This is a genomic window from Chryseobacterium sp. YR221, from assembly GCF_900176315.1.
Taxonomy (GTDB): Bacteria; Bacteroidota; Bacteroidia; order Flavobacteriales; family Weeksellaceae; genus Chryseobacterium; species Chryseobacterium rhizosphaerae.
Genome location: NZ_FWXM01000008.1, coordinates 1 through 203913 on the forward strand (window position 1 = coordinate 1; position 203913 = coordinate 203913).

The 203913-nt window shown below is 36.0% G+C and carries 191 protein-coding genes, 2 tRNA genes and 1 pseudogene; 71 read left to right on the plus strand and 123 right to left on the minus strand.

Features of this window, described 5'->3' with window-relative positions; genetic code table 11:
* Nucleotides 1–6: 6 nt before the first annotated feature.
* Nucleotides 7–79: transfer RNA gene (locus tag B8967_RS20080), tRNA-Met, on the minus strand.
* 101 nt (nucleotides 80–180) lie between these two features.
* On the opposite strand from B8967_RS20080, the gene B8967_RS20085 reads away from it, so the two are divergent.
* From B8967_RS20085 to B8967_RS20115, 7 genes are all read left to right on the plus strand, one after another.
* Nucleotides 181–792 (plus strand): L-threonylcarbamoyladenylate synthase, encoded by a 612-nt coding sequence (locus B8967_RS20085; protein WP_084087523.1) that lies wholly within the window; start codon nucleotides 181–183, stop codon nucleotides 790–792.
* A gap of 256 nt (nucleotides 793–1048) precedes the next feature.
* Nucleotides 1049–1807, plus strand: coding sequence for a peroxide stress protein YaaA (yaaA, locus tag B8967_RS20090; RefSeq protein WP_084087525.1), 759 nt, complete (start codon nucleotides 1049–1051; stop codon nucleotides 1805–1807).
* The gene (prmC, locus tag B8967_RS20095) at nucleotides 1808–2743 is read left to right on the plus strand and encodes a peptide chain release factor N(5)-glutamine methyltransferase (RefSeq protein WP_084087526.1); all 936 of its coding nucleotides are present in this window, start codon (nucleotides 1808–1810) and stop codon (nucleotides 2741–2743) included.
* Nucleotides 2744–2770: 27 nt separating this feature from the next.
* Nucleotides 2771–3805: a serine hydrolase domain-containing protein gene (locus tag B8967_RS20100; protein WP_084087528.1), complete on the plus strand. Its 1035-nt coding sequence runs from the start codon at nucleotides 2771–2773 to the stop codon at nucleotides 3803–3805.
* 60 nt (nucleotides 3806–3865) lie between these two features.
* The gene (locus B8967_RS20105) at nucleotides 3866–4225 is read left to right on the plus strand and encodes a DUF4180 domain-containing protein (protein ID WP_047485764.1); all 360 of its coding nucleotides are present in this window, start codon (nucleotides 3866–3868) and stop codon (nucleotides 4223–4225) included.
* A 780-nt stretch (nucleotides 4226–5005) separates the two neighbouring features.
* A complete protein-coding gene (locus B8967_RS20110) occupies nucleotides 5006–5581 on the plus strand; it encodes a hypothetical protein (protein WP_047485766.1) in 576 nt (191 codons plus the stop codon).
* Between the two features lie 85 nt (nucleotides 5582–5666).
* Nucleotides 5667–7130, plus strand: coding sequence for an L-type lectin family protein (locus B8967_RS20115; protein ID WP_179140092.1), 1464 nt, complete (start codon nucleotides 5667–5669; stop codon nucleotides 7128–7130).
* A gap of 54 nt (nucleotides 7131–7184) precedes the next feature.
* Here the strand turns inward: B8967_RS20115 and B8967_RS20120 are convergent, their stop codons facing one another.
* The 7 genes from B8967_RS20120 to B8967_RS20150 form a co-directional block, all read right to left on the minus strand.
* Nucleotides 7185–8156: an NAD-dependent epimerase/dehydratase family protein gene (locus B8967_RS20120; protein WP_084087532.1), complete on the minus strand. Its 972-nt coding sequence runs from the start codon at nucleotides 8154–8156 to the stop codon at nucleotides 7185–7187.
* 89 nt (nucleotides 8157–8245) lie between these two features.
* Nucleotides 8246–9031, minus strand: coding sequence for an SDR family NAD(P)-dependent oxidoreductase (locus B8967_RS20125; protein ID WP_084087534.1), 786 nt, complete (start codon nucleotides 9029–9031; stop codon nucleotides 8246–8248).
* Nucleotides 9032–9174: 143 nt separating this feature from the next.
* Complete coding sequence (locus B8967_RS20130; protein ID WP_084087535.1) at nucleotides 9175–10278, minus strand: helix-turn-helix domain-containing protein; 1104 nt, start codon at nucleotides 10276–10278, stop codon at nucleotides 9175–9177.
* A 31-nt stretch (nucleotides 10279–10309) separates the two neighbouring features.
* Nucleotides 10310–10951 (minus strand): rhomboid family intramembrane serine protease, encoded by a 642-nt coding sequence (locus tag B8967_RS20135; protein ID WP_047485775.1) that lies wholly within the window; start codon nucleotides 10949–10951, stop codon nucleotides 10310–10312.
* Between the two features lie 43 nt (nucleotides 10952–10994).
* Complete coding sequence (locus B8967_RS20140; protein WP_084087537.1) at nucleotides 10995–13583, minus strand: DNA gyrase/topoisomerase IV subunit A; 2589 nt, start codon at nucleotides 13581–13583, stop codon at nucleotides 10995–10997.
* Between the two features lie 8 nt (nucleotides 13584–13591).
* Nucleotides 13592–14068 (minus strand): hypothetical protein, encoded by a 477-nt coding sequence (locus tag B8967_RS20145; protein WP_084087539.1) that lies wholly within the window; start codon nucleotides 14066–14068, stop codon nucleotides 13592–13594.
* Between the two features lie 25 nt (nucleotides 14069–14093).
* Nucleotides 14094–15980, minus strand: coding sequence for a DNA topoisomerase IV subunit B (locus B8967_RS20150; RefSeq protein ID WP_047485781.1), 1887 nt, complete (start codon nucleotides 15978–15980; stop codon nucleotides 14094–14096).
* Nucleotides 15981–16197: 217 nt separating this feature from the next.
* On the opposite strand from B8967_RS20150, the gene B8967_RS20155 reads away from it, so the two are divergent.
* The 8 genes from B8967_RS20155 (at nucleotide 16198) to gwsS (ending at nucleotide 23514) form a co-directional block, all read left to right on the plus strand.
* Nucleotides 16198–19056: a sensor histidine kinase gene (locus tag B8967_RS20155; protein WP_143330563.1), complete on the plus strand. Its 2859-nt coding sequence runs from the start codon at nucleotides 16198–16200 to the stop codon at nucleotides 19054–19056.
* Nucleotides 19046–19777 (plus strand): LytR/AlgR family response regulator transcription factor, encoded by a 732-nt coding sequence (locus tag B8967_RS20160; protein WP_084087543.1) that lies wholly within the window; start codon nucleotides 19046–19048, stop codon nucleotides 19775–19777. Before B8967_RS20155 ends, B8967_RS20160 begins: the two co-directional genes overlap by 11 nt.
* 448 nt (nucleotides 19778–20225) lie before the next feature.
* Nucleotides 20226–20462 (plus strand): hypothetical protein, encoded by a 237-nt coding sequence (locus B8967_RS20165; protein ID WP_047485788.1) that lies wholly within the window; start codon nucleotides 20226–20228, stop codon nucleotides 20460–20462.
* 119 nt (nucleotides 20463–20581) lie between these two features.
* Nucleotides 20582–20806 (plus strand): hypothetical protein, encoded by a 225-nt coding sequence (locus tag B8967_RS20170; RefSeq protein WP_047485790.1) that lies wholly within the window; start codon nucleotides 20582–20584, stop codon nucleotides 20804–20806.
* Nucleotides 20807–20913: 107 nt separating this feature from the next.
* The gene (locus tag B8967_RS22600; protein WP_179140093.1) at nucleotides 20914–21075 is read left to right on the plus strand and encodes a hypothetical protein; all 162 of its coding nucleotides are present in this window, start codon (nucleotides 20914–20916) and stop codon (nucleotides 21073–21075) included.
* A gap of 101 nt (nucleotides 21076–21176) precedes the next feature.
* A complete protein-coding gene (gene gwsG, locus B8967_RS20180) occupies nucleotides 21177–22205 on the plus strand; it encodes a grasp-with-spasm system ATP-grasp peptide maturase (protein ID WP_084087547.1) in 1029 nt (342 codons plus the stop codon).
* Entirely contained in the window at nucleotides 22202–22420 is a 219-nt protein-coding gene (locus B8967_RS20185) for a hypothetical protein (protein ID WP_084087549.1), read from the plus strand. Before gwsG ends, B8967_RS20185 begins: the two co-directional genes overlap by 4 nt.
* 2 nt (nucleotides 22421–22422) lie before the next feature.
* Nucleotides 22423–23514: a grasp-with-spasm system SPASM domain peptide maturase gene (gene gwsS / locus B8967_RS20190; protein ID WP_084087551.1), complete on the plus strand. Its 1092-nt coding sequence runs from the start codon at nucleotides 22423–22425 to the stop codon at nucleotides 23512–23514.
* Between the two features lie 14 nt (nucleotides 23515–23528).
* Here gwsS and B8967_RS20195 read toward each other — a convergent pair whose 3' ends face one another.
* Entirely contained in the window at nucleotides 23529–24065 is a 537-nt protein-coding gene (locus tag B8967_RS20195; RefSeq protein ID WP_084087754.1) for a DUF2867 domain-containing protein, read from the minus strand.
* Nucleotides 24066–24344: 279 nt separating this feature from the next.
* Between B8967_RS20195 and B8967_RS20200 the strand changes: the two genes are divergently transcribed.
* Both B8967_RS20200 and B8967_RS20205 read left to right on the plus strand, forming a co-directional pair.
* Nucleotides 24345–25493 carry a methionine aminotransferase gene (locus B8967_RS20200; protein ID WP_084087553.1) on the plus strand — a complete coding sequence of 383 codons (1149 nt, stop codon included), beginning with the start codon at nucleotides 24345–24347 and terminating at the stop codon, nucleotides 25491–25493.
* Between the two features lie 195 nt (nucleotides 25494–25688).
* Nucleotides 25689–25886 (plus strand): bacteriocin, encoded by a 198-nt coding sequence (locus B8967_RS20205; RefSeq protein ID WP_047485801.1) that lies wholly within the window; start codon nucleotides 25689–25691, stop codon nucleotides 25884–25886.
* A gap of 299 nt (nucleotides 25887–26185) precedes the next feature.
* On the opposite strand, the gene B8967_RS20215 is transcribed toward B8967_RS20205, so the two are convergent.
* The 6 genes from B8967_RS20215 to B8967_RS20240 form a co-directional block, all read right to left on the minus strand.
* Nucleotides 26186–26950, minus strand: a complete 765-nt coding sequence (locus tag B8967_RS20215) for an SDR family NAD(P)-dependent oxidoreductase (protein ID WP_047485804.1) — start codon at nucleotides 26948–26950, stop codon at nucleotides 26186–26188.
* An 89-nt stretch (nucleotides 26951–27039) separates the two neighbouring features.
* The gene (locus B8967_RS20220) at nucleotides 27040–27978 is read right to left on the minus strand and encodes a helix-turn-helix domain-containing protein (protein ID WP_047485806.1); all 939 of its coding nucleotides are present in this window, start codon (nucleotides 27976–27978) and stop codon (nucleotides 27040–27042) included.
* Between the two features lie 86 nt (nucleotides 27979–28064).
* A complete protein-coding gene (locus B8967_RS20225) occupies nucleotides 28065–28847 on the minus strand; it encodes a helix-turn-helix domain-containing protein (RefSeq protein ID WP_084087557.1) in 783 nt (260 codons plus the stop codon).
* Between the two features lie 6 nt (nucleotides 28848–28853).
* Nucleotides 28854–29975, minus strand: a complete 1122-nt coding sequence (locus B8967_RS20230; protein ID WP_228406269.1) for an MBL fold metallo-hydrolase — start codon at nucleotides 29973–29975, stop codon at nucleotides 28854–28856.
* Nucleotides 29976–29980: 5 nt separating this feature from the next.
* Nucleotides 29981–30634, minus strand: a complete 654-nt coding sequence (locus tag B8967_RS20235; protein ID WP_047485810.1) for an NAD-dependent epimerase/dehydratase family protein — start codon at nucleotides 30632–30634, stop codon at nucleotides 29981–29983.
* Nucleotide 30635: 1 nt separating this feature from the next.
* Nucleotides 30636–31661 (minus strand): SDR family oxidoreductase, encoded by a 1026-nt coding sequence (locus tag B8967_RS20240; RefSeq protein WP_084087560.1) that lies wholly within the window; start codon nucleotides 31659–31661, stop codon nucleotides 30636–30638.
* A 229-nt stretch (nucleotides 31662–31890) separates the two neighbouring features.
* On the opposite strand from B8967_RS20240, the gene B8967_RS20245 reads away from it, so the two are divergent.
* The 3 genes from B8967_RS20245 to B8967_RS22605 all read left to right on the plus strand — a co-directional run bounded on the left by B8967_RS20245 (nucleotide 31891) and on the right by B8967_RS22605 (nucleotide 32657).
* Nucleotides 31891–32094, plus strand: coding sequence for a hypothetical protein (locus B8967_RS20245; RefSeq protein WP_084087562.1), 204 nt, complete (start codon nucleotides 31891–31893; stop codon nucleotides 32092–32094).
* Between the two features lie 173 nt (nucleotides 32095–32267).
* Nucleotides 32268–32438, plus strand: coding sequence for a bacteriocin (locus tag B8967_RS22355; protein ID WP_143330564.1), 171 nt, complete (start codon nucleotides 32268–32270; stop codon nucleotides 32436–32438).
* A gap of 54 nt (nucleotides 32439–32492) precedes the next feature.
* Nucleotides 32493–32657 carry a hypothetical protein gene (locus tag B8967_RS22605; protein ID WP_167449386.1) on the plus strand — a complete coding sequence of 55 codons (165 nt, stop codon included), beginning with the start codon at nucleotides 32493–32495 and terminating at the stop codon, nucleotides 32655–32657.
* Nucleotides 32658–32814: 157 nt separating this feature from the next.
* On the opposite strand, the gene ychF is transcribed toward B8967_RS22605, so the two are convergent.
* The 5 genes from ychF to typA all read right to left on the minus strand — a co-directional run bounded on the left by ychF (nucleotide 32815) and on the right by typA (nucleotide 40195).
* Nucleotides 32815–33906, minus strand: coding sequence for a redox-regulated ATPase YchF (gene ychF / locus B8967_RS20250; protein ID WP_047485815.1), 1092 nt, complete (start codon nucleotides 33904–33906; stop codon nucleotides 32815–32817).
* A 181-nt stretch (nucleotides 33907–34087) separates the two neighbouring features.
* Nucleotides 34088–34639 (minus strand): ferritin, encoded by a 552-nt coding sequence (locus B8967_RS20255; protein WP_084087564.1) that lies wholly within the window; start codon nucleotides 34637–34639, stop codon nucleotides 34088–34090.
* 324 nt (nucleotides 34640–34963) lie between these two features.
* On the minus strand, nucleotides 34964–36577 hold the full coding sequence (locus B8967_RS20260) for a glycoside hydrolase family 10-like protein (RefSeq protein WP_084087566.1): 1614 nt from the start codon (nucleotides 36575–36577) through the stop codon (nucleotides 34964–34966).
* Between the two features lie 166 nt (nucleotides 36578–36743).
* A complete protein-coding gene (locus B8967_RS20265; protein ID WP_084087568.1) occupies nucleotides 36744–38108 on the minus strand; it encodes an MFS transporter in 1365 nt (454 codons plus the stop codon).
* Between the two features lie 281 nt (nucleotides 38109–38389).
* Nucleotides 38390–40195: a translational GTPase TypA gene (gene typA, locus B8967_RS20270; protein WP_047485823.1), complete on the minus strand. Its 1806-nt coding sequence runs from the start codon at nucleotides 40193–40195 to the stop codon at nucleotides 38390–38392.
* 211 nt (nucleotides 40196–40406) lie between these two features.
* On the opposite strand from typA, the gene B8967_RS20275 reads away from it, so the two are divergent.
* Nucleotides 40407–41738: a right-handed parallel beta-helix repeat-containing protein gene (locus B8967_RS20275; protein ID WP_084087570.1), complete on the plus strand. Its 1332-nt coding sequence runs from the start codon at nucleotides 40407–40409 to the stop codon at nucleotides 41736–41738.
* 11 nt (nucleotides 41739–41749) lie between these two features.
* Here B8967_RS20275 and B8967_RS20280 read toward each other — a convergent pair whose 3' ends face one another.
* Together B8967_RS20280 and B8967_RS20285 are read right to left on the minus strand one after the other, a co-directional pair.
* Nucleotides 41750–42004 carry a DUF1294 domain-containing protein gene (locus B8967_RS20280; protein ID WP_047485828.1) on the minus strand — a complete coding sequence of 85 codons (255 nt, stop codon included), beginning with the start codon at nucleotides 42002–42004 and terminating at the stop codon, nucleotides 41750–41752.
* Nucleotides 42005–42111: 107 nt separating this feature from the next.
* Entirely contained in the window at nucleotides 42112–42789 is a 678-nt protein-coding gene (locus B8967_RS20285) for a YceI family protein (protein ID WP_047485830.1), read from the minus strand.
* A gap of 549 nt (nucleotides 42790–43338) precedes the next feature.
* On the opposite strand from B8967_RS20285, the gene B8967_RS20290 reads away from it, so the two are divergent.
* From B8967_RS20290 to B8967_RS20305, 4 genes are all read left to right on the plus strand, one after another.
* Nucleotides 43339–45333, plus strand: a complete 1995-nt coding sequence (locus B8967_RS20290; protein WP_084087571.1) for a T9SS type B sorting domain-containing protein — start codon at nucleotides 43339–43341, stop codon at nucleotides 45331–45333.
* A 254-nt stretch (nucleotides 45334–45587) separates the two neighbouring features.
* The gene (locus tag B8967_RS20295; RefSeq protein WP_047486293.1) at nucleotides 45588–46253 is read left to right on the plus strand and encodes an O-methyltransferase; all 666 of its coding nucleotides are present in this window, start codon (nucleotides 45588–45590) and stop codon (nucleotides 46251–46253) included.
* Between the two features lie 99 nt (nucleotides 46254–46352).
* A complete protein-coding gene (locus B8967_RS20300; protein WP_084087573.1) occupies nucleotides 46353–48476 on the plus strand; it encodes a Tex family protein in 2124 nt (707 codons plus the stop codon).
* A gap of 31 nt (nucleotides 48477–48507) precedes the next feature.
* Nucleotides 48508–49143 (plus strand): HAD family hydrolase, encoded by a 636-nt coding sequence (locus B8967_RS20305; protein ID WP_179140094.1) that lies wholly within the window; start codon nucleotides 48508–48510, stop codon nucleotides 49141–49143.
* An 81-nt stretch (nucleotides 49144–49224) separates the two neighbouring features.
* Here the strand turns inward: B8967_RS20305 and B8967_RS20310 are convergent, their stop codons facing one another.
* From B8967_RS20310 to B8967_RS20320, 3 genes are all read right to left on the minus strand, one after another.
* Nucleotides 49225–50796 carry a M20/M25/M40 family metallo-hydrolase gene (locus B8967_RS20310; RefSeq protein ID WP_084087576.1) on the minus strand — a complete coding sequence of 524 codons (1572 nt, stop codon included), beginning with the start codon at nucleotides 50794–50796 and terminating at the stop codon, nucleotides 49225–49227.
* 234 nt (nucleotides 50797–51030) lie between these two features.
* Entirely contained in the window at nucleotides 51031–51207 is a 177-nt protein-coding gene (locus B8967_RS20315) for a histone H1 (RefSeq protein ID WP_047377485.1), read from the minus strand.
* A gap of 310 nt (nucleotides 51208–51517) precedes the next feature.
* Nucleotides 51518–52927, minus strand: coding sequence for an aminotransferase-like domain-containing protein (locus B8967_RS20320; protein WP_084087578.1), 1410 nt, complete (start codon nucleotides 52925–52927; stop codon nucleotides 51518–51520).
* 117 nt (nucleotides 52928–53044) lie between these two features.
* On the opposite strand from B8967_RS20320, the gene B8967_RS20325 reads away from it, so the two are divergent.
* The 13 genes from B8967_RS20325 (at nucleotide 53045) to B8967_RS20385 (ending at nucleotide 71199) form a co-directional block, all read left to right on the plus strand.
* Nucleotides 53045–53560: a hypothetical protein gene (locus B8967_RS20325; RefSeq protein WP_084087579.1), complete on the plus strand. Its 516-nt coding sequence runs from the start codon at nucleotides 53045–53047 to the stop codon at nucleotides 53558–53560.
* Nucleotides 53561–53635: 75 nt separating this feature from the next.
* On the plus strand, nucleotides 53636–54550 hold the full coding sequence (locus B8967_RS20330; RefSeq protein WP_084087581.1) for a helix-turn-helix domain-containing protein: 915 nt from the start codon (nucleotides 53636–53638) through the stop codon (nucleotides 54548–54550).
* A gap of 88 nt (nucleotides 54551–54638) precedes the next feature.
* On the plus strand, nucleotides 54639–55844 hold the full coding sequence (locus B8967_RS20335) for an MFS transporter (RefSeq protein ID WP_084087583.1): 1206 nt from the start codon (nucleotides 54639–54641) through the stop codon (nucleotides 55842–55844).
* Between the two features lie 468 nt (nucleotides 55845–56312).
* Complete coding sequence (locus tag B8967_RS20340; RefSeq protein ID WP_084087584.1) at nucleotides 56313–57659, plus strand: TolC family protein; 1347 nt, start codon at nucleotides 56313–56315, stop codon at nucleotides 57657–57659.
* Nucleotides 57660–57691: 32 nt separating this feature from the next.
* Entirely contained in the window at nucleotides 57692–58693 is a 1002-nt protein-coding gene (locus B8967_RS20345) for an HlyD family secretion protein (RefSeq protein WP_084087586.1), read from the plus strand.
* A gap of 18 nt (nucleotides 58694–58711) precedes the next feature.
* Nucleotides 58712–59878 carry an ABC transporter permease gene (locus tag B8967_RS20350; RefSeq protein ID WP_179140095.1) on the plus strand — a complete coding sequence of 389 codons (1167 nt, stop codon included), beginning with the start codon at nucleotides 58712–58714 and terminating at the stop codon, nucleotides 59876–59878.
* Complete coding sequence (locus B8967_RS20355; protein WP_084087590.1) at nucleotides 59868–61052, plus strand: ABC transporter permease; 1185 nt, start codon at nucleotides 59868–59870, stop codon at nucleotides 61050–61052. The genes B8967_RS20350 and B8967_RS20355 overlap by 11 nt, the downstream gene beginning before the upstream one ends.
* Before the next feature lie 2356 nt (nucleotides 61053–63408).
* Nucleotides 63409–64398 carry a helix-turn-helix domain-containing protein gene (locus B8967_RS20360; protein ID WP_084087592.1) on the plus strand — a complete coding sequence of 330 codons (990 nt, stop codon included), beginning with the start codon at nucleotides 63409–63411 and terminating at the stop codon, nucleotides 64396–64398.
* A 1050-nt stretch (nucleotides 64399–65448) separates the two neighbouring features.
* Nucleotides 65449–67440, plus strand: a complete 1992-nt coding sequence (gene ppk1 / locus B8967_RS20365) for a polyphosphate kinase 1 (RefSeq protein ID WP_084087594.1) — start codon at nucleotides 65449–65451, stop codon at nucleotides 67438–67440.
* 114 nt (nucleotides 67441–67554) lie between these two features.
* Entirely contained in the window at nucleotides 67555–68217 is a 663-nt protein-coding gene (locus B8967_RS20370) for a hypothetical protein (protein ID WP_084087596.1), read from the plus strand.
* 157 nt (nucleotides 68218–68374) lie between these two features.
* Nucleotides 68375–69262: a class A beta-lactamase, subclass A2 gene (gene bla / locus B8967_RS20375; RefSeq protein WP_084087598.1), complete on the plus strand. Its 888-nt coding sequence runs from the start codon at nucleotides 68375–68377 to the stop codon at nucleotides 69260–69262.
* A gap of 124 nt (nucleotides 69263–69386) precedes the next feature.
* Nucleotides 69387–70145: an alpha/beta hydrolase family protein gene (locus B8967_RS20380; RefSeq protein ID WP_084087600.1), complete on the plus strand. Its 759-nt coding sequence runs from the start codon at nucleotides 69387–69389 to the stop codon at nucleotides 70143–70145.
* Nucleotides 70146–70161: 16 nt separating this feature from the next.
* Complete coding sequence (locus B8967_RS20385; protein WP_084087602.1) at nucleotides 70162–71199, plus strand: serine hydrolase domain-containing protein; 1038 nt, start codon at nucleotides 70162–70164, stop codon at nucleotides 71197–71199.
* A gap of 68 nt (nucleotides 71200–71267) precedes the next feature.
* Here the strand turns inward: B8967_RS20385 and B8967_RS20390 are convergent, their stop codons facing one another.
* Nucleotides 71268–72491 carry a winged helix-turn-helix domain-containing protein gene (locus B8967_RS20390; RefSeq protein WP_084087604.1) on the minus strand — a complete coding sequence of 408 codons (1224 nt, stop codon included), beginning with the start codon at nucleotides 72489–72491 and terminating at the stop codon, nucleotides 71268–71270.
* 224 nt (nucleotides 72492–72715) lie between these two features.
* Here B8967_RS20390 and B8967_RS20395 point away from each other — a divergent pair, with 224 nt between their 5' ends.
* On the plus strand, nucleotides 72716–73165 hold the full coding sequence (locus B8967_RS20395; RefSeq protein WP_047486314.1) for a MarR family winged helix-turn-helix transcriptional regulator: 450 nt from the start codon (nucleotides 72716–72718) through the stop codon (nucleotides 73163–73165).
* Nucleotides 73166–73187: 22 nt separating this feature from the next.
* On the plus strand, nucleotides 73188–74036 hold the full coding sequence (locus B8967_RS20400) for a universal stress protein (protein WP_084087605.1): 849 nt from the start codon (nucleotides 73188–73190) through the stop codon (nucleotides 74034–74036).
* A 76-nt stretch (nucleotides 74037–74112) separates the two neighbouring features.
* On the opposite strand, the gene B8967_RS20405 is transcribed toward B8967_RS20400, so the two are convergent.
* Both B8967_RS20405 and B8967_RS20410 read right to left on the minus strand, forming a co-directional pair.
* Nucleotides 74113–74709: a Crp/Fnr family transcriptional regulator gene (locus tag B8967_RS20405; RefSeq protein ID WP_047485871.1), complete on the minus strand. Its 597-nt coding sequence runs from the start codon at nucleotides 74707–74709 to the stop codon at nucleotides 74113–74115.
* Between the two features lie 45 nt (nucleotides 74710–74754).
* Complete coding sequence (locus tag B8967_RS20410; protein ID WP_047485873.1) at nucleotides 74755–75111, minus strand: winged helix-turn-helix transcriptional regulator; 357 nt, start codon at nucleotides 75109–75111, stop codon at nucleotides 74755–74757.
* Nucleotides 75112–75231: 120 nt separating this feature from the next.
* Here B8967_RS20410 and B8967_RS20415 point away from each other — a divergent pair, with 120 nt between their 5' ends.
* Nucleotides 75232–75834, plus strand: a complete 603-nt coding sequence (locus B8967_RS20415; protein WP_084087756.1) for an FMN-dependent NADH-azoreductase — start codon at nucleotides 75232–75234, stop codon at nucleotides 75832–75834.
* Nucleotides 75835–75912: 78 nt separating this feature from the next.
* Here B8967_RS20415 and B8967_RS20420 read toward each other — a convergent pair whose 3' ends face one another.
* Nucleotides 75913–76542, minus strand: coding sequence for a TetR/AcrR family transcriptional regulator (locus B8967_RS20420; protein ID WP_047486316.1), 630 nt, complete (start codon nucleotides 76540–76542; stop codon nucleotides 75913–75915).
* Between the two features lie 543 nt (nucleotides 76543–77085).
* Between B8967_RS20420 and B8967_RS20425 the strand changes: the two genes are divergently transcribed.
* Nucleotides 77086–77532 carry a KTSC domain-containing protein gene (locus B8967_RS20425; RefSeq protein ID WP_047485877.1) on the plus strand — a complete coding sequence of 149 codons (447 nt, stop codon included), beginning with the start codon at nucleotides 77086–77088 and terminating at the stop codon, nucleotides 77530–77532.
* 80 nt (nucleotides 77533–77612) lie between these two features.
* Here B8967_RS20425 and B8967_RS20430 read toward each other — a convergent pair whose 3' ends face one another.
* The 4 genes from B8967_RS20430 to gndA all read right to left on the minus strand — a co-directional run bounded on the left by B8967_RS20430 (nucleotide 77613) and on the right by gndA (nucleotide 82016).
* Nucleotides 77613–78119 (minus strand): RidA family protein, encoded by a 507-nt coding sequence (locus B8967_RS20430; protein ID WP_228406270.1) that lies wholly within the window; start codon nucleotides 78117–78119, stop codon nucleotides 77613–77615.
* A 249-nt stretch (nucleotides 78120–78368) separates the two neighbouring features.
* Entirely contained in the window at nucleotides 78369–79079 is a 711-nt protein-coding gene (gene pgl, locus B8967_RS20435) for a 6-phosphogluconolactonase (protein WP_047485879.1), read from the minus strand.
* A 24-nt stretch (nucleotides 79080–79103) separates the two neighbouring features.
* The gene (zwf, locus tag B8967_RS20440; RefSeq protein ID WP_047485881.1) at nucleotides 79104–80585 is read right to left on the minus strand and encodes a glucose-6-phosphate dehydrogenase; all 1482 of its coding nucleotides are present in this window, start codon (nucleotides 80583–80585) and stop codon (nucleotides 79104–79106) included.
* A gap of 12 nt (nucleotides 80586–80597) precedes the next feature.
* Entirely contained in the window at nucleotides 80598–82016 is a 1419-nt protein-coding gene (gene gndA, locus B8967_RS20445; RefSeq protein ID WP_084087607.1) for an NADP-dependent phosphogluconate dehydrogenase, read from the minus strand.
* A 362-nt stretch (nucleotides 82017–82378) separates the two neighbouring features.
* Between gndA and B8967_RS20450 the strand changes: the two genes are divergently transcribed.
* Both B8967_RS20450 and B8967_RS20455 read left to right on the plus strand, forming a co-directional pair.
* Complete coding sequence (locus B8967_RS20450; protein WP_047485886.1) at nucleotides 82379–82738, plus strand: hypothetical protein; 360 nt, start codon at nucleotides 82379–82381, stop codon at nucleotides 82736–82738.
* Between the two features lie 305 nt (nucleotides 82739–83043).
* A complete protein-coding gene (locus tag B8967_RS20455; protein ID WP_228406271.1) occupies nucleotides 83044–83661 on the plus strand; it encodes a Crp/Fnr family transcriptional regulator in 618 nt (205 codons plus the stop codon).
* A 122-nt stretch (nucleotides 83662–83783) separates the two neighbouring features.
* On the opposite strand, the gene B8967_RS20460 is transcribed toward B8967_RS20455, so the two are convergent.
* The 16 genes and pseudogenes from B8967_RS20460 to B8967_RS20530 form a co-directional block, all read right to left on the minus strand.
* Entirely contained in the window at nucleotides 83784–84944 is a 1161-nt protein-coding gene (locus B8967_RS20460) for an aminotransferase class I/II-fold pyridoxal phosphate-dependent enzyme (RefSeq protein WP_115920175.1), read from the minus strand.
* Between the two features lie 54 nt (nucleotides 84945–84998).
* Nucleotides 84999–85559, minus strand: a pseudogene (locus B8967_RS22360) (acetyltransferase); the annotation flags it as partial.
* Between the two features lie 18 nt (nucleotides 85560–85577).
* Complete coding sequence (locus tag B8967_RS20465) at nucleotides 85578–86183, minus strand: sugar transferase (protein WP_047486321.1); 606 nt, start codon at nucleotides 86181–86183, stop codon at nucleotides 85578–85580.
* A 4-nt stretch (nucleotides 86184–86187) separates the two neighbouring features.
* Nucleotides 86188–87279 carry a glycosyltransferase family 4 protein gene (locus B8967_RS20470; RefSeq protein ID WP_084087612.1) on the minus strand — a complete coding sequence of 364 codons (1092 nt, stop codon included), beginning with the start codon at nucleotides 87277–87279 and terminating at the stop codon, nucleotides 86188–86190.
* 64 nt (nucleotides 87280–87343) lie between these two features.
* Complete coding sequence (locus B8967_RS20475; RefSeq protein ID WP_084087614.1) at nucleotides 87344–88399, minus strand: glycosyltransferase family 4 protein; 1056 nt, start codon at nucleotides 88397–88399, stop codon at nucleotides 87344–87346.
* Complete coding sequence (locus B8967_RS20480; RefSeq protein WP_084087616.1) at nucleotides 88396–89586, minus strand: hypothetical protein; 1191 nt, start codon at nucleotides 89584–89586, stop codon at nucleotides 88396–88398. Before B8967_RS20480 ends, B8967_RS20475 begins: the two co-directional genes overlap by 4 nt.
* A 3-nt stretch (nucleotides 89587–89589) precedes the next feature.
* Nucleotides 89590–90651: a right-handed parallel beta-helix repeat-containing protein gene (locus B8967_RS20485; RefSeq protein WP_084087617.1), complete on the minus strand. Its 1062-nt coding sequence runs from the start codon at nucleotides 90649–90651 to the stop codon at nucleotides 89590–89592.
* Nucleotides 90648–91502, minus strand: coding sequence for a glycosyltransferase family 2 protein (locus B8967_RS20490; protein ID WP_084087619.1), 855 nt, complete (start codon nucleotides 91500–91502; stop codon nucleotides 90648–90650). Before B8967_RS20490 ends, B8967_RS20485 begins: the two co-directional genes overlap by 4 nt.
* Before the next feature lies 1 nt (nucleotide 91503).
* Nucleotides 91504–92607: a polysaccharide pyruvyl transferase family protein gene (locus tag B8967_RS20495; RefSeq protein ID WP_047485897.1), complete on the minus strand. Its 1104-nt coding sequence runs from the start codon at nucleotides 92605–92607 to the stop codon at nucleotides 91504–91506.
* Entirely contained in the window at nucleotides 92591–93157 is a 567-nt protein-coding gene (locus B8967_RS20500) for an acyltransferase (protein WP_047485900.1), read from the minus strand. Before B8967_RS20500 ends, B8967_RS20495 begins: the two co-directional genes overlap by 17 nt.
* Entirely contained in the window at nucleotides 93139–94614 is a 1476-nt protein-coding gene (locus B8967_RS20505) for an oligosaccharide flippase family protein (RefSeq protein WP_084087621.1), read from the minus strand. Before B8967_RS20505 ends, B8967_RS20500 begins: the two co-directional genes overlap by 19 nt.
* A 173-nt stretch (nucleotides 94615–94787) precedes the next feature.
* Nucleotides 94788–96080: a nucleotide sugar dehydrogenase gene (locus tag B8967_RS20510; RefSeq protein ID WP_084087623.1), complete on the minus strand. Its 1293-nt coding sequence runs from the start codon at nucleotides 96078–96080 to the stop codon at nucleotides 94788–94790.
* Between the two features lie 21 nt (nucleotides 96081–96101).
* On the minus strand, nucleotides 96102–97070 hold the full coding sequence (locus tag B8967_RS20515) for an SDR family oxidoreductase (RefSeq protein WP_047485939.1): 969 nt from the start codon (nucleotides 97068–97070) through the stop codon (nucleotides 96102–96104).
* 2 nt (nucleotides 97071–97072) lie between these two features.
* Entirely contained in the window at nucleotides 97073–99409 is a 2337-nt protein-coding gene (locus B8967_RS20520) for a GumC family protein (protein WP_084087625.1), read from the minus strand.
* 2 nt (nucleotides 99410–99411) lie between these two features.
* Entirely contained in the window at nucleotides 99412–100200 is a 789-nt protein-coding gene (locus B8967_RS20525) for a polysaccharide biosynthesis/export family protein (protein ID WP_047485952.1), read from the minus strand.
* Between the two features lie 240 nt (nucleotides 100201–100440).
* Nucleotides 100441–102354 (minus strand): polysaccharide biosynthesis protein, encoded by a 1914-nt coding sequence (locus tag B8967_RS20530; protein WP_084087627.1) that lies wholly within the window; start codon nucleotides 102352–102354, stop codon nucleotides 100441–100443.
* Nucleotides 102355–103283: 929 nt separating this feature from the next.
* Between B8967_RS20530 and B8967_RS20535 the strand changes: the two genes are divergently transcribed.
* A complete protein-coding gene (locus B8967_RS20535) occupies nucleotides 103284–104108 on the plus strand; it encodes a M12 family metallopeptidase (RefSeq protein WP_084087629.1) in 825 nt (274 codons plus the stop codon).
* A 356-nt stretch (nucleotides 104109–104464) separates the two neighbouring features.
* Here B8967_RS20535 and B8967_RS20540 read toward each other — a convergent pair whose 3' ends face one another.
* From B8967_RS20540 to B8967_RS20620, 18 genes are all read right to left on the minus strand, one after another.
* The gene (locus tag B8967_RS20540) at nucleotides 104465–105346 is read right to left on the minus strand and encodes a glycerophosphodiester phosphodiesterase family protein (protein WP_084087631.1); all 882 of its coding nucleotides are present in this window, start codon (nucleotides 105344–105346) and stop codon (nucleotides 104465–104467) included.
* Nucleotides 105336–106271, minus strand: coding sequence for a glycerophosphodiester phosphodiesterase family protein (locus B8967_RS20545; protein ID WP_084087632.1), 936 nt, complete (start codon nucleotides 106269–106271; stop codon nucleotides 105336–105338). Before B8967_RS20545 ends, B8967_RS20540 begins: the two co-directional genes overlap by 11 nt.
* Before the next feature lie 18 nt (nucleotides 106272–106289).
* Entirely contained in the window at nucleotides 106290–107690 is a 1401-nt protein-coding gene (locus tag B8967_RS20550; RefSeq protein WP_228406272.1) for a RagB/SusD family nutrient uptake outer membrane protein, read from the minus strand.
* Between the two features lie 29 nt (nucleotides 107691–107719).
* Nucleotides 107720–110935 carry a SusC/RagA family TonB-linked outer membrane protein gene (locus tag B8967_RS20555; protein ID WP_084087636.1) on the minus strand — a complete coding sequence of 1072 codons (3216 nt, stop codon included), beginning with the start codon at nucleotides 110933–110935 and terminating at the stop codon, nucleotides 107720–107722.
* A gap of 82 nt (nucleotides 110936–111017) precedes the next feature.
* A complete protein-coding gene (locus B8967_RS20560; RefSeq protein ID WP_084087638.1) occupies nucleotides 111018–111842 on the minus strand; it encodes a FecR family protein in 825 nt (274 codons plus the stop codon).
* 115 nt (nucleotides 111843–111957) lie between these two features.
* Nucleotides 111958–112437, minus strand: coding sequence for an RNA polymerase sigma factor (locus tag B8967_RS20565; RefSeq protein WP_084087639.1), 480 nt, complete (start codon nucleotides 112435–112437; stop codon nucleotides 111958–111960).
* 303 nt (nucleotides 112438–112740) lie between these two features.
* Nucleotides 112741–113421, minus strand: a complete 681-nt coding sequence (locus tag B8967_RS20570; RefSeq protein ID WP_084087641.1) for a MarR family winged helix-turn-helix transcriptional regulator — start codon at nucleotides 113419–113421, stop codon at nucleotides 112741–112743.
* A gap of 63 nt (nucleotides 113422–113484) precedes the next feature.
* Nucleotides 113485–114513, minus strand: a complete 1029-nt coding sequence (gene hemH / locus B8967_RS20575) for a ferrochelatase (RefSeq protein WP_084087643.1) — start codon at nucleotides 114511–114513, stop codon at nucleotides 113485–113487.
* Nucleotides 114514–114549: 36 nt separating this feature from the next.
* Nucleotides 114550–115833: a cryptochrome/photolyase family protein gene (locus B8967_RS20580; RefSeq protein WP_084087645.1), complete on the minus strand. Its 1284-nt coding sequence runs from the start codon at nucleotides 115831–115833 to the stop codon at nucleotides 114550–114552.
* Nucleotides 115834–116115: 282 nt separating this feature from the next.
* Nucleotides 116116–116415 (minus strand): hypothetical protein, encoded by a 300-nt coding sequence (locus tag B8967_RS20585; RefSeq protein ID WP_084087647.1) that lies wholly within the window; start codon nucleotides 116413–116415, stop codon nucleotides 116116–116118.
* 172 nt (nucleotides 116416–116587) lie between these two features.
* The gene (locus B8967_RS20590) at nucleotides 116588–117703 is read right to left on the minus strand and encodes a nuclear transport factor 2 family protein (protein WP_084087649.1); all 1116 of its coding nucleotides are present in this window, start codon (nucleotides 117701–117703) and stop codon (nucleotides 116588–116590) included.
* A 113-nt stretch (nucleotides 117704–117816) separates the two neighbouring features.
* Nucleotides 117817–118845, minus strand: a complete 1029-nt coding sequence (locus B8967_RS20595) for a helix-turn-helix domain-containing protein (protein WP_084087651.1) — start codon at nucleotides 118843–118845, stop codon at nucleotides 117817–117819.
* A 429-nt stretch (nucleotides 118846–119274) separates the two neighbouring features.
* Nucleotides 119275–120306, minus strand: a complete 1032-nt coding sequence (locus tag B8967_RS20600; RefSeq protein ID WP_084087653.1) for an alpha/beta fold hydrolase — start codon at nucleotides 120304–120306, stop codon at nucleotides 119275–119277.
* Between the two features lie 234 nt (nucleotides 120307–120540).
* Nucleotides 120541–120696 carry a hypothetical protein gene (locus B8967_RS22610; RefSeq protein ID WP_157969902.1) on the minus strand — a complete coding sequence of 52 codons (156 nt, stop codon included), beginning with the start codon at nucleotides 120694–120696 and terminating at the stop codon, nucleotides 120541–120543.
* A gap of 94 nt (nucleotides 120697–120790) precedes the next feature.
* Nucleotides 120791–120864: transfer RNA gene (locus B8967_RS20605), tRNA-Arg, on the minus strand.
* 75 nt (nucleotides 120865–120939) lie between these two features.
* Nucleotides 120940–122709, minus strand: a complete 1770-nt coding sequence (locus B8967_RS20610) for a TonB-dependent receptor (protein ID WP_047485994.1) — start codon at nucleotides 122707–122709, stop codon at nucleotides 120940–120942.
* Nucleotides 122710–122739: 30 nt separating this feature from the next.
* Nucleotides 122740–123225: a hypothetical protein gene (locus B8967_RS20615; protein WP_047485996.1), complete on the minus strand. Its 486-nt coding sequence runs from the start codon at nucleotides 123223–123225 to the stop codon at nucleotides 122740–122742.
* Between the two features lie 9 nt (nucleotides 123226–123234).
* Entirely contained in the window at nucleotides 123235–126198 is a 2964-nt protein-coding gene (locus B8967_RS20620) for a tetratricopeptide repeat protein (protein WP_084087655.1), read from the minus strand.
* A 245-nt stretch (nucleotides 126199–126443) separates the two neighbouring features.
* Here B8967_RS20620 and B8967_RS20625 point away from each other — a divergent pair, with 245 nt between their 5' ends.
* From B8967_RS20625 to B8967_RS20635, 3 genes are all read left to right on the plus strand, one after another.
* Complete coding sequence (locus B8967_RS20625; protein ID WP_084087657.1) at nucleotides 126444–128684, plus strand: CocE/NonD family hydrolase; 2241 nt, start codon at nucleotides 126444–126446, stop codon at nucleotides 128682–128684.
* A 104-nt stretch (nucleotides 128685–128788) separates the two neighbouring features.
* Nucleotides 128789–130471 (plus strand): APC family permease, encoded by a 1683-nt coding sequence (locus B8967_RS20630; protein WP_084087659.1) that lies wholly within the window; start codon nucleotides 128789–128791, stop codon nucleotides 130469–130471.
* A 158-nt stretch (nucleotides 130472–130629) separates the two neighbouring features.
* Nucleotides 130630–130983, plus strand: coding sequence for an Mpo1-like protein (locus B8967_RS20635; RefSeq protein WP_047486004.1), 354 nt, complete (start codon nucleotides 130630–130632; stop codon nucleotides 130981–130983).
* Between the two features lie 150 nt (nucleotides 130984–131133).
* Here the strand turns inward: B8967_RS20635 and B8967_RS20640 are convergent, their stop codons facing one another.
* Both B8967_RS20640 and B8967_RS20645 read right to left on the minus strand, forming a co-directional pair.
* A complete protein-coding gene (locus tag B8967_RS20640) occupies nucleotides 131134–131595 on the minus strand; it encodes a lipocalin-like domain-containing protein (protein WP_084087661.1) in 462 nt (153 codons plus the stop codon).
* A gap of 107 nt (nucleotides 131596–131702) precedes the next feature.
* Nucleotides 131703–133724, minus strand: coding sequence for a DUF3857 domain-containing protein (locus tag B8967_RS20645; RefSeq protein ID WP_084087663.1), 2022 nt, complete (start codon nucleotides 133722–133724; stop codon nucleotides 131703–131705).
* 149 nt (nucleotides 133725–133873) lie between these two features.
* Here B8967_RS20645 and B8967_RS22690 point away from each other — a divergent pair, with 149 nt between their 5' ends.
* The gene (locus tag B8967_RS22690; protein ID WP_228406273.1) at nucleotides 133874–134488 is read left to right on the plus strand and encodes a DUF4377 domain-containing protein; all 615 of its coding nucleotides are present in this window, start codon (nucleotides 133874–133876) and stop codon (nucleotides 134486–134488) included.
* A 132-nt stretch (nucleotides 134489–134620) separates the two neighbouring features.
* Here B8967_RS22690 and B8967_RS20660 read toward each other — a convergent pair whose 3' ends face one another.
* A complete protein-coding gene (locus tag B8967_RS20660) occupies nucleotides 134621–135559 on the minus strand; it encodes an SPFH domain-containing protein (RefSeq protein ID WP_084087665.1) in 939 nt (312 codons plus the stop codon).
* A 177-nt stretch (nucleotides 135560–135736) separates the two neighbouring features.
* A complete protein-coding gene (locus B8967_RS20665) occupies nucleotides 135737–137092 on the minus strand; it encodes a deoxyguanosinetriphosphate triphosphohydrolase (protein ID WP_084087667.1) in 1356 nt (451 codons plus the stop codon).
* 110 nt (nucleotides 137093–137202) lie between these two features.
* On the opposite strand from B8967_RS20665, the gene B8967_RS20670 reads away from it, so the two are divergent.
* The 3 genes from B8967_RS20670 (at nucleotide 137203) to B8967_RS20685 (ending at nucleotide 139446) form a co-directional block, all read left to right on the plus strand.
* Nucleotides 137203–137805 carry a DapH/DapD/GlmU-related protein gene (locus tag B8967_RS20670; protein ID WP_084087669.1) on the plus strand — a complete coding sequence of 201 codons (603 nt, stop codon included), beginning with the start codon at nucleotides 137203–137205 and terminating at the stop codon, nucleotides 137803–137805.
* A gap of 161 nt (nucleotides 137806–137966) precedes the next feature.
* Nucleotides 137967–138593, plus strand: coding sequence for a class I SAM-dependent methyltransferase (locus B8967_RS20680; RefSeq protein ID WP_084087672.1), 627 nt, complete (start codon nucleotides 137967–137969; stop codon nucleotides 138591–138593).
* A 115-nt stretch (nucleotides 138594–138708) separates the two neighbouring features.
* Complete coding sequence (locus tag B8967_RS20685; RefSeq protein WP_084087674.1) at nucleotides 138709–139446, plus strand: DNA-formamidopyrimidine glycosylase family protein; 738 nt, start codon at nucleotides 138709–138711, stop codon at nucleotides 139444–139446.
* Nucleotides 139447–139449: 3 nt separating this feature from the next.
* On the opposite strand, the gene B8967_RS20690 is transcribed toward B8967_RS20685, so the two are convergent.
* Both B8967_RS20690 and B8967_RS20695 read right to left on the minus strand, forming a co-directional pair.
* Nucleotides 139450–140172: a LytR/AlgR family response regulator transcription factor gene (locus tag B8967_RS20690; RefSeq protein WP_047486017.1), complete on the minus strand. Its 723-nt coding sequence runs from the start codon at nucleotides 140170–140172 to the stop codon at nucleotides 139450–139452.
* A complete protein-coding gene (locus B8967_RS20695; RefSeq protein WP_084087759.1) occupies nucleotides 140169–141248 on the minus strand; it encodes a sensor histidine kinase in 1080 nt (359 codons plus the stop codon). Before B8967_RS20695 ends, B8967_RS20690 begins: the two co-directional genes overlap by 4 nt.
* A 192-nt stretch (nucleotides 141249–141440) precedes the next feature.
* On the opposite strand from B8967_RS20695, the gene B8967_RS20700 reads away from it, so the two are divergent.
* Nucleotides 141441–141869, plus strand: coding sequence for a hypothetical protein (locus B8967_RS20700; RefSeq protein ID WP_047486019.1), 429 nt, complete (start codon nucleotides 141441–141443; stop codon nucleotides 141867–141869).
* Nucleotides 141870–141873: 4 nt separating this feature from the next.
* On the plus strand, nucleotides 141874–142845 hold the full coding sequence (locus B8967_RS20705) for a DUF6268 family outer membrane beta-barrel protein (protein ID WP_084087676.1): 972 nt from the start codon (nucleotides 141874–141876) through the stop codon (nucleotides 142843–142845).
* A 44-nt stretch (nucleotides 142846–142889) separates the two neighbouring features.
* Here the strand turns inward: B8967_RS20705 and B8967_RS20710 are convergent, their stop codons facing one another.
* The gene (locus B8967_RS20710; RefSeq protein WP_047486022.1) at nucleotides 142890–143225 is read right to left on the minus strand and encodes a DMT family transporter; all 336 of its coding nucleotides are present in this window, start codon (nucleotides 143223–143225) and stop codon (nucleotides 142890–142892) included.
* A 1164-nt stretch (nucleotides 143226–144389) separates the two neighbouring features.
* Here B8967_RS20710 and B8967_RS20715 point away from each other — a divergent pair.
* The 4 genes from B8967_RS20715 (at nucleotide 144390) to B8967_RS22615 (ending at nucleotide 147044) form a co-directional block, all read left to right on the plus strand.
* Nucleotides 144390–145109 carry an AAA family ATPase gene (locus tag B8967_RS20715; RefSeq protein ID WP_084087678.1) on the plus strand — a complete coding sequence of 240 codons (720 nt, stop codon included), beginning with the start codon at nucleotides 144390–144392 and terminating at the stop codon, nucleotides 145107–145109.
* Complete coding sequence (locus tag B8967_RS20720) at nucleotides 145106–145846, plus strand: YggS family pyridoxal phosphate-dependent enzyme (RefSeq protein WP_084087680.1); 741 nt, start codon at nucleotides 145106–145108, stop codon at nucleotides 145844–145846. Before B8967_RS20715 ends, B8967_RS20720 begins: the two co-directional genes overlap by 4 nt.
* Nucleotides 145843–146304: a hypothetical protein gene (locus tag B8967_RS20725; protein WP_084087681.1), complete on the plus strand. Its 462-nt coding sequence runs from the start codon at nucleotides 145843–145845 to the stop codon at nucleotides 146302–146304. Before B8967_RS20720 ends, B8967_RS20725 begins: the two co-directional genes overlap by 4 nt.
* A 563-nt stretch (nucleotides 146305–146867) precedes the next feature.
* A complete protein-coding gene (locus B8967_RS22615; protein WP_179140096.1) occupies nucleotides 146868–147044 on the plus strand; it encodes a hypothetical protein in 177 nt (58 codons plus the stop codon).
* A gap of 76 nt (nucleotides 147045–147120) precedes the next feature.
* Here B8967_RS22615 and B8967_RS20730 read toward each other — a convergent pair whose 3' ends face one another.
* From B8967_RS20730 to B8967_RS20845, 24 genes are all read right to left on the minus strand, one after another.
* Entirely contained in the window at nucleotides 147121–150675 is a 3555-nt protein-coding gene (locus tag B8967_RS20730) for a T9SS type A sorting domain-containing protein (RefSeq protein ID WP_084087683.1), read from the minus strand.
* A gap of 307 nt (nucleotides 150676–150982) precedes the next feature.
* Nucleotides 150983–153841 (minus strand): aminomethyl-transferring glycine dehydrogenase, encoded by a 2859-nt coding sequence (gene gcvP, locus B8967_RS20735; RefSeq protein WP_047486031.1) that lies wholly within the window; start codon nucleotides 153839–153841, stop codon nucleotides 150983–150985.
* A 618-nt stretch (nucleotides 153842–154459) separates the two neighbouring features.
* Nucleotides 154460–155107, minus strand: a complete 648-nt coding sequence (locus B8967_RS20740) for a J domain-containing protein (protein WP_047486033.1) — start codon at nucleotides 155105–155107, stop codon at nucleotides 154460–154462.
* 246 nt (nucleotides 155108–155353) lie between these two features.
* A complete protein-coding gene (locus B8967_RS20745) occupies nucleotides 155354–155899 on the minus strand; it encodes an alpha/beta hydrolase (RefSeq protein ID WP_143330566.1) in 546 nt (181 codons plus the stop codon).
* Nucleotides 155900–156153: 254 nt separating this feature from the next.
* Nucleotides 156154–156411: a hypothetical protein gene (locus B8967_RS20750; RefSeq protein WP_047486035.1), complete on the minus strand. Its 258-nt coding sequence runs from the start codon at nucleotides 156409–156411 to the stop codon at nucleotides 156154–156156.
* Nucleotides 156412–156501: 90 nt separating this feature from the next.
* Nucleotides 156502–156834, minus strand: a complete 333-nt coding sequence (locus tag B8967_RS20755; RefSeq protein ID WP_047486038.1) for a hypothetical protein — start codon at nucleotides 156832–156834, stop codon at nucleotides 156502–156504.
* 11 nt (nucleotides 156835–156845) lie between these two features.
* Complete coding sequence (locus B8967_RS20760; RefSeq protein WP_228406274.1) at nucleotides 156846–157400, minus strand: RNA polymerase sigma factor; 555 nt, start codon at nucleotides 157398–157400, stop codon at nucleotides 156846–156848.
* 160 nt (nucleotides 157401–157560) lie between these two features.
* Nucleotides 157561–157692, minus strand: coding sequence for a hypothetical protein (locus tag B8967_RS22720; protein ID WP_262484702.1), 132 nt, complete (start codon nucleotides 157690–157692; stop codon nucleotides 157561–157563).
* Nucleotides 157693–158689: 997 nt separating this feature from the next.
* Complete coding sequence (locus B8967_RS20770; RefSeq protein ID WP_084087689.1) at nucleotides 158690–160699, minus strand: S9 family peptidase; 2010 nt, start codon at nucleotides 160697–160699, stop codon at nucleotides 158690–158692.
* 177 nt (nucleotides 160700–160876) lie between these two features.
* Nucleotides 160877–161335 carry a DoxX family protein gene (locus tag B8967_RS20775; protein ID WP_047486046.1) on the minus strand — a complete coding sequence of 153 codons (459 nt, stop codon included), beginning with the start codon at nucleotides 161333–161335 and terminating at the stop codon, nucleotides 160877–160879.
* 121 nt (nucleotides 161336–161456) lie between these two features.
* Nucleotides 161457–161915 (minus strand): SRPBCC family protein, encoded by a 459-nt coding sequence (locus tag B8967_RS20780; RefSeq protein WP_047486048.1) that lies wholly within the window; start codon nucleotides 161913–161915, stop codon nucleotides 161457–161459.
* A 65-nt stretch (nucleotides 161916–161980) separates the two neighbouring features.
* Nucleotides 161981–162409 carry an SRPBCC family protein gene (locus tag B8967_RS20785; RefSeq protein ID WP_084087691.1) on the minus strand — a complete coding sequence of 143 codons (429 nt, stop codon included), beginning with the start codon at nucleotides 162407–162409 and terminating at the stop codon, nucleotides 161981–161983.
* A gap of 81 nt (nucleotides 162410–162490) precedes the next feature.
* On the minus strand, nucleotides 162491–163324 hold the full coding sequence (locus B8967_RS20790) for an SDR family oxidoreductase (RefSeq protein ID WP_084087692.1): 834 nt from the start codon (nucleotides 163322–163324) through the stop codon (nucleotides 162491–162493).
* A gap of 46 nt (nucleotides 163325–163370) precedes the next feature.
* Nucleotides 163371–164237, minus strand: a complete 867-nt coding sequence (locus B8967_RS20795; RefSeq protein ID WP_084087694.1) for a VOC family protein — start codon at nucleotides 164235–164237, stop codon at nucleotides 163371–163373.
* Between the two features lie 212 nt (nucleotides 164238–164449).
* Entirely contained in the window at nucleotides 164450–164689 is a 240-nt protein-coding gene (locus B8967_RS20800) for a helix-hairpin-helix domain-containing protein (RefSeq protein ID WP_228406275.1), read from the minus strand.
* Between the two features lie 35 nt (nucleotides 164690–164724).
* Nucleotides 164725–165138 carry an SRPBCC family protein gene (locus tag B8967_RS20805; protein WP_084087696.1) on the minus strand — a complete coding sequence of 138 codons (414 nt, stop codon included), beginning with the start codon at nucleotides 165136–165138 and terminating at the stop codon, nucleotides 164725–164727.
* Nucleotides 165139–165217: 79 nt separating this feature from the next.
* Nucleotides 165218–165649 (minus strand): VOC family protein, encoded by a 432-nt coding sequence (locus B8967_RS20810; protein WP_047486347.1) that lies wholly within the window; start codon nucleotides 165647–165649, stop codon nucleotides 165218–165220.
* Between the two features lie 125 nt (nucleotides 165650–165774).
* Complete coding sequence (locus B8967_RS20815) at nucleotides 165775–166551, minus strand: alpha/beta fold hydrolase (RefSeq protein ID WP_084087698.1); 777 nt, start codon at nucleotides 166549–166551, stop codon at nucleotides 165775–165777.
* 3 nt (nucleotides 166552–166554) lie between these two features.
* Complete coding sequence (locus B8967_RS20820) at nucleotides 166555–167079, minus strand: hypothetical protein (RefSeq protein ID WP_084087700.1); 525 nt, start codon at nucleotides 167077–167079, stop codon at nucleotides 166555–166557.
* A 33-nt stretch (nucleotides 167080–167112) separates the two neighbouring features.
* Nucleotides 167113–167574, minus strand: a complete 462-nt coding sequence (locus tag B8967_RS20825; protein WP_084087702.1) for a DinB family protein — start codon at nucleotides 167572–167574, stop codon at nucleotides 167113–167115.
* A gap of 12 nt (nucleotides 167575–167586) precedes the next feature.
* Entirely contained in the window at nucleotides 167587–168003 is a 417-nt protein-coding gene (locus B8967_RS20830) for a VOC family protein (protein ID WP_084087703.1), read from the minus strand.
* A gap of 155 nt (nucleotides 168004–168158) precedes the next feature.
* Nucleotides 168159–168569 (minus strand): VOC family protein, encoded by a 411-nt coding sequence (locus B8967_RS20835; protein WP_047486064.1) that lies wholly within the window; start codon nucleotides 168567–168569, stop codon nucleotides 168159–168161.
* Nucleotides 168570–168646: 77 nt separating this feature from the next.
* A complete protein-coding gene (locus tag B8967_RS20840; RefSeq protein ID WP_047486066.1) occupies nucleotides 168647–169237 on the minus strand; it encodes a Crp/Fnr family transcriptional regulator in 591 nt (196 codons plus the stop codon).
* Between the two features lie 307 nt (nucleotides 169238–169544).
* Nucleotides 169545–170750 carry a DUF763 domain-containing protein gene (locus tag B8967_RS20845; protein ID WP_084087705.1) on the minus strand — a complete coding sequence of 402 codons (1206 nt, stop codon included), beginning with the start codon at nucleotides 170748–170750 and terminating at the stop codon, nucleotides 169545–169547.
* A gap of 135 nt (nucleotides 170751–170885) precedes the next feature.
* Here B8967_RS20845 and B8967_RS20850 point away from each other — a divergent pair, with 135 nt between their 5' ends.
* A complete protein-coding gene (locus B8967_RS20850; RefSeq protein ID WP_179140098.1) occupies nucleotides 170886–171467 on the plus strand; it encodes a peroxiredoxin family protein in 582 nt (193 codons plus the stop codon).
* Nucleotides 171468–171473: 6 nt separating this feature from the next.
* Here the strand turns inward: B8967_RS20850 and B8967_RS20855 are convergent, their stop codons facing one another.
* The 5 genes from B8967_RS20855 to tpx (B8967_RS20875) all read right to left on the minus strand — a co-directional run bounded on the left by B8967_RS20855 (nucleotide 171474) and on the right by tpx (B8967_RS20875) (nucleotide 174351).
* Nucleotides 171474–171878 carry a glyoxalase superfamily protein gene (locus B8967_RS20855; RefSeq protein WP_084087708.1) on the minus strand — a complete coding sequence of 135 codons (405 nt, stop codon included), beginning with the start codon at nucleotides 171876–171878 and terminating at the stop codon, nucleotides 171474–171476.
* A gap of 128 nt (nucleotides 171879–172006) precedes the next feature.
* A complete protein-coding gene (locus B8967_RS20860; protein WP_084087710.1) occupies nucleotides 172007–172354 on the minus strand; it encodes a VOC family protein in 348 nt (115 codons plus the stop codon).
* Nucleotides 172355–172432: 78 nt separating this feature from the next.
* Nucleotides 172433–173122, minus strand: coding sequence for an alpha/beta hydrolase (locus B8967_RS20865; protein ID WP_084087712.1), 690 nt, complete (start codon nucleotides 173120–173122; stop codon nucleotides 172433–172435).
* A gap of 66 nt (nucleotides 173123–173188) precedes the next feature.
* Complete coding sequence (locus tag B8967_RS20870) at nucleotides 173189–173761, minus strand: Crp/Fnr family transcriptional regulator (RefSeq protein ID WP_052188521.1); 573 nt, start codon at nucleotides 173759–173761, stop codon at nucleotides 173189–173191.
* 89 nt (nucleotides 173762–173850) lie between these two features.
* Nucleotides 173851–174351 carry a thiol peroxidase gene (tpx, locus tag B8967_RS20875; RefSeq protein ID WP_047486077.1) on the minus strand — a complete coding sequence of 167 codons (501 nt, stop codon included), beginning with the start codon at nucleotides 174349–174351 and terminating at the stop codon, nucleotides 173851–173853.
* Nucleotides 174352–174518: 167 nt separating this feature from the next.
* Here tpx (B8967_RS20875) and B8967_RS20880 point away from each other — a divergent pair, with 167 nt between their 5' ends.
* On the plus strand, nucleotides 174519–176738 hold the full coding sequence (locus B8967_RS20880; protein ID WP_084087714.1) for an NADP-dependent isocitrate dehydrogenase: 2220 nt from the start codon (nucleotides 174519–174521) through the stop codon (nucleotides 176736–176738).
* A gap of 168 nt (nucleotides 176739–176906) precedes the next feature.
* Here B8967_RS20880 and B8967_RS20885 read toward each other — a convergent pair whose 3' ends face one another.
* Complete coding sequence (locus tag B8967_RS20885) at nucleotides 176907–177242, minus strand: winged helix-turn-helix transcriptional regulator (RefSeq protein WP_047486354.1); 336 nt, start codon at nucleotides 177240–177242, stop codon at nucleotides 176907–176909.
* A 102-nt stretch (nucleotides 177243–177344) separates the two neighbouring features.
* Between B8967_RS20885 and B8967_RS20890 the strand changes: the two genes are divergently transcribed.
* From B8967_RS20890 to B8967_RS20920, 7 genes are all read left to right on the plus strand, one after another.
* On the plus strand, nucleotides 177345–178091 hold the full coding sequence (locus B8967_RS20890; protein ID WP_179140099.1) for an SDR family oxidoreductase: 747 nt from the start codon (nucleotides 177345–177347) through the stop codon (nucleotides 178089–178091).
* A gap of 174 nt (nucleotides 178092–178265) precedes the next feature.
* Nucleotides 178266–179246, plus strand: a complete 981-nt coding sequence (locus tag B8967_RS20895) for a heme-binding domain-containing protein (protein WP_084087716.1) — start codon at nucleotides 178266–178268, stop codon at nucleotides 179244–179246.
* Nucleotides 179243–179680, plus strand: a complete 438-nt coding sequence (locus B8967_RS20900) for a cytochrome P460 family protein (protein WP_084087718.1) — start codon at nucleotides 179243–179245, stop codon at nucleotides 179678–179680. The genes B8967_RS20895 and B8967_RS20900 overlap by 4 nt, the downstream gene beginning before the upstream one ends.
* A 162-nt stretch (nucleotides 179681–179842) precedes the next feature.
* Nucleotides 179843–180859, plus strand: coding sequence for a sensor histidine kinase (locus B8967_RS20905; RefSeq protein WP_084087720.1), 1017 nt, complete (start codon nucleotides 179843–179845; stop codon nucleotides 180857–180859).
* Nucleotides 180840–181601 (plus strand): LytR/AlgR family response regulator transcription factor, encoded by a 762-nt coding sequence (locus B8967_RS20910; RefSeq protein ID WP_084087721.1) that lies wholly within the window; start codon nucleotides 180840–180842, stop codon nucleotides 181599–181601. The genes B8967_RS20905 and B8967_RS20910 overlap by 20 nt, the downstream gene beginning before the upstream one ends.
* Before the next feature lie 256 nt (nucleotides 181602–181857).
* Nucleotides 181858–182634: a DUF1223 domain-containing protein gene (locus B8967_RS20915; protein WP_084087723.1), complete on the plus strand. Its 777-nt coding sequence runs from the start codon at nucleotides 181858–181860 to the stop codon at nucleotides 182632–182634.
* Between the two features lie 106 nt (nucleotides 182635–182740).
* Nucleotides 182741–183133 carry a DoxX family protein gene (locus B8967_RS20920; protein ID WP_084087725.1) on the plus strand — a complete coding sequence of 131 codons (393 nt, stop codon included), beginning with the start codon at nucleotides 182741–182743 and terminating at the stop codon, nucleotides 183131–183133.
* A gap of 200 nt (nucleotides 183134–183333) precedes the next feature.
* On the opposite strand, the gene B8967_RS20925 is transcribed toward B8967_RS20920, so the two are convergent.
* The 4 genes from B8967_RS20925 to B8967_RS20940 all read right to left on the minus strand — a co-directional run bounded on the left by B8967_RS20925 (nucleotide 183334) and on the right by B8967_RS20940 (nucleotide 186999).
* Nucleotides 183334–184326 (minus strand): MBL fold metallo-hydrolase, encoded by a 993-nt coding sequence (locus tag B8967_RS20925; RefSeq protein WP_084087727.1) that lies wholly within the window; start codon nucleotides 184324–184326, stop codon nucleotides 183334–183336.
* A 96-nt stretch (nucleotides 184327–184422) separates the two neighbouring features.
* Nucleotides 184423–185424 (minus strand): aldo/keto reductase, encoded by a 1002-nt coding sequence (locus B8967_RS20930; RefSeq protein WP_084087729.1) that lies wholly within the window; start codon nucleotides 185422–185424, stop codon nucleotides 184423–184425.
* Between the two features lie 86 nt (nucleotides 185425–185510).
* Nucleotides 185511–186416 carry a helix-turn-helix domain-containing protein gene (locus tag B8967_RS20935; RefSeq protein ID WP_047486102.1) on the minus strand — a complete coding sequence of 302 codons (906 nt, stop codon included), beginning with the start codon at nucleotides 186414–186416 and terminating at the stop codon, nucleotides 185511–185513.
* A 118-nt stretch (nucleotides 186417–186534) separates the two neighbouring features.
* Nucleotides 186535–186999: a hypothetical protein gene (locus B8967_RS20940; protein WP_084087762.1), complete on the minus strand. Its 465-nt coding sequence runs from the start codon at nucleotides 186997–186999 to the stop codon at nucleotides 186535–186537.
* Between the two features lie 471 nt (nucleotides 187000–187470).
* Here B8967_RS20940 and B8967_RS20950 point away from each other — a divergent pair, with 471 nt between their 5' ends.
* Nucleotides 187471–187758 carry a GNAT family N-acetyltransferase gene (locus tag B8967_RS20950; protein WP_047486103.1) on the plus strand — a complete coding sequence of 96 codons (288 nt, stop codon included), beginning with the start codon at nucleotides 187471–187473 and terminating at the stop codon, nucleotides 187756–187758.
* Here B8967_RS20950 and B8967_RS20955 read toward each other — a convergent pair whose 3' ends face one another.
* Nucleotides 187759–188856, minus strand: coding sequence for an MBL fold metallo-hydrolase (locus tag B8967_RS20955; RefSeq protein ID WP_084087731.1), 1098 nt, complete (start codon nucleotides 188854–188856; stop codon nucleotides 187759–187761).
* A 171-nt stretch (nucleotides 188857–189027) separates the two neighbouring features.
* On the opposite strand from B8967_RS20955, the gene B8967_RS20960 reads away from it, so the two are divergent.
* A complete protein-coding gene (locus B8967_RS20960) occupies nucleotides 189028–190566 on the plus strand; it encodes a S41 family peptidase (RefSeq protein WP_084087733.1) in 1539 nt (512 codons plus the stop codon).
* Nucleotides 190567–190604: 38 nt separating this feature from the next.
* Here the strand turns inward: B8967_RS20960 and B8967_RS20965 are convergent, their stop codons facing one another.
* The 5 genes from B8967_RS20965 to B8967_RS20985 all read right to left on the minus strand — a co-directional run bounded on the left by B8967_RS20965 (nucleotide 190605) and on the right by B8967_RS20985 (nucleotide 195132).
* Nucleotides 190605–191195 (minus strand): hypothetical protein, encoded by a 591-nt coding sequence (locus B8967_RS20965; protein WP_047486108.1) that lies wholly within the window; start codon nucleotides 191193–191195, stop codon nucleotides 190605–190607.
* Between the two features lie 29 nt (nucleotides 191196–191224).
* On the minus strand, nucleotides 191225–191719 hold the full coding sequence (locus B8967_RS20970; RefSeq protein WP_047486109.1) for an RNA polymerase sigma factor: 495 nt from the start codon (nucleotides 191717–191719) through the stop codon (nucleotides 191225–191227).
* Nucleotides 191720–192005: 286 nt separating this feature from the next.
* The gene (locus B8967_RS20975; protein ID WP_084087735.1) at nucleotides 192006–192824 is read right to left on the minus strand and encodes a hypothetical protein; all 819 of its coding nucleotides are present in this window, start codon (nucleotides 192822–192824) and stop codon (nucleotides 192006–192008) included.
* A gap of 11 nt (nucleotides 192825–192835) precedes the next feature.
* Nucleotides 192836–193345, minus strand: a complete 510-nt coding sequence (locus B8967_RS20980; RefSeq protein WP_084087737.1) for an RNA polymerase sigma factor — start codon at nucleotides 193343–193345, stop codon at nucleotides 192836–192838.
* A gap of 158 nt (nucleotides 193346–193503) precedes the next feature.
* Nucleotides 193504–195132, minus strand: a complete 1629-nt coding sequence (locus B8967_RS20985; RefSeq protein ID WP_084087738.1) for an NADP-dependent glyceraldehyde-3-phosphate dehydrogenase — start codon at nucleotides 195130–195132, stop codon at nucleotides 193504–193506.
* Between the two features lie 243 nt (nucleotides 195133–195375).
* Here B8967_RS20985 and tpx (B8967_RS20990) point away from each other — a divergent pair, with 243 nt between their 5' ends.
* Complete coding sequence (tpx, locus tag B8967_RS20990) at nucleotides 195376–195876, plus strand: thiol peroxidase (RefSeq protein WP_373866358.1); 501 nt, start codon at nucleotides 195376–195378, stop codon at nucleotides 195874–195876.
* 113 nt (nucleotides 195877–195989) lie between these two features.
* On the opposite strand, the gene B8967_RS20995 is transcribed toward tpx (B8967_RS20990), so the two are convergent.
* The 4 genes from B8967_RS20995 to B8967_RS21010 form a co-directional block, all read right to left on the minus strand.
* Nucleotides 195990–196391: a cupin domain-containing protein gene (locus B8967_RS20995; protein WP_179140100.1), complete on the minus strand. Its 402-nt coding sequence runs from the start codon at nucleotides 196389–196391 to the stop codon at nucleotides 195990–195992.
* Between the two features lies 1 nt (nucleotide 196392).
* Nucleotides 196393–196782 (minus strand): tautomerase family protein, encoded by a 390-nt coding sequence (locus B8967_RS21000; protein WP_084087744.1) that lies wholly within the window; start codon nucleotides 196780–196782, stop codon nucleotides 196393–196395.
* A gap of 43 nt (nucleotides 196783–196825) precedes the next feature.
* Entirely contained in the window at nucleotides 196826–197371 is a 546-nt protein-coding gene (locus B8967_RS21005) for a Crp/Fnr family transcriptional regulator (RefSeq protein WP_084087746.1), read from the minus strand.
* An 89-nt stretch (nucleotides 197372–197460) separates the two neighbouring features.
* Entirely contained in the window at nucleotides 197461–198057 is a 597-nt protein-coding gene (locus B8967_RS21010) for a hypothetical protein (RefSeq protein ID WP_047486124.1), read from the minus strand.
* Between the two features lie 286 nt (nucleotides 198058–198343).
* On the opposite strand from B8967_RS21010, the gene B8967_RS21015 reads away from it, so the two are divergent.
* The gene (locus B8967_RS21015; RefSeq protein WP_084087748.1) at nucleotides 198344–198643 is read left to right on the plus strand and encodes a hypothetical protein; all 300 of its coding nucleotides are present in this window, start codon (nucleotides 198344–198346) and stop codon (nucleotides 198641–198643) included.
* A gap of 79 nt (nucleotides 198644–198722) precedes the next feature.
* Here B8967_RS21015 and B8967_RS21020 read toward each other — a convergent pair whose 3' ends face one another.
* The 5 genes from B8967_RS21020 to B8967_RS21040 all read right to left on the minus strand — a co-directional run bounded on the left by B8967_RS21020 (nucleotide 198723) and on the right by B8967_RS21040 (nucleotide 203680).
* Complete coding sequence (locus B8967_RS21020) at nucleotides 198723–199496, minus strand: NAD-binding protein (RefSeq protein WP_084087750.1); 774 nt, start codon at nucleotides 199494–199496, stop codon at nucleotides 198723–198725.
* A 41-nt stretch (nucleotides 199497–199537) separates the two neighbouring features.
* The gene (locus tag B8967_RS21025; RefSeq protein WP_084087752.1) at nucleotides 199538–200299 is read right to left on the minus strand and encodes an MBL fold metallo-hydrolase; all 762 of its coding nucleotides are present in this window, start codon (nucleotides 200297–200299) and stop codon (nucleotides 199538–199540) included.
* A gap of 54 nt (nucleotides 200300–200353) precedes the next feature.
* Entirely contained in the window at nucleotides 200354–200896 is a 543-nt protein-coding gene (locus B8967_RS21030) for a Crp/Fnr family transcriptional regulator (protein WP_047486130.1), read from the minus strand.
* Between the two features lie 15 nt (nucleotides 200897–200911).
* On the minus strand, nucleotides 200912–202897 hold the full coding sequence (locus tag B8967_RS21035) for a urocanate hydratase (RefSeq protein WP_047486132.1): 1986 nt from the start codon (nucleotides 202895–202897) through the stop codon (nucleotides 200912–200914).
* A 345-nt stretch (nucleotides 202898–203242) separates the two neighbouring features.
* Nucleotides 203243–203680, minus strand: coding sequence for an endonuclease domain-containing protein (locus B8967_RS21040; RefSeq protein WP_084087764.1), 438 nt, complete (start codon nucleotides 203678–203680; stop codon nucleotides 203243–203245).
* Between the last annotated feature and the right edge of the window lie 233 nt (nucleotides 203681–203913).

Below are 203913 nucleotides of genomic sequence, written 5' to 3' on the forward strand. Positions count from 1 at the left end.
ACTTAGTAGCGGGAACCGGACTCGAACCGATGACCTTCGGGTTATGAGCCCGACGAGCTACCTACTGCTCCATCCCGCGATATTGGATTGCAAATGTACGACTTTTTTTTAAAAATCCTAATTTTTCTTTTAAATAAAGGACTTTTATGAAAACTATTTTATTATTTGTATCTTTGTTTTATGGCAAAAATACTAAAAATCTACCCAGATAATCCTCAGGAAAATCTTGTAAACGAGGTTATTAAAACACTCAATAACGGAGGGCTTATTATCTATCCTTCGGATACAATTTATGCGTTAGGCTGTAATATTTTTGATATAAAAGCCATGGAAAAACTGGCCCAATTGAAAAAAATGAAGCTGGAAAAGGCGAAATTTTCAATAATATGTAATGATCTCAGCCATCTTTCTGACTTTACGAGACCTATTGACACCTCCATATTCAGGTTTCTGAAAAGTCACCTGCCAGGACCTTTTACATTTATCCTTGAAGCTAATAAAAGTTTACCTTTAGCTTATAAAGGACACAAAACAATTGGTATCCGTGTTCCGGATCACCCGATTCCGCAGCTTATTGTTGAAAAATTAGGCCATCCAATTGCTTCAACCTCTATAAGGGATGATGACGAAATTATTGAATACTCTACAGATCCTGAACTGATTGCTGAAAAATACGACCATCTTGTAGATATTGTCATTGACTCGGGATATGGTGATAATGTAGCTTCTACCATTGTAGATCTTACTTCAGGAGAACCGGAAATCATCCGTCAGGGGAAAGGAATAGTATAGCCCGTTTCAATACCTGAGATATCACGTCTTAACAGAATATTCCATAAGAATACGGCCATATTTGCATTTTTGCCTTCGTAGCGCTGTGATTACCTGTTCTGTTCTGCCGCTTACCTATTGAAAAATTTTTGCCCTATTGTATTAAGAAAAACATTCAAACTTTAAGATTCTGTTCAATGCCATTGTACCATTAACTTTATTTCTGTGATGGCCCTGGATTTTATGGATTTAAAAAACTTATCTGTATTTTAACATTATGAAAATTGTAACATCGCCTGCCAAATTAATGAACGTAGAAAATTCAACGGACCTGTTGAAATCCTCTACTCCAAGATTCATTGAAGATGCAGCACTTATACAGTCTTATTTAAAAGAAAAATCACCAAAATATCTTTCCGAATTAATGGAAATATCAACCAAGCTGGCTGATGAAAACTGGGAAAGAAATCAAAAATGGAAATCCAAACCTACTGCCAAAGAGTCTGCACCTGCCCTATTTGCTTTCACAGGGGAAGTGTATAAAGGTCTAGATGCCAAAACCCTTGATAAAGCTTCTATAGATTATCTGCAAAAAAATTACAGAATGCTTTCCGGATTATATGGTCTCTTGAAACCCTCTGATAAAGTAATGCTTTACAGGCTTGAAATGGGACGTCCTTTTGAGTTTGAGCAGTATAAAAACCTATATGCATTCTGGAGAGAAAAAATTACTGAACAGCTGAATTCTGAAATGAAAAAAGGAGAAATTCTTCTTCATCTTGCCAGCAATGAATATGGAAAGGTCATTGACCGAAAAAAATTAAATCACACCGTAGTTGATTTTGATTTTTATGAATTAAAAGACGGTAAACTAAAAACAATAGTGGTATACACCAAACATGCGAGAGGTCTTGTGGTGAGGTTCTGTGCAGAAACGAATGCCCAAACGCTCAACGATGTAAAATCCTTCAATTATGAAGGTTACAGAATTGACGAAGATAAATCTACAGATACAAAACTGGTTTTTACAAGATAGATGACAATTTCAGCTTTTAAAAAATATTTCAAAGAAACACTTTCCGACCTTTATACTGAGTCGGAAAGTGCTTTTTTATCCTCGCTATTTATTCATAAAATTGTAGGCTTTGATCATTTTCAGCAAAGAAGATTTTCTGAACAGGAGCTTTTAATTGAAGATGAAAACCAACTTTCCAGCTTAGTATCTGAACTGAAGACCGGAAGACCTTATCAGCAGATTTTAGGTGAAACAGAGTTTTATGGAATGAAATTCTTTGTAGATGAAAATGTCCTGATTCCCCGTCCTGAAACGGAAGAACTGCTGGAAATAGCTGTTTCTGAGATCAAAAAATACCTTTCCAATGGTATGGGTAGCGATATAAAATCTGAAAGTTTAGATGTAAAGTGGACTGAAAAAGCTCCGCATGCTTCCAATGATGAGAAAAAGGAGACTAGAATATTAAAAATTCTGGATATCGGAACAGGAAGTGGTGTCATTCCTTTGGTGTTAAAAAAGCACTTTCCTGACGCTGAAGTCTCATCGATAGATTTTTCTGAAAAAGCATTATCTACGGCTCAAAAAAATGCAGCGCTCCACCAGCTGAACATCAACTTCATTCACGCTGATTATCTTGGTTTTGAACCCACCGAAAGGTATGATATTATCATCTCAAATCCTCCTTATATAGGAATAGAGGAAGAGGTTGAGATTGCAGATTCAGTAAAAGAATTTGAGCCCAAAATGGCTCTTTTCTCTCCTACTTCTGATGCCCTGATCTTTTACAGAAAAATTGCAGAAGACTGTAAAAAGTATTTGAATGATCACGGTCTATTATTTTTAGAAATCAATCAGAAGCTGGGTCCGGAAACCTTGGCATTGTATAGTGATTTTTCCCAGGCAGAGCTATTGAAGGATTTATCTGACAATGACAGGTTTATCTATGGAAGGAAATAAGTACATTTACTTCCATAAAGTATACCCATGAAAATTTCCTTATTCAATATTGTAATCTGTGCTTCAGTAGGTTTACAACTTATCTCCTGTAAACAGCAGACACCTCAGGCTGTTATTGATCAGTATCATCGTAACGGAGAACTGGATGGTTCTGTTTTAGTGGTAAAGAACAATAAGACTGTATATGATTCTGCATTGGGATTCAGTAATATTGAAAAAGGGTTAAAAGCGGATAAAAACACTTCTTTTTATATAGCTTCATTAAGCAAATCTTTTACTGCAGCTGCTATTATACAACTTCAGGAAAAGGGATTACTGACCTATGATGATAAAGCTTCTCACTACGTGGAACTTCCTGAATATGCAAAGGACGTCAGTATAAGACAGCTTTTAAATCATACTTCAGGAATTAAAGATTATGAATCTCTACTCTCTGGTAAAAAAGCACTGACTAACCAGGATGTTATCGGTTGGCTGAAGAGCCTGAAAAAACTGGAATTTGCTTCGGGAAGCCAGTTTGAATACAGCAACAGCGGATATATTATTTTGTCTCAGATCATTCAAAATATTTCACAAAAGTCTTATAAAGAATATATTACTGAGCATATTATTGCCCCTTTACAAATGAATCATACTTATGTTTATGATTCATCTACTGTTATCGAAAACAAAGCCTTAGGTTATAATCAACACAAAAAACCTGATGATTATTCAATTTTAACCACAGGAGACGGAGGGATCTACTCTACTCCTGGAGATCTTTATCAGTATGATCAGGCATTGCGAAATTTCACACTGATCAATAAAGTCAATACAGCTCTCATGTACACTCCAGCTGTTCTAACCAATGGAGAGACCTCCAATTATGGATTCGGGTGGTATATAGAAAACACCGGGAGCGGAAAGGTGGTAAACCATACGGGTGGCCTCAACGGTTTCAGGGCTTTATTCTGGAGAGATCTACAACATAACAGCTGCATCATTGCTCTGACCAATCAGGGGGATGCATTTCCGTTGCATGATTTCTTAAAAGATATGAAAAAAGCGATTCAGGAAAATTAAAAACAGGTCTTTTACAGCTTTAAGGTTTGCATTATCTTTGATATTTATAAACAAATAACGATGTTAATCAAATCACATACTATCAACAATATAAAAATAGCGGAAGTAATTTCTGACGACATGCTCATTCAGTCTGCACAGGATGGTCTGGACCTCATGGGTAATATTTATTATCAGGGATTTGATAAAATCGTCCTTTATGAAAAAAATATTACTCCAGAATTTTTTGATCTGAAGACAAAAATAGCCGGTGAAATACTGCAAAAATTCTCAAATTACCGTATCGGACTGGCTATAGTAGGAGATTTCAGCCAATATCAGAGTCAAAGCATGAAAGATTTTATTTTTGAAAGCAATAAGACGAAACATATTAATTTTGTTGTCATGCTGGAAGAAGCTTTGGAAAATCTAAGCAGATAATATTTTCAATTCTCTCCTGAGAATTCAAATATTCAACAAAAAAGGCATTAGCCAAAAACATAACAACATCCTATCACTCAAAGCTCTCCAGCGTTAAAGTATCTGATGTCATCATCCATCATCTACTTTATTATTTGATCCCTGACTTTCATATTGAAAGTCTAAAGGTTTCTTTATTCTCCATTTTCCAGGTCATCTTATAAAGAATTCAATGTGTTTAAGTTTATATTCTGGAGTGAAATTCCACCCAATAATTAAAAAAATCAATTTAGTGGATTAGTTTCTTATGCCAGTAAAAATAAAATAAAACTAAACAAATTGTATAATAGGTAAAAAATTAAGTCTAAAATAACATTTTAACTAAAAAAATAATTTAATAAAATTTTAATCACAATAATACGCTGAAATAAAATGAATTATTCGTACTTTTGTAGAAACACAAGCATTATGAATATCATTATTTCACATACCATTAAAAGTCCGACATAGTAGACTTATTGCTAACACATTTATAATTCTCTTAGCAAAAATCAACAATAGCAAAAAAACACCTTAACAATAAAAACTTTACGTTTTTAATGTGGTTAAGATTCGTGTTTATACGCTCAACATTCGACACTGTAACATATTCTAAGGAATTGTTATAAAAATTATCTGCGGAACAATACGCTATCCGAAACTAAAAACGAAAACCATTTTTTTAATTTAAAAGTACAGGGATACTTTTAACAATTCATGTTGTTAACTAAATTATCATTAACATAAATAAATTCATTAACGATGAAAAGTTTTTTCTTACAAATTTCATTTTTTTTACTAAGTTCTTTTACATTCGCACAGGTAGGGATAAATACTCCCAACCCTGATCAAAGCGCAGTTTTAGATGTATATAGCCAAGATAAAGGAATGTTGATTCCCAGGCTGAGCACTGCAAAAAGGGATGCCATTTCCAATCCCGCCAATTCTCTTTTAATATATGATACTGACAAAAAATGTTTGAGCCAAAATATAGGAACACCTTCCAACCCTGATTGGTTATGTATCAGCAGTAATGCGGTAAAAATGTTTTACATGCCTAGTGTTTCTTTTGATACTTCTGCCACAGCAACTGGCAGAACTAAAGACCTATATACATTATATAAAACACAGTTCGGATCTCCAAAGGCAAAGAGCACCAGCGCTCCGGCATCTATTCCTTTTTTCCCATCCAGCAAAGATCTTTACTATTATGTAACGGATGCTGATCCTAATGTATTCAGTAATATTACGATTTCTGATGACGGTGTCATGAAATACGATGTGAAAGCAGCGGCTACAGACTGTTCTTTTATTAATATTGTTTTTGTTGTCAAATAATTGAGCTATGATAAAAAGTACCTCAATTGTAAGATACAAGAGATTTTTGCTCACTTTTTCATTGTTCATTTTCTCCCAAAATATCATGGCGCAGAATGAACAGGGAACCGGATATCCGTATTTTGTTAACTTTACGCAAGGGGTACAGCCTCAGGAAGCCTATAAAGTAGCAACAAGCGGTGTCCAGAATGATGCTACGTTTACTACAGACGGATTACGACTGACCCGAAGCGTAAATAATATTTCAGGAGGGGTAATCCTGGCTGATAAAATATTCAAAAGTGATCAGGGAATCAAATTCGAATTTGAATTTGCCATTTATGGAGGAAATACCAATGGAGGCGATGGAATCTCTATATTCTTAGTAGACGGATCTATCCCTAAAACCCAACTTAATCTCGGATACTTTGGTGGTGGATTAGGATATAGTTTTGTACGTGGAGGCGAGTCTACAGAAGGACTTATAGGGGCCTATTTAGGAATAGGTCTGGATGAATACGGGAATTTTAAAACAAGCTTTAATCAGAGAGAAAGAGTTAGAAATGGAATTTTCGGAGTGGGATTAGCTGATGGGCGAAGCAATATTTCTTTAAGAGGTAAACGCGGAAATCAATATCTGTCGTCGGCAGAGCCTTCGGGATATAATGGCTATCCATTACTTTACAGTACAGCTACCAATGCTTCCCCTTCCAGTACCAACAGATCTGCTTATCTGGATACTACAACAGGAAAGTTTGTCGGTATTAAAAACACGACTCTTCAGCAATTCAGCATTGAAAGTGGTGGAACGACCTTTCCTCTCAATGAAAATGACGCAAGATTCCGTAAAGCATATGTCACATTAGTGCCCAATCCTTCCGGTGGTTACAATATAACCCTGGAAATACAGCATGGAACTGTGAAAGAAAAAGTGATCGATAATTATTATTATCCAACTTCTCTGAAATATACTGAGACTACCATATCCAACAATACGGTAAGAACGCTGGATACCTCACCTCCTTCTACTTTTAGAATTGGTTTTGCGGCTTCTACAGGAGCGGCTAAAAACATACACTTATTGAGAAACTTAGGGGTGACCAGACCTTATGCTGCTGAAGTAACAGATGATCTGTTTGCGGGATGCCCTGGGATAAAATCAACCTATTATCCTTTACTTAATGATGCGGCTTATTCTTCAGCAAACGGTCAAAATCCGCCAACACTTTCATATAACAACCTTGATTTTAATTCATTCCGATTTTTGGATAATAATGGCGCTGTAATTCCTAATATAACAGGCGGCGTTTATACAAACAGTCAAGGGACATGGACCTATTTACCCACTACTGGAGCGCTTTCTTTCAAGCCTGCGGTTGGGTTTACAGGAGTTGCCCAAATACAATATGATATTAAAGGTGGTGGAAGCAATGGTACTGAAGCTCCTTACAATAATGAAGAATACAGATCGTTGCCGGCACTGGTACAGGTTAATATTTCAAGTGCAAATAACTGCAGCAAAGCCTGCGTTATTTCCAACAAAAATGTAACTCAGAAAATCACAAGATAATCTGATAAAAACCAGCTTTTAAGAGCTGGTTTTTTATTTTTTACAGAATGAAGGTCAATACGTATTGTTTTTAGTAAAATACTGAACCGCATCTTTGATTGCTTTATCAATGGATTGATACTTGATCCCCAACTCATTTACCGATTTCTGGTTAGAATAATAATTACAAATCTGCAGGGCTTTCATATTGGGTGAGCAAAGATTCGTTTTGATGTTTAATTTTCTTAAGCCATCTCCTATCCATCCTAAGATCTTGATGATCGTATTGGGAATCGGAATCATCACCGGATTCTGATCAGTGATTTTATTTACTTTCATAAAAAACTCCTTATAACTAAGGTTTTCTTGAGCCAGTAAATATTTCTCCCCATTTTTCCCTTTCTTAATAGCCTCTACTACTCCATTGGCGGCATCTTCTGCGTGAACAAAATTTTTTCCACCTTTTGGATAAAAAACGAGTTTCTTTTTCCAGGCCCAAAAGATTATTTTGCCGGAACTGGGTTTGCTATCGTAAGCTCCTATCATAAAAGTAGGATTAAGAATAACAATATCCATGATGCTACGATGTTGTAAAAGATAATTTTCTGCTTCCACTTTGCTTTGTGCATAGTGAGATTTTGTAAATGGGTAATGTTGAATTTTTTGCTCATTCCCCTGATTTTCTACACTACCATGGCCTAATGTATTGGCAGAACTTATAAACAGGAATCTTTTGATCCCACAAACTTTTGCCTGGGTAAAGACCTTCACAACCATATCATAATTTATGTTCTTATACTCCTCATAACTGAGAAGATCCTGACGGGTTTCCGCAGCAATATGGATGAAGCAGTCTACTTCTTTGAGAAATAATGAGAGATCGGCAGCCAGATCACCTTCAATCAGCTTCAGATTTTTGTCTTCTTCACCCAAATACTTGCTTTTCTGGCGCACCAGAGCAATAACAAAATAACCATCTTTTAATAATTTAATAATGACGTTGGTCCCCAGAAGCCCGGTAGCTCCGGTTACAAAAACTTTTTTCATATGTTACTTATCTTTTTTAAGCCCATTCGGCATCCCCTCATTTTTCTCCGTATAAGCATAGTATACATGAAGTTTCAATGATGTCAGTCTTATGCTTCGATTTCTCTTTTTATTGCCTGGGTCATCAGCGGAAGTTTTATCCATATCGGTAAAATTTTCATGATCAGCCAGCTGATTGGGTTCACCATAATTACGGAATCTTTTTTAAATAACTGGTGAATACAGTAGGAAGCTACTTTATCAGGATTTAAAAGGGTCAGCCTGCCCAAAAAACCTTGTTTTTCAATTCGTTTACATACATCCGTATTGGTTTTCATGGCTCCGGGATTCACGACGCTTACAAAAACATTGGTATCTTTCAGTTCTTCATGTAATCCTCTGGAAAATGAATGGATAAAGGTTTTAGAGGCCGGATATACTGTTTTAAAACCTATAGGAGAAAAAGCGGCCATGCTTGAAACGTTTAAAATATAAGCTTTCGACTGCCTTAAAAGATTAGGAAGAAGCTGATGGGTAATAAGTGAAGTAGCAGTTACATTCACCTGAAGAATAGTATTGATATAGTCGGAGCTGGCTTCTGTAAACTTTTTGGTACCTCCAAGACCTGCATTATTGATCAGGATATGAATCTCAAAGGATTGATTAAGCCATGCCGTAAGTTTCATCACATTATCATGTACGGAAAGGTCTACTTCATAATAATGGGCTTTTATAGAATAGTTTTTTTCAAGTTCTTCGGTGAGTTCTTTTAAATTCTGATGGGGAAGACTTACCAGGATAACGTTGATGTTTTTCTTAGCCAGATTTTCAGCGAATGCTTTTCCCAGCCCCTGGCTGGCCCCTGTGATAACTGCGTATGATTCTTTGGTTTCCATAAAACAAAATTTATGGTACAAAGCTATTATAGAAGTAAAATTTTAATGTTCCGACTTATCTTAATGAACCCATTTTCGAACAATCCTTAAAAAGTATTAAAATGCTGAATTACAAATAATTACAATTTACAAAAAGTTAAAATTTATAAATCGGAACTTATTTTTTTAAATTCAGAAGGAGTTTGCCCAGTCAGTTTTTTGAATGTAGTATTAAAAGAAGTCTTGGAATTGAATCCCGACTCATAGGCAATTCCTAAAATTGAAAATTTACTGTCAGCATCTTTTAGAAGTACTTTTGCATATTCCACTCTGTATCCGTTCACATACTGAAAAAAGTTCTTTCCAAAACCCGTATTGATGACATAAGACAGATGATGACTGGAAACCTCAAGTGTTTCTGCCAATTTTATCAGGTTCAGATCACTATCCAGATAAGGTTTGCCGGTCTCCATAATGTTTTCCAGCTGAATCTTAATCTTACCTAATTCTTCGTCTGAGATCAACTTTCTTTTCACTTCTTCCTCATCAGCATCTTCATCAATAGAGATCAGCTCCTGGCGCTGTTTTTCTTCCAGAGGATAAATCTCTTTCTGCTTCAGAGAATAATAAGCTACCCAGTAAATAACCAGCAAAAAAACCGTATTAATGAAGAAGTTTAAAGATTTGGGATCATAAAACAGGTTGTAGATCACATAAATGATATTGACGATAAACAGCACAACAATAATATATTCTAACCAGTTGAGGTTAATTCCTTCGGTATTGGAAGAAAACTGCTGAATTTTCCTTTGGTGCTTTCTGATGATGATATAGGAAAGTCCGGTATAAAAGAGAGCCTGAATAAGAATCAAAATAACACTCAGATATTCAAATGGATTAGTAAGACCAGACTGTATCAGGAAAAGGCATATCAGGAAAGCCGCCGGAAGCAATAGAAATTTAAGATCCGTAATTTTAAATGTAAAAGTAGGATTGGTATAGAACAGTACGCTGAAATAAAAAACAATTGGCGTTAAAAACTGGATAAACCGCACTACATACAGGGAATGGAACTCAATGGCTGATCCGGTAATTAAAAACAGAACCTCATCCATCCAAAAGGTAGACCACAGGAACAGAAAAATTCCGAACCAGAAATTGGCCTTTCTGTTAACCTGTAAAGGGTTGGTCAGCTTCAGCAGGGAAAGCAAAACCAATGAACCATAGATAAGTATCACGATGAAACTGTTTAATTCTGATGTGTTCATTGGTTTTGATATTTTTAGTAAAAATAGTGTTTTATCCTATTCTTTTCCTGACAAAGATCTGATATCCCAGATAAATTAATGGCAGTGACATCACTCCTAAGAAAAGCATATTGCTCATAGCCAGCTGTGGGTGCATTACAATAGAATAAACAAGTCCGAAAAAGGCTCCTCCTAAATGAGCAGCATGCCCCAGGTTATCCCATTGCTTAGGATTCAGCATCATGTATACTGAATATCCAAAGTATAGTGTTCCAAACAGCCATCCCGGAAGGAAATTAACACTGATTTCATTCGGTGCCATTGCAATAGATGCAAAAATAATTCCTGACACAGCACCAGAGGCACCAATAGCAGAATACCAGGGTTGCTTTTTATAGATCTGCAGACTGAATAGATTCCCAAGGATCATTGATCCGAAATACACGATCAAAAATCCTATTTCTCCAAAGAAGTGAATAACCACCCCCTGAAAAAAGTATAGGGAAAGCATATTAAAAAATAAATGCATAAAATCTGCATGCAAAAACGCAGAACTGATAAGCCTGATATATTCTTTACGATTGGCAATAGCCCCAACATTAAATTTATATTTTTCAAATAAACTGGTATTGTTGAGTCCCATGTAACTAAAAATACATGTAACAGCCATTATAATTAAAACAACTATATTCATCTGATGTCTTTTTATCTATTTTTTTTGACCTGAAATTCTTTATTTATTCAGATTCATTATTCTCTCCATCCTGAAACAGATCACCGATGACCCCACCATCTTCATCCATATCTCCTGTCTGTTCCGGCTCTTCATACACTTCCGGCTCTTCTTCTACAGGTTCTGGAACCGTGATGTTGATTGCTTTCACTTTAAATTTCGTGAACTGATTTCCAATTGCTTTTATTCCTTTTACAGCAATAAATTCATCAATAGCAATGGTCTCAGGTTCGCGATCTTTTCCTTTATCTTTAGCAAAAATAATCTCTGCTGTTGCTTCGTTTGCCACAATTACATTCTCAATGAACGATTTAGGATGTTCTGAAGGCATGAAAGTCTGTACATTAACCGTATTTTCCAATAAGAATCTCTTGATAAAGTACATATCTTTCTCTCCGTCATAATAAATACAGGTAATGGCCTGTCCGGGTCTCCATTTTTCAAGCACTAAGTATTCGTCATCAAAACGGTTACCCAGGTCGAAAGAAACCAGTTTTACTTCTCCATTGGTATTAATGGTCAGAATCTTGTCATCTCCTTTGAAACTGCCTAATAAAGTTCCTCTTGCATCTGCATTCAGCCTTCTTACCGTATCATCGAACCATATCTTTCTCGGGGCGAGGGTAGAAACTCCCTCTTCCTTCATATCAACTTTTTTCACGGCATATTTCGTCACAAGGTTTCCTTTGGAATCTCTTCCCTTAATGGCAAGTTCGGAGAAGTTGATTTCCATTTTATTTTTTCTGATCCTTGGATTCGGTTTTAAAAGTACTGTTACAGTCTCCGCTTCCCCATTGGGATTAGCTGAAAAATACAGCATCTCTGAACCTTTTTTATCTGAAGCTAAAGGATAATCTGTATTTCTTGTTACTCCGGTTACAGAAAAACGTTTCATATAATAAGGACCATCTCTACCTTCACGGTAAATCATATTATATACAGTCCTTTTATCATTCTTCTTCCAGATTGCCACATGCAGAATGTCTTTGCCAATAAATGTTTTAGCTTCTACTTTTACCACTTTCATACTTCCATCCTTTCTGAAAGTAATGATATCATCAATATCAGAACAATCAAACATATACTGATCTTTTCTCAGGGATGTTCCGATGAATCCTTCTTCAAAATTGGCATAGAATTTTTCGTTAGCTACGGCTACTTTTGTCGCGTCAATTGTATCGAAGATTCTAAGTTCTGTTTTTCTCTGCTTATCCTTCCCATACTTCTTCTGAATATTTAAATAATACTCAATAGCATAAGGAATCAGATGGGCCAGGTTATGTTTCACCTGTTCTATTTTCCCTTCAAGAGCAGCAATATTTTCTTTAAATTTATCTAAATCGAACCTCGAAATTCTCTTGATCCGGATCTCCGTTAATCTTAAAATATCTTCTTCCGTTACTGCCCTTAAAAGATGTTTGGTATGAGGTTTTAACCCTTTATCTATTGTTTTTAGTACATCATCCCAGGTTTTTACCTCTTCAATGTCGTGGTAGATCCTGTTTTCAATGAAAATTCTTTCTAATGAAGAGAAATGCCAGTTTTCCTGAAGTTCATGAAGCTCAATTTCGAGTTCTTTTTTAAGTAAAGAAACCGTATGATCCGTATTCATTTTCAGAATTTCCGAAACATTCATAAACATGGGCTTATCTCCTACAATTACACATGCATTGGGAGAAATAGTTACCTGACAGTCTGTAAATGCATACAGTGCATCAATAGTCTTATCCGGTGAAACATCATGATGAATGTGGATCAGGATTTCCACTTTATCCGAAGTGTTGTCCTCAATTTTCTTGATTTTGATCTTCCCTTTCTCGTTGGCTTTTAAGATAGAATCTATCAGATCGCTCGTAGTCTTGGAATAAGGAAGCTCAGAAATAACCAGAAGGTGTTTATCTGTCTGGGTAATTTTTGCTCTCGCTCTTACTTTACCTCCTCTGTGGCCATCATTATATTCGGAAACATCCAGATAACCGGCAGTTAGAAAGTCCGGAAATATTTCAAATCTCTTTCCTTTTAAATACGCCACCGAAGCATTGATCAGCTCATTAAAATTGTGAGGAAGTATTTTGGTGGAAAGTCCTACCCCAATTCCTTCCACTCCCTGAGCCAAAAGCAGCGGGAATTTTACCGGAAGATCAATAGGTTCATTATTTCTGCCATCATAGGATTTTGCCCATTCAGTTGTTTTGGGATTAAATACCACTTCCAGTGCAAAAGGGGTCAGCCTGGCTTCAATATACCTTGCGGCTGCGGCAGAATCTCCCGTATAGATATTTCCCCAGTTTCCCTGGGTATCTATCAGGATTTCCTTTTGCCCGATCTGCACCATGGCATCCGTAATGGAAGCATCACCGTGAGGGTGATATTTCATGGTATTTCCTACAATATTAGCTACTTTATTATACCGGCCATCTTCCAGTTCTCTCATAGAGTGCATAATCCTACGCTGAACAGGTTTCAGCCCGTCATACACCGAAGGGATAGCTCTATCAAGAATTACATAGGAAGCATAATCCAGAAACCAGTCTTTATAAAGTCCGGAAACTTTCTTTAAGCTTTCACCCTCATGCGAATATTCTTCTGTCATTTTTATTTTTAATCTTTTTTCTCTTTATTAGCTTTCACTACTTTGTTCAGAGAGAGTTTTAAATCATTTACTTCTTTTCCGGTCAAATAAGAGATCTGGTATTTCAGTACGGTAGAACCGTTATTCTTACTTGAAATGGTAATATATAGTCTTTTGATAAAGAGAATAGTGATTACATCATATTTTATCAGTTTATATTTTGGAAACTCATCATACAGAGGAGTATTCAAAAAAGGAATAATATTTCTATTTTTAAAATTCAGGGCTTCTCCATCACTGTCATATTCAAAAATCTGTCGTCCGTTAAGATGGAAGATGAACAACATCAGAACTGGAACCAGAATCAGTAAATAGCTTTCATTTTTCAATACATTAAACCTATATTCATTTGCTAAAAAACTAACTATTCCCAGTACAACCATCATAAGGAGCAACGTATTGATAAAATTATACAACGATGCTTTGTTACGGTTACTTAGTCTCATTTAATTTTCATGTTTATTGTAAGTTTTAAGAATTGCTTACTTCATCCAAAGCTTCTTTCTTATCAATATCTGTTTCTTCCACCACCAGATTTTCCAGGATAAATGTCTGCCTGTCCGGTGTATTTTTTCCCATATAAAATTCCAGAAGCTGGTCTATGGTCTGATCTTTCCCAATGACTACAGGCTCTAAGCGGATATCTTTTCCGATGAAATGTTTAAATTCATCCGGAGAGATTTCTCCCAGTCCTTTAAATCGGGTAATTTCAGGATTTTTCCCAAGTTCATTTAAAGCTTTTATTCTTTCTGCTTCAGTATAGCAGTATCTTGTTTCCTTTTTATTTCTCACTCTGAATAACGGGGTCTGCAGAATATACAGGTGGTTATTTTTGATCAGATCAGGAAAAAACTGCAGGAAGAATGTGATCATCAATAAACGGATGTGCATCCCATCGACATCGGCATCGGTTGCTATAATTACCTGATTATACCTAAGGTCTTCAAGGCTTTCCTCAATATTTAAAGCAGCCTGAAGCAGGTTGAATTCTTCATTTTCATACACTACTTTTTTGGTTAATCCGTAGCAGTTCAAAGGTTTTCCTTTTAGTGAAAATACAGCCTGCGTTTCTACATCTCTGGATTTTGTGATGGATCCTGATGCAGAGTCACCCTCGGTAATGAATATTTGGCTATCGCCTTTTCTTTCTGCTTTCTGATCGTTATAATGCTGTCTGCAGTCGCGAAGCTTTTTATTGTGAAGAGACACTTTTTTAGCTCTTTCTCTTGCCAGTTTCTGAATTCCTGAAAGTTCTTTTCTTTCTCTTTCGGAAATCAATATCTTTCTCTGGATCGCTTCCGCAATTTCCGGGTTTTTGTGCAGGAAATTATCCAGCTTGCTTTTCAGGAAATCAATAATAAAGGTTCTTACGGTAGGGCCATTGGGTCCCATATCATTAGATCCTAATTTTGTTTTGGTCTGGGATTCAAACACCGGCTCTTCTACATTGATGGAGATAGCAGCAATAATAGATTTCCGGATGTCGGAAGCATCAAAATTTTTATTGAAAAATTCACGGATAGTCTTCACATATGCTTCACGAAATGCATTGAGATGCGTTCCTCCCTGAGTTGTATTCTGTCCGTTTACGAATGAAAAATAGGTTTCCGTCTGAGATTTATCGGAGTGGGTTATTGCTACTTCAATATCCTCGTCCTTCAAATGAACGATAGGATAAAGGGTATCACTTTCAAGTTCTTCTTCCAATAAGTCCTTCAGACCATTTTCAGAAAAATAGGTTTCACCGTTAAAAAGAATTTTCAGTCCTGGATTCAGATAAGCATAGTTACGGAGCATTCTTTCGATGTACTCTTTTCTGTATTTAAAATGCAGGAATATCTCACCATCAGGAATGAATGAGATTTCGGTACCGTTTCTGTCCGAAGTTTCTTTTTCTTCAAAATTTTCCGTGATCATTCCACGGGAAAATTCAGCAACCTTCATTTTTCCGTCACGGAAAGACCGTACTCTGAAATAGTCTGAAAGGGCATTTACGGCTTTGGTACCTACTCCATTCAGTCCGACCGACTTTTTAAACGCCTTACTGTCGTATTTACCACCGGTATTCATTTTGGAAACGGCATCTACCACTTTTCCCAATGGAATTCCACGGCCAAAGTCACGGATCGTAACTTTACCGTCATCCACTTTTATTTCAATTCTTTTACCGGATCTCATCCTGAACTCATCAATGGAGTTGTCCAGAATTTCTTTAAGTAAAATATAAATACCATCATCAGCAGAGGACCCATCTCCAAGCTTCCCGATGTACATGCCGGGGCGCAGACGGATATGTTCCTGCCAATCGAGGGTTCTGATATTATCTTCTGAGTAGGTTGGATTTATTTCTTGTGACATATATGATTTCAGCAAACATACAAAAGTACGAAATTGTAGAAAATTATCCGAATTTTTTCAATCTGTTTTTTAGTATTTGTAATCATATTTTGCATTATTATCATCCAAGTCATACCTTTACGTTATTATTCATGATCACGTGAAAAATATATTTATTTTCCTCGTAACTGCTATTTTTTTTTCTTTATCATCAATATTTTTTGCACAAATCCCCGGATTGGTAAATTATGGCGAAGAGGAAGGACTGAATAGCTCATATACCTACACATTAAGCCAGGACCTCAACGGTTTCATCTGGATAGGAAGCGATAATGGGCTATTTCGCTTTGATGGAAAAGAGTTTAAACAGTACAATAAAAAAAACGGATTAAAAAACATTGAAGTATTATCCTGTCATCAGCTATCGAATGGGGAAATTTTCATTTTATCTTTTCTGAATGATTTTGCGTATCTGAAAAACGGCAGAATTATCAATTCAGATTCGAATAAAGAGCTCAACAAAATGCATTTTGACCATAATCCCAGTATCTATGTCCAGAAAGATGCACTATATGCCCACGCTATCACCGATCCTAAGAATATTTATATTTACAGGAACGGAAAGGTGAGCACCATCCCTCTCTTCATCAACGGTTCCGGAACACCCAGCTCTTATAATGCCCTTTCTTTTGATCTATCCGGTCATTTGCTTTACTTGTCAGATAAAACAGGAAAAAAAAATATTGAAGCGTATAATATCCTCACAAAAAAGAAAACAAGCTGTAATATTTCAGTAGACAAGAATACTGCATTATACTGGAAAGATGATTTTTGTATTTTTAAAAGCAAAGGAAAAATAGAGATTTACAAACTCTACAATAAGGTTAATTTTAAAAAGATTCAGACCTATTTCACCCATGAGAATATCCAGCATATCCTCATCGATAAAAATTATGGAATTTGGTTGTGTCTGGAAAATGGCGGCGTATTGCATTTTAAAGAAAAGCTAGTGGATCACAGGAAGCTTTCTGACCCTGTCAAGTTTCTGGATAAATATGTTATCAACAGTATTCTCGTGGATAATGATAACAACATCTGGTTTTCCACTAAAAATAATGGAATTTATTTTATTACAGAAAAGTTCCTTACAAGCTATATGCATCTGCCCATAAAAAACAATTCGGCTTATATCACAGCCCTGGCACAAAACGGCGGTGACATTATTTTAGGGTATAATGAAGCCAAAAGTGGCATATACCGTTCCCATAAAATAAAGGATATTGTTTTTGAAGAAAACAGGAAAATAGAGCATAAGGCTATAGTTTCAGAGGGAAATACCATTATTTTCGGGTTGAGCAGAAGCCTCATCCAATATAATACGGCGACTCAAAAAAAGCAGACTTTAAATACAAAGGATTACAATCCAAAGAATGTGTTACCCTACACGAAAGGCTCTGTTTTAATATGCTCAAGCGACGGACTGACAGCCTACAACTACAATACTCTTACTTATTCTCGGATACTGCAGCACGAAAGGATTTATACGGCTCTGCTCTATGATATGGACAGCCTGTTTGTAGGAAGTTTTAAAGACCTCTATAAAATGAATACCCGGACAAAGAAGAAAAGACTTTTTCTGGAAGGCTATTATTTTACAGATATAAAAAAACTAAGCCACAACAGATATATAGGAGCCACCAATTTAAATGGCATTATCCTCTTCAGCAACAGTAAAATTCTAAAAAAGATAACCCAAAGCAGTGGGCTTTTGACCAGCCAGATCAAAAAAATAGAAGTGGAAAATGAAAATGTTTTCTGGGCAAGTACCAATTCCGGACTCAGCAGGATAGAGATCCTGGGTTCCCGTTTAAGGATCAATAATTTCACACAGATCGACGGCTTGCCTTCCAATGTGGTGGCGGGATGTATTATAAAGGGGGATACCCTCTTTGCCGGAACCTCAAAAGGGTTAGGAATACTTTCGGTCAGGAATTTATTATCGCAACAAAAATTCATCCATAAAAAGGTGATCATCAATTCTATTACCATTGGGAACCAGGATTTTTTTGATGTGACACAGAAACTTACAGGGGAACACCCCAACAATAACATCATATTTAATTTGAGTTTCCCGGATTATGCCTCCCAAGGAAAAATAAGCTATAAATATAAAATTGAAGGACTGAATAATAACTGGGAGACCAGCAATTCTCCCAGGATTATATTAAACTCTCTCCCACCCGGAACCTATACTTTTAGAGTTTTTGGATTGGGTTATAACGGAAAACAGTCCTTTGCTTCTTCGGATGTTAATTTTGAAATCAAACCCAAGTTCTGGCAGACCTTGTGGTTTAAGTTTCTGATGATTGTTTTGGGAGCTACTGCATTGTTTATACTTATCACATTATATTTTCAGAAAAAAAGAAATAAAAAACTGGAAAATCTCTATTACGAAAAGAAGATTGCAGAACTCGAACTGCAGGCGATAAAGGCACAGATCAATCCCCATTTCATCTACAACTGCCTCAACTCTATACAGTTTTTGCTGTATAAAAAAGATTACGCAGAAACAGAGAATTATTTGGATGTTTTCTCACAAATGATCAGAAAAACACTTCATTATTCTGAAAAGACATTCATGCCTATACACGAAGAAGCAGAATACCTGTCTCTGTATCTGAACATGGAGAAACTTCGTTTAAAAGAACAATTTGATTATTCAATACATATATCCGAAACCGTAGATGAAAACTGGACTATTCCTTCCCTGCTGATACAGCCTTTTGTGGAAAATGCTATAAAACATGGCATTTCAAAACTAACAGACCGAAAGGGAAAAATAGATATCCGGTTTGGGTATAACGGCACATCACTTTGTATAACCATTGAGGATAACGGAAATGGAATAAGCAGCAAAGATCAGACAATCATAAAATCAGGCTCCTTTGGAGTAAAATTATCGCAAAAGAGAATTGAAACATTTAAGCAACTTTTTGAGACTAATATCATTTTAGTCATTAAAAATCTTTCCGAACAAGGACAGGAGCAAGAACAAGGAACACAAATTAAACTTTATATTACACCCCATGAAAAATAAAATACAAGCCTGCATCATTGATGACGAACAAGACGGAAGAGATTATATTGCCCTCCTGCTGGAAAACGAATTTCCGGAAATCGAGACCGTATTTCAGGCGTCAAGTATAGAGGAAGCTTATATTTACCTTTCCAAAAATTCACCGGACATTCTTTTTTTGGATATCCAGCTGAAAGATGGTACAGCCTTCGACCTGCTGTCAAAATTCAAATCAATAGATTCCCAGATTATCTTCATTACGGCATTTGAAAATTTTGCGATACAGGCCATTAAAAACGGTGCTGCCGATTATCTTTTGAAGCCCATCAAGAAAATAGACTTTATCATAGCCGTTAACAAGACATTAGAGAATATCAGAAAAAATAAAATAATCCCTACAGCTTCTTCGAAGAAAAATAAAATCAGCCTTCCCACGCTGCAAGGTTTTAAATTAACGGATATCAATGACATCATACGTTGCGAAGCAGATTCAAGCTATACCACATTTTACCTCACAGACAAAACAAAAATTATTGTATCCAAAACCCTTCACGAATTTGAAGAATTCCTGGGAGAGTATAATTTTTTCAGGATCCATCATAAACACCTCATTAATCTTTCCCATCTTAAAGAATATATCAAAGGAAAAGGAGGTCAGGTAATCATGACTGACAGCTCTGTATTGGATGTTTCTGTCCGTAAAAAAATTGACTTTTTATCGAAAATAGAGCATATGGAGTAAAAACAGATCTGCTTTATTACATTATTTCCCAGAATGCCATTCAAAGGATTCTTCAACACTTCTCAGGAAAACACATCACTTATCAAGTGGCATTACGGTGTCCTTTTAGGCACGTGATACCCAATCTGATATCAATTCAGTATTTTACAACATCCTTATTTAATCCAACAGACACTCAAAACAGAGTATCTGTATTATTCTATTAAGGGCATCCCACTCTATTTTTCATTTAATCCATCTTTATATACACTTATTGAAAAACCAATTACACTTACGAAGTGAAGATTGATTTTCATTAAAAATAGATCTAATCTTGTTGCATACAATAACACCTCATCATCAATGAGGTACGACGGGTAAAAACAAAAATGAAACTCAAAGAAATTAAAAATACGCTGAAAATTACTCCATGGCGGGAAGATAGGGGTAAAAACCAAATTTCAATATCATGAAACTAGAAAGTTTACAATCAGAAAAATTTAAAAAATTAGGCAGTCAGGCAATGAATGAAATTAAAGGAGGTCTTGTCGAAAGAACCGGATCCGGCTCTCTTATTGGAACACCGGGAGGAGGCATACGAACTGCCAGCTCTGATACGTTAACCTGGGATGACAACGGTGGAGGCTTACAACATGTAAGTTTTGTAGATGCAAAAACAGGCTTGGAAGTCTCCTATTTTATGTAATGATCATTCTCATTTTAAAAGGATATCAATATAGGATAACAGCTCAACCTAAAAATATACTATACGCTGAACAATAATCTCAAGGCGAAAAGACAAAGATCATTAAAATTTAAAATAAAATGAAACTAGAAAAATTAAAATCAGAAAAATTCAGAGCATTAGATAATGACCTGATGGGTAAAATCAGAGGAGGTCAAAATGTAGGTACCAACGCCGGTGCGTTTATGAACGGCGGCGTTCCTGATATTTCTACGCACGATATCAATGTTTACAACGACAGAGGGGTACTCCTCACTCAAATATTCTATGCTACCGATGGTAGTAAACATGTTATATCTGTATAAAAAATACGCTGAACAACTACTTCATGGCGGAAAGACAGAAGTATCATCAAAATCAAAAAAATATCATGAAAAAATTAGAAAGTTTAAAGTCTTTGAAATTCAAAGAAATGAGTGCAAGCCAAATGAACACATTCAAAGGAGGTGTTGTCCAAGCTACGAACAATAAAGCATATAGCCAAGATGGTGGTAAGACCTGGATACACTGCGCCGACCGGTACGACACCGTTCTTAAATGTACAGAATACCTTATTAATGGTGTATGGTATTAGCAATGAACAGATAGAATAGTGTTAATATTCAAGTTATTGCGGGATGCGATACGTATCCCGCATTTTAATTATAGATGATTGTCATAGAAGTAAATAAATAGATGATGTACCTGATCCAAAGCAATAAAAATGACCGATCCACAAATGATGTACTGGACTGGATTTTTTTTATGGAAAATAAAAAAAAGATCTGTCGCATCAATAATGAGACAGACATTCAAGGTATTAGTTTTAAAATATCTAATACAGAAGGCTTTTCAGTGGGGCTATCTACCGACCAGGGGAATATCAACAGCAAGGATATTAAAAAATTCTGGTATAGACGAGGAAACTTTAAAAGCAATAAGGGATTTACATTATCCATGCAGGACACTAAGCTGAAAGAAATGATCTTCCGGATTCAGGATAATTTTCAAAGAGAAAATGAAAGAATGATTGACAATATCTATTCAGCTTTCGAAAAAGGAGGAAGAATAAATAGATTTCAGGAGAATATCACCAATAAGGTACATAACCTCAGTATGGCCCACAAGGCAGGATTAAAAATACCGGAAACATTAGTGACCAACAATATCAATGAGTTATTAAGCTTCTCTGCCAGATATGATTCAATTATTACAAAAGATATTGAATTTAATTCATTTCAGTTCACATATGAAGAAGGTTCGGAGGTGTATATTCATCAACCTGTTCTCAAACTTTCCAGAAGTGACATTAAAAGTCAAAGCATAAAAAACAATGGAAAAGAGTTTAGCCATTTTTCCATGTACCAGGAGTATACTGAAAAGAAGTATGAACTCCGCATCTTTTATCTGAAGCCTAAGTTTTATACTATGGCAATTTTCTCACAAGCCAACGAAAAAACAAAAACTGATTTCAGAAACTATGACAACGAAAGGCCTAACCGATGTGTTCCCTATCAATTACCCAAAGAAATAGAGGTAAAATTAACCTCATTCATGCAAAGTATTGATATGAATTCCGGTTCTATTGATATGATTTTTACTCCTGAAAAAGAATATGTCTTTCTGGAAGTAAATCCTATAGGGCAGTTTCAATGGTTATCTAAATGCTGTAATTATGATATTGAACGACAGATTGCTTTTGATCTATTAAAAGAAGAAATATGAAAGAAGAACAAGAAAAAATAAAAGAAAAAATACAAAATTGGATGGCAGAAAACAAAAGCCAACTGTCTTTAAATTCAGACACCTGGAATATAGATGTATTTGAAAATAAAAAAAACACTGAATTCCAGAAATCTCTAAAGCTGGGTAAGTACAATGCAGAACTGACAGAATCTGATCCTTTTTACAAACCTTATTCTAAAATGCATATACTATAATTATGGACCAACTGCTGCTTTTATACAGTCACTGTATCATCGTAAAAGGAGCTTCCCGCTCGGTAATCTGCGATCTTCAGAGAAGGAAAATTTACCCTGTGCCTCATTCCCTGATATCATTATTTACAGAGGAGAGGTATATTAATGTCCCTGAAATCCTGATACAGCTCGATGATGATGAAAAAGAAATATTTCATGAGTACCTGGAGTTCATAGAAGAACACGAATTTGCATTCTACTGTTCTTCTGAAGAAATAGAATTATTCCCCAGGATGTCTGAAGAGTGGCTGTTTCCGGCTCATATCTCTCACTGTATTCTGGACGCAGAGCAGGAACTTTCTTATTTCAATACAACATTCCTTGAACAACTGGAAGCACTCTGCTGTAACTTCATCCAGTTCAGATTTTTTAAGGAAGCATCCTGGAATGAATTAGAAAGAATAATGAGTATTATAGCCCCTTCACAAGTAAAATCCGTGGAGATCATGCTTCCCTATAAAAATGAGCATCTTTTTTATCAAAGCATTGAATCATTTGTCAAGAAGCATAAAAAAATAAGCAGCCTCACTATAACCGGAACCGATGTAACAAAAGTATATAAGGAAGGTAATTATGGAATTGGTTATATACTGCAGACCGACAAGATTATTGACAGTGAAATTCATTGTGGCATTATCGATAGCAGTTTATTCTCCATCAATATTGCAACCTTTACCGAATCTTTAGCTTTCAACACTTGTCTAAACCGGAAAATTAGTATCGATACAAAGGGGTATATTAAAAACTGTCCCAGCATGAAAAAAAGTTTTGGTCATATAAAGGATACTGCTTTAGCAGATGCTGTAGCCCAACCGGATTTTAAAAAATACTGGACTCTCGGTAAAGACAGCATCTTAAAGTGTAAAGACTGCGAATTCCGTCATGTATGTACCGATTGCCGGGCCTATCTGGATGAACCTGCCAATATATACTCAGCGCCTCTGAAATGTGGGTATGATCCTTATACCAATACCTGGGAAGAATGGAGCAGTAACCCTTTAAAAGAAAAGGCAGTACATTATTATCAGATGCAAGAAATGACACCCAATATATGATACAAAATAAATTCCTATCTGGTTTCCAGCTTACCGATTACATTTTTCAGCATGACAGGAACAATCAGCCTGTGAAAAGGACGGACCGGTAAAAAATACAAGACGCCCAGCCAGTTATGAAATTTTACAGTAGTAGAAATGGTCAGTGATTTCTCAGTATTATCATCCCGGGTTTTATCAAACAGCAGGGAAACCCTAAAGTCAAGATGTTTATCATCCTCGCCCAGTATAATTTCATTCTCTGTTTTTTCAAATACGGTAAAGATTCCCATACGCTCTCCTACTTCACATTGAAAGTGATCGTCAGTCTGAGCTTTTTCAGATTCTACTCCGGTTTTTAGTCCAAATAAACCTACTACTTTATTCCTGAAGGCAAACATTTTCTTTCCCCACTTCGGGCCACTGATAAAAAAAGCTTTTCCAACTTCTGAGATGTCAATATTTGAGTGGCTGCTCATCAGCTCCCCGGCAAAGCTGTCAACATAATCAAAATCCTTTTTGTCTTTAGCTAACACTGATTTTTGTGGAAACTCAATCTTCTTAATCTTCATTTTCATGGATTTAAATAGGGTATTGGTCTAACAAATGTAGGCATCTTCCATCAAAACAAAAAGAGAAAAAACATCTTTTTAAACAAATGCTTATTTAATTTTTCTCCACCAATCTTCCTCGACAGTACATTGAATTTTTATGGAATCAGGTTTTCTTCCTTCAACTCAAATCAATTATGAGTTTTTCTTTAGATTTGGAGAGAATTCTTGATTTAATTTCCGATAACCTCGAACTGTTTTAAATATTTCATTAAATTCGATACAGCAAAAATCGCTTTTATGATACAACTTCCTCTATCAAAACTTTCCAATGTGGGAACTACCATTTTCAGCCAGATGACTCAGCTGGCCAATGAAAATGAAGCCATCAATCTCTCTCAGGGATTTCCTGATTTCATGCCTGATATGGAACTCTTAAACCATGTAGACCATTTCATAAAAAAGGGGTTCAACCAGTATGCTCCATTGGGAGGAATGATTGGATTAAAGGAGGAAATTGCCAGAAAAATTGAAAACAGCCATCAGGCAACTTATCATCCCGATACAGAAATAACCATTACTGCAGGAGGTACTCAGGCTATTTTCACAGCTATTGCCGCTTTTATTAAAAAAGAAGATGAGGTCATTATTTTTGAACCTGCATATGATTGTTATGAACCTACAGTGGAGCTGTTCGGAGGTATCGTAAAACGCTTTGAGATGAAAGCTCCAGACTATGAGATCAACTGGAATGCTGTACAGAATCTGATCAGCGAAAAAACCAAAATGATCATTCTTAACAATCCTAATAATCCTTCCGGGAAAATCCTGAAAGAAAATGATATTCAAGAACTTATTAAAATCGTAAAGGGTACTTCAATTCTTATTTTAAGCGATGAAGTGTATGAAAATATTGTTTTTGACGGAAAACAGCATTTAAGCATCTGCCAGTATCCTGAACTTAAGGAAAGAAGCCTTCTGGTAGCCTCATTTGGAAAACTTTTCCATGTTACAGGCTGGAAAGTAGGCTATTGTGCAGCTCCCAAAAACCTAACCGATGAGTTCCGAAAAGTTCATCAGTTTAATGTTTTCTGTGTCAACACTCCTATTCAGCTTGCCCTGGCAGAATACATGAAAAATGATGAACATTATACTCATCTTAATCAGTTCTTTCAGGAAAAGAGAGATTTTCTGAGAAAAGGCCTTTCCGGGACTTCTTTTGAATTACTGGATTGTGAAGGAACTTACTTTCAGGCTGTCAAATACAATAAGATCTCTGATAAAAATGATTTTGACTTCGCAACTCAGCTAACCGTTGAACATAAAGTTGCAAGCGTTCCTTTTTCTTCCTTTTACAAAAACAAGGTCAATGAAAATGTTATCAGATTATGTTTTGCCAAGAAGCAGGAAACACTGGAAAAGGCTATTGAAAATCTTTCAAAAGTGTAAGTATTCTTTCCTGATACATTATATTTACCATACTTCGAACCGGCTGGCTACAGTCGGTTCTTTTATTTTTTCAATCTCTTTCATAACGCTAAAAACAATGATTAGAAGTGAATAATCATCTACTTTTATCCACACAATGTGATATATTTCAATTATTTTATATATCTTAGTGAAAATCAAACAAATAAACACCCTATGAAAGCGAAAATCTTAACAAAAGGAAAAAAACTGAACAAAAAAGAATTGAAAACGATTGCCGGAGGTATGCTGGACTGTATGCCAGCTCAGGTTATCTGCAGTCCGAATCTTGAACCGTGTGAATCTCATGTTGATGAGAATGGCTGTTCGATGATTTCCCCTTTTTGCGGACAAAAAATATGCAGACCACAATAATATCCGACTCACTCATTTAAAATCAAAACCATGAAAAATCAAAAATTAGACAAAGGAAAAAAGTTAAATAAAAAAGAATTGAAAATGATCACTGGAGGGCTTGTAAGATGTATCATTTCCGGTACACGTTGCCAATACTACGGACCGGGTTGCAAAGAACCCCAGTGTCAGCCCCCTACTCCCGTTGATCCCATCGAAATCATTGGTCCTATCTTACCCATAAACTAGATTCAACAGATACATAAAAAAAGAACCAGCCCTATCAGGTTGGTTCTTTTTTCTATATCGTTTCAGACTGCTTATAAAAACATTCCTCCTGAGGCTTCAATTCTTTGCCCATTAATCCATCCTGCATCTTCGGTACATAAAAAGGCCACTACTCCACCAATATCGTCAGGAAGCCCCACTCTTCCTAAGGCTGTAGCACCTGCAACTACGGCGTTTATATCTTTATTATCCCTTACTCTTCCTCCTCCAAAATCAGTTTCTATAGCTCCCGGCGCTACTACATTAGCCTTTATTTTTCTGGTTCCCAATTCCTTAGCCATATACTTTGTAAGCATTTCCACGCCTGCTTTTATAGAACCGTAAACAGATGATCCCGGTGTAGCAAATCTGGCCAACCCTGAAGAAATATTTACAATTCCCCCGCCATCATTGATAAACGGTAACAGTTTTTGGGTTAAGAAAAACACACCCTTGAAATGAATATCCACGATATCATCCAACTGCTCTTCGGTAACTTCGGTAATAGGTGAATATAAAGCTGTCCCTGCATTATTGATCAGGTAATCGATATTCGAACTTCCGGTATTTTGCTGTAAATGATCCGTAACCGCCTTCACAAATCCGTCAAAGCTCTTTATATCTTTTGTATCCAGCTGAAAAGCCGCCGCCTTTCTTCCCAAAGCTTTAATTTCCTCTACTACAGCTTCCGCTTCTTCTTTATTGCTTCTATAGGTAATAATAACGTCCAATCCTTTTTGAGCAATTTTAAGTGCAGAATTCTTACCCAAGCCTCGGCTTCCTCCGGTTACCAATGCAATATTTGTTTTTGTGTCCATTTTATTTTGATTATTTTGATGTTACAAAGTTGAGGTATTTTCGTCTTGAACTATTTGCTTGAATCAATCTGAAATTTGCAAAATTCAAATCATGAACGAAATTCCAGTGGGGCAAAAGTTGTTTTCCTTTTAAAAAAGTTTGAAAAGTGAGCAATTTCTTCAAAACCCAAAGCATAAGAAATCTCAGAAACATTCCATTGAGTCTGTTTTAAAAGGATTTTAGCTTCCTGGATAATGCGGTCCGCAATACATTCGGTAGTCGTTTTCCCCGTGCTTTCTTTCAGCTTTTTATTTAAATAATTGACATGAACAGCCAGTCTGTCTGCATAGTCTTTTGCCGTCTTTAACTGCAATCTCTGTTCTGTAGATTCAATGGGGAACTGTCTTTCCAGTAATTCTATAAATAAAGAAACCACCCTCATGGAAGCATCGTTTGATGTTGAAATATTGGATGCGGGCTGTAGCTTTTGTCCATAATGAATCAGTTCCAGTACATAATTTCTAATCAGGTCATATTTGTAGATATAATCTGAAGCAATCTCTTTTTTTATTTTTTTAAAAAGAATTTCAATTTCTTCAGCCATCTCATCATCAATCTCAAAGACAGGTACTCCTCCGGGCTGAAAGATCGGAAGGTCTTCCAGACTGTTATAGGATTTATCTTTTATGAAAAAGTCTTCGGTAAACACACAAAAACTTCCTGACTGTTCGGGAGATTCCGGAACCCAGTGATAAGGAACTTTAGGGGTTGCAAACAATAAAGCATTCTGCTGTATGGAAATAACTTTATCGGCATATTCAGCTCTGTTTCTGCCTCTGATAAAGCTTATTTTATAATACTTCCTTCTATTGTAAGGCATTTCTGACGTGGTCTTTATCCTTTCAATAGTTTGGGCAATATCAAAAACATTAAAATGTCCGATGTCTTTATGAAGTCCTTTTGGGAAAATACTTTCAAGGTCTTTCCCCAGCTTGGCCGCCATTTCTCTATAAAAATCTTCCAGTGAAGTATGAGCTATCTTTTCCATAGCAGATGATTTGTAAAATTCAAATATACAAAGTTATGGAAACCTTTGAGTTAAAAACACTAAGAAGACCGGAAATAATTTCAGTACTATGACAAACTACTCGCTGAGATTCCAAACTCTTTCTTGAATGCAAAAGAAAAATGGGAAAGATCTTCAAAGCCTAAATCAATATAAATATCTGTTGGTCTCTGCTTTTTCTCTTTAATCAGAAATAATGCTTCCTGCAGCCTTCTTTTAATTAACCATCGGTTAGGGGTCTCGTTGAAGATTTTTTTAAAGTCTCTCTTAAAAGCTGATAAACTGCGTCCTGTAAGAAATGCAAAACGTTCCAAATTGACATTGAACTTATAATTTTTTTGCATAAACTCCTCAAGATCCAGCCGCCCCGGAGTTCCAAAATCAAATAGTATATCTGATAATTCGGGTTGCAGCTGCAATAAAATGAGCAGCAGCTCTTGTCTTTTCACATCTGAAAATGCTTTGCTGACAGCCCCGGAATCTGTGTAATAAGGCTCCAAAGACAGCAGAAAGCTGTTAATCAGTTTATCTTTTTTTATGGGAATAAATGCATCTTTTGATTGATAATTCTGAAAAGATAAATGATAGGTTCTGTAAAAATCTTTTAAAAATAATTCATCAAAAATGAAAATTACTTTTTCAAATTCATTATTGTCCCGCTGTTTATTGTATCGTGCCAGGCGGTTTTTCCGAACAATACAGCTATCTCCAGGTTTAAGCGTATAATGTTTGCTGCCATCATAGCCATTCATACTTCCTTTTGCCAGAAATAAAAAGAAATGTTCAGCGATAAACTGTTCCGGTGAGATGACGGGCCCTACAAAACAGGATTTTATTTCAGTGATCTTCATGATGTATTATTTTACGGATTTCCACCATTGCTTAAAAGTTTGTGCAGGGTCATCCAATCTTATCATTTCACCAATCATGGGTGTAGCCAGACGGTAGTTTTTGGATTGGGATAACGCTGAAATACGCTCCAGGGGTTCATCCCAGGAATGTTTTGCCAGAGTAAATTTTGAATGGTGTACCGGCAGCATATTTTTAGCTTTTAATTCAGTTGTTGCCTGAGCTACTTCTTCAGGTAATTCATGCACTGACTGCCATGCTTTATTATATTGGCCACATTCCATTATAGCCCAATCAATGGAAGGATATTTTTCGGATATCTTTTTAAAGCGTGTGCTATAACCGCCATCGCCACTGTAATATATATTCATCGAAGGCGACTGAATAAAAAAAGACAGCCAAAGCGCTTGTGAACTTGTAAAACCTCTCCCTCCATCATGATGAGTACTCTCAGTATAGATCGTAAAACCAGGTTTTACCTCCTGTTTATCCCCCCAGTCTTTTTCAATGATCTGCCGTCCCGTATACCCCCATTTTTGATAATGGGATCCGGCACCTAAGCCACAGATTACATATTTTACTTTAGGCTGTAATGCCTTTACCGTTTCATAATCCAGGTGATCATAATGATCATGTGAAAGCAACATATAATCAATCTCAGGCATATCTTCTGCAGTATAAATATCACTGCCTTTATATGCCTTCACTCCCCAGGGTAAAGGTGATGCTTTGCCACTGAAAACAGGATCCACCAGAATTTTCACCCCATCCAGCTGCAAAAAGAAAGAGGAATGGCCAAACCAAACAATTACATTTCTATCAGCAGGAATTGTTTTCAGATTGGTTTTCACCGAAGGAAGACTATCTTTGGGAGCTGTCCTGGGATAATCTTTTGTCAGAGACTCCCACAATTCTCCTACAAGACTGTATCCTTCTGCTATGGTAGGTTTTTCTTCTAAGTTCCTAAACTTCCCATCTCTATAATGCGGTGATTTTTTGATCCTCTCTAATCTCACCCCTTCGGGCAATGCTCCAAACTGGGGTTGCTTCATATAAAAATAAACAACAGCGACAGCAATCAGAATCAGGCACAATAATACAGTTATTACTCTTTTCAATATGTCCATCATTTTTTTCATAAGGCAGATGCTTTAATATCTTTTACTTCCAAAACAGTCTTATTATATCCTCTGGAAGTACAATGAATCATTGCCAACCCCACTTCCTCCATTCTACAGATCCAATTGGGAATACATAAATACCAAACAGGAGACAATGCATCAAAAATACGGTAAATAAACCGTACATTTTTTTGCCCTTTCATCGGTTTCATGAATCCTGGACGAAAATTATATACCGCTTTAAAAGGGAGCTTTAATAGAGCATTTTCAGTTCGTCCTTTTACCCTTGCCCACATCACTTTTCCCTGCTCTGTGCTGTCGGTACGGTTTCCAGAGACATAGATAAACGTCATCGCCGGGTTAGTTTGAGATAATATTTCGGCAAATGAAATTACAAAATCATAGGTCTTTTTTGTAAAGCTTTCTTCGGTTTCCCCTACAGAGCTTACACCGGCACAAAAAAAGCAGGCATCATATCTGCTAAGTTGAGGTCCCTTATTTTTGATCTCTGAAAAATCATTTACAATCAGTTCTTTAAGTTTATTGTGCTGTCGGCCTGATGGCTTTCTGCTGATGGTTAAGACCTCTGTAATCTCCGGATTTTCCAGACAAACCATTAAAACACCTTCCCCTACTAATCCAGTAGCCCCTGTAATAATAATTTTCATTTTAAATCTGGTTAAATCTGATTAAACTTTCTGCTGTTGCTAATATAGCTTCTTCAGCACTTCTTGGTTTCCATCCTAATAAGGTTTTTGCCTTTTCACTGCTTGCCCTCTTTACCAGCCCCAAATGAGGAACAATCATTTTAATTTTCGGATTAAAAACAGCAAGCAACCTGATCACCCAGTTAGGTAATTCTTTTGTTGGAGTTTTATCTGCAACCTTTCCTAAATTTTTTCTTAGAACCTGGGCCACTTCCAGCATTGAAAGAGCTTCTCCTCCTACCGCAATAAAACGTTGCCCATTAGCCTCAGCCATTGTCAATGCTTTATAATGCAAATCAGCTACATCCCGGACATCTACATATCCTGTAATTAGCTTAGGGCAGCCCCGCATTTCACCATTTAACATTTGTCTGATAATTTGAATAGAATGGGCATAATCCTCAGATAGTACGGGACCCATAACCGTCGTTGGATTTACCACGGATAACTCCATACCATTACCCTCATTTTTTATAAAGTCCCAGGCCGCCTTTTCTGAAATGGTTTTGGAACGCTGATAAGGAAATACCGTATCATTAATTATTGTCCAGTCTTCTTCTGTATAGGGTGTATTTTTTATTGTCCCATAGCTTACAGCACCAAAAGCAGAGGTTAATACCACTCTTTTCACGCCTGCTTTCTTTGCAGCACGCATGACAAAGAGCAATCCGTTTTTGGCAGGAGTTACAAAATCATCTTCTGTTTCTGCATCGGTATGAGGGGTGGGTGACGCAGTATGAATAACATATTGGCAACCTTCAGCAGCCCTTTCCCAGCTTTTCTCATCCAGTAAATCTGCTTCTGCAAAAGACAGGTCTTCAAAGCTATGGATACCTCCTTCCTGCAACATCTTTTTTACCAGTTCAGACTTTTTAAGTGAGCGAAGTGTAGCCTTTACTTTATACCCATTATTGAGCAAGGTAATCATACAATAGCAGGCTATAAAACCCGAACCTCCTGTTACCAAAACTGTTTCTTTATTTTTCATCTTTGAAATATTAATAAAGCAAATTTCTACAATAAAAGGGGAAATCAATTTGCTGAAAAGTCCATTTTCCTTTGTTGAAAAGTTCAGCAAGCTGGTATATTCAACAAGGGCCTAATTATTAATATTTCAGTATATCGTGAAAATAATTATTTATTTTTCTACAAAAAGTGATTTACGCTCATTTATTTTTATTACATTCGTGAAAACTAAGTCATTAAAAATCAGACCCATGAAAAAACAAATTTTACAAACCGGAAAAAAACTAAACAAAAAAGAGTTGAAAATGATTACAGGTGGTATGCTTGACTGTATGCAGCCTGTCTTATGTACTGAGTGGCCATGTGAAACCTATCCACCTGGTGATCCCCGAAACTGTACCACGATTTCTGTAGGCTGCGCTCAAAAAGTATGCAGACCACAACTCATAGAATAAAAAGCTGCCAAAATTTTTTACTATAGAAAACTTAAGCCTGCTTACGCTATACAAAGTGGGCAACTTAAAATAACTAAAAAAGTTTTAAAAGACTTTGATATAACCGTTTTGTTTTGTGAAGTTTATACAACTTCTAAGAATAAATTCACTCAATCCAATTAAAATTAAATGCTATGAAAAACAAGAACCTAGACAATGGCAAAAAATTAAATAAAAAAGAGCTAAGAGCTATTACCGGCGGATTAAGACAGTGTATTGATCCGATGACAGGTATGTGCAGAACAGTAGGAGTTGGCTGTGCAGAGCCACAATGCAGATATGTACCGGATCCTCTTTTACCATAATATAAATACTATTTAAAAAAATATACATAACAACTAACCTATAAAATCAAGACAATGAAAAATCAAACATTAAACAACGGAAAAAAATTAAATAAAAAAGAACTAAGAATTATTACCGGAGGAAAAGAAATGTGCTTACTTGCAAACCTACAGTGTAAGAGATACTCTCTAAGCTGTGCAGAGCCACAGTGCCAGCCGGGACCTATAGAACTTGAATAATATAATGATAATGAAACGTTTCCCATATGGAAGCGTTTTTTTATCAGTGAGAAAGAAATTCAAACCATATCCATGTTTATATTTCCGGTATCGCAAAAAACGCTCCCAAATTCATGGAAGCGTTTTTTTATTACAAACTAACTTTAATATTTTTCTCTTATACGTTGAATCTAAAGTGCATGATGTCACCATCCTGAACGATATATTCTTTACCTTCTACAGAAAGTTTTCCGGCTTCTTTGATCTTTACTTCAGAACCATAAGTCAAATAATCTTCATACTTGATTACTTCAGCACGGATAAATCCTTTTTCAAAGTCTGTATGGATTACTCCTGCTGCCTGAGGAGCTGTCCATCCTTGTCCGATAGTCCATGCTCTTACTTCTTTTACCCCAGCTGTGAAATACGTTTGAAGTTTTAATAAGTCATAAGCCTTTCTGATCAAACGATTTACTCCCGGTTCTGTAAGGCCTAATTCTTCAAGGAAGATCTCTCTTTCTTCGAAAGTTTCCAATTCGTTGATATCAGCTTCAATCTGAGCGGCTAAAACCACAACTTCAGCACCTTCATTTTTAGCCATTTCTTCAATCTTACCAATCCAGTCGTTTCCATTTTTAATTGAATTTTCATCAACATTACAAACGTACAATACGGGTTTGTTGGTTAGAAGCTGCACTTCTGAGATCACTGATTTTGCGAAATCATCCATTGCAAATTCTCTTGCATTTTTACCGTCTTCAAGGAATTTCTGAAGATTTTGAAGCGTTTCATACGTCAATAAATCTTCTTTCTTTCCGGATTTGATGAATTTTTTAGCTTTCTCCACTGCTTTCCCTACTGTTTCAAGGTCTTTCAGCTGCAATTCGATATCAATAATTTCTTTATCTCTTAACGGATCTACAGAACCTTCAACATGAATAATGTTTCCGTTATCAAAACATCTTAGAACGTGGATGATGGCTTCACACTCACGGATATTGGCCAGGAACTGGTTTCCCAATCCTTCTCCTTTGCTGGCTCCTTTTACAAGACCTGCAATATCAACGATTTCAACTACAGCTGGTAAAACTCTCTCAGGCTTTACGATTTTCTCCAGTTCAAACAATCTTTGATCCGGTACAGAAACCGTTCCAAGGTTCGGCTCAATAGTACAGAAAGGATAGTTTGCTGATTGAGCTTTTGCATTGCTCAGACAGTTAAAAAGAGTTGATTTACCTACATTCGGCAGGCCTACGATTCCACATTTCATATTGTAAAATTCAAAGTTTAAGGTTCAATTGTAATTCAAGATTCCTCCAACTTTTACTATTGAATGATGGACCTTGAATTATGAGTGTGCAAAGATAGTGATTTTAAAGGGAGATTCATAATAAAAAAATCTGCCGGTATTCTGGCAGATTTTCAACTCATTTTATTTTAATAATCAGGCTTTAGGGATTGTCTCCCGTGGCATTCTGTGCCAGTGGCACATCATTCGGAGCTTCCTGTAATGTTTTATCTAAAGTAAATAAAGATTCGTCGGTTGCTCTGTCCCCACCTGCAATTTTCAATTTATCAATTAAGTTATGAGCCAATGTTTCTTCTTCAATCTGTTCCTGTACAAACCACTGCATAAAGTTCCATGTTGCCCAGTCCTTTTCATCCATTGAAAGGTCTACAATTTTGTAGATGGCCGTTGTATTATCCACTTCATGTTTAAAGACTCCATCAAAACATGCGGTAAGTGTTTTCGGGTCTGCCGGAGGAGCAGGAATGGCATTTACTTTCGGCTTGCCCCCTCTGTTGAGAATATATTCCATGAATTTGATTGAATGATTTCGTTCTTCCTGAGCATGTCTGTAAAGAAAATTGGCAATCCCCTGATATCCTTTGTCATCAGCCCAAATTCCATAAGATAAAAAAACGTGTGATGCATGAATTTCCTTATTCATTTGTTCACTAAGTGCTTTTTCCATGTTTGCGGAAAGTCTGTTCGTATTCATAATGTTATATTTTGGTGATTATGAGATTCATAATGCAAAAATGATTCCGACAATACTTTAAATTTTAACACACAAATTTAAAATCAATTTATATTTAACTGATTTTCATTGATTTAAATTAATAATTTATAGTAATTCTAAAATAAAACCCGGTTCTACAATGAACCGGGTTTCTTATTGTTAGCTAGCACAAAGGCACTAAGACTTGTATACATTTTATGATCAGGGTACCATAAAATCAAAGATTTTTGCAGATATCCCTATATCAATTGATGTCATCATCACTCGATTTCTCAGCTTCTTTTCGCTTTTTATTTCAAAAATTTATTTGATTTTTTTTGCAATATAATCACTTTCATTTCCAAGTCTGTCAATAGCTTTGATGGCGACAGCATTTAATTTTTTTCCATCCTTAAACTTAGGAATATCTTTTGAAAGGGTATCCAGTGTTATGATTTCAGTTTCCCACAGTCCGTTATACTGCGTAAAAAGTACCCATTGAAAAACTTCACCTATATTTTTGGTACTCCAGTTTACCCGTGCAGAACTTCCGATGTCTGTAATAAACAGTGTAGGAGCCTGTAACGGGACAGCTTTTATCCATGGTGTTTTAGGGACCAATGCTTTTTCACTGTAAGGCCCGTTTTTAAGGACCGGAAGCATATTTGAATTCTTTGTAAGCCCGGCAATACTCCAGTGGATTTCTCCGGCATCTTTTTTCAGAATATTTCTGGAAATTTCAATTTGATTTTTAATCTCCGTAGGACGGTCAGAAACCTTGATCTCCACTGTATTTAACCCCGGCCATAAGTGACGGTTCAAGGTATTTTCTCCCTGCCACCAGTTTAACAGCGCTTCAAAGCTCTGTCCTTTTGAATCTATAGGCCAGTATAGCTGTGGTGAGAAATAGTCTACCCATCCTTTGTTTAACCATAATTTGGCGTCTGCATACAGTTCATCATACTGTGAAGATCCAACAATTCCTGTTGGATATCCCGGTTTCCAGATTCCGAACGGGCTGATTCCAAATCTTACATAACTTTTTTCAGCGTGGATTTCTTTATAGATACGTTCTACAAATTTATTAACATTATCTCTTCGCCAGTCTGCTCTTGATAATGTTCCACCATTGCTTACATAAGTATTCCAACTGGCATTGTCAGGAAAGTCTGCCCCTCTGTTGTAGGTGGCATAAGGATAGAAATAGTCATCAAAGTGAACTGCATCTATATCATATCTTTTCACAATATCTTTTACAACATTGGAAACATGACCCTGTGTTTTAGGATTAGCAGGATCAAACCAATACATTCCGTTCTTTAATCTTACTACAATATCGGAAAGTTTATTGGCCATTGATAAACTGTTTACTGAACCTCCGTTCGTATGGTGAGCCCGGTAAGGGTTCAGCCAGACATGAAGCTCTAACCCTCTTTTATGTGCTTCCTCAATCCAAAACTGAAGCGGATCATAATTGGGATAAGGAGCGGTTCCGGTTTCTCCGGTTAAAAAGTAAGACCAGGGTTCAATATTACTGGTATAAAGAGCATCTGCCGAAGGTCTGATCTGGAAGATGGCTGCATTGAAATTATTATCTTTCAGCATATCGAGCATGCTGATCGCTTCTGCTTTCTGCTGCTCTACGGTCAGATTATTTCTTGAAGGCCAGTTGATATTTGCAACACTGGCAATCCATGCTCCCCGGAATTCTCTTTTAATTTCCGGAAGAGTGGTTCTGAAAGTTTCTTCTGTTGGAATTCCTGTTTGAGGCTTGGTAACCGCCACAGGTTCTTTTGGCTTCGTTGTATTATTGTTAGGTTTTGTTGTACTGTTTTTAGTTGGAGGAGTCTTTACAACATTGTTCTGAACAGAACACGAGGTAGTGTAAGACGCAAAAATTCCTAATAAAACGATAAGCTTTAATTTATGTATTCTCATATATTGGTCGGAAGAAGGATTCTAAGATATTAAAAATGCAAAACTAATGATATAAAGACGATTATCCGAATTTGAAATATTCTTTTTTAATGATATAAATAATTTCTGCCCTGTTCAGCAATTTACAATTCAGCTTTGAATGACCGTCAGCACTACATATATCTCTTTATTCATCCTCTTTCGTAAGGTCAGTTTTATAGGTTTCCGGAATCAGTGTTATATTAACGATGATAGCCAGCACCACGAGAACTAATGGGTAAATCAAACCTATAAAGGGAGAAAGAAACGCGCTCACAACAAAACTGGTCTTAAGAAACTCTGTTACAAAAGCTGTGGCACCCCCAATAAAACCGTTTCCCATATTCTGGGCAAATCCCATACTGGTATATCGTATTTTGGTAGGAAAAATTTCCAGCATAAAGGCACCCAAAGGGCCGTAAGTAGCCGCTGCAGCCACTGAAAGCAAAAAACTCAGCCCCACAATCTTCAATATGGCATCTGTAGTGATTGAATGTACTTCATCAATACCCTGAGGATTTCCGATTTTCATAAAAAGATAAAAAGACAGCGGAATCAGAATAAGACTGGAAACCAAGCCTCCAATGAGTACCTTTTTACGTCCAATTTTATCACTCAATGCGCCGAAGTACTGGTAAAAATATACACTTAAAAACATGGCTATTCCGGTAATCAGTAAAACAGTAGTATTTTCAAGCTTCACGGTATTCTGCAAAAAGAAAAATACAACAAACTGATTGGTCTGCATCACCGAACTCTGTGCGGCATTACCTCCAAAAATAGCTTTCAACATTGTTTTTACGTTACCTTTTGTTGTAAATGCCTCTTTAATCGGTGACTTGCTCGTTTTTCCGGATTTTTTAAGCTCTGCAAAAACAGGGCTTTCATGAAGTCTTTTTCGTATGAAATAGCTTAAAATGACCAGTACAGAACTTAAAAGAAAGGGAATTCTCCACCCATAGCTGTTAAAATCTGCTTCAGACATTGTACTTTCTGTTATAAAAACGACACCTAAGCAAACCAACAGCCCTACGGGAACTGTTGCCTGAATAAATCCTGTATAAAACCCTCTTTTTTCCATCGGAGCATGTTCTGCCACATAAATGACGGCACCGGCATATTCGCCACTGATCGCTAACCCCTGCAGCAATCTGCACAGCAGTAACAAAACCGGAGCTGCCCAACCAATACTGGAAAAATTAGGAATACAGCCAATCAGAAACGTAGAAGCTCCCATTAAAACCAATGAAATAAGGAAGGAATATTTTCGGCCTACTTTATCGCCTATATTTCCAAAAATAAGGGATCCTATCGGACGAAACATAAATGACGATCCTACTATGGCAAGGGTCTCCAGAAAGTGAGAACCTTCCGACGGGAATAAGTTTACGGAGAGAACTTTTGCAAGAATTACAGCAAGCAGCATATCGTACCACTCAATCAATGTTCCTACAGATGATGCAACAATAACAGTTTTAATATCATTTTTATAGGTATCATTTGCTATGTCCATTTTATTGTATCATTTTATATTATAACAGGTTTTTTTATGATATCGCAACGTTTCGTTGCTTTATGAACAAACATACAATTAATTCTATACTAAAATCAATAACTTATTTATTTCATTTAAAACATACAAAATGAATGAAAAAATCATTTGAAACCTGTAAAATAATTGAAAAAGAAATACAACAGCTTAAAATAAATAAAACATATCATCATACCTCCTACCCTTGTAAAAACAAAAAAGCCCCGACAAATCGGGGCTTTAATTTATATATAAGAATTTGATTAAGCTTTCGCTGATCTTTCCATTCTTTTTCTTTCTTCTTCAGAAAGGATTTTCTTTCTCATACGGATGAAGTTTGGAGTTACCTCGATTGCTTCATCACCCTGGATATATTCCATACATTCTTCAAGAGAGAATAAGATTTTTGGAGCAACTCCAGTATCTTTATCTTTTCCTGAAGCTCTCATGTTGTTCAGCTGTTTTGCTTCAACAATGTTTACAACAAGATCTCCAGGTTTGTTTTGTTCTCCAATGATCATACCTGCGTAGATTTCCTCACCCGGATCCACAAAGAACTTACCTCTGTCTTGTAATTTAGCAATAGAATATTCTGTAGCAGGACCTTGAGTTTTGCTGATCAATACTCCATTGTTTCTTCCAGGAATAGCACCTTTGAAAGGCTTATATTCTGTGAAACGGTGTGCCATAATAGCTTCACCAGCAGTAGCTGTCAACATCTGAGAACGCAATCCGATCAAACCTCTTGAAGGAATTTCGAATTCCATGTGCTGCATTTCTCCTTTAGTTTCCATGATGTGAAGATCTCCTTTTCTCTGAGTTGCCAAGTCGATAACTCTTGAAGCATATTCTTCAGGAACGTCAACAACTAAAGATTCATAAGGCTCACATTTCTCACCGTCAATTTCTCTAAGGATAACCTGTGGCTGACCAATGGTCATTTCGTAACCTTCTCTTCTCATTGTTTCGATCAAAACTGATAGGTGAAGAATACCTCTACCGAATACAAGGAATGTATTGGCATCATCAGTCTGCTGAACTCTTAATGCTAAGTTTTTCTCTAATTCTTTTGTTAATCTTTCTTTCAGGTGATTAGAAGTAACATATTTACCATCTTTTCCGAAGAAAGGTGAATTGTTGATAGAGAACGTCATGTTCAAGGTAGGCTCATCAATAGCCGTTCTTTCCAATGGCTCAGGATTTTCAAGATCTACGAATGAATCACCGATCTGGAAAGCATCAAAACCTACTACAGCACAGATATCTCCTGCCTGTACTTCAGTTACTTTTTTCTTTCCTAAACCTTCGAAAACGTAAAGTTCTTTTACTTTTCCTTTTACAATTTTACCGTCTGCCTGAGCAAGCCCAATCCACTGAGATTCTTTAAGCTCACCTCTTGTTACTTTCCCGATAGCAATTCTTCCTAAGAAAGAAGAGAAATCAAGAGAAGTAATCTGCATCTGAAGAGTTCCTTCAGTTACTTTCGGCTCAGGAACATATTGTAAAATCCCATCTAATAATGGTAAAATATCTTCAGTCTGCTCTAATGAAGTGTTGAACCAACCTTGCTTAGAAGAACCGTAGAATGTTGGGAAATCCAATTGTTCTTCAGTTGCTTCAAGGTTGAAGAATAAGTCAAATACCTGATCGTGAACTTCGTCCGGACGACAGTTTGGCTTATCTACTTTATTGATAACAACTAATGGTCTTAAACCTAGCTCCAATGCTTTTTGAAGTACGAATCTTGTTTGTGGCATCGGTCCTTCGAACGCATCCACCAACAAAATAACTCCATCAGCCATTTTTAATACTCTCTCTACTTCTCCACCGAAATCCGCGTGACCAGGAGTATCAATTACGTTAATTTTTGTGTCTTTATAAGTAACAGAAATATTCTTGGATAAGATCGTGATCCCTCTTTCTCTTTCAAGATCATTGTTATCCATAATTAATTCTCCACTCTCCTGATTTTCTCTGAAAATATTGGTAGCGTGAATGATTTTGTCAACCAAAGTCGTCTTCCCGTGGTCAACGTGTGCGATAATCGCAATATTTCTAATGTTTTGCATATAGGATTTTTACGGGTGCAAAAATAGTGATTTAAAATGAATTAATTAAAAAGTTTATGCAATATTTAACAATTTCATAATGAGAAATTTAGATAATTCCCATTTATAATCACTGAAAAAATATGTTGCGTCAAGTTCTGACGCTGGTCAATTTTACCTTTGTTTCCATAAAACTGCATTCAAAAACTCATCTCTCAAAAAAAAACAAAAAATGACAAATAATTTACATGTCCTGACCATTAATGAATTCATTGATTCTCAGGACCCTAATTTAGACAGAGAAATTGTAACACTGATTGATCAATACAGCGGAGAACTTGTTAATTTCAGAAAACAGGCTAAACCGGTGCCGGCCAATGGCCGTTATCTTTACCGTACCAAAATCAACAATGATGAGTCTATCGTGTATTATAAAAGAATTGTCACCCAGGATATTTCTATAAAAATTGCGGAAGTGTACGGAGACGGCAATACAGATGATTCTCCTGAGATCCAGCAGTTAATCGACGAAATGGAAACAGGACAGGTCTTACGTCTGGACAATAAAAGATATATGCTCCGCAGTCCGCTACAGATCAATAAGGCTATTAAAATAAAAGGTTCTTCTGTGAAAAGCAATATCAGTTTTCCTCCGTTTCTGATCACCAACAACAATGATGGTATTATTCTCAATACATCAGGAGTAGTTCTTGAAGGATTTGGAATTTATAACATCATATGGCATACTACATCTCCCAATACCTTCACCGGAATTAAAGTGAATGGCATCGTGGAAAATCATATCAATGACATTATTTTAAGGGACCTTACGATCAGAGGATATCACACCGCATTAGAAGTCAACCATATGTGTTCCTCTCAAATTCAAACCCTAAAAACCGAAAACTGTAAAGTGGGAATTCATGTTAAAGGGCTCTCTGCCCACAATGAAATCTCCGGCAATACATCAATTATGATTAACCATCATTATGATATCCCAGGCAGCAGAGGCATCTGGTTTGAAGGAAGTTTCCCAAAAGAAGGATGGAGAATTACCCATACAAACATCTGCAATGTCTACGAAGGAATCTATGCCGAAAAGGCATCCCAGATTAATGTTAACAACAGTATAATTGATTTTTGCAGACATGCGGGGATAACGATAGCGGGGGGCTGCAATAACTGGAATATCAACAGCAATTACATCGCTCTTTCCCAGCCGGGATACGGAATATTTTTGGCCAATAATACCCAGCTTTCTGCACTGACCCGTGGAAACAAAATTGTAGATAACGATCTTTTTATCTATGAGCATACTGAAAACGATACCACCTCTATTGGTATCAACATTATTGGAGAAGGATCTTTTTATGATGAAGTAAGAGGAAATTCTCTCAAGAACTTTAAAGCATATGATATCAAAACAGATACAGGATTAAAAACAACCATCATCCACAATAAATGTTTATCTGAAATCACTCCGAATATCATGGGTAACTTTGTAACCAATGACAACCTGGGAACGGTCTGTTATCAGAAGGCTGCAAATCAACCATTATCATAACAACAAACTTATCAATGTCTTATAAATCTGTAAAGCAATACAAGATCAATGAGGACTACCAGAATAAATTTCATGAGGAATGATTTTTTAGAGGTTTTATGATTAAATATGATCATTCCCGAGGCTGATCCTATGATACCGCCTAAAAGCGAAATTCCTAACAGTGTATTTTCCGGTATTCTTCTTTTCTGTTGAATAGCACGTTTTTTATCGAGTCCAAAAATAAAAAAGCTCAATATATTGATGACAGACAGTATATAAATCATTGGGGCAAATGTATTAATTTATTCAATGTCCTCTCCTATCCGTATTACACAAAAAAGAGCTGCTTTGGGTAAAGCAGCTCTTCTATAATTCATTGTTTGTTCAACAATTATTTTTTAGCTTTTACATCAATAGCAATTTCGATGTCTTTGCTGATCATCCATTCTGCCGGATCTGCTTCTGAAGTACCGAATTTGATTCCCCAATCAGCTCTGTTTACTGTAAATTTAGCCTGGATAGAAGCTGAATTATCTACTACATCTACTTTAGCAGGGAAAGTCACATTCATTGTTTTTCCTGACAAAGTAAGGTTTCCGCTTACTGTTTTGTTTGCTCCAGCCACAGCATCTTTTGGTGCCTCTTTTAAATCTGCAACACTTGTAATTTTGAATTCTGAAGTTGGGTTTTTCGCCGCATCAAAGAAATCAGGGTTTTTTAAGTGCGCTTCAAGATCTGCCGGTTTTTTATCCTTCTCTGTTACTGAAGCAGGATCTACTTTGATAGAGTTCATATCGATTACAAAGTTTCCTGCAGAAACCTGACCTCCATCAACACTGATATCTCCTGATTTTACGCTAAGTGTTCCCCAACGAGGTGCCATACCTCCTTTGTGATATGCTTTCCAGTTTACTACAGAAGTTGCAGCATCTACCGCCAATACTTCTCCTTTACTTTCTGCAACAGTCTGCTCCTGAGCTGTAGCTGCTGTATCTGCTGATTTTCCTTTATTACATGATGCTACAAGCAATCCTACTCCTACTAATGCAATTACGCTAATTTTTTTCATATTGAATTGTTTAAAAAAGTTTGTATTTTAAGATTCCAAAAGTAAAGAAACTTTATTTCTGTGACCTTAACATACATCAAGAAATGAAAAATTTTGGTTTTTATTGTGCAATAGACTATTTAATTTATTCTATTACTAATTACAATAATCAAACTTCGGGCATTCATCACGTAATCCATTTCAAAATATATCATCAGTATTCTACTATTGTGTATCACAAAATTCTTTAATTGTAAAAGTGCTTTTGCCAGCATACCAATCTATCCTTTCCTACACTATTATAGTATTATCCATTTCATCCGAGATCAGAAACCTTATATCAACAGGCGTATAATTAAAATTGTCAATAATTTTAAAACACCATAAATAAAATAACAAATAGTAAAATAAAATGATAATTTTACAAGAATAACATATTTAAAATACATAATAATTATTAAAAATATAAAAATTAAATGATTTTACTTAAATCAGTTTTAAAATTAAATCAAGATCATTCATTACATCAAAAATTTACTCCATGAGATCATAAAACGTAAAAAACATAATATGAAAAAAACACTACTTTCAGACAGGAAAATCTACTGCATGCTGGTTTTTTTATTCTCCAGCTTCTGTTATTCATTATTGAATGCTCAAACCGCTCCTAGCTGTGCCGGAACCTGGGGGCCTCCTATTGTCAATCAAACTTTTGGACAGGGAAATGCTACCGCTAACTGGTATGGTCCTTTAGCTACTTACGCACCAGGAGCCACTACTTCAACTACTTTTGTAGGAGCAGCCGGCCCACCCAATGGAGGAGCATTATCAGACGGCTTTTCTGGATTAGTTAAAACTCCCAGCATTGGAGGAAATGGTTTTCTAAACTCTTCCGATCATACAGGAAATCCCAATGGGCTCATGATGTTGATTAATGCTCCTTCTACAGCTTCAACTATTTTTTTTGAGTATGTCATGAATGACTTATGCCCTAATACTACTTTACGCCTATCACTCTGGATTCTTAACGTCAATCCCCCCGGTACTTGTGGATCAGGCTATCAGTATCCAAACGTAACCCTCCGAGCAATTGATACCTCAACAGGAAATGTTTTAGGAACCTCAGCAACAGGAAATATTCCGACAAACCAAACCTGGACACCCTATTCTATTATTTTCAACAATGCCTCTACCTCTTCAGTAAAACTTCAGATCATTAACAATTCTGTTGGCAACGGATGTGGGAATGATATAGCCATTGATGATATTACTGTATCTCCATGTATTCCTGCTACTATCCAGGCTTTACCTAATGCCGGTACGTCATTGTGTACTAATCAGAATTCAACAATAGACTTTACTGCTACCCTTACCGGAAGTTCGTACACTCCTGCAGAATATCAGTGGCAACTTAGCAGCAATGGGGGTAACACATGGGTAGATGAAGGCTCTCCAACAACTAACCCGGTTTATACTTTTAACTCAGCCGGCAAAGGCGCTGGTAATTATTCAATCAGATTCAAGGTAGGCCCTCAGGGCTCTTCCCTAAATACACAATGTAATGCTGTAAGCCAGATTGCAGTGGTTACCATAAATAACCCTCCTACAGTTAATGATACCTCAATCAGAGAATGTTTTATAGCATCCAATCCTTCCACAGCCTCATTTAATCTTACGACAGCCAATGTAACTTCCGAAGCAGGAGTAACAAGGCGTTATTTCCCTTCCTTAGCTGATGCCACTAATGGAACGAATGAAATTATGGCTAATCTTACTTCATACATTTCACCGACCGGTGTAGTTTATATAAGAATAACCGGCAGCAATGGCTGCTTTTCTGTAGCGAAAGTAAATTTAGAAATTATACCTCCTAAAACATCTCCTGTATTAGTAGATAAAACCATTTGTATTGAAGAAACAACAACGCTTGACGCCGGCCCGGGATTTAATGCTTATGAATGGAGCACCGGAGCTACCACTCAGCAGATTGATAATGTAAATACAGGAATCTACTGGGTTAATCTGAAATCCGGAAACTGCATTACAAAGCAAACAGTAAAAGTATATCCTTCTCCACAACCTGTAATCCAATCTATAGAAATTAATAACAATACAGCCATCATCCATACAACAGGCGGAACTCCACCTTATCAATTCTCGATTGACAATACTCCTGTATGGCAAAATTCCAATACGTTTACTAATCTTACGAGAGGCCAACATACCTTCCATGTAAAAGATGCCTACAACTGTGCTCCAATCTCTGTAGAAGTCACAGTTATCAACTTAGTCAATGCTATTACCCCCAATGGAGATGGTAAAAACGATATTATTGATTATTCTGCTTTAGCCTATAAGAACAATCTGATATTTGAAATTTATGACCGGTATGGGAACAAAGTTTACAAAGCTGATAAAATAAGAAATTTCAAGTGGGATGGTACATTTTCCGGCAAAAAGGTTCCTACAGCCACCTACTGGTATACAATTTCCTGGAATGAAAATGACAAAAAAGCGACACCCATCCAATACACAGGTTGGATTACTGTCAAAAACAGAGAGTAATCCAATTTCGTAATGAAGTTGATTAAAGCACATTGATGTACTTTTACGAATCAGATTCCGATCGTAGTGAACAGCTGCAGTACGTAGCATTTCTCTGTAAAATAGATAAGGCAGTTCTCCGCACTTTTTTTGTTTCTGGAAAATTGCTTATCTTAGAGTTTATTCATTTACTGACTTTATGGTTACAACTACCTCAAAATTTGTAGCTTAGACAAACAATGAAACTTCAATTACCAATTTTCAAAATTCAAAACATGAATCAGCAATTATTCGAAAAAGTAGATCAGTACATTAGCCACCTGGTAGCACCCGAAGACCGTTTTCTTCAAGAAACCATTCAGTCTTTAGATGATGCTTCCATGCCTCAAATCAGTATAACACCAACGCAAGGCAAGTTTTTACAGGTCATGATGCTCATGTGTAAAGCCAAGCGCGTATTAGAATTAGGTACTTTAGGAGCCTACAGCACTATTTGGATGGCAAGAGCTATTCCTGCAGATGGCAAAGTTATTACCATAGAATATGATCCTCATCATGCTGATATTGCCAGCCGGAATATTGCAAAAGCCGGACTTACTGATCAGATTGACCTGAGGGTTGGCAAAGCAATGGATCTCTTAAAAGAGCTTATTGCCAAGAATGAAGATCCTTTTGACTTTATTTTTATCGATGCCGATAAACCACCCTACACCGAATATTTTGAATTAGCACTTGAGCTTTCACATCCGGGAACAGTAATCGTTTGTGATAATATAATTAGGGAAGGCAAAGTATTAGATGAAAATACCACTGATGAAAAGGTGAAAGGTGTACAGCGTTTTAATACAATGCTGGCCAGCAATCCAAAAGTTACCGCGACAATTATGCAAACAGTGGGCGCAAAAGAATATGACGGAATGGCAATTGCCATTGTTAATTGATTTGGCCTGTAATTTTGACAGGTAAAAATATTTTTAAGGCGGGGCAACTCGTCTTTTTTCTTTTTAAAAACCCTATTTTAGCGATCCGAAAACAGAACAATGACGACCGTAGAATTTATACAGAAGCAGCTTAATATCTCTGAAAAGAGCATCAACAATACCCTACAATTATTAGCAGAAGACTGCACTATTCCTTTTATTTCCCGTTACCGAAAGGATAAAACCGGGAATTTGGATGAAGTTCAGATTGAACAGATCTCAAAGATCAGCAAGCAGTTTGAAGAGATTGTCAAAAGAAAGGAATCTATTGTAAAATCTATAGATGAACAGGGCGCTTTAACACCTGAACTCCAACAAAGAATTGAAGAAAGCTTTGATATTCAGGAGCTGGAAGATTTATACCTTCCTTTCAAAAAACGTAAAAAGACAAAGGCTGATGCAGCCAAAGAAAAGGGATTGGAACCTTTAGCCAGAATCATTATGAGCCAGAAGAATAACGACATTCAGTTTCTGGCCTCAAAATACCTTAATCATGAAGTTCCATCAGAAGAAGAAGCACTGCAGGGAGCAAGAGATATCATGGCAGAATGGATCAATGAAAACATGTATGTCCGTAAAAATCTCCGTCGTCTGTTTCAGCGTAAAGCTGTAATCACCTCTAAGGCAGTAAAAGCTAAAAAAGAGGAAGAAGCTGCCCAGAAGTTCTCCCAATATTTTGAATGGGAAGAAAACCTCAGCAGAACACCTTCCCATAGGCTTCTTGCAATGCTAAGAGCAGAAGCAGAAGGCTTTGTAAAAACCAATGTAGGCATTGATAAGGAGGAAGCCATCGACTTTATAGAGAAAGCCATTATCAAGTCTGATAATGAAAGCTCTGATCAAATTGCACTGGCCATAAAGGACGGTTATAAAAGACTTCTGGAACCTGCCATTTCCAATGAAAGCCTGCAGGAAGCCAAAGAAAAAGCAGATAAGAAGGCTATAGAAATATTTTCTGAGAATTTAAGCCAGTTACTTTTAGCACCGCCTTTGGGTGAAAAAAGGATTTTAGCCATTGACCCCGGCTACCGAAGCGGATGCAAAATTGTGTGTCTGGATGAAAAGGGAGACTTACTCCACAATGAAACCATCTATCCTCATGCACCACAGAACGAAACAGGAATGGCCATGAAGAAAATCCGCTCTATGGTTAACGCCTATAATATCGAAGCTATTTCTATAGGAAATGGAACGGCAAGCCGTGAAACAGAATTTTTCATTAAAAAAATTGCTTTTGATAAGCCTTTACAGGTTTTTGTGGTTTCTGAAGCAGGAGCCTCTGTATATTCTGCCAGCAAAATCGCGAGGGATGAATTTCCTACCTATGACGTAACTGTACGAGGTGCTGTTTCTATTGGAAGAAGGCTTTCTGATCCACTGGCAGAACTGGTGAAAATTGATGCAAAATCTATTGGTGTTGGCCAGTATCAGCATGATGTAGACCAAACTCAGTTGAAAAATGAACTGGATTCTACCGTCATGAAATGTGTAAATTCTGTAGGAATTAACTTAAATACAGCCAGTAAATCGTTATTGAGCTACGTTTCCGGAATTGGGGAGAAAATGGCGGAAAACATCGTCAGCTACCGTGCAGAAAACGGAGCTTTTGAAAACAGGAAGCAATTGAAAAAAGTACCGAGGCTGGGCGAAAAAGCTTTCCAACAAGCCGCTGCATTTGTCAGAATTGCCAATGCCGAAAACCCATTAGACAATTCTGCTGTACACCCCGAAGCTTACAGTATTGTAGAAAAAATAGCCAAAGATCTTGGGATTAAAACCCATGAACTGATTGCTAATAAGGAAAAAATAACGCTGGTAAAACCTGAAGATTATATTACAGGAGAAATTGGAATTTTAGGAATCAAAGATATTCTGAAGGAGCTTGAAAAACCGGGATTAGACCCTAGAAAAGCTGCTAAAGTATTTGAGTTTGATCCTCATGTAAAAAGTATTAAAGACTTAAAAACAGGAATGATCCTTCCGGGAATCGTCAACAATATTACGGCTTTCGGATGTTTTGTAGATCTGGGAATTAAAGAAAGCGGTTTGGTTCACATTTCCCAGCTGAAAGACGGATTTGTTTCTGATGTCAATGAAGTGGTAAAACTTCATCAGCATGTTCGCGTGAAAGTAACGGAGGTAGATGAAGCCAGAAAGAGGATTCAGCTGAGTATGATTCTGTAAACATATATTTTAATCAATAAAAAAAAACACCTTGAATTATAAGAATTTAATTTTCGATTTGGATGGAACTTTATGGGATTCCAGAGCTTCTGTCATTACGATATGGAATCATGTTCTGAACAGGCATCAATTGATAAAAAAAGACCTGAAACCTGAAGATATGGATCAGTATATGGGATTACTGGCTCTTGATATTGTTAAAGATATTGTTCCGGGAATTTCTGACCTGCAAGCTCAGGAAATACTTTCTGAAATTGTTTCTCAGGAAAATGAAACACTGCGTATCCAGGGCGGGATTTTATATGATGGTGTTGAGAATACCCTGAAAAGCCTTACCAACACGCACCGCCTTTTTATCGTAAGCAATTGTCAGGATGGATATATTGAAGCATTTTTAGAATACTTTCAGTTCAATGATCTGTTTACGGATTTTGAATCTCACGGACGGACCCAACAACCCAAGGCCGAAAATATAAAGCTGATCATGGAAAGGAATCAATTAAACCCCGAAAACACTATTTATATTGGCGACACCCAAACAGATTACAACTCATCAAAATCAAATGAGCTGGAGTTTATTTTTTGTAAATATGGTTTTGGAAAATTAGAAGATCCTTCATATGAACCTTCTATTTCAAAGTTTTCAGATTTAGAATTGTATATCTAATTGTAAAAACTATACGAATATACCTACATAAAAAGGCTGCCTAAATAGGCAGCCTTTGTTATTTTGAATACTAATATCGTATTATTTATATTCTTTAGAATCTCTTCTCGGTTCCTTAAGTTCCGGCCATTTTACTGTTCCGCCCTTTTCATCCTGAGGCATTACTCTTTTTTCTCTATTGGTAAATTCAGGATCTTCAGAAGCCATATACGCCAATGCAGCAGTTAAAACCACATTATTTTTCACTTCATCAAAAACAATCTTATCATACGTATCTTTTGTAGTATGCCATGTATATCCAAAATACCCCCAGTTCAGAGAACCTAAAGAGAATCCCGGCACTCCTGCCGCTACAAAGGAAGCATGATCAGAACCTCCACCTCCTGGCATTCCCGGGAAGTCGGTTTTAATGTGTCCTTTTACGGTTTTTGGAACTCCATCAAGCCATCTTCCGATATAATCATATGCTTTCACAAATCCCTGACCGCTGATGTTTACCACTCTTCCTGTTCCGTTATCCTGATTGAAGGCAGCCTGTACTCCTTTAATGATCTGAGGATTGTCTGCTACAAAGCCTCTTGAACCATTTAATCCCTGTTCTTCACTTCCCCAAAGTCCGATAACGATTGTTCTCTTATTGTTTGGGTAATATTTCTTCAGGATTCTCATGGTTTCAAGCATCGTAAGAGTACCTGTTCCATTATCCGTAGCTCCCTGAGCTCCATCCCAGGAATCAAGGTGAGCAGAGAGAATAACATATTCTTCAGGTTTTTCCTTTCCTTTGATCATTCCGATGGTATTGAAACTTTTGGCATCAGGAAGAATTTTTGACTGGGCATCAATTTTAATTTTTGGCTTACTTCCTTTTTCGGCCATTCTGTATAGCATTCCATAATCTTCCACATCAATGTCGATCATTGGAATTTTAGATGTTTTTGCTCCAAAGATTCTGTTGGCGCCCATAATCCCCGTCCAGTTGGAAATAGCAATTCCTGCTGCCCCTGCTTTTTCCAAAGCTTCCGGAAGCGTACTATTGTCATAGCCTATATTTTTCACATACGCAGTAAAATCCTTGGTAGCCTGCTCTTTTTCCGCTTTAAGCTTTTCATAAAGCTCAGGAGTTGCAAATTCTTTGATCTGCTCATCAGAGCGTCCTATTTTTTGATATTGAGCCATCAGCACAATTTTTCCTTTTGCAGAAGGCAGCCATTGATCAAATTCTGCTTTAGAAGATACTTTAGGAAGAATAATTACTTCTGCTTCCACAGCTTTTTTAGTTGCCGGGCTCCAGGCCAATTGCGTTGCAGACAGTGATTTTACACGCGGATATACCATATCAACATGGGTAATCCCTCTTTGCCAGCCTTTCCATGTTCCAAATTGCTGAAGGTTAGCCTCCACTCCCCATGAGCGAAGTTTCCCGGCACTCCATTCATTGGCGGCAAGCATTTCCGGAGTTCCCACAAGACGTGGGCCTATACCGTCTAATAATTCGCCAGCCATATTTTCAAGCTGAGAATTGTTATTTACCTCATCTACAAAACTTTTTACGATCGGATCAAGTTTTTCTTTCGGATCTACTTTTACCTGAGCCCATGAAAATTGGGCAGCCAACACCACTGCCGGTACTGCAAAAAATCTATTTATCTTCATAACATATATTGATTGGTTTAAAGATAAAGGAAATTGCGGAAATGATAAAGGATTAGAGGCAAAAAAGTCTTTACAGACGAATGTTTTCAACCTTTTTGCATGAAAAGTTGATATTCATCATAAAAGGTTAACAAAAACAGGCTGCTGTATGGGCTATCATGAGTAAGCGAAAGAAATTTTGTACAGAAATTGGAGGCATAAAAAAACCGGCTTTAAAAGCCGGTTAGAGGTGAATTATTTTTTAGCTTCTTCTACAGAAACTTTTCTGAAGTCTTTGAACAGTTTGCTTAGTTCTAAAGCTGCTTTACGAGCTCTTGTACCAGCTGCTTTGTTTCCTTTTTCTGCTTGTTGGTTTGCCTCAGTTGTGAACGCTTCAAATTCTGCGTTGATTTTTTCAATTAGTTCTTTCATTTATTTAAAAATTTAGGCTGCAAATATAGGTTTTATGGTGATTCCAGCCAATACAGCACCCAGAAAATTTATAAAAATCCTGAATTTCAGTAAAATTCTTTTCTCTTATACCGAGGAAATAATCAAATACATGTACTTTTTACATGCTATAACCGGCTACAAAATGGCCTAAAAGCATCATTAACAATCAACATTTCCGTCAGAAAACCCTTCATCCTTTAGAATTAATCAATTTTAGAGATCAGACTTCTATGTTTAAACATTTTCTTTACCCTCTCAGACATCATTTATCCAATTTTATCTGACTAAATCAGCTGCAACTTCTGAGCTTTTCTCCTACACTTTTCAGTAAGGCGAGGCTCTCTGGGGTAATTCTCTCTGTAAATACTATCCTAAAATGGTGACTGTAGTGCTCTGTAAGAGAAAATGTAGTACCGGGAGTAAATACAATTTTGTTATTTTCACAGTAAAGGTAGAATGCATCCATATCAACAGTCTCTGGTAACTGTCCCCAAATGCTGTAACCACCCTGTGGTCTGTGAAAATATGAGTCTTGTGGAAAATGCCTTCTTAATGCATCCAGTACCATAGTTGCTTGTTCGTTCAGTTTTTTTCGAAATGAGCGCAAATGCCTTTCATAGCTGTTTCCCTGAAGAAGTTTGAGTACCAGCTCCTGATAAATGGGCGACACCGATTTCCCCAATACAAACCTATTTCTCTCTGCCTTTGAATAAAAACGACCTGTAGACAACCAGCCTAAGCGAATGCCCGGTGCCAATGTCTTTGAAAATGAAGAATACGTCATCACCAATCCCGTTTCATCAAAATTTTTAATGCAACGGGGTCTTTTTTCCGTAAAATAAAGATCGCTATACATATCATTTTCAATGACCGGGACCTGATGTGCTACAGCTATTCTCAGCAGCTCTTTCTTTGTATCATCACTCATCAAAATACCAGTAGGATTGTGAAAATTGGGAGTTACCACCAGGGAACGGATATTATTTTCTGCACATATTTTTCTGAAATACTCCGTGTCAAAACCATTCCGATAATGAACAGGAACCTCTATAACCTTAAGCCCCAGATTAGCAATCACTTCTAATATTGAAAATACACAGGGACTATCAACCGCTACCACATCTCCGGTATTTGTTACAGACCTCAATGCAATAACCAATGCCTGCAAAGCTCCATCTGTAATAATCAATTCATCAGGATTACATGTGCCTCCATATTTTCCCATTTGGACTGCAATATGTTTTCTCAAGGGTTCTAACCCGTTTGAAGGATAATACCGGAGAAGTGAAGCCCCTTTTTCACGGATCACTTCCTGCATCGTCCTGAGTATTAATTTTTGTGGAATCAGAAGATCTCCCGGCATAGCGGCATTAAAAGAGCTGAACTCCGACGTTCTTTTGGATGTCAGCATCATGTTTTTCATAAATGCCTCATCCCTGACTACCGGAGCAAGCTTTGCTCTTCTTCTGGGAATATTTTCTTCTACGATGTCCGAAACAAAATATCCTGAACGCGGATTGCTTTCAACCAGGCCTTTCATCATAAGGTATTCGAAACCACTCTGAACAGAACTTGTACTCAGCTGATATGTTTTCTTAATTTCCCGGATAGATGGCAGGCGATCTTTACCCTGCAAAAGTCCGTTACGGATTTGCTCCTCAATAACAACTGTAAAAATTTCGTATTTGTATGGTTTCATAAACTCGGCTAAACTGTACTGAACAAATTTACAAAATAAACATCTGTACTGATCATATTTTCGCAAACTGTATCCCTTCTGCTCGGATAAATCTTATAATTTTGAATAAAAAAAAGCATGGATATCATTTCAAAATTTACGGTAGGTTCTGAAGAGGGAATTTCTGATCTTATAACCATTATCGATTCTTCTGTTTATAGCCTGCACAAGGACTTTGTTTCTGAAGAAGACATCAAAAAATACATCAGCAACGATATAGATCCGAGAAAGATGATTAATGAACTGAACGATCTTTCCAACCAGCTTATCATGACGTATGCAGATCAGCAACCAGTGGGATACAGTATCATTAAAAGCGGCTCTGTATACCCGGGAATACCTGAAGGAAAAAGGTCTGCGGAAATCAGCTTTGTTATACTTCCTGAATTCGATTCTCCTGAAACAAGGCAGTCTCTTTGGAAAAAATGCAGATCTGCACTAGGTTTTACAGATATAATATGGATCAATATGCTCAGCCATGATCCGCTTCTGGAATTTTTGAAGGAATCTGGCTTTACACCGGTTTCCCAGACGCAAGCCGGACCTTTTCAGCTTCCGTCGTCTATTTTAAAAATGGAAATTCACAAAAATTAAAAATCCGGATCAAAAACTGAAAAACCTTATATCTCTTTACAATTTCGTATCTTTGATTTTTATAATTTTAAGACAATGAGTGATCAGCTGGAAACCATAGAAGATTATTACAGACGCATTCGGAAAGATGAGATTAAACTGTTTGATTCGGAAGATTTTGAAATGGGGAAATCTCATTTCAATATTTCCATGCGAAAGTATTGCAGTTTCAAAAGTCCTTACAACCGGCGTGATTATTATAAGATTAGCTTTATCATAGGAAAAGGGACTATTCATTATGGAACTCATCAGTTGTATATTGACCGTCCTGCTTTATTTTTCCCTTCCCCCAGCATTCCTTATACCTGGGAATGTGACGGTGATTTTCAGGAGGGTTATTTTTGCCTCTTCAACCAGGAGTTTTTTAATGGAAATTCAGAGTTTAATTTATTCAAAAAAACGTCACTCTTCAAAGAGTGGAGCAAACCTGTCGTTTTTTTAACCGAAGAGCAAACCCAGCTGGCAACCCTATATTTTGAGCAGATATACAAGATCAATAATTCGGTCTATCCATTTCGATGCTCCAGTATCAAAAGCAATCTTGCCTCCGTACTGCATCTGGCTCTGGAAAATCGTGTAGAGGATATCAGCCCCAACGAACTTCCCGCTAATGTTCGCCTTTATAAACTGTTTGATGAATTGCTTACCAAACAGTTCCCATTAGATTCACCAGCTTATCCGCTGGCCTTAAGAACACCTTCAGATTTTGCTGATCATCTTAATGTACATGTGAATCATTTAAACTCTTCTGTAAAATCAGTCACCCATCTTACAACCACACAGATCATTAAGGACAAAATGTTTGAAGAATCTAAAAACCTGCTGAAATACACCAACTGGGATATTGCACAAATTGGCTATACTTTGGGTTTTGAGCAACCTTCCCATTTTAATAATTTTTTTAAGAAGCATGCACAGACTTCCCCTTTAAAATTTAAAAATGCATTTTAATTATTTGAATTTCGTAATTTTTACTTTGTCTTTTAAAACTGGATTTTACTTTTCTTGAATTATTTTTGCATTGTAAAAATGAATGAATATGTTGAGAGAAGCATCTGAAAAACGCATAAAGCTAATCACCATTATGGCCTTTGTGTCTATCCCTCTTTCAGGGTTTGTCACAGATATCTACCTACCGTCATTTCCATCAATGGCCAGAGAATTATCGGTTTCTGAAAAAGATATCCAGATTACGCTTACCTCCTACCTGCTGAGCTATGGAATTTCCCAGCTGTTTGTAGGCGGAATCCTTGATAGTATTGGGCGTTACCGTCCAAAACTGCTTGCTTTATTCCTTCTGGTCATCAGCAGCCTCCTGATTACAATGACTGATAGTATTCTATTAATATGTCTGCTGCGTATTCTTCAGGGTGTTGCCGTTTCCGTGCTTGTTGTGGCTACCCGTGCTATTTTTGTAGATATTTATGATTCAGAAAGGGTAAAACATTACCTGAGTTATTTTACCATTGTCTGGTCCTGCGGACCTATTCTGGCTCCTTTTCTGGGAGGTTATCTTGAAAAACTTTTTAACTGGCATGCCAACTTTCATTTTCTGGCCCTGTATGCAGGACTTATCTTTCTGTTCGAGTGGTTTTTCAGTGGGGAAAGCCTTCCCCAGAAAAAGAAGCTTGATCTTGCAGAAAATATAAGCCTTTATAAAATGATGCTTAAAAACAGGATCTTTATGTTGGGAATTTTCATCTTGGGATTAAGCTATTCTATTGTTATGCTTTTTAATATTACAGGACCATTTATTATTGAAAATACTTTTCATTTTACCCCTGTAGTCATTGGATATTGTACTTTAATTTTAGGTTTCTCATGGATGATCGGAGGTTTTATAGGAAAACGCAGACTTACACTGGATTTTAAGCCCCGTATCCTGCAGCCTATTCTATTGCAGCTCGCCTTGATTGTTGCATTGATCATCACCAGCAATTATGCAGAAAGCCTTTTCATCATGGTTCCTTTTGCCTTTTTTATTCATATCTGTTCAGGGGTGTTGTTTACTTCGTTTTTCACAACAAGTATGCTATATTTTCCTAAAAATGCAGGAACAGCGGGTGGATTGATGGGTGGGCTGGTCTATGTGATCACCTCTATTTCGAGTTTTATTATTTCTGTAAGCGGAACTGTAACAGAACAACAAGGACTGGCATGGCGCTATCTGATTATAGCCTTTTTCCTCCTCGGAATCATTCTTATTATGAACCAGGCGATCAAAAAAGAAAAAGCAGAGAATTAATCTCTGCTTTTTTTATTTTAAAATCTGAAGATATTTCCTCGCTCTTATTATCTATTTCTCATCAACTCTTCTCTGAGTTTGAAACAAACTTTCCAAATAATGATACTTTCGGACTACATTTAACTACTTTCAAATAAGCCAATATACCGAGATCAATGATAATTTAGCAGCTATGATTGATTGTTAAATAAATAACGGTAAAAACAACAGGTTTTATAAGGAGTTTATTTCCGGAAAATAAGGAATAAATAAGCAAAATCTATACATGGTAATTACACACCATTCTTATTACACACTAGGATTTTCAGCCTGAAAAAGATAAAAATGTACGTTTTTATTATCCCAATATTGGGAAATACAATTCATGGAAGCTGTCATTGTATTCTTAAAAAAATCAAAACGCAGTTTCTCTATTTTATACAATGATTCATAATCACTTTTAAATTGATAAACTATAAAATAACGGCAATGAAATTATTGGTTAAGCTTATCATCATATTGTCAGGCGGAAATTGCTTATACGCTCAATCTGCACTCAGTTTTTCTGAAGCCAGTAGTATGATGATGAATAAAAATATAGAAGTAAAAATAAATAATAAAAAGATAGATGCAACCCATTATAAGATAAAAGCTGCCCAAAGCATGTTCTATCCTCAGATTAAAGCATTTGGAGCTGCAACTTATATAGACAAAGAATACAGACTTAATCTTAACGACAAAAGAGATCAACTTGCTACGTTATTTCAGCTCCACTCCCCGGATATATTAGGAAGCTGGGATTTTACCCTTCAAAAAAAAGATATGGCATTTGGAGGAATATCAATGGCCTGGCCTATATATACGGGCGGAAAAATAAGATCAGCAGTCAATATTGCTAAAATAAATGCTGAAGTAGCCAAAGTGGACAAAAATAATTCTGAGCAAAGCCTTATTTCAGAGTTGGCCAACAGTTATTTTAAGACAAAACTCGCCGAAGAAGCTGTTACGGTAAAAGAGAATGTCCTGGAGGTAATGAACGTTCACTTATCAAATTCAGTAAAAATGGAACGTAGCGGTATCATTGCGGGTGTAGAGGTTCTGCAAGCTAAGGTAGCCGTGGCTGAAGCTGAAAGACAGTTGCTGGCTTCTAAAAAAGATTTACAGCTGGCAAAAACAGCCCTTTCCGCAACTCTGGAGACAGAAGAGGAGTTTACCCTTACTACACCCTTCTTTTTAAAAGAAAATATGAATTCTTTAGAAGAATACAAAGAGAAGGCAGCAGCCAATTATCCTCAAATACAAAAATTAAAACTTGTAGAAGAGATTGCCCAGCAAGGGATTAATATAGAAAAAGCAGGCCATCTGCCTACTGTTTTATTAACTGGCCAGCAGATTCTTGCTTCTCATAACTTTCCTTTGGTAAAAAACCCTTTAATTTTAGGTATCATGGTTACCTATGATCTTTTTGACGGATTTGGGCAGAAGAATAAAATTCTTGCAGCCAAAAGTGAAAAAGAGACCATTGAAATGACCAGAGAGAAGCTTCAGCTTGATATTAAAACATATGTTGAAAAGTTATACAATGAGCTTAAAAAATCGGATGAACAAATTGTTTCTTTAAATGAATCTATAAAATTGGCAGAAGAACTTGTAAGGATACGAAAGGCCTCTTTTGCGGAAGGAATTTCAACGTCTACAGATGTTATTGATGCTGAATTGAACCTATCGGGGAAAAAAATTGAACAGTTGAAAGCATATACGGACTATGATACCAACCTTGCAAAGCTTTTTGAGGTATGCGGAATGAGCAGTGATTATGTCCAAAATGCCCAATAAAATCTCAAATTATATAACTTAAAATTATTACAATGGCGACAAATCAGAAAAAATCAGTTACATTCATTAATATCCTCATCATTATATTAATATTTGGAGCGATAGCTGCTGTATCAGTTTATTTTCTCACAAGTCCAACAAAAGATTATTTACAGGGGCAAGCAGAAGCTACTGAAATTCATGTTGCACCTAAAGTAACCGGAAGGCTGGAGAAGAAACTGGCTGATGAAGGGCAGTCTGTAAAAAAAGGACAGCTACTGGCTATTTTATCCAGTCCGGAACTTGACGCTAAACTGATTCAGGCCCAATCTGCAAAAGATGCTGCAACCGCACAATACGATAAAGCAATCAACGGAACCCGTTATGAGCAGGTTCAGGGAGCTTATAATTCCTGGCAGCAGGCCAAAGCTTCCGCTGATCTTGCAGAAACTACTTATAAAAGAATGGAAAACCTGTACCAGGAAAAAGTAATTCCTGCACAAAAAAGAGATGAAGCAAAAGGACAGAAAAATGCTTCCAGAGAACAGGAAAAAGCAGCATACAATAATTATCTGATGGCAAAAAACGGAGCCAGAACTGAAGATAAAAATGCGTCTGCAGCCTCTATGAGACAGGCTGATGGTGCCGTAAAAGAGGTGAATGTATATAGAAGTGAGATCAATGTTATTGCTCCTGCGGATGGAGAGGTAAATCAATATTTTCCGAATCTTGGGGAACTTGTCAATGCAGGATATCCCATTGTAAATCTTGTGGATCTGAATGATATCTGGGTAGTGATCAACATCAAAGAAGACCAGATGGGAAAATTCAAAATGAACAGCAAATTTGAAGGAGTAGTTCCTGCATTAGATAACAAAAAAATTGAACTTCAGGTAAGATTTATTGCTCCACTTGGAGATTTTGCTACCTGGACAGCCACCAAAACGAAAGGAGGCTTTGATATGAGAACATTCAAAGTTAAAGCCTATCCTACAAAGAAAATTGAAGGATTCCGTCCGGGGATGAGTGTACTGATACCATCTGTAACATTATAACTAACCAAAATGGATACAATGAAAAACGGCTTTTGGAAAGTGTTTTTCTATGAATGGAAAACAATCATAAAGAAACCTAGTATAATACTTTGGACATTAGGAGTTCCTTTAGCCATATTTATCCTATATGCTGCCATTTTTGGTGACGGCGTACTTCGGGAGCTTCCCATAGCCGTTTTGGATGAGGATAAAACATCTCTGTCACGAGAGCTTATCAGACAGATAAATGCTAATTCTACACTGGATTTTACAAAAGAAGTAAATACCGAAGGCGAAGGACTTAAACAGATACAAACCAGTGATGTATTTGGTTTGGTTATTATTCCCGATAACTTTAAAAAAGATATCAGCCGCGGGAAGAATGTCAATGTGGTATTATATGTCAATAATGATTACATGACACCTGCAGGACTTATCAATAAAGGATTTAACACAGTCGTAGGAAATTTCTCTGCTTCTGCAAAAGTTAATGTAATTATGAAAAGGGGCTCCTCTTCGTTACAGGCGAAAAACGCTGTTCAGGCTGTTATTATGAGAAGCCATACATTATTTAACCCTTTTCTTAACTATGCCTATTACCTTTGTCTTTCTCTTTTTCCCATGACATTACAGCTTACGGTAATGATCACAACATTATACCTGCTGGGAAGTATTCTGAAATATAACAAAGGGACGGACTTATATCAATTGAGTGGTAATAATGTTTTCTTTGCATTTTTCGGAAAAATATTACCTTATACTATTATTTTTTCTTTACTGACCATTTTGATGGTAGCCTATCTATTTGGCTATCTGGGCATTCCGATTAATACCTCTGTTGTAAATGTATATATATTAACTCTTATTTTAATCATTGTATATCAGCTCATGGCGGTTTTCTTTGTAACGATCAGTAAGGATTTCAGATCCTTATGCGCTATGGGAGGAGGTTATTCTTCTTTAGCATATTCATTCAGTGGATATACATTTCCTCAGGAAGGAATGCCTACCGCAATTATGATTATGGATTCTATCTTTCCATTTTCTTCATATTCCAGAGCACTTACCAATATCGCCGTTAAAGGAATGCCCATTACTGAATCCCTTCCCTATTTGATAGGCTTCGGAGTTTTTGCTTTGATAGGCTTACTCTCATTAAAAAAATTCAGTTATCAACTACAAAAAGGAGGATATCATGACAAATAATTTATTTTTCAGAATCATAAAGACGATATTCAAAGCCTTTCAGGCAGAATTAATTCATTTTTTTGGTGATCCCGCTTTACGGACTACATTTCTTATCATTACGCTTGTTGTTGCTTTTTTAAATAGTTCAATATACAGTAATGAAATTATTGAAAAAACGCCCATAGCAGTTGTAGATCTGGATAAGGGCAGTATGAGCAGAAATTATATAAGGATGCTTGACGCTACTCAGCAGGTAAGTGTACCTGTGGTTTCTAATGATATGAATGAGGCAAAAAAAGAATTTATTGAGGGTAAAGTCTTTGGAATACTGGTTATCCCTGAAGACTTTGAACAAAAAATATCTCTCGGACGCCAATCATCAATATTATTATATAGCGACGCCTCAAATATGTTACATAACAAAGCTATTTCTGGTGCCGCAGCCTCTGTTATGGGCACTTTTAATGCTCAAATAGAAATAGGTAAATCTTTACGCAGTGGACTAAACTATGGAAACAGTACGATTTCCCGCCGATCGATTACGGCTATCACCAAACCCGTTTTTAATCCTTATGGAGGCTATGGAACATTTCTGCTACCTGTTGTTTTTCTGATTGTTATGCAGACATTATTACTTACTTCTATTGGGGTTTTAGGGGGAACTTTCCGGGAACAAAACAAATACCTCGAAGCTTATCGTATTTCAGATTCTACCCATCTTAAAATTATTCCGGTACTATTAGGCCGGGCATTGGCTTACTTATTATTATGTATTCTGGTGTTTTCAGTGATCGTCGGAGGTACTTTCACTATTTTCAAATTACCTTTCAGGGCAGCATTTGGAGATGTCATTGTATTTTTAATTCCTTTCTTTTTGGCAGTTATATTTTTAGGATTTTCACTCATGGGAATTTTCAAAAGAAGAGAAGACGCAGCAATGTCTGTCACATTTTTATCTACCCCTGCAGTTTTCCTTACCGGAATTTCATGGCCGGTAGTTGCTTTCCCTCAATGGGTAAAAATATTATCGTATGCATTCCCTTCAACCGTTGGTGCCAGAGGATTTTTAGCGCTTAGCCAGTTCCAGGCAAGTCTGGGAGATATAAAAGATTTATGGGGGCAGATGTGGCTCACAGCAGTGTTTTACTTCGTTATTGCCATATTGGTTAATTACCGATTGAAAATTTCATAATCGTTATTTTGGTTAACAAATAACATTTGCAGTTCTTCTACTATTGCCATCATACTATTTTCAATTTATACTACAGCATTGACAAGTTCATTTGCAGGAAGATAACATCCCGTTGATTAAAAAAAATAATTCATCGTAAAGAGAATTTTAAACTATTAAAAGAGAATTTAAGATAATATACCCTAATACATTCATTAATAACTTTGTCCTGTTGAAAGTAATGATTCATATCAAAATCAGTAAATGAAATCTCACTTTTCAAATTTTATAGCACTTAAATACCTGTGAATATGATCTATTTATTTGATATTAGATTTAATATATCACAGGTATTTTTATTTTGTAACCTATAAAATATAAAAGTATAAATATTCCAGGAAAAATAATATAGAACTCCATTTAGAATCCCTTTGTCATGATATCCGCCCTAATATGTGGCAGGCAAAGGAAGCCTACACTATGATTATTTGATTTTGCAATGAAAACAGCAACTTTCTTTAAAAATAAAAATATTGGAGAAAAATATAAATGAGATAGTGTCATTGTATAGTTAAACAGTATTGAAATAATCAACATTTTGAGCATCCTGAGGAAAGAAATACGCTAAGAAATTTAGTTATTGTCGGAGAGATAAGTACTGCTAGCTAAACGTATTGCATTATTAGTAATAATTAAGATATAAAATACATATTATAAAATACGGCTCTTTACACTCACTAAAAACACATTATATATAAATACCAACACCTAACATCTTAAATTCGAGCCGTATATTAATTATTTTCAATATAATAAAGATATTTAGATAAAAGAAGTATTACCAATTTATAAAGAATTTAACGTCCAATCATTAGCCGTTCTTAAATAAAATAATCACTTGTTTATCAGCTTTTTATTATATAAAATTTTGTTTTTTTTGCAAATTTTTCGTGTCACATTTGTTTAAAAGTGTACAAATATGTTGGGAAACAATCCTAGAAAACAGGCAAAATTATTTCGTCCGATGTTGTCAGATTTTATTGATAGCAATTTTTACTTTCCAAAAAGATTGACTGCAATTATTTCGGGAAAGAATTTTCATCATTATATTCAAAAATTGGGAATCCGAGCCATTCTATTCATTTTATGACAGGCTGCTCATTAGCTTAAATAGCTGTATAATTTAGGAGGTAAGACTCGATTATAAATCCTTACACACAAGAAGAACTTTCTTTAAGCATGAATTTCCTTATGATCCGAAATTTTTTTTTAAAACTTCCGGAAAAATTGGTAAAAAGAGGAATTGAAAAATATTTGCCTACAGCATAACAGCCTACTGTTCTAAGACTAATACACTGGATTTTGCATTATTGGACACTACGGTTCAAGAGGTTATATTACTCTTCCAACCAATGCAAAATTATGCAAGAAAGTTATAGGTATTACAACAAAACTGCCGAGAATAAAGAGATAAAATAAAGCTATTTACTTTATACCAAAGTAGTAATTAAAAAAAGATACTGATAAAGTTTACAACCTATACAAACCATTTACCCAATGAATTGCTAAAGGCTCTTTTGGAGCAAATGGAAAAATCCGAACGAGATTTTCCAAAGAACTTTATGATTATGTTGGAAAAGGAAAAATAGAAATAAAGAACGTTAAAATATCAATTCTTTATAGTAGTAGGTAGTAATGAAAAATCCATAAATTATCTGGGAACAGCTCTTCTGTTAGGTAGTATTTTCATCATGCCTTCTTTTGTTTACCTGATATATGGTTTCAGTAAAAATAAATTCTGGCAGCAAAATTTTCTGTTATTGAATAACCAGATGAAACAAAATACTAAATAATATATCTTCATTGTAATTTAATCCATCATAGATCAGAAAAAAACAATCTACTACACATGTACTACACACCATTAATTATTGGTTTTTTATTCTCCAGATTATAGAATAGTCTTTACTTTTACACCATCAAAATAAAATAGTAAGATCTCGCCCCCTTAATTTATAAATGGAGATAAGTACATTCTACAATCTCTTTTGTTGTTCAATTTTTATAGATCAACATTACATCATTATTTAAAATTTAATTTTTTAATAGGTAAAACTAATGCTATACTGTATTGGTTTGACATTGTACTCATCCTACTTACACAAATTGATATTATTGATTATAAAATACAAAAATCAGAAGAACAAAAAAAACAGGAACACACAATAACGAAAAAAAATTTAACAACATCCTACTACTACTTTTCAAGGATTGACTAAAAACAAGTTTTGAATATATCATTTCTAAGGTATATTGAAATGAGATAGTCGTCAGGTTTCCGAAAATATTGACTTCTTCATACAATACCCCATTATTTATGCACAATATTACCTCGGTTAAAGCAGACCTGTATACAAGTTCAAAAAGTATGATGAATATCTCTGCATACATGGAACAGGATAAACAAATTCCCATATATAAATTATCTGATATAGTAAAAGACATTGATGACTATGATTGGAATTTTGAAGATTACTATATTTCTCCAGATCAGGTTGTCTTTGAACTTAAAAATAAAAACATTTTCAGACCGGATTTTTATGCGTTGATGCTAGGGATAAGCGGATGGATGGATATTAAAGTGAATAATGAAATCATCAGAATTGATAAAAATACATTTCTTGCTTTGGGACCCAACCATACGTTTCAAAAAATATCACAAAGCAGAGATTTCAGGTCGAGAACAATTTTATTTACCAAGGATTTTCTGGTTAACAGCTCAAATAATTATTTTTTTTTAGAATCTTTTAATCACTTTTCGGTTCATTTTAAAAATGATATTAAACTGAATGATGAAGATCTGGAAAAGATTATCGATTTATATACCTCCTTGCTTTCCAGGCGGGACAAAGTAAATACCAACTTACATATTGAAGTAATCAGAAATTTAATTATTTCATACGTTTTTGAATCCGCTATTATTTTTTATAAAGAATTAAAAATAAATGCTTTACATAATCAAACAAGAAATCTTGTTTTTACTGAAAAATTTAAGAAAATAGTTTTTGAGAACTGTCCCAAGGAAAGAAGCCTTCAATTTTATGCAGACGCCCTTTTTGTATCACCTAAGCACTTAATTAAAATTATCAAAACAACCACGGGTAAAGCTCCAGGTTATTTTATTAATGACGCTATTGTTTCTATTGCCAAAATACAATTGAAAAAAAACAAGCTCTCTATTAGTGAAATTGCAAGTTCCCTTCCTTTTGCAGATCTGCAGTCTTTCAGTAAATTCTTTAAAAGACAAGTAGGGATTTCTCCTATGCAATACCGTTCCAAATTAGGTCTCAAAAATAACTTAGACTGATCATTTTCAAAAGCTATTTTTTAAATCATCAAAAAGAGAATATGAAACAATAAAAAGTGACATTGAGATAATAAAAAGCTTTATGAACCATTATAAATTTGTTTAAAACATGATAAAAAGGCTTTAGAAAGTTTCTAAAACTAATATCCCCTTATTTAACAACAGCAAATAAAAAACAGCAAATAAATATTTATTTATAAAAAATTCAAATACAAAAAATGAAAAAAACCTTGATAATCCACATTCTATCTACAATAGTCATTAATAATAATTATGTAGCATCATAAGCTTGTTATAGTACGAATTTTCCAGGTGTTGAATCTTCCTGCTATAGAACAAAGTAGAAGTGAGCAGATTCCAGAGAAATATAAAGACCTCCTGAAACTGTTAAAATATTCTCAACCCAGATGAGAATAATGACAAATTGATATATTTCAATATTTGAAGCCCTGATAGGCATTACAGAGTCAGGTATCTTGCCAGATTTGGTCAATATATAACTTGCTGTACATCTTTCTTCCAGTTTAATAATAATTTATAAAAAGATGTACAGCAAACTCTGTGATAGTAAATCAAAAAAATATGCAACAAGACTCTATTAATTATTCTCTGTTTTTAGATAAAATATTAAAAAAATTAAGGAACCCAATCGGCAAATGGTTTTGGTTGAAATGCCGGTTTTATATTCGTTGTACATCTTCTCTTTTTAAGTTTAATAAAAAATGATTTAGTTCAGTTCATTTCAATATATCAACAGTAATTTATATTTATAGACATCATTTTAAATACTTTTTTTTCCACATTTTACTGAAGATGTACAACAGGTTCCATATAATCTCTAAAAAACACAAGTGTAAAATTTATAAAAACCAATCCTATACCATTCATTCACAGCATCATTACTACTTTTAACACCAACAATAGGATTAAAATTATTAAACAATTTATATTCCTTATGGTTATCATTTTCACAAAATACCTAAGAGTATCCATCTTGTGGTAACCGTATTGTATTATTTTATAATAAATATCTGATTAAATAACGGATAAATGAAAACTATTGCGCCTTTATTTACAGATAGAGACTTGAGTTGGCTATCTTTCAATGCAAGAGTTCTATCTGAAGCGGAAAATGATACCGTGCCTTTAATGGAACGGCTTAATTTTCTTTCTATTTTTTCTTCCAATTTGGACGAGTTCTACAAAGTCAGAATACCCAAATTATTGATAGGAAAGAAAAAATCATTAAGAAAAATCATTCATAAAGAAATTGTAAATCAGCAGGAATTTTTTGGAAGAATATTACATAATAAAATACTACCTCAGCTGCAAAAGGAAAATATTGAGCTTATTTACAATAAGCCAATTCCTGTATTTATGGAAGGCAGGATTATACAATATTTCACCCGTCATATAGCTCCTGCCATAGAATTATACCCTCTTCCTCTTAAAGATAATTTCCTTATAAAAAGCAATTCTTTATATCAGGCTATTTTTACCACTTCCATAGAGGGTAAAGAAAATATGTATATCCTTAAAATCCCAACTCATAAAGTCTCAAGATTTTATGAAACGGACAGCAACAATCGTAGGCATATTGTTTTTATTGATGATATTTTAAAGAAATTTCTACCGGAAATGTATTTTCCCAATATGGCGGTAAGTATATGGAATTTTAAAGTCACCCGGGATGCCAATATCAATTTTGAAAAAGAAGAAGATATCCTGGAAAACCTGGAGGTATATCTTGAAAATAGGGAAAAAGGTAAAACCACCAGATTTCTGTATGAGAAAGATATGCCACTTAAAAAACTTCAAAATCTGTTGCAGGTACTAAGTATCCCTTTTAGAGATGCCGTAGCCGGTAGTGCCTATCACCATTTAAAAGATTTGAATTTGATTTCAATTGAAGATGAAAAGGCCTCCTACCCTTCTATGAAAACATTGGAAAGACATACAGGTGAAGGATTTGTATTTGAATTGATTGATAAACAAGATTTTATGATTCATACTCCCTATGAGTCTTATGATAAAGTTATTGACTTTTTTATGGAAGCGGCAACCGATGAAAAAGTAACTGAAATTTATATTACCATTTATAGGACAGCAATGAACTCCGTCATCATTGAAGCTCTTATGATCGCAGCCAAACTGGGTAAAAAAGTAACAGTCTTTGTAGAGCTTAAAGCCAGATTTGACGAAGAAAACAATCTGAAATGGTTAAGGAAAATGAAAAATGCAGGAGTACATATTATTACCAGCATTCCAAAACTCAAAGTACATGCAAAGGTAGCTTTGATCAAAAGGGATAAAAAAAAGTATGCACTGGTTTCCACAGGAAATTTCAATGAGTCTACAGCCCGTTATTATACGGACCACATTCTGTTTACAGCGAGTTCTGAAATTTCCAACGAAATAGAGACATTTTTCAATTTTTTACTGAAGAAAAGGAAACCTTTAAGTCCGGATGAAGTTTCATTTAATCATTTGGCTGTGGGACAGTTTAACCTCATGTCACTTATCCTGGAAATGATCGAAAGAGAAATCCGGAACCATAAGAAAGGTAAGCCCTCAGGGATCACCATCAAAGTAAATAACCTTGAAGAGATTATCATCATAAGCAAACTTTATGAAGCCTCACAGGCCGGAGTTAAAGTTGAACTTATCGTACGAAGCATCTGCTGTCTTGTACCGGGAGTACCGGGACAAAGTGAAAATATAAAAGTAACCCGGATAGTAGACCGTTATTTGGAGCACGGCAGAATTTTTATTTTCGAAAATGACGGGGAAAATAAAATTTTTATAGGTTCTTCGGATATTATGAACCGCAGCATGTATGATAGAATTGAAGTACTCTGCCCTGTATACTCACCTCAGCTAAAAAATGAAATTCTGGAATTAATCACCATCCAGATGAATGATAATATCAAAGCTACCGAAATCAATGTAAATCTTGACAATAAACCCATTTCCAATAATGGGATCCCTGTCCGTTCTCAATATGATATTTATGATCATATACATAAGAAATTTACTGAATAGCCACTTATTCAGAGGTTATCTAAACTAATAGCTTTTCAGGGTAAACCTTACTTACAGATAACTCATTATGTTTTAATTACCAGAAAATAATATTCCCAATACCATCATTCTAAAATGATTTTGAATACCTCTAAAAATAATACCTCTCACGAAAATTTAGTCGAATTTTCCTTCAGCCCTTTTTTAAATTATTTAAAGGGTTCTGTCAGTCAGGACAGTGTACTCAAAAAAGTAATAAGAAGCGCAATAGAAAAGCTCAATAAACGTTTCCCTGATTCCAACTATAGTATTATCCCTGAAGATATTCCTCAGTATGAAGATCTTTATGCGCTGGTTTATCAATTAACGAACTCTGCTCTTGTAGATGAGGCTAATTTTTCCTGGGGGATTGCTACTCCTTTCTCCCATGATTGTATATTTGGAACACCATTTCTTTCAAAACAGCTGAAAGAAATACAGTCTGCAAAGCATGTAAATATCATTTATTGGGAAGAGAATAGAATACTCTCTGAAAAGGAAGTATTTGAAACACTGGCTTATAATTTTATTGTAAAGCGTGTCTATGATATTAATCTTTTTAATGAGATGGAGCTGGTCCTTTGTATCCATAAAAACGGTACTGACCAATATCTGGAATTTGTTATCAATGATGACTTTGTGGAGGTGGACGGAGTATTTCCAGATATTAAAAGAATACAATCTGAGATGATCTCAAAACAATCTGTTTTAGAATTCTTAAAAAAGCACTTACCCCTTGAAAAGGTTAAAAAAAATTAAATTTTCTGTTTTTTTACTATTTAAAACAAAGCTTTCACCCCATTTTTTTATTAAATTAGCAGATATTCTTCGGTATAAATCGTAAGATCCAGAATAAAGTTTTTACAGCAATTAGGATAACTTCCGCCAATAAATAAAAAAACTAATTTTCCACAAAATGAAAAAAATGCTTTTCCTGATCTCTGTAAGTGTCATCAGTATTCAAATACATGCACAGTCCATTGAACGTTTACGAAAAGAAATACAGCAGATTATTGCCTCTAAAAATGCAACGGTAGGCATTTCCATAAAAAATATCGAAGATAAAGATACTCTAAGCATCAATGGAAACAGCATGATGCCCATGATGAGTGTTTTTAAATTTCATATTGCTCTGGCAGTGCTAGATCAGGTTGATAAAGGTAAGCTAAAACTGAATCAGAAATTCTTTATCAAAAAAGAAGATCTTCTTCCCGGGACATGGAGCCCTATCCAGGAAGAATTTCCCAATGGAAATATAGATTTGACTCTTGATCAGCTATTAAAATATACAGTTTCTCACAGTGATAACAACGGCTGTGACATTCTTTTAAGAATTCTTGGTGGAACTGAACCTGTTCAAAAGTTTATTAATCAGCAAGGTATTAAAGATTTTACCATTAAAGTGAACGAGCAGCAAATGTCAAACTGGGATAATCTCTATTTAAATGTTACAACTCCTATTGCCACCACTGCCTTGCTTGAAAAATTCTATAATGGAAAAGTTTTGAAAGAAAATACATCGCAATACCTTTATCGAATTATGACAGAAACATCCCGTGGTCTGACATGGATGAAAGCAGGCTTGCCTGATCATACCGAGCTAGCCCACAGAACAGGCATTTCAAGCACCAATGAAAACAAACTGAGGGCAGCAATGAATGATGTTGGAATTTTTAAACTTCCAAATGGAAAACATATTATCCTTTCCGTTTATCTGAAAAATATAACTGAAGAACGAACTGATACCGAAAAATTAATTGCGGACATTGCTAGAGCCACATATAACTATTACAGCAAAGAATAAACCCTTTGCGGGAGAGAAAATTTCTTTTCATTTTAACAATCTATTAGTCCGCCTGAACTATAAGGCATCAAAAAATGACGATCTTACCCTCTAAAAAAGACCTTCAACAATTACTAATTTTCCAATGAAGTTATTCCTATTCATTTTCTTAAGTATTTTTTCCATCCAGTGTTCTGTACAAAAGAATATATCTTCTGATACAACCGGAGATTTCAAACGTGATACTTTAACGTATTTTGATCAATCCAGACACAGAAAAATTCCGGTTGCCATATACAAACCTGCCAATCAGGCGAATGCAAACAAAATCCCTGTGATTTTCAGCCACGGTTGGGGTGAAAATAAAGGTGGTGATTATTTTATCTATTCTTACCTGACAGAATTCCTTGCTTCCAAAGGATATTTTGTCGTTAGTATCCAACACGAGCTTCCTACGGATGAAATGCTGGCTATGGACGGAAAACTTCAAGTGACAAGGAGACCCAATTGGGAACGCGGGGTCCAAAATATCCTTTTTGTTCTGAATACAATGAAAAAAGAATTCCCTGATCTTACCTACAGTCAACTTGCTGTAATAGGGCATTCTAACGGTGGTGATATGACGGCATTATTTGCTCATCAATATCCGGCATTGATTCATAAAGTGATTGCCCTCGACAACCGCAGAATGGCATTACCCAGAACAAAATCACCCAAGATCTATACCCTACGCTCCGATGATTACCCTGCAGATGAAGGAGTTTTACCTTCAGAAGATGAGAAAGAAAAATATGGAATGGTCGTAGAATTCACGACCATCCATCACAGCAGTATGGATAATGATGTAACGCCTGAAGAAAGGAAATATATGACCCAGAAAGTACTGGAATATTTAGAAAAATAAACCTCAGAAAAAAAAGATGACATTTATAAAAAACAGTATCACTGCAATCTGCATGATCACCGGAGCACTGAATCTGAATGCTCAGAAAACAGAAACGTATTTCAAAAAAATAGACAGCATTATGACGGCATCAGCACCTATACAGTTCAATGGTGTCGTATTGGTATCTCAGGGTGAAAAAACAAAATTTATAAAATCCCATGGATACAAAGATTTTGAGAAGAAAATTCTCCTGAAAGCTGATGATCAGTTTGAGATTATGTCTAATTCTAAACAAATCACAGCCGTGTTGGTTTTACAGGCTGCTGAAAAAGGGAATCTTGACCTTCAGGTTCCCATCAAAAAATATTTACCGGAACTGAAACAATCCTGGGCAGACTCGGTAACCATCCACCACCTTCTGAACCATACCCATGGTATTGTTGATACAGACAAGCCATTGGCTTTTAAACCGGGATCACAATTCAAATATGGAAATTTATCCTACAACCTCTTGGGGAAAATTCTTCAGAATACCACTAAAAAAAGCTTTTCAGAATTGGCCAATACGCTTTTCAGAAAACTGAAAATGGAAAAAACATTCTGCTATGATCCGCAACATAATCAGGCGTTAGTTTCCGGATTTATGAATAAGGAAAACCAATTTCAAAAGGTTGAAAACTCATTTTTAAATAAGGACTTGCTATCCGCAGCAGGAATTGTGTCTACCGTTGAAGATCTTGCAAAATGGGATCGGGCTCTCTATAAAGGCAAGCTACTCTCTCCTGAATACCAGAAGATGATGATGACTCCTTCTACAAAATCTCAACATAATGCCTTCGGGAAAGAAAGTATGGGATTTGGCTACAGCGTTAGAATTATCACGGAAAAAGGACTGAATTATTTCGGAATTACTGGACTTGGAGATGGTTTCACCTGCATGAATGTTTATTTTCCTTCCACTGACACAAGTTTGGTTATTCTTGAAAACCAAATGCCCCATGACAGCCAGTACTGGAGCTATAAGGAAGCTTCAATTAAAAATATAGTTCTGGAAAATATCGTGGGAAAATAACGTTCAGATAAAGAATACTCTTACACAGAAAAATATGGTAAGCCTCATTATTTTACGATGAGGCATTTTTATGTCATGCCTCCGCCTTTAGATTCTTTTCGAAATAAGGCTCTTTTTATGACTGCTGTCAGTTTTGAAGGACTTACCTTGGTCAGTATCAGAGATTCACAGCCATTAAATGCGGCAAAACGCTTTACCTCTTCTATAAAAGGTTCCAGCCATACTTCAGTGCTTATATCGGTGTTTTCAATAAATAAATGGATCAGTTCAAATTTTTTATCTTTCCTGTGAGTTTTACAGTCTACCCTTCCGATAAATTGATTCCCGAATAAGATAGGCAAACAGAAATAGCCATACTGCCTTTTCTCTTTTGGAGTATAACATTCAAGGCGGAAGTCAAAATTGAAAATCTGCTTAATACGGTCACGATGAATAATGGAATTATCAAACGGAGACAGCAACCTGACATGGGAAGGTGTAGAATTGAATGTTTTTTCAAGCCAATTGTTTTGTATAAAAACCGGAGGTAAACCTTCGACATCTACTTTGCTGAGTGTTCCCTCTTCCATCATGGACTGCAAGGCCTTATTTACATTCGCTTTTAATACATTTCCGGTTCTCAGATGCGTTATTTGTTTTACTGTAGTAAATCCATAGGCCCTGAGATAGGTTTTTATTAAATACTCAGCAAATTCAATGGGGGCAGGTTCTGCTGTACTGATGCTTTTGGGTAATACCCTTTCTGTGAGATCATACATTTTCTGCATACCGCTGCGTCCACAGATCATTAAATCTCCCTGCATAAAAAGTCTCTCAAGGGCTAATTTTGCCGGTTTCCAATTCCACCAGCTACCCGTTTTGCTGCTTTGGGTTTCAAAATCTCTGGCTCTTTTAGGACCTTCTGTACGAATGGTATCTATTACAGCCTGCATTACATTCTTGTCTGCATTATAGTAATGAGAGGCATCCTGTTTAACGTGAAGCATTTGGGGTAAAGCATAACGGAAATCCTGCATAGGCAGATAAGAAGCTGCATGAAACCAATATTCAAATATCTTACGTTCCTCTACCAATTCTTCCAGGTAATCTGTTTGAAAATCCGGAATTCTCGTCCAAAGTGTATGGTGGTGGGCCCGTTCGATAATGGAGAGGGTATCGATCTGTACATATCCAAGATGCTCCACGGCACTAAGTACAGCATTTTTTCCCGTTCCAAACGGAGATTTTTTTGTCAGTCCCTGGCTTTCCAGGGTTAAAAGCTGGAGTTGCTGCAACGTCAGTTTATTTTTCATCTTTCTTTTTCGGCTAATTTTTTTCTTCCGGATTTCAGATCAGCCCAAACAAATGTATTGATTTTTCACCGTTAGCAGACAAGCTATTTAAGATGTAAAAATCAACAGAAAAATTATCTCTTTTTTGCGACCAATTAGTTTTAATTAAAACTAATTTTGAGTATATTTGTTAGGAAAGTATGAGAAGTTCTTTTTATACTTATCATAATTATTTATTAAAAATTATGCCTGCAAAATCAACCCATATTTCAGAACTGGCCTTAGAACTAGGGCTGGCTATGAGTGAGATGAAAAGTCGGTTACGACAAAAGATTCAGTCCAAGATTAATGAATATGATTCTGATCTTTCTTTTGAACTGATTGAGATTTTGGGTCTTCTTTCCCGCAATAACGGTATCAACCAGCAAGAAATTGGAACTCAGGTGAGCAAGGACAAGTCCAGCATCACCTACCTCATCAACAATCTTGTAAAGCGGGAATTAGTAGAACGGATTGAAAATGAGAATGACCGAAGAAATAAACAGATTTTTCTTACGTCCAAAGGACAACAGACCATAGAAGCTATCTACCCATTGGCCCTGGAGCTTTATGAAAAAGCAGCTGGAGATCTTCATAAAGATGAGATCAACAAAGCCCTTATTTTGGTCAGAAAAATGACGGCCAACCTTGAATAATCAGGATCTAAAATAATAAAATATGAGAACAATCCTTGTACCCATTGATTTTACATCAACAACAGAAAATGCAGTAAAACTGGCTGCAGAATGGGCAAAACATTACGAATATGAGCATATTATTCTTTTAAAAACCGCGGGAGAATCTGAATTTGATTTTCTTCATATAGCGGAAGGACATTCATTCGTTAATGAAGAAAACATCAATAATTTACTCGAAAGAACAGAGACACTGCTGAATCATCTAAGCAGTATGATTACAGAAAAGGCACCTGGTATAAAAGTTTCAAAAGTGCTCAGTGACTGGGCTGTTACAAGAAGTATCAATGAGATTTTAAATAATCAGCCTTCTGTGGAGCTGATTATCCTGGGAAGTGATGACTCTGCTTCTACTACCACCAGCTATGTTTCGGACAATATTATAAGCATTGCAAGAACAAGCCCTGTCAAAACCTTAATTGTTCCCAATAGCTACAGCTATACTCCCATTAAGAATATATTTATTCCCTGCGATGTCAAAGGCATTAAAAAATTAGAGAGATTATTTCATCACAAGTCTCTTATTCAAAAGCAGGATGTCCGTTTACAGTTTTTAAATATAAATACCCATGAAGGTGAGGATACCAGTACTGACAAGAAGAAAGAACTGGAAGAGTATATCCGTCTGCATCTTACTGAGATTCCAAGCAGCATTCATTATTCATACGATGAAAACATTATCAACGGGATCCTGAATTTTGCCTCTTCCCATGAAACTGATCTTATCATTGCATTACCGGGCAGGCATAGTTTCCTGTATTATTTGGCAAGCAGAAGTATTTCCGAAGGAATTTACCAGAATACCCATCAACCTGTTTTGATATTGAAATAATGTTCAGTTTACAGAGCCGGAGCAATACTTCTTTAAGGGATACCTCAACTTTTCTTTTTAATAAGCTTTTTGAAAATTAATAATAAATCTTGGTGTTATCGAGTTTAACAAGGTTTTGCTCCTGCATTTTTTTGACATTCCGAATCACAGTTTCTACCCTTAGACCTGTTAAAGTGGCTATCTGCTGCCTGGTATAAGGAATCAGAAAAGAATAAGCCTCTTCAAATCCGAAATAATTTTTAAGATGATCAAAAAGCTTCTCAAGCTTGACCATAGGGTCAGAAATAGCCAAAAAGCTCGAGATCATATACCTGAAATGCAGTCTGTCTGCTGTATACCTGCTCAATTCCAACATTAACGTTGGAGTTTCCAGTAAAATGCTTACAATCTTATTTTTGGAAATCTTTATGATCTCACAGTTTGTAACGGCAATGGCATTGACAGCATAATGATGGGTGGTAAATAAATAACTTTCTCCAATACAATGTCCATCAAAAGGCAGCCCATGCACAAACTCTTTTCCATCTTCCAAAAAAGTATTCAGCTTTACCGTGCCTGTCTTTATCTGCAAATAATATTTAGCACCTGTTCCTTCCTCAAAAATATAGTCCCCCACATTGTATTTTTCCAGTCGGGCCCCATGAGAAAATAGTAGGTCTTCACATATAATCATCTTGTCATTATTTAAATTAATTAAATGTAGGGAATAGTGGCCCCGTCAGGCGGTAATTTTCTTTTTATGTTTTACGCCCCAGTCTGCTAAAGCAGCAATTACATCTTTTAATGACTGGCTGTATTCAGTGGGAATATATTCCACTAAAACAGGTTTATGGTCAGCAAGAACCGACCTCTCTACCAAATGATTGACCTCCAGTTTTTTCAATTCACTCGACAATACTCTTGCAGAAATTCCATGTATCGTTCGCTGCAGTTCGTTAAACCGGGTGTGTCCCCCCAAGATGGCTATCATTACACGTATAGTCCATCTGCCACCAAGAACGTATAAAGCATCTTCAGTAGCAGATAGATGGGTAGTACATTGAGGCTGTGAGTACGTTGGTTTTTCTTCTTCCATTTTACTTACTTTTCGGGGTTACTAACCTAAAAGTTATTACTAACCTTTTGGTAACTACTATCTTTTTTTTAGTAAATATAAATAATTTTGAAATATCAAATTTTTAAAAAAATAAAAAAAATGAAACAAGTACTTCATATTATTTCAAGTCCCAGAACAGAATCATCAGTAAGCAAAAAATTGGGCAGCGCAGTGGTAGAAAAAATTAAAAACAGATATCCCGAAATCATTTTAAAAAAACGTGATTTGACCAATCCCCTTTTCCCTCATTTGGAAGAGAAGCAAATCACTGCGTTCTTTACCCCTGCTGAACACCGTACTCCTGAGCAATTAGAATTTATTAAACTTTCTGACACTGTAATTTCGGAACTGCAGGAAGCAGATTTCATCGTTATTGAAACTCCTCTGTATAATTTCAGTATAACCTCTACCTTGAAATCCTGGCTTGATCATATTGCCAGAGCAGGTGTTACTTTTCGGTATGACGAAAACGGGCCCGAGGGATTGGTCAAAAACAAGAAAGTATACCTGGCTTTTTCAAGTGGTGGAATTTATTCCGAAGGTGAAAAACAAGGTTACGATTTTGTAATTCCTTATCTCGAAAAAACACTTGGTTTTATGGGAATGAACGATATCTCAGTGGTTCGGGCTGAAGGTTTATCCGTTCCTGTTATTCAGGAAACAGCTCTGCAAAAAGGCATTGAAAGTATTGTTGTTGAATAGGAATTATAAAAATGCTGCTCTCAAAGGGCAGCATTTTTTATTTTATGGGACGTTTTTTGTAATAATAAGGATTGAATATTACAGTTTTTCATAGGTTTGCTCTACCAGAAAAGAGACTGCTTTTTTGATTTTATCACGCCCTTCAGGGGTATTGACGTCTATCCCACAAAAAATACTGCCATTCAGGGAAGAATAAAGATTCAAGTAATACAGTCCTGAAACCATAATAGCCATAATAGCACGAAAATCTTGAGAATGTTCTTTGAAATAGGGGTCTCCAATAAGTGTAAACAGATTTTCTCCGCTTTCTTCCTGTCTTTCGGTCAGTTTTGCTAATGACTTTCTGGGTTCTGATAAACGCCACAGTAATAATTTTTGAAACTCTTTGTTGCTGAATACATAATCAAATTGTGTGAGTAACAAATGCTCCGTAAGTAACTTTCCTCCGTCTGATAAATCAGGCAATGTCTGTTCGGTTGTTACATTACTCCAGTAATCCTGCGAACGTATATATTCATCCATCAGTCCATCCATTCCTCCAAAATAGGTATAGATCATCTTCTTGTCTACTCCCGCTGTAGCAGCAATATCATTGATTTTTAAGGCTGCATATCCTTTTGTTTTCAGAATTTTTCCAACCGCATCCAAAAATTTCTTTTTACTGCGTTCCTTGTTTCGGATACTGCCTGCTGCTGATTTTCTCTCCATGATAAACATTCAATATACAAGTTTATGAAAAATTTTTATCATTTTAGACACTTCGTAGTGTCTTATTGTGTATATTTGTACAAACTAATACCATTTTATATATTAAAAAACACTTAATTGAAGTTGTAAAAAGATATTCCAAACTTTCGTGAAGGGTCAGTCAGTATCACCTTTTGCCACAGCAGTCATCCTAAAAGCTGTAGAAAAAGGCAGATAAACACTGAATGATCCTCACGTTACAAGGTTTTCCCGATTTATTCCTTCAGACTAAGATTGTTTTTACGAAGTAATGCAAATGATGATGGAACACAAATATGATTAAGCAGATTATTTCGAACACCATTTTACCAAGGTAAAAATGTGAACTGTGTACAGCACCATTAGAAAACTAATGATGCTGTTTTGTTTTATAGCATCTTGATAGTGAGATACTATGGAATTAACAACTCTTTTTTCCGGCTCGAAATAAATTAATAATGAATAACTTACGTTTTTTTGAATTAATTTTCTTAATTTTGCACCCCGAAAATAAGGATTCAAAATATGAAAAGAATTGGTGAGCACAGAAAGCTTCTTGGAGTTGACAAAACTGTTACTTTAAAAGAATTAAAGACTATTTACAGGAATACGATGAAAGATTCTCATCCTGATAAGTTTATTAATGATGAAGCTGGAAAACTGGAAGCAGAAGAAAAGAGCAAATCTGTGATTGAGGCTTACCACTTTTTGGTAAGTATTAATCCTGAAACACAGGAAAAATATAAGGAAGAATATACGGAAACAACAACAAAATCAAATATTCAGGATTTCTATCTTGAAAAACAGATTTTAAAAGTTCAGCATTTGAACGGAAAAATGTATGAATATATTGGTGTTCCAAGAAATACCTATATCAAAATGGTTAATTCGGATTCACCAAGCCGTTTTGCAAGAAGACATATTTATGGGAACTTCATCTACAGAAAGTCCGGTGAGGCTATGGAAGATTAATTTTTCATTTCAAATAAATAAAAAGGCTTTCAGTTATTCTGAAAGTCTTTTTTATAGTCTAAAAGTGGGTTCAACTGGTTTTAGTTTTTCATAAAGGCAATAGCTTCCACTTCTATCTGCATATCATCCAGTGCCAGTGTAGGAACCGGAATTAAAGTACTTGCCGGAAATTCATCGCTTTTCCATGCATTATGCATTTCTTCTGTCCATATTTTAAGCTTTTCCTGATTATGATTTACAATGAGTATGGTAATTTTAAGAACATCCCTGGTTTGCAGTCCATAATCTGCAAGTACCGTTTCCAGGTTTTTCAGAGCAAATCTTACCTGGGTTCTGAAATCTTTTGAAAGATTGTGTTTCAAGCCTTCTCCTCCGCTTTGTCCGGATATAAATACATATTTCCCCTCCCCTTCATGAGTTGTAGAATGAGAAAATGCAAACGGTGTCGGGTCAAAAAGAGTTTTTGGATTTTTGTGAGTAATAGTATTCATAGTATTGGATCTGATTGGCTTAAGATTATTCGTGTTTTGTGAAAAAGCCAGAAACCCTATGCAAAGAGCAGATAGATTAAATAGTATACGTTTCATAATATTTTTTGTTTTGAATTATTGAAAACAAATGTATCGATGAAGAGCATCAAAAAACTCTACATATGTTGACGTTTCTTATTTTTATAGGCAGTACATTGTCCGTTTTATATTCGGATGACAAATACTCAATCACACTGCTAAGAAATAAAAACAGTACCATTAGAAATCCAATGGTACTGTTTTATGGTGTCAGGGGCAGTAAGCTTTCCTTCTCTAAACCTGAATCTAAGATCTATCTATAATAGACTATCCTTTTGCTTTTTCATCAGTGAAAAACTGAAAGCCTTCTTTTTTATGAATAAGCTGTAGTGGGTATAATTTGGGATTATATTCTCCCTGTAATACTTCATTCAATGCATGTTTTTTGGATTCTCCGAAGGCTACAACCAGTATATTTTCAGCTTTATTGATCAACGGTGCAGTCAATGTGATCCTAAACATTTCCTGAGGTTTCAGATAATAAGCAGAAACCCATTTTTCATTTTCATCCAGAACTTCTTCACCTGGAAATAAAGAGGCGGTATGGCCATCATCTCCCATCCCTAAAAGGATAAAATCAAAAATACCTTCCTTACCAAGAACACTCTTAATCTGTTGCTCATATTCTTTGGCATAATCTTCCGGAAGTATTCCTTCCTGATACATAGGGAAAATATGGTCTTTAGTCACAGGAACCTGATTAAGCAGTTCCTCAAATGTCATACGTGCATTACTTTTCTCATCTTCCAGAGGAACCCATCGCTCATCAACCCAAAAAAAATATAGTTTATTCCATTCAATTTTTTCTGCATATTCCTCTGTTGCCAGCAATTTAAAAATCGCTTTGGGAGAAGAACCTCCGCTTAAAGCTACTGTAAAACGGTTATTTTTACGGATAGCTTCTTTTGAAAGATCAACAAATGTATCTGCCGCCTTTCTGTACAGTTTTTCTAAATCATTAAATACTGTAATATTCATTTTCGTCTGTTTAAATTGATTGTATTATACCCAGCTGTGGCCCTGTCTTTCTACCAAAGCAAAACTCTCTTCCGGTCCCCAGCTTCCTGCACTATAGTTTGGAAAAGATGAGTCTTTATTATTTTCCCAGGCTTCCTGAATTGTTTTGACAACATCCCAGGCTTCTTCCACCTGATCGGAACGCATAAATAGGGTAAGATCCCCCAAAAGGGCATCCAATAATAAGGTTTCATAAGCTTCCGGATTATCTTCCTGACATACAAAATTATCAAAGATCATTTCTACCGGCTGTAAAACCAGCGATAGTCCTGGCTTTTTGGTCATAAATTGCAGTCTGATATCCATCATCGGCTGAATATTAATAATAAGTCTGTTGGCTGATAAAAGATGAGGACTTCCTGAAAAAGTAGAATGAGGAAGAGGCTTAAACTGAATGGTAATATAAGAATGTTTCTCTTTCATTTTTTTTCCGGTACGAACATAAAAAGGAACATCTTGCCATCTTTCGTTGTCCAGATAGAATTTTATCGCTGCAAAAGTCTCTGTATTAGAATCCGCAGCAATTCCATCTTCCTGGCGATAGCCTTTTGCTTCCACTCCGTTGATCGTACTTTTTGCATACTGACCTCTTACTGCATAATGGTCTACCTGATCCGGTGAAATTCTACGAATAGATTTCAACACATCTACTTTCCGGTCTCTAATCTCACCTGACTGTATAGAAGCCGGCGGTTCCATAGCAACCATACAAAGAATCTGCAATAAGTGATTCTGAATCATATCCTTCAGCGCTCCGGTCTGTTCGTAGAAAGCGCCTCTTGTTTCCACCCCTACTTCTTCAGCTACTGTAATCTGTACTGATTCTATGTATTTATAATTCCATAAAGGTTCAAAAATAGAATTCCCAAATCTGAATGCCAATATATTCTGTACGGTTTCTTTCCCCAGATAATGGTCGATACGGTAAATCTGCTCTTCCTCGAATGTTTGCGACAGAAGGCTGTTGAGCTCAATCGCAGATTGTTTATCATGCCCAAAGGGTTTTTCAATAATAATACGGTCTTTTTTAGCATCAGAAGCTAAAGATGTATTTTTGATATGATTGGAAATCGTAGCAATGAAATTAGGACCAATGGATAAGTAAAACAGCCTGTTGGCTCTCATTCCGTAAACGGTATCAAAATCTTTTAATTTCTGGTGGAGATCCTGATATGAGCTTTCCTGATCCAGCTGGTGCTGAAAGTAGGTAATATGAGCCTGAAAACCTGCCCAATCTTCGGAAGTGATTTTTTTTCTGGAGAATTTTTCCAGATTTTCTTTGATATAACTTCTAAAATATTCGTCGGTATTATCGGCCCTTCCTAGTGCAATAATATTAAAGCCTTTGGGCATTCTGCCGTCGATATATAAATTATAAAACGCCGGAAAAAGTTTTCTTTTAGCAAGATCTCCTGTAGCACCAAAAATAATGATTGTAGTTGGCTGCAAGATTTTATTTTCATTCATTTTTTCCGAATTTTAATTGTTTACACTATTCCATACCGTATGAAAAACACCTTCTCTGTCAATTCGCTGATAGGTGTGTGCCCCAAAGTAGTCACGTTGGGCCTGGATAAGATTTACCGGTAGAGACTCTGTAGTATAGGCATCGAAATATCCTAAAGCCGTTTGAATTCCTAAGCTTGAAATTCCATTTTCGGCAGCATATCCTGCTATTTTTCTTAATGCTTTAATTTTTGATTTAACCAGAACAGCAATATTAGGGTCCAGTAAAATATTAGAAAGGTTAGGATCTTTGGTGTATGCGGCATAGAATTTTTCCAGCAATACAGAACGGATAATACAGCCTCCTCTCCATATTTTCACAACATCCTTCAGCGGAATCTGGAAGCTATACTCTTCTGACGCTTTCACCAGTAAAGCCAAACCTTGTGCATAGCTGATTAATGTGGCCAGAAAAAGAGCATCTCCCACTTCCTGAATGAATAGCTTAATATCTTCCGGACTTGTAATTTCTTTTTCAGAATACAATTGGGAAGCCAGAATTCGCTCTTCTTTATATGCTGATAAAATTCGGGATGTTACTGCAATATCAATTGTCGGGATAGAAACACCAATTTCCATAGCTTGCTCAGAAGTCCATTTTCCGGTTCCTTTGGCTCCGGCTTTATCTAAAATCTGATCTACAAGAAAACTGTCGGTTAATGAATCTTTCTGCTGAAAAATATCTCTTGTGATTTCGATCAAAAAAGAATTCATTTCTCCGTTATTCCATTCTTTGAAAACTTCGTAGAGCTGATCGTTATTTAATCCCGCTCCTCTTTTTAGAAGATCATATGCTTCGCTGATAAGCTGCATAATGGCATATTCAATTCCATTGTGTACCATTTTCACATAGTTTCCGGCAGAACCTTTTCCCATATATGCGGTACAGGCTTCATTATCTACTTTTGCGGCAATGGCTTCAAGCATCGGCTGAAGAAGGGTAAATGCTTCCAAATCTCCTCCCGGCATAATGCTGGGACCTGTTCTGGCTCCCTTTTCTCCACCTGAAACTCCCATTCCCATGAAGTGCAGATTTTTTGAAGCTAAATCTTCAACACGTCTATTGGTATCTTTAAAATATGAATTCCCTGCATCAATAACAATATCTCCCTTGCTTAAAAGGGGGGTAATATTTTCCAAGACTGCATCTACGGGCTTACCCGCAGGAACCATAAGAATAATCTTTCGGGGTGTTTCCAGTGCAGCTACAAAATCTTCCAGAGTTCCTGTACCCTTTACCTTCATTTGTGAAGAAGCCCCTTCTTGTAATTCTTTTATTTTCACTTCATCAAGATCGAATCCTGCGATTGAAAAACCATTATCTGCAATATTATAAAGAAGATTACGACCCATTACTCCAAGGCCAACCATTCCATAATTATATCTCTCCATTGTATTGATATTAGTATATTTTCTGTTTACAGAGAATAAATTTACGTAAATGCCTATCAGGAAAAAAATAAAGAATAGAAAAAATCTGCTGCTTTTTTACTTATCACTCATTTATAAGCTGATAATTTTATAGGATTATGATGTAATATCTCTAATTATTCTTCTCAGGATACTACTTAAAATCAGCTTATTCTATGCTAAATGTAGTATAAAATATCCACGCATCGTGAACAAAAACTCCATTTTTTAATGTTCTCTTTTTTATAGAATTAATAAAATTCAATCATTATAATGGGAACGATCTATTAAATTGGTACTGGTTTTTGGCATAATTAACCTTATATTTACCAAAATTTAAATTAATGAATTATAAGCTTGAGCTTAATACGCAGAAGCCTAACTCTAAAATTGTTTTTAACACGATCATATTTGATTCGTTCAAAGTTAATATTGTAGAAAGATATATTGGATCTATGCAATCCCGTCCAACGTTATGTGAAGCTTTATTTAAAGTGAGAACGTTAGATGATGATCTGATTAAAAGAAGAGATGGTAACGTAAGAATAAAAATTAAAGGTGATCAGTTTGAAGCTTATCAGGAATTGATAGGAAAGCTGAGCTCTTACGAATATAAAAATAAACTGATCAACAGAAAAGATGTTGAACAGGATTATGTACATTTTATTTTGAGCTTAGTGATATCTAATTATCAGCTTAATTAAATTTCGCATCTCTGGCGCGGGCTTCTCGCTCGTGCCGCTCATACACTACCCTATTCTTATACTACTCTACGAGCAGTACTCATTTATATGCTAATCCTGAAATTATAAAGAAGGAGGATAGCTTGTGTCTTTATTTCGTATGGTGTTGATCATAACTCCATATAAATTTCTGCCGGAAAATCAGGTTGCATATCTATCAGAAACACACTAACTTCATCCTTTTGAAAATTATACAGGCTTTCGTTTTTCGAAAGCTTTTCTCACTTACACTATAAAATATAGAATAAGATTAATAAATTAGGGTTATGAAAAAAACGATTAGTTGTATGAATATTGATGAAAATATTCTTCGTTCATTTGGTGGTGAAAGTATAAGATATAAAGCAAAAGAGTTTATTTTCAGAGAAGGAGAACATTCATTGTATTATTTCCAGGTGATAAGCGGCAAGGTAAAACTGAATACATTTAATGATGATGGAAAGGAATTTATTCAGAATATTCTGGGTAAAAATCAAAGTTTTGGAGATCCGCTTCTTTTTATAGACCGGCTCTATCCTACCAATGCGGTAAGCTTAGAAGCCGTAGAGATTATTAGAATGCCAAAGCCTAATTTCATAGACATGTTACAAAAACATCCTGATCTTTCTTTAGAAATGAATGCGTGCCTGTCACAAAGATTATATTATAACAGCTTAATGGTTCGGAATATGGCTTCTCAAAATCCTATTCACCGCTTACAGGGCTTAATGGAGTATCTGAAGAGTTATTATGATGGAGACTGCCAACATTGCTTTCCGGTGGAGCTTACCCGCCAGCAGATTGCCGATCTGACCGGTCTGCGGGTGGAAACAGTAATAAGAATCGTAAAAAAAATGGTCAATGAGGAAATTATAAAGCTTGACGGACGTAGAATTCTTTATTAGAATGTACCAAGGTTTATTTTAATTGAATTTCCCTATTATAAAAAACAACACCAAAAAACTATTGGTGTTGTTTTGTATTTTAATTGTATTTGGTGAAATAACAGCACTACTTGCTGATTGAATTATGATAATACTGAATATTCTTTTTTATTTGAAAAAACTTCTACCATTACTTTTGCAATTCTCTTTTTATCATCTTCTGATAAATTAGATCCTGATGGCAAACATAAACTCTTTCCGAACAGATCCTCTGCTACTTTTCCACCATAGTAAGGTGCATCTTCAAATATAGGCTGTAAATGCATTGGTTTCCAGATAGGACGGGACTCTATATTTTCGCTCAGAAATGCAAGACGCAGGTCTTCATAGCTCTTTGATGTCTTTGTTTCGTCAATGGTAATAACAGATAACCAGTGATTGCTATAAAAATCGGAATTCGGTTCTGAAAACACTTTTACTCCTTCTATATTTTTACAAATTTCGCAATAAAAATCATGCATTTTTCTACGGCCTTCTATCCTGTCATCTAACACTTCCATTTGCCCTCTTCCAACTCCTGCACTAATATTACTCATTCTGTAATTATATCCAATTTCAGAGTGCTGATAATGTGGGGCATTATCTCTGGCCTGTGTGGAAAGAAAGACTGTTTTTTCCTTATCTTCATCAGTGTGACATACTAAGGCACCTCCTCCGGAAGTTGTAATAATTTTGTTACCATTAAATGAGAGAATACCAAAGCGTCCAAAAGTACCACAAGCTTTCCCTTTATATTTGGAGCCTAATGATTCGGCACCGTCTTCAATTAAAGGAATATCGTACTTATTAGCTATTGATAATATTTCATCCATTTTTGCCGGCATCCCGTACAGATTAACGACAATAATAGCCTTAGGTTTTTTACCTTTTGCCATCCTATCTTCTATGGCTTCCTGTAAAGCTACGGGACACATGTTCCAGGTATCTTTTTCAGAATCTATAAAAACGGGATTTGCTCCCAGGTAGACAATTGGATTGGCAGAGGCAGAAAATGTCATAGACTGACATATCACTTCATCTCCATGGCTAACATTACATTCTATCAATGCCAAATGTAGGGCAGCTGTTCCTGCAGAAAGTGCAGCTATTTTCACATCTTCACTCAAGAATATTTCCAAATCTTGTTCAAAACCATCAACATTTGGTCCTAAGGGGGCTACCCAGTTTGAATCAAATGCTTCCTTGACGTATTTTAATTCGTTTCCACCCATATGGGGAGATGATAACCATATTTTTGATTTCATATTTTTACTGTTCTGGATTTTTAAACTTCTACTTTTTATAATTTTACCGGGGTTGCCTACCACTGTAGATCCGGCTGGGACATCGTTAATAATAACAGCGCCGGCTCCAATGGTACACCATTCCCCAATTTTTATTCCTTGTATGACACTAGCACCTGTTCCTATATGGGTTCCTTCCCCTACTATTACATTTCCTGCAAGTGCCGCATTAGGTGAAATGTGAACAAAATCTTCGATAATACAGTCGTGATCAACGGAAGCATTGGTATTGATAATACAGTGTTTTCCAATATCAGCTGCCGCATTTATAGTAACACCGGGCATTACAATAGTTCCTTCCCCTATTTGTAATCTTTTAGAGATTATCGCTTTTGGGTGAAGGAGTGTAGCGTAATTGAACTGTTCATTTTGACTGACTATTTTCTTCCGCAGTTTATTATTGCCTATAGAAATAAATACATCTATATCAAAAGGCGGAATCTCATGAATAACAGGGTAATTTAGTATTTTATGCTTAGACAGATTTTCATCAATGTAAGCTTTTATATTATAACCACATTCTTCAGCGACCTCAGCCACTACTTTGCCATGACCACTTGCTCCATATAAATACATACTATCTACTTTTTAAAATTAATTACTGCCATTAAAGGCTTCTATTGTTGCTTGTCCTACCTGATTTATCCCTTCTTTTTTTAGTACTTTTTTTAAGGTAAGGATAACCACTTTGCAATCTGTTGCAAATGACAAATGATCGATATACCAAATGTCTAATTCAAATTTTTTGGTCCAGGAAATGGCATTCCTCCCATTCACCTGTGCCCATCCTGTAATCCCTGGACGGATATTATGTCTGCGCTTCTGAGATTCATTATACAAAGACAAATATTGTGGCAACAAAGGTCTTGGACCTATCAATGCCATGTCTCCTTTTAATACATTGATCAGCTGTGGAAGCTCATCTAAGGAAGTCTGGCGTATAAAACTTCCCACGGGTGTTAAACGTTCCGAATCAGGCAGATAATTACCTTTTTCATCTTTTTTGTCATTCATTGTCTTAAACTTAATGATGTTGAACATCTTTTCATTCAGACCTGGTCTTGTTTGTACAAAAAAGGGTTTACCCTGGTTTGCGAAATACAGTAAGACCATAACAATAATAAAAACAGGAGCCAGCAAAATAAGTCCTATCAATGCAATCAGAAAATCTATAGCCCTTTTTAAAAAAAATTGATACATGATATTATTTTTTTTCAATTAGAGTTTTATATTCATTTAATAGTGCATTCCAAACCACTGATTGTTCGTAGCGGGACTGAATCATGGACCGTGCATTCTTTTTTAAGTGCTGGTAATAATCTTTGTCCGATATCATTTTCTCCATTGCCTCCTTCAGTTGGCCATCATTTTTCACAGGAACTATGACTCCATTCTGGTCTTCAATAATAATTTCGTTACATCCATTGATGTTAGAAACAATACTTGGCAATTCCATTGCTCCTGCCTGCATCACTACATTAGGAAACCCCTCACGATAACTTGGAAATGTCAATACATCAGCGATCGCAAAATAAGGCCGAACATCCTTCTGAAAACCTACAGATATGATATCCTGATTATTTTCAATTTCTTTTAAAGTATCCGGATGCAGTGGATCGAGCTCCTGCTCCAGTGGACCCACCAATAATAATTTAGAGCGGTGTGGTGGTTCTGCATCTTTACTTATCTGAGAAAAAGCAGTGATCAGTTCGTTTATTCCCTTGTCTCCTACCAAACGTCCTACAAATACAAATACAAAATCTGTATCCTCTATATTTAATTCCTTTTTTAAAAGCTCTTTCTGCGTATCACTAATTTGTTCGGGCGAAAAGAATGTGGTATCAATTCCGTTCGAAGAACCATTCCCTATTACTTTTAATTTGTCTTGATCTGTATAATTATTTTGTAAGATAAATTCATATAATCCTTTTGAATTGGGATAAACCATTGTTGCAGAGGAATAAGTCAGTCTTTCTACAAAGTCCAGTACTTTACGTTTCGTACCTGTTGCTTCCATTAGGGGCAAACCAGCCACAGTATGTAGACGGTGGGGAACTCCCGCCAATTTTGCTGCCAACATCCCTACTATACCTGCTTTAGGTGTATGGGTGTGAACAATGTTTGGTTTTTCCTTTTTTAAAAGCTTATAAGTACTCCATAAAGACTTCATATCCTTAATAGGAGTGATCTGACGGGACATATCAATTGCTATGACTTCAATTCCTTCATCATTTTTCACTTCATCCAGTTCCTTTCCGGACGACGAAACTCCTTTTACGTCAAAATATTCTGACATAAATCGATGTTGTCCTTTCAATAAAACCTTTAAAGAAATCGGTACCGTTGTTATGCGTATCAGTTTAGTTTTCAAATTCAGTCAGTATTTTGTTTATATTATGTTCCCTGTTATATTTGGACTCAATCAGTACTCTTCCTTTCTTTCCCTGAGTGATTGTTTTATCTTTATGTTCTATGTATTTTTTAATACCGGAATACCAGTCCTTATCTTTCACCAGTTCTCCATTATACCCCGGAATAACAATATCGGTATTCATACCTACCGGAGAAGCCAGCACGGCAATACTACATCCCATATATTGGATCAGTTTATATGAACATTTACCCAGTTCCCAAGGAGTCTCATGAAGAGGCATAATGCCTAAATCAAATTTATTAATCTCCTCTACTTCAGATTCTTCTGTCCACGGAATAAAGTGTATAAAATCTTTTGTTTCTTCCGTTTGTTTCGCTCCAATGATATTAACCCTAAAATTGGGAAACTCTTTTTTCAACTCATAAAACACCGGAAATAGCTCCTCAATATATTTATAAGTAGATGGAGAACCTATCCATCCCAGTGTAAAATATTGATCATCTTTATTATTGATCTTATAATATTTCTTAGCATCAATAACAGTAGGTAGTATCATTATTCTGGGTGCTTTTGCCATTTCTGCTCTCTTTGCCAGGTAAGAATTACCGGCAAATACACATTTACTGTTCTTCATTACCAGATCTATTTTATCAGACAAATGCTTTTTTATAAATCGGTTACCACTCAGGTCGTAATTATGAAATATAGCATCATCATAATCTACAAAATAATCAACCCCTGCTTTTTTTAATCTTATTTCAGCCCATGCAGGTAAATAGGGAAACAATTCTTTTTCTATAACAACTATGTCATATTTCTTCACAGACAAAAGAGTATACAACCGCTTTAGATATCCAAGAATCAGATACATAGATTTGGTTTTTTCATTTCTGTACAGTGCTCCTAAATATTTATTTCCCAACAGTGAAGAATGATGCACAACGTATTTCTTTTCCTCCAAAGAGGGGAAAAATTGAAAACTTCTCAGTCTGCTGCTCGCTCCCATAGGGGAATATTTAGTAAAAAACAGTATTTTTTTCATTGAAAATCTATATCTCTTTTTACAAAATAAATGAAGGGTAAAACATAAAATATATTAAACTCGAAAGACTCCAGATAAGGGTTTGTAAAAGTTGCTATCAACATAGAAACAATACCCGCTAACATGTAGTGATCGTATGGATTTCTTATTTTTATGGATACATATTTATATACTGAGTATAAAAAAGGAATAGAATAAATTAAAAATCCAAATATGCTCACCCGATATATAATAGCTACCGGTACATTTTCGTAACGCCATGGAAATTTTTTACTCCTTATGTAATCTACTCCTACGCCGTGACCTGCCCCAAAAATATTATTATTGACTCCTTTTATCAGTGCTATAGTCTGTTCTGACCTGGCCTTATCTCCGCCTTCAAAAATTTTGACATAAAATCCTTCCAGGACATTAAATACATTCACTCCGTAATTGTTCAGGATAAAAATCAGCACAACTGTAAGCAGTAAACCGATAATAAAATACTTAACCAGCTTTACGGAAGAATTGGTAATCACATAAAAAAACAGTCCTACAAACACACTCAGTAGCAATGCCGATCTTCCGGATACTATGGCAGCGATTACGACCGTAAGGATGATAACAAAATAAATGGACTTCTTTTTAAATACTTTTTCTAATTGTAAAAAAGCAGGAATGAAAAATATAAGAGATCCGTACACGAAAAGCTTCATTTCAACAATCCCTTTTTTGGTAAATGTCATGTTGGGATCCTCAATAATCAGTTCAAGAATCTTTCTCTTCCCATTCATAAATAGCCAAATTGCCAGAAATACAGAAACCGCTCCCAGTACCATATAGATATTGAGGTACTTTACTATGGTTTCTACCTTAAATTTTTCAAAGCAATAATTTAGGATAACCACCCATAAAATAGGGGTAAAAATATATACAATTAAGACCTGGCTAAGTGCTTCCGAAGGATTCAAAGATTGATGAATACCGACCATCAGATAAATAATCGTGACAATGATACTTAAGACTACCGAGAAAATAACCGCTCTTTCAATAGTCTGCGCCTTCGTTAGTCCTACCAGAAAAATCAACAGCAACAAAACAAGCTTAACAGGTCTAAACGAATTGGGAAACACGAAAAGCAGGAATGCCGTGACAACCATCAATACGCTTAGAGCATTAAAATGTATTTGTTTTTTATAAATCTGCATTAATTACTTAGATTTCAGTTGTTTAAATTGTATTCTATTGTCTTTCTTATAACTTTGAACACTACTTTCCAGTTTATCATAGCTTTTAGAGTCTACCGATAGATTATTGACAGATAGGTTAATGGTATTGTCATTTGTATCATAATATTTGATAGGCTCCGCGGTATTATTATAAAGACTGATATTATTCAGAACAATATTTCCGCTGATATTTTTCGAATAATTGTTTTTTCTGTTTAACCAGAAAGACATTCCGTATTTTGATTTACTATCCGAAAAATTATTAATAGTTATTGAAATATCCTTATTCAGGGAGTTATCTTTTCTGAGATTAACAAGGTTAAGCAGCAATCCCCAGTTTTCATTACCTCCTGTAAAAACATTTTCCAGAACAATTCCTTTCAGCTCATCCTGAGAGCTATTGGGTTCTATATCTATTCCACTGGAAGGCCCTTTACCTGAGGAATTCAGAAACTTACTGTTGGAGATTTTAATATTGGTTCCTGATGTTATAGAGAGACCATTTCTTCTGCTGTTTGATACCAATGAATTTAAAATCACAATTTGATCTGAAATTTTATTATTCAGCTGTCCAATGTAGATCCCATCACCGAAGCAATCATAAATTTTAGCATTCTCTACCCTTATATTTTTAGAACCGCGTATGCTGATTCCGAAGCCCCATTCTCCTTTTGTACCCACATGTGTTTTTTTATCTCCCACCAATACAGGATTAAGGATGGTAATATTTTCCTTGCTGTTACAATCCAACAGGCTATATCCGGGTTTTACTGATGTTTTCAGAATAAGTTTAGAATTGGCCTGAAATTTATAGGTACAGTTACTTTTTAATTTAAGCCCATTATCATTAATCAGTACGGGAAAGTCAGGAAATAAGACGTCTCCGTTGTCATTGATCGCTTTCTGTAGAACCAGTGTGTAATCTACAGTTGCATTTGTCACATATCCTTTAGGCAAAACCGTTGTTAAGTCCAGATATTTAGTCTGTCCAAAAATAAATAAGGTACATGTAAAAATCAGCGATACTATTAAAAGCTTCTTCATTTCATTTTCTTTTTTATTATATTAAATAGATAACCAAATGCGCCAAATAATCTTCCAAAATACATTTTGGCAATAAATAAAACCTGTTTATACGCCTTTTGACTGAAATAATCAACCAGAATTAAGGCTACCAACTTATCCAGGTATTTCTTTTCTGAGGCTGTTTTATTTTTATAATCAAACAGATGAAATCTTTTATTCAATGGCATCACATAGTGTGCACTCCTGTTTTCTGCCCCTACAAAGTAGATCGTTGTAATAGTTTTGTTATAGATCAATGCATAATCAGAAAACAGTCTATACCAAAATTCAACATCCTCACCATAGCTAAGATTTTCATCAAACAGACCTGTCTTCAGAACTTTCGTCTTTTTAACTAATAATGTTGATGAGTTAAAACGAGAAACAGGGGAAGACATAAAATCAAAATAATCTTTTATTATTTCAGGCTTTTCCTCTTTAAATTTTGACTCATCAAATTCTTTAACATTTGATTTGTAAAAAGAAGTTCCAACACCTCCTACCGTCTCGTTATCCAGCTGAGAAAGAGAAGCCGACAAAATCTTCAGATGCTCGGGATGCCATATATCATCTCCGTCCAAAAAGGCCAAATATTCATTCTTAGCATTCAATATCCCTGCATTCCTTGCAGATGAAACCCCTCCATTAGGTTTGTCTATGATCGCTACTCTGGGATCTGATATGCTTTGCACCACCTTCAAGCTGTTATCTTTTGAGCCATCGTTGATGATAAGCAGTTCAAAATCCTTATAGGTCTGATTCAAAACTGAATACACCGTATCCAGAATACTTTTCTCCTTGTTATATAATGGTATTATTACAGTAATCATGTTAATAAGTTGCCGTAAAATTTAAACGGGCTCTTTGTATTGTTTCTTTAATATTACCCGGTACAAGGATCTGTTTTTTAAATATAATATTCTCAATTTCGGTAACAATCAATTCTGCATCCACATTTCCATCCAATAGCCTATAGTTTTGCGCCTGCCCTACATCATTCAAGAAATCGGTACACTTGCGATGATATTCCAATAAAAAGAAAGGTGTATTACTATAGCACGCAAAAATACTTGCATGTAGCCTTGTTGAAATAACTACGCTGCACTCAGCGATTCGATCAAAAGTGTCCTGAACTTTTGGCTGATAAGGAACGATCTCATATTTCAGTTTTCCATCTTTATTAAGATTCCCAATCATTTCCTGGGTGAGCTTTTCGTCACCCATTACAGAGTTTCCATTAAAAACGAAAAAGCGGAACATAATATTGTTATGTTTCCTTAATTGTTGAATTAAATTTAATATAAATTCATTTCTCGTTAATTCTTTACTAATATCTCCATTAATGTATGATTCGTAATTACAAACACTTATTCCCACAATAGGTAAGTCTTCGGAAATTTCCCTGGTATGCTGGTCGAAATTATAAATCTCAGGAAGAAGTGCTGCTAAATCAAAAGCTCTTACAGGCTGATAAGGTAAATTATAACTCAGCGCCTGCTCATATGATTTATCATCTCTTAATGCCAGGAAATCCAGAGTCTTTAAATATTCTTTAGTATTCTCTTCTGCCCCTTTATTTACAAATGGACCTAAAGAGATTCCTATAGCACCTGTTTTTCCTTTACATCCCAAGCTTTTTTTCAATTTTGCATAGGTTCTCAGATCTGTTTTTTTCAATGCCGAATGAAAGGTTGATCCTCCAGCTGAAACAAAAACATCACTTAACACAATATCTTTTACTGCTTTGCCGAAGCTTAAGTAATTCTTGTGGGCAAAATAATGCTCCGCCGGCGTTGAAATCTGTGGCAGCTCTCCTGCAAAAAACAACTGTTCTGTAGATTGCCAGTATTTCCTGCTTCCCCACGCTGAAACTTCTACAAAAGCATCATCTCCTGAATTTTTTGCTCCGTAATATCCACTAAATATTGCTTTCATAATTCTTGACCACCATCTTTAAATTCGTTTTCATTTTTTCTCTCAGATAAATCTTATCCTGCTTTTTCAGCATATCGTATTTTTCCAAATCTCTATACTTCAAAATCTTTCCCGGGTTACCTCCTACGATTGCACCCTTCGGAACATCTTTTGTAACGACTGTAGAGGCTCCAATAATGGCTCCTTCTTCTATCGTGATTCCCGGTAAAATTGTAACATCGCCACCAATCCACACATTTTCTTTTATGACAACATTCTTTGCAATTGTAACTTCATCATAGGGTAGTAGCGTATCACTATCATAGTTATGATTCCCTGTATAGATCTTTAATCTTGGCCCTATGATGGTACCATCCATTATAGTCACCTTACCATAGGTTGATATCCATGCATCAGGACCGATATACACATTGTTTCCCAAGTGCAGTTTCTCCGGTTTTGTGATGATAATAGGATAAGAAACAACAGCATTCTCCCCTCTTTCCTTTATTCCCTTTACCGTTTTGGCACAGGTTAACCGCCAGTATAATTTTATAATTTTTGCAAACATTCTTTATAAAGTTTAAAAATTGAGAATAAGATGGATACTACTAATAAGACAGAAACAATTACTCTGATCAGTAATAAACTATACAACTGAACATTTATAAATACCAGGCCTAACAGCAATAGCCATAAAAGTATATTCCATTTGCTGTAGAATATGACCGGTGGAGATAATTTTTTGTAGATAAAAAAGGGTACAAAAATGATATAATTAATGATGTAAGAAATCATATAGGAAAAAGCAAAGCCCATTGCCCCATATTGTCTCAGGAAATAGAAAATAATAAGGTTTGTAACAGCCCACTGACCCATACTGAATACACTAAGCCACATTTTATTCTTAATGATAAGGTCTCTTGAAACACCCGCTCTGTTTGTAATAATAAGTGTGGTGATAATAGACATTCCCAAAATCGGGACAATCTGATGGATATCAAATTTTTTACCCAAAATAGCCGAAGCGATCTCTGGAAATAAGATGAACGGAATAGAGATTATAATCGAAATAATCCATGATCCGAAATAATTAAAAAACTCTTTTTTAGGAGTCTTTGATTCCGATTTTGATAAAAACATGGGCAGCAAGACATTGCTTATCGCCCCGTTGAACATCTGAATGGCTGTAGAGAAAATAATTACAGCACTATACAACCCTAGTTCTTTATATCCATTGGGCTGGTTAACCAGCAGGGTATTTAGAAACCAAATCGTAGGTGCCACAATAATTGTACTGAGAGAAGCAGGTATAGCAAATTTGTATATTTTCTTAACACTTTTCTTCCAGTTTTTGAAACTCACTGTGACCTGCTGATTCTTGCTCTCATCCCCCAATAGTTTCTGTAATACTGCAGATACCAGAAAGATCCCGATCAGGTTGCCCAGTAAAGCTCCCGTAACTCCTCCAAAATACCCTCCAATAACTAAGCCCAGAAACAGGAACAGTCCCTGAAGTATATTAGCCGTGGAATTTTTCTTATAAGCCTGAAAGCCTAATAAGGCTCCCATTTGTGTTCCGTTTAGAGAAATAAAAATCAATGTAAAACCACCAATCATCAAAGGAACCTGCAAATGCTGGTTGTTCAGAAAATGAGTTGCTATAAATCCAGAGAGCAATACAATGATCAATGCGACAATACTACTCAATGCTACAACCAATGATAAAGATGCCCCCAGCATGGAAGATGCTTCACTTTTATCTTCATCTTTAAGCTCAGAAATATATTTAGTAGCCGTTAAGCCTATTCCTAAGGAAGCAAAAATGAGAAAATTATCTATTGTTGATTTTATCATTCCAAACTCACCATATTCTGAAACGGTTAAAATCCTGGCCAATACAATGGAAGCCAAGGAAAATAATCCCCGTGACATCAATGATCCGAAGGTCATCCAAAAAGTACCGAAAACCAACTTCTTCAGGAAGTCTGATTTGGATAATTTAGATTTTATGGAAGCTACCAACATATTATTTTTATTTTTCCTAAATTCAACTTCATAGTTTCATTTACAATTGTTCTATTATCAAAACGGGTTTTCCTAAAATGCCAAAGGCATTCAATAATGTTATTTTTTTAATGACAGTGGTAAACCGTCCTTTACAAAAACTGCAGACTAGCTACAGTTTTGTACTTAGTATTCTATAGTCTTGAATCACATTCCTCCAGGATTCCTTTCACATCAAAGATCACCCCGTCCTCTTTTAAGTAATTTTTCAAATTCAGGCCTTTGAACTGCTCATGTGCTACAGTAAGAATAATTCCATCGTATTTTTCCTGTGGAATTTCGTTTACAATGCTTAAACCATATTCGTGCTCCACTTCAGCAGGGCTAGCCCATGGGTCGTAAGTTGTTACCTGTAAAGCATAATCTTCAAGCCCTTGAATAACATCTACCGCCTTGGTATTACGTACATCCGGACAGTTTTCTTTAAATGTAATTCCCAGGTTTAAAATTCTGGCACCATTAATATTAAGCTTCTTTTTGATCATGGTTTTTACCAACTGAGAAGCTACATACTGCCCCATAGAATCATTAAGACGACGTCCTGCCAGTATAATTTCAGGGTGATATCCATTTTCCTGTGCTTTCTGTGCCAGGTAATAAGGATCAACTCCAATGCAGTGACCACCTACTAATCCCGGTTTGAAAGGTAAAAAGTTCCATTTGGTACCTGCTGCTTCTAATACTGCGTGAGTATCAATCTCTAAAAGGTTGAAAATTTTTGCCAGTTCATTCACAAACGCGATATTAATATCTCTCTGTGAGTTTTCAATCACTTTGGCAGCTTCGGCAATCTTAATGGTAGGAGCCAGATGGGTACCTGCAACGATCACAGATTTATATAAAGAATCTACGACCTTTCCTATTTCCGGTGTTGAACCTGAAGTAACTTTTAATATTTTCTCTACAGTATGCTCTTTATCTCCCGGATTAATACGCTCAGGAGAATATCCTGCAAAGAAATCCTGATTAAACTTCAGTCCTGAAACCTTTTCAAGAACAGGAATACATTCTTCTTCAGTAGCACCTGGATAAACAGTAGATTCATAGATTACAATATCTCCTTTCGACAATACCTTTGCTACAGTTTCTGAAGACTTATATAGCGGTGTAAGGTCAGGACGATTATGTTTATCTACCGGTGTTGGTACCGTCACAATATAGATGTTGGCATCCTGAATATCCTTAATGTCAGCAGAACAGTACAATCCTGTTCCAGCAGTCTGATCAAAAGGGTTTTCTTTTTTTAATATAGCTTTTAATACTTCATTTTCTACTTCTAAAGTACTGTCTACCCCTGTATTTAATTCCTCAATCCTTTTCTGATTGATATCGAAACCTACAACCGGATATTGGGTTGCAAATAAGCGTGCTAAAGGTAAACCTACGTATCCTAATCCGATAACGGCAATTTTATATTGTTTTTCCACAAAGACTCGATTTAAAGTTGTTTATTTTAAATTTTCCCAATACCAGCTAATAGCTTCTTTTAATCCCTTATCTATTGTATGGGTAGGCTGGTATCCTAATAGTTTTTCTGCTTTTTCAACTGATGCTAATGAGTGTGGGATATCTCCTACACGGTTCGGACCATAGTTCACTTCCACTTCAGCAATTTTCTCATCGAATTCACTTAGATATTTTTTAAGGTATCCAATTAAATCATTCAATGTGGTGCGGTCTCCTACGGCTGTATTATAAACCGTATTCACTGCTTCCGGATTTTCTGTAAGCATCGCCCGTTCATTCATCTGAATCACATTATCGATATAAGTAAAATCACGTGAATAATCTCCTGTACCATTAATTGTAGGGGATTCGTGGTTGATCAGCTGTTTTACAAATAATGGAATCACTGCGGCATAAGCTCCGTTCGGGTCTTGTCTTCTTCCAAATACATTGAAATACCTTAACCCGATACACTGCATTCCATAAGTTTTTCCAAATACATCAGCATACAATTCATTTACATATTTAGTAATGGCGTATGGTGATAATGGTCTTCCGATTACATCTTCCACTTTGGGTAATGATGCAGAATCACCATATGTGGATGATGAAGCAGCATATACAAAACGTTTCACATTGGCATCACGCGCTGCAACCAGCATATTTAAAAAACCTGAAACATTAACATCGTTACTTGTAATAGGATCTTTAATTGATCTTGGCACAGAACCTAATGCTGCCTGGTGTAATATATAGTCTACATTTTCTACTGCCTTCCGGCAAACTTCCAAATCACGTATATCTCCTTCAATGAGCTTATAGTTTGGGTTTTTAAGAAAAGGCTCAACATTATGACGGTGTCCTGTTGCAAAATTATCCAAGCAGACCACATCATATCCTTTATTTAAAAAATACTCTGTCAAGTTAGAACCAATAAAACCAGCTCCCCCTGTAATTAAAATTTTATACATTTTTATGATTTAAAAATTTTTTTGAACCAACTTTTTTTATCCTTGGTCTGGCTGTAGCCATACCCATAACTATAATTATATCCATATCCTCCTGCACGTTTAGAAACATCATTCACTACAAAAGAAACATTAGTCAATTTTGAGTCTCTTACCAGATCATTAGCAAAATCTATCAGGATATTTTTGGATACTGCAGATCTCACTACATAAAGTGTGGCATCGGCTGTATCCGCAATACTAAGGGTATCTGAAACCAACATAAGTGGTGCAGAATCTATAACTATATATGCATACTGAGAAGCCATCTGCTCAATAAGTTTTTGGTATCTTCCATTGGAAAGCAGCTCCTGTGGATTCGGAGGAATAGCTCCTGCGTATATGACATCACAGAAAGGATTGGTTGTGGATGTGTGGATAAGCTCATCTACATTCACTGAATCATCATACAGATACTCTGTAAGACCTTTTCTTTTAGTAGGTTCGCTGTCATAACGCTGGATCTGAGGGTTACGGATATCCGAACCAATCAGAAGACCTCTTCCGTTTTTGTTGGCTAGCGTAAGAGCAAGATTTACAGACACCAGTGTTTTTCCTTCCCCTTTTACCGAAGAGGTTACCATAATTATTTTGGCTGAGTCTTTTACCGGTAAAACAAATTTAAGATTGGAAACAAGTACCCTGAAGGCTTCTGCCAACTCTGTAAAGTCGTTCTTCTGCACCAAGTGGTTTTCGCTATCTTTAAGTGAAGGTATATCAACCAATACCCCTAGTCCGGAACGTTCTTTAATGTCATCTCTTGAATAAATCTTATCATCCAAAATAAACAGTAAATAGAAAATGGCAAAAGGAATTAATAATCCCAGAAAAAATGCCCCTAACAGGATAATATTTTTCTTAGGAAAAACCGGAATTTCCTCAGTAAATGCGGGATTCACAATTTTAGCTTTCGGTACATTCACTGATAGATTGATTGCATTTTCTTCTCTTTTTTGCAGAAGAAATAAAAACAACTGTTCTTTAAGATTCTGCTGACGCTCTATCCCTCTATAAATTTTAGATTGGCCCGGAACCTTTTCTATCGCAGTCTTGCTTGTCGTAATCTGATTCTGTAGTTGGGAAATCCCCGCCTGTACACTTACTTTCTGCTCACGAATATTGTCCCGGATTATATCTTTTAAAGCTGCAATCTCCCTGTTCATTTCTATTACCGCAGGGTTTTCATTGGTTGCCTGTTTAAGAGTTTTATTTCTGCTGATAAGAAGAGAATTATACTGAGCAATCGATTGCTCCAATGAAGGGCTTAATCCTAAATTGGATGGCATAAGCTGACTGTTACCTTTCGAAGCCTCTGCTGTAAGAGAATTCAGAAGATCAAGCTGTGTCTGCTGAAGAAGAAGAGCTTTAGTATTATCACTTGTGTTTTGAAGTGCCAATTCGGCCTGAGCCTGTATATCAACAATATTATTACGGTTTTGGAAATCTTCTTTCTGATTTTCTACTCCCGAAAGATCCTTCGTAATAACCTCAAGTCTTTTGTCAATAAACTCCTGAGTATTCTGAGCCTGCAGGTTTTTATCTCTCTGACCGTCCAGATTATACTGTTTCGTCACTTCATTAAGAATAGCCTCTGACTTTTCAGGAAGAGATCCGATTAGGCTGATTTCCATCAGCATGGCCTTTTCTTCCGGTAAACTTACCTGTACTGTTTTTTCAAGTTTTTTTACTTTTTCAATAGGATTCCAAAAAATAATTTTGTATTCTGACTTAATGGCTGCAGAAGAATTTCTTTGAAATATTGCTGTTCCAAAATCCAATTGTACAGGAATATTGAATTTCCCCACAATTTCTTTTTTCTTTTGGTCATGAAGTGTAAACTGGTCTCCCTTTATATCAGTTAAGGTATAAGCGGAGGACACAAACTTTTCTTTAGTATAAGTTAATATTTTTGCAGTTATAGGAGCTTTGGTAAACAGCTGCGAATCTTTAAATTCTCCGGCATTGAAATATTCAACATTGAGATTAAGATTTTCAACTACCTGCACGAGTATCGGTCGTGAATTCACTACTGCAGCTTCACTTTTCAGTTCATCTGCATTTCCCAGACCAATTCCGAGATTATTAAGATCAGACAAAGCTGAGGAAAGGTCATTTTGTTTTTTATCAAATTTAAGAGTCGTTTTCGACTGATATTGAGGTACACTATATCTAAGGTAAATATAAGCACCTATTACAAATAACAAAACAGAGGCAATAAACCACGGCCATTTGTAAAGGTATTTAGAAATAGTCTTTTTAATATTAAATTTTTCTTCTTTTGGCTGAAATTCCATCTGCTGCATATCTATCGTGTTAAAGCAATAATAAGCGTACCTGCCGTTAATAATGCACCAATAATCTGGAAGGTAAGAGCTCTGTTCGGGTTAGTATTGGCCTGAACCTGTTTGTTTTTATCCGGCTGTACATATAATATGTCGTTTTGCTTCATATAGTAGTACGGTGAATTTACAATATCAGATCTGCTAAGATCAACGTTCACGATCTGGTCTACTCCATCATCTCCGGTACGGATAAGCTTCACATTCGTACGATCTCCATAATCGGTCATATCTCCCGCAAGACCCAATGCCTGAAAGACATTAATCTTTTGTGAAACACTTTCTTTCTGTCCGGGATTTTTCACTTCCCCCAAAACGCTTACATTAAAATTTTTCAGAGTAATAGATACCATTGGATCTGTAAGATATCTCTTCAGGCGTGATTCCAGCTCCTGTTTTAGCTGTATCTGAGTCATTCCTTTAGTATATACATTGCCTAATACCGGAAAAGATATATATCCTTCCTCATTTACCAGATATTCACTAGGCTGTACATATTGATTGATTCCGGTATTTCCTTCACTACCTACTTTATTTATCGTATTAAGGTTGAAGGGTTTTACAGCTGTTTCATCAAGTGCAGCTACAAGAATCAGAAGAACATCTCCTTCCTGGATGTGTAATCCCTGGAATTTTGCTTTGGTAACTTCTTCTTCCATATTATGCCTTGACATGTATACCATATTTTGTTTCGGCTTACATGATAACAAAGTAACCGACAACAGTACCAGATACGTAATAATAGTTCTCTTCATATATTTTTTTAGTCTATTGGTGTTAACGCTCAATTTTATTTAGAATCTATGTTTATACTATAATTGGAGCGTGATACGTATTTTAATACATGATTATTAGTCTCACTTTTTTGTGAAAATTTTTAATGTATTATGTTGTTTTTAGATTAATTCTTCTCGATGCAATTTTCGTTCCGATTAAGATAATTTAGCAAAAATAATTACTTATTTTTTTGTTATTTATATATTTTTTACACTATGTTACTGATAGACTTCATATTCCGGTGTTTTATCTAAAATTTCAAATTCTGAATTGTTACTTATAAATTCCGGCACAATGATCTTCAAAATCCTGACAACCTGTAACCCATCTTTTTTTATAGCCGACCTCATAATCTGTTTACATAAAATTTCTATGTCTTCAAACTCCATCACCGGATCTTTTGATATCATAATTTTCTCATGATGGGTAGGAATAGTAGTAGAGTTATCCGTTAAGAGCTCTTCATATAGCTTTTCACCGGGTCTTAAACCAATAAAATCAATTTTAATATCAACATCCGGAGTATATCCTGACAATTTGATCATCCTTTTTGCCAGATCCAGAATTTTAATAGGTTTCCCCATATCAAAAACATAAATTTCTCCTCCATTCCCCATTGTTCCTGCCTGAAGCACCAATTCACAAGCCTCAGGAATGGTCATAAAATAGCGGATAATATCCGGATGGGTAATGGTAACCGGGCCTCCCTTTTCAATTTGCTTTCTGAAATGCGGGATGACAGAACCATTAGAACCCAGTACATTTCCAAAACGTGTGGTAATAAATTTGGTTGTATTATCCGAAGAATCTTGTAAAGACTGCACAAAAAGCTCAGCAGCTCTTTTAGAAGCCCCCATTACATTGGTAGGGTTCACAGCCTTATCTGTAGATACCATCACAAAACGATCAACATTATATTGTCTGGATAACAACGCTAAGTTTTTAGTTCCTCCAATATTTACAAAAATAGCTTCATGTGGATTATCTTCTATCAAAGGAACATGCTTGTATGCTGCAGCGTGATAAACTATTGAAAATCGGTAATCTTCAAATAGCTTTTCCAGTCTGTAAAGGTTGGAAATATCCGCCAGCACAAACTTGAATTTTTGATTGGGAAACCTTTCCAACAATTCAAGTTTCAGTTCATGCAAAGGTGATTCTGCCTGATCCACAACAACAATAAGTGATGAATCCAGCTGAGCAACCTGTCTTACAATTTCACTTCCAATAGACCCTGCTCCACCGGTAACCAGAATACTTTTATTATAATGACGGCTTTTCACCTCTTCACTTTCTATTTTTATCGGTGCACGGTCTAATAAATCTTCAATCTGAAGAGGACGAATTCCCCCAATAATACCTTCCTCTTTCGTGTGGTTGACACTTGGAGCCTTTAATATTTTCAATCCTTTATCTAATGCTAAAGCCGTCCAATCTTCCATCTTAGGTCTGGGCATTGTTTCATTGATTAAAATCGCATCAAACTGGCTTACCCAATGATCATTTCTAAGAAGGCTCTGCTTATTATAAATCTTGTGTCCAAGCAACATTGCTTTTTTAGAGTCTGGTCTGGCACTAAGAAATCCCGCTAACTGATACGCATGACCCGGATTATGAATAATAGCGTTCGCTAATGATACAGATTCACCTTCTACACCTATAACAGCAATTCTTATTTTAGATGGATCTTTCTTGGAATCCCTAAACATTCTAAAAAGCTGCTTGGTTACCATTCTAAAAAAGAACATCAGAAAAGTAGAAATAAAGAAAAACAAAAAAAGAACAGGATACAGGTACACTGGTTTCCCCAGTATAAGTTCTGATATAAAATTTAACCCAAGCAGAACGATAAGAGTACTACCTGAAGCCCATACAATTTTAAAGAAGTCAAAAAAAGTTGAGTATCTTATAATTCCCGCATATGTTTTGAACAAAAACATAAAGAAAATATTGATCCCAATAATCACAAAAATCTTTTCATTGAAATATTCAATAAAATTAATCTTTACCTGAAGGTTTTTTAAGAACAGATATGAAATTAAAATTGAAAAAGAAAAAATCGAAATATCAATAAAAAAAACCAGCCATCTAGGTAAATACCTTAACTCTTTGATCCTGAAAACATTCCCCATATTAAAAAAATAGAACTAAAAAGCATTAAAACTTTATTTAATTCAACATTTGGTGTCTTTTTTTTTCAAAGCAAATGTAACAAATTATTATTTACATATTCAATACCATAGATCAATTTTTGTTCATAAAAAAATAAAAAAATAACTATATACTTTAAACTGAATCATATATGTTTTTAGTATTTTAAAAATTTAACAAATTTTTGAAAATTCTAAAAAAAATGTTAAAAAAAGTAGACATATCTTACCTAAAAAACCACGTAAACGACCTAAAACACTATAAAAACAACACTTCATTTTTTTTATTTTCTGAAAACTTTTATTAAGATTCACACAAGTTTGAAAACTTAATTATTCACAATTCATAAGAGAAATTATAATTTAATAATGAATAAAATTTACCATTTATTAAAAACGATTTAATCAATTTACTTATTTAACAAAAAAAATTAAACGAAGCTTAAATAAAGCTTAAAAAAAAATTAAAAGAACAAATTTGATATTTTCTTGGGTCAATTTGTCTGAATTTTGGCACCCAAAAAAATTTTTTATACAATCAATTTTGTTCAGGAAATTATAACGTAAGATCTGTCAAACTATTTTTTGCCACTCAATTCTCCCTCCAGAGATATTATTTAAGTTTTTCCAATAATGTTTTTCTTAAAAATCACATCATGCTTTAGTTTTTTCAAACCAATAAATACACTTGTAGTAGAAGGCGATTAAGGCAAGTGTAGTATATAAGTAGTATGGGTTAAAACTTAAATTTATAAAAAAAATACAGGGTGTGAATATATTTTTATTCTACATTTGATCGTCATCAAAATTGACATTAATACATTAATTTAACAAAAACCATATCACAAACAAATATATTTTATCTTTTTAGCAATCTAAAAAAGAACAATTAACTCAAAACACTGAAAATTATGAAATTACACAAGAAAATTTTGCTTGGATCATTTATTTCGATGGCAATGGTATCATGTAATACTACCAACGACAGTATAGAGGAAAAAAGCCCGGAAGCACAAACTGCATTAAATGCAGGTACGTCGGCAGATTTTGCAAATACACAAATGTGTAAAGATGTTTATCTTCCCGGAGAAGGTTATATTCCAGGAACCGCCTCAAAGGGAGCGGTTGTTTCCAGTAAAAAATGGCCAAATGGAAGTGTGATCACCGTAAAGCTTACCGGAGGTACTACTAAAGTGCGCAACAAAGTAATGCAATATGCGCAACAATGGTCCCAATATGCCAACATCACCTTTCAGTTTGTCACCAGCGGTAACGCACAGATTCGTGTTTCCTTTATCTCTGGTGCAGGATCTTATTCATATATAGGAAAAGACGCACTTAGTATAGCCTCTAATCAGGAAACGATGAACTTTGGTTGGTTTAATGATTCAACAACTGATACGGAGTTCAGCAGAACAACCATTCATGAATTTGGACATGCACTTGGCATGATTCATGAACACCAACATCCTTTAGCTGCTATCCCGTGGGATAAACCTAAGGTATATGCCTATTATGCAGGTGCTCCCAATTATTGGACCCAAGCTCAGGTAGATAATAATCTGTTTGCAAAATATTCAACCACTCAGACACAATATAGTGCTTATGATAAATTGTCAATTATGCACTATAGCATCAGTTCAAATTTGACTACAAACGGATTTAGTGTTGGTAATAACACAGTTTTATCAGCTACAGATAAGCAATTTATTGCTACAGTATATCCAAAAAGCTAAAGATTTGTACACCTCTGATTATACAAGGTATATTTATCTTACACATCATTCAAAATAACAAGAAAAGCACTATTACTTAATAGTGCTTTTCTTTATTATATATAGGATATAGACTATAAACTTTACTGTTATTATTTTTTATGTATTCAACTTTTTTCTCAACACAAAGATTAATTCAATAACATTAAAATAAGTTTCACTAAAATAAAAATCGCCCTACTCATAGGGTGATTTGTGACTGCAAAGTGTAATTCCGAACATTTTGACAGGAGATTTAAACAAACCTACTGAATTTCATGATCCATAAATAGTTTTTAAATCCAACACAATAGCTTCGTTCCTTCAGAGATCACGGTTTATTTTACCGGAGAATACAACTTTTTCCTTTTCAGAAAATCAATCAGTTCTTTGGGGCGGTCGGTTTGAATACTGTTGATATTATTTTTTACAAACCATTCGTAAGCATCCGGGTTTTCAAGCACGAGATCATCGTGATGTCCTGCACTTTGTTGTGGCCATAGAGAATTCACCCAAACCCGGGCTCCGCTTTTCTGAATCTCTTTAAAATTGATCATGTGACTTTCATCTGAACCTAAAGTCAATTCAAAACCATAGACTTTGTAATGGTTCATGTAGTCATTTATTTTGGCCCAACCTTCATGATTGGCCAACCGAACAATAGGCATATAATGGATGTCATTTTTAATAGCTCTATATTTTCTATTGAATTCTTCGTAAGTTGCAGTACCTTTAAAAAGAACTTCATCAAAAAGATTTCTTTTCTTTAAAACAGGATAAACAAGATCAAAATAATCAAACGCCTTATCGAGATTGATGAATATTTCCCCTTGTGTTGTATCCAATATTTCGTCAAGAGTAGGAATCCTCATTTGTGTAGGAACGCCCAGTCCATCTTTCAGATAAAATTTTTTAATTTCTTCCAACGTATAATCGGAAGGCTTTCCTTTTCCTGTAGTCGTCCTGTCTATGGTATTATCATGCATCAAAACGAGTACACTATCTTTGGTAAGAGCCAAATCTATTTCCACCATATTAACGCCTTTTTCAATCGCCTTTTTCACAGCCATGACAGAGTTTTCCGGAGCCTCTCTCCAATCTGCCCGGTGGGCAATCACCATTATTTTATCATGAGGAAATTTTGAAAGAGAAATATGATTTTGCCCCAGAACCATTCCTGAGACGAATAACAGTGCATAAATGAATTTCTTAGTTTTCATACTTCAAGTTTTTTGATTTCAAATACCGGATCAGCTCCTCTGGTCTGTCGGTTTGAATAATATTAGCCCCTTTTCTGATTATCCAGCCCCAGTTTTCATCAGGATTATCCATCGCTTCATCATCATCATGCCCCGCACATAATTCCGGCCATAAGGCATTGATCCAGATCATCGCATGGGCATTGCGGATCAGTTTTAATAATTCATCAGCTTTCGGGCTATCATCTTTAATAATCACTTCATACGCTACAGGACTGAACATTTTAGAAAAATCCCGGATATATTCTGTAGGATTAATCACCTCATCTCTTTTATAAATACTGTAATCTTCCGGCCAAACCATAGGCATATAGATGATATGATCCAGTTTTTGTCCAACTTCTTTTTTTAATTCCGAGGCTTTTTTATTTCCCTTCAGAATAATCTGTTCTGTGGTTCCCGTTTTTTCAGTAAGTAGCCTTACCTGTTCGATAAAGTCCCAGCCTTTATCCAGATTCAGCATGATTCTTTTACCTTTAACGAAATTCAATACTTCTTCGAGCGTAGGCACTTTTTCTCTTGTAGGCATCCCTGCGCCGTTTTTAAGAAATAAAGGCTTTATCTCAGCAAGCGAAGCTTCTGAAACTTCTCCTTTCCCAGTCGTTGTACGATCTAATTTTTTATCGTGCATTACAATCAGTTGGCCGTCTTTTGTTTTCTGCAGATCTATTTCTACAATATCAACACCCAATTTCATAGCTCCTTCTATGGCTTTTACTGAGTTTTCAGGGTAATTCCTCCAGTCTCCTCTATGGGCAACGACCAGGATTTTATTTTCCGGAATTCTCTGTTTGAAATAATTGGTCTGTGAAAGAGCCATTTGAGCGATCAACAACCCCAGCAAAAAGCTTGTTTTTTTTATATTTTGTAATGTATAATGATTCATTTTTTATTGTATTTGAAATTAATATCCCGGATTTTGTTTAATGGCCGGATCTGTATTAATCTGACTCTGAGGAACGGGCATCAGAAGATTATAGCTTTTAATTACCGCCGTATTATATCCGGGAGTATTCTGAAAATGAGCGGTCATTATAGAAATAGCTTTTCCGGTCCGAACAAGATCAAACCACCGATGACCTTCTCCTACCAGCTCTTTTCTTCTTTCCAGCGCAATCTCATCCAGCAACGGTTGTTCCCCGGACAAGTTTACAGGGGTTAATCCCGCTCTGGTTTTAATCTTATTTAAATAGAGATTGGAACTGGTGAAATTATTTGTTTTTGCATAGCATTCCGCCATTAAAAGAAAGACATCTGCCAGACGAAGTACAACCGTATTACTTCCGCCATCAACGATAGCATCGGATGTTTTAACTAATTTTTTGCTGTATGGCACTCCACTCGGAGTCAGTCCTACAAAAGCATTCCTCCTCAAGTCTCCCGACGAAAAAACAGCATACACTTCTTTTGTTGGCAGATTATGTCCCTTTGCTCCCGATATAAAACCTGAAGGACTGAACATCTGATACGCCTGGCTTCCCTCCGTATTTCCGTTTAAACCTGAAGTAAACTGAACATCAAAAATGATTTCAGCATTGTTTTTATTGAAGGGATCAAATATTTTGGTCACATCCGTAAGCAGACTGTATCCCAATGGCTCTATCTTTTGTAAATAAGGCAGAGCTTCCGAATATCTATTTCTCGTCATCAGTACTTTCCCCAATACCCCAAGTGCCGCTCCTTGGGTTACCCTTCCCTTTTGAGAAGCAGTAGCAGGTAACAGATCAATGGATGCTTTAAGTTCGGTTTCAATAAAATCATAGACGGTTTCTACCGGAGTTCTTCCCTGCCCAAAATATTCATTTACATCTGTCGTTTCTTTGGTGACCAGAGGAACATCGCCGAAAATTCTTACCAAATTGAAATACATTAAGGCTCTTAGAAATTTCATTTCTCCGGTTCTGGTATTTTTCAGGGTCTGATCCATAGCTATCCCTCCTATCCTGTTTAAGACAATATTAGCTTGCTGTATTCCAACATAATGATCTTTCCAGGTACTTCCGAGCAGGGAATTATTAGGCTGAATGGTGAAAAAATCAAACTCTCCGTATGTAAAACTATCATTGGCAGGAACCTCATCAAACGTATTATCGGATGGTATTTCCCCAATAGCCGGCATAGCCAGCTGATACTGACCGTTGTATTGCAGCGATGCATATACTGCATTCACTCCCTGTTCAAGCTGCGCTTCATCTTTATAAAAATTAGCGGTTACTTTTGTGCTTTCCGGAGATGTATTCAACAGATCTGAAGAGCAGGACTGCAATAAAAACAACCCTAATAACGGTATATATATTCTTTTCATTTTTTTAAATTTATTCATTGAAATAGGGATTAAAATTTCATATTCATCCCAAAAGAATAGACTTTTGCAATCGGATAATATCCGCTGTCATAGCCCTGGGTAAGGATGCTGTCCGAATTGGCATCCAGATTCTGTCCCCGGTAGGATGTAAATGTTAAAAGGTTATTACCCACAAAATACAGCTGTATAGACTTCACTTTCAACTTGGATACCAGCTGGTCCGGAAGATTATAAGCCAGCTTTACTGAGCGCAGCCGCACATAATCTCCGTTTTTAAAGAAAATATTGGATGTTCTCGCTTCCTTTCTGTTATTGGAAAAGTTCATATTCGGCATAGCGTAGATCCCATTGGGATTGGTTACAGGATTATATCTGTTATCAAAATAATACTGTGATGGAACTCCAAATCCTTCTCCGGATTCTGAAATACTCACCATATCCCCGTTATATATTTTCCGGCCCAATTCACTGTATAAAGTAAAATTCAGTTCAAAATTTTCATACCTGAAAGAATTGGTTAATCCTAAGACATATTTGGGAATTCCGGAACCAAAGCTTTTTTTGTCGTTCGTATCAATCTTCCCATCTTTATTCAGATCTTCCATGATGTAATCTCCTACCATAGTTCCGGAAATATGAGGCGAGTTATCAATTTCAGTCTGGGATTTATACACTCCCAAAATATTATAGCCGTACATTTCAGCAATGGACTCACCTACTTTGGTAATGGCAAAATTATTGGCTCCTGCTACAATCTGAGTTTGTCCACCAGCCAGGGCCAGTACTTTATTTTTATTCATTGAAAAGCTCAGATTATTTGAATACTCAAAGCTTTCGCCTATATGAAGAGGTTTTAAGGACACCTGTATTTCCAGTCCATTATTTCTCAGCTTTCCAATATTCTGTAACGATGTGCTGTATCCTGACTGCTGCGGAACCGGCACATCCAACAATAATCCATCCCTGTTCAGCACATAATAATCTGCCGACACATTGAGATATTTATTAAAAAGTCCGAAATCAATTCCAACATTTTTAGATTCAGATTTTTCCCATGAAATATTAGGATTGGGGGCTGTGGAAGAACGGTAACCCGGTGCCAGAATTCCACCAAATACATAGTTTTCCTGAGCCATGAGTGAAAGGGCTCCAAAATTTGGGATCTGATTGTTTCCATTGCTTCCGACGCTGAATCTGAATTTCAGAGGATCCAGAATATTGTTTTTAGGAAAGAAATTTTCTTTACTTACCGTCCAACCCAATGAGACAGCATAGAAATCTCCCCATTTTGTATTAACTCCGAAACGCGAAGAACCATCTCTTCTGTAAGATGCCATAAAGCTGTATTTTCCCTGATAGGAATAGTTGAACCTTGAAAAATAAGAAATAAGAGTCCATTTATACTGATCTGCATCTACTTTAAAAGAAGTTCCACCCCCAATATTAGTGATGCTGTTATCAGGAAATCCAGCAGCCAGAGTAGTCACCTTATTAGATTCCTCCTGCTGATAAGATTGCCCTGCAATCACATTGAACGAATGGTCACCTACCTTCTTATCATAGGTCAGCAGGTTTTCGATCAGATAATTTTTCGTAATATACTCTGTCCTGCTTGCTGTGGTTACATCCGGAGCCGCCGTTCTGTAGCTCCCAACCGTTGAAGGGTCAAAGAAATTGTATTCATAGCTGGTATAATCTCCACCTGCGGAAACTTTATATTTAAAGTCTTTCAGAAAATTCCATTCTCCGAATATATTCCCGAATGTTTTGAATAATGAATATCTTCTTTTCGTCATTTCTGCTATAGCTACAGGGTTTTCCACCAAAGCACCGTCAGTAGGTGTATTGGCTTTTATCTGTTGTGAAATAAGGAGGTTTCCATTGGCATCCCGGGGAGCAAAGAAAGGATACATCGTTGTTGCCATCTGAAGAAGGTTGTAGGTACGTCCTCCATTTACCATATCAAAAAGGCTTCCCTGAGCAAAAGATGGGGTCATGGAAACACCGAATTTCAGCTTATCCGACATTTGGGTCACGAGATTGATATTCCCGGAATATTTTTCGTAGTCTGTTCCGATCAGTATTCCTTTTTGATTCAGGTAACTTCCGGTAAAGGAGTATTTCGTTTTATCATTTCCGCCCAGCACATTTAATGAGATATTACTCATCGGTGCAGGCTTCAGGACCGTTGAGTACCAATCGGTGTCTGTCAGACCTTTTTCTTTGTTTAAATATGGGGTAAGATAACCGGGGATCAGCTCTCTTAAAGTAGCTCCTTTGGAAACCCTTGTGGCATTGTCATCAGCAGCACTTCTATTGGCCCCTTTCGAAAGATAGTTATTATCTCTGGCTTCTTTCATAAAAGTTGCCATGTCATAGGCATTAACAAACTTTTCGTTATCACTTCTGGTTTGAATTCCGTAGTAAGAGTCCAGTGTATATTCCAGTTTTCCTTTTTTTCCTTCTTTCGTTTGAATGAGAACCACACCATTTGCACCCCTGGAACCATAAATGGCCGTAGATGCGGCGTCCTTCAGAATATCAATAGTGGCAATGGAGTTGGGATCAATAGAATTCAGATTCGTACCTTCTGTTAATGGAAATCCATCCACAACGATTAAGGGATTAGCACCCGCCGTCAGAGTCCCGATTCCCCGAATTCTGATATTCGGTGAAGCTCCGGGATTGGCATTGGACTGGGTGATCTGAATTCCTGTCGCTTTTCCCGCAATCATATCGCCAAAGTTGCCGGAAGCCACTCCTTTCAGGTCCTTTTCTCCTATAGAAGCAATAGATCCGGAAATATCCTTTTTATTTTGCTTTCCATACCCAATCAATACGACTTCTTCTATCTTTTTTTCCTGGTCAGGAATCGTATCGTTTTTTGAAATACGGATTTTATCCGTTTTGTTTTGTGTCACAGGTTTGGCAGAAGTTCTTCTGACCGTAACGACCCTGTTCTGAATGCTGAACTCTACCGGATAGTTTTTCTGTAAATAATCCAGTGTTGTCTGTAAAGAGGTATAATCAACCTTTCGGTCATCTACCAAAATATCTTCCAGATCGGAAACGGAATAGAATACCTGTGTTTTTGTTGTTTTGCTGAGCTTTTCCAGGACTTTCGTGATGGGCAGTTCTGCAGCAGCACAGGAAGAATGTAAGAAAGGAGGTATTCCGTGGGCATAAGATAATTGTGATGTGCACAAAAATCCCAGCACGGCAATACTAATTGCTGTTTTTTTCATAAATTCGCAAATGTTAATTTTTAAACTTTTACCGGTTTTTAAATTGAATAATCAGCATCGATACGCCAATATCGGTGCTTTTCTATTTTAATATAATCTCTTTGTCATTGATTTTTTCAGGTTTAAGATTGAACGGGAAGCTGATGACAGAAAGTACTTCATTTAAGTTTCCTGTGAATTCTCCGCTTACTTTTTTATTTCTAAACTGAGAAGGATATGATATACTGATATTATAGGTATTCTCCAGCTGATCCACCGCCTCAGAATAGGCTGAATGGTCAAAAGTAAAGTGCTTTTGTTTTTCAGGATGGTAATAATGATAATCTTTTCTCTGCGCATCATTGATCCAGATTTCTTCAGGCAACAGATAAGTGATAGTGCTTCCGTGCGCTATTTTTACTTTTCCCTCAAATAATTCCACCTTTTTTTGTGCTGATTTCTGATCCAAAAAGAACTGAGTCCCCAAAACCTGAACATCAAACTCACCGGCATTAATTCTGAAAGGTCTCTTCTTATCCTTAGCTACATTGAACCTTCCCCGTCCCATAAAAACCATTTTCCGGTCTTTTTTACCAAAATCTTTATCTAAAACAAGTCTGCTGTAAGGGTTCAGTTCTACTTTACTTCCATCGGGCAGTTCAAATGATTTTCTACTTGCTGATGTTTCATAGACATACTTCCTCTCCGCTCCATTTGCTGAAGTCTGGCTGGCTGTTTTAAAAACGATAAAAAAAGCAAAAAAAGGAACCAGCACAGCAGCGGCCCAATAGAATTTTTTAACAGAGTTTTTCTTTTTAATCTTCGCTTCAATTCCTGTCCAGATCTTACGGTCTGTAAGATCATCCATTGTATCCTGCGTTTCGGAAGCTGATTTCCAGGTTTTTTCAAATTCTTCTTCTACACTCATGGAATATCTATTCTCGTTTGTAAAGGGTATTTACCAATAAATACGCAGGAATCGAAAATCGTAAACCTTATTTTTTAAGATTTAACAAATAGTTCATATTAGAAGACGGAAAAGGTTAGTGAAGATTAATTTTCAAAAAGCTGATCGCTTTATTGATATGTTTTCCAATGGCGACTTTGGAAATTTTATTTTCTTTGGCTAAATGAGAATAGCTGAGCTTTTCAATTTTGTGCTGAATAAACAGTTCTTTGGTTTTCTCAGGCAGTTTATCCAGCAGAATTTCAATTTTGGATATCTGTTCTTCCATAAAGGCTTCCTCCAAAATCTCATCTTCAGTTTCCGGAATCTTATTTTGATCGGAAGAAATCAATATCATTTTATTTTTACGGTAAAAATTGGCGACTTCCTGTTTACTCGTTTTGAAAATAATAGCTTCTACTGCGGAAGAATCTGTCGCTTTGTCCATATGCTTCCATACATGCACAAATATATCCTGCATAATATCTTCTACATCCTCATCTCTCTGGACATATTTTCTTACGAAGAAATAAACTTTATGTTTATATTCAGAATATATATTTTTGAATTGCGCCATTGTGCGTCCTATAAAAATAGCACCCCAAAAGTATCCATAATAAATTCATCCTGGATTAATACTATATTAATTTTCAAAAGCTTTATGAAATACCTGCACGTTCAGTACTCCACATTTTTCACTTTTGCTTCTTTAATTTGCTTATGCTTTTGATTTTAATATTATGACCGCAGAAGGTATACTTTTCGAACACCTTGTCGAAGATTTGACCAAACTTCCAGTCAATACCACTAAACGAAATGAATTGAAGGATTTTCGTAAAAAATAGGATGTTTGATCATCTGTTGATTTTTGATGTACATACTAAGAATCCTTAAATGTATATTCATCATACACTGTATTGATCAGCTGATCAGAATTGATATTTCGTGAAAAAATAGGATAATGAAAGCGATCCAGTTTATTTAAAATACGTATAAGCTCCATCTTTTCATGATAATTGAGATTTCCAGCTACGATATGGGTGGCCTGACGAATCTTTTCCATTTGATTTTCCAGGATCAATAATCCTCTTTCAGTAATACGGATCAACTTACTGCGTTTATCCAAATCAGAATCTGTCTGTTCAATAAGCCCCTGACGTAATAGTCTGGCAATAATTAGCATACCCACAGGCTTATCATGAATATTTTTCTTAATAAGCGCCATCTTACTCATCTCACCAAAAGCCTTTAGATTAATCAGATAAATAAAGTCTTCCTGGGTAGAGAATTCTGAATCTGAGATTGCAGATTTTGAGTAGGTTTTCGCATATCGGTTAAGATGAACAAGCAATGTACTTATGGCACTTTCCGGCGTTCTTCCATTTTCCTTCCCTTCCCAATAAGGTTCTTCGGAATGATCTTGTTGCTTATTATTATCCTTATCAGAAATCCATGCTTTAAAACCTTGAATAGTTCCCGGATACAAATCAGGACAAGCCTGGACTTCGGTTTCAAACTCCTGCAGTAAGTCTATAAAATCTTTAATAAGTGTATAATTCATATCCGTTAAATAGTTTACAAAAATACCTAATTCCTTAAAGAGTTTTGCAATATATGATCAAAACTATATTAAATAGAATTGATTAAGCTGCTCTTCACATAATATACGGATGACTTCAATCCAACGGTCCTCATCATTCAGACAAGGTATATAGGTAAATTTTTCACCACCCGCTTCCAGAAACTGCTCTTTTCCTTCAACAGAAATTTCTTCCAGAGTTTCCAGGCAGTCTGAAACAAATGCAGGACAAACAATGGCAAGATTTTTAATTCCTTTTTGTGGAATAGTTTCTAATGTATGATCCGTATAAGGCTCTATCCATTTGTCTTTTCCTAATCTGGACTGAAAAGAAACAATAACTTTATCTTTTGACAATTCAAGCTTTCTGATCACCCGATCGGTAGTATTAAAACACTGGTGGCGATAACAAAATGAATGACTTGGATTTGTATCTTTATAACAGCAATCATTCATATTACATGTCTTTGTGGGATCTGTTTTGTATATATGCCGTTCGGGAACACCATGATAAGAAAATAATAAAGCATCAAAATCTTCCGGAAGTTTCTCTCTGATGCTTTCTGCCAAACAGTCTGTATATAAATCCCGGTTATAAAAAGGCTGTACGTAGTTGATTCTTACACCTGGAAATTTTTTCTTTCTGATCTCTTCTGCTTTTTCAATAACAGTTTCAGTGGTACTCATTGCATATTGTGGATAAAGGGGAAACAGTACAATTTCCGTGATTCCTTTTTCAACAAGATTCCTGATACCTGTCTCAATACTTGGTTCAGCATATCTCATTCCTATTTCCACAGGTACATCTATCCGTTTTTGAAGCTTTTTCCTAATCTTTTCTGTAATAACGATCAATGGTGAACCTTCATCTGTCCACACCGTTTTATAGGCTTCGGCAGATTTTGCAGGTCTTGTTTTCAGGATAATTCCCTGAACAAGAAGTGCCCGAAAGATCCAGCGGTAGTCAATTACCTTTTCATCCATTAAAAATTCATCCAGATATTCCTTTACATCTTCTACCGCAGTAGATCTCGGAGAGCCAAGATTGATTAATAAAATTCCTTTTTTAGCCAATGTTATTTATTTATTAGTGAATAGTTATATTACCGATTATTCTGCCAGTGCTTCTTTGTAAGCCTTTAATGCTCTTTCTCTGGCTTTTGTATGTTCCACGATGGGTTCTTCCCTATAGTCTTCCGGAAGCCACTTTCTGATATATTGAGTATTTTTATCAAACTTTTTTGTTTGTTCATAGGGATTGAATATCCTGAAATAAGGCGCTGCATCACAACCACATCCCGCGGCCCACTGCCAGTTTCCATTATTGGCAGCCAGGTCATAGTCCAGCAATTTTCCAGCAAAATACGCCTCTCCCCACCGCCAATCAATAAGCAGATGTTTAGTAAGGAAACTTGCCGTGATCATTCTTACCCTGTTATGCATAAATCCGGTTTCATTGAGCTGCCTCATTCCGGCATCTACAATCGGATATCCAGTTTTACCTTCACACCACGCCTTAAATTCTTTTTCATCGTTCCTCCAAACAATATTCTCATATTTCTTTTTAAAACAGTGATGGACAACACTCGGGAAATGATACAGGATCTGCATGAAAAATTCTCTCCAGATAAGTTCGTTAAGCCAGACTTCATTATGTTTAACAGCATATTGTACACATTCCCGAATCGAAATGGTACCAAAACGAAGTGCAATACCAAGATGGCTAGTACGATCCATTGCAGGAAAATCCCGGTACTCACCGTAAAAGTCTATTATATCCTTGTCCAGTTTGGGTTCAGCATAATCAAGATCCGTTTTCTCAAATCCAATATCTTTCAATGAAATGATTGCTGAAGGTCCTTCATAATTTGCAAAACCATCCCTGTTAACCGGAACAATTTCTATATTTTTCAGATTCTCCTTCCACTTCTTTGAGTAGGGAGTGAAAACAGTATATGGAGAAAGGTCATTTTTCAGAATATTATTTTTCTCAAAAATGACTTGATCTTTAAAATTCCGGAATTGGATATGATGCTTTAACAACAAATCAGCTATCTGCCGGTCTCTTTGTATAGCTTCCGGCTCATAATCCCTGTTGCTAAAGACAGTGTCAATATTGAAATCCTGGATTATTTTTTTAAAGACCTCTATGGGAGTACCATAATAAACATACAGTCCACTGTTATATTTTTTCAGATCTTTATGAATCCCCTGTAAAGCCTGATGGATATAATCTACCCTTTTGTCCCTTCTATCCTCAAGTTGATTCAGTATATCAGTATCAAAAATAAATACCGGAATAACCTTTAATCCTGAATTAAGTGCATGATAAAGCCCTGTATTATCTTCCAGTCTGAGATCTCTTCTGAACCAAAAAACATTCACTTTATTCATGGTTTTATCTGTTTAAAAAATATAGATATTTGTTTTCTGTAATTAAAACACAAATATACTAATAAACAAATTAAAAAGAATATTAATGAACTAAATTTATACAATATTAAATTGATTCAATAAGTATGAGTAAAAAACAGAATGAATATAGAGGGAAGAAAATTATATGAATAGAAATGTATAATCAATAAGTTCCATCAAATTAAGATATAAATAAACTAAATATCATCCTAAAACAATAAATGCCCGGAACTTCTAGTCCCGGGCATTATTAAACTAACTTTAATTTGTTTTCTTTCTCCATTCTGCTTTCACATCTTCCGCAGCATCTTTGGTCTTTTCCCAAGCGTCATCGGCTTTATCTTTTATATCTTCCCATGCATCTGAAAAATTTGATTTTACTCTTTCCAGCCAATCTTCCTGAGTTGCTTCCTGATCATTAGCTCTTTTTTCATTGATATAATCTTTGGCTTTGTCTGCTAACTCATTGATCTTCCATTTTGCATCATCAGCTGCATTTTTTAAAGAATTTTTTGTTTGATCTACTGCATTTTCCGCTTTGTTGTACTCTGAATTATTCATAATATAATATTTTAGTAATTGGTATATAAATAAACAATCTTCATGCCTAAAAAATAATTTTTGTGTTAAAAAAATATTAAAGTCAATTTCTCAGAGATAAATAAAACAAACTTTAGATTTTGTTAAAAAAAGCAATACTGTAAACCTCTATTAGCTGATGAGAAATTTCATCCTAATTATTTCTCTCAAGCCATTCAATAATTTTGAGAGCAACGCCATTTGATGATTGAAAATTTTGTCCGGTAATAATTCGGCCATCCTGTTCAACATGAGATACATTTCCTTTTGAAAATTTAAAAGTTCCTCCTCTTTGTTCTATTGTCTTCTGAATTAAGAATGGAAAATGTTTAAAATATTCACCATCTTGTTTTTCAAAAGAATCAGGATAACCACTTATTGTCTTTCCCTGAACTAAGAATTTACCATTTTTAGTTCTTAAGTTGACAATACCCGCTGTTCCGTGGCATACCGAAGAGATAATACCCTTGTTATCTTCATATACCTGCATCGCAATACGTTGAATCTCTGAATTTTCAGGAACATCATACATAGCACTTCCACCGCCAATATAATGGACTGCTTTGTAGTTTTTATAATCAATTTGTTTAGGGTTCAAAGTATATTTCATGGCGTACATAAAGTCTTGATTATATAAATATTGTTTTTGCAAACTATCGGAGGTATTGACATAAGCTAAAGGAATATCACCGCCTTTCGGACTTACAAAATCAACAGTATATCCTGAATTGACAAAAGTATCATAAGCGTTTACGATTTCGGCAAAGCTATTTCCCGTTGAAATTGTAGATTTTCCGTAATAATGAGCATTGGAAACAATGAATAGTATTTTTTTACCGGTTTTATTGCTGGCTTTACTGCTTGCTGATTTGCTGATTATTTTCCATTTACCTTCAATTTTCTTTAACAGGAACATATCCATAAATTCTTGTTTTTTTTCAGGAATAAGAATCTCGGCTTTTGCAACAGCAATATCATTAAAGTATTCTATAGAGATAATTTTCCCTATACGACCGTTAAATTCTCCTTTTTTTCCTTTTTGAAACCAGTTAACATATTCTGAAACGGGAACAATCCATAAAGGTTTTTCTTTGTGGCTTAGAAAAAGATTGGCTTCAGCATAAAAAGCCTCACTAATACGGTCTGGCTCATTATAAGATGTACCATTAATATATTTTTGAATACAATTCTCAATGAGAGATTGTTCCGATTGTGCAAAGCACCCATTTGATAGGAGTACCAATAAAATTGCGAAAAAGATTTTTTCCATAAACTTTGGATTTTAATGATTTAAAAAACGTTCCGCAAAAATATATTGCTTCCCTTTTAAATCATTCCAAGTTTATCATCATGAAGTACGAATGTATATTTTAGGAGTAAAAATTATGTTTTTTGGTAATTGGAAGGCGTCATTCCAGTGATTTTTTTAAACGAACTATAAAATGTACTGCTTGAATTAAATCCGGATTCAAAACCCACAGCATCTATTTTCAACTGAGCACTTTCCTTTAAAAGCCGTTTTGCTTCCTCAATTCGATATTCATTGATGAATTGAGCAAAACTTTTATTCAAATTATCATTAATAAATTGTGATAGTAATTGAGGGCGAATATTTAATTCTTTGGCTAAAATGGATAAGGTGAGATCAGGATTAGTATAAATTTTTCTAGTTTCAAAAAGTATATTAATTTTTTCTTGGATTTCCTTTACCAGCTTTTCATCTATTTTGTTGATGTATTTTTCTTTACTAATCACAGAAATTGACGTTTTGTTTTTTGCATAATAAATCAGAAGGAAAGAAATGTAAAAACTGAAGGAAAAAGTCAAAGCTCCGGAAATATAGGAAGTATATCTGGATAAAGAATAGGAAAGCCAAATGGCAAAAACACCACAAACAATTGATAATATCCAGGTTTCCTGATAGCTAATTTGGTTGCGATGGGTTACTAATTTTCTAAAAATTGATCTAGCCTCATAAATGGATAATACAATAAAAATAAACCATTGAATATTTATAGAATAATAAATTATCCGTCTCCATATCTCAGGATTTTCCTTGTATGGAAAGATAAAACCAAAAACGCTTATCGTTATAAGTATAAAAATGAGACTATATTTTGCAAAAGAATAATTAAGATTTTGCAGTAGTGATTTAACAAAAAAATACAACAGAGGACCAATTAAAAAACAAGCTGACAAGCCTATTTGTAAATACGTTTTTGACAACTGGGGATTAAAATTATAAAATACAGATTTTCCGATCCTTGTACTTAAAGCTAACAACAAAAGCCCTAAAAATAAATCGGATATCGCTTTATTTTTCTTAAAGAATAGAAAATAGAACCCCAAAATAACACTATTAAAAACACCTATAGCGCTTAAAAAAAATAATATTTGATTGTCAATATTCATTAGTTGAAAATATGTTTTCTTTTGGAGTTATTAGCAGTTATCTTTTCGAAATTCGTAATGTGGTTAGATTTTCACCACAAAACTTCTTTATGAAACCGATATTCCAAATTTAGCAAAAACTTTTCCCATTGTTGCTTTTCGTTTGAATAATGGCTGATTTCCATTTACAGAAATACATATTGTCTACTCAAGATCAATCAATTTTGTAGAGAATTCTTCAAAAAACACCATTAGCCTGTCTTCCATGAAATCAGGGTTGATTTTTCTTGCTTATAATTAGTAAAAAACAGAATAACTCTAAAGCCTCAAAGTCTGGAGATTTAGCATAGCGGAAACGTATTCTTTTATATAATCTATTTAAAGAGCAAAGCCCCTTAGTCGGGGCTTTAAATAGTATTTCATTGACTTCTGCACTTTGTGAGAGCCTGCTTAATATTTCTTTCCAATCTTTTCAGATAGTAAAAGAATCTCCTTATTTATTATATCAGCATTTTCTTTTTTTGTAATGATACTACCATGGCTTGCATTCATAATAATTTGTTTACCATTAGAAGAAAGTTCTTTGATTTCTTTCTGCATATCAAACCATAATTTAGTCTGTTTTTCAGTATCAATTCCCTCTTTTCTGTATCTATCTTTTTGAGATTCTTTATACTGTTCTGTAGCGGTAAATACAAGAACAGGTAATGAATCTAATTTCTTTGCCGTACCTGCACGTTTCAGTACATCATTAGTAAGCTTATTCTCTCTTAAAAACATATTATAAACATCACCAGAATTATAGATTAGTAATTGTGAGCGCCCATACACTTCTTTAGGTAAACCATCACCCTGATACGGAGGTTTACTGATTACTTTGTTATAAATACCCAAAATACCTAAATCCGCTAATATAGATCCAATTTTTAATAATTTTGCCTGCCCTTTGGGTACCAGTTCTTTTTGTGCTAATCGATTCCACTGTTCAGGATGGCTTGAGTCTATGAAAACGATTCCTTCAACTTCGTTTGGATAAAGATCCCTGAAAATCCTACTATAAGGTCCTCCCATAGAATGACCAACCAAAATATAAGGCGGTTTTTCGCCAATTTTTTCTAATAATTCATGAAGCTGATGGGCATAAAACTCAGGAGCTCTACCATCACTATTACTCGATTCACTAAACCATTTTCCATCTCTATCATAGCGTATAACTCTCGTTTTATCTTTTAACCCTTCCGCAATCCAATGAAGCATATCTGTATTGCCGTGTGCGCCAGCTTCCATAATAATTGTTGGTAAAGATTTCTTTTCACCCTCTACTCTTACATGAATATTGGTTCCGTTTACATTAACTAATTTACCTGGTGGAACTGGTTTTGGACTAAATAATTTATAACACAGCCCCAAGAACAATAATAATACTAGAATTCCTATTATAAGTTTACCAAAAAACTTAAATATTTTTAAAATTAATTTCATAGTTATTTTTTAATTTCATATTGACAACGGCGGAAATGCCGAAACAGAATCTTTTAACAAAAACCAATCTTCTATCATTGTTTAAATGATCGTCCATTGTTTTTTTAGAGTGAACGTTATAATACTACTGTTAAATGTTTTGTAGACATTTTAGATGGAATCTTTGGTATAGACATAATTATTAGTTTTCCCGCAAATATAACAAAAAGCCCCCTGAAAAAGAAGGCTTGTGTATTATTCTGGTACTGCTATTTTTGCTGGATCTGGCATCTCTTTCTTGATTTTCTCTTGCATCTTACCCACGTCTTTTATTTTCACTTTCTCCATGGTTGTTTTCTGAATGAATAATGATTGATTTCCGTTTACAGACATAACATTATTTTCTTTCAATTAAACAGTTTTCGCGAACAATTATTCAAAAAAATATTATTATCGGAGGATTAGGGATAATATATAAAAAAAGCCCCTAAAAAAGGAGCTTTTGTGACTTCGGAGGGGTTCGAACCCCCAACCCTCGGAGCCGAAATCCGATATTCTATCCAGTTGAACTACGAAGCCATATTCATAAATAATGAATGATAAGTAATGAGTAATTCCAGGATTACTTATCATTCATTGTTCAATTACTGATGATTAGAATGTAATCTTCACCCCTCCCAGAATCTGTGCACCCAGGACTTTATATCCTTTGTACGTCTGGTATTTTGAGCTTAGAAGATTATTTCCAAGTGCGAAAATACTAAAATTTTTGTGAATTTTATACTCTGCGGAAAGATTTAAATCAGCATACCCTCCAACTTTATCATTGGTATTCTCTGTAGACTGAAAAACCATGTTCGGATTAGCTACACCTTCGATCATATAAGAGTTTGTAGTTCTGTCACTTGCAAAGATTCCTTTGAAGCCTAACAATAATTTCTTGTCAAGCATTGTATATTTAGCTCCGATGCTTGCATTAAACAAAGGAACGTTATAAATGTCATTATAATTCTTTAGATTATACTTTGTAAACCTTAATTCTCCATCCAATACCAGGTTTGCCAATGGGAAATACTGTACACTTCCTTTGATATCGCTTACATTTCCATCGTCATATACCGTAGAGAATGTATTGGCAAAATTATAAGATGAACGGTTCAGCGTAAAATCATTATCAAAAAGTCCATTCGCTTTAAAGAACATAATGTCTTTCATTTTTCCATACCCTGCTGAGAAGTCGTATTTCAACGTTTCATCGATGTCCCCTCTCAATCCTACATAAAAATGATATTGCGTCTCTGTTGGCTTTAAATACTGGTCAGAAACCAGGAATGGGTTGGCCTGTAACAGATCAGCATAAGTATTCAACTTCAGTCCTCCGTCTACCCCACCGTAGAATTTAAATTCTTTAGCTGCAGCAAACTGGAATTCTGCCTGTGGAAACCAATACGTTTTATTGGTTTTCAAGCGCTCCGCCATCAGATCATTTGAGTTTTTAGCATTCAGGAAAGAGAATGACGAACCTAACATTAAATAAGAATCCCCTTTTCTGAACGTTACTTTAGGAGTCAGATTAGTATTGAAAAAATTAGCTGAATTTTTGTCGCGGATGGCAAAATCTGTTTTTACCGCATCTATTCCTACTCCTAAATCTGCATTCAGATTAATTCCGGATTTCCCCAGCTCAACAGCATGTTTAGAGAAATTGGCCAAAATGGAAACCTGATTTTCCTGAGCATCAAAATGATCTTTCAGAAATGATGATTTTACCCTTACGTCATTTAAAATTTCATTGGAGTAGAAATCGTAGTATCCATTTACCTTAAACTGATTAACCTTTTGCTTCAGATCAACATCAGCAGAAGGCTGCAGGGCATAAATCCCATAATAATTATAGTTATTCAACCCATATTCAGCGTTGATATTGAATTTTCCTTTATCTCCGTAAGAATTAAGGAAAGCTGCGAAATTGGCTGATGTCTGCTTTGAATTCCAGTCGTAATCTTTTTTAAGACCATTTGTAGAAAGTACATGCAGATCTCCACCTACTTCAATTTTGTTCTCAAGAGTCTTGGAAATATTTCCATCCGCCAGTATTTTACCATAATTACCCATTCCGAACTGGAAATAATTATTCTGGGCTGTTCCATCAAATTTCGGAGCTACATCTTCCCCCTGAATCGTTGAAGTTTTAAAATCTGAAACCGCAGGAACATCCGTGATGGTATATTTCACAGGATTCTGGGACTTCTCTTCCGGTGGATAATTTTTAATGGTTTCCACAGAAGTCTTCTTCTTTTCGATCTTCTTCACTTCCGGCTCTCTTTTTTTATTAAGAACCAGTTTTTCCTCCTTGATTTGGGAAAACGCAAACTGCGAAGCCCCTAAAAATAATATGGATAATAATTGAATTTTTCTGTTCATATTTTCTTTATTTGAAAAATATAATGGGATCTATTTACTGGAAGCAATATAATTTCCCAACAAAGCTTTCCCTGACTGTTTTGAAAAAGTTCTGCCTAGTCTGAATATATTAAACAGCCAAAGGCTCTGATAAACTTCTAAATTATATTGATAATTCTTCGTTGTACTGTTCTCGGCTACATCATAACTATAAGTAATATTGTATGGGAAACCTGAGGGTAGTAATCCTACTGTAATCATACTTCCAATCATAGCGTTTCCACATGAAGGAGTACGGGTCAGCATCGGATGCAGGGTTATTTTAGCTGCATGGGTACTGTCTTCCACAATTTCATAAATACCAGCATGTTTTAAAATATCAAACTCTCTTTTAAGATCTTTATTCACTACAAAAGCTTTTTGCTTCGGAAAATCAGCTTTAGCTTTTCTGTATTCTTTAGGATAAGCGCTGTATGCAGGAATGCAGCTCCAAAGGGAAGCAGAAATTAAAAAAGAATATGCTGTTATTTTAAACATCTTTAATTCTTATTTTTTAATCTGTTTTTTTACTTCTTTTGCTTCTGCAACAATTTCCGGGAAATCTTTATAATTGGCAATGATCTGATCACAGGTATAGCTTGCCTGATAATTATCTTTCAGACCGATATAGTTTTTCGCCATCAATACCAATGCTTTTGCTCCCCAGTATTCTTCTGATGAATAGTTGTTGGCAAGCTTAAAGACTGCCTCATTGGAAGATTTGAATGCCTTGCCTTTATTCTGATAATAAGCTTTTGCATACAGTGCTTCCGCAGCTACGGAAGTATTGGATGATTTCTCAAGCGCAGTATAGGCAGACTGAGCATCTTTATCTTTTCCTGAGTTCATCAAGCTTCTCGCCTTAATTACTTTAGCTGTTTCAATGACAGCGGCCGAGTTTTTAGAATTGGCAATAACAGCATTTGCTAGTTTTTCAGCTTCAGAGAAGTTCTTTTCATCAGCATAAAGCTTCATCAGCTCAACATTTGCATAGTTTTTAATGCTGATATCTGAAGAATTCTTAATCCCTTCAAGATATTTTTTAGCCTCAGCAGTATTCCCTTGTGCCAGGGAGATCTGCGCTAAACGGGTTTGAGCATCATCCTGATAGTCGTTCTGAACTCCGGCAACTTCCTGAAGAACAAGCAGTGCTTTTGTTGAATTATTTGTTTGGTAATAGCTTTCCCCAAGCTCGTATTTCGCTTGATAAAGCCCCTCACCTGTTGGATTCTGTGTTAGATATTTCTCGTAATAAGAAATGGCATTTTTATAGTCTTTCTTAGAGAAATACTGTTTTCCTGTAGATAAGTTGATCTCATCAATTTCAGAAGCATCCACATTGACTCCAATCGTCCTGGCAAAGTTTTCATATCCGGAAACATCTCCGTTCTTCGTGAAAATAGGTTTTGCTGCCTGAACGATCTTTTGGGCATATGCTGTATTTTTATACTGCTCACCCAGAGACTTCAGTTCAGAAAGAGCTTTGTCATTCTGATTCTGATCGATATAATTCTGAGCTCTGTAAATAGAAGCATTCGCAATCAGATCTTTGTCTGAAGAGGTTTTAATCACCTTTCCAAAATAATCATTGGAATTCGCAAAGTCATCCTGAGCGGCATAAGCCGTTCCTATTTCGTATTGTGCATCATCGTAATATTCGGAATTTGGATATTTCGATAATAGCGTTTTTAAATTATTGATTTTTGCCTGCGTATCTCCCTTAAATCCTAAAGCCATTGCTTTCTGATATACGGTATAATCCGTAGCATCTTCATTTTTATCATAAATGGCGATAGCTTCGTTCAGGTCATTATTCGCGTAATGAATATCTGCCAGACGAAGTTCTGCATCATTTTTAAACTCAGGTTTAGGATTCGTCAGATACTGTTTGAAATAAGTTGCTGCCTGATCAAATTTCTTAGATTTAAAATAAGCATATCCTAAATCATAAGGCAGCTGTTGTTTTTCAGGAAAGCTCTCGGTAAGGAGTTTTTCATAACGGGCTATAGCAGACGGGTAATTTCCTTTCTGGTAATATACCTGAGCCAGCCAATATAAAGCTCTACTGTTAAATTCTTTATTGATATTAAATCCAAGACTCCTCAGAAAATACTTTTCAGCCTCATCATAATTCCCTTTATTAAACTCTTCTGTTCCCAACAAATAAGAAACCTCCTGATCTACTTTATTGATTTCCGGGGTTGAGCTTTGTAATCTGTCAATAGCATTCAGGGTTTCTTTATAGTTACCCGAATACAGATAAGATTTTACCAATAACGATCTCATCTCTGAGGCATTGGCAGCGTTCTGATTCTCGTTGATATAGCTTTGGATTACTCCTGAAGGACTTTCAAACGGGTTCCCGATGTCATAACTTAATTTAGCATACTGTTCATGAGCCAGCTTTTTCACTTTTGCATCATAATCCATCTGATAAGAAGAACGGAATGCCGAAAGTGCTTCCTGCTTTTTATCTACTGCCAGATAAGCATTTCCTAACTGGTAATAAGCATTCTGTGCCAGTGCTGAATTACTGTTAACAAGCTGATTGTAATAAGAAACTGCCTCATCATATTTTTTAAGCTGAGCAGCTACGAATCCCATTTCATACAAATCATTTTCAGATGGATTCTGCTGTACGTTCAGATAGTCTTTTAAGTGCGGATAGGCAGACGTGTAATCATTTTTCATGAAATAACTTTCCCCAATGATCTTATGAACCTCTGCTTTATAAGAATCTGAAATATTTTCATTCAGTAAGGCATTCCCTTCAGAAATTGCCTGGTCATAATTCTTATCATTATAATACAGCTGTACATAATAAGGACGTACCAGTTTTGAGAATTTATCCTGATCTTTTATAGAATCAAAATATTGGAAAGCTTTATCATTTTGCCTGTTGCTGTAATACAAATGCCCCAGCATATATGCAATATCCCCTTTTTGAGACTGATCAGCCGACTTATAAGCTTCTTCCAATGCATCGGTAGCCCCTTTAGAATCTCCGGTCATGAATTTGGCATAGCCCAGTTTTAGAATATACTGGGTATTTTCCTCTTTTGAAAGCTGGTACTGGTTTACTTTTTTCAACGTTTCCAATGCTTTGTCAAAATCTTTTTTTGCCAGATAATAATCCGCTAAAGGAAGATTAGCCTGGGCAAAATACGCAGAATTAGGATATTCTTTAATAAAAGCTGTTAAACCTTCTTCAGCATGATTTTTCTGGAGAATTACCCCAATCACGTTGTCAAAAAACTGAGCCGCTTCCTTCTTTGAACGGGACAAATTCTGATTGTAGAAATATTGTCTTGCATATTCATATTGGGAAGCGTTGTATATTTTGGTCTGATAAAGGTTTTCTGCCAGATTAAATCTATAATTTTCTTTCTGTGTAAAATATTGGGACTGTTGGGCATCGGCAATTCCGAAATAGATCACAGCAGCCGCTAAAAGTATTTTTTTTGATTTCATTCTTCTTGATATAAGAAAATTAGTCTAAATAAGTTAACGAAAATATTAAAAACTTATTGTTTAAGCAAGTTTTAACAGATTTAATAGCTCAGAATATCAATTCAACAACAATAAAAACTTTTCACTGTCTCATGATAAAATTTCTTACTTTAGTCTGATAAAATTTAAACAATTTTAGTAAACAGTTATCAAAAATACATTTTGGTCTGATACTTTTTCTAGAGCAGCTAAAAACATACCATTACATGAAAATTAAGATACTTTTAGCATTAATTTTTGTAAACCTGATGCAGGCACAAAAGTTTTATTTCCCCCAAACAGCTATTACAGACTCTGTTGTCTTAGAAAAACAGATGCCGGGTCTGGCTTTACAGGTGATCACAAACCTTCAGTCGGGTAAACACAAGCCAGAGAATACGGTTGATTTCTCAGATCAGCTTTTCCGGTTGCAGATAGTCTCGAAAGATTATAAAAAGTCTATTGCTACCTTATCTGAATTTCGTAATCAATTCGCCGACCATAATATGGCGGGGTACAAATTCATTGGATACGAATTCTACAGCATGGCTAAACTGAATGAAATAAAGAACAAGGTCTCTTTTCCCAAAGCTCTCGAGGCTGCATTTAATGAAAAATACAGAAGCCTTCCGGAGAAACTGACTCCCAGAGTAGCACTTGCGGTAGACAATGACATCAACGACTCAAGACAGCTTCTGAGGAAAGCACTGGACAAACAAAAAGGGAAAGACAGTATAGACTACAGTTCTGCTTTGGCTTTGTGTAAGACTTATTTAAATTATAAAACCTATTCTTCCGTTAAGTCACAGGTTATGCAATTAGTGGCAGCAGCAGATCAGGAAAAATACATTATCGAACGTAAAGATGTAAAGACTAAAAATGGAAATACCCTCACTATTACCATTGTCAGAAAAAAAGAAAACAGGTCTCCTCTTCCTGTTATCCTAAGCAGTAATATTTATGCCGGGCTATTTGATGAATATTTTGGAAAGAGAGCCGCGACGTACAATTATGTGGGAGCAGTGGTCAATACCCGCGGAAAAAGGAACAGTAATGATGAGAACCATCCTTTTGAGCATGAATCACAGGATATTTATGAAGTGATAGATTGGGTAAGCAAGCAACCCTGGTGTGATGGTCAGGTAGGAATGATCGGTGGAAGTTACCTGGGATTCAGCCAGTGGGCCGCTGCCAAAAAATTACATCCGGCATTAAAAACTATTGTCCCGCAGGTTGCCGTAGGAATTGGCATCGACTATCCTGCCCAGAATAATATATTCATGAGCTATATGCTGCAGTGGATCCAATATGTTACCAATAATAAATTTACCGATGAAACGGACTTCGCCAATTTCACAAAATGGAATGCCATTAATGCCGCATGGTACAAAAGCGGGAAATCATTCAGGTCTTTAGATTCAATAAGCGGGAAACGCAGTCCAATATTTCAAAGATGGCTGGATCATCCGGGATATGACCAGTACTGGCAAAAAATGGTTCCTTACAAAGAAGATTTTGCCCATATCAACATTCCTGTTTTAACGACTACAGGATATTATGATGATGATCAGATAGGAGCTCTTTATTATTTTAAACAACATTATAAGTATAATAAAAATGCCAACCATTATCTGGTAATCGGACCATACAATCATGGAGGAGCGCAAAGCATGGGATTTACTTATGTGAATGGAAATCCAATAGATCCTGCTGCCAGAATCAGTATAGATGACCTGGCTTTTTCGTGGTTTGATTATATCCTGAAAAATGGAAAGAAGCCGGAACTCTTACAAGACAGGGTCAACTTTCAGGTTATGAATACCAATACATGGAAGCATGCTCCTGATCTTGATAAAATGCATACTTCTACGCTTAAGTTTTATCTTCAGGACAGGAAAAACACCTCTTCGGTATTTAATAAACCTGAGACTAAAAGCTTCACAACTCAAATTGTTGATTTTAAAAACAGAGATCAGAAAGACATTTACTACAAAGTCAGCAAAAAAGACAGCATAAAAATGACTACTTCAATTGCTTTTGAAAGTGAAGTATTGGATAAGGATATGATCATCAGCGGAAATCTTTCAGGATTCTTCAATGTTTCCATCAACAAAAAAGACTTTGATACGGATACTTATCTGTACCAGATTCAGCCGGACGGGAAGTCTTCGTTACTATCCACTCATATTGTGAGAGCCAGCTATGCAAAGAATAATGAAAAGCGACAGCTTCTTGAACCGAATAAAACGGAACAAATCCCGATTAATAATTCCTATTTTATGAGTAAAAAGATAGAAAAAGGAAGCAAATTACTTTTATTGGTCGGTGTTAATAAAAATCCTAACTGGCAGATCAATTATGGATCAGGAAAAGATGTAAGTGATGAAACGATAAAGGATTCCGGGGAACCTTTGGAAATAAAATGGTATAATGACAGCTATGTGGAAATACCTGTTTATAAAGACTAACAGCTTTTGATTGAGCATTTTTACCTAAATGTTCTTAACAACTGTTAACATCAAAATAAAAAATCATTACATTTGCTTTTTTTCAAATCAAATATAGTTATTGAATGAGTCAACTTTTTAGAAGAAAAATCTATTCAGATACGGATACTTCAACGGGACTTTTAAGGGTCTTAGGTGTATGGGACATTGTATTTTTTGGGATAGCAGCCATTATTGGAGCCGGAAGTTTCAGCAGTTTAGGAGAAGCCGTTTTCAGAGGCGGCCCCGGTGTTATTCTTCTATATTTGATTTGTGGGTTTGCCTGCGGGTTTACCGCTTTATGCTATGCTGAATTTGCCAGCAGAATACCTACGGCAGGCTCTGCTTACACGTATGCCTATGCCAGTTTTGGAGAATTAATTGCCTGGATTATCGGATGGGCACTGATTATGGAGTATTCCTTTGGAAACATTTATGTTGCTTTCTCCTGGTCGGATTATTTCACCAGGTTTTTAGGCCGTCTCGGAATGCATATTCCTGATTATCTTACCTGCAGTTATACAGAGGCCAGCAAAGCCTTTAAAAACGGCTCAGAAAATAAAGAATTACTGAATGCATGGAAAACAGCTCCATTACTTGGAAGTTTAAAATTTATCGTAGATGTTCCTGCACTGGTGATTAACGGTTTGATCACCTGGCTTTGTTATGTAGGAGTAAAAGAAAGTAAAAACTTCAATAACTCCCTTGTTATCTTAAAACTGGGTGTAATTATACTGGTAATTCTGGTTGGCTTTTCCTATATCAATACAGATAACTGGACTCCCATAAGCCCGGTAACAGGAAGCCCTTCCTTCATGCCTAATGGTTTTGCAGGAGTCATGAGTGCCGTATCGGGAGTATTCTTTGCCTATATCGGGTTTGATGCTTTAAGTGTTCTTTCGGAGGAAACTAAAGATCCGCAAAAAACCTTACCAAAAGGAATGATCATCTCGCTTGTTTTATGTACGGTAATTTATATTGCCCTTACATTAGTATTAACAGGTATGGTAGACTATAAAAAGTTTGACGGTGTTGGTGATCCGCTATCGTTTATCTTCGAAAAAACCAATGCTAATGTCGCATGGATGGAACTTGTTGTTTCTTTTGTTGCTATCGTTGCTATTACAACCGTATTATTGGTTTTCCAGATGGGACAGCCAAGAATCTGGTATGCGATGAGCCGTGACGGATTAATGCCTCAAAGATTTCAAAAGGTACACCCTAAATATAAAACACCTTCTTATGCCACTGTTGTTACCGGAATTGTCGTAGGGATTCCTATTTTATTTACAGATAAAACATTTATCCTGGACTTTACCAGTATCGGTACTATCTTCGCCTTTGTATTAGTTTGTGCAGGGGTTCTTATGCTTCCGGCTAAGGAAAAAATAAAGGGTAGATTCCATCTTCCTTATATTAATGGTAAAATCATCTTCCCTATTGTTTTCATAGGTGGGCTGATTGCATTCTACTACTGGCAGCCAGAATTTTTCCAAACTTTAATGGACTGGAAAGATCCTAAAGAAGGGGAATTCAGAGCTTCTATTTTCTTCTTCATTCTGATTAATATAGCGTTATGTATTTTGACTTTTGTGAAGAATCTCTCACTCATTCCATTAGTGGGCCTAAGTTCTTGCCTCTACCTTCTTACCGGTATGAGCCATGAAAACTGGTTCTGGTTCGGAATGTGGTTCCTTGTAGGAATGGTTATTTATTTCTGCTACGGCTACAAGAACAGTAAACTTGGAAAAGAGTTAAGGAAAAAATAATGAATAATTAATATATATAAAGGCGAACGAGCAGTGTTGCTCGTTCGCCTTTTTTTTATTGTTTAACTTTTTGCCTTTCACTACCTTAGTTTCAATATCTTTTAAAAATCGGCAGCATTATTGCTATCATTTTAACAGAACCATCAAACTAATCTGCCATGTCTGAGAGAATAAAAACATACAGAGAATTTTATCAGTTTTACCTTACCGAGCATAGTAAAACAGGGACGCGGATCTTCCACTTCATAGGAACCCTACTCGTCTTTGCAGTGATTGCATATGTGATCAATTCGGGAAAAGAAAGATTTCTATGGTATATTCCGATTTTCGGATATGGTTTTGCGTGGTTCAGCCATGCGGTGATCGAAAGAAATAAGCCTGCAACTTTTAAGTATCCTTTATGGTCTTTGATCTCGGATTTCAGACTATTCTTTGAATTGCTGATTGGAAAACAAAAATTTATAACTCCTGTTCAGCCGAAAGAATCTCAACACCCGGAAGGCTCACTTTAAACTCAGGTTTTCTTTAGAAACACTATAACATTATATGGACTGCCTTACCATTACAAGGGAGTATATTCGTTGATTCTTTACCAATTAATACAGGATCTATATTGGATTGAACGGAATTGGAAATCCGTACGTAAAATCTAAGGCTTGCTATCAGTATTGTTTCTCAAGAATATCATAATGAACTGTATTGATGATTTTCTCAGTTGCAGGATCTCCTTTCACTTTGATCTGTTCAGGTATATAGCTTGAAAAAGTCATTGTTTTATCTTTATTCAAAGTGACAGTTACTTCTTCCAGGATATTTTTATCATCCACATAAAACTGAATTCTGTTTTCTACAATTCTCCAAAATGAAAGCCTGGGTTCGGAGGGCATACAATCTCCTACGCTTCCTTCTGTATAATTGTAAACAGCAAAGCCATCTTCCCTTATTGCATAATTCCTCATAAGACGACAGTTATCAAAGTCTTTCACTGTTTTCTCTTTATTTTCATAAAATCCGGCTTCTTTTAACTTCCAGAATCCAATCACATTTTCTTTTGCTAATTTTTGGGCGTTTACAGATAAATAGGCTGCCATAAGAAAAGCAACCGGCAATAGTTTATCAATCATTGAAAGAATAGGTTTGTGTTATCTCAACGAAGATACAATAATTGAAATAAAAGAATCCTGAAAATGGTTTCTTGGGGCAGCAAAGCTGCCCCAAGAAATTTGCATCTCTATTTAAATCTTTTCTTAAAACTGAATTTAAGACTGTTCATTAATCCGGGTTCTATGATATCAATCCCCAGTCCGAAATTACTGTCTGCAACCGTATGGTGATCCGTTCTAAACTGTTCAAAGTCTTTTTGTGGAATTTCAATATTCACTAAAGGATTGGATTCAATATAGACACTTGCTCCATTTTTGGTCACTTTCTTACGGCTGCTATATTCGAAATAAGGGTTTTTTATCGTACTTTCCTGAACGGTATATTTTTCTCCGGTATCAATTTTCTGATCCGTATACAAATTGACTTCATATTTTTCACTGTCGAAACTATGCCAGAAAGGGAGATCTTTATGCATAAAATCCCGTGCACTGGCCTTTATTACATTCCGGTCAAAATACATCAGAAAACGGTTATTCTGTGGGTCAACATAATAAGGATTTTCTACTGTCGCAGTATACTGAATTTTCATTTCATTCAATTTTTTATCATCACTTACCACATCAATTTCCGCATCTTTGAATACATTTCTGATATCTGTTCCGTTTCTGTCATTGGAATAATTGAAACCATAAAAAAGGAAGCTGTTCCAGCTATCTATGATCTCTCTTTTATGGGTACTTTTAAAATACCTCCTCATGGCATTTGCCCGATTCCCTTTATAGGTAGTAACCAGATTAAGCTTTCCAATATTGCCTTTTACATTGAAATCTACCTTTTCATCCACACAGTAATAGGGGAATTTATGCGATTTCCTGACTTGCAATTCCTGGTCTTTCTTTGTCTCCAGATAATGCATAAAATACATAAACCCTCTGTTTTCAATCAGTCCAAACTCCTCACGTGTAGTAGCATCCACAAAATATTCTTCCCCTTTGTACTTGATTTTCACGACTGCGTGATTGAAACTTAATAAGGAAGGCAGGTAGTATTTAATATAATAATCCGTATTAAAATTCACCAATACTACGGATGCTTCCACTCCAATATACTCAAGAATTACTTTTAATAAAAGTGATTTTGCTTTGCAGTCCCCTTGCTTATTTTCATAGGTTACTGATGGTTCCTGGGGTTTGTGACCATTCATTTCATCTGCATCGAAAATATAGTAAATATGGTTCTGAACATATTCTATGGCCAACTGAATTTTTTCGCCCTGATCTGCAATAGCCTCCAGCTTTTCAATAAGATTGGGAGCAAAGTCTTGTAAAGAAGCTTTATTAGAAACTTCCTCATAAAGGGGAGCAATATAATTGGAAAGATCTTTCCAGCTGCTTTCCGTTGCAAAATCTACATAAGGAAAAATTTCACGCCCTGAATCTACAGTGTTGATATAATTGGGTTCCTCAATCACAAAGCATTGCCCCTGTTTCAGGAATTTGATTTCTGGCTCCAGCACTTCCCCCTTTTCATTCCGGAAGAAGGTTTTCTTATACGCTATAGTCTGCTCACGGGCATTGATAAAGGTAAATTTAAAATGACCGTAAGCCCAGTAATTATCGGGACTCACCCACACATATTTTGAAAATTCCTTTCTCAGGAAATCACGGTCTGTAAATTCTTTAATCCGTGAATCTTCCAGAACCAATACATCATATAGCCTCAGATCTTTGATCGTAATATTGATCTTTTTATTGCTGCTCAGCACTCCTCCACTGCTCTGGTTTTCACTATCCAATACTTTAATCCTGGTATCAGGAATTTTGTCTATCAAAACACCATCTCTTAAAACACTGATTCTATGAATCTGATAGACTTCATTTTCTTCTACCACAACATCAGAAACTGAGGCTCGTTCTAAATTTCCGGGCTCATTCAGTGTATAAGCCATGCAGACATATTCACTGTTTTCGTTATTGCTTGTATAATATTTTTTGTCTAAAAAATAGCAGTAATCTTTACCCTCTTCAATTTGTTTCCTGGAAAATTCAGAGTCCTTGATTCTGTCTATGATTTCCTGGTCTCCAATATTTCCTGCCCACACTTCAGGTTTTTGAATCTTATAATTTTCAACTTGCATTTGATTATCCATATTTCTATTTAATAATTCTGTTTTTGGGTGTAATTATTATGAAGTTCAAATTAAATGATTAAAAAAACAAAAAACAATAGAAGAACTGCGACAATTCAGGCTGGAATTTCGGCATGGTAATTGCGAGTAAGGTTGTAAAATCAAGTTTTATGAAAAGTATAGCAACAATTCTAAAAGGGGCAGTTCCCGCGTTAGCATTATTCGCAATGACACAATGTACAACCACCGCAGGTGCATCCGCAGCTGATGAAAAAACATTCATCGTAGGACCACAAACAGCAGATTGTACAGGAGTGGCTCCTATGAAATGTCTGCAGGTAAAAGAAAAAACTTCTGAAAGCTGGACAAATTTCTACAGCAATATTGAAGGGTTTACGTATGAACCGGGGTATGAATATGTATTAAAAGTAAAAACTGAAAAAATTGCCAATCCACCAGCTGACGGATCTTCCGTAAAATACACATTGGTGAAACAAGTTTCTAAAACGAAAAAAGAAGCAGTGGCAGCTAACGAAAAAACACTTATAATAGGAGCACAGACTGTAGACTGTTCAGCAGGTGCAGGACGTATGAAATGTTTACAGGTAAAAGAAAATGCTTCTGAAAGCTGGACAAACTTCTACAGCAATATTGAAGGATTCACTTACGAACCTGGATATGAATATGTTTTACAGGTAAAAACTGAAAAAATAGATAACCCACCGGCAGATGCGTCTTCTATAAAGTACACATTGATCAAGCAGGTTTCTAAAACGAAGAAATAACAATAAAAAGCTCCCGAAAAATTCGGGAGTTTTTTATTGTTAAGCAGCTTGAAAGCTTCTATAACATAATTAATTTGCAGTTATCTATTTGATTATCTTTTCAAAAGAGAAATCAATACTTAGCTTCTGTTTTTAATATCCTGATTCTTTTTGAGGAGGCTCCGGATACTTACCTTTGCTGGCTTCCCCTACAGTATTTGCTGTTGTCATAGCCACCACCAGATCATTCAGCATGCTGCTTGCTGCAGTAGGTGAATTGGGAAGAAGGACAAGGTTACTACGGTTGCTGGCTCCTATAGAATGTAACGTATCATAATGTTGGGTTACCACGATCAGAGCAGATGCCTCATGTGAATTAATCTCTACATTGTTCAGCATTCTTACAGATTCTTCAAGACCTTTTGCAATTTCTCTTCTTTGATCTGCAATCCCCTGCCCCTGTAGTTTTTTAGATTCAGCTTCAGCTTTTGCTACGGCTACAATTCGTATTCTCTGTGCTTCTGACTCATATTCGGCAGCTGTTTTCTCTCTTTCTGCGGCATTAATCCTGTTCATGGCATGTTTCACCTGTTCATCAGGATCTATATCCGTTACCAAAGCTTTGATAATATCATATCCATAACTGTTCATAGCTTCCTGAAGCTCACCTTTTACAGCTACTGCAATGTCGTCTTTTCTTACAAAGACATCATCCAGTTTCATTTTGGGTACCTCAGCACGTACCACGTCAAAAACAAAAGAAGTAATTTGGTTTTCAGGATTTTCCAAACGATAATAAGCGTCTCCTACCTGATTTCTGATAACCTGATACTGGACAGAGATTTTCATTTTGATAAATACATTGTCCAGTGTTTTTGTGTCAATCATAACATCCAGCTGCTGAATTCTAAGATTAAGTCTTTTAGCAATCTGATCAATGATAGGAAGCTTAAGGTGAAGCCCTGAATGTTTTACTGCCTGGAATTTTCCAAAACGTTCTATAATTGCAGCGGTTTCCTGTTTAACAACAAAAAAAGATGCAAATAAAATAATAAGCCCGAAGAAAATAACGGGTGCAAGATAAATACCCATAGTTTAAGTTTTTATAATAAGTAGTAATAATTGATGTTTTGTTAAAGAAATCACTAAAATTTATTTTTGATTTTTCAGAATGAGATTACTTTCAGGCCAGCCCATATCAGAAAACGTTGTGATTGTTTTTTTCAACAACTGTAAACACCTTCTATAAATATACTACTTATTTTCAAACTAAACGGTCATTCCGATGTCGATTCCTTTAATCTTTCTATAGAGATCCGTAGCGTAATTATCTGTCATTCCTGAAACGAAATCAATAATTCCAAGAACTTTCTGATAATCTGTTCCGGTTTCATATACAAACTGCCTTGGAAGTAGCTTCAATGCTTTTTTATCATATGATTTTCTTTCGTCCTCAGATTTCAGGATAGAAGGAATAAAATGGTCCAGCAATTCATACATTACATTATATCCTGCATTTTCAATTTCTACCACTGCTTTATGATTGTAGATCTTTTCTATAGAGAAGGATTCTATATCCTGTAAAGCTTTATTTTCAGATTTGTAAATATCCAGCAATCCGTTATCCAGTCCGCCCTTAAGGATCGTTTCAAAATTCTGTTTATAGATTTCAAGTGATTTATTGATCAATGCATTGATTGCTTTTGCTCTTAGGTAAGAGATTTTTTCATTTTCATTAGAAATGGTAACCAGCTTATCTTTCACTTTGTTGATATCATTACTTTCAGACTTCACCAGTTCAAAAAACAGGTTCTCACACTCGGCAGTTGATACAATTCCCAGCCTGTGAGCATCTTCCATATCGATAATATTATAGCAGATGTCATCAGCAGCCTCTACCAGCCATACAAATGGGTGTCTTTTGAAAATATAAGGCTCCTCACTTTCAGGAATCAGATGAGTTCCTTTCGCAATCTCCAGGAATATATCTTTTTCATTCTGGAAAAATCCGAATTTCTTTCTGTGGATGACCCCTTTTTTCTTAGCAACCGCTTCACATGGGTACTTGGCGATACTTGCCAGTGTGGAAAAAGTAAGCTGAATACCTCCGGCATCTTTTCCCTGCTGCTGCTGAGCCAATACCCTTATAGCATTTGCATTTCCTTCAAAATTAACCAGATCTGCCCATTCCTTTTCATTAAATTTTGATTTCAGATCTTTCTCATTCCTTTCAAAATAACTTGCAATAGCATCTTCACCGGAGTGACCAAAAGCAGGGTTTCCTACATCATGACACAAACATCCGGCAGCAATTACATTTCCTAAATTATAGAGATAAAAATTCTTCGAATCTTCACTAAGTTCATTTTTAAAATCTTCAGCAATAAATTCACCAATAATACTTCCTAAGCTTCGTCCTACCGACGACACTTCTAAGGAGTGCGTAAGCCTGTTATGTACAAAAACACTTCCGGGAAGAGGGAAAACCTGGGTTTTATTCTGCAGTCTTCTGAAGGCAGAAGAAAAGATAATTCTATCAAAATCCCTTTGAAAATCAGTCCTTGAAGCTTTGGTATGCGGATTATTTCCTGTACGTTGATTGGTGAAAATCTGGTTTAAATTCATCATTTTTCAAAATTACTTCAAATTTTAGTTTTACGGAATACTATTTAGATTTTTATTAAAGCTGCTTTTTATATAAATTTGAAATGCACAGCAACTTTATATATTCTCAAATGATCAACATTTTCCATTTTATCAAAGATTTTCCTTTCCCTGATTTAAACGAGAATAATCTCCCATGGGAAATTATTAACAGGCTGGAAGATGTATTGGACAAAAAGTTTGAAAACTTACATGATGATTATATAATAACTGACTCCTGTGCTATCCATAAAACAGCTGTTGTGGAACAAAATGTAATATTTAAAGGAAGAGTCATTGTTGAAGCTGATGCTTTTATTGGAGCTAATGCCTATGTAAGAGGTCCCGTTTATATTGGGAAGCAGGTGAAGATAGGTCCCGGAAGTGAAGTAAAACAAAGTATTATCTGTAGTGAAACCGCTGTTGCCCATTTTAATTATATAGGAAACAGTATTATTGGAAGCAGGGTAAATTTTGAGGCAGGCTCCATTTGTGCCAATCATTACAATGAAAGAAAAGATAAAGAAATCTCCGTTCTTTTTAATGCTGAAGTTATTAAAACCGGTACTCATAAATTCGGTTCTTTAGTAGGTGATGATTCTAAAATTGGGGCGAATGCAGTCTTATCACCAGGAACCATACTCTCCGGCAACAGTATTGTAAAAAGACTGGAACTTGTGGAACAGATACAATAAACAGGTTCACTCCTCCAAAAAAATCCCATTAGAAAAATCTATAACAAGCACTGTTTTTTCCATTGAAAGAAACAGCCTAAAACGTTTTACATTTGAGAAGACTAAAAGAAACCAGGTTTTAACCGCTAATAACCTAAAAATTCAATACAAAAATTTTAAAAATGGAAAATAACACATGGCTTCAGAAATGGGATGAAAGATATACGAATGAGGAATTTGTATACGGAACGGATCCTAATCTTTACTTACAAGCACAATTGAAACAGCTGAAGCCCGGTTCTATTCTCTTCCCTGCCGACGGTGAGGGAAGGAATTCGGTGTACGCCGCACTTCAGGGATGGGAATCATCAGCATTTGACATCAGTACTGAAGGGCAAAAGAAAGCACTACAGCTCGCAGAACAGCACCGGATTAGTATTGATTATCAGGTAGGTGAATTGTCAACTTTAGGCTACCAGGAGGAGCAGTTCGATGCCATTGCTCTTATCTATGCTCATTTTCCTGCTGAAATAAAATCATCAATCCATAGAATGCTTAACGTATATCTCCGCAAAGGAGGTTTCATTATTTTCGAAGCTTTCAGTAAGAATCATCTGGACTATATCGCAAGAAACCCCAATGTAGGAGGTCCGAAGGATATAGAATCTTTATTCTCTATTGATGAAATCAAAGCTGATTTTCCGGGCTATGATATTGTGGAACTGACAGAAACTGAAATAGAACTTAAAGAAGGTTTATTTCATAACGGAACCGGCTCTGTGATCAGGTTTGTGGGAAGGAAACAATAATTATAACTACAGGTCAGAATATCCAACAGACATTCTGACCTGTCTCAGTCTTGTATAAGACAATTACGGATCAACAAACGGAACAGGATTTGGACTTTCCATAAAAAAGAAAGTTATGCCTGAAGGTCCATCTATAATTCTAATGAAAGAAAACCTGCTGCAGTTTGTTGGTCAAAAAGTAACAGAAGCTTCAGGTAATGCAAAATTTGACAAAGAACCATTTCTAGGCCAGTCCCTTCTCGAAATCCGCACTTTTGGAAAACAGACTTATCTGGTTTTTGAGAAAGCAGCTATTCGCATCCACTTACTGATGTTTGGTTCTTACAGTATTGACGAGCAGACAAAACCGGACAAAAGCTTACGTTTAGCTTTATTGTTTTCAACAGGTGGAATGTACTTTTATACCTGTTCTGTAAAATCTGTTGAGATGGAGCATCTTTATTCAATCGACTGGGAAGCCGATGTACTGAGTGACCGCTGGAATCCTGCAAAAACAAAAAAGAAGCTGAAGTCCAACCCTGAGATGATGGTTTGTGATGCTCTGATGGATCAGAATATATTTTCGGGAGTGGGCAATATTATTAAGAATGAAGTGCTTTTCAGAATAGGAGTTCAGCCCGAAAGTTTACTTGGAAGTCTTCCCGACAAAAAGTTAAAAGAACTTATTGCAGAAGCCAGGAATTACAGCTTCGATTTTCTGGAATGGAAAAAAGAATTTACACTGAAGAAACACTGGCTGGTCCATACAAAAACAGTATGCCCCATATGTGGGTTAAAATTGATCAGGAAACAAACCGGATTAGGCAAAAGACGAAGTTTCTATTGCGGAAAAGACCAAAAACTGTATGATTAACCATTAATCAGAATTTAAAAATCCACCGGCATATTTTGTGAAAAATTCACTCCTGTATACTTCCCCTATCGGAATTTCAGAAACATCAATGTATATATTATGATTATCAAAGGAGTCAATATAATCTATATTAACAACATATGATTTACTGACCCTTATAAAAGTTTCCCCGGAGATCTTCTGATGGATGGTTTTCAGATTCATGGCTGTAATAAGTTTCTTTTGCCTGGTGTGAATAACCACATAATCCTTCAATCCTTCTATAAATTTAATCTCTGAAAAGCTTATTTTGTAAAAGCGCCGGTCTGCCTTTATAAATAAAAAGTCTGCGGTATTAGATTCCACTGTATTTTTAACCGTTTCTTTAGACAGAAGCTCGGTATACAGTACTGCTTTATCAATGGCTTTTTTCAGTCTTTCGGGATCAATAGGTTTCAACAGGTAATCTACGGCCTCCAGTTCATAGCTTTTCAATGCGTATTGGGCGTAAGCAGTAGTAAAAATAATCAAAGACCTTTGAGGCAGCATCTCAGCAAACTCCAGCCCCGTTACCATAGGCATCTCAATATCCAGAAAAATAAGGTCTATATCATTGTTTTTAAGAAAATCCAATGCAGAAAGGGCATTGGAAAACTCACCAAGGATTTCGATCTTTGATGTTTCGCTGATCAGAGACCTCATTTCTGCCCTTGCCAGAGGTTCGTCATCCACTATGATGCAATTCATGATATAGGAATTTTTAAATGTACGGTATACTCCCGATCTTCGGGTTCTATTTTCAAATTAAAAGTAGTATTGTAAAGAAGTTCCAGCCTTCGGGTAATATTGGCAAGTCCCAGTCCGCTGTTCTTTTTATTCTGAACAGAATAGTTTAGATTTCGGGTGTTGATACATCTAAAATAAAGTTCTTTGTTTTCAACACCAATATATATTTTAATGTAAGATTCCTTGTCGGTAATATCTATGCTGTGTTTTACTGCATTTTCTACAAAAGTTGTGAATAGATTGGGAGGAATAAAACTTGTACCTATTACTCTTTTATCCCCCTCAGTCTGAATATCGAATGAAAAATTTTCACGCCTTATTTTTTCGAGATTTAAAAAATTGGACAGAAAATCAATTTCAGAGGTCAGCAAGGTTTTTTCCTCACCGCTTTCGTAAAGCTGATATCTTAAAAATTCCGAAAACTTTACAATCACTACCGAGGCTTTCTCAGGGTCTGTCCTGATCAGTGCTTTTACATTATTCAGCATATTGAATAAAAAATGAGGATTGATCTGGTTTCTGAGCTCATTAAGTTCCATATTTAATGTCAGATTGTTCAGTTCATTGATCCTTTTATTATCATTGATCCATTTCTGCAGAAGCTTTACGGTAGTTGTAGTCAGAATAATAGGAATACTCATCAGGATTCCCTCATAAATTCCTCCCTTCTCTCCATTTCTGTGAAAATTTCTGACTTTGAAATCTGCAAGAAATGAATTGAAACTATAGCCAATAATATTCAGTCCGATGATTCCCATAAGAACCAGTAGAATCAAGTAGCTGATGTATTTTGTTTTAAAGAAAAACCGGGGTACCAGAACGTAGATATTGATATACACCATCGAAATCAAGATGACATACACAAAAAGCAAAGCATAATACTGATATATTCCTGAGTATGAATGCCAGAAACTGGAACTGTACAGAAGTAAGAAAAAGAAGATGAGAAACAACAGATGCCTGCGAAATTTGTATCGACTTTCTATCAGAAAATCCATGACAAAGCTTTCTTTAAATTTTAACGAGCTGTATTTCATAGCAACCTGACCATTTTTAATGGTAACAAAAATAGGTAATACCACAATGTATCCTTGCAATATTATACAAAACCTTCATTTTATTATACCAATTACCGCTTCGGATTTCGTATAAAATACCAGCTGTTTTGTATAAAAACAAATTTACGAAATCCCTTTCTTCATTTCTTTGTCCTGTTTAATTTACTATGTATGGAACTTACCACTTTTCATGAACTCACTCAGGAAATAACATCAGAATGTTTTTTTATGACCCCATCCCAGCAGGAAGAAAAAGTAATACAGCTTATCGATCTTCATCATTTTATAGAGTGTTCCCCTATGAAACTGGAGGTTGTCAGCTATCTTCGTCACCCTATCAATATTGTAAAGCAAGATGACCTTACTATAGGCATCTTATTTTATGATATGAAGCGTTCATCACTGCCAGACTGTAACGATTCTGAAGCGTTTAGAAGAAGACATAACCTGTCAGCGCTCTGGTTTGTATTTGTAGAAGAAGAGTTCTGCCTTGAAACGGCTACCCATACCGATCTCATCATCGAAAACAGCCTAGATATTTTCTATGAAAAGATTTTCTTATTCAATTTCTTTCAATCTATTATTCATCCTTTAAAATAAAACCATGAAAACATTGAGAAGAGCATTGTTGCCACTCGCCCTGCTGCCATTTAACAATAGTATTTACGCTCAAAAAAAAGACAGTATTCCGTTGAAAGTGCGTGCATTTTTTGCCGATAAAATTCCCCAGACCCGTGACCTTAATATTGAATTTACCCAAACCACACCTTACTCATTTTCTTCCAAGCTTCAGGGAGCAGACCTCCCGGAGAATAAGGTGAAAAACTTTCAGCAGGTAAGAGCTGAAGCTAATATTTATTTTGTTAAAAAGAAAAAGTGGCTATTAAGTACTTCACTTAATTATCGCTACACTTCAATGAATACGGAAGAACCTGTTATCTTGGGAGCGGACAGACAAAATCATTATCATTATCACTCTGAGGCACTCAATTTCAACTATTTTTCCAAACTGTTTAATAAAGTGGCCATATATACAGCCACAGCTTCTGTGGATGGAAGTGATCAGCATTTTGAAAGAGTCAGAGGAATGCTGATGGCCTCAGTTGTTTTAAAGGCCACTCCCAAAACAAAGATGCTGATAGGCCTTGCAGGTATCATTGATCCCAGTTCTCAGATCCCCATACTTCCGATATTCACTTATGAAAACAAATTCAACAATGGCTGGGTACTGGATATTCTTCTTCCCAAAAAAGTATTGGTCCGAAAGAACATCCTTGCCAATGGAAGACTTTCTTTGGGAACGGAAATGGATAATACTTCCTTTTATATGTATAGGAATAGCAAAACCTATGAGTTTCGCCAGCTGGAGATCAATTCAGGGGTTATTTACGAACACAACCTCGGCCATAATTTAATAGGGACATTTAAAACCGGAATCAGGGCCGTTCCACAAGCGAGAGCTTTTGATAAAGAGGAATCTTTTAAAGATTACATTTTTGAAGCCAGCTATAAGCCTTCCTTCTATTTCAATGTCGGAGTATCTTATAATCCTTTTGGAAAACCCAGAGTAAAATAACCTCCGGTTTCCGGCAAATCCGGAAGAGCTTCAGGATATAAAACTCAATGTGTTCCCATTTTTGAAAATACATTGATAATAATAACTCCCAGTACAATAAGCACAATCCCAATAATAGCAGGAAGATCCGGTACCTGTTTAAAGGCAATGACTCCAATCATGGTGATAAACACAATCCCCACTCCCGACCAGATAGCATAGGTAATTCCTACAGGAATCTCACGAAGGGTAAGGCTCAGGCAGTAAAAAGCAGAAGCATACCCTATTACCGTGACAACGGAAGGCCATAGTTTGGAAAATTCTTCTGATTTTTTCAGAAAAGTAGTGGCTATGATCTCAAATACAATTGCTAATGCAAGAAAAATATAACTTCGTCCCATCATTGTTCTTTATACAAATGTAATAAAAACTGATAGGTATTCTTTCAACTTCTTTCGCAAGAGAAAGCCTTACTATATAAAGATTTGCCAAGCCCTCAATCAAATATGTTGCTCCTATGAAAGAATGCAAGCAATAATTTCTGCCAGGATAATTCCGCCGACAGGCTTCAATACCTTTTGATAAGCAGCTAGAATGAAGCATTTTACTGCATCGAAAAGCAAGGTTGATTTTATAATAATTCTACTGATAAAGATTTATGATGTCATATTATTTCTCTCCTCATTGACATAAAAACATAGTCTAAGGTGTCATAAAACCTGACAGCTGACAAAAAATCACTACACAAAAATCAACGGTAAAAATAATTTTTCTTAACACATAAATCTTTTTTACGCACAAATTTCACATTCAAAAAGAGAGCAAACACACGATATTATGCATTGCATTATTTATTATTTGTTTTATCAAGTCCAATATAGAAAGCTTTAAACACTTAACATTTTCACACAATTTTAGAGAGAGAACAATAAATGTATTAATAAATTCTCAATAACGCATTAATTTTTTGTAAACAAAAATTAACCAATAGATGAACAAAAACCTCCGTAATACACTGATATACATCATAATGTTTTACTTTGGCACGTGATTTGAAAACTGTAATATTGCAATTGAAAGATTGATAAAAAAAAGTCAAATAATTAAAAATAATACAAAATGGTAACTTATATCGGTATCGCAACATGTTTAGTAGTGTTCACATCATATTTTATGACAGTAAGAAGAGAAAGAAACTAATTCTAAAAACACAGTAAGCCTATAGAATATCTATACTAATTATATTGTTTTATGTTTTTAGTCTGAAAATCAGGCCTCGCTCTTTTACTCAACAGGGTAAAAGGGCCCAAAAACATAACAAAAAGATCTTAGTTTCATAACACATTTTAATATCCAAAAGAAAAGCTGAACGTATGTTTGGCTTTTCTTTGTTTTAGAGGATACCAGAACTTTACCGGATTCATACATCTTGCAGACCCCGGTTGCTTTTATCTGAAACATTCCGATACTCCTGGCCTATCTATTTATTCTTTTTCAGGATGAAACTTCATTCAATAAAGTTTTATCTTTGTACTCCTTAAGCATTAACTATTTGAATTGCCATCATGAATCTGTACAACCTTATTATTCAGGACAAAGAACAAATAAATCTCAATGATGTATTCCTCAATGAAACCAATAAAGGCTTATTGATACAGCTCATCAAGGAAAACACCTATGTAAAAGAGTTACAGGAGTATGGCCTTCCTGTGAATAATAAGATCCTGCTCCAGGGAAGTTCAGGATGCGGGAAAACAATGACGGCAAAAGCAATAGCCCATGCTTTAGGTAAAAACATTATTATTTTAAACCTGAGTAATATCGTTTCGTCACGTATCGGGGAAACTTCCCAAAATATTAAAATGATATTTGATAAAGCCGCAAGGGAAAGGTCTGTCCTTTTTCTTGATGAACTGGATCAGATCGGAAAAGCAAGAGGTAGCGATGACAAAGATGTCGGCGAGATGAGAAGACTTGTAAACACCCTCATCCAGCTGATTGACTATTATCCTGAAAATGCACTGCTTCTTTGCGCAACGAACCATCCTGAAATAATAGATACTGCCATATTGCGGCGTTTTCAGCTGAAGATCAATTATGAAATGCCTTCTGCAGAATTTCTGGATACGTTCTATGATCAGTTGCTGGCTTCATTTCCTGAAGATCTGAATCATATTGAGCGAAAATACGGAATTTCTTTTGCTGAAGCCAAAGACCATGCCCTCACCGCTGTAAAGTCTGCATTAATCAAAAAACTGGAAGCCAAAGAAACCCTTCAGTCATGAAAGAAGATATTCTCCACAACCTCAGTATCATCAATAAAAGGATAAAAGATGCCTGTGAAAAATCAGGAAGAAATCCCGATGAAGTAAAGCTTTTACTGGCTACAAAAACGGTTTCCCCGGAACACATCAAAGTAGCTTTGGAAAACGGATACCACTTAATTGGAGAAAACAAAGTACAGGAACTGAAGGAGAAATATGAAGATTTGAAAGCTACCCCACACGAGAATCATTTTATCGGGCATCTTCAGACCAATAAAATTAAAGAGATCCTCAAACTCGGGGTCACCTGCATTCAATCTCTTGACCGTTTGGAACTGGCAGAAAAACTTCATCAAAAGTTTTCAGCAGAAAATAAAACCATTGAGGTACTGATCCAGGTGAACACCTCCCATGAGGAAAGTAAATTTGGTATTCCTCCCAATAAAGCCATTGAACTGGTTACCAAAGTTTCTGAATTTTCCACTTTAAAAATCAAAGGCTTAATGACCATAGGTCTGTTCAGTGCCGAGACAGAAAAAATAAGAACGTGTTTTAAAATACTCAAAAACCTGCAACAGGAAATCATAAGGGAAAACATCCCCAATGTGGAAATGAAGGAGCTGTCTATGGGAATGAGTGGAGATCTGGAAACAGCTATTGAGGAAGGAGCCAGCATTGTACGTGTAGGAACAGCCATTTTTGGAGCGAGAATTTATCCGGATACTTATTATTGGAATGAAGGGAATATTGAGTTATGAGTGAAAATAAAGACTATATGTTTCCATTTACCTATACATTTGAAAGGAAAATTACAGCGGACAAGACATTAGAAGATGTAATCCATATCGTACGCAACTCATTCACAGAACGTGGAGTGGATCATATCCATATTGAAGGCAACACCATCACAGGAAAAGATCATCTTATAAAACTGGATTTTTCAAGAAGATCTCCGCTTGTAATATCTCCCGGTAAAGAATATTTTACTTATGATGGAAACACAAAAATTTTAACCTTTAAAACAGAGGCATTTTACCCTATCCTGTTTAATGTAATATATGCAGGAATTCTTTTTTTAATCTTATATAATGTTGTTCATCACTTGATAATAGAACTTGTAGTACCCACTTTATTTTTTATTTTAATCTCTGTAATCAGTTACTTTCAGGATCAGGCAGTTATTGATAAAGTTTCCAGAATTTTAAATAATCACTAGGCTTTAAAGCTTATTAAAACAATCTTATCTTTAGTCTACAAATTCGGTATACTTTTTGATTCATAAAACATTAATAACCAAACAAATGCATTTATGATTAAAAAATTACTCTCGGGCTGTCTGCTGATGACAGTATTATTCTTTTTTTCATGTGAAAAGGAAAACACACAGATGAAAAGTGAAATCTCAATTGAAACTATTTCAATCATAACCTGCCTTACTATGGGTGTTGCTATATTAGTTGCATACAGCTATAGAAGAAGATAATTACATAACAGACTACAATACCTTAAGGGCACCTCTCAAAACAGACAGGTGCTTTTGTTGTCATAGCAGTAATGATATCTTAGCCGGAATCCAGAGTATGGCAGCATTCTTATTTGAGAAAAAGCAGCATTAAAATTCAACTTAATAAGGAATATTTTAACGAAATTATTATGGTTATTTTCTTACATATAAATATAAAAAAAACCATTATACAATTAAAATAAGTCAATTTTCAAACAGCACAAATCCGGTACAATTGTTGATTCCAAAACACTAATAATCAAAGAAATACACTTATGAATGAAAAGACCTTATTGGGATATCTGTTAATCATAGTATCTCTTCTTTTTTCGTGTTCCCAAGAACATATATCAGAAAATAAAAGCGGAATTTCAATGGAAACCATTTCAATCATCACCTTCGTTTTGGTAGGAATTGCCATTTTAGCGGCGTATCCCTACAAGAAAAAATAACGGGGTATGCAATACCATAAAAAAAATGCACCTCCTTATCATGTAAGGAGGTGCATTTTTTTACCGGATATCAGTTTTATTTCTTGATTACTTTAAATGTGCTCACACCTTCTGCTTTTGAAGTTATATTTAAAATATAGGTTCCGGTAGCCAAATCAGAAATATCAATTCTACTTACATTTTGAGATGTTCTTATTTTTTGTCCCAAAGCATTATATACCTCTACTTTTTCAGGAACTGACTGACCATTCAGATAAATAATTCCCGTAGTGGGATTAGGATAAATATGTACCGTAGCTTTTACCTGTTCTTTTGTTCCTAAAAACTGATCAACAATCTTCGTAGAAACAGTATTGGTATGTACTGCCGGATTATAATCAAAATAAATATCCGCTACATTATTCACAATATCATTCATCTGGACATTGGCTTTAGGCTTAATTTTATATGCTATGAATCCGTGAGAATTGGGTTCATCACTGCTTCCCGGAAGGTAGATTGCATTAAAATTAAATGTTACATCATTTCCATTGGCAACTTTCACTTCGCTGGGATGGCTGTAAGATTCTAAACTCAATGTAGACCAATCCAGTTTACTGTCTAAGACATTATGAATCCTTACTTTTTCAGCAAAATGATTTCCTGTGTTCTGGAAACGGATGATATAATGCAGGTATTCGTCTGCATCCTGTAAAAGAATCTGAGAACCTTCCAATACCGTGATATCATTCGGATCATAAGAACCTACAATAGTATGGTTTAAAGCAAACTCGTTATCTGAAGGGGTGGCATCACCGGCAACATTTGCGATTCCATTAATGCTAAGTTGTCCGCCAATACTGTTTACCGGCATTGGGAGGACATTGAATTTTAAATCGATGGTTTTAGTCTGCAGAGGAGCAAAATCCTGATAATTGAAACGTATATTTCCGTTGGTTTGGGATACAACCGGGGACGAAGCCTGCAGAAAATTCATCTTTGACCCGTTGTACGTAAATGAAATTTCCCCACTTAGTTTTTGAGTTCCTGTATTGCGGACAACCATTCTGTATTTGGTATCAAAGCCCGGTCTTGCAGTCAGAACCGGATAGATACTTACGTCAAGGTCTTTATACACCTGATTAGGTGCAATACAGAAATCTGCGGTATCAGTTACACCTGCAGAAGCAAAATTAAAAGTATGATTCTGAGGATTCACCGTATAATTGGGAAGAGAAGCATCTATAAAAGTAGTATGCTGCCCCTGTCCTGATAATATGGAATAGTTTCCGCTTGCATCTGTAAACGTAGAGAATTTACCGGCTGAATTTTGTGTAGAAACCATCATCATAGATGCAGAGGTATCATTGGCATCACACCCGTTATTATCAATGTCTAACTTTATTTTTCCTTTTGTTTTGTTTTGAAATGATTCTGTGGTTCCAAACCAGGAGATCATATCTTCTTTATAATTATCAAGATAAGTGGACCCAGAAATGAGTTCTGGAATTCCATCTCCATTTAAATCGGCACTTAATAAAGATACGACACTTCCCGTATTATTGGTAATCAATTGAGGAGTCGCATCAAAAACTCCGTTTCCGTTGTTCTTATACCATCTTAATTTGGGTTGGGTTTGGGAATTGGTGACAATATCTTTGCGCCCGTCTCCATCAATATCCATAGCTACAATAGCATAAGGAGACACTGCGGTCCCGGTACTAATCACTTTTTCAGGTCCGAACGATCCTTGTCCGTTTATATTTTCAAACCATCCTATTTTATTTCCGTTAGCATTCACAAAGGAAATATCACGGTCTCCGTCTCCATCCAGATCAGCAAAATAAAGTTTTGTAAAACCATTGGAAGAACTTGCTACCACGTGTTCTGCTGTAAAATTACCTAAACCGTCTGTATTTTCGTACCATTTAATTTTCCCATCATTAGTAATAATAATATCCTGATCACCGTCTCCATCCACATCTTCATTCTGTAGTATCCCAACGGAGCCTATGGCAGGATTTAAAAATTCCTGAGGGGCTGAAAAATTTCCGTTTCCTGTATTAAATGCAACTTTCAGCTTAGTAGAAGAGGCCATGAAAGCAATATCTTTTTTGCCATCTCCATTGAAATCACCTATTGTATTCCTATAGGTGGGTTCCATTCCCAGATTGACAATCGGATGCTCAATCGCAAAGTTTCCTGCTCCATCGTTTTCAAGCCAGGCATACCTATAAGTAATGGAAGGATCTGCCTCTCCCATAAATACAACATCATTATCCCCATCATGATCCATGTCTGCCAATGTTACCTGCGACTGTAACCTAATATCATTTCTGATAATCTTCTGTACACCGGAAAAATCCCCTAATCCGTTTGTATTTTTATACCATGCAATTTTATTCTTTCGGGAAAGACTGATAATATCAGCGTCACCATCTCCATCAATATCTCCTGCAGATACAGTATTAAGTGAGTTTACATCCGTTGTAAGAACTTTTTCAGGGGTAAAACTTCCTGTACCATTAATCCCTTCATACCATGCTACTTTATCATCTCCAAAGGACACTGAGATCAGGTCCATTTTTGAATCATTATTGAAATCTGCAGCGTCAAACTGCGTTATCAGTTTAGCATTCTGGGAAACAATCTGCTCAGGACCGAAATTACCATTGCCAAGGTTTTTCTTCCAGGAAAGTTTTTGATCCCAATAGACACAAAATACCAGATCCTCTTTAAGATCTCCATCGAGGTCAAGCATTTTCACACCATATCGCTTAACATTCTGTATAGCATAAGGACCAGCAGGAATATCTGATATCAACTGTGATGTTGAGAAAGTTCCCGCACCATTTGTATTTTTATACCATTTAAACTGCTTAATGTTTCCGTTTTCAAACAAGTGAATAATGTCCAAATCTCCATCACTATCTATATCTCCAACTTCAAAATACTCTCCTAATGCAAAGTCATCAATCGTCTGCTTCAGCGTAAAATTGCCATTCCCGTCATTTTTATACCAGCGTAAAATTCTTGATTCATTAATTCTAACCAAAAGATCCGGTTTATTATCATTGTCCAGATCTCTGAGAATAACAGAATCTGGTTTTTGAAGAGAGGAGAAAATATGCGATCCGGGGGTAAAAGTACCATTCCCATTGTTCTTCAGCCAGGTACCGGAAATGGGTTGATGAAGATAAATATCCTGATCTCCGTCACCATCTATATCGGCAACCCTGAAAAGCGGAATATTCTGATCAGATAAAGCTATAGGCTGGGTAAAAGTGGCGGCTCCTCCACTGCTGGTACCTTTCATAAGGAAAAGTCCCTTTTTTGTACTAAATATAATATCTGTTTTTCCATCTCCATCAAAGTCTGCACTGTTGTAATCTTTAATGTCATCAACTGGAGATTTGTAAATTAATTCAGGATGTTCAAAACCAGTACCTGTATTTTTGATCCAATATAAATCTCTATAATAATTTCTTACCAGTACATCTTTTTTATTATCATTATTAAGATCTCTCGGTATCAGATCTTGTGCATCGGAAATTCCGAAACTTCCGTCTATGATAATATTCTGAGGTAAGCCTGTTTGTGAAAATCCCATGATGCATGACAGGGAGAAAGCAAAAACGATAGATTTCTTCATCGAATAGTTATTTGATTATTAGTTTAATTGTCCGCAAAAATATAAAAATACAAGCAGAAATAAACATTTCATTATTAAACATCATGTTAAAATCAAACAAATAGTAAAATAATAACAATGAGAAAAGATATTGTGTATTTTTTCCTATCAATAACTTACGCTCTGCATTCTATGATGCGAAGCTAAGGATTTTACATTCTGATTATGGTTTCATGTTCTGCAAAGTCTCCTTACTTTGCGGAATTATAAAAATAAAAATCCCTCTCATTTCTGAAAGGGATTTATTATATCTTGAAAAAATTTAGGATTACATATAAGCTTCAATAGGCTCACAAGTACATACTAAATTTCTATCTCCGTACGCTTCATCTACTCTTGATACAGAAGCGAAGAATTTGTGGTCTCTTACCCACTCTAATGGATAAGCTGCCTTTTCTCTGCTGTATGGTTTATCCCAAGAATCTGAGATCACCAACTGCTCTGTATGCGGAGCATTTTTCAATACGTTGTTTGCTGCATCAGCTTCTCCGTTTGCAATTTCATCGATTTCTTTTTTGATAGAAATCAACGCTTCTGCAAAACGGTCAATTTCAGACTTGCTTTCAGATTCTGTAGGCTCAATCATCAATGTACCTGCAACAGGGAAAGAAACGGTAGGAGCATGGAAACCATAATCCATCAATCTCTTCGCTACATCAGCCACTTCAATTCCTAAAGATTTGAACTGACGGAAATCTACGATACACTCATGAGCCACTCTTCCGTGTTCGTTTGAATATAAAATAGGGAAATGCGCTGCCAAAATCTCTTTAAGGTAGTTGGCATTCATGATAGCATGTCCTGTAGCTTTTTTAAGACCGTCTGTTCCTAACATTTTAATATAAGCATAAGAAATGTTAAGGATCAATCCTGAACCGTAAGGTGCTGCAGAAATACCGTCAATAGCTTCTTTAGCTCCAATTCTGATATTAGCATTAGAAGGAAGGAAAGGAACCAGGTGTTTAGCAACACAGATAGGACCTACTCCAGGACCTCCACCTCCGTGAGGAATTGCAAAAGTTTTGTGAAGATTCAGGTGACAAACATCTGCTCCAATGTTTCCCGGACTTGTAAATCCTACCTGAGCGTTCATGTTGGCACCATCCATATATACCTGTCCTCCGTGTTCGTGGATTAAGTTGGTAATTTCTTTAATGTTGGCATCAAAGAATCCGTATGTAGAAGGATAAGTGATCATTACAGCTGATAAATTCGCTGAATGCTGTTCTGTTTTAGCTTTAAGATCTTCGAAGTCAATTTCCCCGTTTTCAAGGTTTTTAACCACTACAATCTTCATTCCTGCCATTGCTGCAGAAGCCGGGTTTGTTCCATGTGCAGACTGTGGGATCAATACTACATTTCTGTGCGTATCTCCTCTTGAAATATGATATTCTCTGATTACCATTAATCCTGCATATTCTCCCTGAGCTCCTGAGTTAGGCTGCAATGAAGTTCCGGCAAAACCGGTAATTTCAGCAAGATCTTTTTCAAGTTCTGCAATCATTTTCTGGTAACCTCCAGCCTGATCTACCGGTACAAATGGGTGTACACTTCCCCAATCTGCCCATGATAATGGTAACATCTGCGTTGCTGCGTTCAGCTTCATTGTACAAGATCCTAAAGAGATCATTGAGTGCGTCAATGATAAATCTTTTCTCTCAAGACGCTTGATGTAACGCATCAATTCTGTTTCCGTATGGTATTTGTTGAATACTTGTTCCGTAAGAATTTCGTCTTTTCTTAAATTCTCTTCAGGAATACTATATCCTTCTTTGATTTCTAATTTGAAAGTCTGCTTATCTTTAAACTGAGCAAAAGAAGCCATCAGATAGTTTAATTTCTCTAATGTAGTACTTTCGTTGATAGCAATGCTTACAACATCTTCTGTGAAGTAATTAAGGTTGATTCTGTGATCCTGCATCATTCTCATCAATCTTCCTTTCTCATCTTCAGTCATGATGATTTTTACGGTATCGAAGATTGGCTCTTCTACAGTCTGATATCCTAATGCTTTAAGACCGTTTTTCAAAGCGTTTGCTTTGAAGTGAATTTGGTCAGCGATATAGTTTAATCCTTTAGGACCATGATATACGGCATACATTCCTGCCATTACAGCCAATAGAACCTGAGCAGTACAGATGTTGGAAGTTGCTCTTTCTCTCTTGATGTGCTGTTCTCTGGTTTGTAGTGCCATTCTCAATGCACGTTTTCCGTACATATCCTGAGAAACCCCAATAATTCTTCCCGGGATATCTCTTTTATAATCTTCTCTACAAGCAAAGAATGCTGCGTGAGGACCTCCATACCCTAATGGAATACCGAATCTCTGTGAAGTTCCTACTGCACAGTCTGCACCCATTTCAGCCGGAGACTTCAGTTTAACCAAAGCCATAGGATCACAAGCAACAGCTACCTGAAGATCAAGTTTTTTATAGTTTACGATATCTTCGGTGTAATCTAAAACAACCCCGTTTTTACCCGGATACTGCAATAGAACCCCATAATAAGTACCGTCAAACTGATGCGTTTTATGATCACCGATTACCACTTCAATTTCCAGTCCTTCAGCTTTTGTTTTCAGTACAGAAACTGTTTGAGGAAGAACAAGGTCAGAAATAAAGAACTTATTGGCTCCTGCTTTTTTCTGATCTTTAGTTCTGTTGTTGAAGAACATATGCATTGCTTCAGCAGCTGCAGTAGACTCATCCAATAGAGATGCATTCGCTAATCCAAAACCTGTAAGATCACATACTACAGTCTGGAAATTAAGAAGAGCTTCCAGTCTTCCCTGTGCAATCTCTGCCTGATACGGTGTATATGCCGTATACCAGCTTGGATTTTCAAAGATATTTCTCTGAATTGCTGATGGTAAAAGTGTATTGTGGTATCCGAATCCAATGTAACTTGTAAAATCAGTGTTTTTAGATGCCAATTCTTTCGAGTGGTTCAGCATTTCGTATTCCGAAAGCGGTGCCGAGATCTCAAGATCTTTCTCTAAACGGATAGAAGAAGGAATGGTCTGAGAAATTAACTCTTCAATACTAGAAACGCCAAGTTTTTCCAACATCGCCTGTTTATCGGCTTCATTAAGGGAAATGTGACGGCTCACAAACTGTTCTGTATTCATTTTTATTTATTAGATTTTGTTTGTAAAAAAGATGGCTAAAATTACAATTTTTTGAACGATTGTACAACAGCATTCAACGGATGGTCATTCACAAAAATACTTGACTGTTATAAGAGAATTTACTTTTAATAAGATCAAGACGGGTTTAAAGCATTATAAACAAAGATTACAACTATTCTATACATAATACTCAAAAATACAGAGAATTTAACATCAACAAAACACTAGTTGATCAATTGAAATATAATGAATTCGCAGATTATTTTTACCATCATGAATTATGTATAATTTATGCAGAAAAAATAAAACCAATAGGGAAATGTGCGAAATAAACTGAGCAATTGATTTAATTTATCGGGCTGGTTTATCGCTCTAAAAGGGATCTTCCACTGCTATACATCAGGTTTTTAGAAAATTATGAAATTTTATTAATTATATTTATTCTAAATTAATATATTTGCAACATGAATATGATTACTCCATTTAAAGTACCGCCTTTAGCACCTGTCTATGCTTTTCAGAATGAAGAGATGTTCTGTGAAAAGAAATCTTGCTGTAAAAAATTCAAAAAAGGTAAAAGATGTAAAAAATGTCCCGGAAGAAAGAAAATGGCATAGATTAGCTAAAGTTCTTTAGTAAGATATATACAGCAATAGCCAATATCATTATTCCCAAAAGCAACATTACAATTTTAGGCTGACCAGCCTTATTTATCCTTGTTCTTGGTTGGGGTTTAAACATTTCTTCTACTGTGTTTTTGAATTTTTCAGAATCATTTTCAAAAACTTCTGTAATCGTAATTCCCTGAACAACGGTTTTATGTAAAAGAGAATTGGTAGCGTGAAGTAAAAGCTGGAATTTTCCATCCTTAAATTCTGTAATCTTAAATATTCTTTCTCCATACGGCTTTTCCAGTCCAAAAGGCAATACTTTCACTACATCAGCATTCGTCGTTTGCCAGCTGATGATAATCTCCTCTCCTTTTTTAGCATGAATTTTATTGGCAGAAAAAGTTTTGATTGCAGGGGGAACATTATACCTGAAACTTCTTTGATGGCTTTCTAAATTCTGATTGTAAGAATGTCTTCTTGCAGGATCACTCAACGTTTCATACGCTTCCTGAATCTCACGGAAACGGTCAGCAAAAAAATCATCATTATCATTTTTATCCGGATGATACTTTAAAGACAGCTTCCGGTAGGCCTTTTTAATATCCTCTTCAGAAGCTTCCTGCGATATACCGAGAAAATAGTAGTAATCTTTCATTGAGCAATACAAAAATAAGAATTTATTTTTCCTTGGATAAGATCTTATAGTAAAAAGTGTATGATCTTTGATAGAATATATCCATTACTCCTCTCTCCTAAAGACTTAAACTTGAAAAATATAACACGAATTTATCCCCTTGCAGGTTGAGTTGGTCTTATTGATTAAATGATACAGAATCATTCTTATGCATGATCCACATCATTTCCCTGAGGAAAATTAAACATCACACCATCATAATAAAAACTAATGACAAATCCACTCCTTAGTGGGAATAATCCAGTCATCAAGAGCCTTAAACAGAAAACCATGATTCAGACCTGTCTTAAGTTCAATTTCCTTAAAGTCTTTTATATCCGACCGGCTGAATCGTTGTTCTTCTGAAAGGGCAACATGGCCGTCATCAGATTGTTCAGTGATCGATAATATCTTTCCATAAAGTCTAAAATTTTTGTCTTTCTCCAGAGAATCATCTTTAAAAGTTGAGCCTATTAATACAAATTTTAAACCTGGGTTTTTCTCATAATAAGATACATACTGCGCAATATAACCGCCCTGGGAAGTTCCAACAACTGTAATATTATTAACGGAAACTCCTTTTTTAATCAAACTGTCAATTTGCGTCTTTACCTTTAAGGCATACAGAGCAGGATTGGTATCGGGTTTCCGTTTTTCAGAAATAACAACTCTATTTTCTCCTTTAAGCTTCGTAAGAATCGACTCATATTCCGCAATACCGTACTTCGGATGTTTTTCTTTTAAAGAATGATCCTCTAAAAATTTATTATGCAAAAAGAAAATATACTGTTTTTGCCGACATTTCTGGCCCGACACAAACATTGAGGAAAATACTACTAAGGCAATAAAGATATGTTGATATTTCATCATAATTCCTGAAGATAATGCTTAAACAAATATAGCACTTAAATGACTAATCATACGTTGGGTACCGGTGAGGTTTCAGACCATTATATACAAAAATTCCGGCGCGGGAAGCTCTGCTTCCCGCGCCGGAATTAAACAATTTCAATTTAGCTTTTCACATATTATGCTTCAAAGGTATTATCCTTTCTGCAGCATCTTGAACTGAATTCTTTTTTAAACTTTCCTTTCAGTTCCTGATACTCCTCTTCATTCATTTCCCTGATTTTATCGGCTAATCCGAAAGGGGATTTTTCTTTGATTCCGTATTCATCAAAGACACCTCTGATAAATCTTTTTCTTTGTGCCGCTTTTTTAGCTATGAGTGCTACTCCTACAACGGCTAGTGCTCCAAGAGCTCCTTTTAATGCTGAATTTTTCATTTTTCTAAATTTTAAATTTTACTACTTCTTATTTTTTATATAGACGAATGAATTTTAATTTTACTTTACTACTTCTTTAAAATTTTTAAATTATTCGTTGTTTCTGTTGAAGAATCCTCCTGAGCATTTATTTCTCCAGACTTCCTTGAATTTTTCTCTTTCTTCAGGGGATAATCCTTCCATTTTTTCTCTCATTTTTCTTTCCTTGAAATCTTTCATCCCTTTCCCAAAATGGAAACCTCCAAAAAGAATCTTACTTAAAACAAGTATTCCCATGGCCTGCCAGAATGTAATGGACTTTACCCCTAAAATTTCGGGAAGCAGACAGTTCCAAAGCATCATTACAATCCATGTAACGGCTAAGAGGATTAATGGTGGACATAACAATAAAAAAATCCAGCCCTTTTTGTGTTTATGATTCATAATTTCTTTTTCTAACTTTTTAAATCTTCGTATAATTTTCTCAATCTGTTTCTCAGATGCTTCACAGCATAGTTTTTTCTACTGATGATGGTTTTGATATTTTCTCCCTGTTCATCGGCGATCTCCTGGAGGGTTTTGTCGTTCAGTTCATTTTCTACGTAGACCAGCCTTTGTTTTTCGGGAAGTTCATCAAGTGCTTCAAACAGCTTTTTCCAGATTTCATCCTGAAACATCTTCACTTCAGGACCTGCGCTTTCATCCATCAATAAGATATCTTTGATGGAAAAGCTTCCGTCTTCATCCTCATAGACGAAATCTTCAAGATTTTCTGTTTTCTTTTTCCGGTAACGGTCTGTTATTTTATTCGCCGTCACTCTGTACAACCAGCCTCCTACATTCACAATCTCAGAAAGATTGGTAAGGCTACTGAACTGATACCACACTTCCTGCAGAATATCTTCTGCATCTTCCGTGTTTTTCACTTTAGGACGAATATAAGACATCAGTTTCCCTCCGTAGCTTGAAACGGTTTGTGAGATGATACTTTCTTTCTCCTTCTGTGGCATTGTTATTTTTTCGACAACCTCCATACTGACAAGACGGCTATCCTTTTGGTTTTACTTTAATAAATTTAAAATATTTTTCTCAAAATCCAATTTTTCTTTTATCCATCGGATTTTTATCTCAGACTTTTTTTCCTACAACTCACTCAATACTAATCACTAATTACTCATGTTCCGGGGAGCTGCTTCCTGCTATCCGTTCATACTCCTCGCGCCCGGGCATTCTTAAAAGAGCCATTCCATGCTGTGGGGTAACCACTGCTATCAGGGCTAGGGTATTGGTGGGTATACTCATTATGGGCAACACAATGTATCCATAACCCTTTGCTTTTATTATCTTTATTTTACCCTTTATCATTCAATGCTAGCCATTCTCAGAAATCTATATTTATTTTTTAATAACACTATCTAGATTCCTGCGGAATGACAAAGATAACACCAGTCAAAAAAACTATCGAACATTACATTTTATCGCAGATAAAATCTTTGCGTCTTAAAAATACCAGCCTGTAAAATCTTCTTGCGCCTTTGCGTTTTTTCCAACTCTCCACACCTAACCTACTCTTAGATACACAACACCTTACACCTCCATATCCGTCGATTCTATTTTTTAATAATATGGTTTAAATTCCTACGGAATGACAAAGACAACGCCACTCAAAAAAAACTATGGAATACTACATTTTATCGCAGATAAAATCTTTGCGCCTTAAAAATACCCAGCCTGTAAAATCTTCTTGCACCTTTGCGTTTCCTCCAACTCTCCACACCTAACCTACTCTTAGAAACAGAACACCTGACACCTTCAAATCAATCAATCCTATTTCTTAATAATATGGTTTAAATTCCTACGGAATGACAAAGACAATGCCACTCAAAAACCTATGGAACATTACATTTTATCGCAGATAAAATCCTTGCGCCTTAAAAATACCCAGTCTGTAAAATCTTCTTGCGCCTTTGCGTTTTTTCCAACTCTCCACACCTAACCTACTCTTAGAAACAGAACACCTGACACCTTCAAATCAATCCTATTTCTTAATAATATGGTTTAAATTCCTACGGAATGACAAAGACAATGCCACTCAAAAACCTATCGAACATTACATTTTATCGCAGATAAAATCCTTGCGCCTTAAAAATACCCAGCCTGTAAAATCTTCTCGCGCCTTTGCGTTTTTTCCAACTCTCCACACCTATAACCTACTCTTAGAAACAGAACTTACACCAGATGGTAAACAGCAAAACGGAGAGCTAAGTGCTCTCCGTTATTTTATAAAATGCTATCCTTCTTATTTACTTTTATTAAAGTTTTCTGCAAAAAATCCTAACATAGACTTATAAAGCTCTATTCTGTTGGGTTCTTTTCCAAATCCGTGTCCTTCATCGTATTTTACCATATAAGGAACTTCGAATCCTTTAGCGCGCATCGCTTTAACAATCTGGTCAGATTCATTGATATTCACTCTTGGGTCATTGGCGCCCTGAACTACAAATAATGGCTTTTTGATTTTATCAATCTGGTAAACCGGTGAAACTTCCTTGGCAATTTTAGCTTCCTCAGGATTATCCAGATCATACCAGATCTGTTTTACCATTTCTTTGTAAGGTTTCCAGTATTCAGGGAAAGAAGCAAAGAAGGTAAAGATATTGGATACCCCCACATAATCCACTCCACAAGCATACAGATCCGGAGTTTTAATCAAGCCCATCAAAGTAGCATAGCCTCCATGACTTCCTCCATAGATGGCCACTTTATCTTTATCTACCCATCCCTGGCTAATGGCATATTTCACCCCGTCTTCCACGTCATCCATGGCCTTTCTTCCAATCTGTTTATACCCAGCTTTCTGGAATCCCTTTCCATAGCCTCCGGAAATTCTGAAATTCACCTGAAGAGTTGCATATCCTCTGCTGGCAAACAATTGTGTTTCAGGGTTGAAGCCCCAATCATCTCTGATTCCCTGCGGACCACCATGAGGGTTTACTACCAAGGGAACTTTCTTACCCTCTAAAGCCGCTTTAGGTAATGTAATATACCCATGAATTGTCAATCCGTCTCTGCTTTTGAATTCAATAGGTCTCATTTCTGCCATATCCTCTTCTTTAAGTTGTGGCATAAGGTTATAAAGAAGTTTTAATTCCTTGGTTTTGGTATCATACTCATAGTAAGTTCCGTAGAGCTTATCACTTGCAACAATAACCAATAGTTTTTCATTATTATCATCTGAAGAAACAATTCCGAATTCTTTATCTTTAAACTGAGCTTTTAATTTATCATCTATTTCTTTGTAAAATTTACTTACAGGAACGGTTTCTCCTTTTACCCCGTTATAACTGATATAGTCCAGCTCATAATTTCTGTTTTTACCGGCAACACTTATGGAGTTTACATCATATACAGGATGAGAATACACCTCTTTGATTACCGCATTTTTCTTTAGATCATATAAAACGATCTTTGATTTGTCACTGTCTAAATTGGTCACCACATACGCTTCATCTTTATTTTTAGAATTATCATTAAACCTGATAATATTGAAGGTATCAGACCAGTCCGTTGATTTCAGAAGATTGAATTTTCCGGTTTGTAAATCTTTATAATACGTTTTGGTAGTAAGACCGTTTTCAAGAACCGTATATCCTCTTAAATTTCCGTCTTTATCAAAAATATAGTCATCAATAGGGCTATTGACATCCTTATTTTCATACAGCTGGGTTATTTCGCCGGTAACAAAATTGATTTTATAGGGTTCAAAGATCTGTTTGTTATTTTTATTCATGGTCACCACTACAAAATCAGTATCTTTTATAGGTCTGATTGTGCCCAGTGTTATTCCTTCAAACGGTGTTAAATCTTTAAGATTCCCTCCGTCAGTATCGGCTGCATACAGGTGGATATTTTCATTTCCTCCTTTATCCTGGGTATAAAAAAGACGGTTTTTATTAAGCCAGCCATAGTTTTTGATCAGGTCATCTTTTTCTACAATTGCTTTGGTAATTTTTCCTGTACCCAGTTCTTTGACGTACACATGATTTTTCATGTCCTTATCTTTCTCCTTGTAGGAAAGGTATTTTCCGTCAGGAGAAATTTTAAATGCCGAAGCTTTGGGTCTTGCAAAATAATCTTCAACTTTATATTTGAAAGTTCCTTTATCATAAGAAACAAGTTTCTCCAAACTAGCTTTTGAAGACGGTAATGTAGGATCACCAGGTAATTTGGCTGTTGTACTTTGTGCGTGGATCATAATAGCAGAGATTACAATATTGGCGGTGGTTAAAATTTTGGAATTTAGATTCATAACTTATGTATTAAAGTTAAAATTATGTTTTGTATTTAAACTTTTAAATCAACAAAAGAATAAACACTTCTTTACAATTAGACATACAACAGCCTCAAAACGTTACATTATTTAACACCAGTTGAGGAAATATTTTTTAACAATAAAAAAGACAGCCCAAAAAGACTGTCATTTTATTTAGTGTAAATAAATTCCAAAATACCACGTCCAGCCTATTAAAATCAGCTGCATCGGAATTCTCTGAACATAAAGATACCGCATTCCGGGGCCGGTATAATCTGCTTTAAAAATATTAATCTTTCTCCTTGAAGAGTTGATATTGGCTATAAATACCAATACATAAAAAACAATCAGTAAGATCGCAGTAATTTCCCTTATCGCCGGAATCATCAATCCTATTCCTGCTGCAATTTCCAACACTCCGGTAAAATACACCCAAAACATTCGTCCGGGAATAAATTCCGGGATCATCATCGCCATTCCTTTCTGAAATTTAAAATGGGATAATCCCGTAAAAATGATGAAAACCGCCATTCCGAGGTTTCCTGAAAATAAAAAGTCAGGCTTCCCCTGGAATACCATTGTTCCCAGTAACGCCAGAATGAATGTGCCAAAAAGGACTGTTAGTAGTTTCATACTTTTCTTTTAGGTTGCAGACTGCAGGTAATAGATTGCAGAGATTAGGAAAATTACAATTTTTTAATGATCTGCAGCCTAAATCTACCAGTCTATACATAGCAAATATGTACTATGCTTTTTATACGGAACCTAGATTCACTCCTTCTGCCAGACTTTTAACGGTCATCAGGCCTTTTGTAAAGCCTGTATTCATATGGTCTTCCCAATCTTTTTCCACCTGCACTTCTGCATGAAGCTTTGTTTTTCCACCAAAATCGATGAGAAAATATTTTTCAAAACAGCCGTTCCACTCCATAACTTCCTTACTCTGGGTATCCTCATTGCCATCTTTATCCACCATTCCCAGGTGTTTAAAAACAATCTGCGTAGGCTCTTCCAGGCTATCTATGGTAGAAACCATACCTTCTCCTTTATCATTAAGAAAATATGTTTTCCCACCAACTTTCCAGTCGGATTTCATAATAGATCCCGGACCAAAATATTTGGTCCATTCACTATAGGTATCAGGACTCCAAAGGATGTCCCAAACTTTTTGCAAGGGAGCATCTATTATTGTTTCATACGATAAGGTTTCCATATTGTAATTTTTTTGTGGTTCGTTTGTTTATACAGTTTTTACATCATAGGGGTCCCAGTTTCTGTTTAAAGCTGATTTTCGGAAAGATGTTTCACGATATTTAATGCCTTTGGAAATTTTTCTTCAAAAAAATCTTTAAATTCTTCCGGAGTCTGAATTTTTACCGTCAGTAACGTTCCGTCTTCCACTTCCTCAAGGAAATAAGACTCTGTTGCATCCCCCCAGTTCTGAGCAACTTCAATTCCTTCATATATTTCTCCCAGGTGCAGAAATTTTATTTCCTGATTAGGTATAATTTTTTCTACCCTGCTGTACATTCCATTATGTTTGGGGTCATAGAATTTTATAATATTATTTTCTTCCAGTGTCCCTTCATAAAAGGAGCCCTCTGTAAAGGCTGTTGTCCACTGCCTGTAGGTAATATCTCCCCAAAGGACACTCCATACTTTTTCCGGTTCTGCATTAATCTCGATTTCGTATGATAATTTTTCCATAGTATTTATTATTTATTGTCATTAGGTTGCAGACGGCAGATCTCTTCTCAATAGCTGATTGCAACTTTTAGTATTTAATTCCTAGCCTCCCACAAAATCACCTCCGTTAATGTGGATCACCTCTCCGGTGATATAACTCGCATCTTTAGAAGCTAAAAACACATAGGCAGGTGCTACTTCCGAAGGCTGTCCCGCCCTCTTCAAAGGAGTATCTTTTCCGAATGTGGAGAGATCACTAAAGGCTTCTTTCACCAAAGGTGTCCATATGGGACCGGGAGCAATCCCATTGACCAGGATTCCTTTTTCAGCAAGATTACCTGCCAATGAGCGGATAAAAGCCAGTACAGCTCCTTTTGTAGCCGCATAATCTATCAAATGATCACTTCCTCTATAGGCGGTAACGGAAGTTGTACAGATGATCCGGCCTCCCTTTCTGATCAGCGGAAGGAAATTCCTCGTCAGGGAGATCATTGAAAGGATATTGGTCGTAAATGTTTCCCGGATCTGCTCATCCGTAATCTTTTCCAGGCTGTTTTTTGAGGTATGAATTCCAGCATTATTAACCAGAATATCCACATTTTTCCATTCGGACTTGATCTTCTCTGTACATTTTGTTCTGAAAGCTTTTTGGGTTAAATCTCCTTTCAGCAGGATACATTGCTGTCCCTCTTCTTCCACCAGTCTTTGGGTTTCTTTTGCATCGTCATCACTTTCTTTGTAGATCACAGCAACAGCTGCTCCCTCTCTGGCAAAGTGAACGGCTACAGCCTGCCCTATTCCACTGTCTCCTCCTGAGATTACCGCTTTTTTTTCAAATAATTTCCGGCTTCCCAGGTAATCGTTTCGGATGATTTCCGGAAACAGTCCTTCTTGAGGGACTTTTGATTTAGATTTTGACTTGTTCTGTGTTTTCATAAGCAAATCTTTCCTAAATGACATCAAATGGCAAGCCGAAAAACTTTTAGGAATGATACGCGTCCTCCAGATCCTGTATTATAATTTTCTGCATTTTCATCATCGCCTGTACTACTTTATAAGCTTTTTCCTGATCTGAATCATTCATTAGCTGAATTAATCTTTTAGGAACAATCTGCCAGCTCAGACCATATTTATCCTTCAGCCAGCCACACATACTTTCTCTGCCCCCGTTTGAAGTCAAAGCATTCCAGTAACGATCTGTCTGTTCCTGGTCATCGGTCATCACCACCATGGAAATTCCTTCATTAAAGTCAAACTGATGATCATAAGAATTATCCATACAATACAGTCTGTAATGATCAATACTAAACTGGGCATGCTGAACATTTTCGGCAGGTTCCGTTATACTATGTCCTTCTCCCCCGTCTCCGTATTTCAGTATATTTCCGATATTCGAATTTGGGAAAGTCTGTGTATAAAGCTCCATCGCTTCTTTAGCTTTGCCGTTGTTCTCATGGATAAACATCAGGGTAGGAACTATTTTCTGATCGCCTCCCTTTTCGCCTAAAAATATTTGCCAGGTCACTCCAAACTTATCCTGAACCCATCCATATTTTTTACTCCATGAGTAAGATCCCAGCTCCATTAATGCCATTCCCCCTTCCAGTAAATGATCCCAGTATTTCTGGACTTCATCTTCTGTGTCACAAATCACCATGAAAGAAACTGAAGGGTTCTTTTTGAATTGCGGACCACCGTTCAGCAGCATTATTCTCTGCCCCAAAAGGTCAACATTCATGACAACTGGTGTGTCTGCCGTAATCTCCCCATCAAAAACTTTGCAATAAAATTCTGCGGACTGTTTTGCATCTCCGTCATACCAGAGACACGGGAAAATATCTTTATTCATTAGTTTAGATTTTAAAATGATTAATATCGTTTTTGATTACTTTTTTCTGATTTAATTACTTTTACTTTGCTACCGAACAGCGTTTGGAAAAATCCTGTCCTCCACTCAGAATCACAAGGGAAACATATGGCAAAGGAAATCTTATGTCTTTGCATTCACAAGGATCATCTTGTTTTTTGCAATGACACGGTAAAACTTCTGTAGTTTACACTTTATATTTCCTTGAAAAACATCTGATTCTCTTTCATATGATTCTTTAATTTTTCCATGGTATTCTTCCCAAAACCATGCATCTGCATAATTTCTTTTTCAGAATAATCCGACAGCTTTTCCAGGGAGTCTATTTTTTCCTTTTCCAAAGCTCTTCTTGCAGGTATGGCAATCACTCCATGAAGAAAATGTTCTTTAGGATCATAGTTAAAAGTATAAATAGAGTTTAAACTCTTTGACATGATAACTAAATTGATCATGGCGGTAAAAAGTGTTTTTAATGATTCTCAACATATTTGTGGAAATTATTGAGGATAGCATACCAGCCTTCTCTTTGCATTTCCACAGAGTTTTGCTTTTCAGGATCGAAAATCTCTGTAACCTTTGTCGTATTTTCATCTACTTGATCAAAGATCACTTCTACTTTTCTTCCGTCCGCAATATGATATTGTATTTTTTCGTTAGGGATAACCTCATCATATACACCTTCAAAATCAAACCCAAAGCTTTTATCCTTGGCCTCCATTCTGTTTTTAAACTTCCCTCCTACTTTCAGGTCATTTTCAGAACTTGGGCACTGCCAGCTTTCATGGGCAAAATTCCATTTTGTAATATGTTTAGGCTCATTGAAATAATTCCAGACCTTTTCTACCGGAGCTAAAATTGTAATGTCTATTGTAATTGGATCCATAGTTCTATTTTTAAGTGATTGGATAAAGGGCGCCCCAAAAAATGAGTGCCCTTTTATTTATAATGAGTTAAATATAAGATTATTTTGTGTATTCGTCATTATAGTTCACCATCCAATGAACGCCATATTTATCCTGAAAACTTCCAAAATAATCTCCCCAAAACTGATCTTCAAGTGGCATTTCTATATTTCCTCCCTCTGAAAGTCCTTTAAAAAGTCTTTCAGCTTCGTCTTTCGATTCCGGAAAAATAGAAACATAATTATTATTTCCTACTGTCAGAGTCTGTCCGAATCCCGGAACGATATCTGAAGCCATTAAAAGATCATTTCCAATAGGTAGCGCTACATGCATTACTCTGTTTTTTTCCTCGTCTGAAAGATTTTCAGTACCCGGAGCGTTCCCCATCTTGTGGATTTCACCCAGAAATTCTCCTCCAAAGACAGATTTGTAAAAATTGAACGCTTCTTCTGCGGTTCCATCAAAATTTAAGTACGGATTTAATTTTGCCATGATTTTTAATTTTAAGTTGTTAAGATTACTGGTAAACACAAATAGCACAAAGGAGCTTCACAAATAACACGGCAACGGTATAAAACATTGGTGCTACTTTTAAAACAACCGGTACTAGCCGTATTTTATTTATTTAAAAAATTTTCTATTTCCTTTACTGTAAAGTCTATTAAATCTATATCCATACTTCCATCGAAATCGGCCATCATATAAGTGCCATGGGTAGCGGGAAGTATCATTAATTGTGAATTTTTCACCAGCCTCCACATAGCAACTGTATGTTCGGGCTTCATGACATCTTTATCACCACTGATAAACAGTACGGGTGAGTGGATAGAAGTCAATACCTCATCATCCCAATCTTCAAAAGTCTGCATCCTCTTACAGTCTTTGTCAAAGAGATTTTCAAGCTTTGAGAAATCAGGATTCAGGTTTAAAAAATTAATTTTAAAGGGCTCCGGCATGGTATCAAACGTTGCCTCCTGCATCCCTTCAAAAAAGCCGTCAATCATTCCTGATCTCTTATAAAATGCTGAAGCAACCACCAGTTTTTCTACAACATCCGGATAAAGATGAGCAATCTGCATCACGGTATTTCCACCATTGCTGAATCCCCAAAATGAAGCTTTTTTAATATTGAGTTCCCCTAAAAGAGCAGCAACATCCCGGGCATCCTGCTCAAATGTTTCAGGAATATCCCGATGCTCACTTCTTCCGTGATTCTGAAGATCAATACCAATCAGCTGAAATTTATTTTCCAGCCTTCTAATAACTTCTTTAAAATCAAACAAAATAGAGGAACCTCCTCCATGGATCAGTACCAAAGGTTTTCCTGCACCATAAATTTCATAATACAGCTGAATTCCATTGACTCTTTTATAGCCTTTTTCTACCGGATTCATGGGTTAATATTTTATATTTTCGTCCACATCATATTTCATTCCTGGGTAGTCTAAAATTTTACGCATCAACCCGATCTGCCCGCACAGGTAATCTTCACGGCCAATGCACATTCCTACAAAATTGAGTTTGTTTTCTGTGATAAAAGGAATGTTCATCCCTATTTCAAAAATCTCATCAAGCTCTTCATCTGTTACTTCCCCTAATCTCTGATACACTTTTGAAGAAATATCATGGAAATTTTTCCTCAGGTCAGTTAAAGTTGGGTATGTATTACTTTCATCCAATGCCTTTCCCTGAAAAAAGAGATCATTATTAGGATCCTGATCCTGCAGTCCCAGTACCCAGCCCAATCCATACCTCATATTCACAAAGTTTCCTGCCATCCATACGATATGATTGGTTTTATTTTCAATTCTTTTCAACGCATCTTCTTCCGAAATGCCGTCCAAAACGTTCATAAAGCTTTGGGTATGCATTCTGTAAGCCGGAATAATGAGTTCCATTTTTTTTGATTTTGGTGTGTCCATTTTTTTATTTTTTATGGATTTTATTTTTAAACCTTACTTTATCGCTCCCGGTTTTCCCAGAATCCTGCGAAGGTAGCCCAGCTGTCCGCTGTGGTAAATTTCATGAAGGCAAAGCATTGCAATATCTGTACTGCTTCCAGGAGTAAATCTTTCAAGAGTATTAAGCTTTGCATCCAATATATTCTGAGACTGGTTCAAATAAGATTTTAGTTCTTCAAAATTTACAAACTCAGCCTTCCGCTCCAACGGTATTTCTCCTCTGTTGTAGCATGAGAACTTCTCTCCATCCCAAACAGATTCTTCACCCAGGATATTCAGAAAAGCATTTCTTATATAAATTAAATGTCCGAGAATCCAATTCATAGAATTAGCCTCACCATTTGGAAAAACCATTGATTCATTATGCGTAATACCCTCGATATTCAAAGAGATCACCTGATAATTACTGGTCACCTGGTTTTTTACAAATTCTATTTCGTTTGATATAGTTTCCATAATGCTAAAATATTATGATTGGTCTGCAGGCAATTGTGAGAGATCTCCGTACATCACTTCCCACTGATGGCCATCAATATCTGCAAAAGCACTTTGATACATCCATCCGTGATCCTGAGGTTCACTATATTTTGAACCTCCGTTTTCGAGAGCTGTTTTTACCATATGATCTACTTCATCACGACTGTTTACACCTATTGCAAGAAGCACTTGTGTAGTATCTCCTTTGGCAAAAGGTCTGTCCGTAAATGTTTGAAAAAATTCTTCTTTCAGAAACATGGTGTAAATATGATCTTCTCGCATGACTACACATATTGCCTGATCATTCGAAAACTGTTCATTTATAGAAAAGCCAAGCTTCGTCCAGAACTCTCTGGTTTTTTGCACGTCTTTTACAGGTAAATTGACGTAAATATCATTGATTCGCATTTTGTAATTTTTAGTGTTAAACTTGTAACCAAATGACCAAGGTTTAATAAAAACTAACCTGGCATAAGGCAATATTTATTTTTATTTGAAAGTAAAGCATCTGTTAAGGTTGAATAAGAAACGCTTTTTGGCGGTGATGCTCGTTAGGTGCTCTACTATTGAGTTGGCATTTGAGAGATATCGGCATAGGTTATATTCCAGCCATGTCCGTCAAGATCCCAAAAAGAATTTTGGTACATCCATCCGTAATCCTGAGGTTCTTCATGTTGTGAGCATCCATTTTGCAAGGCAGTATTGACCACCTGATCAACCTCTTCACGGCTGTTGAGCCCCACTGCTACAAGAACCTGGCTTGTATTCTCTTTGGCAACAGGTTTATTGGTAAAAGTCTGGAAGTAGTCTTCTTTCAGAAACATAACATAGATATTGTCATCTTTCATTGCAACACACACCGCCTTATCATCTGAAAACTGCTCGTTAATTTCAAAACCAAGTGTAGTCCAGAATTCTTTTGTTTTCTGTATGTCTTTTACCGGAAGGTTGACATAAATTTGATTGACTTTCATTTTTGTAATTTTTAGTGTTAAACTTTTAACCAAAATTACCAAGGTATGATGAAAATCAACTTGCCATAAGGCAAGATTTAATTTTTCTTGGGATGGGAAACCAATTCTTTACGAATACGGCTTAAAGAAGTATCGGTAACCCCCAGATAGGAAGCAATCTGCTTTAAGGGAGCAAACTGGATAACCTTCGATTTTTGTTCCAGCAAATTCAGGTATCTTTTGGTAGCGGAAAGGGTAAACATTTCTACAGACCGCTGTTTATAGTCAAAAAGTTCTTTAGACATCCAGGATCTTCCCCATTCCCTGAGATTGGGAATTTTATGGAATAAGTCCTGAAAAGTATCGTAATCAAGCCTCCAACATTCGCAATCTGTAATACAAATGATGTTTTCCTGAGAAGGTATTCTCTGAAACAATGATAAAACCTCAATAATAACCTCATTCTCTACAAAGAAATGCGTAGTCACTTCATTCCCGTTGAAATCATTGACAAATGAACGTGCCAGGCCACTGTCTAAAATATAATATTCATTAGCCGTTTTTCCTTCTTCAAGAATAAAGTCTCCTTTTTGAAATGATGTTTTCTCATGGGCCTGAAATATTTCTTCAAGCTCTTCATGAAGAAAAAAAGGAAAATCATAGCATGTTTCTAAGGCTTTATTGGTCATCAGGTCAATTTTTTTTGAGTTTTAAAAATATTTTTTTTAATCCAGTTAAAGATATAAATATTAAACAAATAAGAAAATTATTCATGAAAATCAATATATCACATTGAAATTAAAGACAATCGACAACAACTAATAATTAAACAAATGTTCTAATTTTCATAAAACACCTTGTCAAATTAAACCACTCCGTCAAATCTTTGATTTGACACCCCTCCAGAGGAAGGGAATGCTTATACTTTTAAGGGGCGTGGTATAAAATAAGCCATTTGTTAAATGTCTGGGGAAGGGAGAGATGATTTTCTTTTGCTTAAAATAAAGACAGCTGAATCGGTTTGTTCGGTTTTGGAGCATCACCAAAAACAGTTTTCCCTCCAAAACGCCAGGAGTTTTGTCTTTCTTCTTCAATAACCTGCTGAATATCAAAATCGGGAGTAAAGTCTTTTTCTGCTGATGTTACAATCTGGTGGAGTTTATGTAGAGAATTTAATTTGTCTGAGTTTCCAAGCCTTGACTTCTCTATTCCTTTTTTAAGAATATTGATACTTTCGTCATAAGTTTTCGTAGGTACAGGAAAAGGATGCCCATCTTTACCTCCGTGGGCAAAAGAAAACCTTGCAGGATCAGAAAATCTTGCCGGTGCCCCATGAATCACTTCACTCACTAATGCCAGCGACTGCATCGTTCTCGGACCAACACCTTCCAGCATCAGCAGATCTTCAAAATTTTGTGGCTGCTGCTCACGGGTTATGTACAAAAGAGCGCCCAGCCGTCTCAAATCAACATCAGAAGCCTGTACATCATGATGGGCAGGAAGAATCAGTCTTGAAAAGTCTTTCATCACATCTACAGAGTCGGTATGGGAAATGTCCAGAATTCCTTTTCTGTTTTCCGAAGCTTCGGAATCGGTAAGGTTAAGAATTTTCCCTCTTGAAATACCATTAATTCCGGTATGGGGTTCTTCTACAAATGATTTGACATTTTCCGAGTGCCAATGGTATCGTCTTGCCGTTCCGTCAGACTCATGCATTCCCTGCTGAATCACACTCCAGTTTCCGTTATCCGAGAGCACAAAATTATGCAGATACAGCTGATATCCATCCTGTATGGCGGTATTGTCAACCTTTGCTGAAAGTTTACTGGCTCTTACCAGCTCTGTTCCATTCAAACCGGTCTTATCAGCAATACGAATCAGCTCGGAAGGAGTTTCTCTTGACAGTTTCCCTTTACCTCCACAGATATAAATTCCCAGGGATTGAGAATTGGGGTTAATAGAGCGTTTCAAAGCTCCCATAACGGAAGTGGTAATTCCTGAAGAATGCCAGTCCATTCCCATCACCGCTCCAAAACTTTGAAACCAGAACGGGTCTGCCAAACGGCGGAGAACTTCATCTTTACCATAATCCATCAGGATCACTTCAATAATGGAAAGCCCGAGAACAGACATCCGTTCGTATAACCATGGCGGTACTTTGCCATAGTGAAGAGGTAGATCTGCTGTTCCTGAACGTTTCATTTTTGATTAAAAAACAAAGTTAGTTTTAATATTCTAAATGCATCATGATTTGAATCAACTTTAAATAAAGCATAAAAGATTGTCCATTCATATTTTTTTATGATTTTTGTATCGTTTCAATACCAACCCACCATTATGAAAAAACTTTTACTATTTCTATGTGTTGCCTTGCTATCTGCCTGCCAAAGTAAAAAAGAAGAATCAACCAATGCGGAAGGTCTTAAAAAAATGAGAGAGGAATGGCTCAAAAACAGATTGGATTTTTTTCAGGCTGCTAAACCCCAATATTTTTCAGCTAAGACAATTAACGGGCAGCCATTCAACTCAAAGGATTATCAGGGGAAAAACCTTCTGATCTTCATTTACAGTAAAACATTTCTTAAAAAAGATCCTAATGCAAGTTATAATATGGTGGATGATTTTAATGGAATCTATACCCACTATAAAGATAACGTAGGCGTTATAGGGATTTTGGAAGGACTTGTAGAAACAGATAAGGAACTTCAGCAGATCTTCCATGATGCCAGTTTTCCATTTGAACAAATAGATAATACGCAATCTCCCAGCAAACCGGAACAGCTGAAATATAATATCTACTGTACTCCGGCTAAAATACTGATTGATTCCAACGGAAAAGTGATCCATTCCAGCTGTGGTGGAGCTACAGATGAAGAGCTTATACGAAAGTTAGACAGCATTAAAGGGGCTCAACAATAAGCGCTATCAATCAATTGAATACAACGATAAAGCACCATGCTTTTTTTCATCAAATTCCTCATTGAAAATAATTTTATTCCCAAAGGGGTCATTGACGGTAAAAGAAATGGCATTGTAGAAGGTCTTCTCAAGACCCGGACGATTGTATTTGTAATTTTTAGCGAGCAGCTCTTTATGATATTCGGGGACTCCTTCTCCCCAGATAAAAACACTGCTTCCGGGAGTTCCATCCCCATGGTGTTCACTCAAATGAAGAATAATATTGTCTTTTTTCACCTCCATATAAACGGGTGTATTTTCTTCAAAATGATGTTCCCATACGATTTCAAAGCCCATCCAACCGATATAAAATTCCAGGGTTTTCTGATAATCAAAAATTCTGAGAATAGGAATAACCTGTTTTGCATTCATGATATCAATTAATTAAATATTTATGTGGATTTTGGAAATTATTTTTAAGTTTTGGCTAAAGCCAAATGATGGTTTATTTTTTATGAAAGCGGACTAAAGTCCGCTCCTATTGAATAATATGCTTTATTTTATTGGTGAGAAAGAATATTAATCAGTTTTCCAAACGGGTCTTTTACAAAGAATCTCCGGACTCCCCAATCTTCATTGGTCAATTCATACGGTATTTCAAATCCTGCCAGGCGCATCTTTGTATAAATGCTGTCTACGTCCTCCACTTCTATGGAAAGATCGGGAACTTCGGTATTATTTCCACCTTGTTCCGCAAAACTGATCTGAACTTTTGCTTCTTCTTCATTTCCAAAAGTTTTGATCCAGCCATGATCCATCAAAACATCAAGCTCTAAAATATCCTGATAAAAATGACTGGCTTTTGATACCTCATCTGTTTTTATATTGACCACGATTCTTTTGACCATACTGTATCATTTAAAAAAGCCCTGTGAAATTACATAAAATTTCGCAGGGCTTTACAAGATTTTTATAGGTATTTGTCTTTAGAGTGAAGAAGCTGCTTCCAAAATCAATTCGGTAACTTCTTTAGGATGTGAAGCTAACGAGGCATGTCCTGCATCTAAAGTAATTATTTTCTTTGGCTGAAGTCTTTCTGCCATTTCCTTCTCTGTTTCTGCCGGAATCATATGATCTTTTGAGGAGATCTGATACCAGCTAGGTTTTGTTTTCCATGCCGGTTCTCCGGCAATGTCTCCGAAACACTGTCCATGAATAGGTTTTTGTGACAATGCCATTACCAAAGCCTTTTCGTCATCAAGATCCTGGCAAAAAGCAGATTGAAATTCATCATACTTAATCCACAGGAAACCTTTACTGTCTGGGTAAATACTTGCTCCACCCGGAGATTCTCTTCTTCCTAAAAGAGATCCTAAACTGTCTCCTGCATCGGGAGCAAAAGCAGCGATATAAACCAGCCCGGCGACTTTATCATGGTTTCCGGCACCTGAAATCACAGCACCTCCATAAGAATGCCCTACCAAAAGTACTTTCCCTTCCTGGGCATCTATAAGGTCCTTTGTCTTATTGATATCATCCTGTAACGAAGTTAAAGGATTTTGAACACTTCTCACTTTGTATCCTGCTTTTACCAAAGAAGGAATAACATACTGCCAGTGTGAGCCATCTCCCCAGGCTCCGTGTACCAAAATAATGGTTAGATCTTTCTGTTCCATAATGATTATTTAAAATTTGATGATTGTAAAGCTACGTTCTAAAATCTCAAAGGACGTTAACTTAAGTTAATTAACAATCCTACTTCTTATCCGGCTAAGAGACTGCTCTGTTACTCCCAGATAACTGGCAATATGTTTCTGGGCTATTTTCTGAAACAGAAGGGGTTCTTTTTTCAAAAGATTTAAATATCTGTTTTCGGGAGAATAGCATAACAAATCATCAATTCTTTTTTTGGCATCCAAATAAATTTTTTCACTCATTACACGTCCAAATTGCTGCCAGTATGCTTCTTTTTCATATAAAGATTTAAGATCCTCTTTTCTTAAAAGCAAAATTTCGCAGTCTTCCAATGCCTGAATATTCATATTGGAAACGGTATCACAAAGAATACTTTCATAATCTGTAAAAAACTCATTTTCAAAATAAAATCCGAAATTGATCTCCCGGCCCTGATCATTGATATAAAAGCACCTTATCGTTCCTTTTTTGATAAAGCCTAAATATTTGCATTTTTCACCCTGTTTCAGAAAAAAATCAGATTTTAAAAGCTGTGTATGTTTAAGCAGGGCATAAAATTCTTCGAAATGCTCCCGATCTACCTGAAACAGTTCTCCATATTTTTTGTAATGATCCAACATAATCTATTTGTGTTTTTTATATCTAAAAAAGCCTTGCAAAAAATTATTTTCACAAGGCAGTTACAAGTATTTTATTCCTGTTGTTTATTTTATTGGTTTAATGCTGTAAGTGCTGCATTATAATTAGGCTCATCAGCAATTTCTGAAACCTGCTCCGTATATACCACTTTGTTGTTTTCGTCTGCAACGATTACTGCACGGCTTAAAAGTCCTTTCAAAGGAGAATCTGTAATGGTTACTTCATAATCATCACCAAAGCTGCTTCTGAAATCTGAAAGGGTTTCCACGTTATTTAATCCTTCAGCAGCACAGAATCTTCCTAAGGCAAAAGGAAGGTCTTTTGAAATATTAATCACTACCGTATTATCTAATTTTGAAGCTTCTTCGTTGAATTTTCTGCTGGAAGCGGCACAAGTTGGCGTGTCAATACTTGGGAAAATATTGAAGACTTTCTTCTTTCCTTCAAAGGTTTCAAGTGTTTTTACATTTAACCCGGAGTCTACCAAAGCGAAATCTTTGATTGTTGTTCCTACTGACGGTAATGTTCCTATTGTGTGTACTTCGTTTCCTTTTAAAGTAATGGTTGACATAATTTTATTTTTAAAGTTTTTCAAATTTAATCAAAATAGATTTTTTTTCAATTTAATAAAGGTTAAATTAATCTTAAAGTGAAAAAACTCAGTATAGGAGTAAGCCCCAAAATTAAATTTTAACTAAATTTGTAGAACTATAATTTCAAATAACAAATAACAGTATAATGTCAGAAAAATCAAAAATCTATTACACACTTACTGATGAAGCTCCAATGCTGGCTACACATTCGTTTTTACCAATCGTAAAAGCTTTCACAAAATCAGCAAACATCGAGATCGCAGTTCCGGATATTTCTTTGGCAGGAAGAATTTTAGCTAATTTTCCTGAATTCTTAAAAGATGATCAGAAAATCGGTGATGCTTTAGCAGAATTAGGCCAACTGGCTACTCAACCTGACGCTAATATTATCAAACTTCCTAATATTTCGGCTTCTGTTCCTCAGTTGGATGCAGCGATTGCTGAATTACAGGCGAAAGGTTTCGCAGTTCCTAATTATCCTGCAGAACCTAAAAATGATGATGAAAAAGCAATCAAAGCTAAATATGCAAAAGTTTTAGGAAGTGCAGTAAATCCGGTATTAAGAGAAGGAAATTCTGACAGACGTGCTCCAAAAGCTGTTAAAAACTATGCAAAAGCCAACCCTCACAGAATGGGTGACTGGGCTTCTGACAGCAAAACTGATGTAGCTCATATGAACAATGGTGATTTCTATGGGACAGAAAATTCTACAACCTTAGAAAATGCTACACAATATAAAATCGTATTCAAAGGAAATGACGGGGCTGAAACTTTGTTGAAAGATTTCGCAGGCCTTCAGGCAGGAGAAGTTATCGATTCTTCTGTAATGAACCTCAATGCTTTGAAAGTATTTGTACAGGAGGCTATTGAAGAAGCTAAAAATAAAAATGTACTTCTTTCCGCTCACCTTAAAGCTACGATGATGAAAATCTCTGATCCGATTATCTTCGGAGCTATTGTAGAGACTTTCTTCAAAGATGTATTTGCTAAATATGCTGAGACATTCAAATCTTTAGATGTCAACCCTAACAACGGTCTTGCTGATCTTTTTGAAAAAATTAAAGGAAATGCTCAGGAAGCTGACATCAAAGCTGATATCGAGAAAGCACTTGCTGAAGGACCTAGAGTGGCCATGGTAAATTCTGACAAAGGGATTACCAACTTCCACGTACCTTCTGACATCATTGTTGATGCTTCTATGGCTGCTCTTGTAAGAGGGGGTGGTAAAATGTGGAACAAAGAAGGAAACGAAGAAGATACAGTTTGTATCATTCCGGACCGTTCTTATGCTGGTTTCTATCAGTCTGTAATTGACGATATGAAAGCACATGGAAAGCTGGACCCTACTACTATGGGATCTGTTCCAAATGTTGGATTAATGGCTCAAAAAGCTGAAGAATATGGTTCTCACGATAAAACTTTCCAATTGTCTGCTGACGGAACTGTAGAGGTTCAGGATGAAGCAGGGAATGTTCTTCTTTCTCAAAAAGTAGAAAAAAATGATATCTTCAGAATGTGTCAGACTAAAGATGCTCCTATCCAGGACTGGGTAAAACTAGCTGTAAACAGATCAAGATTATCTGATACGCCTGCTATTTTCTGGTTAGACAAAGGAAGAGCTCATGACAGAGAAATCATCAAAAAAGTAGAAAAATATCTTGCTGATCACGATACTGCAGGTCTTGACATCAGAATTCTTGATGTAAAAGATGCTATGACTGAAACATTAAAAAGAGCAAGAGAAGGTAAAGATACAATCTCTGTTTCAGGAAACGTATTAAGAGATTATTTAACCGACCTTTTCCCAATCCTTGAACTTGGAACTTCTGCAAAAATGCTTTCTATTGTTCCATTAATGAACGGAGGTGGTTTATTTGAAACAGGTGCCGGAGGTTCTGCTCCAAAACACGTTGAACAGTTCTTAGAAGAAGGATATTTAAGATGGGATTCTCTAGGTGAATTCCTTGCTTTACAAGCTTCTTTAGAGCATTTGGCACAGACTCAGGGAAATACAAAATCTCAGGTATTAGCTGATGCATTGGATGAAGCAAATGCAAAATTCTTAGCTACAGATAAATCTCCAGCAAGAAAAGTAGGACAAATCGATAACAGAGGTTCTCATTTCTATTTAGCTATGTATTGGGCTGAAGCCTTGGCAAACCAAACTGCTGATGCAGAATTGGCGGCTAAGTTTGCTCCGGTAGCAAAAGAAATGAAGGAAAATGAAGAGGTAATTAATGCAGAATTAATTGGTGCTCAAGGTAAACCTCAAAATATTGACGGTTACTACAAAACTGATAAATACAAAACGTACACAGCAATGAGACCAAGTACTGTTTTAAATGAAATTATTGACAGAATCTAATTTCTGATATAATATAAATAAGAAAGCTCCTTTTTCAAAAGGGGCTTTCTTGTTTTTGGCCTATTCATTAAAAGATATACCGAAAACCACCCCGTCAAGAGGAGAGGAATATTGGCCATATATTTATTCATCAAGGTCAACGCATCCCTAATCCCTGCCACCTCTCACCTACCTATCCTCCACAATCACTCTCCTGTGCTCTCTCCCCCAGTTTATCATTTCCTGGATTATATTTCCAAAAGTTCTGCAATATTCTGTGGGCTCATATTCAATCAGTACGGGAGTTTCCGGGTAGACATTGCGCTTTACCAGTTTATTCAGTTCCATATCTTTAAGTTCTTTTGAAAGCATTCTTGTGGTAATTCCGGGAATGCTTCTTTCAATTTCCCGAAAGCGTCTGTTCCCATTACAAATTGAGTTGATGACGGGAATTCTCCATTTTCCTCCAATAAAATAAAGGGTATCCTGAAGGGCTCTTAATTCTTCTGTCTGATCTCTTTCCATAAGTGCAAAGTTAAGTGATATCATGAATGATACTGGCATACTCTGTGATACTGGTTACAAAAGTATACCAAATTGAAATAACTTTGTCAAAAATTATAAGAAATGAAAAAACTGAACAACAAATTAGCGATAGTAACAGGTGGAAACAGCGGAATCGGATACGCTGCTGCAAAAGAACTTATTTCACAAGGAGCCACAGTCATCATTACAGGAAGAAGAAAAGAAGCTGTTGAAAAAGCAGCTTTAGAACTCGGAGCAATTCCTTACATTGCAGACCAGGCCAACCTTCACGATATTGATTTGCTAAAAAAAGAAGTTGAACAACAATTCGGAAAGGTAGATATTTTATTTATCAACGCAGGAATTACAGGAAGCATGGCTCTGATTGAAAATATGGATGTCCACAACTTTGATGAGGTGATGAATATTAATTTCAGGGGAGCTTACTTTACCTTAAGCAAATTCATTCCTATACTCTCCGATGGAGCTTCTGTCATCATGTTATCATCTATTGTAGCCTCCACCTACAAACCTAACAGCTCTGTATATCAGGCGAGCAAAGCTGCACTTAATTCAATTACAAAAACTGCGGCAGCAGAGCTGGCTCCAAGGAAAATCAGAGTTAACATCATCAGCCCCGGCCCTATAAACACAGATATTATGAGCAAGGCTGGACTGGATGAGGAAACTTTAAAGAATCTCAACAGCCACCTGATCAATGAAATTCCACTGAAAAAAATGGGGACCGCAGAGGAAGTGGCAAAATGGGTTACCTATTTATCTGATCCTGAGGTTTCCGGATTTATTACCGGAACGGAGATCGTGATAGATGGAGGGATCACTTTATAAGCTTTCAGTTTTCACATACCGGCAATCATAATATATTGCCGGTATTTTTATGTTGAATTTTTCAGACTTTAAAATTCCTTATTCACCTTCTTTTTTGTCCGGCTTAGCCTTTTTTACATTTCAAAATCTGGACTCCTCCTCTACTTTTGGCTCAGAAAAAAAACAATACTCGTTATGAATACTGAAAAGAAAAAAAGAAATCCCATTGCTATCATCTTTTTGGCTATACTGGGAATCTTCGGAGGGCTTCAGCTATTGAGCCAACCTCTGGAAGGAAAACCTGTCACCGGGAAAATTGAAGCCCCCCGTGAGGTCATTGCTATCCTTGAAAACTCATGTTTTAACTGCCACTCCAACCAGCAGAACTTAAGCTGGTATGATAAGCTTGCCCCGGTTTCCTGGGCTGTCAATAAAGATATAAAAAGAGCCCGAGAGGTTCTTAATTTTTCGGAATGGGAAAAGCTGTCTCCTGCGGAGCATCAGGGGAAAATGTATGCTATTCTGAACATGATGCAAAGTGGGAAAATGCCACTTCATGAATATACCCTCTTACATCCCTCTTCTAAAATTTCTCAAAAAGATATTGAAACAATCAAAAAATATACACTCTCATTATCTGGTACCGGTACTCTAACCAAGGATAAAAATACAGGTCAGGAAATCAAAGAAGCTCGCCAACCTATTCCATCAAAAAATCCTGTTTCCCCCAATGGCATTCAGTATAATGATGATTTTAAAAACTGGAAGGTGATCAGCATGAGTACACTCTTCGACCATTCTATCCGCGTTATCTATGGCAATCCTACTGCTGTCAAAGCCATTGAGACCGAAAATTTTCATCCCTGGCCGGACGGAAGCATCGTAGTAAAATCGGTATGGAAACAGCAGGAACTTCCGGACGGAGAAATCAGAGCCGGAAAGTTTATCAATGCTCAGTTTATGGTAAAAGATGCTAAGAAATACAAAGACACTGAAGGTTGGGGCTTTGCAAAGTTTTCAGGAGCTGACCTTCATCCTACCGGAAAATCAGCATCATTTGCTAAAGAATCATGTATTGCCTGCCACAGACAACTTGCAGAAAAAACAGGATACCTATTTGATGTTCCTATGAAAATCAACACCCAAAGATTAATTCAAAATTTACAGAAAAAATGAAAAATACACTCGCAATTCTCCTGACAGGTTTTATTTTACTTATCTCCTGCAACAAAGAAAACAAGGATAACGGACTTGTAAGAGTAGTTTTTGATCCGGGTCACCTGAAATTCATCTCAACTTCTTTGAATCCAAAAAAAGAAACCATGTCCGCTTTATATGGAAACCCAAAAGCTTTAGAATCATTATCAAAAGAAAATAGCCAACCGGAACCAGGTACTGTTATAAAATTGGTAACGTGGCGTTATCATGAAAATCCTCAATACACGGGAGGAACAATCACCGGGGAGCTGGTAAGTATTGAGACTCTCCAATCTGATGAAAAAGGAAGCGTTTCTTATGAAATGAAAAACGCAGAGTCTAACCATCTCTCAGTCAATAAAGAAGAGAGAATACAATATCTGATGAGCTATAATCCGGTAAGCAGACCCTGATTAAACTGGATTTTGGTTTATTTCCTGTGAATAGCGAATTGGCTTAGCCCAATCAATGATGAATGAATAATTAACAGGCTGAGCAAATTCACTATTCGTTCTTTATTATTCACTGTTTTACCAATAAAAAACATTAATTTAACCTTTTCAAATTCGCGGTTCATGCAACAGCAAAAAATAAAAATTTCGCAGGCGGTCATCTGGGTAAGTTCTATTTTTCTTGGAATTTTATCTTCGGTTCCCCAGCTTGCCTCTCATGAATTTAACTGGAAGGAAGCCATTGTCAATTCGGCGATAACCGCTGCATTCTCCATTACCATGTGGTATATCAATATTTATATGCTGAACCGGTCAGCAGGAAAGCGCAGACAGCATATTTCCTACCCAAGGCTGCTTGTCATATTAGCTTTTGGAATGGTGATTATGTTTGTGCTGGCATGGATTCAGCAGTTGATCTTATCTCATATCAATTTTGGACCGGTTATGCTGATGGTGGAGGTAAGAGGTATTTTAATCAATTTGGTCTGCTATATGTTTCTGACCTTACTTCAGAACAATTATACCGGTCAGCAGATACAGCTGGAGCTTGAAAAAGTGAAAAGTGATCATCTTGGAGCCCAATATGAACTTTTAAAACAACAGATCAATCCTCATTTTCTTTTCAACAGCCTGAATACTTTAAAATTAATGGCAGAAACTCATGATGTGGAGACTGTAGATTTTATTGTAAAGCTCTCAGACTTTTACCGTTTCACTCTTGAAAGCAGAAAATTAGACCTCATCAGTGTTCAGGAAGAAATGAAAATAGTAGATGCCTATCTTTTCCTTCAAAAAGCACGTTTTGGTGACGGCATTACATTTACTAATCTGCTTGAAAAAGAAACCGGGCAAACACTTATTCCCCCCTTTACGCTTCAGCTTTTGGTAGAAAACTGTATTAAGCATAATATCGTTTCCCAAAGCAAACCTTTACATATTAAGATCTATAACACCAAAGATCTGATGATTATTGAAAACCCCATTCAGCGTAAAATGGCAGTAGAAGATTCTTTGGGCGTTGGACTGGACAATATTAAAATGCGTTATAAGCATCTTTTAGAAAAGGACATCATTATTTATTCAGACGAAAAAACTTTTCAGATAAAACTACCACTGATCCATGAATATCATCATCATTGAAGACGAATTTAGGGCAGCAAAGGCCCTTCAGAGCTTAATTTTAGATTTACAGCCCGATTCCCGTATCCTGGGAGTTTATGACAGTATTGAAGCAAGCATTGAAGCTTTATCAATGGATATAAAGCCTGATCTTATCTTTATGGATATCCAACTTTCTGACGGACTTTCATTTGAAATTTTCAAAGCTGTAGAAATCACGTGTCCAGTGGTTTTCTGTACTGCTTTTGATCAGTATATGCTGGATGCTTTTAAAAGTAAAGGAGTGGATTATGTACTCAAGCCTTTTTCCCGGGAAGATATCTCGGAAGCTCTCAAAAAAGTAGAGGAATTAAAAAAATTCTTTCAAAAGAATGAATTACCCGATCTGGAGTCTCTTTTACAAAAAATCAGTCAGCCTGAAGGCAAAAGCAGTTTTCTTGTTTTCAAAAACCAAAAGTACACTAGTGTTCTCACTGAGAATATAGCTTATTTTTATATCCACAACGAAATTACCCATCTGGTCACCTTTTCCAGGGAACAGTTTCAGCTCACCCAACCTCTTGGGCAGGTTGCCGAACAGGTTTCCGGTAAACAGTTTTTCAGAGTCAACAGGCAATATCTGGTTAATTTTAAGGCTATCAAAGAAATGGAGCATTATTTCCAACGGAAAATCCTTGTTACCCTCGTTGTCGATACTCCTGAAAAACTCCTTATCAATAAAGAAAAAACGCACAGCTTTTTTACCTGGATGGAAGATCGGTAATACCGGACTGTACATATGAATCTATTACGACCTAAAGGCATGTCATAAAAGAAAGGCAATTAACTGATTACTATCCGGTTAATTGCCTTTTTTATAATCTTTCATGTTTAGAAAAGGTTCCTCTTCATTCTTTTAGTTTCCTTTTAAAATTTCTACAACTTCTTTTTCCGGTTTCAACCCTTCATTTGTCCGGTTAACTTATTTTCTCATTCTTTTAGGTTCTAAGACGGTCTACTTTTGAATCAAATTAAAAGATATGATACTAAAAAATTTAATCACAACAGGGGTTTTCACCTCATTACTGTTTGCTGCTTTTGCCTTTGTTCAGGTAGATCAGACATCAGAAAACGAGCTACATTCAGCTTCCGAAGATCATGGTTTTGCCGTATTGGAGCTATTCACATCAGAAGGCTGTTCCAGCTGCCCTCCCGCTGATGATCTGATGGGACAGATCGAAAAGAAATATAAAAATGAGCCTGTTTATATCCTTTCTTACCATGTTGACTATTGGAATCGCCTGGGTTGGAAAGACAGATTCAGTACTCCTGAAAACTCACAAAGACAACAGCAATACAGCCGTATATTAGGTTCTCAGGTATACACACCACAGTTAATCGTCAACGGAAAAACTGAGTTTGTAGGTTCCGACCATAATGCTGTGGAAAGCGCCATCCAAAAAGCACTGTTTATTTCTAAAAATACAAAAGTAGAACTCTCAGCCAGGGCCTCTCAAAACGAAATTAACGTACAGTACAAGACCAATTCAACAGATCCTAAACATACACTGGTAATAAATCTTGTTGAAAAACAATCTTCCACTCAGGTTGCTCAAGGAGAAAACGAAGGACGGCATCTGCAACACTGGCAAATTGTTCATAAACAGAATAAGATTCAGGGAAATACAATACAAGACGGAGCCTCAACTTTTCTGCTTCCAGAGCATTTTTCTCCTGATAATTGGGAAATCATTGCCTTTATTCAAAATACAAAAACCGGAGAAATCCTGGGATCTGCAAAAACGGATTTAAAATAAGTTTTTCAACAGCATCCATCTCAATTCTTACAACTAACATTCCCACAAACTTTTTCGCTTCTTAGCAATTCATTAAAATTCAATAACAATTAAAAAAACGATCACAATGAAAACAAAAACAACAAAAATCATCTATTGGTCCGGTGCAATCTTTATGTCTCTATGGTTCGGAGCAAGCGGTTTCTTTGAACTCACAAAAAATCCTGTTGTCTGGGATATTACCCAACAGCTTGGCTATCCTTCTCATTTCATTTATATATTAGGGGTCTTTAAAATCTCAGGTGTTCTCGTTCTTCTTCTTCCTAACAGACTGTTGAGATTAAAAGAATGGGTATTTGCCGGAATGTTTTTCGATATCATCTTTGCTTTTTTTTCAAAGATTGTGGTTCTTGGTTTTCCCGCTGCAGTAGATGCTATGATCGCTTTCTCAGTACTTTCAGTAACGTATCTCATGTTCAGAAAGCTATACTCTTCCGAACTGATCTTTGAAGAAGCCTGATAATCAGAAATATCATAGAAAAGCGTATGTTCATTTTTTGAAAAGCCACGATTTTCTTTTCTGCAAACGAATCCTCAACCTACTAAGAGGATTCGTTTTATGTTAGGGATCAGCTGATGTTTAGTTTGGGCTAAATGATACATTGACAATAATAAAGCGGACTAAAGCCCGCTTTATTATTGTTTACTCTTCAACATCTCTTAATTCATAAAACTTTCCGGGAACCACTCAAAAGCACCAGCTTTTTTCTTTGTGAATCCAAGGCCTGGCCATGGCAAGTGGCAGGCAAAAGCTCTGGTTTTGGTATCTGCCAACTGCAGAAGAAGCTTTTTTCTTGAAGCGGCAGCTATATCCAGGTCTGTATCTCCGGAAAAACCCCATTCAGGATGAGGGAAAAGAATGACATCGGAATGAATAAGATCTGCGATGTATAATAATTTTTCATTGCCTGATGATACTGTGGTAACCGTTAAGCCTGGTGTATGCCCCGGAGCTAACTGAAAACTGAAATAATCATACAGCGTATTGTTCAAATCATAAAACTTCAGTTTGGCTTTAATTGTTTTCAAAATATTCTGGAGCGCCGGGACAATCTGATTGAGCAATTCAGGTTTAGCTTTCAGGGCACTGTTATTAAAATCTTTGAGGGAAGCCTGCATCCAGAAATCATATTCAATTTTTGAAATAAAGATATTTGCATTAGGATAAACAAAGTTGTTCTGTTTATCTATAACTCCTCCAATATGATCAGGGTGTGCATGAGAAATAAAAACATCCGTAATATCTTTCGCAGAGAAGCCTGCTTTTTGAAGACTTTTCAGTAGAAATCCCGTTCTTTCATCAGCAAAAATTCCCATTCCGGAATCGAAAAGAATGAGTCTATTCTTTGTTTTTACAAGCAGCGTATTCATCGCCATATCAATATAATCTTCTGATCTGAAATTATCTTTAAGAATGGCTTTCACTTCTGAAACATTCCCTCGTGGGGCAAATGAATTCACATCTGTCTCATGGATGTATCCATCCGTGAGAACAAAAAGCTCTAATTCTCCCAGTTTCATTTTTTTAAACCCTGAAAGATCTTCTTCTATTTTATCGGAAGTTATTTTCGTTTCTGCCAATATACTGGAAAAAGGAACCAAACTCAGTGTTCCTGCCAGTAAACCATTCTTTAACAGTTCTCTTCTATTCATAATCTAAATATGTGATATTGTGGTGGTGTGAATTTATTATATTTGAAAAAACTGAGCTCCCGGTAGTATCCAGGAACCCAGTTTACAGTATAGTCTTTAGTTGTTTACTAATTTCATAGAACCTTCAGTATATCTTTCGCCCACATTGGGATATTTCTTCAGGATCGCATCAATGGTATCCAAATCCGATTGTGAAAGATCTATGTTTATGGCAGCGATATTTTCTTCCAGGTATTTGATTCGTTTAGTCCCCGGGATTGGGATAATATCTTCACCCTGACTGAGTACCCAGGCTAATGCCAGCTGGGTTCCCTTCACTCCTTTAGAAGCTGCAAAATCATTGATTTCTTTTGCCAGTTTGGTATTGTTTTCTATGTTTTCCTGCTGGTAACGCGGTAAAGTCTTTCTAAAGTCATCCTCTCCAAAGTTCTGTACTTCACTGATATTGGCAAAAAGTCCTCTTGCTAATGGAGAATAAGGAACCAAACTAATTCCAAGCTCTCTGATCGTTGGCAGAATTTCTTTTTCAACATCTTTTGTAAGGATAGAATATTCTGACTGCAAAGCAGCTATCGGGTGAATTTTATTCGCTTTTCTGATAGATTCTGCTGAAGCTTCAGAAAGTCCGATATACTTCACCTTTCCTGCTTTTACCAGTTCTGCCATGGCTCCTACTGTTTCCTCTACGGGGATATTGGGGTCCACTCTATGAGCATAATAAAGATCAATGGTATCTATCTTTAACCTTTGAAGGCTTAAATCTACGGCCTGTCTGATCCATTCCGGTGAACCATCAAAATAGGTACCCGGAGCCCCACTATGGCTGGCTTTATCCCCTTTGAATCTGAATCCGAATTTTGTGGCAATAAAAATTTTATCTCTGTTGGGAACCAAAACTTTAGAGATCAGTTTTTCGTTTTCTCCATTAGCATACATGTCTGCTGTATCCCAAAAATTAACTCCCAAGTCTAATGCTCTGTGCAAAGTATTGATACTCTCCTGCTCATCTGTAGGGCCATAAGCAAAGCTCATCCCCATACAACCCAAACCAATAGCAGATAACTGCTCTCCTGTATTTCCTAATTTTCTAAATTTCATGATGGTATGATTTAAATTTTATAAGACAAAATTAGAACATAGAAACAGCATCTGTGATATATAATTCAAACTAAGAATTATAAAATTCAAACAGGATTCATTCTTAAGGTATTCGGAGTAAGTCCGGTTTGTTTTTTAAAATAATTGGTAAAATAGGCTGGTTCTTCAAAGCCCAGTCCATAAGCGATTTCTGCAATATTCCAGTCTGTATGCTTCAATAAAGCATGGGCTTCCTGCACAACTCTTGCTGTAATCTGCTGGCTGGTTGTTTTTCCGGTAATCTCTTTTACAGAACGGTTCAGTGAATTCACATGAATGGAAAGACTCCGGGCATAATCATTGGGGGTTTTCAATTTCAGATATGCCCCAGGACTGTCAATTGGAAACTGTCTTTCCAGAAGCTCCATAAATAAGGAGGCTACTCTTTGTGAAGCATTCTGATAAGGTTCAAAACTTTCTGCAGGATTCATTTTCATTGTTTCATGGATCATCAGATAAAGATAAGCTCTAAGCATATCGTATTTATGAACATAATCCGACTGAATCTCTACCATCATTTTTCTATACAGATCAGAGAGTATCTTTTGATGCTCTTCTTCCACAAAGAAAACCGGAGTTCCTCCAATTTTGAAAAGAGGAGAATCCTGAAGATTTCCCAGACGGTTACCATTTTGCAAAAATTCTTCTGTAAAGAGGCAGAACCATCCTTTCTGATTCTCATCCTGTGATTCCCAGGAATAGGGAACAATAGGATTCGAAAATAATAATGCCGGGCGGTCTATCTCAATCCATTTATCTGCGTAGTGAAGTCTTCCTTTTCCTATAATCAATGAGATTTTATAATAATCTCTTCTGCTGTAGGGAGTCAATACCGCACAATATTCCCGTGAGGCTACATTGAAATGTCCCATACCACGAGGCCCCACCTGCTGCGGCCCCAGATTGGAAGAGTTTCTTTCATAAAACCCCTCTAATGATTCTTTGGATTCCATATATCAAAATTATAAAATTCAAACCAATATATCTACAAAAACAATCTATATTCATAAAATAAAAATGGCTGGCATTGCTGCCAGCCATTTAAAGTGAATATATATAATTGATAATGGTCTAATCCCAGTCATCATCATGTCCGTGCCCGTTTCCATGACCATGTTTATTTTGTTTTTTGTAATATTTCTCCTGATTTTTATAATACTTCTCCTGTTGTTTACGGTATTTTTTCACATCATTTTTACGTCCATATACCATCACAGGATTTTGTCCTCTATAATATTTCTTTTTAAACACAATATACTTTTCTCTTCCGAGTATTCTCTCCAGTTCCGAGTATCTTTCCCCTCGCCATCTTCCGGGCTCTACTACATATACTTTATTCCATGAATTATAATCACGATATCGGTCATTTAAAGCATAAACCTGATTGGCTTGTGTGGTGGAAAGTAACAGATCTGCCACGACAGTCTGCCAATTAATATCACTAATACTTCTTCTATAATCATTATAATAATCGGACTGAGCATAACTCATGCTGAAGGTCCCGATTAAAAATGCTGTTAACAAAAATTTTTTCATTTTATTATCCCCTTTTAAATTAAACATAATGACAAAGTCAATTAAAGTGCCAATTATTAACTCTAATTCCTAATGTTTGTTAATAAAAATCATAAATCACTGATTATCTTTTACATATTTTACCTATCATTATAATTCGATCATCAAAAAAAATGTAATTTTCTTTGGTTTATTTTTCTTAAACAGAGATTATGGGTAAATACCGGAGGCTGCAGATTGGAGTTTAGAGTTTAGAGTTTAGAGTTTAGAGTTTAGAGTTTAGCAAAAAAACTTTATACTTTATACTTTATACTTTATACTTTATACTTTATACTTTATACTTTATACTTTATACTTTATACTTTATACTTACTTATAAAATTCGTTAAGATTCCCAAAATATGTTATTTCATATCATTTAAATTTGTAATTTTAAGAGAGAATGTTTTTTATCGTCCTCTTAAAGCCATTATCAACTAAATCTCAGTAATTATGGAAAATATAAAATTTGAAGTATCTCCTTATCAGGATGAATTGCAGCTCCTCATTGATGAAGAAAAAGTGGGTTATATGTCCATAGAGATCGACGGAAGGTTACTGATCGTATATTATACCAAGCTTGATGAAGCACGCGAAGGCCAAGGATATGCCAAGCTGTTATTGGATGAATTGGTACGGTATGCGGAAGAAAAAGATTTACTGGTAGACCCGGAATGTGATTTTGTACGTCAGCAATTTGAGAATCATCCTGCAAGGTATAAAGATATCTGGCATGCATAATCAGTCTTCCCACCACACGCTAAACTGGTGATCTGATTGATTCAGATCAACGACCTCTCCAATTCTTGGAGTAAGGATAGATAAGTTTTTTTCTTTTCCAAGACTTGTTATTTTCTGTAAGGGTTCGTTCCAGGGATGAAGAGCCAGTGCAAATTTAGCAGCATGTACCGGAATAATATGTTTTGCTTTCACATCAATACTTGCCTGAATTACGTCTTCAGGTAAAGTGTGAATATATCTCCATGCTTCACCATATTGTCCATTTTCAAGAATGGCGTAGTCGAAAGGTCCATATTTCTCTCCTATCATTTTAAAGTGAGAGTCATACCCACTGTCACCTCCTAAGAATATCTTTTTCGTTGGGGTTATCAGCACATAAGATGCCCAGAGTGTATCATTCTGTTTTATTCTTCTCCCGGAAAAGTGTCTTGCCGGAGTGAAGATGATTCTAGCATTATTTTTTAGTTTAATCTCAGTCCCCCATTCTTCTTCAATAAGTTTATTTTCCGGATACCCCCATCTTTCCAAATGTGCTCCTACGCCAAGTGGTACAATAGCCATACCTGTTCTGTCTTTAATAGATTTAACAGTAGGATAATCCAGGTGATCAAAATGATCATGGGTAATAATCAGATAATCCAGCTCGGGAATATCTTCCGGCTTAAAAACATCGGCTCCTTTAAAGGCTTTATTGAAGTATTTAAAGGGAGATCCATACAAGCTGAGCACCGGATCAATTAAAAAAGAAATTCCATCAACCTGCAGATAATAGGAAGAATGTCCCAGCCAGACCATTACATCCTGATTTTTATCAATGCTTTTTAAATCTGTATGAATGGAAGGAATATCTTTCAGAGGCTTTAGTAAAGGATCTTTCTTACCCAGAAAAAAGTCATAAGTAACTTTTGACATTTTGTAGCCCTCAGCAATTGATGGGGTATGGCTGATATTCTGAAATTGTTTTTCTCTGTAAAGTTTTGATTTTTTGATACGCTCCAGCCGTTTTCCTTTGGGTACAGCACCAAAGGCTTTCCCATTGATCACTACATAAAAAACAGCAAGCAATACAGCTATCGCTATAATAATCCAATACATCATCTGTTAAAATAAAGATCAAATGTATTGACTTTTCATTTTAAATAAAAATATAAGTAATAAAGCTCTATTTTTTTAACTAAATTTATAAAGTCAATACAAAAATTTATCATTCATTTAAGTGATGATTAATTTAAATCTTTCTATTTTAGCAGCTTAAAAAACTCAAAGACATTGAAAAATTATTCGGCAATATTGCTTTTAGTTCTATTATCGTCATGCTCTTCTATCAGAAAACATAACGAACAAAGAGCTTCATGCATTCCTCCGGAACAGCTTAAAGAAGATGTAGACTATGCTTATTCAAAGCTTCAGCAGATGCACCCTCAGTTATACTGGTATATCCCTAAACAGGAACTGGACTATAAATTTGACAGCCTTAAGCAAACTATTACCGAACCTCTTACTCCCCTTCAGTTTTATTTTAAATTCCAACCTGTCATTGCAAGTATACGTGAAGGGCATCTTTCTTTAAGAATTCCCAGAAAGAAATTTACAAAGCAGGAAATCAAAAAGCTAGAACATACAAAAGGGTTGTTCAGCCGTTTTGAATATTATATACATGATGATCATATGTATATCGTTCAAAATAGAGATGCTATCGAAGATATCAAACCGGGAACGGAAATTGTAAAGATTGACAATATTGCAGTTTCAGACTATATCAAAAAATACAGAAGTCTGATCAGCAGTGACGGATACAATACCACCTTTCATTCTTATTTTCTAAAGGATCTGTTTTTTAACTTTTATACCGCAGAAAACGGTCTTTCTAATACAGCCACTATCGAAACACTTTATAAAGGTGAAAAACACACGTATACATTAACCAGGGAATCCAAATCAGAAACTGATCTTGATAAGGATAAGGAAATGAAAAAGAGGACTCAGGAAAAGAAGGTCAATGATTATGTAGCTGCCAGCAATTCTTACAACAGGAGTTTTAAATTCCTGGATAAAGACAGCAGTATTGCTTACTTACAGGTAAAAAGTTTTTCCCGGGATTATTCTGATAAATTTTACAAGGAAACTTTTGCTAAAATAAAAAATGCCAAGTCTCCTTATCTTATCATTGATGTCCGCAACAACTATGGAGGTTCTCTTCACGAGATCAATAATCTGTATTCTTATTTGACCGACAAGCCTTTTACGCTAATAAAGCCGTCTCAGGTGACTTCGAAAACAACTCCTTTAAGAACCAATTATTTCAGGAAAAGTACTCCTTTAGAATATGCTTTCAAAAGTATCGCCTATCCCAGTTACTTTTTTGCCCAGGCTTTCAGTACTTATAAAAAGGATGGAAAGACCTTCTATAAAATGAAGGTAGACAAACCTACCAAACCTAATAAAGAAGCTTTCAACGGAAAAGTTTTTGTACTGATCAACGGAGGAAGTTTTTCGGCCTCCTCTATCATTACAGCAAAACTTAAAAGTGATAAGAGGGCAACCCTGATTGGGGAAGAAACAGGAGGTGCCAACGATGGAACGGTGGCAGGATTTTATTCTTACCAGCAACTTCCCAATAGCCAAATAAAGTTTCCCATAGGATTACTTCTTGTACAGCCGAATATCGACTTCCAGGACAGTAAGAAAGGAGTAACCCCCGATATTGTCATTAAAGAAAGCATGCAGGATATTATTGATAAAAAAGATCCGCAGCTAGACTGGATAAAGAATGAAATAAATCTGGAAAAAGAAAAATCTTCCCAGTAAAAATGACTTCGGCGGGCTTTCAGCCCGCCGAAGTCATTTTATTTCTTTAATTCATTTAAAAGACCTTCAATACGTTGGATGTGCCTTCCATAATAACGGTGAAACCACAGTCTTCCAGATAAAAACAATACAAATAACCCTATAATGACCGAGCCTATCAATATAACGGCAATTTTTGTCTCGCTTAAAGGTTTAGGCCAGGGGATAAACTCCAGGACGATAAGTATTTCGCACACCAGAAAAGGAGCAAAACTGATATAATAAGAAAGGTAATACTGTTTATTTAAATTAAACTGGGTAACCAGATCTTTCAGGGCATCATAGGTCTTCAGTTCTGTATTGCTTATCTCATTGTATAGTTTAAAAAATTTACTAAAAAAGAAAACCGTGACAATAAGCATAGAAGCAATTAATACGGTAATATACAACTGAAGCTTAAAAGGTCGGCATACCGAGCAAACCATAAAGGCAAAAATAAAAATCCCAATTATCCACCAAAACTCCTGACGCATATTTTTACGCATTTTTTCAAGTGGAAGATTAATTTTATTTCTTTGCTCAATGCTTATCTCCGGGGTTTCCTCTGTAATATCATCATTCCAGGTATTTTTCAATTCGTCTATATTCATTGGTTTGTTGATTTAATGATTATTTAAATTTAATTTGAGCCTAAAATATCTTTAAGTTTATTTTTTGCCCTGTTCATTTTCACCCTTACATTTCCTTCAGAAATACCCATCTGTTCAGCGATTTCTTTTCCTGAAAAATCTTCCAGATAATAAAAAATAAAAGCTTTATCAATAGGATTCAGCTGATGAATCGCTTTATACATTTTAGCTAATCTTTCCTCTTTATGATAGTCATACTCCTCCTGAGCTATGATATAATTAGAAAAGTCGTTATTAGTAATAAAACTTCTTCTTTTCTCAGATTTAAGGAAAATAATAGCGGTGTTTAAAGCAATCCTGTAGAGCCAGGTTGAAAATTCACTATGCCCGCGAAAGCTGGGATATGCTTTCCAGAGCTGGTATGTAATTTCCTGAAAAAGATCATCCCGGTCTTCTTTTTCAGACATATACATCTTAGAAATCTTAAAAATGATTCCTTTATGTTTTGTTATCTTATTCAAAAACTCTTGCTCTAGTGGGGCCATAGCTTGTTAGTCTACAGAGTTAGTTTCGGTTTAAAAAAAATGTTACAGAAATTTAGAAAAAAATAAAAAAACCTGACAGAAATTCTGTCAGGTGCCTCATTGTGTGTGTTTTTTAATCTTACTCAATAGCTATTTGTTCCAATAGTATCTTGTCCGAAATAATAATTTTCACAGTTAGTAGAAAAAAAACGAAAATGTTACATTTTTTTTCTGAAAATCTACCATAAAAACCTTAATACATTGATTTATAACACTTACCATTTATTGATTTCGGAGAGAAAAAACGTTAATTGAGCCGGTCTAAAGCTTTTTGCAGGGTATTCACATTAATAAAATCAAGTTTTGCACCTATAATGATAAAGACAAAAAGAACAAATGTCAAAAACAAAATAATGAATATATAGACTGATACAAACCAAATTACTGTATTCAGAATGTTTCCTTTAATTCCAAACTTATTCATAAAAAATCTCTGAGAACGTTCAAACCACGATTTTTTCTTCTTTACCGCTATGGGAACGCTATCTATTCCGTTAAGCTCATCGATCAGCTGTATAACATCTTCTATATATCTTCCATACATATAATAGATCCAGTATTTGATAATAAAAAAGACCAGTAAAAGGGTAATGAGAAAACTGATCCCGAAAATAGCCAGGTTATACTCCATATCAAAATGGAAATTAACTTTAATCAGAGATAAAAGGAAGGCCAGCGGGATATAGGAGATATAGTATGAAATATAAATTTCCTTTGATATTAAAAGCTGAGCTTTTAAATTAAAAAGATCATAATTGGTATTGATACTGTTTTTTTGTAATAATTTGTAAAGTATAAGAAAACGGGAGTAAAAATAAACAATAAAAGCAACCGTCAAAACAGTGACGAAAGTGGATATCGTTTTAATATTAGAATCAGGAGAAGCAAAAGGAAAACTGGTCAATAGCATGGGCAATGTAATAACCATCAGCCAAAATTCAGTTTTCATATTGATTTTCAACATTTGCAACGGAGAATGGATCTCACGCTGTTTTTCCAAAGAAATTTCAGGCGGTTCCTGCCTGTTATCTTTACTCCAAAGATCTTTAAAATTGTCTAGCTCCATGTTATTACGGTTTAATTTGAACCAGATTGCTGTTTACCAATAATCTCTTTTAATTTCGCTTTTGCTCTTTTAAGTTTTACTCTTGCATTCACTTCAGTAATTCCTAATTGAAGGGCTATTTCTTTTCCGGGAAAATCTTCCAAAAAGAAAAAGATCAAAGCTTTATCAATTGGACTCAGCTGATGAATCGCTTCATACATCATCTTCATATTCTGGTCATCTGTATCATTATAAGGCTCCTGCTGAGCCCCTAATCCATCCACATTTTGGTTCCTGATAAAACTACGCTTTTTTTCACTTCTCAGAAATACAATAGCCGTATTAAGCGCAGTTCTATACAGCCATGTAGAGAAATCACTCCTTCTCTGGAAATCTCCATATGATTTCCACGCCTGGTAAATGATCTCCTGATAAAGATCATTCTGGTCGTCCCAGTTATCCATATACATTTTAGAGATCTTGAAAATAACACCTTTATGTTTTTCAATTTTCTCTAAAAATTCTTTTTCCAGTGAAGACATGATTTACAAACTAATCCTTAAAGTAACATTTCAACAAAAATGCAACTTTCATATAACACAAAAACTAAAATTCCAGCCTTTAAGTTAAAAAATCCTTAAAAAATAAAGAAGTTTATTAAGGATTTTTATTTTATGTTAAATCAGGATCAGAATTTCATCTAGAAAATATAATCTGTGCTTAAAAAGTTAGAATCATGATCTCTAACAATAGTATTGAGTAATTCTTTGTTGGATTCCGTAAGTTTTGCTGCTACCAGGGATCTTATGGAGAATGAACGAAGGGCATCAAAAACAGAAAGTGTACCTTCGGCACTGTCTTTTCTTCCGGTAAAAGGAAAAACATCGGGTCCACGCTGTGCCTGACAATTGATGTTAACACGGCTTACAAGATTCACAAATGGATCAATCAGTCTGGAAACTTCCTGTGGATCTTCACTGAAAATGCTCACCTGCATTCCATGAGAAGCATTCACCTGATATTCTATAGGTTCTTCAATCTCTTCAAACGGTACTACAGGAATTATAGGTCCAAATTGTTCTTCATGATAGAGTTTCATCTCATTGTTCACAGGATAAACCACCGCCGGGAATACAAAAGATTCTTCGGTATAGCCTCCCTGTGTATTTAAAACTGATGCTCCTTTTGCCAATGCATCATCAATACATTCTTTTAAATAAGGAGGTTTATTCACTTCAGGAAGTGGAGTTACCTTTACATCTTTTTCCCAGGGAAGTCCCGGCTTTAGAGCAGAAACAGCCTCACTTAGCTTGGCCGTAAACTCTGCTGCAATTTCTTTCTGAACAAATATCAGTTTTAATGCAGTACAACGTTGTCCGTTAAAGGAAAGTGCCCCCAGAATACATTCACTCACGGCCACATCAAGGTTAGCATGTTTAGTAACAATAGCGGCGTTTTTAGCATCCAGGCTTAGAATAGCCCGTAACCGGTTAACTTTCGGATGTAATTTCTTCAATCCATTCGCTACTTTACTGGAACCAATGAAAGCCAGTACATTCACCTTTCCGCTTTCCATAATCGGAGTGATGATTTCCGAACCCTTTCCATACAGCGTGTTCACGGTTCCTTTTGGGAAAGCTTCTTTAAATGCATTCAACAGAGGATAATGAGCCAGTACTCCATGTTTCGGTAACTTAAATAAGATTGTATTTCCCATGATCAGGGCAGGAATCAGTGTAGTAAAAATCTCATTCAAAGGATAATTGAACGGCCCCATACTCAAAACAACACCCAATGGTGCTCTTCTGATCTGTGCGATCGTTCCTTCAGCCTGCTGAAAACGGGAAGACTCCCTGTCAAGATCTTTTAATGCATCAATCGTCTGGTTGATATAATCTACGGTACGGTCAAATTCTTTGGTAGAATCAGCCAAGGTTTTCCCAATCTCCCACATGAGTAATTTAATGACCAGATCACGCTGCTGAATCATCAGGTATACGAATTTCTGCATACATTTTATTCTTCCTTCCACAGACATGGTAGGCCACTCTCCTAATCCGTTATTATATGCTTTTACACAGGCATCAAGAACTTCCATTGCTTCTGCCGGTCCTATATTCGGAATACTTCCCAGCAGCTTCCTTTCCAATCCGTTTTCTGTGGGAATACAAACCGGCGAATAAATATTCTGCATTTCCCCTTTCCATTCTACCAGTTCTCCATTAAGCAGATATTCCTTCTGATGGATCTCGGGAACTTTATATTCTTCGGGAATTTCATTTTCACTTTTAAAAATATCCGGAAATGACGATGTGCTGTTCGAGTTCATATTTTCTAAAATTTTAATAATTTGAATGTAATTTTTGAAGAATAAAGGTAGATGTAAAAAACGATTTTAGAATCTATGGTTTAATAGATTTGTTCTATTTGCAAGCTGTTTGAATGAAAATTAACCCAGCCAACTGAAAAAAACAATATTTTTGTTAAAAATAAATTTTCAATGTTTTCAAAAATAGTTTTCAGTACGTTGTTCTTTTTCTCAGCAATTGGTTTTGCTCAAAAATCTAAAGCCATCAATACTGTTTTGTTAAAAGGAACGCCAGTTCGTACTTACTCCAAGTTACCGGATGTACACAAACCGGCACCCAAATTCACCCTTACGGATGTTAATATGAATGACCAGAGCTTGGATGCTTATAAAGGGAGGTATGTGATCCTGAATATTTTTCCAAGTGTGGACACGGGAGTTTGCTCAGCATCTGTTCATCATTTCAATGAGGAAGCAGGAAATCTTCCCAATACGGTAGTTCTTTGTATTTCCAAAGACTTACCTTTTGCTCAAAAAAGATTCTGCGGAGCTGAAGGGATCAACAATGTGGTGATGCTTTCGGATTTCCGTTCAGATTTTGGATGGAATTATGGGGTAGAAATGATAGAATCTTCTATGAAAGGACTTCTCAGCAGGGCTGTTGTAGTGATTGATCCTTCAGGAAATATTATTTATGAAGAGCAGGTCCCGGATATTTCTCAGGAACCTAATTATGAAGCAGCTATTGCAGCTGTAAAAAATTAATTTTTACTTTAAAATATTAAAAAATCTCCGGCAATCTTCGATCGCCGGAGATTTTGATTATATCAGTTATCACAACGATAAAACAACAGCTATTACAATTATTGGGGCTCTCATTATTCTTCATTATGTAAGGAGACGAAGTACCGATCTTCTGCACTATGACTTTTGGGTGCAATAGCTAAAATCTGAAGTACTTCTGTTCCTGTGTTTGTAATTTGATGCACCTTATAAGGTTTTATAGAAAAAGCATCTCCTTTTTTAACACTTTGGACGAATCGATCCATCATTTTCCCATCCTCAAATTGAGCCGTTATAATTTCAGCTTCACCTTCCAGAATATAATATATCTCGATTTTTTCTTTATGATAATGACCTGGTAGTGTTTGATCTTTATGTAATTCTATAATAAAAAAAGAATTATCATCGTCACCTGTAAGGAAAACTACTTTTTGATTCATCATTTGGTCTTCAAGACTGTTTTCCAACAATTGCTTAGCATTTACAATCTCCAGCATCTTATATATGACTAAAGTTTTGCATTTCACCATTGCCGAATGACCAGTTTTCTTTTGAATTTTCCAGCAAAGTAATGATTATGTTTTGCGGATTTATCTTGGTAGATCCCGAAATTTTTAAAACTATATTTTTATACAGTTTTTCTTTTTGCTCCTTGCTTCTACCAATAGCTGCAATAATTTGAAGAAACAGAATTCCCTGGTCGTGTTTCACTCCCAAATATTGGTTTGGAAAAAACAGCTGAAAAGGCTTCATTCTCTCAACGATGTGAAAATAATCATCAGTTGGAATATTAAAATCTTCGATTAATGCTGAATGAATGGCCTGAGAAATTTGGTTACATTCTTCCTCAGTATAGTTTTCGGATAAAGTAATTCTTACTAAAGGCATTGTATTTATTATTTTGTTACAATACAAAAATCAGAAAGAATAATTACTTATTATCTTGATGTATGTCAAGACTTTTAATTCTCGATAAAGTTTCGGGACGAATTTTAAGATAAGAAGCTATAAGATGTTGAGGAAAATACTGTTCCAGACGAGTTCTTTCATGTATTAATGCTAAATAACGTTCTCTGGCTTTTAATTTAATTAATGAAGTTTCTTTAAAACATTTATTAATAAATAATTCGTCTGCAATTTCTTTAAATATCAAACTCCATTCCTGATGTTGTATCAATTCATTGTATGTTTTTTTTTCAATTACATAAATCTCTGTATCCGAATAGGCTTTTATAAAAGCAGGTGATGGAATCCCAGTTAAAAAACTTCTGTATGATGTTATAATAGATTGCTCATTATATAATTCATTGACAAGCATATTGGCTTCCGAATCTTCAAAATAAGAATATAGAGTACCCTTTTTCACAATGCCTACATAATTACAAATCTCATTTTCTTTAACAAAATAATCATTGCGTTTTAAAGCAATTGTATGGCTAATGTTTATTATTTTTTCTAAAGTTTCAGCTGAAAGCATAGTATTATAAATCTAGGATACAATTTATTTAAAAATTTATTTGTTTCATAGTAAAATCAAAAGTTTAAATATTATTTCAAAGCTTACTGTTATTTCTTTATTTTCTTTTTAGTGCTAATTACAATTACTCCATTTTTAGCTTTCTCACCATATAAAGCAGTTGCTTCATCGCCTTTTACAATTTTCATGTCTTTAATTGAGTTTTGATCAAGGGATGAAAATGATTTATAATCAATTATTTTCCCGTCTACAACATATACCGGTTCAATATCTTTCCGATTAATTACTTTCCCTCCTCCAAGTCTCATCCGTCCACGGGCTATACTGTCTTTTCGCACTTCCGGCATTACCACATCTTTTAATTCTGCTATTTCTACAGTATCATTCTTTATATGTTGCTGTGCACTGACAGAAACAAATCCTCCCGTTGTCAAAATAAAACCAACCGCAAATTTTGCAAAAAGTGAATTGACAAAAGAATATTGTAATTCCCTGTTAAGCTGTGATTCATTAAAATTACCACAAATATTTTCGGAAGGACCGGAAAAAGCATTCATAATTTCTTCATCAGAAGAACTTCTAAAATCTCTGACTGTTTTAGAACAAACGGAACAAAATCTTCCTTTCTCCTCAGGGGGCATATTTCCCCAGTTTTCATGACATGGTTTGGGTATGGTAATTTTCATAGGATCTTTTCTTATACAGATGCTCTGAGGATAGAAAAGGTTGGAAAAGAATAGTAACTATATCTTTCATGCTCAAATGCAGTACATTTTTTATACCCCAAACCTCGTTTTCTAAGAAAGAAATTCTCCTCTTCCGGAGAGGTAGATTCGAATGAAAGGAGAAGACGGGGTAAAACAACCCAACAAAGATCAAAGAAGTTACTATTCTTCAAATGCGTTCTTCCAACAAAAAAGGTTAAACATTCATTTTTATTATTGGTAAATTGCGAATACAGAAGTGATTAAAATGGGATTTGAATATAAATTAAAAACAAAGCTTACAGAGAAACAGACTGCAGAAATTCAGGATTTGTTGGAAAGCTCTGATCTTTTTGAGAAAAAATATGAATATGCCAATCAGCTGTTCCGGGATTTCAGACATGCAGAAAACACTGGTCAACTACCCAATATCAGTATTATTCTTGAAAATGATGGCATTTATATTTGCCAGTATGGTTCTTCTTATGTGTGGACAGATCTTGATGCGTTGAAAATCTATATGGAGAAAGAACAAATTGCATATGAAATCATAGACTATCAGGATTAAAAATACAGTGACATATACATGAAAATTGAATAAAAAAACCTGCCTCACAGCAGGTTTCTGTTTTTTTAAAACATCATCATTAGGAACCAGTCGTTAGATGAAAATATCGTGGATCCGGATATTGAAATTCAAAATCCAGTTCTGAAATTAATTTTGAGGGGGATATTGTTCTACCCTGAGTAGTACGGTCACCCGAATACGGCAGATCTTTCTGTGCATTGATAATCTCTTCTTTGTTAGGATGCACAGGCGCCACTACATTATAAACTTTGGATTGGGATTGATTCTTCAGCATTTTTTCAACCACTGAACAAATATCTGCATAATGAATATGGTTGACCAACAGATCCAGATTGGATATATTATAATTCTTAAGCAGCCTCTGGTCTCCCATTAATCCCGCCAGTCTCAAAATATTAACCTCAGGAAATCTGCTTTTTATGATACTCTCGCTTGGAACCTCATCTGCTGGACGGTCTTCTTCTGTAAATTCTTTTTCAGCATTCGGATAAACTCCCGTAGAGCTCATCAGGTAGACCTGGCCTTTATAGTCCCCAAGAAATGCCAGTAAATTCTGAGCTCTCTCATGCAACGGAATTTCAGCACCCCTTATCCCCGAAAACGGAACCGTGATGATTACCGCATCCAGCTGTGGTGCCATAACCCATTCCTGCATTGTTTCGGATATATCATCGTCCGGAAAGCTGACCTGTGTCACATGGTATCCTTTAGCAGATAAATCTTCTATTTTAGACTCTGAGGTGGTCGTTGCAAAAATCTCATATTGCCCGGATAATTTCTCTGCAATATGACTGCCTAGCCAACCACAACCTATAATTCCTATTTTTTTCATTTTTTAATGTATTAGTCTGTTTGTTAAAAACAAATGACAGCCTATGAATCCATCAATATCTCTCCATCTTTCAGAACAAGATATTTCTGTCCTACGTCCTTGGAAGTTTTTTGTAAATCCTCCTGGTCAAATAGCTCAGGAATATAAAATTTCTCATGGGCAAATAATCCGTAATGTATAGGAACCAGCTTTCTGGCATGTAACAGATGTGCCGCGGCAAAAGCTTCTTTCAGATTGAGTGAAGCAGGTACCGGGCTGTATTCCAATCCTATCATTTCAAAATTCACCACAACCCCATTGGCCGGCAAAAATGCATAGTCTATATTCTTATTTTCCTGTCCCAATTTCCAGAACTGATTATGCCAGATCGTATCTCCACCATGAAAAATCTTCGTATGCAGATCTTCTACAATCCATGAGCTCTGGATCTCTCCTACTCCATCCATTGCAAATACGGGCTTAAAGGTAATATTGTTTTCTGTGAAGGTTTCATTCAGATCCAGAACGATCATCCCAATATCATCCATCACCTTTCTGACAACAGGCTCCAACCCTGAATATACAATCAGTTTACCCTCCTTTTTCAGACATTTTTTCACAACACTTTTATCAAAATGATCCAGATGCATATGGGTAAATAGGATATAATCCGCCTCTACCTCATCTGTAAACCTGATCACTTCGTCTACAGCCTCCCCTAACACAGGTTTGTAATAAGAAAAGTCTTCCACTGCATCAATTAAAATTGTTTTATCCTCAGATATCAGTTTTATTCCTGCCCAGTTTAATTTTTGTATTTCCATATTCTTTTTTCAACAAAGGAAAAGACTTATGGAAGGTCAAACAATAAACAAAAGTTAATTAATTCTCTTCCTGATCCGGCTCAGAGAAATCGGAGTAATCCCGATATAAGACGCCAGATATTTCAGGGGAATATGCTGAATGTAATGAGGTTTACTTTTTAATAAGTATTCATAGAGATCCTGTGGAGTATTTTTCAGCAAAAGCATTTCCCTTTTCATGGCTGCATTCAGCTTCCTGCTCAGGTAGTAATTCTGAACAAAACGACACTCAGGGTTAACAGCAAACATTTCTTTCACCTCTTCCAAAGTGATTTCCCAGGCAAGCCCTCTATCTAAAGATTCATAGACAACACCAGATCCTTTTTCTTCCACAGTGAAAATATCACCAGCAAAAAAGAATTCTGCGGATATTTCAGTATCGATATCCGATGTTGTATTGATATAAAATTTCCGGACCAGCCCCGCTTCTACAAGAAAGGCTTTATTGTCCGGAAATCTGTTTTTTTTTGAAAATTCAACCCTGGCAAATTTTTCCCAAACAGGATCATCATCCTCTACATTAAGGTGTGAAAACAGTTTTTTATTAATAGTTGCCAATGGTATGTATATTATTTATAATAAGTTTTCATCTACAAGATTAGGAAGCGTCACTTTCAGGTTCGGCTCTATTTCCATTGCTCTTTTAATGGCAAACATAGCGCCTTCATTTCTTGCCCAGCTTCTTCTTGAGATTCCGTTGTTAACGTCCCAAAACAGCATAGATTTCAATCTTCTGTCTGCATCGTCACTTCCATCCAACAACATTCCGAAACCTCCGTTGATCACTTCTCCCCAGCCTACACCACCTCCATTGTGAATAGAAACCCAGGTAGCACCACGGAAACTGTCACCAATAACATTATGAATCGCCATATCCGCTGTAAATCTGGAACCATCATAAATATTGGAAGTTTCTCTGTAAGGAGAATCTGTTCCTGATACATCATGATGATCTCTTCCCAATACTACCGGTCCGATCTCTCCATTTTTAATCGCTTTATTGAAAGCCTCAGCAATTTTCATTCTTCCTTCTGCATCTGCGTACAGGATTCTTGCCTGGGAACCTACTACTAATCTGTTTTCCTGAGCTCCCTTGATCCACTGGATATTATCTTTCATCTGCTGCTGAATTTCTTCAGGAGAGTTTTTGATCATTTCTTCCAATACTGTACAGGCAATAGTATCTGTTTTCTGCAGATCTTCCGGTTTTCCGCTGGTACATACCCAACGGAACGGCCCGAAACCATAGTCAAAACACATAGGCCCCATAATATCCTGAACATAACTAGGATATTTAAACTCTCTTCCCAATGTTGGATTTTCAGCCATTACATCTGCTCCTGCCCTGGAAGCTTCCAGTAAGAAGGCATTTCCGTAATCAAAGAAATAAGTACCTTTCTTTGTATGTTTATTGATAGCTGCAGCATGTCTCTTTAAAGTTTCCTGTACTTTCTCTTTGAATAGCTCAGGATCTTCAGCCATCATTCTGTTCGATTCCTCAAAACTTTGTCCTACCGGATAATATCCTCCAGCCCACGGATTGTGAAGTGAAGTCTGGTCTGAACCGATATCAATTCTTAAATCTGCTTCATCAAATTTTTCCCAGACATCAACGATATTTCCAAGATAGGCTAAAGAAACAGCTTCTTTATTCTGCTGAGCTTCTCTTACTCTTTGTACCAGTTCATCCAGATTTTCATGAATTTCATTCACCCATTTCTGGTCGTGGCGTATTTTTGTAATCTTTGGATTCACTTCCGCACATACGGTAACGCATCCTGCAATATTTCCTGCCTTTGGCTGAGCACCGCTCATACCTCCTAAACCTGAAGTTACAAAAAGTCCTCCCTGAGGTTCTTTATTTATTTTTCTGAAAGCATTTAAAGCTGTAATTGTTGTCCCATGAACAATTCCCTGTGGACCAATATACATATAGCTTCCTGCTGTCATCTGGCCGTACTGAGTTACCCCCAGTGCATTAAATTTCTCCCAGTCATCCGGCTTTGAGTAGTTCGGAATCATCATTCCGTTGGTCACGACCACTCTTGGAGCATCTTTATGGGATGGGAACAATCCCATCGGGTGTCCTGAATACATCACTAAGGTCTGCTCATCCGTCATTTCAGACAAATATTTTATGGTCAGAAGATATTGTGCCCAGTTTGAAAAAACAGCACCATTTCCACCATAAGTGATCAGTTCATGTGGATGCTGAGCTACCGCATAATCCAGGTTATTCTGAATCATCAGCATGATTGCTTTTGCCTGCTCAGATTTTCCAGGATAATCACTAATCGGCCTCGCCTTCATTTCATAATCCGGACGGAAACGATACATATAGATTCTTCCATAGTCTTCCAGTTCCTGCTTAAATTCAGGAATTAATGCTGCATGAAATTTGGGATCGAAATAACGTAAAGCATTCTTCAATGCTAGTTTTTTTTCTTCTTCCCCTAGAATTTCTTTACGCTTCGGAGCATGGTTAATATTTGTTTCGTATGGTTTTGGCTGTGGCAGCTGATTAGGTATACCTTGTTGTATTTGTTCTTGAAATGTCATATTGCTATTTAAAGTTCTATGTTTAAACAATGTTTGAAGTTTTAAAGATATTCAAATTATAAAATATCTGCAACAAAACAGGGGAAAAGCTGAATAGGGGTAAAGTAAAAGCGTGAAAGACTGGATTTGTTACATCTATTATCTCTTGTATGCTTTTTGACCACCCCGTCTTCTCCTTTCAGTCGAAGCCACCCCTCCAAAGGAGGGGAATTTCTTTCTCAGAAAACAAAGTGTTGAGTATAAAAATAAAAAATCTTACTGAAATTAAGACGACAAGCTATATCTGCTACACATATTGAAATAAACACTCAGATTCCCCTCCTCTGGAGGGGTGGATTTCAAAATTTACAGAATTTTGGAAGACGGGGTGATTCCGTAATTCAGAATAATAAATTCTTCGAGCTCTCTCATTACTATACTAAGGTTATTTCTGATATCAAAATCATCTACCCTAAAAACCAACAGTCCTAAAGACTCTAAATATTCCTGTCTGATTCCGTCATAAACTTCTTTCTCATCATGACTTGAACCGTCAATTTCAATGACCAATCCTAATGCTTTCACATAGAAATCAACAATATAGTTCCCAATAATTCTTTGTCTGTCAAAATCAATATTGTGAAATACTCTCGCATGAACTTTTTTCCAAAAAAGTACTTCTCCAAGAATGCCTGCTTTCCGTTTTTCTTTCAGTAAGACTATTAAATGAGGATTAAAGGGTAAATTTTCAACGAAATTCCTCTGAATCGGAATGTTCCGTATGTGTGTTAAAATTTGTTCCATTATTGTGTTTTTTCTTTTGACCACCCCGTCTTCTCCTTTCAGTCGAAGCCACCCCTCCAATGGAGGGGAATTTCTTTCTTAGAAAATGAAGTATTGAGTATAAAAATAAAAAATCTTACAGGAATTAAGACAACAAGTTATATCTGCTACACATATTGAAATAAACACTCAGATTCCCCTCCTCCGGAGGGGTGGATTTCAAAATTTACAGAATTTTGGAAGACGGGGTGGTT

Bases quoted from the DNA above. Each gene is read 5' to 3' on its own strand.
- B8967_RS20085 (WP_084087523.1), top strand. From the start codon at position 181: ATGGCAAAAATACTAAAAATCTACCCAGATAATCCTCAGGAAAATCTT.
- yaaA (WP_084087525.1), top strand. From the start codon at position 1,049: ATGAAAATTGTAACATCGCCTGCCAAATTAATGAACGTAGAAAATTCA.
- prmC (WP_084087526.1), top strand. From the start codon at position 1,808: ATGACAATTTCAGCTTTTAAAAAATATTTCAAAGAAACACTTTCCGAC.
- B8967_RS20100 (WP_084087528.1), top strand. From the start codon at position 2,771: ATGAAAATTTCCTTATTCAATATTGTAATCTGTGCTTCAGTAGGTTTA.
- B8967_RS20105 (WP_047485764.1), top strand. From the start codon at position 3,866: ATGTTAATCAAATCACATACTATCAACAATATAAAAATAGCGGAAGTA.
- B8967_RS20110 (WP_047485766.1), top strand. From the start codon at position 5,006: ATGAAAAGTTTTTTCTTACAAATTTCATTTTTTTTACTAAGTTCTTTT.
- B8967_RS20115 (WP_179140092.1), top strand. From the start codon at position 5,667: ATGGCGCAGAATGAACAGGGAACCGGATATCCGTATTTTGTTAACTTT.
- B8967_RS20120 (WP_084087532.1), bottom strand. From the start codon at position 8,156: ATGAAAAAAGTTTTTGTAACCGGAGCTACCGGGCTTCTGGGGACCAAC.
- B8967_RS20125 (WP_084087534.1), bottom strand. From the start codon at position 9,031: ATGGAAACCAAAGAATCATACGCAGTTATCACAGGGGCCAGCCAGGGG.
- B8967_RS20130 (WP_084087535.1), bottom strand. From the start codon at position 10,278: ATGAACACATCAGAATTAAACAGTTTCATCGTGATACTTATCTATGGT.
- B8967_RS20135 (WP_047485775.1), bottom strand. From the start codon at position 10,951: ATGAATATAGTTGTTTTAATTATAATGGCTGTTACATGTATTTTTAGT.
- B8967_RS20140 (WP_084087537.1), bottom strand. From the start codon at position 13,583: ATGACAGAAGAATATTCGCATGAGGGTGAAAGCTTAAAGAAAGTTTCC.
- B8967_RS20145 (WP_084087539.1), bottom strand. From the start codon at position 14,068: ATGAGACTAAGTAACCGTAACAAAGCATCGTTGTATAATTTTATCAAT.
- B8967_RS20150 (WP_047485781.1), bottom strand. From the start codon at position 15,980: ATGTCACAAGAAATAAATCCAACCTACTCAGAAGATAATATCAGAACC.
- B8967_RS20160 (WP_084087543.1), top strand. From the start codon at position 19,046: ATGAAAAATAAAATACAAGCCTGCATCATTGATGACGAACAAGACGGA.
- B8967_RS20165 (WP_047485788.1), top strand. From the start codon at position 20,226: ATGAAACTAGAAAGTTTACAATCAGAAAAATTTAAAAAATTAGGCAGT.
- B8967_RS20170 (WP_047485790.1), top strand. From the start codon at position 20,582: ATGAAACTAGAAAAATTAAAATCAGAAAAATTCAGAGCATTAGATAAT.
- B8967_RS22600 (WP_179140093.1), top strand. From the start codon at position 20,914: ATGAGTGCAAGCCAAATGAACACATTCAAAGGAGGTGTTGTCCAAGCT.
- gwsG (WP_084087547.1), top strand. From the start codon at position 21,177: ATGATGTACCTGATCCAAAGCAATAAAAATGACCGATCCACAAATGAT.
- B8967_RS20185 (WP_084087549.1), top strand. From the start codon at position 22,202: ATGAAAGAAGAACAAGAAAAAATAAAAGAAAAAATACAAAATTGGATG.
- gwsS (WP_084087551.1), top strand. From the start codon at position 22,423: ATGGACCAACTGCTGCTTTTATACAGTCACTGTATCATCGTAAAAGGA.
- B8967_RS20195 (WP_084087754.1), bottom strand. From the start codon at position 24,065: ATGAAGATTAAGAAGATTGAGTTTCCACAAAAATCAGTGTTAGCTAAA.
- B8967_RS20200 (WP_084087553.1), top strand. From the start codon at position 24,345: ATGATACAACTTCCTCTATCAAAACTTTCCAATGTGGGAACTACCATT.
- B8967_RS20205 (WP_047485801.1), top strand. From the start codon at position 25,689: ATGAAAGCGAAAATCTTAACAAAAGGAAAAAAACTGAACAAAAAAGAA.
- B8967_RS20215 (WP_047485804.1), bottom strand. From the start codon at position 26,950: ATGGACACAAAAACAAATATTGCATTGGTAACCGGAGGAAGCCGAGGC.
- B8967_RS20220 (WP_047485806.1), bottom strand. From the start codon at position 27,978: ATGGAAAAGATAGCTCATACTTCACTGGAAGATTTTTATAGAGAAATG.
- B8967_RS20225 (WP_084087557.1), bottom strand. From the start codon at position 28,847: ATGAAGATCACTGAAATAAAATCCTGTTTTGTAGGGCCCGTCATCTCA.
- B8967_RS20230 (WP_228406269.1), bottom strand. From the start codon at position 29,975: ATGATGGACATATTGAAAAGAGTAATAACTGTATTATTGTGCCTGATT.
- B8967_RS20235 (WP_047485810.1), bottom strand. From the start codon at position 30,634: ATGAAAATTATTATTACAGGGGCTACTGGATTAGTAGGGGAAGGTGTT.
- B8967_RS20240 (WP_084087560.1), bottom strand. From the start codon at position 31,661: ATGAAAAATAAAGAAACAGTTTTGGTAACAGGAGGTTCGGGTTTTATA.
- B8967_RS20245 (WP_084087562.1), top strand. From the start codon at position 31,891: ATGAAAAAACAAATTTTACAAACCGGAAAAAAACTAAACAAAAAAGAG.
- B8967_RS22355 (WP_143330564.1), top strand. From the start codon at position 32,268: ATGAAAAACAAGAACCTAGACAATGGCAAAAAATTAAATAAAAAAGAG.
- B8967_RS22605 (WP_167449386.1), top strand. From the start codon at position 32,493: ATGAAAAATCAAACATTAAACAACGGAAAAAAATTAAATAAAAAAGAA.
- ychF (WP_047485815.1), bottom strand. From the start codon at position 33,906: ATGAAATGTGGAATCGTAGGCCTGCCGAATGTAGGTAAATCAACTCTT.
- B8967_RS20255 (WP_084087564.1), bottom strand. From the start codon at position 34,639: ATGAATACGAACAGACTTTCCGCAAACATGGAAAAAGCACTTAGTGAA.
- B8967_RS20260 (WP_084087566.1), bottom strand. From the start codon at position 36,577: ATGAGAATACATAAATTAAAGCTTATCGTTTTATTAGGAATTTTTGCG.
- B8967_RS20265 (WP_084087568.1), bottom strand. From the start codon at position 38,108: ATGGACATAGCAAATGATACCTATAAAAATGATATTAAAACTGTTATT.
- typA (WP_047485823.1), bottom strand. From the start codon at position 40,195: ATGCAAAACATTAGAAATATTGCGATTATCGCACACGTTGACCACGGG.
- B8967_RS20275 (WP_084087570.1), top strand. From the start codon at position 40,407: ATGACAAATAATTTACATGTCCTGACCATTAATGAATTCATTGATTCT.
- B8967_RS20280 (WP_047485828.1), bottom strand. From the start codon at position 42,004: ATGATTTATATACTGTCTGTCATCAATATATTGAGCTTTTTTATTTTT.
- B8967_RS20285 (WP_047485830.1), bottom strand. From the start codon at position 42,789: ATGAAAAAAATTAGCGTAATTGCATTAGTAGGAGTAGGATTGCTTGTA.
- B8967_RS20290 (WP_084087571.1), top strand. From the start codon at position 43,339: ATGAAAAAAACACTACTTTCAGACAGGAAAATCTACTGCATGCTGGTT.
- B8967_RS20295 (WP_047486293.1), top strand. From the start codon at position 45,588: ATGAATCAGCAATTATTCGAAAAAGTAGATCAGTACATTAGCCACCTG.
- B8967_RS20300 (WP_084087573.1), top strand. From the start codon at position 46,353: ATGACGACCGTAGAATTTATACAGAAGCAGCTTAATATCTCTGAAAAG.
- B8967_RS20310 (WP_084087576.1), bottom strand. From the start codon at position 50,796: ATGAAGATAAATAGATTTTTTGCAGTACCGGCAGTGGTGTTGGCTGCC.
- B8967_RS20315 (WP_047377485.1), bottom strand. From the start codon at position 51,207: ATGAAAGAACTAATTGAAAAAATCAACGCAGAATTTGAAGCGTTCACA.
- B8967_RS20320 (WP_084087578.1), bottom strand. From the start codon at position 52,927: ATGAAACCATACAAATACGAAATTTTTACAGTTGTTATTGAGGAGCAA.
- B8967_RS20325 (WP_084087579.1), top strand. From the start codon at position 53,045: ATGGATATCATTTCAAAATTTACGGTAGGTTCTGAAGAGGGAATTTCT.
- B8967_RS20330 (WP_084087581.1), top strand. From the start codon at position 53,636: ATGAGTGATCAGCTGGAAACCATAGAAGATTATTACAGACGCATTCGG.
- B8967_RS20335 (WP_084087583.1), top strand. From the start codon at position 54,639: ATGTTGAGAGAAGCATCTGAAAAACGCATAAAGCTAATCACCATTATG.
- B8967_RS20340 (WP_084087584.1), top strand. From the start codon at position 56,313: ATGAAATTATTGGTTAAGCTTATCATCATATTGTCAGGCGGAAATTGC.
- B8967_RS20345 (WP_084087586.1), top strand. From the start codon at position 57,692: ATGGCGACAAATCAGAAAAAATCAGTTACATTCATTAATATCCTCATC.
- B8967_RS20350 (WP_179140095.1), top strand. From the start codon at position 58,712: ATGAAAAACGGCTTTTGGAAAGTGTTTTTCTATGAATGGAAAACAATC.
- B8967_RS20355 (WP_084087590.1), top strand. From the start codon at position 59,868: ATGACAAATAATTTATTTTTCAGAATCATAAAGACGATATTCAAAGCC.
- B8967_RS20360 (WP_084087592.1), top strand. From the start codon at position 63,409: ATGCACAATATTACCTCGGTTAAAGCAGACCTGTATACAAGTTCAAAA.
- ppk1 (WP_084087594.1), top strand. From the start codon at position 65,449: ATGAAAACTATTGCGCCTTTATTTACAGATAGAGACTTGAGTTGGCTA.
- B8967_RS20370 (WP_084087596.1), top strand. From the start codon at position 67,555: ATGATTTTGAATACCTCTAAAAATAATACCTCTCACGAAAATTTAGTC.
- bla (WP_084087598.1), top strand. From the start codon at position 68,375: ATGAAAAAAATGCTTTTCCTGATCTCTGTAAGTGTCATCAGTATTCAA.
- B8967_RS20380 (WP_084087600.1), top strand. From the start codon at position 69,387: ATGAAGTTATTCCTATTCATTTTCTTAAGTATTTTTTCCATCCAGTGT.
- B8967_RS20385 (WP_084087602.1), top strand. From the start codon at position 70,162: ATGACATTTATAAAAAACAGTATCACTGCAATCTGCATGATCACCGGA.
- B8967_RS20390 (WP_084087604.1), bottom strand. From the start codon at position 72,491: ATGAAAAATAAACTGACGTTGCAGCAACTCCAGCTTTTAACCCTGGAA.
- B8967_RS20395 (WP_047486314.1), top strand. From the start codon at position 72,716: ATGCCTGCAAAATCAACCCATATTTCAGAACTGGCCTTAGAACTAGGG.
- B8967_RS20400 (WP_084087605.1), top strand. From the start codon at position 73,188: ATGAGAACAATCCTTGTACCCATTGATTTTACATCAACAACAGAAAAT.
- B8967_RS20405 (WP_047485871.1), bottom strand. From the start codon at position 74,709: ATGATTATATGTGAAGACCTACTATTTTCTCATGGGGCCCGACTGGAA.
- B8967_RS20410 (WP_047485873.1), bottom strand. From the start codon at position 75,111: ATGGAAGAAGAAAAACCAACGTACTCACAGCCTCAATGTACTACCCAT.
- B8967_RS20415 (WP_084087756.1), top strand. From the start codon at position 75,232: ATGAAACAAGTACTTCATATTATTTCAAGTCCCAGAACAGAATCATCA.
- B8967_RS20420 (WP_047486316.1), bottom strand. From the start codon at position 76,542: ATGGAGAGAAAATCAGCAGCAGGCAGTATCCGAAACAAGGAACGCAGT.
- B8967_RS20425 (WP_047485877.1), top strand. From the start codon at position 77,086: ATGAAAAGAATTGGTGAGCACAGAAAGCTTCTTGGAGTTGACAAAACT.
- B8967_RS20430 (WP_228406270.1), bottom strand. From the start codon at position 78,119: ATGAAACGTATACTATTTAATCTATCTGCTCTTTGCATAGGGTTTCTG.
- pgl (WP_047485879.1), bottom strand. From the start codon at position 79,079: ATGAATATTACAGTATTTAATGATTTAGAAAAACTGTACAGAAAGGCG.
- zwf (WP_047485881.1), bottom strand. From the start codon at position 80,585: ATGAATGAAAATAAAATCTTGCAGCCAACTACAATCATTATTTTTGGT.
- gndA (WP_084087607.1), bottom strand. From the start codon at position 82,016: ATGGAGAGATATAATTATGGAATGGTTGGCCTTGGAGTAATGGGTCGT.
- B8967_RS20450 (WP_047485886.1), top strand. From the start codon at position 82,379: ATGAATTATAAGCTTGAGCTTAATACGCAGAAGCCTAACTCTAAAATT.
- B8967_RS20455 (WP_228406271.1), top strand. From the start codon at position 83,044: ATGAAAAAAACGATTAGTTGTATGAATATTGATGAAAATATTCTTCGT.
- B8967_RS20460 (WP_115920175.1), bottom strand. From the start codon at position 84,944: ATGAAATCAAAAATATGGTTATCATCTCCCCATATGGGTGGAAACGAA.
- B8967_RS20465 (WP_047486321.1), bottom strand. From the start codon at position 86,183: ATGTATCAATTTTTTTTAAAAAGGGCTATAGATTTTCTGATTGCATTG.
- B8967_RS20470 (WP_084087612.1), bottom strand. From the start codon at position 87,279: ATGTCAGAATATTTTGACGTAAAAGGAGTTTCGTCGTCCGGAAAGGAA.
- B8967_RS20475 (WP_084087614.1), bottom strand. From the start codon at position 88,399: ATGAAAAAAATACTGTTTTTTACTAAATATTCCCCTATGGGAGCGAGC.
- B8967_RS20480 (WP_084087616.1), bottom strand. From the start codon at position 89,586: ATGCAGATTTATAAAAAACAAATACATTTTAATGCTCTAAGCGTATTG.
- B8967_RS20485 (WP_084087617.1), bottom strand. From the start codon at position 90,651: ATGAAGAAGCTTTTAATAGTATCGCTGATTTTTACATGTACCTTATTT.
- B8967_RS20490 (WP_084087619.1), bottom strand. From the start codon at position 91,502: ATGATTACTGTAATAATACCATTATATAACAAGGAGAAAAGTATTCTG.
- B8967_RS20495 (WP_047485897.1), bottom strand. From the start codon at position 92,607: ATGAAAGCAATATTTAGTGGATATTACGGAGCAAAAAATTCAGGAGAT.
- B8967_RS20500 (WP_047485900.1), bottom strand. From the start codon at position 93,157: ATGTTTGCAAAAATTATAAAATTATACTGGCGGTTAACCTGTGCCAAA.
- B8967_RS20505 (WP_084087621.1), bottom strand. From the start codon at position 94,614: ATGTTGGTAGCTTCCATAAAATCTAAATTATCCAAATCAGACTTCCTG.
- B8967_RS20515 (WP_047485939.1), bottom strand. From the start codon at position 97,070: ATGTATAAAATTTTAATTACAGGGGGAGCTGGTTTTATTGGTTCTAAC.
- B8967_RS20520 (WP_084087625.1), bottom strand. From the start codon at position 99,409: ATGCAGCAGATGGAATTTCAGCCAAAAGAAGAAAAATTTAATATTAAA.
- B8967_RS20525 (WP_047485952.1), bottom strand. From the start codon at position 100,200: ATGAAGAGAACTATTATTACGTATCTGGTACTGTTGTCGGTTACTTTG.
- B8967_RS20530 (WP_084087627.1), bottom strand. From the start codon at position 102,354: ATGGGGAATGTTTTCAGGATCAAAGAGTTAAGGTATTTACCTAGATGG.
- B8967_RS20535 (WP_084087629.1), top strand. From the start codon at position 103,284: ATGAAATTACACAAGAAAATTTTGCTTGGATCATTTATTTCGATGGCA.
- B8967_RS20540 (WP_084087631.1), bottom strand. From the start codon at position 105,346: ATGAAAACTAAGAAATTCATTTATGCACTGTTATTCGTCTCAGGAATG.
- B8967_RS20545 (WP_084087632.1), bottom strand. From the start codon at position 106,271: ATGAATCATTATACATTACAAAATATAAAAAAAACAAGCTTTTTGCTG.
- B8967_RS20550 (WP_228406272.1), bottom strand. From the start codon at position 107,690: ATGAAAAGAATATATATACCGTTATTAGGGTTGTTTTTATTGCAGTCC.
- B8967_RS20555 (WP_084087636.1), bottom strand. From the start codon at position 110,935: ATGAAAAAAACAGCAATTAGTATTGCCGTGCTGGGATTTTTGTGCACA.
- B8967_RS20560 (WP_084087638.1), bottom strand. From the start codon at position 111,842: ATGAGTGTAGAAGAAGAATTTGAAAAAACCTGGAAATCAGCTTCCGAA.
- B8967_RS20565 (WP_084087639.1), bottom strand. From the start codon at position 112,437: ATGGCGCAATTCAAAAATATATATTCTGAATATAAACATAAAGTTTAT.
- B8967_RS20570 (WP_084087641.1), bottom strand. From the start codon at position 113,421: ATGAATTATACACTTATTAAAGATTTTATAGACTTACTGCAGGAGTTT.
- B8967_RS20580 (WP_084087645.1), bottom strand. From the start codon at position 115,833: ATGAATAAAGTGAATGTTTTTTGGTTCAGAAGAGATCTCAGACTGGAA.
- B8967_RS20585 (WP_084087647.1), bottom strand. From the start codon at position 116,415: ATGAATAATTCAGAGTACAACAAAGCGGAAAATGCAGTAGATCAAACA.
- B8967_RS20590 (WP_084087649.1), bottom strand. From the start codon at position 117,703: ATGGAAAAAATCTTTTTCGCAATTTTATTGGTACTCCTATCAAATGGG.
- B8967_RS20595 (WP_084087651.1), bottom strand. From the start codon at position 118,845: ATGAATATTGACAATCAAATATTATTTTTTTTAAGCGCTATAGGTGTT.
- B8967_RS20600 (WP_084087653.1), bottom strand. From the start codon at position 120,306: ATGAAATTAATTTTAAAAATATTTAAGTTTTTTGGTAAACTTATAATA.
- B8967_RS20610 (WP_047485994.1), bottom strand. From the start codon at position 122,709: ATGAACAGAAAAATTCAATTATTATCCATATTATTTTTAGGGGCTTCG.
- B8967_RS20615 (WP_047485996.1), bottom strand. From the start codon at position 123,225: ATGTTTAAAATAACAGCATATTCTTTTTTAATTTCTGCTTCCCTTTGG.
- B8967_RS20620 (WP_084087655.1), bottom strand. From the start codon at position 126,198: ATGAAATCAAAAAAAATACTTTTAGCGGCTGCTGTGATCTATTTCGGA.
- B8967_RS20625 (WP_084087657.1), top strand. From the start codon at position 126,444: ATGAAAATTAAGATACTTTTAGCATTAATTTTTGTAAACCTGATGCAG.
- B8967_RS20630 (WP_084087659.1), top strand. From the start codon at position 128,789: ATGAGTCAACTTTTTAGAAGAAAAATCTATTCAGATACGGATACTTCA.
- B8967_RS20635 (WP_047486004.1), top strand. From the start codon at position 130,630: ATGTCTGAGAGAATAAAAACATACAGAGAATTTTATCAGTTTTACCTT.
- B8967_RS20640 (WP_084087661.1), bottom strand. From the start codon at position 131,595: ATGATTGATAAACTATTGCCGGTTGCTTTTCTTATGGCAGCCTATTTA.
- B8967_RS20645 (WP_084087663.1), bottom strand. From the start codon at position 133,724: ATGGATAATCAAATGCAAGTTGAAAATTATAAGATTCAAAAACCTGAA.
- B8967_RS22690 (WP_228406273.1), top strand. From the start codon at position 133,874: ATGAAAAGTATAGCAACAATTCTAAAAGGGGCAGTTCCCGCGTTAGCA.
- B8967_RS20660 (WP_084087665.1), bottom strand. From the start codon at position 135,559: ATGGGTATTTATCTTGCACCCGTTATTTTCTTCGGGCTTATTATTTTA.
- B8967_RS20665 (WP_084087667.1), bottom strand. From the start codon at position 137,092: ATGAATTTAAACCAGATTTTCACCAATCAACGTACAGGAAATAATCCG.
- B8967_RS20670 (WP_084087669.1), top strand. From the start codon at position 137,203: ATGATCAACATTTTCCATTTTATCAAAGATTTTCCTTTCCCTGATTTA.
- B8967_RS20680 (WP_084087672.1), top strand. From the start codon at position 137,967: ATGGAAAATAACACATGGCTTCAGAAATGGGATGAAAGATATACGAAT.
- B8967_RS20685 (WP_084087674.1), top strand. From the start codon at position 138,709: ATGCCTGAAGGTCCATCTATAATTCTAATGAAAGAAAACCTGCTGCAG.
- B8967_RS20690 (WP_047486017.1), bottom strand. From the start codon at position 140,172: ATGAATTGCATCATAGTGGATGACGAACCTCTGGCAAGGGCAGAAATG.
- B8967_RS20695 (WP_084087759.1), bottom strand. From the start codon at position 141,248: ATGAAATACAGCTCGTTAAAATTTAAAGAAAGCTTTGTCATGGATTTT.
- B8967_RS20700 (WP_047486019.1), top strand. From the start codon at position 141,441: ATGGAACTTACCACTTTTCATGAACTCACTCAGGAAATAACATCAGAA.
- B8967_RS20705 (WP_084087676.1), top strand. From the start codon at position 141,874: ATGAAAACATTGAGAAGAGCATTGTTGCCACTCGCCCTGCTGCCATTT.
- B8967_RS20710 (WP_047486022.1), bottom strand. From the start codon at position 143,225: ATGGGACGAAGTTATATTTTTCTTGCATTAGCAATTGTATTTGAGATC.
- B8967_RS20715 (WP_084087678.1), top strand. From the start codon at position 144,390: ATGAATCTGTACAACCTTATTATTCAGGACAAAGAACAAATAAATCTC.
- B8967_RS20720 (WP_084087680.1), top strand. From the start codon at position 145,106: ATGAAAGAAGATATTCTCCACAACCTCAGTATCATCAATAAAAGGATA.
- B8967_RS20725 (WP_084087681.1), top strand. From the start codon at position 145,843: ATGAGTGAAAATAAAGACTATATGTTTCCATTTACCTATACATTTGAA.
- B8967_RS22615 (WP_179140096.1), top strand. From the start codon at position 146,868: ATGAATGAAAAGACCTTATTGGGATATCTGTTAATCATAGTATCTCTT.
- B8967_RS20730 (WP_084087683.1), bottom strand. From the start codon at position 150,675: ATGAAGAAATCTATCGTTTTTGCTTTCTCCCTGTCATGCATCATGGGA.
- gcvP (WP_047486031.1), bottom strand. From the start codon at position 153,841: ATGAATACAGAACAGTTTGTGAGCCGTCACATTTCCCTTAATGAAGCC.
- B8967_RS20740 (WP_047486033.1), bottom strand. From the start codon at position 155,107: ATGAAAGATTACTACTATTTTCTCGGTATATCGCAGGAAGCTTCTGAA.
- B8967_RS20750 (WP_047486035.1), bottom strand. From the start codon at position 156,411: ATGAAAAATTCAGCATTAAAAGGAGCTCTTGGAGCACTAGCCGTTGTA.
- B8967_RS20755 (WP_047486038.1), bottom strand. From the start codon at position 156,834: ATGAATCATAAACACAAAAAGGGCTGGATTTTTTTATTGTTATGTCCA.
- B8967_RS20760 (WP_228406274.1), bottom strand. From the start codon at position 157,400: ATGCCACAGAAGGAGAAAGAAAGTATCATCTCACAAACCGTTTCAAGC.
- B8967_RS22720 (WP_262484702.1), bottom strand. From the start codon at position 157,692: ATGAGTATACCCACCAATACCCTAGCCCTGATAGCAGTGGTTACCCCA.
- B8967_RS20770 (WP_084087689.1), bottom strand. From the start codon at position 160,699: ATGAATCTAAATTCCAAAATTTTAACCACCGCCAATATTGTAATCTCT.
- B8967_RS20775 (WP_047486046.1), bottom strand. From the start codon at position 161,335: ATGAAACTACTAACAGTCCTTTTTGGCACATTCATTCTGGCGTTACTG.
- B8967_RS20780 (WP_047486048.1), bottom strand. From the start codon at position 161,915: ATGGAAACCTTATCGTATGAAACAATAATAGATGCTCCCTTGCAAAAA.
- B8967_RS20785 (WP_084087691.1), bottom strand. From the start codon at position 162,409: ATGGAAAAATTATCATACGAAATCGAGATTAATGCAGAACCGGAAAAA.
- B8967_RS20790 (WP_084087692.1), bottom strand. From the start codon at position 163,324: ATGAAAACACAGAACAAGTCAAAATCTAAATCAAAAGTCCCTCAAGAA.
- B8967_RS20795 (WP_084087694.1), bottom strand. From the start codon at position 164,237: ATGAATAAAGATATTTTCCCGTGTCTCTGGTATGACGGAGATGCAAAA.
- B8967_RS20800 (WP_228406275.1), bottom strand. From the start codon at position 164,689: ATGTCAAAGAGTTTAAACTCTATTTATACTTTTAACTATGATCCTAAA.
- B8967_RS20805 (WP_084087696.1), bottom strand. From the start codon at position 165,138: ATGGATCCAATTACAATAGACATTACAATTTTAGCTCCGGTAGAAAAG.
- B8967_RS20810 (WP_047486347.1), bottom strand. From the start codon at position 165,649: ATGGCAAAATTAAATCCGTACTTAAATTTTGATGGAACCGCAGAAGAA.
- B8967_RS20815 (WP_084087698.1), bottom strand. From the start codon at position 166,551: ATGAATCCGGTAGAAAAAGGCTATAAAAGAGTCAATGGAATTCAGCTG.
- B8967_RS20820 (WP_084087700.1), bottom strand. From the start codon at position 167,079: ATGGACACACCAAAATCAAAAAAAATGGAACTCATTATTCCGGCTTAC.
- B8967_RS20825 (WP_084087702.1), bottom strand. From the start codon at position 167,574: ATGGAAACTATATCAAACGAAATAGAATTTGTAAAAAACCAGGTGACC.
- B8967_RS20830 (WP_084087703.1), bottom strand. From the start codon at position 168,003: ATGCGAATCAATGATATTTACGTCAATTTACCTGTAAAAGACGTGCAA.
- B8967_RS20835 (WP_047486064.1), bottom strand. From the start codon at position 168,569: ATGAAAGTCAATCAAATTTATGTCAACCTTCCGGTAAAAGACATACAG.
- B8967_RS20840 (WP_047486066.1), bottom strand. From the start codon at position 169,237: ATGACCAATAAAGCCTTAGAAACATGCTATGATTTTCCTTTTTTTCTT.
- B8967_RS20845 (WP_084087705.1), bottom strand. From the start codon at position 170,750: ATGAAACGTTCAGGAACAGCAGATCTACCTCTTCACTATGGCAAAGTA.
- B8967_RS20850 (WP_179140098.1), top strand. From the start codon at position 170,886: ATGAAAAAACTTTTACTATTTCTATGTGTTGCCTTGCTATCTGCCTGC.
- B8967_RS20855 (WP_084087708.1), bottom strand. From the start codon at position 171,878: ATGAATGCAAAACAGGTTATTCCTATTCTCAGAATTTTTGATTATCAG.
- B8967_RS20860 (WP_084087710.1), bottom strand. From the start codon at position 172,354: ATGGTCAAAAGAATCGTGGTCAATATAAAAACAGATGAGGTATCAAAA.
- B8967_RS20865 (WP_084087712.1), bottom strand. From the start codon at position 173,122: ATGGAACAGAAAGATCTAACCATTATTTTGGTACACGGAGCCTGGGGA.
- B8967_RS20870 (WP_052188521.1), bottom strand. From the start codon at position 173,761: ATGTTGGATCATTACAAAAAATATGGAGAACTGTTTCAGGTAGATCGG.
- tpx (WP_047486077.1), bottom strand. From the start codon at position 174,351: ATGTCAACCATTACTTTAAAAGGAAACGAAGTACACACAATAGGAACA.
- B8967_RS20880 (WP_084087714.1), top strand. From the start codon at position 174,519: ATGTCAGAAAAATCAAAAATCTATTACACACTTACTGATGAAGCTCCA.
- B8967_RS20885 (WP_047486354.1), bottom strand. From the start codon at position 177,242: ATGGAAAGAGATCAGACAGAAGAATTAAGAGCCCTTCAGGATACCCTT.
- B8967_RS20890 (WP_179140099.1), top strand. From the start codon at position 177,345: ATGAAAAAACTGAACAACAAATTAGCGATAGTAACAGGTGGAAACAGC.
- B8967_RS20895 (WP_084087716.1), top strand. From the start codon at position 178,266: ATGAATACTGAAAAGAAAAAAAGAAATCCCATTGCTATCATCTTTTTG.
- B8967_RS20900 (WP_084087718.1), top strand. From the start codon at position 179,243: ATGAAAAATACACTCGCAATTCTCCTGACAGGTTTTATTTTACTTATC.
- B8967_RS20905 (WP_084087720.1), top strand. From the start codon at position 179,843: ATGCAACAGCAAAAAATAAAAATTTCGCAGGCGGTCATCTGGGTAAGT.
- B8967_RS20910 (WP_084087721.1), top strand. From the start codon at position 180,840: ATGAATATCATCATCATTGAAGACGAATTTAGGGCAGCAAAGGCCCTT.
- B8967_RS20915 (WP_084087723.1), top strand. From the start codon at position 181,858: ATGATACTAAAAAATTTAATCACAACAGGGGTTTTCACCTCATTACTG.
- B8967_RS20920 (WP_084087725.1), top strand. From the start codon at position 182,741: ATGAAAACAAAAACAACAAAAATCATCTATTGGTCCGGTGCAATCTTT.
- B8967_RS20925 (WP_084087727.1), bottom strand. From the start codon at position 184,326: ATGAATAGAAGAGAACTGTTAAAGAATGGTTTACTGGCAGGAACACTG.
- B8967_RS20930 (WP_084087729.1), bottom strand. From the start codon at position 185,424: ATGAAATTTAGAAAATTAGGAAATACAGGAGAGCAGTTATCTGCTATT.
- B8967_RS20935 (WP_047486102.1), bottom strand. From the start codon at position 186,416: ATGGAATCCAAAGAATCATTAGAGGGGTTTTATGAAAGAAACTCTTCC.
- B8967_RS20940 (WP_084087762.1), bottom strand. From the start codon at position 186,999: ATGAAAAAATTTTTGTTAACAGCATTTTTAATCGGGACCTTCAGCATG.
- B8967_RS20950 (WP_047486103.1), top strand. From the start codon at position 187,471: ATGGAAAATATAAAATTTGAAGTATCTCCTTATCAGGATGAATTGCAG.
- B8967_RS20955 (WP_084087731.1), bottom strand. From the start codon at position 188,856: ATGATGTATTGGATTATTATAGCGATAGCTGTATTGCTTGCTGTTTTT.
- B8967_RS20965 (WP_047486108.1), bottom strand. From the start codon at position 191,195: ATGAATATAGACGAATTGAAAAATACCTGGAATGATGATATTACAGAG.
- B8967_RS20970 (WP_047486109.1), bottom strand. From the start codon at position 191,719: ATGGCCCCACTAGAGCAAGAGTTTTTGAATAAGATAACAAAACATAAA.
- B8967_RS20975 (WP_084087735.1), bottom strand. From the start codon at position 192,824: ATGGAGCTAGACAATTTTAAAGATCTTTGGAGTAAAGATAACAGGCAG.
- B8967_RS20980 (WP_084087737.1), bottom strand. From the start codon at position 193,345: ATGTCTTCACTGGAAAAAGAATTTTTAGAGAAAATTGAAAAACATAAA.
- B8967_RS20985 (WP_084087738.1), bottom strand. From the start codon at position 195,132: ATGAACTCGAACAGCACATCGTCATTTCCGGATATTTTTAAAAGTGAA.
- B8967_RS20995 (WP_179140100.1), bottom strand. From the start codon at position 196,391: ATGCTGGAGATTGTAAATGCTAAGCAATTGTTGGAAAACAGTCTTGAA.
- B8967_RS21000 (WP_084087744.1), bottom strand. From the start codon at position 196,782: ATGCCTTTAGTAAGAATTACTTTATCCGAAAACTATACTGAGGAAGAA.
- B8967_RS21005 (WP_084087746.1), bottom strand. From the start codon at position 197,371: ATGCTTTCAGCTGAAACTTTAGAAAAAATAATAAACATTAGCCATACA.
- B8967_RS21010 (WP_047486124.1), bottom strand. From the start codon at position 198,057: ATGAAAATTACCATACCCAAACCATGTCATGAAAACTGGGGAAATATG.
- B8967_RS21015 (WP_084087748.1), top strand. From the start codon at position 198,344: ATGGGATTTGAATATAAATTAAAAACAAAGCTTACAGAGAAACAGACT.
- B8967_RS21020 (WP_084087750.1), bottom strand. From the start codon at position 199,496: ATGAAAAAAATAGGAATTATAGGTTGTGGTTGGCTAGGCAGTCATATT.
- B8967_RS21025 (WP_084087752.1), bottom strand. From the start codon at position 200,299: ATGGAAATACAAAAATTAAACTGGGCAGGAATAAAACTGATATCTGAG.
- B8967_RS21035 (WP_047486132.1), bottom strand. From the start codon at position 202,897: ATGACATTTCAAGAACAAATACAACAAGGTATACCTAATCAGCTGCCA.
- B8967_RS21040 (WP_084087764.1), bottom strand. From the start codon at position 203,680: ATGGAACAAATTTTAACACACATACGGAACATTCCGATTCAGAGGAAT.